This window comes from Luteibacter sp. GL_149 (genome assembly GCF_057834065.1).
This window is the reverse complement of sequence record NZ_CM174395.1, coordinates 2,241,837-2,472,522: the sequence shown is the minus strand read 5'-3', so window position 1 is coordinate 2,472,522 and position 230,686 is coordinate 2,241,837. Positions and strand designations below refer to the sequence as shown.

Here is a 230,686-nt window from a genome sequence, read left to right as displayed (position 1 = left end):
CGTCCGGTCAGCGGCGACAGGATGTTGACGGTGTACGCCGGATCGGCTTCGATCATGGCCGGAGACACCAGGGGATGCGCCAGGTCGCGCAGCACCACCGGCTGTACTTTCAGTCGCGTGCGCAGCGGCGATTTTTCGGGCACGCGCAACACGCCATGCTCGACCACGACGGCGGGAGAAACCTCCTGGCGATCGGCGGCGCCACGCGAGCAGGCTGCCAGGAGCAGGGACGTCGTCAATGCCAGCGACAGGGTGGGTAGTGTTTTCAACGGGCGGAAGAACATGGGGATTTCCCCTCTTATGTAGGGCGCAAGCCAGCCCGCCGCGGTCGTGAGACCACGGCGCAAACATACGGAGGGGAAGGCGGGCGGCCATCGAAGGCCGCCGGCGCGTCACCCGTCCGCGGTTCCGATCGTCATCGGCCGCCGCGCCCGGGCGTCGCTCGGTTGAGCGTGCGCAGAAACGTCGTCAGTGCGATCGGTGATTCGGGGTTGAATCGCTTTTAGGGTCAGGGTCCAAGGTCGTTCGTCTCCTCAGTTTTCGTTTGTCCGCTCATACGACGGGTCGCGAAGCGACCGACTCGCGTACCAGCCGGTCCCGCAACAGGCCCGCGCGTTCCAGGGGCAGATAAGCCAGCGCGGCCAGATGCGAGTGAATACGCTTCAGGTCGCGCAGGATGCGCAGATATACATCGCCGCCGCCGCCACCGTCGCGACGTTCGCGCAGCGCGCGAATATGCCGCTCGGAAGCGTCGTTCTCCAGACGCCACAGCACTTCCTTGCGCGATACCAGTTCCTGCGCGGCACGCAGGTCGCCACGCAGGAAAACGGTCAGACCCAGCCGCAGGCTTTCCATCACCTGGTTATGCATGGCGGCCAGGTCCTGGATATCGTCGGCCGAGAAGTCCTGTCCGCGTTCCGCTTTCTTTGCGGCGAACTCCATCAGGTTATTCGCGGTGATATCGCCGATGTGTTCGATGTTGATGACAAAGGCGAGGATTTCCTGGCTGCGCTCGCCATCCTCTTCGTTCAGCGCTTCGCCGCCCAGATCGGCGAGGTATCCGCGTATCGCCATACCGAGACGGTCGAGCCAGGGGTCCATGTGGCTGATCGCGGCGGCACGCGCACGATCGTCCTTGCCGAACACTTCCACCAGTCCTTTCAGCATGCCTTCGACCATATCGGCCATGCGCATGGATTCGCGTGCGGCGTTGGCGAGCGCGACGTTGGCCGAATCCAGCGCGCCTTCGTCGAGGTACTGCGGCACGCCGGGATCGTTCGGGCGCGGCGGCTCCGGCAACAAACGCATCAGCAACCGTGCCAGCTGCTCGACCGGGACGATGAACACCAACGCCAGTCCCAGGTTGAACGCGGTGTGGAAATTCACCGCGATGCGCGCCGGCGAGGCACCGAGCGGCGCCAGCCACTGCGCCAGCGGATGCAGCAACGGCAGGCAGACGATGCAACCGATAGCACGTACCAGCAGATTGCCCAGGGGCAGGCGACGGGCAACCGGGCTATGCGCATCCAGCAGTGCGGGTATGGTGCCGCCAAGATTCGCGCCAAGCACCAGTGCCAGTGCACCGGACGCGTCGATCACGCCAGCATTGGCCAGCGACACGATCAGCAACACGATCGCGACGCTGGAATGGCAGAGCCAGGTCAGCAGCGCGGCGACCAGCATCGCCAGCACGGGTTCGCTGGCCAGGCTTTGCAGCACCGCACGCAACGCGTCCGCGTTCTCCACCGGCGCCAGCGAAGCCACGAGCAAATGCAGCGAAAGCAGCATAAGGCCCAGTCCGATCGCCACGCGACCCAGGTTTTCGAAACGCGCATCGTCGCTACGGCGATGGATCGTGAAACCGAGCAAGACCAGTACCGGCGCCAGAACCGAGATGTCGAACGACATCACCTGCACGATCAGCGTCGTGCCGACATTGGCGCCCAGCATCACCGCCAGGCCAGGCGCGAGCCCGAGAAAGCCATTGGCCGCGAACGAGGTGGCCATCAGGCCAGTGGCGGTGCTGCTCTGCAGTAGCGCGGTAAGGCATACGCCGAACGCGAACGCCGCCGGTCGATGTCCGAGATAACGGCCCAGCCAGCGACGCAGCGCACTGCCGTAGCCGCGCAATATGCCGCTGGTGACCATGTGCGTGCCCCACAGCAGCAGGGCGACGTAGCCCGCCAGATCGAGCAGGGCGAATGTGCCTTTCATGTCCCGCTCCCGAAAACGGAAAGCACGGACAAGAGGCGGGCGCGGCGAGCGGGCCCGAAAAGGAAGCAGAAGAAGTTCATGGCATGACTCCTGTTCACCGGCAACGGCGCAGGAGTCAGCGGGACTTTCCTAGTCGAGGAAAGCGCCAGCCGACCGGATGCGGTCGCAGACGTCCAAGTTGTGTACGGATGGCGTCAACATCGAACGAATGCATTCGATCTTGACGCTTCGACTAGGGTAACTGTCCATTTCTCGCAGGTAGGTAACCGGAAAGAGTGCCCTGGGAGACCCAAGGGCGCGCGAACCATACCTACCGCCTTAACAACTGTCAACCTGAACAGGCGGCAAGGATGGCATGCATGACGGATACCCGGGTCAGGGGTACTGCAAGTTACCGCTTCGGATGCGTCGGACCCTTGTGTAGCCACGTCCAGAGTTGAGGCGTGCCAACGCTTGAGATTACTCTGCCGCCATGAAGAAACTGACCGTGGCAATCGTTACGTTATTCGGTGCGGGCGCGATCGCCGTGGCAGGCGCGGCGATCTACATTTACTCGGGTGCTTATAACGTCGGCGCGGACGACCATCACACCCGGCCCGTGCTGGCGATCATGGAGACCGTGCGCTCGCAGTCGATCGCAAGGCATGCGCGCGACATCCAGGTTCCCGACCTGAGCGATCCGCAGCTGATCCTGAAAGGCGCCGGTCAATACGCTGCGATGTGTACCCAATGCCATCTCAAGCCCGGTATGAAGGATTCCGAAATCCGCCCTGGTCTTTACCCGCGGCCGCCGGATCTTACGCAGGCTCGCATCGATCCCAGGGAAGCGTTCTGGGCCATCAAGCACGGCATCAAGATGAGCGCCATGCCGGCGTGGGGCGGCAGCCACGACGACATGACGATCTGGAGCATGGTCGCCTTTTTGCAGAAGTTGCCCGGTATGACACCGGCTGCGTATAAGGAGATAGTCGCCAAGGCACCGCCGGACGACGATATGGATATGGGCGACGATGGCGACGGCCACAGCCATGAACATGAGGCTGGCGACGGTGCGCCCGAGCCGAATCCGCAAGATCATGCGAAATAGCGATCTGATGCGCCGCCCGATGCGACCGTAGCCATGCGTTGAAATAGATACGCGTCCTTACCCGGCCCGCGTGCTGGCTTCGCGCAGTTTCTCCGCGCATTCGTCGCAGCACACCTCGACGACACGTGTGCCGATGGTGACGAGAATCGCCGTCGAATCGAGTTCGCAGTCGCACGCAGCGCATGTTTTCGCAGTCATTTCGTTTCTCCTGGGAGCCCTCGTATCGGGGCATCGTCAGGAAACCACGACGTGGTGGATGCCGCTGTCGGAATCTTTAGCCGTTACGGTTGCGCGGACTTTCTGAATTCCGTCGGCGACTGGCCATAGGCCTGACGAAAGGCCGTGGCGAAATGGCTGTGACTGGAAAAGCCGAGTTCCGCGGCCAGCGCGGAAAGGTCTTCGTAGCCAGCGATGAGATCCAGTGCGCGCGCGAGACGCAAACGCAGGTGATAACGATATAGCGGAATACCTTCGACCTGACTGAACACCTGGGTCAGGTAAACCGGCGAGCCGCCTATTTCGCCGGCGATGTCGGCCAGGGTCCAGCGGCGCGAAAGATCGCTGGCGAGCAGAACCTTGACCCGGTCCGCGAGGCGGCGACGGGCATACGTCGACGCGGGCTCGCGGGAGGTGCGCGGTCCAAGGCTTCGGCAGACCAGCGTCAGCAGGAGTGCCTCGGCTTCCAGCGATTCGATGCCGTCGTTCTCGAGGTTATGCCGGAGCAGGGCGACCAGTGCCTGGGCGCGTGGGTCGATGCGCTGGTACTGGCGGCGGAAGCCGATGTCCGCGCCGCCGTGAAGGAGTGTCTTCGGTGCCAGTTCCTCGAGCAGGGATTCGGACAGGCTCAGCGACAGGCTGGCGTCGCCGCCGGCGACCGGATGGGCGACCTGATAACCCTCGCCTGCATTGAAGAAAAGCACATGATTCGCATCGGCAACGGCCTGATCCGTTCCGACATGCCGCGTGTAAACGCCGCGATAGGGGAAGACCAGGTGCGTCGAGGACACGCACTCTTCCGCACTGCGATGGCGACACATCCCATGGCAGCGGACGTTGCGAAGCGTCAGCGTGCTGGTGGTCAGCAAAGTGTCGATTTCGAAGCTTGACATGGCCCGGACAGCTTACCCTCACAGGCCGTCCCGTTGTGGGAAAGCGGGCCCGGCGGCATATAGCTAAAGATTCCGACAGCGCCCCGGCTAGTCCCATGGTTTTCTATAGCTGCCCGGATGGCGGGCAGGGCAAAAAGCAGTCGACCATGAACGAAACACAGGCAGAACGGGCGCGGCAATTCCACGAGATGCATGCGGGCGATACGGTACTCGTGCTGCCCAATGCATGGGACGCGGCCAGTGCCCGCATCGTCGAAGAGGCCGGCGCAAAAGCCGTGGGAACCACCAGCGCCGGCATCGCCTGGTCGCACGGTTTTTCCGATGGAGAGCAATTGCCGGTGCACGATCTGATCGCCGCCTGCCGGCGGATCTGCCGGGTGACGTCGGTGCCCGTGACTGTCGACATCGAACGCGGATACGGGCCGACACCGGAAGACAGCGGCGAATTGGTCGACGCATTGCTTCAACTCGGCATCGTCGGCATAAACATCGAGGATGGAACGCTTCCCGGTACGTCGACATTGACGGATCCGTCCGTGCTGAGCGAACGGATCGCTCACATCAAGGCAGTGTCACAACGCAGGGACGTGCCGCTATTTATCAATGCACGCACCGATACGTACTGTGTCCCCAATACAGATCGCGCGGCACGTTTCAGGGAAACGCTTCGTCGCGCGCTCCTGTACGTCGAAGCCGGAGCGGACGGTATCTTCGTGCCGGGCCTGGCCGATCTTGAGGAGATAGAAAACCTCGCAAGACAGATACCGGTCCCTCTGAACATTTATGCAGGAGGTGCAGGCATACCCGCTGTCGCGGACCTGCAAAGAGCGGGAGTGCGTCGCGTGAGTCTCGGATGCGGCCCGCTGCAATCGGCGATGGCGCATACGCGAAGGATCGCGCGTGAGGCCATCGATCTGGGAACGTACGAAACGATGACCGCCGACATGCTGTCCGGCAGCGAAGCGAACGGATGGTTCCGCTAGTACTGGAGATGCACGCGAAGTCCGAGGAAACGCGCCGGCCCCCGATCGCGGTTGTATCCGGGGTTGTGAATCAGCTGGAAGTCGGCGGTGACGAATGCAAAGGACGTGATGGCAGCGTTGTAATAAGCCTCGAAGATTTGTTCCGTACCATAGTTCAACGCGCCGTCTCCCAGCGTGAAGCCCGAGCCACCCGCAGTCAGGTAGGCGCGATGTCCGGGTGACAGACCGTTGACCGCCCATGCGGCGCCAAGCCGATCGTCGACGCGATGCCAGTGCGCCCCCGAAAGCTGGGCGCCGACGCTCGCGCTCCGATCGGCTTCGGTGAAAACGAACGATTCGGTCTTGCCGTCGTTCCAGGCCGCGCGAGCAAACAATCCGGTATCGCCACGATCGGCCAGCGGGAGATCGGCTCCCATAGCGGCGCCGAACTTGTGGCGACCCTCCCGATCGTCGGCATGAATATCCGGGACCGTATGCGCAAGTCGCGCATCTCTCAAAGCGTCGTCATAGATTCCCATTCGAGCGCGATTCCGGTACAGCATCAGCCAGACGCTCGCGCTATCGGGATCGCGTTGCCAGGTGACTTGAGCGTTCTGACCGTTCGCCCGGTGGATCGGCCCTTCGAGTTTGTCGCCGTTCGCTTCGGTCGGCATCTGGTAGATGCCGTAACGCCACGTCCATGGCCCGGTGACGAAGGTAGCCACGCCACCGACGGTGTAGCCGCGCGTGTCCGCGGCAAAGTCCCATGCGGGACTATTGAACAGACTCCAGTTCATGAACTGAGTCCGGGTGGAGTTGGCGTACCGGCTTTGATCGAAATCGTCGTTGACGGCGATCAGGCCCAACTTGAAACTCAGCCGAGTGTCGAGATAAAAGGCGAGATGATCGGCGAGCGGAACGCCGAAATAGACGCCGAACGTATGCGAGCGCGCCTGATCCCCGCCGGGTTTCAGGCTGAGACCGCCGGAGTAGGGTGCGTGAAGACTGTTCTGCCATTGCTCGATGAAGGTGTACTGGGCACCGAGTAATTGCGGAACCAGATAGGACGTATCGTCGGCAACGGCACGGGAGGCGAAACACGCCAGGGACGCCATGAAGATGGCACGAACGAATACTGGCGGGACGCGACTATCCACCCTGCGTCGAAGGAGACGATGCGTCATCGGAACTTACTTTCCCCACGTCAGGAACATAACCGCCGCAGCGATGGCCATCACGACCGTAGCAATCCAGCCCCAGATCCTGAGCGATGTATTGAGCGTGTATTTGCCCATCGCTTTTCTGTTCATGCTCAGGAACATGATCATGACCATCATCGGCACCGCGGCCACGCCGTTGATGACGGCGCTCCAGTAGAGCGCCTTGATCGGATCGATGGGGGTAAAGTTCAGCGCTATACCGACCAGGCTGGCGACGATCAGAACGCCGTAGAACAACTTCGCGCGTTTGGGTTTGTGCTCCAGACCGCAGGGATATCCGAGGGCACCGGCTGCCGCGAAAGCGGTGGAACCCGCCAGTACGGGCACCGCCAGCAGCCCGGTACCGATGATGCCTGCCGCAAACAGCGCAAAGGCAAAGCGTCCGGCAATCGGGCGCAAAGCCTCGGCCGCTTCCGACGAGGACTGGATATCCGTTTTGCCATGCGCGTGCAGCACAACCGCGGCGGTGAGGATGATGAAGCCCGCGATGACGTTGGAGAAAATCATGCCGATTGAGGTATCCAACCGGATGCGGGCGAGTGCGCCCGGTCCTTGCCATGGCGCCCATTTCAAAGCTGTGCGATAGGATTCGCCCCTGATTTCCTCGACTTCCTGTGCGGCCTGCCAGATGAAGAGATAGGGACTGATCGTCGTGCCGAGTACCGCGACGATGGCGACGACATACCTGGCGTCGAACGTCGCCTTCGGGATCGCGATGCCTTTTATCACCTCGCCCCACGGTACGTGGATCACGAACACCGTGCCGACATACGCGAACAGGCTCAGGGTAAGCACCTTCAGCACGGGCGAGTAATGCGAAAAGGGCACGAAAATCTGCAGCAGCAGCGAGACGATGGCGAAGACCGCGGCATACAGAAGCGCCGGTCCGCCGATCAGCAGTTTCAATGCGGCGCCCATCGCGCCGATATCGGCCGCCAGATTGATGATGTTGGCCAGGACGACGGAGAAGATCAGCACGTAGACCAGCGTGTGCGGATAGTGCTTGCGCATGTTCGAGGCAATGTCTTGCCCGGAAGCTCGCCCGATCTGCGCGCTGATCGCCTGGATGGCGATCATAAGCGGCATCACCAGCAGCAGGCTCCAGATCGTGGCGTAACCATAGGCCGCGCCGACCTGGGAATACGTGGCGATGCCACTGGGATCGTCGTCGGCCGCACCGGTGATGAGGCCGGCGCTCAGCTTTTTCATTAACGACGATTTACCCTTACCGCTATCGAACGACCGCGAAGACTTTTCCTTTGCGTTTGAGCGCGTCATTGACGTCTCTTCCCCCAAGCATGAAAGCGACCGTTGGATTGCGCGTATCGCTCACCAGCGCCTCGGATTGTCCCGCGGGCAAGCTTCATCTCGATGACGTGAATGCGTTGTGTTGGACGAGCCGGGTACCCGCTGCGGCCCGGTCCCGTGCTATTTCGCGTCGGACTCCCCGGAGACATCGGTCCTGGCGTTGCCGGCGGAACAACGTGCGCTGGCGGATCGGAACGACACCACCGCGATGTCGTCGACCAGGCGAACGTCGTAAGCCTGTGTGCTGCGTATCACGGGCAGCGGGCAGGCTTTCGTCAGGACTCCGGATACCCGCTGCATGGCGGCATCGTCGGCACGGAAGCGCATATCGGCGATATCCGATACGTAATACATCAGAAAATAGGGGGTCAGAAACGTTTCGTCCCCATCGATGTAGGGCTGAACCAGCCACCGGACCAGAGGAAACTGTTCGATGACATGCGACGTTATCGGCGAATAACCCGCCGAGCCGTCGAGAAGATAAGTATGGATGCCGTGGCTTGTCCTGAAATCGGCCAGGTCGTCGGCAAGACGCGCGCCGATCCGGTCTTCGTAGTTCTTCTGTTCGCCGAGGGCATTGCCATAGGCGCTGGCAAACGAACACATGCCGAGGGCCAGCATGCAGGCGACCGCCAGAGCCCACTTGTCCGATCGTCGCCATTGCGCCATGGCCGCCTGCATGACGATCAGTCCGGCGACCAGTACCGCGCCCACGCCCATGAACACGCGCGGTTCGGTTTCCGGCCTCAATAGCAGCAGCATCGGACCGGGTACGCAGACAAGCACCGCCAGTGGCAGCAGAAAACTGGTAACGAGGAGGGTGGGGCCGACCCAGGCCGGATGCGTGGAGCGGACGCGGGCCATGTAGCGAAGGCCGATCGCCACGGGAAAGAACGCCAGCAAAACCAGAACCGGGCCGAAATACATCCACCATTGTTCGTTGAAGCATTTTGCAATGTACGTATAGAAATCGACGAAATTCGTTTTCAGTACGGGCAGATCCTGGAATCCGTGAATTTTTTCGCTTTTGATTTTTACCCAGCCGTTGATGTGGATCCCCACGATCAGCTGGTAAACGAGCATGCCTGCGCCTGCCTGCAACGCCCGCGACAGGAACTGTTTCAGCAACAGTCGCGGCGTCATTCCGTGAAGCTGGCTGACGACCAGGTCCAGCAGGACGAAGATCAGGTAGACATTGATGGCGGGCTGATAGAAGTTGAGACTGGCGAAAATCGCCAGCACGCCCCACCACCAGCCTCGGCGACGATTTTTAAGCGCGAGGATCGGCAGCAACGCGAAGTAGATCGCCAGCCCCATGCTCAGGGCATCGAACTTGTACGACAGGTTTTCCAGGAAGAATGGCTGCGCTCCCAACGGGAAGGCGACCAGCGCCGCCATCCACGGCGAACGGATAGCATATCTGCGCGCTATGAGCACCCCGACCCATGCAAGTACGGCGATAGCGGCGATCTGGGTCAGGGGCGATATATCGACCAGTGCACGGTCGTAGCTCTGCAGCAGCTTCATCAGCAGTGTAGTCAGCGGCCGACCGTTGGAATCCCAGCCGGTACGCCCGATCAGTGCCCGCTTCAGATCGTCGTTGAAGTACCGGTTCGCACGCAGGATCGGAATGATGATCAGGAAATACAGCGAAAGCAGGTAGAAAAAGACGCGGACATCGCTGTTCGGACGGTCGGCAGGAGCCTCGACGGGATGGCGGTGGGGTAGCGACTGACTCAAGGCGGAGCACCTGTTTTCTGGCGTTATTTATATAGCCCGGCAGCTTATCACCGCCTTGCGAGCTAGCAACGTTGTCACGCGAACCGCGGTGCGTTTCCTGCACATAACGTGTGACGCGAACGACGTTGTTCGCCTGCAAGCCCGGTCCTGGTCTTTAGGGTTCTTCACGGATTGTCGGGGACATCCTGACGGTCTCGTCGATCTTCGGTCGAGGGCAGCCGCTTCACGCTCGTGCGTCGGGGAGGCCGCGACCGGGTTGGCCCTTGGGGCCTTCGGCGCCGTCCCTGCGGGAGCGGGCCGTAGCGCCACTTCGCTCCGTCAGTGGGGTATCGCGGCCCTCGGCTAAGGCGGCCCCAAGGGCCAACCCGGCCACGGCACCGTCGGTTGCGGTTTGCTGTGGGGAGAGCGCGAGCCAAGCACGCGATGGGACGGGACCGGCATGCGGTCAGCTAGACCAATGCATCGACACGATGCTTTCCTCTAAGTGACCGCAGCGTTCGGACGAGCCGCCCGCCCGAAAAGGCGTGATGAACCTTCACTATGCCTGTGCGACGACCGATTGCCCGACGTGGCGCTCCCGGCGCCAGGTACGCAACCCGATCACCGCAAGAACGACAAACGCCGCGTACAGGATCGAGGTAATGAACAGGGACTTGTAGAGATACTCGCCGACGTAGACGACGTCGACCGCGATCCACAGCCACCACGCCGCGACATGGCGGCGCGCCTGCCACCATTGCGCGACCAGACTGAAAGCGGCCAGGGCCGCGTCGAGCCAGGGCAGGGAGGCATCGGTCCATCGATGCATGACGAAGCCGAGGAGGAGTGCCGCGAGGATGCCCACCGTCAAATGCATTGTCGCTTCCCGGCGCGACAGGGGCGCGATCCGCACGAGCCCGTTGTCGTCGAGGTTACGTAACCAGCGGTGCCAGCCGTAAACCAGCAGTAGCGCGAATACAATCTGCAGTGCCGCGTCGGAGTACAACTTCGAATCGGTGAAGATCCACGCGTACGCAAGGACCGATACCAGTCCGATCGGGTAGCACCACGGTCGCCGGCGAGCCGTGAGCCAGACGGCCCAGGCGCTGACGAGCGCCGCACCCGCCTCGTAGAGAGACATTTCAGAGGTCATAGGTAACCGACAACCGGGCGAGGCGAGGTGCGCCGGGGAACAGGTAGCGATCGCCGCCGGATGTCCCTGTGTCCCGCCAGTAGAATTGGTTGAAGACGTTGTCCACGTTCAGTCGCCACGTCAGAGCATGTCCGGCTATGTCCATGTCGTAGCGCAGCCCCGCGTCGAATACGTGATAGGCCGGAACACGCGCGAGACCATCCGCCGTCGCCGTATTCGCGCTGGCATAGCGCCAACCGCCAAGCAGGCTCAGCTGCGGGGCGAACGGCAGGCGATAGTTCGCATATACGGCCGTGCGCAGGCGGGGAACGTTGACGACCTGATGCCCCTCGAACGCGGGCGTGCCGGTGTCGTGCGCGCGCGCCTCGATCACGTTGACGCTGGCCGTCAGGCGAAGATTCGTACTGATCCTGCCGGCCGCATTCAACTCGATACCGGTATGTACTTCGTTACCGCGCTGCACGAAGGTGAATCCCGCGGCCGACGTGTCCGGCTGTGCGAACTGATACGACTGGGTAATGCGGTATACGGCGGCCTGAAGATCGAGCGCATCGCTCCATGTGTATTTGGCGCCGGCTTCGATCTGTCGCGAGAGCAGGGGCGGCAATGTCGTCCCGCCGTTGGACGTCCAGTACGGGGCGTCATTGCCGAGAGACAACCCCTTCGTATAGCTGACATAGGTGGTCAGCGGCGCGATCGGTTGCCAGATCAATGCGGCTTGCGGCAGGAATTTCTGGAAGCGGGTATCGCGTTGCGGTGCACCCGCGTCGTCGTAAGCACGTTCGTGAAGACGTACGAAGCGGCCGCCTGCCAGAATCTGCCACGCTTCGCCGAGGTGCACGCGATCGGTCGCGAACACGCTGCGCTGCCAGCTGTCGAGACGACGCGCGGATGGGCCGGGTTCGTTCGGCGATGGCGGAAAATAAGGTGGCTGCGCATCGGCGATGTTCGCGGTACCGACGTAGTCGTAAACATAGGGGCGATGATCCACCGTCCGATGGAAGGCGCTTATGCCCAGATTCAGTTCGTGACCGATTGCGCCGGTGTCGAACGAACCACTCAATACGCCGCGCAGTTCGTCGTTCTGTCGCGTATCGTCCGGGCTGCGGTAATCGTAGACATCGTAATCGCCGTTCGGGGCGAAGAAGTAACCGGGCGTAGCGCCCGTTGCGCACGACTCGGCGTAGAAGCAGCCATAGGCGAAGGCGACGTTGTCATCGATTTTCGTGCGACTGTGACCCGCCGAGATCTGCGCGTTCCACTGCTCGTTGAAACGGTAGTTCGCGCGAAGCGACGTATTGCTTGCCGCGATGCCGACGGGTTGCTGCCAGGGCTCGTAACCGAGCAAGCGCGTACGGGAGGCGTGCCGAGGAATGTCCGTGCCACCCAGTAACTGGTATCCCGATGCGGAGCGCTGGCCGCTGTGCTGGTAATCCGTGTCCAGCTCGATCGTCGTCTTCGATCCGATTTTCCAGTCGGCTGCCAGCGATACAAAGCTGCGGCGGCCATTCGCATGTTCGATGTACGAGTGCGTTTTCTCGTTTGCCGCGTTGACGCGCACGCCGAAGGTCGGGCTGAGCCACGCGCCCAGGTCCAGTGCTTCGTACGTCGACCCGTGCGAGTCGGTACCGGCGGTGACCGTGTGTACGGTCTCCGGCCGTTTGCTGACGTAGTTGATAAGGCCGCCGGGTGCGACGATGCCCGCTTCGATACCGCCAAGTCCCTTGAGCACTTCGACGCTCTGTTTGTCTTCGAGCGCGAGCGGTTGCTCGGCGGACATCATTGTTCCGTTGAAGCGGAAACCGGTCGCCAGATCCAGGGGGAAGCCGCGAATGGATACATCCTGGTAGTAGCCGATCGGCGCGTAGTTATCGCCGATCGCGGCATCGCTGCGGACCAGTTCGCTCAGGCTTCGCGGCTGCCGGTCGTCGATCTGATCGCGCGTCATGACCGTGATCGACGCGGGAACGTCGTGCAACGATACGCCGAACGAACCGAGCTGCGAATCGGTGGCGCGATAGCCATTGGCGACTTTCGCATTCACATCCACGGGAGCGAGCGTGGTGGTCTGTGGCGTAGCCGGCTCGTCGGTGGCATGCACGAGCGCCGTGGCAGACAGAAGAAGCAGGGTAGAGGTGGTGCGGAGATTGATCATGGTCGTCGTCGAGGTATACGGACGAAGCGACGGAGATCCGGTCACCGGGGGCGACCTGAATCTTTAAGCTCCCTACGCCGGTACTAACCGGATCAGGTTCTAAGGGACTATCTCAGCCCGGCAACGCCAGGCACCCCCGCTTCTAGAACGCGTATTGAACCACGAATCAGCCGGCCAGCGCGCGGACGGCCTGCAGCAGAGCCTGCCCCGGCGGTGTGTGGAACCAGGCGATATGGCCGAGGAGGAACGCCGTATAGGCCACGTCCGCGTCGGAAGAAGACGCGGTAATACCATGAAAATACTCGACTTCGGAGAGCGCGAAGTCGACGTGGACGATCGGCAGGATATCCGCGAGCAAGTGGATATCGCCGGCGTCCAGAGGCCGACGCCGGCGATAGCCTTCGATCAAGGCAAGAGCGATATCGATGTGCGCCGCATCGGGCTGTTCGAGCTGTAGCCATGCAATGGCATTGCGTTCGATGGCTGTCGCCAGATCGAACAGGGCGAAGGTTTCGGCCGCCAGCCCGAAGTCCAGTACAGCGGCGACAGACGCATCGCCCCGGTCGCCGCTCCAGAAGAGGTTCGAAACATGCCAGTCGCCATGCGTCCACAGTCGCGGTTCCCGTGCGATACGTGGCTGGGCACGACCATGCCATGGCGCCAGCGCACGTCGCAGGTCCGCGATCCAGTCGCGCTCATTCAGACAGGCGGCCAGACCCGGGCGATCGGGAAGCTGTGCCTGCAACGCGGCGATGGGATCGGGAGCCGCGATGAGGTCGCAGCGGGCGACAAGAATATGCGTATTGCGTTGCGGAGCAACATAATCCGTTGCGGCATCGTGCATGGCGGCCAGCATCCGGCCGGCAGTGAATGCATGGCCAACATTAGCCAGTGGCGACCATGAAAATACGTCCCTGTAGAGATCGATGCCGGTAGCGGCTTCATGCACTTCGTAAACCCAGACGTCGATAGCGACGACCGAGTTTCCATTGCGATCGCACATGACGCGAGGCACCGGAATACCCCTCGCTCGCTGATGCGCGATGAAGCGATGTTCTTCGCTCAGCGTGGCAACGGTCCGGACGCGGCGATGATGCCGCTTGACGAAGAGTGTCGCCGTTTCGGTGCGCACCAGACATGCCGCCGATAACGGGCGAGGGCTGTGCCACTCGATACCGTGGATCGCGCCAGACACGGCATAACCCCGAAGCAGGTCGTCGACTTCGCTGCGGGTTATGGGCGGCCAATCGGGAGCGACATGGTCGCCGGCGACGCCGTGAATGCGATGGGTGATGTCGCTCATGGCTGTTACGCGAAGCCTTCCATGTCGTTCTGCATGTCGTTTTGCGAAAGGGCGGGAAGTCTATCACCCGCGCGCGCGAACCCATGCGCTACGTCTCACTTCGTTCGGCAAAGATTGCTTGACAGTGGAAGCCGCGCGGGCTTACTTTTTATTTGTATGACAAATACTCTTCGTCGAGATGCCCGGGGGATATCGACGAACGCCCGCTCGTGTGCGTTTCATATCTGAAGGAAGAATTCTTCGATGGAAGACTGTGTATTTGCGCCTCACGATTCGAACATCCCGGCCCATCATGTACGCGACGGCCGCCCCTCCCTGCATCGAGTCATCCGTTCCCTCTTTCCACGTAGCGTTCTGGCCTGTGGATTGCTCGGGCTTGCGTCGATGGCAAGCGCGCAGGTGAATGGCATTGCCCAGAAGCCGTATCTCGGCTGGAGCAGCTTCAGCCAGCAGACGATCGATTCCGAATTCTTCACCCAGGCCAGCATGGTCGCGCAGTCCGATGCGTTGCTTTCCTCGGGACTGCAGGCGCATGGCTACAACTACATCAACATGGATTCGGGCTGGCAGGGCAGCTTCGACGTAAACGGCCGTCCCACGCCGGATACGGTGAAATTTCCCGACCTCAAGGGACTGATCGATCATATCCATCGCAACGGACAGAAGGCCGGCATTTACTGGATTCCGGGCGTGGAAGAGCCCGCTGTTCTTGCCAACTCGCCGATCCTCGGGACGCCGTATCGCATCCAGGACATCCTGACGGTGCCGTACACCGCCGGCAACGCGTTCGGTGGATCGGGTACATCGCCCTATCACTACAAAATCGACTTCACCAAGCCGGGCGCGCAGGAATACATCGACTCCGTCGTGGCGTTGTTCGCGTCATGGGGCGTCGATTTCATCAAGCTCGACGGCGTGACGCCGGGTTCGTACAACGACGACCTCCGTATCGACAATCGATCCGACGTCGAAGCATGGTCCAAAGCGATCGCGAAAAGCGGGCGTCCCATCTGGTTGACGGTTTCGTGGGCGGTAGGTCAGGACTATCTGGGCACCTGGCAACAGTTCTCCAATGCGCGCCGGATCGACGACGACGTCGAATGCGAAAGTCGCTGCGCCACGCTTTCCAACTGGCCGCGCATCTACAAGCGATTCAGGGATCTGCCCGCATGGCAGAACGCCGCTGGCCCCACGCTTGGCTGGAACGACCTGGATTCGCTCGATATCGGAGACGGCGATCTGGACGGTCTCACGAAGGACGAGAAGCGATCCGCGATGACGCTGTGGGCGATAGCGAATGCGCCGCTGTACCTGGGCGGCGATCTGACGAAGATCGACGATTTCGGCAAGAAGCTGGCGACGAACGATGAGGTCATCGCAGTCAATCAGTCCGGCAAGCCCGCCAAACAGGTACTCGGCGGCGATATGCAGGTATGGGTTACCGATCTGGGTGACGGCGGCTACAACGTCGCGCTGTTCAACATGAACGCGACGCCGACCGTGGCCAGGCTGCCGTGGAACGTGCTCGGACTCGCAGGCGTGCGGCAAGTACGCGACCTGTGGGCACATGCCGATCTCGGCCCATCGTGGGGCGAGTTTTCGACCCGGCTGGAAGGTCACGGCGTGCGCTTGCTGAAAGTCCGGTCATCTGTCGATCGTGTGCCTCCCGTGCCTTCCACAAGCTATGAAGCCGAATCCGCATCGCTGGCCGGCGGCGCTGTCGTTTCCGGTTGCGACGGCTGCTCGGGTGGAAAGAAAGTAGGCGGTCTGGGCCTTGGCTCCGGCAACACGGTGATATTCAACAACGTCTATGCGCGTCGTTCCGGCGTGTATCTGATGCGGGTCGATTCGCTGACGCTCGGGTTGCGCTCCTACCTGTTCAAAGTCGGCAACGGTCCGTTCCAGACCTTCAACTCCGGCGGCAGCAGCTTCCTTCTGCCGTCCTCAAGCACGGTTCCGATTTGCTTGCAGGCGGGTTACAACAGCATCCAGTTCGGCAATCCCACCAGCTATCCGCCCGATCTCGACCGCATCGTTGTCAGCGGCAACGGCGATGCCGTCCTGCCGACCGGGACGACCTACGAGGCGGAAGCTGCCACGCTGGGCGGTGCCGTGACGGCGGGCTTCAGCAACTATGCATCCGGTCTTTCCAAAGCCGGAAACATCGGCGGTGGCGCGGTGAATACGGTGACCTTCTCCAACATCACCGTCCCCACCGCTGGCACGTATCAGCTTGAAATCGACTATCAGACGAACGGCGTACGCACGTTGTTCGTGTCGGTCAATGGCGGCAAATCCCAGCCGCTGGATCTGAACGGCAGTTCGTTCGACGACCCTGCGACAACGATCGTACGCGTCCAGCTGAAGGCCGGAACGAACACGATCCAGATGGGCAATCCCAGCGGCAACGCACCGGATCTCGATCGTATCGTTGTCGCGCCATGGGTCGATTCGAGCGGATCGTTCGGCGGCACGACGCAGACATGTGGTCGGCTATGAAGAAAGAAAACGAAGGACAGACACCGCCCGACGATTTGCCGCAAGCGCTGGCCGCAAGGCGGCGCTTCCTGAAAATGACCGGCACCCTGACGGCCTTGCTTCCGGTACTTGGCCTGCCGACGTTCACGGCGTGCGCGGCGGTTCAACGTCCCACTGGCCCTTCGCCGCTGCTTGCGGGGCGCAAGTTCGGGCTCTGGTACGACACGCCCGCCGTCGAAGCCGATGTACTTCGCGAAGGGCTACCCATTGGCAATGGCCGTCTCGGGGCTTTGGTCGGCGGCGATCCCATGCGGGATTTCCTTTACCTGACCGATGGCTCGATGTGGCTGGGCGGGCGGAACGCTTCGCTGGATGGCAACGGGCAGTTCGGCTATGCGACGTCGGATTTCGGCAGTCTGGTCATGCTGGCCAAGCTGTATCTTTCGGTGGATGGACACGAGTTTTCCAGCCTGACCGATTACCGTCGCGAACTGGACCTGAGCAACGGCTATGTCCGCGTCTCGTACAAAAAAGACGGCGTCGCCTATGTGCGTGAAATCTTCGCCAGTCATCCGGACGATATCGTCGTTGTCCATCTGTCGCAGAGCGGTGGCGGCGTATACAACGGGGCGATCGATCTGCAAGGAACGCATAATGAAACCACGCATGGCGAGGCGGGCAAGCCTTCCAGCTACTTCGCCGGCACGCTGGACAACGGATTGAAGTACGCTGCGACCGTGAAAGCAGCGGGTTCGTCGGGCAAGGTCGCGTCCAGCGGATCGACACTCCGGTTCGACGGATGCAAGAGCCTGACCGTGGTCTTCTGCGGAGGCACAAACTACACGCCGAATCATGCGACAGGCTATATGGATCCAGCGCTGGACCCTCTTGCGCTCGCGAAGCGCAAGGTCGATGCGGCGCTGAAGCTCTCGTCGCAGGTGCTCCTGCACACGCATGTAGCCGATCATCGCTGCCTTTTCGATGCGATGAGCGTCGATCTCGGCGCGTCGAGCAACGAACAGCGCGGCATGGATAGCTGGACACGTCTTCAGGCGCGTGCCGAAGCCGGCGCGGCGGCCGATCCGGAACTGGAAGCGACCTATCTGCAATTCGGCCGCTACCTCACCATCGCCGGATCGCGCGACAAACTGCCGACCGGTTTGCAAGGGTTGTGGCTGAGCGACAACGCGCCGCCATGGATGGCCGACTACCACACCGACATCAACATACAGATGAACTACTGGTTGCCGGACAGGGCAGGCCTGTCGTCGTGCTTCGATGCACTGGCGACGTACTGCCTCGATCAGTTCGATTCGTGGACGGCACTCACGCAGCAATTCTTCAACGATCCAAGCAATGGCTTCCGCAATAGCTCGGGCAAGCTTGCCGGCTGGACCCTGGCTATTTCCACCAACATCTATGGCGGCAACGGCTGGTGGTGGCATCCGGCGGGGAGCGCCTGGCTGTGCAACAGCCTGTACCAGCATTATCAGTACGTACCGGATCGCGACTATCTGACGCGCATTTATCCGTTGCTGAAAGGGGCCTGTCAGTTCTGGGAGGCGCGCCTGTTGACCGTAAACGTGACCGATCCCGCGACCGGGCTCAAACGCGATGTATTGATCGACGACTCGGACTGGTCGCCGGAGCAGGGGCCGACGAATGCCAAAGGCATCACCTATGCGCAGGAGCTGGTCTGGGATCTGTTCGAAAACTACCGGCAGGCAAGTCGCCTGCTGCGACGCGATGCCGATTATGCCGTGACGATCGGTCGATTGCAGGCTCGGCTATATCTGCCCCAGATCAGCAGCGAAACCGGCTGGCTCGAAGAATGGATGACACCGGACAATCTTGGCGAGACGACGCATCGCCATCTGTCGCCGCTTATCGGCTTCTTTCCGGGCGATCGCATCAGTACGGACACGAGTCCGCCGGCGCTGATCGACGGTGTGACCCGACTGCTGGAAGCCCGTGGCATGACCGGCTACGGTTGGGGCTGCGCCTGGCGCGCGATCTGCTGGGCACGGCTGAAGAACGCGGACAACGCCTATCAGCTGCTGCTCACCAATCTGCTGCCGTCGAAGAACCACGGCAACGGTACCTCGCAGAACTTCTTCGATTTCTACAAACTGGACGAGAACTCCGATGCCTTCCAGATAGATGCCAACTTCGGTACTCCCACGGCGATGCTGGAAATGCTGCTGTACTCGCGGCCCGGTTCGATCGAGCTGCTCCCTGCGCTTCCGAAGGCATGGGCTGCCAGTGGAAGCGCCAGCGGCATCGGCGCGCGCGGTGGATTCAAGGTGGACCTGCGTTGGCGCGACGGTAAAGTCACCGCCGTTACCTTGCATAGTGTCGGCGGCACGCAAACCACACTGAAGTACGGCGCGCAGTCGAAGAAGATTTCATTGCAAGCCGGCGAATCCATCACTATCGGGCCGGAGATCGGTTAAGCAAACCAGCGAAGAGGCGACACCGATGACGATCAAGAAGATCGGGCTGATGACCCTGATGCTGCTGGCGGCAACAGGCGCGGCAAGCGGTGCGCTTGCGGAAAAGCAGTACAGACACATCCAGCGCATCGCGGCGTGGGCGCCAAGCGTGACCATCGGTGGACCGGCCTTCGACAAGCAGACCATTCGCATGGTCGTGCATGCGAGTGTCGGCGGGTCGTCGCTGGTCCTGCACCTGTCCAACCTGCGCGGCACGACGCCGCTGGTCGTAGGGAAGGTGAGTATCGCCGCCCAGGCCCATGGCGCCGAAGCCGTCGCAGGCTCGTTGCGTCCGGTGACCGTATGGCTTGCCACGAATTTCACCATCCCGGCCGGCGCGGAAGTATTCAGCGACCCGATCCCGATGACGGTGGACGCCGGGCAGAACCTGCTGGTCAGCATGTATCTCCCTGAAGCTACCAGTTCGGCCACCTGGCATTCCGACGCGTTCGATACGACCTATCTGTCCGAATCCGGTTCGGGGGATCGCTCCGGCGATGCCGACGGTGGCAACTACATCAAGTTGACCACCTCATGGTATTACCTGTCCGGTCTGGACATCGTTTCCCGTGCCGACGGTACCGTGGTGGCCTTCGGCGATTCCATTACCGACGGCTACAACACGCCTGTTGGCGCGTATGCCCGCTGGCCCGACTACCTGGCGCGCCGACTTGCCGACGACCGCCATCCCATGGGCGTCGTGGACGCAGGCATCGGCGGGAACCGTGTTCTTACGGACGTACCGAATATCTGGCAGGGCATCAGTGCCATCAAGCGGTTCGGCCACGATGCGCTCGAGCAGCCGGGCGTGCGGACGGTCATCCTGATGGAAGGGATCAACGATATCGGCAACGATGCCGGGCCGGATGGCGGCCCTCTGACCGCACAGGACCTGATCGACGGCTACCGGAAGCTGATCCGGCAGGCGCACGATGCAGGCGTACGCATCGTCGGCGGCACCATGCTTCCGAACAAAGGCGCCGGATACTACACCGAGGCACACGAGGCGATCCGTCAGGCCTGCAACCAGTGGATACGCAGCAGCGGTGCTTTCGATGGCGTCATCGACTTCGATCGGGCTATGCAAGCCCCCTCCGATCCGCTGGCTATGCGCGCCAGCTATGACTCCGGCGATCATCTTCATCCGAACGCGGCTGGCATGCAGGCCATGGCGAATGCGGTCGATCTTCGATTGCTGACGAAATAGTCATGAGAATTTTCTACAACAACGAATGATATGAATCGTTGTTGCCTATCGGGCTGATCCGAACAATCAATTGGACGTTCCATGGCCGCGGAGGTGCTAATGCAGCGCGCGATAGCGCAACCCGCCAAAGAGGACGTCTCATTGAAAACGACAAGTAGTTTCGTGGCGAAATATGCCCTCCTAGCCCTGGTCTCCAGCAGCGCATTCGCAGTCAGTGCACAGGATGCCCGGTTAACCACCGACGCTGGTGCGCCCGTTGGAGACAATCAGAATTCGCAGACGGCAGGGCCGGACGGTCCGGTGCTTCTGCAGGATTCGCACCTTATCGAAAAACTGCAACGATTCGATCGCGAACGTATCCCCGAGCGGGTTGTGCACGCGCGCGGTACCGGTGCTTTCGGCGTTTTCCAGCCGGATGCCGATATATCGTCGCTGAGCAAGGCCAAAGTATTCACGCCGGGCACGACGACGCCGGTATTCGTACGCTTTTCAACGGTGATGAATTACCGCGGCTCGCCCGAGCAGGCGCGCGATCCACGCGGCTTCGCAGTGAAGTTCTATACGCAGCAGGGTAACTGGGATCTCGTCGGCAATAACATGCCGATCTTCTTCATCCGCGACGCGATCAAGTTCCCCGACTTCGTTCACGCGAACAAGCCCAGCGCGGTAACCAACGTACAGGACGCCAATCTGGCGTTCGATTTCTTCGCGCATACGCCCGAAGCCACCGCGATGCTCACGCGCCTGTATTCGGCCGAAGGCATGCCCGACTCGTACCGGCATATGGATGGCTTCGGCGTGCATGCCTTCAAGCTGGTCAATGCCCAGGGCGACGTGCACTACGTGAAGTTCCACTGGAAGAGTGTGCAGGGCCTGCACAGCATCCGTCCGAAGGATGTGCCGGCGTCGCTTGCCGGGGACTGGAACCACCACACCAACGATCTCTACAAGGCGCTGAAGGCCGGCGATTATCCGAAGTGGGATCTGTATATCCAGGTGCTCGAACCGAAAGATCTCGCCCGGTTCGACTTCAATGCGCTGGACGACACCAAGATCTGGCCTGACATCCCGGAAAAGAAGATCGGCACCATGACGCTCAACCGCGTGCCGGACAATTACTTCGAAAGCACCGAGCAGTCGGCGTTCGCGCCTTCGCGCATGGTGCCGGGCATCGAAGCCTCGGAAGACCGCATGTTGCAGGGCCGGTTGTTCGCCTATGCCGATACGCAGATCTATCGCCTGGGCGCCAACTACCAGAGCCTGCCGATCAACCGTCCCGCCGTTCCCGTGAACAACGAGGACCAGGACGGCAATATGAACATCAGTGGCCGCAAGGGCGATATCAACTTCGAGCCCTCGGGCGTCAAGGAAGTACCGGAAGATCCGCAGGCCAGGCTCGTGAGTACGGCATTGAGCGGCACCACGCAGCAACAGGCGATCGCGAAGACGCGCAACTTCGTGCAGGCCGGCGAGTATTACCGTGCGCTATCGGCACAGGACAAGTCCGACCTGATCGCCACGTTGAGTGCCGATCTCAACAATGTGACCAACGAAAGCAACAAGTACACGATGCTTTCGTATTTCTACAAAGCCGATCCGGACTACGGTAGCCGCCTTGCGAAGGCGACCCGTGCCGATGTCGCGCGGGTGAAGGCTGCGGCGGCGCAGTTGAAGGACTGACGTTCCATGACATGACTCCGGCGCGTTACGGCCCGGAGTCATGTCGTCACTTTCCCGGGAAACCGCTATGTCCTCTCGTCCGCTCCGGCGACGTCGCACGCTTTACGTCGTGCTGCCCATACTCGCCATTCTTATTGCCGCCGGCGCCTATTTTTGTTTTCCCGCGCTGCGACTGCTGATCCATGGCGACCGAATTCGCGAAATACCGAACGCCCAATGGGTCGATGCCCATCGCTACGACCAGCCGTGGTTCGATGCCGCAAGGGTAGGGCGAACGGATATCCTTCGTGCGCTCAGCGAAGCGCATTACCCCATCGATTCACAGACATCGTCCGGCTATACCGCCGTGATTCTGGCCGCCTACGACGAGCAGCCCGAAGCGCTGGACTATCTGCTGGGCATCGGTGCCGACGCCTGTCGCGGTGACCGTAACGGCAATACCGCGCTGATGGGAGCGTTATACAAAGGTCATACGGCTATTGCGAAACGACTGCTCGACGCGCATTGCCCCATCGATCAGGCGAACAACTCCGGCGAAACGGCCCTGTCTTTCGCCGCGCTGTTCGGCCGTCTGGAATTCATTCCCCTGCTCGCGGCACGCGGTGCCGATCCAAACCACACCGATGTACGAGGCAATACGCCTTTGCGGGTCGTGCTCAAGCAAGGCAATGACGAGTCCGCGGCAGCGTTACGCAAGGTGGGCGCCAGTCGTTAGGGACGCTCTGGGTAAGGCTTCCGCGGGGGTTGGGGGGATGGGTAGTGGGGGCGTCGACCCGGCGATCGGCTGAGGGAACGACAAGCGCCCGGCGGAGGCAACGTCTGCCGGGCGCTTGTCGTTCCCTCAGCCGATCGCCGGAAGTGCGCCCCCATTACCCATCCCCCCCGCTCCTGGCATCTTCAATCCTTGAATATGGCCGGCGTTCCGACCCAGATCATGCGGACGTCGGACTTGCCGGTATTGCGCATGCTGTACGGATGACGCTGGTCGAAATGGGCACTATCCCCGGCGTTGAGCACGAATTTCTTCCTGCCTACGGTCATCTCGAGCGTACCGCTGAGGATGTACCAGAATCCCTCGCCCTCGCGGTGGATCGTGGGCGCGGCAAGGCCGGCGGGAACGATCAGCCGTAGCGCTTCCATCTTGCGCTCGGCGTGACGACCGCTCAGCCGCTCGTAAACCACTGGCGAATGCAGGTCGATACGATCGTGTTCATCGGCCCGGCAAACGATCTGGCCCGGTGTCGGCACGCCCACGAAATAGTCGACATCGACATCCAGTGCCTGCGCGATGGCTTCCAGCGACAGCAGCGAAGGATGGGCGAGATTCCGTTCCACCTGCGAAAGGAACGGAATCGAAAGACCGGAACCGTTGGCGAGGCCCTGTAACGTGAGGCCCAGGCCGCGGCGCCGATCGCGGATCGCGGCGCCGATGCTCAGTCCAACGGTTTTCTCCGGCGCAGGCTGTTGGCTCGCCATGGTTACGACGAATGATCGGCGCTGATAAGCCAGCGCGAGCCGACCTTATGAAATAGCAACGTGGTCAGGCCCGATACCGTGTCGCCGGTTTCCGGCTTGAGGTGATAGCGGCCGATGACGAATGCGTACTGGGAACCCAGCAACTTCACGTCGATCACCTCGAGCGTCAGCTTGCCCATGCCGGCGGTGCCGGGCGTTTTGAAGCGCGACGCGTACATCGCCTCGATCGCGTCGTAACCTTCGACGATACCTTTGGCACTGACATATCGCGTGTTAGGAGCGCGCTCATACAGCTCCATGAAGGTCTTCAGGTCGCCGGCCGACCAGGCAGCGGCGCTGGCATCCAGTGCCTGCCCGATAGCCTGCTGCGTCGACATGGAAGGTGTTTCAGCCGACACGGTGGCAGCCATCGCGACTGCACCGGCGGCACAGAAAAGGACGGATAAGTTTTTCATGGCATCCCGGGAACATTGAACGAATCAGCTCTACCGACGACACCAGTAAATGTACCCGACTGGAATGCATCGGCACCCTTTGCAAGCTATCTGGCACCCGCGTTTCGATCCTAACCTAAAACGCTTGACTCCATCAAAACTTTTTGATCTGATCGAAATCGGGCAGGGCCATGAATCGCAAACGCGCGATTAAGCAGGCGGCCAGGCGATATCCGGTGCCAGGGGAATGAAGGCGCAGCCGGTCAGGGACATCTGGCAGTAACCGGACGTGGGCCGTTCCAGTGGATTCATCCACTCGGCGGCCGGGGTAGCAACGCACACACGATGTACCGCGAACGCGCCTGTACGACAGGCGTGCGCGGGAGGTATGCAGGTCTTACAGGCCGCTTCTTTCAGCCGCTATCCGGGGAGTCACATGAAACACGATCTCAGGCACACCCTTCTTTACGTAGCCCTGCTGAGCGCTGCGCTGACTGTCGATGGGGTCCAGGCGCAGGATGCCGCCGGAACCGGTGCCGATCAGACTAAGGCCGACAAGAAGAAAACACTGGCGTCCGATACGCCGCAGACGCTCGAGGGCATCACGGTCACGGCCGCCAAGCGCGAACAGGACATCCAGAAAGTACCGATCAGCATGACGGCGCTGACGGGCGAGCAGCTCGAACGCCAGGGTGTCACCAGTCTTGTCGATCTCGCGCGCATCGCTCCTTCGTTGACGGTCGCCTCGTCCGGTCCCGGCGAAAATAACCTCATTATTCGGGGTATTTCTTCCAGCGCCGGCTCTGCTGCCACCGTGGGCTATTACCTCGACGACGTGCCCATCGCGGCATCGAGCAACGCTGCCCTGTTGTCGACACGTGGCGTGATCGATCCGTCGGTGTTCGATATCGAGCGCGTCGAAGTCCTGCGTGGGCCGCAGGGCACCATCTATGGTTCCAGTTCCATGGGCGGCACGGTCAAGTACGTGACCAATCAGCCCGATCTGGACAATGTCGAGGCCCGCATCAAGACCGACGTGTCCGGCACGCATCATGGCGGCGCGAACGCCAACGTCAACGGCGTGCTGAATATTCCGCTGATGAAGGACAAGGTGGCTCTGCGCGTGTCCGCGTACTACCGCGACGACGACGGTTACATCGATCGCTATCCCATCAGTCCGTCCAATTACCTTGCGGCGGACCCATCCGGCAAGAAACAGGACAACGTCAACACCTATAAGACGTATGGCGCACGCATCGCCATGCTCATCAAGCCGGACGATACGCTGACCATCACGCCCAGCGTGATCTACCAGTACTCCAAGCTCGGCTCGCCGTTTACCTACGACAAGATACCGGCCTCGCTGGGCAATCCCTATCAGGTTCGCGACGTCGACGAGGCCAATGTCCAGAAGTCGACGATCTCGAATATTGCCATCCACAAGCAGTTCGATACCTTCGAGCTGATGTCCTCCACGTCTTACTTCACCCGCGATATCAGCCTGCGCGACGACAGTTCGAAGGTCATCAACTATTTCTTCGGGCTGCCCAGCGTTTATCCGGTCACGATGTACGGTAGCTACAAGAACAAGGAATTCACGGAAGAGGTGAGGGCGACCAGCAAGATCGACGGTCCGGTGCAGGCGATCCTTGGCGCGTTCTATCACGATGTCAGAGCGCCATTGACGTCCTCCATTCCTTATCCCGCGGGATTCAACCAGACCTTCGGCACCCCGTTCCCGGCGTACTCCACGATATATGCCGGCGCGCGCAACGCCACGCTCGATGAGTACGCGGTATTCGGCGAGCTGTCCTGGAACATTACCGACAAGCTGAAGGCGAGCGCGGGTATCCGTGCGTTCGAGGTGAAGCAGGGCTTTTCGCAAAGTGGCGATGGTCTCCTGAATGGCGGTCCGAGCAGCGTGCATAGCAGCTCGAAGGATTACGGCAGCACACCGAAGTTCACCCTGCAGTACCAGATCGATGCGGACAACATGGTCTATGCGACGGCGTCCGAGGGCTATCGTCCCGGCGGCCCGAACAACCCCGCACCGGCCGCGCTGTGCGGTACGGAAGTGGCGGGGCTGGGCCTGAGCCAGTCCCAGCTCAACAAGTACAACCCGGACACCCTCTGGAACTACGAACTGGGTTTCAAGAGTGCATGGATGGACCGTCGCCTGCTCGTCGACGCGTCGGTCTATCACATCGACTGGAACCACGTGCAGCAGCAGATCGTGCTCGGTTGCGGCTATAACATCACCGCGAATTTCGGCAACGCGGTAAGCCAGGGCGCCGAACTCGAACTGAAATTCCTCCCCGTGGATGCGGTGACGCTGAGCGCGGGCTTCGGTTACAACGATGCGCATCTGAAGAACGACGTTCCCGGCACCTCGGCGAAAGACGGCGACCGTCTGGTCAATGTCCCGCGCTTTACCGGTTCCGTTGGCGCCGAGTATCGCCGTCGCGTCAATGCCGATTACGACGGCTTCGCACGCGCCGACATGAGCTATGTCGGCGACTCGAATTTCCTTTACGACCGGAATAGTCCTTTCTACCGGCGCAAGGGCTTCGCTACCACCAACATCCGCGTCGGTGTAGAAGGTCGCAACGGCTTCGACATATCGCTGTACGCGACCAACCTGTTCGACAAGCATGGCGAAACCGATCTGCCGGTCGCCATCTCGGCCGACTTGCCGACGACCCGCCGCGTGGCGATCAACCAGCCGCGCACGATCGGTGTAACGGTTCAATACCAGTACTGAGCTTCACGGAGCCACGCGGCGACCATGCCGCGTGGCGATCCGGAATCCTTTATTCCGAACCACGTACCGGGATCGCCTCACCGCGAACCCGCGACAGACTCTGGATGACGACCATGACCCGCTCGATCGACAACACTTTCCTTCGGGAAGCACTCCTCGATATTCCCAGGTGGACCCACCCCGCGCCCGCCATCGCCGTCGACGAGCGGATGCAACGACTGGCTCGCGCCCGTCAGCTCATGGTTCAGGCCGGCGTCGACAGCCTGTTGATCGGTGCCGGCCAGAGCCTGCGCTATTTCACGGGCATATCGTGGGGCATGATCGAACGCCTGTTGGGCATGGTGCTGACGCTGGAAGGCGACCCCGTACTGATCTGCCCGGCCTTCGAAGCGGGATCGCTGGACGCCGTCGTGGAAATCGATGTCGATGTGCGTCTCTGGCAAGAGCATGAAAGCCCTTACGACCTGGTTGCCGGCGTATTGCGCGAGAACGGCAGCCGGAAACTCGCCATCGATCCGGCGTTGCCATACGCCATGGTCGATGCGCTGAAACACGCGACGCGATCGGTTGGCTTCGTTAACGCTGCATCGATCGTCGACGGTTGTCGCATGCTCAAGTCCGGCGCCGAACTTGCCTTGATGCGTCAGGCCAAGCAGATCACCCTGGAAGTACAGCGTCGTGCGCAAGGTATCCTGCACAAAGGTATCGCTGCCAGCACGGTACGACGTTACATCGACGAAGCCCATCGCGCGATCGGCAGCGAAGGCAGTACGTTCTGCATTGTCCTGTTCGGCCCGTCGACCGCCTTCCCGCACGGCTTGCCGTCGGACGACGTGCTCGCGGAAGGCGATATGGTGCTGATCGACACGGGATGCGCGGTGCAGGGCTACAACTCCGATATCACGCGAAGCTACGTGTTCGGCGAGCCGACCCGGTTGCAACGGGACATGTGGAACCTCGAAAAAGAAGCGCAGCAGGCGGCGTTCGATGCGGCACGTCCCGGCGAACCCTGCGAACGTGCCGACCAGGCCGCGCGCGCCGTCGTGGAGCGTGCCGGATTGGGTCCCGGCTACCAGCTACCCGGCGTACCCCACCGGACCGGTCATGGCATCGGACTATCGGTGCACGAGGCGCCGTATCTCGTCCGCGGCGACCGCACGGAAATGCAGCCGGGCATGTGTTTCTCCAACGAGCCGATGATCGTCGTACCCGGCGAGTTCGGTGTTCGACTGGAGGATCATTTCTTCGTGACGGCTACCGGCGCCGAATGGTTTACGGAACGTTCCGTATCGATCGACAAGCCGTTTTCCTGACCGGGGCTCGGCTTCGCCATCGCTTTTGCGCTCGGACGTTGCGGGAAGAGCCGTCGGCCACCGCCCTCGACGCTCCGGCTCCACCGTCGCTCGGGAAAAGAGAGCCGCTGCGCGGCTAGTGTCTTAATGGCTGCGCCCCGTCGCGCCCGCGCGGCGGGCGGGGGTTTTCGATTCGGCTCCTGCCTCAGCGAAAACGGCGGACCGTCCGGGTCCGCCCCCTTCGGGCCTTGTCCGCCCGCCGCGCTCGGTTCCGCAAGTCGCGTCGAGGGCGGTGGCCGACGGCTCTTCCGGATGTTGCGGTGACGTGGAGGGAAAGCCGCGCGTGACGCATGACCGGTGGTGACCGTATCTGGTCCGGTCCCATCACCTGCTCGGCTTGCGCTCTCCCCACAACAAACCGCAACCGACGGTGCCGTGGCCGGGTTGGTCCTTGGGGCCGCCTTAGCCGAGGGCCGCGATGACTGACTACGGAAGCGAAGTGGGGGCTACGGCCCGCTCCCGCAGGGACGGCGCCGAAGGCCCCAAGGGCCAACCCGGTCGCGGCCTCCCAAACGCACGAGCGTGAGGCAGCCAAGTCACGAGCAACACGAGACACCCGCCAAAGAGCGACCATAAGCGCGAGTTCGTCTCCATAGTGCGAGAGGAACCACAAAAAAACCGAGCGTCTGTTACACACCTGTCACAACAGCTACCTACGCTGACGACACCGCATGACAGGGGATGCGGCTCTGTGCAATTCGGCCGAAATATATTCCGAGGAGCTTCGTCATGCGTAAGTTACTGGCCGCAGGCATTGCCTGCGTGCTTACCCTATCCGCCGCCTCGATCGTCGCAGCGCAGCAGCAGGTGGATGTCTCCGCCGATGCGCGCGGCAACGGTCAGAATTCCGGCTGGGGTCACGGCGGTCGCGGCAACAACCCGCGTTCCGCTACCCCGATCAAGCATCTGGTCGTGATCTTCCAGGAGAACGTCTCCTTCGATCACTACTTCGGTACCTATCCCTTCGCCGCGAACGGGAAGGGCGAGCCGGCTTTCTATGCGAAGCCGTTCACGCCGCAAGTCAACGGACTGACCCAGAACCTGCTCAGCCACAATCCGAACGCCGCCAATCCGGGCAACGGCACCGCCGCGATCAATCCCTTCCGCCTTGCCCGCGCGCAGGCCGCCACGGCCGATCAGGACCATGGCTATACCTCCGAACAGCGGGCCTTCAACGGCGGCAAGATGGATCTCTTCCCGCAGTACACCGGCCGCGGCGAAGTACTGCCCGGCGGCGACCCGTCCGAGGAAGGCAAGGGCCAGGTCATGGGCTATTACGACGGCAATACCGTCACGGCTTTCTGGAACTATGCGCAGAATTACGCGCTCAACGACAATAGTTACGGCACGGTGTTCGGTCCATCGACGCCCGGTGCGCTCAGCCTGATCGCCGGTCAGACGGCCGGTGTCGCCGACACGCTCAACGGCACCGGTGCCGAGACGGACGACGGCAACGGCGGTCTGACGATGATCGGCGATCCCGATCCGATCGGCGATGTCTGCGCTTCGCCGACCGCCAACCAGGTGACGATGGGCGGCCGCAATATCGGCGACCTGCTCAACGAGAAAGACATCACCTGGGGCTTCTTTCAGGGCGGTTTCGACCTGACCCGGAGCAATGCCGACGGCAGCACGGGTTGTACGCGCCGCACGCTGTCGAAGGTCACCAACGTGACCTCGAACGACTATAGCCCGCATCACCAGCCGTTCCAGTACTACCCGACGACGGCAAACCCGACGCATGCCCGGCCCAGCTCCGTCGCCACGATCGGCAAGAGCGGCGACGCTGCCAATCACCAGTACGACATCGAAGATTTTTACGACACCCTCGAAGCGGGCAATCTCCCGACCGTCAGCTTCCTCAAGGCGCCGGCTTACCAGGACGGACACGCCGGTTATTCCGATCCACTGGACGAACAGACCTTCGTCGTCCACGTCATCAACGCCTTGCAGCAGAGTGGCAAGTGGCGCGATACCGCCGTGGTCATTGCTTACGACGACTCCGACGGCTGGTACGACCACCAGGCATCGCCGCGCACGAACGCTTCCAGCGGCACGACCGACGCCCTCGACGGAGCCGGGTTGTGCAAGGGACGCGCGACGCTGCCGGGTCTGGACGGCACGACGCCGGCGCAAGGTCGCTGCGGCTTCGGTCCGCGTCTGCCGCTGCTGGTGATCTCGCCGTGGGCGCGCGAGAACGCGGTCGATCACACGCTGACCGACCAGAGCTCGATCACGCGCTTCATCGAGGACAACTGGCTCAACGGCCAGCGCATCGGCGGCGGCTCCACCGACGCGCAGGCGGGCCGTCTCGACAGCATGTTCGACTTTTCGATACCGCGTTTGTTCGATCGCAAGCTGATCCTCGACGAATCCACCGGTCAGCCGAAGAACCACGCGGGCTGGCCGTACTGGCCGTTCGAGAACGGCGGGCATGGTTGATGCCATCGATCGCCGCCGCTTCCTGAAAGCGGCGGCGTGGACGACCGCGGCGGGTTGGCTCCCGTCGCGGCTGTTCGCTCACGACATGCACGGTATGCACGCGGCCCCGCCGGGACAGGTGGGTAACGACCTGTGCATGCATCCGATGGGCGATACCACCCGCATGCCGGGACTGGTCGATCCGGGCAAACTCGCGCCCTTCGTCGATGCATTGCCGATACCGCCGACGCTACATCCGGAAACTGGCAAACCGTTGCACGTGCGTATGGCGGAGTCATCGCAGAAACTGCATCGCGACCTGCCGACGACGACGTTGTGGACCTACGGGGGCCACTATCCCGGCCCGACGATCGAGGCGCGCACGGGTCAGGCATTCGACGTGGTCTGGGAGAACGCGCTGCCAGCGAAGCATTTCCTGCCGGTCGACCACGCCATCTGCGGTGCCGAGGCCGACAAACCGGAAGTGCGGGCGATCGTCCACCTGCACGGCGCCAAGGTACCGCGTGCGGACGACGGTTATCCGGAAGACTGGTATGTCCCCGGCAAGTCGCGCAAACACCATTACCCTAATGCGCAGGACGCGGCGACGCTCTGGTACCACGATCACGCGATGGGCATTAACCGCCTGAACATGTACGCCGGGCTGATGGGAATGTATCTGTTACGCGACGAACACGAGCTGTCGCTCGGTCTGCCTTCGGGCGAGCAGGAGATTCCGCTGGTCCTCGCCGACCGCCTGTTGCATACGGACGGCCGTCTCTACTATCCCGACTCCGGCGACGCGAAGGCACCATGGATACCCGAAGTTTTCGGCAACCTCACGCTGATTAACGGCGTCATTCTGCCGCGCGCCGACGTGCAACCGCGTCGCTATCGCCTGCGTGTGCTGAATGCGGCGAACGGACGCTTCTATCACCTGCGTCTCAAAGATGGGCGACCCTTTCAGGTCATCGGATCGGACCAGGGCCTGCTTGCCGCACCTGCGACGATGAAGGCGATCTTCCTTGCACCGGGCGAGCGCGCCGATATCGTGATCGACTTCGCCGCGTTGCGCGGCGGCGCGGTGGAGCTGATGAACGACGCGCTGCCGTTGATGCGCTTTCAGGTAGGGCAGGGCAACGCGAACGACGATAGTCGCGTGCCGGACGTTTTGCGCGACCTTCCGCGGGTAACGGAAACGAGCGCGACGAAAACGCGGGAGTTGACACTGGACGAATACAGCGACTGTGTCGCCACGCCAATGTTGATGCTGCTGAACGGCAAACGCTGGCACGAGCCGGTCACGGAAAAACCGGTGCTCGGCAGTACCGAAATGTGGAACCTCGTCAATCTCACCGAGGACACCCACCCGATCCACCTGCACCTCGTGCGTTTTCAGATTCTTGATCGGCGCCCGTACGACGTCGACGAATACATGCAATCGAAGACCCTCCGCTATGTCGGTCCCGCGCAGGCACCGCCGGCACACGAGCGTGGCTGGAAGGACGTGGTGCAGGCGTATCCCGGGATGGTCACGCGTATTGTTGCGACATTCGATGGCTATGCCGGACGTTATGCCTGGCATTGCCATCTGGCTGAGCATGAGGCGAACGAGATGATGCGGCCGTTCGAGGTTGTTGCGGGGTAAGCTGGCGGTGTCGCGCGCAGCAGGTCGCGTGCTCTTTGATCTTGTTCTCTGTGGGAACGCGCCTGCGCGCGATACCTGCGAAGCGAAAGGCCGGAACATCCCGGCCTTCCTTTCCCCTCGATCAAACGGCGCGAATGAGCTCAAGCTGCTGCAGCGCCTTCACGCCGTCATCCAGCCCGATCTCTTCGACGATCCTGCCGTTTTCCAGACGAAGTACCGTCGTGCCCGTGAAGCGCATCGTCCGGCCCGTGGCGGCAGGGAGCGAACCGATCAGGAAATCGCCGAACGCCGGACCACGGTGCGTACCGCCGCCCACCCAACGTCCCACGACATAGTCGCCTTCGGCGATAAGGTCGGCGGCACCGGCAAAAGACAGGTCCGGAAACGCTTCGCGGAAGTCGGCCATGAATGCCTTAATGTCGTCGTGACCGCGACGTGGCTCATGCAGCGAATACTGCAGAAGCATATCCGGCGCGGCGAGATCGTCCACGACGGCGGGGTTGTAGGTGTCTCCCCAGAACTCGGTAAACCAGCGGCCTACGATGGTCTTGTTATCGTCTTCTTTGGACATGATGCATTCCTTGAATTGTCGGCAGGGAAGAGAGGCCGTGTGCTTCTCCATGCACGAACAATATCGATGCCGATCGTCTATCACCCTCCGTTTCTTGCGCTTCGATCGCCATGGGGCATCAGGGCTTTTCGGCGGATGGATCGGGCCGGTATTCGGCGAGCTTGCCGCGCAGGAATGTTGCCGAATCGACGACTTGTCCATCGGGAAACCGGATGGTGTATTTGATTCCGGACTCCGACGAGCTGGTGGCGCAATAGACGATGAAGTCTTCGGCGGTCTTCACGCGGCTACCCGCGAAGCGCAGTTTCAGCCGCATATGCGCCGCGGCTTTCTCCGCATCGTAGGACGTGCCGTTGCGAATAAAGGTCGCGCCTTTCAGTGACGCCACGGAGGCAATGAGATAGTCGATCTTCTGCTGTTCGACGGCGTTCTGGCCGAACGCCGGGGTCAGCCACACAAAACACAATAGCCATGCCGCCACGATGCGTCGTACGAGTCGACGCCGGTACCGGCGGTCGCCGGCTATGCGCTGTGTTGCAAGAAGCATGAGGTTGTCTTCCTGTCGGCCGGGCGGATCAGAGCATTCCATCGAGCGGCAACATCCTGAGCAGCGTTACCTCCAGGCGGCGTTGCGCGGTAGCATCGGGATCATGGCTGTAACGCAACGGTTTGTCGCCATTGCTGGCCTGCCAACGCATCGTGCCGCGATGACGCGAATCCCTGCCGTCAAGGACCACGTGGTAAGCATTCGCAGGGAGGATGGCGGTATCGAAGAAATGGGTCACCGCTTCGGCAAGCGGGGGACAGTCGACGATGATGCCCATCTCCGTGTTCAGAAGTTTCGAGCGTTCGTCCATATTCATCGAGCCGATGAATACCCACTGCCGATCCACCACGATAGCCTTGGCGTGCAGGCTGACGCCGGAGGACGTTCCCCTGGCGGTTGCTGGCTGGGCCGCGCCCGCCGCGGGCCTGAGTTCGTAGAGTTGTAAACCGCTTTCGAGCAGGGCGCGGCGATAGTGTGCGTAGCCCGAATGCACGGCTGGCTCGTCGGTGGAGGCCAGCGAATTGGTCAGCACCTTGACGGTCACGCCATGCGCGACCAGTCCGCCCAGATATTGCGTGCCGCTATCGCCGGGAATGAAATAAGGCGACATCAGCAATACTTCCTGTCGCGCGCTATCGGTCATGGCTCTGATCCGCGGGCCGATCCGCAGCGCCGGTTCATCGTGGTCGGTGGCGATCTTCTCCGGCTGATCGGCGACGAGGGTGGCATCCCCCCAGAACCAGGAGCCGGGGCGGTCCGCGGAGGGCCCATTCGGCAGCTCGTCCAGCGTCGCCTGCGCGTAGTCCGATTGCGCGAAGGCTCGCGCGTCGCGCGCAAGATCGGCGCGCAGTTTCGCCAGATCGTAAAGACTGGAACGCTTGCCCTGAAACGCCGTGACCGGATAGGCGGCGTCGCAGTTCCAGTAGTCGTCGAAGGCATGCGACGCTTCCTTCACCACCGGACCGATGGCGATCAGGTCCAGGTCGCGGAAGTTGGTGCTGTCGCCGGCGTCGAAATAGTCGTTGCCGATATTGCGGCCACCCACGACCGCCACATTGCCGTCCACGATGTACGACTTATTGTGCATGCGGCGGTTGAGCCGGTGTGCATCGAGCATGAATTGCACGGCCCGGGACACGAAAGACGGGTCGTGTGTGGAAAACGGATTGAACAGTCTGACCTCGATATTCGGATGCGCGTCGAGCGCATCCAGCATATCGATCTCGTTGCGTACGTTGATGTCGTCCAGAAGCAGGCGCACGCGCACGCCCCGATCCGCGGCCTTCAGGAGACGCTGCGCAACCAGCCGGCCCGTCGCGTCATTGTCGAAGATGTAGTACTGCAGGTCGATCGAATGCTGCGCGTGGTCGGCCAGCACGATGCGGCTCATCAGCGCATTGGTGCTGAGGGTAAGCAGCCGGAAGCCGGACTGGTCCTGGTGCTGGTCCACCTGGGCATGGACGTAGAGCCCGGTCGGCGTGCCGGTGGCGGGCGACATGGCCTTCGACGGCGGCTTGGCGGCATCGCTGCGCGGGGCCGAGCAGGCGCCGAGCACGAGCCCGATCATCGCCAGAACCATCAGAGCATGGGCACGTCGCAACATGAATATGACCGGGCCGGATCGACCACTCGCAGGGGAATCCAGACGAACCGCTCCGCCCGGGGTATCCCTTTGTTATCGAAGCTGCCGGACAGGCGGGGGCCGACGGCTGGATTCACGGCCGGGCACCGCAGGCAGCTTGGGCCAGGGGGTGTGAATACGAAGCGACGCCAGACGGAAGAATAGTGAGAGGTCCGGTCCCCGCGCATGTACGGGAGTGTTGGCCCGGACGACAACGGCGCCTCCATCGCATCCAATACCGGTGCGGCAACAGCCGGTCGGGCTTCCCCCCAAGCGCGCGACCTGGCGATAACGCCCTATCCCCATGCTTACCGCCGGCACCATCACGATGCTTCGAGTACTCCGTTGGCTACACCCCCATGCATTTCGGCGCTTACGGTGTCGCGAGGGTCACGTTAGTGTCCGGGGTTTAACGCGAGAAGGATTATCCCGGTGAGCACGGATGCACAGATCAACGTAGTGCTGCAGGCAGTCCTCGGGGCTCATCTGCTTTTCGTGGCGGTCTGGCTGGTGGCGATTCCACGCTCGCCGCGGTCGGCGGCGGTCCTCCTGGCGGCGTTCCTGTTGGGAACCGCCGGTTGCGAGCTGGTGGATATTCTGCAGTTGCTCGGCATCCTGCGGGAGCAGACCTGGGTGGTCGGCATCTATCTGCCATGGATGTATGCGTTGCCGCCGCTACTCTATTTATACACACACACACTGACATCGGCGGCTAGGTCGCCGGAGTCGCGCCATCTTCGATGGCTGGCCGTCGGGCCGCTGGCGGCGTCGCTCTGCACGGTGCCGTACCTGGCCATGGAAGCGGCACAACAAACGGCGGTGCTCGACGTCGGCTACCTGCATATCGCTTCCAGCGCGGCATCGATGCGCGTGCCGCTGCAACTGGCGATACTGGCTTATCCGCTGTATGCGGCGGCATACCTGCTGGCGAGTTTCCTGCGACTGCGCCGGCACATGCGCGTGGTGGAGGGTTTCTTCTCCAACATCGAGGACAAAACACTCTCCTGGCTGCGTTGGGTCCTGCTGCTGCTTTGCGTCGCGCTGGCGGCCAGCGTGGTCGATACGTTTTCCGAACCGTTGCTGGGTTACCACCTCATCGGCGACACGGCCGCCAATCTGATCGAAGCGCTCTGGGTCTATCCGCTGACCTTTCTTGCCCTGGCACAGCCGCCGATCTTCGCCGACGAAGGGGATCGCGCAAGCGCGCAGGAGGCCTCCGTACCGGCGCCGCCCAAATACGCGCGCTCGGCCCTGACCGGTGTGGACCTGGTGCGGATCGCGGCCAAGTTGCAGCAAGCCATGCATGACGCAAGGCTGTATCGCGATGCTTCGCTGACCCTGCGGAGTCTGAGCGATCGAACCGGCGTACCGCAGAACTACATATCGCAGACCTTGAACATCCATCTCGGCTGCAGTTTTTTCGACTACATCAATCGTTGGCGAATCGAGGATGCCTGCGCCCAACTGACCGATGGCGAACGCAGCGTCCTGACCATCAGCGAAGACGTCGGTTTCCAGTCGCGTTCGACGTTCAACGCGGCGTTCAAAAAGATAATCGGACAAACACCCAGCATCTATCGCCAGCGCGCATCGGCGCCAGAGCCGTACCAAAACGAAGCCTAGCGGCAGTCTCGAACCATTCGTCCAGTGAACGAATGCCACTCCGGTGGAGGTACGCGCACGTCTGCGGATAGCCAAAGCAGCTCGTTTTATCCCCACCACACACCCCAGAGGAAACAAGTGATGATGACGGTTCTATATCGCGTCCTGACTACGCGCGCAGGCTCCAGTACCTCCCGCCGTCGCACGATGACGGCACTCGTGATCGGTGGCTTGTCGCTAGCTACCGCTTCGGCATGGGCGGCCAGTGGCTTGCCCGCGTTTCCCGCAAGCGCTTTTCGTCCGTCAATGGTGAATCAAGTCAATGCGGTCGACATCCGGGGAGCGTGGAACGTGCCCGGCTCGGGTTACATACTCGATATCGATCGGGAGCATATGGTCGCCTACAGCTATGCAGGCGGCTTGTGCTGGCAGGACCCCGCGCTGCTGGTCTTGCTGGGCGATGGAAAGACCGTTCCTTACTACGCGCAATCGCGTCGTCCCGTCGATACCGCCTTCGCCGCCGACCTGTATCCCGGCGGGACCGACCAGCTCCACGCGGAAAAACTGGGGTCCGTGCCATCGGTATGCACACGCGCCACGGATCGCAGCACTTCGCTCTACACGTTCGATGCGATCGCCTTGACGCTGGTCGATTTCTATCCGTTCGGTAGCGAACGCCAGGTCGACTGGGCGAAGCGAAAGGCGCTCTTGCGGCCGCGCGCCGCGGCGGCTCGCAACGACGCCGAACTCAAGGGTGTACTGACCGACCTTCTGGCCGGTTTCGAAGATGCGCACACGGCCATCATCGGCTCGGTGGGCGACGAGAGCTTTATTCTCGGCTCCGAAGCCAAGCCGACCGGTTACCGATTGATGGCGCGGGCGCGTCGGGAGAACGCACCTCTGTTTTCCGACTGGTTCCTCAACTGGCGCAAGGATCAGCAGCAGCGGGTATTTGCCACGTTGAATCCGGCAACCCGTCATATGGCCCTGAAAGACGATGCCGTGATGTGGGGTGTTCTCGACGGCAACGTCGGCTATCTGTCGATCGAGAGCATGGAGGGATACGAGGCCGACTCCGGTTTCGGCCGAGACCTGGAGCTTATGCGTCTGACACTGGACAAGGCACTTAACGATCTGAAAGGCACGAAAGCACTGGTGCTGGATATCAGCAACAACTCCGGTGGATATGGTCAGATCGGACTGGACGTTGCGGGGCGCTTCGCCGATCGCCGCCGGCTTGCCTTTACGGTGCGGATACCCGGGGCTTATAGAGTGGCCCCGCAGTCATTCCAGGTTTCGCCCGAAGGGCAGGGTCGCTATCTCAAGCCAGTTTTCGTTCTGACCAGCGAAGAGACGGTCAGCGCCGGCGAGTGGCTCGCGCTCGGCATGCGGGTGCTGCCCCGAACGGTTCAGATCGGACAAGCCACGCAGGGCGCGTTGACCGGCGATTTCATGAAAGGTCTGCCCAACGGCTGGATACTGTCCACATCCAATGCCGTCCTGCGCGATCCGCATGGCGTCGGTTACGAAGTGACCGGTTTGCCGCCGGATATCGCGCTTGAGGTGTATCCCGGCGATCCCGCGGTATCCGATGCCGAGTTCGACAACGGACGGTTGAATGCGGTGCTGCGTGTTGCCCAACGTGCCGCGGTTCTGCGGGCGCCGGAATAAGTCGAATCGTGCGGGGCAGGCAAGGATGCCCGCTCCGTGCAATCCCAATTGACCGTAATTGTCCCCGTAGCGCATCGAGCGAAACGCTCATGATGTAACGCAAGGCGTGGCCTTGCATGGAGCTGCAGGCGAGGCCAGGCGTTCCGGACCATAGGGGGAAGCCAGCCGTTGAATCGGCCCGAACCGTCCTCACGGACACCTACCCATGGTGAATCACCATAGATAGCGGGGGCATGACAATTCAGCGCTGTTCGTGCAGCACGGCGAAAAGCGGTAAGAACTCGTGCCGATAGGGGAGGGGGCGGTGCCATATCGCTTTCGCCGGAAACGAATTCATGCGGGGACGATGGCGTGGATCTCGCCAGGACAACCCGCTGTCTGGGCCGCTACGAGATCGCCGAGGGGATGTCTTGATGTCTATTCGCCAACGAAAGCTAGCCGTGTGTCTGCGCAGCGTCCTGGGTAACGGCGCTGTGCTGTCGTTATGTTTTTGCGCCAGCGCCATGGCGCTGGATCAACCGGCTGCCGACGCACCCAAACAGGCCAGGGTCACGAAATCCGCACCGGCGTCCGCCGAGGAAAAAGATGCGGTGGCCCTGGGCAATATCACGGTAACGTCGCAAAGCCGCACGCAGGAAGTGCAGGCTGTACCGATTCCGGTGCAGATCGTCACCCAGAAGCAGATCGATGCGCTGGCCGCGACCGACCTGTCCAAAATGAACGGTTACATTCCCGGTCTGTTCGTCGATGGTTCGCAGCCGACCCAGCCCGTTTATTCGTTGCGCGGCATCACGGTCACCGATTTCGGCATCGGTACCGACTCGCCCATCGGCATCTACGAAGACGGGGTGTACACCGGGAAAACGGGGGGTGCGCTACTCACCTTCAACGATATTCAACGCGTCGAAGTGCTGAAGGGACCGCAAGGTACGTTGTTTGGCCGCAACAGTGCAGGCGGCGCCATTTCCGTGGTGACGAACGAACCCGAAGACGACTGGGAAGGTAAAGCGAAAGTGCGGTTGGGTAACTACGGCACGCGTTATGTCGACGGTGTGCTGAATGCGCCGATCGCGCCCGACCTCGCGGCCCGTTTCAGTTTTGTCGATACCCAGAGCAACGGCTGGTTGCGCGATGCAGCCAATGGCCAGCACTACAACAAGAACGACGACTGGGGCATACGCAGCCAACTGCGCTGGAATGCGCCCGGGGATACCAAGGTCCGCGTTTCCTGGGAACACGAAAAACTGAACCAGCCCGCGCGCCCGGCGATCGGCCTGGTTCCGGTGCCGGCGGCGCCGGGTGTGTTGCCGTTTCCAGCCGATCCGCAAACCTATCTCAACCCCATCGACGCGCCGGTCTACAACGACGTCAAAGGGAATAACGAGAGGCGAACATTCGATGGCGTGAGTCTGTTTGTCGATCATTCGTTTCCATTCGGCGACCTGAGTTCGATCACGGCCTATCGACATTTTTCCACGTTCAACCTCGAGGACGGCGACGGTACCAACCAGCCCTATCTCTATCTCGACACCAACAATATCGAGCAGAACACCAGCTGGTCCCAGGAATTCAAGCTGTCCGGCAAAAACGACCTGCTCGATTGGGTGGCTGGCGTGAGCTACTACCACGACAACGCGCGTCAGGATAGCCAGGTCAATCTGCTGACCGACAGTATCGATACGCTTCTGAACAATACCGGCGTGGCGCCGGGCGGTTTGTACGGCCCTCTGGGGGCTGCGCTGGGACAGCCGGGGTTGTTGCTCAACAACCCGTGGCAGGAAAATATGATCAATCACGGGCGCTATACGGCTGAAGCACTGTATGGCGACGTGATCTGGCATCTGAGCGATCGCCTGAACCTGACCACCGGTCTGCGCTTCACCCGCGACGAAAAGAATTTCAGCTGGTACAACCCGGTGCGCACCGCGACGCAACTTGACGCGACGCTGGCTCAATTGCAGGCACTCGGGATTTTCGATATGCCGGGGGTGCCTCCGATCGAGACCTTCCAGCAGAACCTCGAATTCGCCAGCCCCATCGCGACCAATGCTCCCCTCGCCGTCAAGCGTAGTTGGAACGATTTCAGTCCGCGCGTGGTACTCGACTACAAATTGACCCCCAACATGATGCTGTACGGTTCGGTGGCGAAGGGCTACGAAGCGGGCGGCTTCAATGCGCAACAGGTCGATGCGGTGTATCAGCCTGAAAGCGTCTGGAACTATGAATTCGGCCTCAAGAGCTATTTCCCGGACTATCGACTGCTGTTCAATGCGTCGGTGTACTACTACCGCTATTCCAACCTGCAGTCGCTGAGCCTGATTTCCAATGGCAACGGAGCGCTGCCGCTATATGAAGTCACGACCAGCGATCAGCACGCGAAAGGGCTCGAACTCGAGGCGCACTGGCAAGCCACTCATGCCCTGCGTTTCAACCTCGCGACGACCTACACCAATGCGACCTATCAACACTACGTGGACCCGCAAGGCGTCAGCCTGTCCGGTCAGGCGGTGGGTGAGCCGTTGTGGTCGGCCGCGGCGGGTGCGGAATATGTCTGGCACGATGTCGCCAGCGGCGATCTGAATCTGACCGTGCAGCAGGCCTATCGCGGGAAGCAACGCTGCAACAGCGATTCGGCGGCCCAGGGACAATGCCTGTCCACGCCGGCATTCACGCTTGGCGTTGCGCAGAACCGTACCGATTTGCGTATCGGCTGGTCCTCGTCGCGTGTGCCATGGAGCGTCGCGTTGTACGCCAATAATGTATTCGACAAGCGCTATGTGCAGAGCATCAACAATATCAGCGCGAGCATCCTTGGCACTCCGTTCGCCTACATCACTCCGCCGCGTACGTTGGGGGTGGAGGTAGGCGTGGATTTCTGACCCATCTATTGCCCCGCGGAAGCAAGCATGTCCGTCAATGAACTGCGTTTCCCCCGGGATTTCCTGTGGGGCGTCTCTACGTCGGCCTATCAGATCGAAGGTGCTTTAGGCGAAGACGGTCGCGGTCCTTCGATCTGGGATACCTTCTGCAGCGAATCCGGCCGCATCGCCAACGGCGATACGGCCGGAACCGCCTGCGATCACTACCGCCGCTATCCCGAAGACGCGGCACTGATGGCCACGCTCGGCGTCGACGCCTATCGTTTCTCGATCGCCTGGTCGCGTATCCTGCCGAACGGTCGTGGCGCGGTAAATCCGAAGGGATTGGACTTCTATTCGCGCCTGGTCGACGAGCTTCTGGCGAAAGGCGTCAGTCCGACGCCGACTTTGTTCCACTGGGATTTGCCACAGGCCTTGCAAGACGACGGGGGCTGGTTCAACCGGGACACGACCGATCGCTTCGCCGAATTCGCGCGTATCGTGGCCGAACGCCTCGGCGATCGCGTGTCGTGCTGGATCACCCATAACGAAACCTTCGAACACACCGTGCTAGGCCATGCCATCGGTACGCATGCGCCGGGGCGGCAACTGGGGCTGGACATCTTCCCGGTGGTACACCACTTGCTGCTGTCGCATGGCAAGGCGGTACAAGCCCTGCGTGCGGCACTGCCGGCAAGCGCGCAGATCGGTATCGCGCAGAGCATGGCGCGCACGCGACCGGCATCTGGCCGCATCAGGGACCGATGGGCTGCCCATTTGCTCGAAATCCTGCATCTGCGAATGCATACCGATCCACTGCTGTTTGGCCGCTATCCGGTAGAGCTGCGCCTGCTGCGCGTGGACAGGTCGGCGTTGCTCGCCAACGATCTGGCGACCATTGCGCAACCGCTGGATTTCCTGGGCATCAATTTTTACAACCCGCAGTATGTTCGTAGTGGGCCGAAGGGTGGTGTCGTGCCAATCGAGGCGGCCGAACCGCCCGCGCACCTGGAGCGCACCGAAATGGGCTGGCCGGTGGATGCCGACGGCTTCGGCGAGTTGTTGCTGCATCTGCGCAAGCGTTATGGCGCCAGGTTGCCTCCGATCCTCATTACCGAGAATGGTGCGGCATTTCCCGACATCGTGGACGTGCAAGGTCGTATCGACGACCCGCGTCGGATCGCCTATCTGCAGGCGCATCTGCAAGCGCTGCGACGCGCGATGGACGCGGGCGTCGACGTGCGCGGCTATTTTGTCTGGTCGCTGCTCGACAACTTCGAATGGGCTGAAGGCTATCGGCCGCGCTTCGGACTGGTGCATGTCGACTACGCCACACAGAAGCGCACGCCCAAGGCTTCGTTCGACTGGTATCGCCACCTGATAGCAGCCCAGCGATGAACAAAAGCGCCACGCACGAGATGGAAACAGGGCATTCCTCCAGTGCACTGGCCGAACCTGTCGCACCGGTACGCTCGCGGTTCTTCGTCAGTATGGCGCTATCCAATCTCGCTATATGGATGGCCTTTTTCGCACCGATTCAGATCCTGCTGGCTCAGCAGATGGAAGTTCTCGCGCCGACGCACAAAGAGTCCGCGCTGGGCTGGGTGACAGGTATCGGCGCGCTGGTGTCGTTGTTTGCCAATCCGCTGTTCGGTGCCTGGTCGGACCGGACTGTTTCACGCTTCGGCCGGCGTCATCCGTGGAATATCGGCGGTGCGCTGGTCGGCGCATTGGCGCTGGTTGTGCTGGGCCAGCAACGTACCCTGTCGGGCATTACGCTGTGGTGGTGTGTCGTGCAGTTCGCGCTGAATGCCATGCTTGCCGCGTTGTCCGCCGAAGTGCCGGACCAGGTGCCGGTGACGCAGCGTGCGGTGTGCAGTGCCTGGGTGGGCGTGACCCAGCCGCTGGGCGTCGTCGCCGGGGCATTGCTGGTAACCCTGCTGGCTCACGATATCGCGCAAGGTTATCTTCTGGTCGCCGTGGTACTGGTGCTGTGCGCGCTGCCATTCGTAGGGCTGGTGCGCGATAGTCCGTTGCGACGCGACGAGCGTCCGGTGTGGGATGCGCGCGCATTCGCGCGCGGTTTCTGGATCAGCCCGCGTGAATACCCGGATTTCGCCTGGGCCTGGGCAACGCGCTTTCTGATCAATCTGGGCAATGCCATCGGCACCCTGTACATGCTGTACTTCCTGCATGACCGGCTGCACTACGAGCAACTGTTTCCGGGAAAAACCTCGGCAGACGGGTTGTTGATCGTCGTGACGGTCTACACGGCCGGCGTGCTGGTCGGAGCCTTTGCGGGTGGCGTGCTTTCCGACCGCAGCGGTCGCCGCAAGATCCATGTGATCCTGTCCAGCGTGGTGATGACTGTTGCCGCATTGATGTTGATGCCACCACCCACCTGGCTGCTGGTGCGGGCCGCTGCGGCGGTATTGGGGCTTGGCTATGGCATTTACGTCGCGGTCGACCAGGCCTTGATAACCCAGGTGTTGCCGCTGGCGACCGATCGCGGCAAGGATCTGGGCATCATCAACATCGCCAACTCCGCCCCGCAGGTGATGGCGCCGGCTATCGCGGCGATCCTGGTGACGCGACTGGGCGGCTATCCCGGGCTGTATCTGGCCACCGCGATGTTTACCCTGCTCGGCGGCGTACTGGTACGTCGGATTCGCAACGTTCCCTGACCGCCATCGAAAGGTTTTGGCACGATTTGCCCTTTGGCGTCCTTCGGCGGTGTGTTGGACTGAGCACCGATCTGCGACGATGCATATGTGTCCGCAACCGATGCCAAAGACAGGGGCAGGGCCAAGATGATTCCCATGCGCTATCGCGCGCTCACGATCTATGCCGCGCTACAGGCATTGATGCAGTTCGAATGGCTGCGCTTCGCGCCGATCACCACTGAGATCGCCAGTCAGTACGGGGTGTCGCCCAGTGCGATCGGAAACCTGTCGCTGGTGTTTCCCCTGCTGTTTATACCGCTGGCATTGCCGGCGGGTCTATTGCTCGATCGTGTGCCGGTGCGAACATCGCTGCGCATCAGTGCGGTAGGAATGGCTTTGGCTGCGTTGCTGCGCATACTCGGGCCGAGTTACGGGTTCCTGCTCGCGGGGCAGGTCATGTTCTCGGTGCTGCAGCCGTTGGTCATGGCATTGGTCGCCCGGTTGGCCGCGGTATGGTTCGACGAAGACGAACGCCTGCGAGCCACCGAGATATCCAGCATGGCGATATTCGCGGGCCTTGGTCTGGCCTTCGTGCTGGTGCCGGTGATCGGATTCCGGACTTTATGGCTCGATGTGGCCGTGCTGGGTGCGCTGGCCGCATCGACCTTGCTATGGGTGCCAGCCGACCCGCGTGGGGTTGTCGCCACGCCGGGCCCTGGACCATCGTGGCGTTCCGGCATGCTGGCGATGTTGCGTGCACCGGCGTTCCTGGTAGTCACGGCGTACTTCTTCCTGGCCAATGGTTATTTCAATGCCATTTCGACATGGCTGGAATCGATTCTGCATCGGCATGGGATCGACCCGCAGACGGCGGGTATCGTCGCACTGTGCATGCTGGTCAGCGGGATTGTGTGCATGGCCTTGATCGAACGCGTTTCCAGTTGGTTGAGCTTGCGCATGCTTATGCTGATCGCCGCGCTGGGCTCGATCGGCGTCACCGTGGTGTTATTTACCAGCAGCTCGCCGGTGGTGCTGGGTCTTGCCGGCATCCTGCTGGGCGCCACCCTGTTGGCACCGTTGCCATTGCTGATCCAGGTCGTGGCGAAGAGCGCCGGCGAGGAACATGCGGGCACCGCGGCCAGCCTGTTTTTCCTGATGGGTAACGCCGGGGCCGCCGCCTTCATCGCCGCGTTCGAGCCGATTGCCGATGCCGGGCAGTGGGCACTGGGTTGTTGTCTGCTGATCGCCATGCTGGTCGTACAGGGAGTTCTTGCGGCCATTGGCGGGCCGCGGCGAAGACGGCCCGCGTAAGCAGACTTCCGGGGCCTCTACCGGGTCAGGTCGAGCGTGGCGACTACCGGCCGATGATCGGAGGCGGTGGTCGGCGGGACGGTGACAGCGGAGAGCTTCAAACCCCTGGACAGGAAAAGGTAATCCAGTTGCCTGGAGGGTTTGTCGGATGGCCAGGTCAACAACGGTCGCGCTGGTGCCAGGCCATCCCCTAACACTTGCAGCAGCGGTTGCAGGCGAGCGTCGCCGGGATCGAGGTTGTAATCGCCCGCCAGCACCAGCGGTTTGCGCCCGGCATCGGAAAGCCGGGATACCCGTTGGGCGAGATCGGCGACCTGGCGGATATCGACACCCGTGTCTTTCTCGTGCAGATGGCTTACCGCCAGAATCAGCTCGCGGCCATCGCTGAAACGCAATACGCCACTGAGTACACCCGGACGTGTCGCCACGTCATAGGCAGGCAGAGCGAGAGGCTGTACATCGCTCAGTGGCCATTTGCTCAGGATCGCGTCGCCGAACAGCGGTTCGCTGGCAGGATTGTAATAGGCGTACATGTGCAGTCGTTGCTGCAGCAGGGCGAGCACGTCGTGGCTGCCGTTGAGCAGAAAGCCGCGATCGACCTCCTGCAGCATCACCACGTCCGGGGCGTTGGCACGAATGACATCGGCAAGCACATCCGGGTTGAAGCGGCCGCCATTGGAAATGCCGTAGCGGATGTTGTAAGTCAGAATCCTGAGCGGTAACCGGGCCGGGGCAGCGGCCGGTAGCGGCGGCGCGGGAGACGTCACGAACGCCGTGGCGAAACACAGCACGGCAGCGATAGCGACGCCGATGTATGCGCCGCGTGGCAACGCCACCGGACGAGCAGGGCCCCCCGCCAACGCGGCGACACCCAATACGGCGGCAATCGCCAGCACGAAGACGGGGCGCGAAATCGGAACTTCCGTATCGAACGCGACGTAGTAAGCGATCAATAACAGCAGGCTTGCCAACAGTCCGGCATATGCCGCCATACCGCGTCGCACTCCGCCACGCTCGCGCGCTTGCGCGGCGTGTGCGAGCACGGCTGGAATCGCCAGCGCCAACAACGCCTGTGGAAGGGCGATCCAGACCGGAAACGCTTCGCCATCGCGTGACAGGTCCGCCAGTGCGGTGGCAAGCATGATCCATCCCGCTGTCAGCCACGGTTGGCGCATCAGGCCGCCACGCCATGCCGCCAACACGCCTGCCGCCGCGCCGGTACCCACCAGCGCGGCACCCCACCACGGCGGTGGCCAGTAGACGCCGGCCCAGGTGCGGCCGATCGTCGTGCTGATCAGGCCGGCGAGTACCAGCGCCGGCATCATCGCCATCCACAAGGCCGCGCCACCCTTGCCGGACACGTCACGACAAGCCCAGCAACCACCGAGCAGCAACACCGCGTCAACGGACAGGATCGGCCAACCGGACCATGCCGGTTGCCAGGTCAGGTCGACGGTACGGGTCGCGAGTTCCATCAACGTCGTAGCGACAAACGCGATCGAGAGGCCAATGGCCACGTCACGTGGCGCCCAGCCGCGCGAAGCGATCGCCACCAGCCAGGCGAACCCCGCGAATATCGCCACGCAACTTGCATACAGTTGCCATGCGTCGCTTGCGCCAGCCTGCAACAGGATTCGCGCGATAACCGCGACAACGGCGGCAATCAGGGCTACCCATCGCCCTACGCGTGAAGTGGCGAGCGGCACGATCAGCACCGCGGGCGCGATCCAGACCAGACCGAACAAGGCCAAAGTGATATCGGAGGTTGTTCCGGCGGAACCGAAGATGGTGGTGAAGGAAGGCAACCAGACGCGAAGACTGTCGAGCAACAAGAACGAACCCGCCGCCGTAGCGATCATGGTATTGCGCGGGGACGACATCAGGTCTCTCCGAATGGCATCCATGCATCGACGATGCGACCGTCGTCGATCACGTGTACCGGACCGTAGTGCAGCAAACTGCCTTCGGACTGATACGGGCGAAAGAACACGGTGTCGTTCACGGCGAGCGCATGCTCGCGCGGTCCGTTGAGGATAGACTGGTTGAAGCTGAGTCCGAACTGTTTGTTGGGCTGCAGTCCCACGGGCGAAGCCGGTTGCGCTGGCCAGCCGCCACCATAGATGAAATAGCTGCGCGCACGCCGCGCGCGTCCGCCGAACAGCAGCTTCGACAGCCATGCCGGCCCCGGCAGACGCGTACCGTCCTGGGCCTTGAGCACGGGCGTGGTGATGAATATCGCCGGCTCGAATTCCGCCAACAGATCGATATCGAATTCGAGCGGCTTGAGCAATGCCGAACCCGCGGACACATCGTTGAGTGGCGAGTCGTGCCGATGCAGGGAAACGGTCGGACTGCCGGCGCCGTTCCAGCACATCGCCGGTGCCAGTTCGGGGTAGCAGGCGCGCGCCGTCGCCTGGAAGGCGCGATAGGCAGCGATCGCTTTGGCGAAACTGGTATCGCGGCTTTCCACGAGCGCCGGCAATTTTCCGACATGCGCGTCGTATCCCATCAATCCGGAAAATTCGAGATGCTCCGGCGCGGCACGTAGTTGTTCGAGCATGACGCGCAAGGCCGCCGGGTCGTTTGCGCCACCGCGGTGCAGGCCGACATCGATCTCCAGGTTCACGCGTAACTTCGTGCCAAGGCCGCGCGCGAGTTCCAGATATTCCTGCAACCGCGCTGGCGTATCGATCAGCCATTGCAGCTGGTGTGCCGGATCGAAAGAACTATGGCCGAGGTGCTGATAGAAATGCCGTGCGGCAAGCACCGGCATCGGCTTTCCCATCAGCACGTCGCTGTCTGGGAATCGCTGTGCCACCTGACGCAACTGTGGCTCATGAAACACCATCAGCGAATGGGTATCGGTCAGTTTCATCAGCTCGTCCAGCAGCGCTGGCACGGGCAACGATTTCTCGACCAGACGCAGTTGCGTGCCCGGTGCGATTAACGCCTTCAGGCGCATAGCATTGCGACGCATGCGTGCCCGGTCGATCACCACGCTTGGACGGGCGATGCCCGCCTGATTCAACGCATTTTGCAGGCCATTGAAATAGTCGTCGTGAGGGCTGGCATGAATCGCTGGCGAGCGGTCCCGGGTCATGACGTTGCCATTCCGAACACTTGCCGCAGATGCGGATTGAGAAACTTTCCGCGCGGGTCGAGTTCGTCGCGTAGACGGAGAAAGCGCCCGAGGTCGGGATACAGGGAACGCAGATCCGCGGCATCGACGGTATGCAGCTTGCCCCAGTGCGGGCGACCGCGGTGGCGGCGCAGAACCGGTTCCGCCACGGCGAACAAGGGCCGGTAATCCTGCTTGTGATACTGATGCACCGAGATCGAGCAGCGCGCTTCGCCTTGTGCGCCCTGAAAAGGGCTCAGCCAATAATCGTCGGCGGCTACGAAACGAAATTCGATCGGAAAGAACACGTCGACCTTACTCTTGCCCACCGCCGTGCAAACCTCATCCAGGCACGATACCCCCGTGGCCAGCGGCACCTGATACTCCATCTCGTTGAAGCGCACGTTGCGCGACGAGGCGAAGATCCTGTGCGACCAGTCGACGCGTTCGGTGGGTTGAATGAAGCGGCCAATCATATGTTGCAGCCGCCGTCCGACGCCAGGCAGCCAACGGGTAAGTTCGCAACTCAATCTCAGCATGGCATCGTCGGAGTCGGCACCTTGCGCTTCGCCCGAGGTCGGCTGTTCGGTGACATCGAGTGTCTTGACGATAGCCAGACGGCTATACGGAAAGACCAGGAGTTCGAAGTGCCGATGCTGACGGACCCACTCGTCCATGTCGGGCAGCAACTTATCCAGCGGTAACAGCCGCACGCGCTCGCGTAGACGAAAGGAAGGCATGTTCTGCAGCGTGACCTGGGTGATTACGCCGAGCGCACCCAGCGATACCGTGGCCGCGCGAAACAGGTCGGTATCGCTATCGCGGCTGCATTCGAGTATCTCGCCTTGCGCGGTCACCAGCCGCAGCGCGGTAGCGCCGGCAGCGATGCAGGGCAGGGTAATGCCGGTGCCGTGCGTCGCGGTGGAAAGTGCGCCGGCCAGACTTTGCCGGTCGATATCGCCCAGATTCGGCATGGATTGACCGATGCCATGCAGCAATGGGCCGGCATCGAACAGGCGGGTACCGGCCCACATCCGGGCTTGTTGCGTCTGCACGTCGTGACTGATCAAGCCGCTGAGGCGATCCAGCGACAGGATCGCACCGGAGGTCGGTACCAATGGGGTGAATGAATGGCCCGCACCGACGACGCGTACGTTGGTGGCATCGCGTACTTGCCGACGCAACGCATCTTCGTCCGGTGGCAACCACTTCGCGGAAGGTTGGGCGTGCTGCTGGCCGGACCAGTTTTTCCACGCCGGCTGCGTACCGTGCAGACCATCGTCCAGACCCGTGCGCGGTGCTGGCGGCGTGAAGTGACGGGATAGCATTCCGCGTTTCCGTGGGGTCGCCGAAGGCTGCGGATGCATGGGTTCAGCGGCGGACGGTGACGGTCTTTCGGACATGAGTGCTGGCTCGAAATATCTAGAGCCTTAGTTCAGCACAGGCTTTATGGGTGCTACAGGGGTCGCTAGCGGCCAATTCCGTTGCGCTTCCGCTGTTATGCGCGCGCATGGCGCCGCATGGCCCCCGGTACTTCGCCTACCCAGCGTTTGAAAGCTCGCCGGAATGCGCGCGCATCGCTGAATCCGAGATGCTCGCTGGCTTCCGCCACCGTCAGTCCTTCATCGCGCAGCAAATGCTGCGCCTCGAGTGCACGCAGCCGTTCGCTCAATATACGGAACGACGTGTCGGCTTCGCTCAGGCGCCGGCGCAAAGTACGCGAGCTCAGGCCAAGCGCAGCCGCGACTTCTTCCACCGACATCGCCACGTTGCCGGTCTGCAGCAACACATGTTCGACGGATGCCACGGTATTGGGTGTGTGCTGACTTCGCGCGCGCGTTTCCAGCAGGGCACGCAATTCTGCGGCTGCTACCGGCGAATGGCTGGCCAGTGGCAGCGCAAACCATTCGCGCGGAAAAAGGCCTCGGTTGCGAGGTTGTCCGAACCGCACCGGGCATCCGAACACCTCGGTATAACGTGCCGCGTGTGGCGGTGCGGCATAGGTCAGCTCGAGGGCCTGCGGACGATAGTCGCCACCCAGAAGAATGCGGACCAGTACCATCACGCTGGCGTACAGCTCTTCGACCACGAACGTTTCCACCACCGGGTCGCGAGTGCGCGATTGCCCTATCAAGGAGGCAAAGTTGTCGTCGAGCTCAAAGGTGACGTCCATCAGGCCACCGCTTTGCCCTTGATAACGCACGCCGAGTTCGACCGCCTCGCCGAACGTACGCATCGCGGTCATGGCAAAGCCGGGCAGGCCGAAGTGGCTTATGTTCTGGCGCCGTCCCAGTTCGAGGCCCAGATCGGTACGGCCGGTCAGTTGTATGGCGCGTCGGACGAGGCGCCCGACCTGGCGATTGGAAATCAGCTCGCCGGCGCACATGTCGGCGCTGCTGATGCCTACATCCGCGCATAAACGCTCGGGCGCGACCCCAAGTTCGCTCACCAGTTCGGTCAGTTCCGCCAGCGCCAGCGGCGCGATTTCCGGTGCGAACTGGCGTGGATCAAGCTTGGGGCGTGGCACGTTCGATCCCCATAGTGGCCGCGATGGTCCCCATACTACGCCGGCTTTCGTCCCGCCGTTCCCTGCAGCGCAGCATCCCCGGCAATTGACCCGATTCGTCCCCATGCCCGGGAGCGGTTGCCGCCTAAGCTGTGCATGCGCCTAACATGGCATCACTCGTTCGTATGCTGGCCCAGGAGTTTTCATGGATATCGCCGTAACCCCCGTCGCCACGCTGCAACCCACGCTGCAGCAATTGCGCGGCGCCTGGACGGAGCAACGCCCGGATTACATGCAGCGTCGCGACGATCTGCGGCGATTGCGCAGCGCGTACAAAGCGCGACTGAACGACATGGCGGCCGCGGTCAGCGCCGACTTCGGCCATCGCTCGAAGCATGAAAGCCTGATCGGCGAGGGCATGACCGTGCTTACCGAGATCGACCACATGGTTGCGCACCTGCGTCAGTGGATGCGCAAGGAGCGGCGCAGCGCCGGCTGGCGTTTGTGGCCAGCGCATGCCGAAGTGCGTTACGTGCCGGTCGGCGTGGTGGGCGTGATTTCGCCGTGGAACTATCCGGTCAATCTGGCGCTGGTGCCGCTGGCGACGGCCATTGCCGCCGGCAACCATGCCTATCTCAAGCCATCCGAACACACGCCACGCACCAGTGAATTTCTGCGCGAATTGCTGGCTGACGTGTTTCCCACCGATCGTGTCGCGGTGGCTTTGGGCGGTGCGGATGTCGCCAGTGCGTTCGCCGCGCTGCCGTTCGATCATCTGGTGTTCACGGGCTCAACAGCGGTGGGTCGCAAAGTCATGGCCGCCGCGGCGGCCAACCTCACACCGTTGACGCTGGAATTAGGCGGCAAGTCGCCGGCGGTGATCGGCGAGGATTTTCCGATAGCGCAAGCCGCCACGCGGTTGGCCACGGGCAAACTGCTCAATGCCGGGCAGACATGCATCGCGCCCGATTACGTACTGGTGCCGCAGTCGCGCCGCGACGAGCTGGTACAGGCGCTGCGTGAGGAAGTGGCACGACGTTACCCCGAGATCGACGGCAATCCGGATTACACCAGTATCGTCAACGAAGCCCAGTACCGCCGCCTGCGTGGTTACCTGGACGATGCCCGCGCACGCCATGTCGAAGTGATTCCTCTGGCGAACGTAAAGGACGTTGCCCGCGCCGAAGCCGAACGCCTGCTGCCACCGACCCTGGTGATCGATCCCGGCGACGACGCCAAATTAATGCAGGAAGAAATCTTCGGGCCTATCCTGCCGGTCAAAACCTATCGCACGCTGGATGAGGCCATTGCCTATATCAATGCGCACGATCGACCGTTGGCGCTGTACTTCTTCAGCCGCAGCCGGGCCGACACCGAAAAATTGCTGTCGCGGGTAGTGGCTGGCGGCGTCTGCATCAACGAGACGCTGTTTCACAATGCCTGCAACAGCCTGCCATTCGGCGGTATCGGACCCAGCGGCATGGGCCACTATCACGGGCACGACGGCTTCGTGACCTTCAGCAAGATGATGCCGGTACTGCATCAGGCACGCTGGCCGCTGTCGGACAAACTCAAGCCACCCTACAAGGGGTTCGCCGCGCGCATGATCGATCTGCTGGTGCGTTGAATCCGGATATCGATCCGCTTACAGGGGCCAGGAAATAATAAGCGGCGAACTGCTGAGCGATGCTTTCCCTTCCGAGGGCGCCGCGAAACTGCCGATGCCAACGACCCATGCGCGATCGCGTGCCATCGTCAGCCCCCAGAGTTCGACCCCCTCCAGCTTGCCGTGCGCAGCCTCGACCACATTCATCCATAGCTTCCAGTGCCGGCCGCCGTCCTCGCTGGTGAAAATCAGGCCGTCGCGCGTTATGAACCAGCCGTGGTCGGCATCGCGCATGCGCAAGCGCGTGATGGCCAGGGCTTCGTTTTCGTCGAGCTTTTTCGGTACGTCGACAATCGCCGGCTGCCACTGCTGTCCACCGTCCCATGTGCACCACACTTTGTAGCCGCCAGCGATGCAGCCATGGTCGGGGCCGCTGAAACTCAGTCCCATAAGATGGACATCGGTGCCGCCGAGGGGCACGACGGTCCATCCGGCACCGGCGTCGTCCGTGCGCAGGACCGTCCCGAGGCTGCCGATGGCCCATCCCTTTTGCGCATTCGCGAAGGTCACCTGCTGCAAGGCAACGTTCTCGGGCGCGTTGGGTAGCGCGACTCGCTCCCAGTGTTGGCCCCCATCGCCGGTGCGCAGGATGCCCGCTTCGACGGTGTCGCGAACGCCCGACTGACCGACCACGACACCATGGTCGGCATCGGCGAAGGCGACGGCATAGGCTTTACCCCGGTCGTCGCCGCCAAGGCGCAAGGCTTTGTACTGGGGATCCTTGTAGCTGGGGACGGTCGTATTGAAGGCTTCCCAGTGCGCACCGGCATCCTGCGTGCGCAGGATCGCTGCGGAATCGCCAACGGTAAAGGCGCGATCCGCATCGCGTAGCACGATGCCGTTCAGCGTATTGGCGTATGGCATGTGCGTCGCGACATGCCAGTTACCGGAATCGCCATCGCTCGTGGCCACCTGCAAGCCCGGGCCGCCGACGGCATAGACGCGGCCGGACGAGCTCACGGCGATGTCGTTAAAGAATGTATCGGCGCCGGGCAGTCCGAACGCGGTCGCGGCGTGACCCTGCGATTGAAGCGGCACGGCAAGTGCTTTGTAATCTTTCGCGGTGAACTCATACGGATTGAGTCCATCGGACAGATCGAAGCACTTACCGGCCCCAGCGGAAGACGGGCAGCGAGGATAGGCTGCCTGTGCCTGTGCCTGTGCCTGTGCCGCCGTGGCGGCCTGAGTCGACGCCACCTTTGGCGACGGGGCTTGCGCGGAACAGGCACATAGCGTCAAACCGCACAACATCGAACCGAGCCAGCGAATCGTCATGATGAATAGGAGCCTGAATGCAGGCTCGCATCCTATAACGGTCTGGTCGTCACCGGCAGCCGCCGGCCCGGATTCCGGGTCGACGACCGGTCGTCGGCGTTACGAATGCACCCGCCGCCAGACGACCTCGCCATGCGCGCCTTCGGCAGCGCCGCTCGATGGCTTGGCCACGGTGTACGTCAGTTCGTCGCCTTTGAGCGTATACGTCGTGTCGCCACCTTTTCCATCCCAGTTCGGAAACGACGCCCGCTGTATATGGGTTCGCATCACCATCCCGTCGACACTCACGTGGCCGTAATGGGAGTTGCTGTCCATCGACGCCGCCCGATATTCGTCGGGCGTGCCTTTGGACTTGTCGTTTACCGCGAACGCTGTCCGCTTCGCCCGGACGATATGCATCATGTAGTCGCCGTCGGCGTCGATCAGCCAGAGCCCCTCGGGGTTCGGGCCGTAGAGTTCGACACGATGCCCGTCGGGATATACGTTGTCGCAGCGGACGAGGGTCCAGGCGCCGACGAGGTCTTTCGGTACCGGCATGGGGCCGCCGGCGGTATCGCCGCCCGAGGCCGCCATGGCCATCGGCGATGCGGTGGCCAGCGCCAGGAGGGAAACGAGCAGGGACGTCTTGAAGCGCTGCATGGGATCACCTTGGGTGAGGGAGGGCGTGAGGCATCGTGGCGCCGGCATGTGGATTTGATAATTGGCCTTGATCTGTATTGACCTTCAAATCCTATTTGAAGATGATGCGATGCCCGCGGCCTTCCGCATCAGGGATCGGCAGCATTGAATCGTCTGAGCGACATGCAGCTTCTCGTCGATGCAGCCGACCTCGGCAGCCTGTCCGCGGCAGGTCGCCGCAATGGTTTGTCGCCCGCGGCCGCGAGCGCATGCGTACAACGCATCGAAGCGGCACTGGGCGCGCGGCTGTTCGAAAGAACGACGAGGCAACTGCGTCCGACCGACGAAGGCCGGACCTATATCGGCTATTGCCGGATCGTCATCGACACCATGCAGGAAGCCGAGCGCGCCGTTCGCAGCGGTACCGATGGCGTGAGCGGCACGCTGCGCATCTCTGCGCCATCCGATCTGGGGCGCAATCTGCTGATCGATATCCTCGATGGATTCATGGGTGTCCATCCCGACGTCCGTATTGTCCTGACGCTATCGGACTCGCTATCGCGGTTCGTTCCCGACGATGTCGATGTCGCCATAAGAGTCGGTCCCCTCGAAGACAGTCATCTCATTGCCCGCCACCTGGCGAACAGCTGGCGTGTCGTCTGCGCGTCGCCGGCTTTTATCGCGGCGCACGGCATGCCGTCGCGTCCCGAAGACCTGGCCGATCTTCCGGCGCTGGTGCTTACGACCAGCGCCGGACCGCGCAACGAATGGCGCCTCGGCGAAACGACGGTGCGGGTAAGGCGCTATCACGAGTGCACGGACAGCGAAGTCATCCGGCTATGGGCGATCCAGGGCAGGGGATTCGCATACCGGCAGCTATGGGCCGTGACGAAGGATGTACGCGAAGGGCGTCTGGAACTCGTACACGCGGACGAATGGTTCGCGCCCGCACCGATCCACGCGCTATACCACCCCAATACATTTCAGCCGGCGCGCGTTCGCCGGTTTATCGATTTCCTGCAGGCGGAAATGGCCGAACGGCTGCCGCTGGGATCGCACGACCGGCCCATGGCGCTTTAGCAAGCTCACCCGATGCGGTAGATTCGCGACAACAGCACGGACGCCAACAAGGGGAGCGCATGCGCGGGAAGCCGGTAATTATTCTGTTTACGCTGGTTATCAGCGGCCTGGTACTGCTGTTTTCGATTTCCGGCGTTGTCCATATCGCAGGCAGATTCGAGATGGTCGGCACCGGAGAAATTTCCGTGCTTGGGTACGCGGGACGGTGGCTCAGGCTTATCGTCGAGATCGTTCTGTCCGCCTTGACGCTATATGCCATTTTCAAGCGTCCCTCATGGGGACGGGGCGTGACCGTCTGCTTCGCGGTAATGTTCTGCGCCGTGGGTTTCGAGGCACTCCTCACGCCCGATCCCACACCGTTGTTCCCGCTCAATGGCGCGGCCGAGAAAGCGGGCGCGCAAATCGCGAACGTTGCGATGGGCGTCGGGTTTCTTGCCTACCTCGGGTTCGTGATGTTCGGGCGCAAAACGCGCGACTACTTCGCCCGGCCCGCGGCCGCGCCGGAAACGCACTCCATCCGTCAGAACTGACGGTTCCGCGATCGGTCGGTTCCCGAGGGGAAAACGGCACGGCATACATCGACATTCGTCATGCCGGACTTGCACACCGCGATGCGCGGCACTATTCTGCGCATCCCGTCCACCCAACCACAGCGAGGTATAGAAAATCATGAATGTTGAAGTTCACATCCTCGCCGGGTCGACGTTGCGCTAAATCCGCTCGTCCGGATGGCCGCTTTCCGGCACATCCCCATTCGTTTCGCGTGTTGACCCCGGCTTTCGTTCGACCTCCCGCAAGGGCGGTCGCTGCGTTTCGCTATTCATTGGGGTTCCACGCATGTCGTTTCAGACTTTCTCGCTCCACCAGCTCGGCTGGCGGCCGGGTTTCGCCCAGCATCTGACGCTCGAGGATTTCGAGGCGGGTTATCCCGCCCGTGTCGTTGGCGTGCATCGCAGTGGCTTGTCCGTGCTGTCCAGCCGCGGCCTGGCCACGGTCGTCCTTCCCCACAACCTTGAATCCGCCGCTACCGTTGGCGACTGGGTACTGCTCGAAATGGACGCCGCGCGGGTGCTGCGCACGATCGAACGGCACTCGTCGATCGCGCGTATCGCCGCTGGCACCGGGCAGGGCACGCAGACGATCGCCGCCAACCTCGATACCTTGTTCGTCGTCACATCGTGCAACGACGACTTCAATCTGTCGCGGCTGGAGCGCTATCTTTCGGTCGCCTTCGAGGCGGGTGTCGAACCGGTCGTCGTGTTGACCAAGTCCGACCTGTGCGCGGATGTCGACGGCTACATCGATGCCACACGCACGATAGCGGCCGACGTCGCCATCGCGGCAATCGATGCCACCTCGACAGCCTCCGTCGGGCAACTGGCCCGATGGCTGGAACACGGACAAACGGTGGCCTTCGTCGGTTCGTCCGGCGTGGGCAAGTCGACACTGGCCAATACGCTGGTTGGCAGCGACACGCAGACAACGGGCGGCATCCGCGAGGACGATGCCAGGGGCAGGCACACCACCACCTCACGCGACATGTTTGCGTTGCCGTCGGGAGCATGGGTGATCGATACGCCGGGCATGCGCGAACTGCGTGTCGGTGCCGTCGAAACGGGGATGAGCACCGTGTTCGACGATATTGCGGCATTCGCGGTGCAATGCAGGTTCAGCGATTGCAGTCACGAAGGCAATGCCGGTTGCGCCGTCGAGCAGGCTATTACCGATGGTCGTCTGGATGCCCGTCGGCTCGTCAACTACAGAAAGCTGTTACGCGAATCGGCGCATGCATCGAGTACGCTGAAGGAACGTCACGATCGGAACCGCCAGTTCGGAAAACTGAACCGGGACGTGCAAAGAGCGCAACGCGAGAAGAAAGGGCGCTATGACTGACCGGACGTTAGGGCGCGGCCAGTCATTCGCGTCGTCACCCAAGATGACGACGCGAGCAACCTTCTTTACAGCATCGATTTATCGACGATGCGGGGACTTAGTGCGCACCTACGACCAACATCGTAAAGTCGCTTACCGGCTGGCCACGTTCCGCGCTTTTTGCCCCGACGAGATACAGGCTATGCGAAGCCGGATCCAGCGCCAGCGTGCGCGCGTACTTCATGGTGGGAACGGTCGCGACCGGGGTGTAATGGTCCGCGTCGTCCTGATGGATGACATTCAGGATGCCTTCGCGACCCGGGCTGAAGATGGTCTGCGTCTGTGCGTCGTAAGCGACGGCATCGGGCTTCTTGTCTACCTGGATTTTCGCGACCTGATGGCCGTCGTTCGCATCGGTCACGATGAGCCAGCCGTTCGCGCATACCGAGAACAGACGCTTGTGCGCGCTGTCCAGGGCAAGGCCGGTGGGGCCTTCGCACGGGGCCAGCGACCAGTTGTGTTTGACTACGCCGGCGTTGATGTCGATGTGTGCCAGCTCGCCTTTGTCTTCCAGATTGACGTAGACGTTGCCGGCGCCATCGCTCGTCGCGAACTCGGGATTTCCTTCGAGCGCGATCGTCTTCAGCTCTTTGCCGCTATCCGGATCGATGACGCTGATCGAGTTACTGTCGCCATTCATGGCCAGAACGTGGCGCGACGCGCTGTCGTAGATGATGGCGTCCGGGTTCTTGCCGCTAACGGCGATCTTGCCGGTCACCTTGAGCGTATCGAGATCGATCACACTGACAAAGTTGCCATGGCCGCTGGTGGCGTAGGCCCGATGCGGCTTCGGAATAATCGCCACGCCGTGCGCGTGCTCCATGCCGGGAATCTCGCCCACGATCTTTCCATTGCTCGTGTCGACCACCATGAGGCGGTCGTCGCGCGCGATGAAAAGGTTGTGAGACGAGGGATCCAGCGTCAGATAGTCCCAGCTGCCCAATCCGCCCAGCGCGTACCGTTGCGTGACCTGATAAGTCTGCGGGGTGGCCGCGGCCGCGCATAAGGGAGCGCCAAGAAGAACGGTGAGTGCGATAGTCCGTGCAATAGTCTTCATCGAGTTGTCCTTGAATGTTGCAATGGGGGCGATCAGAACTGGAAGCGCACACCCGCCAGATAGGTCAGTCCGTAGAATTCGCGCTGGATGGGGCGATCCGTCGTGCCCTGATAGAACGCATGTGGCGTGTCGAGCAGGTTCTTCACGTAAAGATAGATCGTCCAGCTTTCGGGAAACTGATAACTGGCGCTGAAGTCCATCGACGTACGCGTCGCGTTGTAGACGTCGCTCGTGCGGTCGGTGCCGACGCTGAACAGGTCGGCGGAGGCGGAGTAGGCGGCAAGGTTGAGCATGAAGCCTGCGCGCTTGTAGAACACCGATGCGTTCCACGTGTTCTTCGACGTCGACGGCAGCAGCGAATACTCGCCGGGCCGGATTTCAATACGTGAATCGACCCAGGTGTAGTTGGCCGCCGCGCCGAGGCCGTCGAGCCAGCCCGGCAGGTGCTGGAACTGCTGGCTCCAGTTCAGTTCCATGCCTCGCGCATAGGAAGAGCCGATGTTCTTATAGGTAAAGACGCGTAGCGGCTGCGAGTTGCCGGGAAAGAGACTGTTATCGAACGTCTGCGTGGTCTGAATAGGAACGATGTAGTCGGAAATTTCCTTGTCGAAAATTCCCGCGGAAACAATACCGCCATCCGGCAGATAACGCTCGATGCTCAGGTCGAAGCTGTTGGCCTTCGCTGGTTTCAGCTGGGGATTGCCGGTAGTGACGATGCCCGATCCGAGATCCACGTTGAGCGCGGGATTGGCCTGATTGAAGCCGGGCCGGCCGATGGTGGAGGAGTATGCGGCACGCAGGATCGTGTCCGGCGCGAGCTCGTAACGAAACTGCAGGCTGGGGAAGAAGTTGTGGTAGCTGTGTTTAGTGCTGAGCGGCGTGGCGAAGGAATTGCCATCCGCATCCACTCCCGCCGAGAATGCGTTGCTGCGATCCCGGGTCTGCTCATAGCGCACGCCACCCAGAATGCCCAGATTGCCGTAAGTCGCCGTGTACTCGCCGTAACCGGCGTAAATGTCCTCATGTGCGTCGAGGAACTGCTTCTGACTGCTCAGCACTTCGCCAGGCCCGATCGTGCCGTAACCGAATATCTGCTGCAGCGCTCCCGGAACAATGTCGACGCCGTTCTGGTAATTGCCGTCGTAGTACGTCTCGTTGACGCCACCGGAGACAGCGGTCAGGGGAAGCGATGTCGTGTCGATGGCATAAGGCTGCGATGTCGTTTGCTTGTGCCGCTGACGGATGCTCACGCCGAAATTGAGCGACTCGTCGGTCAGGTTGCCCCAGCTGACCGGTGTCTTCGAGTTGGCCGCATACGACAGCTCGCGGTCGAAATTGCTGGCGGTACTGTTGTTGATCGCGCTCAGCGTGTAGTTCGCGGGGTCCAGATAGCCCGGCGCACCCGTGATCGTGTACAGAGGCACATGGCCGGGTCCGGTCGGGCTATAGGAAATCTGCCCGGCCGACATCGATGGCGAGTTGTACGTAAAGGTGGAGTTGTAGTCGTACGGCTTCTTATACGTACCTTCGACGTAAGCGACGTGATAGTCGATCGTCGTATCGCCAAGCGTATTCTTGCCGCCAAGCATATAGAAACGTTCCCGGGAGGTTTCCTTTTCGTCGCGTAGCGACTTGGTGATGGCGCCAGGAAAGGTCAGGGTGTCCTGCAACGCCCCGTTGGCCTGCGTGGTGGTATTGCCGTCGGGAATCACATCCATGTACTGACGCTTGTATTCCTCCGTATAGCCCGCTTCGAAGGCACGGAAGTACCACTGATTGTCGTCGTCCAGCTGATAGCCCAGGTCCATGGCGTAACCATGCCGGCGGCGATGCAGCTCATAGTCGCGCTGCTCGATGTCGTTGACCGCCTGATAGGGATGCGCGCTGTCGTTGAAGTAGGCGGGCTCGACATCGTCGATACCGCGCGAATCGACGTGGCTCGATGCCGTCAGAACGATGGAGAACGGACCAAACCGTCCGCCACCGGCGAGCGAATAATTGGTGACCGGCGTGCCGCGTAGTTTTTCATAGCCGCCGCCTACGTCGCCTTCGAGAAACGGACCCTGTTCGTCGGGTGCCGTCTTCGGCAAGACCTCGATCGTCCCTCCCAACGCCTCGGCATCCTGGCGCGGCAGATTCGACTTGGTCACGGCGACCGCACCGATAAAGCCGGTAGGAATGGAATCCAGCGCCACGCCACGATAGCCGCCAAAGGGCGACGCATTGTTCGTCGGCAATAAGCGCACGCCGGCATAGGTCGTGCTGTTCAGATCGGCATCGAATCCACGAATATTGACGTAGCGACCTTCGCCCTCGTCGGTTTCAAGCGAGACGCCGGGAATACGGCGAACCGCTTCGGCCGCGTTGACGTCGGGCAACGCACGGATTTCGTCGCCGGTACGTATGTTGATCAGGTTGGGCGCGTTTTCCTGAGTCTTTCGTGCCATTTCCTCAGTGGTACGCGGAGCGACAACGTGCACGCCCTGCAGGTCTTTCACGTCCTTTTTCACGCGATCCGGGGCTTCGGCATCGTCGTTCGCCGAGGTACTTGCGGCGTCTCCGTGGGTATCCGTGCTCGTAGCCGAGCGATTGTCCGGCGGAGATGGACTGTTCGCCAGAACCAGGCCCGGCAGACAGAATGAGCTCAAGCTCACCAGTGCGGTGCAATGAATGCCACGTAGCAATGCGTGACGCAGTTTTGAGGGTTGCACTAGTTATGCCCCGATAAGAAAAAAGGTCCACTGGCGCAAAAAATGCGCTTCCATCTGCATGGAGTGGCTCTTTCAACTTAGGAGGCGGGCGTGACCTTCCGATTACCGGGCGCTTAGCTAATGCTGAGTTGGATGCAATTACCCGATAGTTCGGGAAAGGGTTATCCGATAAACGTGCTGTTGGCGCAGAGAATGCCAGATTGAATATTTTCGGCAACCGCAAACAGTAATCGGGAAAGTTCGGTACGAGCGTGATCCAGGGCACGAACTGAAAAGTCTCTCGCGTGCAATTAGTTAGTCCTGACTGAATAATAAGTTCTTGCGATTAATCGCAAGATCATGCCGCTTGCAATGCGGCCCGTATTCTTCGAAGAATAAGAGGACAGGGAATTCGGTGGCATGGGCCTGCTCCATGCAATCTTGTGAATGGACTCAAGGGGTCAAGCTGATGCGTAATGGGGACGACCCGGGCCTTCCTGCCGACACGCCGATATTCCGGCGGAACAATGCGAACGCGGCAGCTTCAGATCGCTCCGATTACCCAATCTTTCCGATGGGCTGGTCGATACCCAAACCCCCGTACAAGCCATCGTTTCCAGGTAGTGACACGTCAATCGCGCGGTAAAGGCGATTGCGTCTTTCTTTAGCAAAGGAGCGCGCATGTCTACCAGTTCGAGTCCGTCAGAAGCGATGTACGAAGTGGTCGTCAACCAGGAAGGTCAGTATTCGATCTGGCCGGTGATTAAGGCGTTGCCGCAAGGGTGGATGAAAGCCGGCAAACAAGGCTCGAAAGAATCCTGTCTTGAGTTCGTCAGCGAGGTATGGACAGACATGCGTCCACTTTCACTTCGCGCGCGGATGGAGTCCATGCAGTCCGATTAGCTTCATCGCGAGCGGCATCGTCGCGAGGGGCTAAGTGAAATATAAAAACTGCATCCTATCCTGGGTCATTGACATGCCAGATGAGCGTCTGCTGTTCGTTTGTCTTTACTTCCGGACGCCATGTTCCAGTTTGTCCGCACGCCCCAGGGGGGGAGTGGTTGCGCGGTCTGCCATGAATTTCAAATTCGCCCACTCACCCAGACCTTGGTGGATGGTGTGATTTCGAGGCGGAACTATGGCCCAGGATGGGTGCGTCGCTTGTGAAAACCATACTTCTTTTTTCAGGGCAGGGCTCCCATCATTTTCAGATGGGCCGGGAGCTGTTTGAGCGCGATAAGAGCTTTCGTACCACCATGCGGCACGCGGATCGCGTGGTGCGCGAACGTTGCGGCGAATCGGTACTGAGCGTGCTGTTTGCGGAACGCAATACCAGGGATATTCCGCTCAATCGTCTTTTGCACAGTCACTGCGCCATCTTCATGGTGGAGTATGCATTGGCGAAGTCGCTGATCGACCATGGCGTGCGAGTCGATATGGTTCTGGGCGCGAGCCTGGGTGCATTTGCCGCTGCCGCGGTGGCAGGTTGCATCGATCCGGATGCCGCGTTACTCGCGGTGATCGAGCAGGCGATCGCGCTGGAAGAATATGGCGAGCCTGGTTGCATGATCGCGGTCATGGGCGAGCCGGAGCGCTATCTCACGCCGGAATTGCTTGCGCTCTGCGAACTCGGAGCGCGCAATTTCACGACGCACTCGGTGATCTCATTACCGGAACGGAACGTCGCGGCGGTTGAAGCCGGTCTTCGCGGGCATGGCGTGGCGTTCCAGCGGCTTCCGGTCGGCTTCGCTTTTCATTCGCGCTGGATCGATACCGCCAGAAAGCCATATCAGGCATTCCTGCAAACGCTTCCATTTGGGCAAGGCAACGTTCCCGTCATCTGTTGCGCTACCGGCACGGTATTGCACACCTTGCCCACCGGTCATTTCTGGTCGGTCGTGCGCGATCCCATTCTCTTCTCGCAAACCCTTGACCTGATCGAATCGCAGGACAGCTATCGCTATATCGATGTCAGCCCGGGCGGAACGATGGCGACGTTCCTGAAGTATGGATTGCCGGACGATTCGAAATCACAGATACACCATGTGATGTCGCCATTCGGTGGCGACATGGACCGGTTGAGTGAACTGACGTCGCATCGAGACGGACAGGTACAGAACAGGCGCATCCCGGAGTCACGCAAAATGAAGGCAATCATCTTCCCCGGCCAGGGCTCCCAGTTCAGGGGCATGGGCAAGGACCTCTTTCCACTCTTTCCGGAACAGGTTGGGAAAGCATCCGACATTCTCGGGTACTCGCTGGAAGATCTGTGTCTGAACGACAGGCAAGGGCTCTTGTCGCAGACGCAGTACACCCAGCCAGCGTTGTTTGTCGTCAATGCCCTGCATTACTTCCGGCAGCGAGCAATGGATGCCGCCAACGAAGCCGGTCCGCCGCCGGATTTCTTCGCAGGGCACAGTCTCGGTGAGTACAACGCCTTGCTGGCGGCTGGGGTGTTTTCTTTCGAAACGGGGCTTCGCCTCGTTAAAAAACGGGGAGAACTGATGGGCATGGCCAGCGGTGGCGGGATGGCGGCCGTGCTCGGCGCGTCGGCCAGGGAAATCAGGGCGATGCTCGATGCGCATGACCTCGGCCAGATCGATATCGCCAACTTCAATACACCTGCGCAAACGGTTATCGCCGGCGATAAAGACGCACTCGCCGCGGCATCCGAGCTATTTTCGCGAATGAAGCTGCGTTGCGTGACGTTGAATGTCAGCGCGGCATTCCATTCCCGCCACATGCGCTCGGCGCAAGCCGAATTCGCCGGCTTCCTGCAGCAATTCTCGTTTGCGGCACCGGAAGTTACGGTGATCGCCAATGCTACCGCCCGTCCTTATGACCCGACTCGCATTGCCGAGACGCTGGCCCGTCAGATCGCGACGTCGGTGCAATGGGTGGACTCGATTCGCTATGTGATGGGGAAAGGCGATATCGAGTTCCAGGAAATCGGAGGAAACGTACTTTCGAAAATGGTGCACGACATACGAACCACGGAAACACCTATATTCGACGATGTTTCGGACGCCCAACCCGTGAACGATCCCGACATGGGTAACGTGGCGGATGAGCGGGTATCGAATGCGCGCGCAGTCGAAGTGGCTCGCGAAACAGACCAGCGCGCCGCGCCGATTCTGGTAAACGCAACGTCGCTTGGCAGCGAGGTGTTTCAGCGCCGGTTTGGCTTGAAGTACGCCTATATGGCCGGCGCGATGTATCGCGGTGTCGCCTCCACCGAGCTGGTTGTAAGGATGGGCAAGGCGGGCTTCCTGAGCTTCTTCGGTGCGGGCGGGCTTTCGCTGCAAAAGATCGAGGCGAACATCGTACGCATACAGGCCGAGTTGAATGCGGGTCAGCCGTACGGCATGAACCTGTTGGCGAATTATGAATACCCCTCTCAAGAAGAAGCGGTGGTCGATCTCTATCTCAAGTACGGAATCAGGAACATCGAGGCCGCGGCCTTCATGCAAATGACGCCCGCCCTGGTCAAGTTTCGCTTGCAGGGGCTGCGTACGAATACGCGTAACGAGATCGTTTGCGACCATCGCATCGTAGCGAAGGTATCCCGTCCGGAAGTGGCAAAGGCGTTCATGAGTCCGTCGCCGCCCGCGATCGTGGAGAGGTTGCTTGAGCGCCACCAGATAACGCCGCAGCAGGCGGAATGGTCGCAAAGCATTCCCGTCAGTCACGACATCTGCGTCGAAGCCGACTCCGGCGGCCATACCGATGGCGGCATCGTGGCGGTGATGCTGCCACCTTTGCTGCGACTCCGTGACGATATGCAGCGGACGCATCGCTACATGGAACCCATTTGCATGGGACTGGCAGGCGGCATCGGTGGCCCCGAAGCCGCGGCCGCGGCATTCCTGCTTGGCGCCGATTTCGTCGCGACCGGCTCGATCAACCAATGCACCGTGGAAGCGGGTATGAGCCCGGACGGAAAGTCGATGCTTCAGGAAATGGACATCCAGGACACCGAATATGCGCCGGCGGGGGACATGTTCGAAATTGGCGCGCAGGTTCAGGTGATGAAGAAGTCCGTCTTCTTCCCGGCGCGGGCGAACAAGCTGCTTTCGCTATATCGTCATTACGATAGCCTGGACGATATACCGGCGCGTACCCGGCACCAGCTGGAAAGCACGTTCTTCAAGAAGACGTTCGATGAAATATGGAACGAGACGGCAAGTTATTTCAGGTCGGTAAACCTGGACCACGAAATTGCCAAGGCCGACGCAAATGCGAAGCACAAGATGGCGCTGGTGTTTCGCTGGTACTTCGCCTACTGCACCCGCATTGCCATGGAAGGCAAGGGCGACGATCGGGTGAATTATCAGATCCAGACGGGACCGGCATTGGGCTCGTTCAATCAATGGGTAAAAGGGACGGAACTTGAGCAATGGACCAAGCGGCACGTGGATCACATTGCAATCAAGATCATGGATGCCACGGCGGAACATCTGACGCGGTCCTTTGCCCGCTTTCTCAGTAGCTGAAACATCGATGGGGAATGGGTGACCCGATTGGCGTCGCCCGGGCGAGGGGGCCCGCCGTTTCAACCCGGCCGATCGGGTTGACGGAACCAGCATCCGAAAGCAAACACCACAGGATAGGCACGATCATGAATGTCGGTCAGATTCCGCCCCAGGATAGCCAGTCGCCATCTACGGACAAAGAAGGGGAGGGTCATGGTGTCGATCGTGGCGATGGCGGGGATATCGCCATCATCGGCATGTCTTGCCGTTTTCCCGGTGCCGAAAACTACGACCAGTTCTGGGAGAACCTGTGCAACGGCCTGTCCAGCATAAGCGAGATTCCGGAAAACAGATGGGACAAGGATGCTTTCTATTCGACCGATGTGCGGGAAAAGAACAAGTCCATCAGTAAGTGGGGTGGGTTTGTCGATGGCGTGGAGTTATTTGATTCCGATTTCTTCGGTGTGTCGGCGCGCGAAGCCGAGGTCATGGACCCGCAGCAGCGGATCATGCTGGAGCAGGCATGGTCATGCATCGAAGACGCGGGCTACGACCCTGCGGTCTTCAGTGGCAGCCGCACCGGCGTCTATGTCGGCGTGTTCAATTTCGACTACGCGGACCACCTCGGGAATGCACTCGATGCGATCGAGGGGCACGTCTCCACGGGAACGCATACCGCTCTCATCCCGAATCGAATTTCGTATTTCCTGAATTTGCACGGCCCGAGCATGCCGATCGATACCGCATGCTCAAGCTCGCTGGTCGCGCTGCACAAAGCCGCGCACGCGATTCGTCGCGGCGAATGCGACCATGCGCTGGTTGGCGGAGTGAGCGTGCTATGCAGCCCGACTCATTTCATTTCGTTTTCCAAGACCGGCATGTTGTCGCCGGACGGCAGCTGCAAGAGCTTCGACGAGCGTGCCAATGGCTACGTGCGGGGCGAAGGCGCGGCCATGGTTCTGATCAAGCCGCTCGACAAAGCCATCCGCGATAAAGACAGGATTGTCGCCGTACTGCGCGGCACGGCCGTGAATCATGGCGGCCGCGCGCGGACAGTGACCTATCCCGGATCGTCCGCACAGTCGAACGTGATCGCCGAAGCCTTGCGTCAGGCAAGCGTGCCCGTCGGCACCATCGGCTATGTCGAAGCGCATGGGACAGGTACGCCCAAGGGCGACCCGATCGAAGTGGAAGGCCTGAAAATGGCGTTCTCCCGCGTCGCGACGGATCGCGGGGAAGTATTGAACGAGCATTCCTGCGGTATCGGCAGCGTCAAGACCAACATCGGCCATCTGGAATCGGTCGCCGGTCTGGCCGGGGTGATCAAGACAATCCTGTGCATGAAGCACCAGGCCTTCCCGCAGCTGGTGCATTACCAGAAGCTCAATCCACGCATCACGCTGGATGGCAGCCCGTTCTTTATCGTCGACACGGCGCAGCCGTGGCCGGCCCTGGTCGCCGACAACGGACAGGCGATTCCTCGTCGCGCCGGCATCAGTTCCTTTGGCTTTGGCGGTGTGAATTCCCACGTCATTGTCGAGGAGTATCTCGAGTCCGAGGATGCGATATCAGGCGAGAACAGTGCTGTAGCGAAGCAACCGCCTGTGCTGGTCGTACTGTCGGCCAGGACCATGCCCGTACTGCGCGAGCGCGTGCATCGACTGATCGCCGCTGTGGCATCGGCCGAAGTCCGTCGCGCCGGATTGGCCGATCTGGCCTATACGCTGCAAGTGGGACGGCAGGCCATGGCCGCGCGTATGGCGCTGGTGGTCGACTCCTTCGAAACGCTGCAAACGCGCCTGGAAGATTGGCTGGCGCAATCGTCCGGATCGGGCGATGTCTTTACCGGGCAACTGTCGGCCGAAGTGCCTGCGCTTGCCGGGGACGACGCGGTAAGCGACAGCTCGCTGGCCACGCTGCTTATCGATGGGGATCTTCCGGCGGTGGCGGCAAAGTGGGTCGAAGGGTATGCATTTGACTGGACGATCCTGCACGGCGCCAGCAAGCGCCGCCGCATCGCGCTTCCGACCTATCCGTTCGTCAGGGAGAAACACTGGGTAGAGGCAAAGCCGGCGCAAACGTCGATGTCGTCGTCGCAGGCGGTCATCCACCCGCTCGTGCACCGCAATACGTCGAACGTCTCCGGACTGCGTTTCAGCAGTCGCTTTACCGGGAAGGAATTCTTCCTCGCCGACCACGTCGTGCAGGGCGAACGCACGTTGCCGGGCGCGGCGCAGTTGGAAATGGCCCGGTGTGCGGTGGGCCACGCCGTCACAGGTACGGGGCAGCAGCGTTTGAAAGACGTCGTGTGGCTACGGCCCATCGTAGTCGGGTCCGAGCCAAAGGACATGCACATTGCGCTGTTTCCGGAAAGCAACGGTGAGTTCAGTTTTGAACTTTACGCCGACGCCGATGGCGACGAGGCCGTGGTGTATAGCCAGGGTTCGGTGGTTACCGCCCTTGAAAGCGCAACAGTGATGCACGACCTCGCCGCGCTGCGTCAGCAGTGTGCGCGAGTCCACAGGACCGCGGCGGCATGTTATGCCGCGTTCGACCGCATGGGCCTGAACTATGGACCTGGCCATCGTGGTTTGAGCGAACTGTTCGTCGGACAAGCACTCGCCCTGGCGCGGATAACGCTGCCGGATTCAGTAAATTCGTTGCGGGAAGGTTATGTTCTCCATCCCAGTGTGCTCGATGCGGCGCTGCAGGCGACGATCGCCTTTCAGGCCGACGACGCGGGCGGATGGGATGACGCTGGACTGATGCTGCCCTTCGCGCTCGGATCGCTGGACGTCATGGCTCCGTGCATCGGGAGTATGTGGGCCGTGATACGTCGCAGCGCCGGCAATGCCGCGGGCGATGCGCTGCAGAAATTCGATATCGAGCTGTGCGACGAAGCTGGATTGGTATGCGTGCGCCTGGGCGAGTTTTGTGCGCGCGCGTCGACCCATGCCGGATCCGAAGAGCCGGTACGGACGGCGCTGCTGCACCTCGACTGGACAGCGCAGCCGGCTATCGCTGCCAGTGCCTCACACTACGCGCGGCATCTCGTCATGCTGTGTGGTGGCGTAACGTCGTCCGACGTGCAATCGAGGGTACCCGGCGCGACGTGCATTGACATCGGCGCAGACGACCCGTTGGCGCAGTGTTACGAATCCGCCGCCGGTGCCTTGCTGGAGCATATCCAGTCGCTGGGTAGCCAGTCGGGGCAGCATCTGATTCAGGTGATCGTACCGACGCAAGGGATCGGCCAGACTATGGCGGGCCTGGGTGGCATGCTGCGCACGGCGCAGCTGGAAAATCCGCGCATCGTCGGTCAGGTCATCGGCGTCGATGCCGGTCAGGACGTCGTGCGGATATTGCTCGAAAACCGCGATAGTCAGGCGACGCAGATTCGTTACGTCGATGGTGTGCGTCAGGTGGGTGGCTGGGCCGAATGGCCGCTCTCGTCCGATGCCGCGACGCCGTGGAAGGCGCAGGGCGTGTACCTGATCACCGGCGGCGCGGGTGGTCTGGGCCTGATCTTCGCTCGCGACATCGCGCGCCAGGCCAAGGGTGCCACGTTGATCCTGACCGGGCGCTCGCCGCTGGCGGATGCAACGCAGACCGCGCTCTGCGAGCTGGAAGCACTGGGTGCGAACGCGCAATACCACCAACTCGACGTGGGCGATCGCGACGCCGTAACGCAGTTGGTGCACGGCGTTGCCGAAGTCTTCGGCGGCCTGCACGGCATCATTCACAGTGCGGGTGTCCTGCGCGACAGCTTCATCATCCGGAAGACCCGGGACGAGTTGCACGAGGTGCTGCGCGCCAAGGTGGCCGGTATCCTCCATCTCGACGAGGCCAGCCGGGAGCTGGCACTCGACTGTTTTGTCTGCTTTTCATCCACGTCGGGTGCGCTCGGAAACGTGGGACAAGCCGACTACGCGGCAGCGAATGCCTTCATGGATGCTTTTGCTCACCACCGTGCCGAACTGGTAGCGCATGGGGAGCGCCACGGACGCACGCTGGCCGTGAACTGGCCGCTGTGGGACGAAGGCGGCATGCAGGTCGATGCCGCTACGCGCCAGAGCATGACGGAGCAAACCGGGTTAATTCCCCTGCGCAGTGCCAGCGGCTGTGCCGCGCTGGAACAAGCGCTATCGAGTGGCCTGCCGCAGGTGCTGGTGGCCGAAGGTGCGATACGTCGTTTCAGGTCCGGGCTATCCGTTGCAGCGAAGCCCGTCGCTCTGGCGGCCGCAGCGTCGAACGCACCGTCCGACGAGCTACAGGAGAAAGCCGTACGCTATTTCGTTCGGCTGTTATCGAGCACGCTCAAACGGCCCGCTCACAGCATCGATGCACGCGTACAGATGGAGGCTTACGGTATCGACTCCATCCTGGTGATGGACCTGACCCGAACGCTGGAGCAAGTATTCGGCCCGCTCTCCAAGACACTCCTTTTCGAGTACCAGACGATTGCCGCGCTGGCAGGTCATTTTCTGCAAAATCACCGTGTACGCTTGAGCGAGGTGCTGGGCGAAACGTCGCACGATGCCCCCGAAGCGACGTCGCCGCGCGAAGAAAAAACACCAGTCGCCAGCACGGTAGCGACGCGTCGCCCCCGCTTTGGCATGCAACAGCGCGGTTTCCAGGATGAGGCGCGCGTCAACCTGGCTACGGCAACCAGCGATGTCGGTGAGATCGCCATCATTGGCGTGGCCGGACGCTATCCGCAGGCAGGCAACCTGGAACAGTTCTGGGCCAATCTGAGCCAGGGCAAGGACAGCATCACCGAGATTCCGTCCGAGCGCTGGGACTATAAGCTCTACTACGACGAAGACCGCAACAAACCCGGAAAAACCTACAGCAAATGGGGCGGTTTCATCGACGGTGTCGATCAGTTCGATCCGCTGTTCTTCAACATTTCGCCGCGCGAAGCGGAGTTGATGGACCCGCAGGAACGATTGTTCCTCGAATGCGTGCACGCCACGCTGGAAGACGCTGGCTACACCAGAGACAGCGTCACCCAACATGCCGGTGCGGGACAGGAAGGCAGCGTCGGTGTGTTCGTCGGCGTCATGTACGAGGAGTACCAGTTGTACGGCGCGCAGGAGCAGGCCAGGGGCCGCAATCTCGCGGTGTTCAACAGCCCGGCATCGATCGCAAATCGGATTTCGTACTTCTGCAACTTCAACGGTCCGAGCATGGCGCTGGATACCATGTGCTCGTCGTCGCTGACGGCGATTCATCTGGCCTGCCAGAGCTTGCAGCGCGGAGGCTGCGCGGTCGCGGTCGCGGGCGGCGTGAACGTGTCGGTGCATCCGAACAAGTACCTGATGCTGGCCCAAGGCAAGTTCATTTCCGGCAAGGGTCGCTGCGAGAGTTTCGGCGAGGGTGGCGAAGGCTACGTGCCCGGTGAGGGCGTCGGTGCGGTGCTGCTCAAACCACTGGCGCAAGCGAAGGCCGATGGGGATCACATCTATGGCGTGATCAAGGCCACCGCGATCAACCACGGCGGCAAGACCAACGGCTATACGGTGCCGAACCCTAACGCGCAGGCGAAAGTGATCGAGCGCGCGTTGCGCGAGGGTGGCATCGATGCCCGCGCGGTGAGCTACGTGGAAGCGCACGGCACCGGGACCAGTCTGGGCGATCCGATCGAGATCGCGGGACTCTCCAAGGCATTCCGCGGCTGGACGCAGGATACGCAGTTCTGCGCGATCGGTTCTGCGAAATCGAACATCGGGCATTGCGAGAGTGCGGCGGGTATCGCCGGCGTGACCAAGGTGCTGCTGCAGATGAAGCACCGGCAACTGGTGCCGAGCCTGCATTCGAGCGTGCTGAACCCGAACATCGACTTTGCCGGTACGCCGTTCGTCGTGCAGCAGGAACTCGCGCCGTGGCCGCGACCGATGCTGGACCAGCGGGAATTGCCAAGAATCGCGGGCATTTCGTCGTTCGGTGCGGGCGGTGCGAATGCCCATGTGGTGATCGAGGAATACATTGCGCCGATCGTTTCGCACGCAGCGAGCGGCCCGGCGTTGATCGTGTTGTCGGCACGCCATGAAGACCGGCTGCGCGAACAGGTGCAGTTGTTGTTGGCAGCTATCGCGACGAATGCGGATATCGCACTGGCCGATCTGGCGTACACGCTGCAAGTCGGACGAGAAGCCATGGAGGAACGGCTCGCGCTGGTGGTGAACTCGCTATCCGAGCTGCGCGAAAAGCTGGGCGCCTATGCCACCGGTGAGACCGTCATTGACGAGCTGTATCGCGGTCAGGTCAAACGGAACAAAGATGCATTGGCCGCTCTGGCCGGCGACGAGGACATGGGTACCATCGTCGAGGCATGGATCGCTAAGGGCAAGTTCGGCAAGCTGCTCGACCTGTGGGTCAAAGGCCTCGCCTTCGACTGGCAACGTCTGTACGGCGCCGATCGGCCACGTCGCATCAGTCTGCCGACCTATCCGTTCGCCCGCGAGCGCTATTGGATACAGACCAGTCAAGGACAGGCGGTCATCTCGTCCGGCAACGGCGAAGCGCTACATCCGCTGCTACATCGCAATACCTCGGACGTCGCCGGGCTGCGCTTCAGCACGCACCTGAGCGGGGAAGAATTCTTCCTCGCCGATCACGTGGTGCAAGGCGCACGGGTTCTGCCGGGCGTCGCACAACTGGAGATGGCGCGCCGTGCGGTCGGTGAAGTGATCGGCGAAACGGTTCATATCGCATTGAACGATGTGGTGTGGGTGCGTCCGGTCGTGGTGGGCGCCAATGGGCTGACACTGCATATCGCGCTCCACCCCGAGGAAGCCGGCGATCTCAGCTTCGAAATTTATAGCGAAGGCGATGATGGCGAAATCGTTACATACAGTCAGGGCTCGGTGACCGCTGTCCCGGATGCGGAATCCGGGACAGCGGCAGTGCACGACCTGTCCGCCCTACGTCAACAATGCACCGCATCCCATCTGAGTGCGGCGCAATGCTACGCCCGCTTCGAACAGATGGGCTTGCACTATGGCCCGGGATTCCAGGGTCTGAGCGAACTGTTCGTGGGGGCGCGGCAAGTTCTGGCACGTATCACGCTGCCCGCGTCCGCGCAGATGGACGGTTACGTACTGCATCCCAGTCTGCTGGATGCGGCGTTGCAAGCGACGCTGGGTCTGCAACTGGGTACGGCGGCGGACGCGGGCAGGGCGACGCTGATGTTGCCTTTTGCGCTGGGTGCCCTCGAAGTGCTCGGACCATGCACAGCTGCCATGTGGGCCGTCGTCCGGCACAGCGCCGGTAGCCAGACAGGCGACGCGGTGCAACGGCTCGACGTTGATCTGTGCGACGAGCAGGGTGCCGTCTGCGTGCGCTTCACGCAGTTCAGCCTGAGGCCGATAACGGCGAGCGCGGCGCACAGCAAACCAATCCAGACCTTGCTCTTGCAACCGACATGGACGACGCAGCCGGCGTCGCCGGCGAGCGGCGATGCGTTTGCGAAGCACGTCGTCTTGTTGTGCGGCGGGGATGCGGTCGACCTGGAGCCTCACCTGCCCGACGCGATCTGCCTCGAACCGGCTAACGGCAACGATGTTGCTCATCGTTTTGAGGTGGCTGCCGGCGTGCTTCTGGAACAGATCCAGTCGCTGGGCAGTCAGAGCGGTAAGCACCTGATACAGATAGTGGTACCGAGTTGGGGTACAGGCCAGACCATGGCGGGCCTGGGTGGCATGCTGCGCACGGCGCAGTTGGAAAATCCGCGCCTCGTCGGTCAGGTCATCCGCGTCGAAAGCGGTCAGGACATCGTGCAGGCGCTGCTGGAAAACCGCGACGGTAACGCGCAGCAAGTACGTTACGTCCACGGTGAGCGCCAGATCGGCGGCTGGGCCGAACGCACGGCGACGCCGGAAGCCGCCTCGCCGTGGAAAGCGCACGGCGTGTACCTGATCACCGGTGGCGCCGGCGGACTGGGTTTGATCTTCGCCCGCGACATCGCGCGTCAGGCCCGGAACGCCGTGCTGATCCTGACCGGCCGATCGGCACCGAACGAAGGCATTCAGGCCAACATCCGCCATCTGGAAACCCTTGGGGCCGTGGTGCGATACCACGCAGTCGACGTCAGCGATGCCGCCGCCCTGACGCAACTGGTGCACAGTATTCCGGAAGAGTTCGAAAGTCTCGACGGCATCATTCACAGTGCCGGCGTGGTACGCGACAGCTTCATCGCCAGGAAGACCCGGCAACAACTGCACGACGTATTCAGCGCCAAGGTGGCCGGTACGCTGAATCTCGACCACGCCAGCCGCGATATGGCGCTCGACTGCTTCATCTGCTTCTCGTCCATCGCCGGGGCGGTGGGAAATGTGGGGCAGGCCGACTATGCGGCGGCCAATGCGTTCATGGATGCCTTCGCACACCATCGCGCGGATTTGGTGGCACAAGGACAGCGCCACGGGAACACGCTGTCGGTGAACTGGCCGCTGTGGGACGAAGGCGGCATGCAGGCGGATGCGGCGACACGCACGATGCTGATCCAGCAACTGGGCATGCATGCGTTGTCCACCGATAGCGGGGTGCTGGCCTTGCGACAGGCGATGGCGAGTGGGCTGAATCAGTTGCTGGTGGTGGCGGGCGACGCGGCTCGCATCCGCCAGGTAGTGCTGGGAAAATCGCAGGAAACAGCCGCAGGGTTGCCGTCGACGGCAACCAACGACAGCGGTGCGAAGACGCACCATGACGACCACGCGTTACAGGATCTGGTGAAGCGGACACTGATGGGAATAGTGTCGTCGCTGATCAAGGTGAAGCCGGAGGACATCGACGGCGAGACAGCCTTGAGCGAATACGGTTTCGATTCGATCTCGCTGACCGAGTTCGGCAACGCGTTGAACCAGCACTACCGGCTCGAACTGAAGCCGACGATCTTCTTCGAGTACCCGACGCTCGACGGTCTGGCCGGCCATCTGGTGCGCGAGTATCCGACGGCGCTGGCACCGCAGCAGGCGGTAACGAACCGCACGACGGCAGCACTTGCGACGGCCGCCGTAGCGGTGCCGATACCAGCGTTCGAAGGTATCCGCTCACGCGGGCGGCGGCGTTTCGCCACGCCCATGGTGACGCCGGCTGCGAGCCGGACTCAGGCGGTCAACGAACCGATTGCGATCATCGGCATGAGCGGTCAGTTCCCGCAGGCGCGGGACATCGACGCCTTCTGGCGCAACCTGCGCGACGGCAAGGACTGCATCGGCGAAATTCCGCCCGAGCGCGGCGATTGGCAGGCCTGGTACGGCGACCGGGCACCGGAAGAGAACAAGACCGACATCACGTGGGGCGGCTTCATCGACGGTGTGGACGAATTCGATCCGATGTTCTTCGGCATCTCGCCCAAAGAGGCGGAGCTGATGGACCCGCAGCAGCGTCTGATGATGACCCATGTCTGGAAGGCGCTGGAAGATGCCGGCTATGCCGGTCCGGTGCTTTCGGGCAGCGACACGGCCATCTATGTCGGCACCATGGCTAGTGGGTACGGCAACCTGATCAGTCGGGCCAGGGCGGCGATCGAAGGGTATTCCTCGACCGGGGCGGTCGCTTCGGTGGGCCCCAACCGGATGAGTTATTTCCTCAATTTCCACGGCCCGAGCGAGCCGGTGGAAACGGCCTGCTCCAGCTCGCTGGTTGCGCTGCGGCGGGCGATCCTCGCGATCGAGCGGGGTGACTGCGGCATGGCTATCGCCGGTGGCGTGAACACCATCGTCAACCCCGAGCTGCACATCAGCTTCAACAAGGCCGGAATGCTGAGCGAGGACGGTCGCTGCAAGACCTTCTCCAGCGAAGCCAACGGCTATGTACGCGGTGAAGGCGTCGCGATGCTGGTGTTGAAGACGTTGTCCGCCGCCGAGCGCGACGGCGACCATATCTACGGTCTGGTGCGTGGCACAGCGGAAAATCATGGCGGCCGCGCCAACTCGCTGACCGCGCCCAATCCGAAGGCGCAGGCGGCAGTCGTCCGGAAGGCTCACCAGCAGGCGGGTATCGATCCGCGCACCGTGACCTATATCGAAGCGCACGGCACCGGCACGTCACTGGGCGATCCGGTGGAAATCAATGGCCTGAAGGCCGCGTTTAAAGAGCTGTACGCGGCGACGGGCGAGAGCGACGTCGTGGCGCCGCACTGCGGGCTGGGCTCGGTCAAGACGAATATCGGCCATCTCGAACTGGCGGCCGGCGTGGCAGGCGTCATCAAGGTCTTGCTGCAGATGAAGCACAAGACGCTGGTGAAGAGTTTGCACAGCGACACCCTCAATCCATACATCGACTTGAACGGCAGTCCGTTCTACGTGGTGCAAGAGGCACGCGAATGGACAGCGGTACGCGACGCGCGCGGACAGGCTGTGCCGCGCCGCGCCGGCGTGAGTTCGTTCGGTTTCGGTGGAGTGAATGCGCATGTCGTACTGGAGGAATACATCCCGTCGACGACGACTTCTGTCGCAAGCGGCCCGGCCGCTGTGGTGCTATCGGCGCGCAATGAAGAACGGTTGCGCGAACAAGTGCGATCGCTGCTGACGTTCATCGATTCGCCGCAAGCGGAGTCGGAGATCGGACTGACCGATCTGGCCTATACGCTTCAGGTCGGACGCGAAGCAATGGAAGAACGGCTGGGTCTCGTGGTCGGCTCACTCGCCGAACTGCACGACAAGCTGACGCGCTTCCTCGCGGGCGACGGCGGCATGGACGAGTTCTATCGCGGACAGGTAAGACGCAACAAAGACGCGATGTCCACGTTCTCCGCCGACGAAGACATGGCCCAGACCGTCCGGAGCTGGGTCGAAAAAGGCAAATTCGGCAAGCTGCTCGATCTGTGGGTAAAAGGGTACGGTCTGGACTGGACCAGCCTTTACGCCAACCACAAGCCCCGTCGCATCAGTTTGCCGACGTATTCCTTTGCCCGGGAAAACTATTGGGTACCGGCCGGGGATATCCATCTGCCAGCGGCGTCCCGTGTGGATGCCGCGCTGCATCCGTTGATACAGCGTAATTCGTCGAACTTGTCGGGGCCACGCTTCAGCAGTCGTTTTGGCGGGGACGAATTTTTCCTCGCCGATCATGTGGTGCTGGATAGCCGGATATTGCCGGGCGTAGCCCAACTCGAAATGGCACGCTTTGCCGCGAACGAGGCAATAGACGGCGCCGGCAAGCTGCATCTGAGGGACGTCGTATGGTCACGCCCCGTGGTCGTCGGCAGCGAGGGCATGGAGCTGCATATTTCGTTGTATCCGGAAGACAACGGCGACATCGGCTACGAGATTCATTCCGGAGTCGCAGACGATGAGATCGTCTATGGCCGCGGCGTGGTGACGGATGCCATCGACGATGTCGCCCCGACGAGCCTCGATCTGGCGGCCCTGCGTCAGCAATGCACGCAGGCCCATCTCGACGCCGGACAATGCTATGCGGTCTTCGACAAACTGGGCCTGCACTATGGAGATGGCTTCCGCGGCTTGATCGAAGTGTTCGTCGGCGAACAACTGGCACTGGCCCGGATAACGCTGCCCGCGTCGGTCCGGGTGTCGAAGGATAGCTACGTGCTGCATCCGAGCCTGCTCGACGCCGCATTACAAGCATCGATCGGTTTGCATCTGGGCACAAATGCGGACGGTTCGACCTTGATGCTGCCGTTCTCGTTGGGCGCGCTGGACGTACTTGCTCCCTGCACGACCCGCATGTGGGCGGTCGTTCGGCCCATCGTCGACCGTGCAGGCAGCGATGCCGTGCAAACGGTCGATATCGATGTGTGCGACGACAACGGCGTGCCGTGCCTGCGATTCAGGAGGCTTGGTCTGAGGGTGTTGAATCCCCCGTCCACGGATGGTTTTGCCCGCGATGCGAACGCCATGGACACGATAAGCCAAGGAAAGGACTACCCGGTGAATGATTCAGTACCGCAGCCGGCGCCACTGCCGCCGAAGGAAAAGGTTGTCGCGCTGATCGCAAACGATGCGTCGGACGATGACGTGTTGAACGATATCCGGGAACGAGCCACCCGCTACTTCGTACGTTTCCTGTCGACGACACTGAAGCTGCCGACCCACAGGATCGATCCACGGGCGCAGATGGAAACCTATGGCATCGATTCCCTCCTGGTGCTCGACTTGACGCGCGCCCTAGAGAAGCAATTCGGTCCACTGCCAAAAACGCTGTTCTTCGAATATCAGACCATTGCCGCATTGAGCGGATACTTCGTGCAGCATCATCATGCCGCTATGGCTGCGTTGCTGGGTGAAAGCCGCGTCGTCGCGGCCGCCGTGTCCGTGCCTTCGGCGATCAGGATCGATAAACCTGCATCCGTATCGATGAGCCGCCGGTCGCGCTATGAGACGCGCCGCCGGACAGGCAAGGATGCCGGTGGCGACATCGGTGAGATTGCCATTATTGGCGTGGCCGGACGCTATCCGCAGGCAGGCAACCTCGAACAGTTCTGGGCCAACCTGAGCCAGGGCAAGGACAGCATTACCGAGATCCCATCGGAACGCTGGGATCACACGCTTTATTACGACGAAGACCGTAACAAGCCCGGCAAGACCTATGGAAAATGGGGCGGCTTCATCGATGGCGTCGACCTGTTCGATCCGCTGTTCTTCAACATCTCGCCGCGCGAAGCGGAGTTGATGGATCCGCAGGAACGGCTGTTCCTCGAATGCGTGCACGCCACGCTGGAAGACGCGGGCTACACCCGCGACAACGTGGCCGAGGACAGCAACGTCGGTGTGTTCGTCGGCGTGATGTACGAGGAATATCAGCTGTACGGTGCCCAGGAACAGGCAAGGGGACGGGCTATTGCCGTACCGGGTCATCCGGCATCGATCGCGAACCGGATTTCGTACTTCTGCAATTTCAACGGTCCGAGCATGGCGCTGGACACCATGTGCTCGTCGTCGCTGACGGCGATTCATCTGGCTTGCCAGAGCCTGCAACGCGGTGGCTGCGCGGTCGCGGTCGCGGGCGGCGTGAACGTGTCGGTGCACCCGAACAAGTACCTGATGCTGGCCCAAGGCAAGTTCATTTCCGGCAAGGGTCGCTGCGAGAGTTTCGGCGAGGGTGGCGAAGGCTACGTGCCCGGTGAGGGCGTCGGTGCCGTGCTGCTCAAACCACTGGCGCAAGCGAAGGCCGATGGGGATCACATCTATGGCGTGATCAAGGCCACCGCGATCAACCACGGCGGCAAGACCAACGGCTATACGGTGCCGAACCCTAACGCGCAGGCCAAGGTGATCGAGCGCGCGTTGCGCGAGGGTGGCATCGATGCCCGCGCGGTGAGCTACGTGGAAGCCCACGGTACCGGCACGAGTCTGGGCGATCCGATCGAGATCGCGGGACTGTCCAAGGCATTCCGCGGCTGGACGCAGGACACCCAGTTCTGCGCCATCGGCTCGGCCAAATCGAATATCGGGCATTGCGAGAGCGCGGCGGGTATCGCTGGGGTGACCAAGGTGCTGCTGCAGATGAAGCACCGGCAATTGGTGCCGAGTCTGCATTCGAGCGTACTGAACCCGAACATCGACTTCGCCGGTACGCCGTTCGTCGTGCAGCAGGAACTCGCGCCGTGGCCGCGGCCGATGCTGGACCAGCGGGAATTGCCAAGAATCGCGGGCATTTCGTCGTTCGGTGCGGGCGGTGCGAACGCGCATGTACTGATCGAGGAATACATCCAGCCAGCGATGACGGCTGCAATCCTGACCGGTCCCGCCATGGTATTGCTGTCGGCGCGCGACGATGAGCGGCTGCGCGAGCAGGTTCAATCGCTATTGGCGATCCTCGCTACGCCGGAAACGGAGCCGGATATTCAACTGGCCGATCTGGCGTACACGCTGCAGGTCGGACGCGAAGCCATGGAAGAGCGGCTCGCGCTGGTGGTGAGCACCCTATCCGAGCTGCGCGAGAAACTGAGCGCCTATGCCGCCGGTGAGACCGCGATCGATGAGCTGTACCGTGGTCAGGTCAAACGCAATAAAGACACACTGGCCGCTCTGTCCGGCGACGACGATATCGCCGCCGCCGTCGAGTCATGGATCGCCAAGGGCAAGTTCGGCAAGTTGCTCGATCTGTGGGTGAAGGGTCTGGCCTTCGACTGGCAGCGCCTGTACGGCGCCAACCGGCCACATCGCATCAGCCTGCCCACGTATCCGTTTGCCCGCGAGCGCTATTGGATCGAACTATCAACCCCGCAGTCGATGGCCACGTCAGCGGCGGGAGGGATATTGCATCCGCTACTGCATCGCAATACCTCCAGTTTCTCGGTGCAGCGTTTCAGCTCCCATTTCAGCGGCGAAGAGTTCTTCCTCGCCGATCACGTGGTGCAGGGCGTACGTATTCTTCCGGGTGTCGCCCAACTGGAGATGGCGCGACGCGCAGTCAGCGAAGCGATCGAAGAGGATTGCACCCTGCAATTGAAGAACATTGCATGGACGCGGCCGGTGGCTGCCGGCGTGGACGGAGTCGACCTGCATATCGCACTGGTTCCGCAAGACGATGGCGACATCGGCTTCGAGATCTACCGGGACGCCGATGACGGCGAAACCGTGACGTATAGCCGGGGCTCGGCGATCGTTGTCGCGGATGCGGAGTCTGGCGAAACGGTAGTGCACGATCTTTCCGCCTTGCGTCGGCAGTGCACGACGTCCTATTTGAGTGCGGCGCAATGCTATGCCCGGTTCGAACGGATGGGCCTGCACTACGGCCCGGGATTTCAGGGGCTGAGCGAGCTATTCGTCGGGCCGCAGCGAGTCCTGGCACGGATCACGTTACCCACTTCGGCGAAGATGGATGGCTACGCGCTGCATCCCGGTCTTCTGGACGCAGCGCTGCAAGCCACTCTTGGGCTGATTCAAACGACTGACGATATGGACGGGCAGCCGCTGTTGTTGCCCATCGCGCTAGGATCGCTGGAGGTTTTTGCACCTTGCACCGCCGCCATGTGGGCCTTCGTGCGTCACAGCACCGGAAGCACGGCAGCCGATACATCGCAGACGATCGATATCGATCTCTGCGACGAAACAGGCGCGGTATGCGTTCGCTTCAACCAGCTCGAGTTGCGGGCATCGACGGTTATCGCCGAACCCGGCATGGCGTTGCAGACCTTGCTGACGACTCCTGTATGGGAAGCCAAGCCTGTCGCAACCGATAGCGTCGCGAGCCCCGTGTTCGCACGGCACCTGGTGATGTTGTGCGGACTCGATGTGCCAGGCGCGGATGGCGTGCAGGCGCAGATGCCTGGCGTCGTCTGCGTGGCCTTTGCCGCGGATCGGGATCTGGCATATGCCTATGAATCCGCAGCCGGCACTTTGCTGGAACATATCCAGTCGCTGAGCAGCCAGCCGGGACAGCACCTGATTCAGGTGGTCGTGCCGGGGCAGGGGATAGATCAGACCATGGCAGGCCTGGGCGGCATGCTGCGCACCGCGCAGCTGGAAAATCCGCGCATCGTCGGTCAGGTCATCCGCATCGAAACCGGTCAGGATGTCGTACAGGCGTTGCTGGAAAACCGTGAAGGCAACGCGCAACACGTGCGTTACGTCGACGGCGAACGCCAGATCGGCGGTTGGGCCGAACGTCCGTCGACACCGGATGTCGTGTCGCCGTGGAAGGCGCAGGGTGTGTACCTGATCACCGGCGGCGCGGGCGGTCTGGGCCTGATCTTCGCTCGCGATATCGCGCGTCAGGCCAGGGGCACCACGTTGATCCTGACCGGGCGTTCGCCGCTGACCGATGCAACGCAGGCCGCACTCGCCGAACTCGAAGCGCTGGGCGCGACGGCGCAATACCGCCAGCTCGACGTGGGCGATCGCGACGCTGTGATGCAGTTGGTGCACGGCGTTGCCGAAGTCTTCGGCGGCCTGCACGGCATCGTCCACAGTGCGGGGGTCCTGCGCGACAGTTTCATCATCCGGAAGACCCGGGAGGCATTGCACGACGTGCTGCGCGCCAAAGTGGCCGGCACTCTCCACCTCGACGAGGCCAGCCGGGAACTGGCGCTCGACTGCTTCATCTGCTTCTCGTCTGTTTCAGGTGCGCTCGGTAATGTGGGACAGGCCGACTACGCGGCAGCGAACGCCTTCATGGATACGTTCGCGCACTACCGCAGCGATCTGGTGACCAAGGGCCTGCGCCACGGACGCACGCTATCCGTGAACTGGCCGCTATGGGCCGAAGGCGGCATGCAGGTCGATGCCGCCACGCGCCGATACCTGCTGCAGGAAACCGGCATGACGCCTCTGCGTAGTGCCAGCGGTTGTGCGGCATTGGTACAGGCCATCTCGAGCGGGCTGCCTCAGGTGCTGGTGGCCGAAGGTGTAATAGACCGGCTGAAAGCAACCTTGTTGAAAGATATGCCGGTGAAGCCGGCCGTCGTGGTGGCCGAGGTGGATCGTGCCGAGCCGATGGCTGAAGACTTGCGCGAAAAGACGATACGCCATCTGGTCCGGCTGCTATCGGCCACGCTTAAACTGCCGCCGCACAAAATCGATGCGAACGCGCCACTGGAAGCCTATGGCATCGATTCCGTCCTGGTCATGGACCTGACTCTCAAACTGGAAAAATCCTTCGGATCATTGCCAAAGACACTGTTTTTCGAATACCAGACCATCGCGGCGCTGGCCGACTATTTCCTGCAATCCTGGCGCGCCGAGCTGATTGAGCTGTTCGGTGAAAGAACCGCCGTCCCGGCGCCGGCCGTCTTGGCAAGACCCCATGGCGACAGGAAGGTCGTACAGGCGATCCATCGCCGTTCGCGTTTCGAGTTGCGCGGTACCGATCCCGGCATCAGTGAAATCGCGATCGTCGGTGTGGCCGGACGCTATCCGCAGGCAGGCAACCTGGAACAGTTCTGGGCCAACCTGAGCCACGGCAAGGACAGCATTACCGAGATCCCATCGGAACGCTGGGATCACACGCTTTATTACGACGAAGACCGTAACAAGCCCGGCAAGACCTATGGAAAATGGGGCGGCTTCATCGATGGCGTCGACCTGTTCGATCCGCTGTTCTTCAACATTTCGCCGCGCGAAGCGGAGTTGATGGATCCGCAGGAACGGCTGTTCCTCGAATGCGTGCACGCCACGCTGGAAGACGCGGGCTACACCCGCGACAACGTGGCCGAGGACAGCAACGTCGGTGTGTTCGTCGGCGTCATGTACGAGGAGTACCAACTGTACGGCGCGCAAGAGCAGGCGCGGGGACGCTCCCTCGCCATACCCGGCAGCCCGGCATCGATCGCGAACCGGATTTCGTACTTCTGCAATTTCAACGGTCCGAGCATGGCGCTGGACACCATGTGCTCGTCGTCGCTGACGGCGATTCATCTGGCTTGCCAGAGCCTGCAACGCGGTGGCTGCGCGGTCGCGGTCGCGGGCGGCGTGAACGTGTCGGTGCACCCGAACAAGTACCTGATGCTGGCCCAAGGCAAGTTCATTTCCGGCAAGGGTCGCTGCGAGAGTTTCGGCGAGGGTGGCGAAGGCTACGTGCCCGGTGAGGGCGTCGGTGCCGTGCTGCTCAAACCACTGGCGCAAGCGAAGGCCGATGGGGATCACATCTATGGCGTGATCAAGGCCACCGCGATCAACCACGGCGGCAAGACCAACGGCTATACGGTGCCGAACCCTAACGCGCAGGCCAAGGTGATCGAGCGCGCGTTGCGCGAGGGTGGCATCGATGCCCGCGCGGTGAGCTACGTGGAAGCCCACGGTACCGGCACGAGTCTGGGCGATCCGATCGAGATCGCGGGACTGTCCAAGGCATTCCGCGGCTGGACGCAGGACACCCAGTTCTGCGCCATCGGCTCGGCCAAATCGAATATCGGGCATTGCGAGAGCGCGGCGGGTATCGCTGGGGTGACCAAGGTGCTGCTGCAGATGAAGCACCGGCAATTGGTGCCGAGTCTGCATTCGAGCGTACTGAACCCGAACATCGACTTCGCCGGTACGCCGTTCGTCGTGCAGCAGGAACTCGCGCCGTGGCCGCGGCCGATGCTGGACCAGCGGGAATTGCCAAGAATCGCGGGCATTTCGTCGTTCGGTGCGGGCGGTGCGAATGCCCATGTGGTGATCGAGGAATACATTGCGCCGATCGTTTCGCACGCAGCGAGCGGCCCGGCGTTGATCGTGTTGTCGGCACGCCATGAAGACCGGCTGCGCGAACAGGTGCAGTTGTTGTTGGCAGCTATCGCGACGAATGCGGATATCGCACTGGCCGATCTGGCGTACACGCTGCAAGTCGGACGAGAAGCCATGGAGGAACGGCTCGCGCTGGCGGTGAACTCGCTATCCGAGCTGCGCGAAAAGCTGGGCGCCTATGCCACCGGTGAGACCGTCATTGACGAGCTGTATCGCGGTCAGGTCAAACGGAACAAAGATGCATTGGCCGCTCTGGCCGGCGACGAGGACATGGGTACCATCGTCGAGGCATGGATCGCTAAGGGCAAGTTCGGCAAGCTGCTCGACCTGTGGGTCAAAGGCCTCGCCTTCGACTGGCAACGTCTGTACGGCGCCGATCGGCCACGTCGCATCAGTCTGCCGACCTATCCGTTCGCCCGCGAGCGCTATTGGATACAGACCAGTCAAGGACAGGCGGTCATCTCGTCCGGCAACGGCGAAGCGCTACATCCGCTGCTACATCGCAATACCTCGGACGTCGCCGGGCTGCGCTTCAGCACGCACCTGAGCGGGGAAGAATTCTTCCTCGCCGATCACGTGGTGCAAGGCGCACGGGTTCTGCCGGGCGTCGCACAACTGGAGATGGCGCGCCGTGCGGTCGGTGAAGTGATCGGCGAAACGGTTCATATCGCATTGAACGATGTGGTGTGGGTGCGTCCGGTCGTGGTGGGCGCCAATGGGCTGACACTGCATATCGCGCTCCACCCCGAGGAAGCCGGCGACGTAAGCTTCGAAATGTATAGCGAAGGCGAAGACGGCGTAGCCGTGGTGCATAGCCGGGGCGTGGCCCTGACCGTTGCGATGGAAGCTCCGGACGCATCCGCGACCCACGATCTGGCGACATTGCGCGAGCAATGCATGCAGGCAAACTATGATGCGCAAGCGTGCTATGCCCGCTTCGAACAGATGGGCTTGCACTATGGCCCGGGATTCCAGGGTCTGAGCGAACTGTTCGTGGGGGCGCGGCAAGTTCTGGCGCGTATCACGCTACCTGCGTCTGTGCGGATGGATGGCTACGTGCTGCATCCCAGTTTGCTGGATGCGGCGCTGCAAGCGACGCTGGGCCTGCAACTGGGTACGGCGGCGGACGTAACGCTGATGCTGCCTTTTGCATTGGGTGCCCTTGAAGTGGTGAGGCCATGCACGACCGCCATGTGGGCCGTCGTCCGGCACAGCGCCGGCAGCCAGACAGGCGACGCAGTACAGCGGCTCGATATCGATCTGTGCGATGAGCGCGGTGCGGTATGCGTGCGCTTCAGGCAGTTCAGCCTGAGACCGTCGACGGCGAGCGCCACGCGCAGCGAATCCGAACCGACGGTACCGATGGCCGTGCCTGACGGAGGTATCCAGACGCTGCTGCTTCGCCCGGAATGGACGGCGCAGCCTGCCGCGATCAATGGCTCCGCGGACCGCGCGTTCGCAAGGCACCTGCTGCTGGTATGTGGAATCGACGCAGTAGACGCGGATCGCATTCAGGCGCACTTGCCGGGCGCGGTCTGTCTGACCATTCCCGCAAATCGGGATATGGCGCAGTGCTATGAATCTGCCGCTGGCATGCTTCTGGAACAGATCCAGTCGCTGGGCAGTCAGAGCGGTAGGCACCTGATCCAGATAGTGGTACCGAGTTGGGGTACAGGCCAGGCCATGGCGGGACTGGGCGGCATGTTGCGCACGGCGCAGTTGGAAAATCCGCGCCTCGTCGGTCAGGTCATCCGCGTCGAAAGCGGTCAGGACATCGTGCAGGCGCTGCTGGAAAACCGCGACGGTAACGCGCAGCAAGTACGTTACGTCCACGGCGAGCGCCAGATCGGCGGCTGGGCCGAACGCACGGCGACGCCGGAAGCCGCCTCGCCGTGGAAAGCGCACGGCGTGTACCTGATCACCGGTGGCGCCGGCGGACTGGGTTTGATCTTCGCCCGCGACATCGCGCGTCAGGCCCGGAACGCCGTGCTGATCCTGACCGGCCGATCGGCGCCGAACGAAGGCATTCAGGCCAACATCCGCCATCTGGAAACCCTTGGGGCCGTGGTGCGATACCACGCAGTCGACGTCAGCGATGCCGCCGCCCTGACGCAACTGGTGCACAGTATTCCGGAAGAGTTCGAAAGTCTGGACGGTATCATTCACAGTGCCGGCGTGGTACGCGACAGCTTCATCGCCAGGAAGACCCGGCAACAACTGCACGACGTGTTCAGCGCCAAGGTGGCCGGTACGCTGAATCTCGACGACGCCAGCCGCGACATGGCGCTCGACTGCTTCATCTGCTTCTCGTCCATCGCCGGCGCGGTAGGAAATGTGGGGCAGGCCGACTATGCGGCGGCCAATGCGTTCATGGATGCCTTCGCACACCATCGCGCGGATTTGGTGGCACAAGGACAGCGCCACGGGAACACGCTGTCGGTGAACTGGCCGCTGTGGGACGAAGGCGGCATGCAGGCGGATGCGGCGACACGCACGATGCTGATCCAGCAACTGGGCATGCATGCGTTGTCCACCGATAGCGGGGTGCTGGCCTTGCGACAGGCGATGGCGAGTGGGCTGAATCAGTTGCTGGTGGTGGCGGGCGACGCGGCTCGCATCCGCCAGGTAGTGCTGGGCAAGTCACCTGAAACAACAGCGGTAGTGCCCACAACTCACGACGACCAGACGTTCCCCGAACACATCTTGCAGGATCGCGTGAAACGGGTACTGGTAGGAATGGTGTCGTCGCTGATCAAGGTCAAGCCGGAGGATATCGACGGCGAAACGACCCTGAGCGAATACGGTTTCGATTCGGTATCGCTGACCGAATTCGGCAACGCGTTGAACCAGCACTACCGGCTCGAACTGAAGCCGACGATCTTCTTCGAGTACCCGACGCTCGACGGTCTGGCCGGCCATCTGGTGCACGAGTACCCGACGGCGCTGGTACCGCAGTTTGCAATGGCAACCGGTGCCGCACCAGCGGTCATGGCACCGGCGCCCGAGCGCTCCCGTGTACGGGGGCGGAGCCATTTCAGTATGACAACGGCAAGCCGGAGTCAGGCGATCGACGAACCGGTCGCGATCATCGGCATGAGCGGGCAGTTCCCGCAGGCGCGAGACATCGATGCCTTCTGGCGCAACCTGCGCGACGGCAAGGATTGCATCGGCGAGATTCCGCCCGAGCGCTGGGATTGGCGGGCGTGGCACGGCGACCCGCTACGCGAAGAGAACAAGACCAATATCCGATGGGGCGGCTTCATCGACGGCGTGGACGAATTCGATCCGATGTTCTTCGGCATCTCGCCCAAAGAAGCGGAACTGATGGATCCGCAACAGCGTCTGATGATGACTCACGTCTGGAAGGCACTGGAAGATGCCGGCTATGCCGGACCAGCGCTGTCCGGCAGCGACACGGCCATCTATGTCGGCACCGGAGCAACCGGCTACGGCACGCTGCTCAATCGCGCCAATCTGGGAGGGGAAGCCTATGCCTCGACGGGCGGGGTGCCTTCGGTCGGTCCCAACCGCATCAGCTATCTGCTCAATTGGCACGGCCCGAGCGAGCCGGTGGAAACGGCTTGTTCCAGTTCGCTGATTGCGCTGCGGCGCGGCGTGGCGGCCATCCGGAATGGCGAATCGTCCATCGCCATCGTTGGCGGCGTGAACACGATTGTGACACCGGAAGCACATATCAGCTTCAACAAGGCCGGGATGCTGAGCGAAGACGGTCGTTGCAAGACGTTCTCCAGCGAAGCCAACGGCTACGTACGCGGCGAAGGCGTCGCGATGCTGGTGTTGAAGGCGTTGTCCGCCGCCGAGCGCGATGGCGACCATATCTACGGACTGGTGCGCGGCACGGCGGAGAATCACGGCGGCCGCGCCAACTCGCTGACCGCGCCCAATCCGACGGCGCAGGCCGCAGTGGTCCGAAAGGCCCACCAGCAGGCGGGTATCGATCCGCGCACCGTGACTTACATCGAGGCGCATGGCACCGGTACGCCGCTGGGCGATCCGGTGGAGATCAATGGCCTGAAGGCCGCGTTCAAAGAGCTGTACGCGGCGACGGGCGAGAGCGACGTGGCGGCAGCGCACTGCGGGCTGGGTTCGGTCAAGACGAATATCGGCCATCTCGAACTGGCCGCCGGTGTGGCGGGTGTGATCAAGGTCTTGCTGCAGATGAAGCACAAGACGCTGGTGAAGAGTCTGCACAGCGATAGCCTTAATCCGTACATCGACTTGAACGGCAGTCCGTTCTATGTGGTGCAGGAAGCACGCGAATGGACAGCGGTACGCGATGCGCGCGGACAGGCCGTGCCGCGCCGCGCCGGCGTGAGCTCGTTCGGTTTCGGTGGAGTGAATGCGCATGTCGTGCTGGAGGAATACATCCCGTCGGCGACGACGACTTCTGTCGCAAGCGGCCCGGCCGCTGTGGTGCTATCGGCGCGCAACGACGAGCAGCTGCGCGAACAGGCACAACAGCTGTTGGCATTTGTCTCTTCGCCGGAAGAAGTCCGACTGGCCGATCTCGCTTATACGCTTCAGGTCGGACGCGAGCCGATGGAGGAACGACTGGGTCTCGTGGCCGGCTCACTCGCCGAACTGCACGACAAACTGACGCACTTCCTTGCTGGCGACAGCATGGACGAGCTCTATCGCGGACAGGTCAGGCGCAACAAAGACGCGATGGCCATGTTCTCGGCCGACGAAGACACGGCCCAGACCGTTCGCAACTGGATCGAGAACGGCCAGTTCGGCGAACTGCTCGACCTGTGGGTAAAGGGATACGATCTCGACTGGAACAGCCTCTATGGCAACCACAAGCCCAACCGAGTCCCTCTGCCGGGCTATCCCTTCGCGCGCGAGAAGTACTGGGTTTCCGGTGGCATGGCTTCGCGCTCGAACGTACCGGTTTCCGGCGATATGCATCGCGTGCTGCATCCCTTACTGCATCGCAATACATCGGACCTGTCGGGACAGCGTTTCAGCAGCCGCTTCCATGGCGAGGAATTCTTCTTCGCCGATCATCGTGTTGAAGATATGCGCGTGCTTCCGGGTGTGGCCCAACTCGAAATGGCGCTCGCCGCCGCACGCGAAGCGACGCATCTGGATAGCGGTTTATCGCTGAGCAAGGTGATGTGGGCACGGCCCGTGGTCGCGGGAGCGACGGGACTCACCCTGCATCTGGCGCTTCACCCGGAACAGGGCGGAGCGATCCGGTACGAAATCTACAGCGACACCGGGGAGAAGGCCGCCGTATACGGCCAGGGAACCGTACTGACGGTAGCGAATACCACCGATATCGGAGCCTGCCACGATCTGGACGCACTGCGCGAGCAATGCGTTATGGCGCATCTCGGCACCGCGCAATGTTATGCCCTGCTCGAACAGAAAGGCCTGCGTTACGGACCGGGCTTCCGCGGCCTGAACGACGTATTCGTCGGTCAGGGGCAGGTCCTGGCGCAAATAACGTTACCTGTATCCGTAGCGTCGTCGCTGGACCAGTACGTTCTGCATCCGAGCTTGCTCGATGCTGCCTTGCAAGCATCGCTGGGTCTTCAGATAGCGACAGCGGGAGCAAGTGCACCGCTGCTTGCATTGCCGTTCGCGCTCGAAACGCTGGACGTCCTGGCACCTTGCACGAGCCACATGTGGGCGATCGTGCGCTATAGCGAAGGCACGTCCGCCGGCGATGCGGTCCAGAAAATCGATATCGACTTGTGCGACCGGACAGGTCTTGTCTGCGTCCGCATCAGGCAATTCAGTTTGCGCATTTTCGATCCCAAGCCCACACGCGACACGAACATTGACCGGATCACTTCTGACATGGCCGATTTGACGGGCGTTACCCCTTCCAGCAACCGGAAGACCGACGAGGCACAAGCAGGCCTCGCCGTGAATACGCTGTTGCGTGAAAAGAGCATCGCGCAGTTCAAGAAGCTGATAGGAAAAGGCATCAAGTTGCCCGTCGACGCCATCGAGGCGAACGTCAACTTCGAAAAGTACGGCATCGATTCGATCCTCGTCATGGAACTGACCCATGCCTTGCGCGATGTATTCGGTGCCGACAACGTCGGTACGACGTTGCTCTTCGAACACCAGAACATCGAGAGCCTCGTCGAGCATTTCATCCGGACCGACGCCGAGGCATTGATGCGTTGGACGGGACTGGATGTTGTCGTCGCTTCCAACGGAACGCGTACGACGAGCCAGATATCGGTACTCCCTCCCGCGATGGGCGAGGAAAATCGCATCCGTGCGGACGAAGGCGTATATAAAGTGGCCCCCACGATGGCGAGCATACCGGCGACCGCACCCCGTTTCGACGTGGCGATCGTCGGCCTGTCCGGACGCTACCCCGGCGCTGCCGATGTCGATCAGTTCTGGGACAACCTGGCTGCGGGTCGCAACTGCATTTCGGAAGTGCCGCCCGAGCGTTGGGACAACAGCAGGTTCTTCGACGAGCGTAAGCATCAACCCGGAAAGACCTATACCCGGTGGGCAGGTCTGCTGGACGATGTGGATTGCTTCGATCGCCTGTTCTTCAATATCACGCCGCGCGAAGCACAGCTGATCGGCCCGCAGGAGCGGCTGTTCATGCAGGAGGTGCATGCAAGCATCGAAGATGCCGGCTACACGCCTGAAAGTGTGAGCCAGAGCAGAAAGATCGGCCTGTTTGTCGGCGTCATGAATGAGAATTACGCGACTGGCGTGCGCTTCTGGTCGATCGCCAATCGCGTGTCCTATGCGTTCAATTTCCAGGGCCCCAGCATGGCGGTCGATACCGCGTGCTCGTCCTCGCTGACGGCGGTGCACCTGGCCATCGAAAGCCTGCGTAGCGGCGACAGTGACGTGGCCGTTGCCGGTGGCGTGAATCTGATCGTCGCACCGGCCCATCTGATCGATCTGTCCTCGATGGGGATGCTGTCCAGCGGCGACAAGTGCAAGTCGTTTGCCGCCGACGGCGATGGGTTCGTGGACAGCGAGGCGGTGGGAGCGCTCGTGCTCAAGCCGCTTCATCGCGCGGTTGCCGATGGCGACCATATCTATGGCGTGATCAAGGGTAGTGCGATCAATTCGGGCGGCAAGACCAACAGCTATATGGTGCCCAACCCGAATATGCAGGCGCAGTTGGTGAGCGACGCCCTGCAACGCGCCGGTGTCGATGCGCGCGCCGTCAGCTATGTGGAAGCGCAGGGTACCGGCAGTAACCTGGGCGACCCGATCGAGATCGCCGGGCTGTCCAGGGCATTCCGGAAGGGAACGCAGGACAAGCAGTACTGCGCCATCGGATCGGCCAAGTCGAACGTCGGACATAGCGAGAGTGCAAGCGGATTCGTGGGGATCAGCAAGGTATTGATGCAGATGAAGCATCGGATCCTGGTGCCGAGTCTGCATGCGGAAACGCTAAATCCGAACATTAAATTTGCCGACACTCCCTTTGTCGTGCAGCAGGTATTGGCGCCCTGGCTGCGTCCGCTGCTGGAACTTGGCGGTCAACGGCGCGAATTTCCGAGAATCGCAGGGGTTTCCTCGTTTGGCGCGGGCGGTGCGAATGCCCATGTGGTGATCGAGGAATACATCGCGCCGCCCGTCGCAGATCAGGCTTCGACGCAGCCGATCCATGGCCCGGCCATGGTCGTGCTGTCGGCACGCAATCGGGAAAGGCTGCAGGAGCAAGTGCAACGGCTGCTGGCCGCGATCGCGCCGACACGCGTCGCCGCCGACCTGACGCTGGCCAATGTGGCTTACACCCTGCAAGTTGGCCGCGAAGCGATGGAAGAGCGGCTGGCCCTGCTGGTTGATTCGCTCGACGACTTGCGACGGAAGTTGACGGCCTGCGCCGCTGGCACCGTCGACGTCGACGTCGAGGGCGTCTGGCGCGGTCAGGTCAAACGCAATGCCTTGGCGATGCTTTCGGACGACGAGGACATGAACGTGACGGTCCAGGCGTGGGTCGCCAAGGGCAAGTTCGGCAAGCTGCTCGATCTGTGGGTCAAGGGCTTCACCTTCGACTGGAACGTTTTATACGTGACAGCCAGCAGCCACCCCCGTCGCATCAGTCTGCCCACCTATCCATTCGCGCGGGAACGCTACTGGACCGATGTCCGTTATCCGGATAGTCCGGAAGCGTTCGCAGTCGCAGGCCAGGGGACGCCGATCGTGCGACGTGACGCCATGGCGCCGGTCGCGCCGACGGCCGACGCATCTATTAAGGCGGCCAGTCACGAACAAGCGATGACCCGTATCTGGCAGGAACTGTTCGGCCGTCCGTCGGTGGATATCGACGACGACTTCTTCGAGCTGGGCGGACATTCCTTGCTGGCGACGCAGCTGGCATCCCGGATTCGCGCCGAATTCGGAATCGAAGTGCCGGTGGGCACCATCTTCGAAGCGCCGACCGTGGCGTCGCTCGTCCAGAGAATGAAGCTGATCGCTCCCGTATCGGGAACACCGGGCGAACAGGAGATGGTGTTGGCAATACAGCCCATCTCGCGGGATGCGCCGCTGTCGTTGTCGTTCGCCCAGCAGCGCCTGTGGTTTCTCGATCAGTACGAGTCGCGGCGCGAGGTATATAACATCCCGGCCGCCGTGCGCCTGACCGGACATCTCAGCGTGGATGCGCTGGCCCGCACGCTCAACGAGATCGTGCGCCGTCACGACGTCCTGCGCACTTCGTTTGCGATCGTTGGCGATGAGCCCGTGCAAATCGTCGCGCCGGCATGGACGCTGCCGCTGGAAGTCACCGACCTGAGCGGCTTGCCGTCCACGGCACGTGAGGCACAGGCACGCCTTCTCCAGCAGGACGAAGCGAGCAAACCCTTCGATCTCACCGCCGGTCCTTTGATCCGTTTCCGTCTGGTCCGGCTTGCCGGCGAAGAACACGTTCTGCTCCTGACGATCCACCATATCGTCTCGGATGGCTGGTCCATGGGCATCGTGGTGCGGGAAGTGGCCGCCTTGTACCGGTCTTTCTTGCAAGGCCAGCCGTCGCCCTTGCCGGAACTACCGATTCAGTACGCGGACTTCGCCCATTGGCAGCGGCAGTGGCTGAGCGGGGACGTCCTGGAGCGGCAGCTGAGCTACTGGAAACGGCAACTGGCCGATAGCCCGCCCCTGTTGACGCTGCCCACGGACCGGCCGCGGCCGGCGTTGTCCGATCACAGCGGGGCCACGTTGCCGTTCGCCTTACCGGCGACGCTGGTCGCGCGCCTGCAAGCGCTCGGTCACCAGACGCAAAGCACGCTGTTCATGACGCTGTGTGCCGCGTTCAATGTCTTGCTGGCACGTTACGCCGGACAAAGCGATATCTGCATCGGCACCCCGATCGCCAATCGCAACCGCACCGAAATCGAGCATCTGATCGGCTTCTTCGTCAACACGCTGGTCCTGCGCACGACGGTCGATCCGCAGCGCGATTTCCACCACCTGCTGCAACAAGTGCGACAGCACACGCTCGATGCGTATGCCCATCAGGATGTGCCGTTCGAGCAACTGGTCGAGGCCCTTCAGCCGGAACGGCACACCAGCTATACGCCGTTGTTCCAGGTAATGCTGGTCCTGCAGAACATGCCGATGGACGAGCTGGCCTTGCCGGGTCTGTCGATGAATGTGCTGGACAGCGAGAGCGTGACGGCGAAGTTCGACCTCACGTTGACCCTGACCGAGGGCAGGGAAGGGCTGCAGGGCGGTTTCGAATACAGCACCGAGCTGTTCGAGGCGCGCACGATCGAACGGCTGGCCGGGCACTTCACCGCACTGTTGCAGGCGATCGTGGCCGATCCGGGCATGCCTGTCGGCGAGCTGACCATGCTCTCTGACGACGAACGCCACCAGCTGCTGCACACGTTCAACGCCACCGCCACGGTCTATCCGAACGGCACGCAAACGCTGCACCAGCTGTTCGAAGCCCAGGTCCGGCGCAGCCCGGACCATCCCGCCGTGGTCTTCGACGGCGTCTCGTTGAGCTACGCCGAACTCAACGCGCAAGCCAATCGCCTGGCCCGTCATCTGCGCGGTCTGGGCGTCGGACCGGACACACTGGTCGGGCTGTGCGTCGAGCGCTCGCTGGCGATGATCGTCGGGCTGTACGGCATCCTGAAAGCCGGCGGTGCTTACGTGCCGCTCGATCCGGCCTATCCGCCGGAACGGCTGGCGACGATCGTCGCCGATGCCCGACCCGTCGTGATCCTCACGCAACGGCATGTGCGCGATGCATTGCCGGACCGGCCGGTGTTCTGCCTCGACAGCGAGGCCGACGTGCTGCATGCCTATGGGGAAGACAACCTCGACCATCAGACCCAGCCGGGCAACCTGGCGTACGTGATCTACACCTCCGGCTCGACCGGCACGCCCAAGGGCGTGGGTATCGACCAGCAAGGCATCGTCAATCGCCTGCAATGGATGCAGGAAGCCTATCCGCTGAGCGCCGCCGACCGGGTCTTGCAGAAGACCCCCTTCAGCTTCGACGTGTCGGTCTGGGAGTTTTTCTGGCCGCTGATCGAAGGGGCGACGCTGGTGGTCGCCCGACCCGGCGGGCATCAGGACGTGGCCTATCTGGCCGGGTTGATCGATGCCCAATGCATCACCACGCTGCATTTCGTGCCGCCGATGCTGGAGGTGTTCCTCAACGAAGCGGCGGCCGGTTGCGGTCAGTCGTTGCGGCAGGTCATGTGCAGCGGGCAGGCACTGCCGCTGGAATTGCAGCAGCGCTTCTTTGCGACCTGGGATCACGTCGCGCTGCATAACCTGTACGGCCCGACCGAAGCCTCGGTCGATGTCACGTACTGGCCGTGCTCGAAAGACAGCGCGCTGACCTGCGTGCCGATCGGCCAGCCTATCGCGAACATCCAGATCCATCTCCTCGATGAGGCGCTTCACCCGGTGCCGGTGGGGGTGGTCGGGCATCTGTATATCGCCGGTATCGGTCTGGCCCGTGGCTACATCAACCGTCCCGATCTGACCGCGCAAAGCTTCATCCCGAACCCGTTCAGTGTCGCGCCCGGAGCGCGGATGTATCGCTCGGGCGATCTGGCCCGGTACCTGCCGGACGGGCAGATCGAGTATCTGGGCCGCAGCGACCATCAGGTCAAAATCCGCGGTCTGCGTATCGAGCTGGGCGAAATCGAATCGACGCTGGGTACGCTGGACGCCGTACGCGATGTCGTCGTGCTGGCCCGGCCGGACGAGCGGCATATCCCACGACTGGTGGCCTATCTGGTGGCGCACGACGGACAGGTATTGCCCGAAACGGCAACCCTGCGTACGGCGTTGCTGCAAACGCTGCCCGATTACATGGTGCCCGAGTATTTCATCGCGCTCGACGCCATGCCGTTGACCCGCAACGGCAAGGTCGACCGCGCCGCGCTGCCGGCACCGGACAGGGTGCAGAACGATACGATACATGTGGCGCCACGTACCCCTACCGAACAGATCGTCGCCGACATCTGGACCGATGTCCTGAAACTGGACAAGGTCAGTGTGTTCGACGATTTCTTCAGACTGGGCGGTCATTCGCTGCTCGCTATCGCTCTTATCGAACGGATGCGTCGCGTGGAGCTATCGGTCGATATCAAGACGTTCTTCGTCGAACCGACCGTGGCGGCGCTGGCCCTGGCTACGGAAAAGGGTGGCGGCAACATCGTCGTACCCGCCAACGGCATTCCGGAAGGAAGTACGCATATCACGCCGGACATGGTCACGCTGGCAACGCTAAGCGGTGCGGACATTGCCAGGATCGTCGGCAGCGTGCCGGGCGGCGCGGCCAATATTCAGGACATCTATCCGTTGTCGCCGGCGCAGGAAGGCCTTCTGTTCCATCACCTGATGGCGGAAGAACGCGACGCCTATGTGATGGAAATGCTTCTGGCGTTCGAAACGCGCAGCCACCTCGACAACTTCGTGGTGGCCCTCCAGACGGTCATCGCCCGGCACGACGTGTTGCGTACCGCCGTCCTGTGGGAGGAGCTGGCCGAGCCTGTGCAGGTGGTGTGGCGGCATGCGCCGCTGACGATCGAAGACGTATCGCTGGCCGGGGACGACGACGTAGCCGCGCAACTGGGCGCACGTTATAACCCGCTGAGTTATCGGCTGGATGTGCGGAATGCTCCCCTGATCAGGGGCTTCGTCGCCGACGATCCGACGCGTGGCCGGTGGCTGATGCAAGTCATGCTGCATCACCTGATCGACGACAATACCTCGCTTAAGTTGTTGGCCGGGGAACTCAGGGCCATTCTCGATGGGCACGGCAACATGCTGTCCGCACCGTTGCCTTACCGCAATTTCGTGGCCCAGGCCCGCTCGGGCGTCAGCCAGGCGGAACACGAGGCATTCTTCCGTTCGATGCTGGCACACGTCGACGAACCTACCGCTCCCTTCGGACTGCTGGACGTACAGGGAGATGGCGCGGATATCGCCGAAGCGCGACTTCAGGTGGAGCCGGTACTGGCACGTCGTTTGCGACAGCAGGCGCGAAAGCTCGGCGTGAGCACCGCCAGCCTGATGCACCTGGCGTGGGCGCGGGTATTGTCGCTGCTTTCCGGGCGGCAAGACGTGGTGTTCGGCACCGTGCTGTTTGGCCGCATGCAAAGCGGCGAGGGCGCGGATCAAGTGCTCGGTCTGTTCATCAACACGCTCCCTGTCTGCATACCGACGGGGGCAAAGCGTGTGATCGACGGAGTGCGCGATACGCACGTTCTCTTGACGAAGTTGCTGCGTCATGAGCACGCATCGCTGGCACTGGCCCAGCGTGCAAGTGGCGTAGCGGCACCCGCGCCGTTGTTTTCGGCATTGCTCAATTATCGTCACAACGTCAGCGCGGACGCAGTCAGCGCCGACGATCTGGCGGGCATGCAGCTGATCGGCATGAAGGAACGCACCAATTATCCCTGCGTGCTTTCGATCGACGATGCCGGCGATGACTTTGGCCTGGCCATCCAGATACCGGATGCCCAGCGGGCGCAGCGGCTATGCCAGTACGTACACACGGTACTGGAGCATCTGACGGAAGCGCTGGAGAACCGCCCCGATGCGCGTATCGACAGTCTGGAAGTGATGCCGCTGGCCGAGCGCAACCAGTTGCTCCATGTATTTAACGACACCGTCCCGGTTCGCCGCGACATCCGGCCGGGCACACTTTGCATCCATCAGCGCTTCGAGCAACTGGCGCGGCAAACGCCCGACGCTCTGGCCGTCGTCGATGGCGAGACGCGATACAGCTACGACCAGCTCAACCGGCACGCCAACCAGTTGGCGCATCTGCTGCGCGCGGAAGGTGTCCGGGATGGCGACGCCGTCGCGATCGCATTGCCCCGCAGCGTCGATCTCATCATTGCCGAGCTGGCCGTCGTCAAAGCAGGGTCAATCTACGTTCCCCTTGACGCCGTGCTTCCCGTCGACCGCCAGGCGCACATGCTCAACGACTGCGCCGCACGCTGCATCGTTACGCGTAGCGGCATAGTCACTCCGGATAGCGTCCGGAGAGTGGAACTCGATCTGGCCGATACCCGGAGCGCGCTGGCACGACAGTCCGAGCGCAACCTGCCTACGGCCATCGACGGTTCCGCGTGTGCCTACATCATGTACACCTCGGGTTCGACCGGCCAATCCAAGGGCGTGCAAATCCCGCATCGGGCCATCGAGCGTCTCGCGATCGACAATGGCTATCTCGATCTACAGGCCGGCGACCGGTTCGCCTGCGCGGCGAACCCGGCATTCGATGCGAGCACGCTGGAAATCTGGGTTCCCCTGCAAACCGGGGCGGCCATCGTCATCGTCGGTCACGACGATCTGATGCTGCCGGCCAGGCTGGCCACGCTCATCCAGGAGCAGCAGATTAGCTGCATGTGGATGACGGTGGGATTGTTCAACCAGTACGCGCAAGCCCTGGGCAGGGCGATTTCGCAGCTGCGCGCATTGATCGTGGGCGGCGACGCACTCGACCCGCACATTATCGGAAAGGTCTTGCAGAGCCATCCGCCGAAGCGGCTGATCAACGGCTATGGACCGACCGAAACCACGACATTCGCGGCGACGTACGACATCACGCAGGTCGTCCCGGGCCACAGCATCCCGATTGGCCGGCCCATCGGCAACACCCGCATCTATGTGCTGAACGGTAATCTGCAGCCCGTCCCGGTCGGCGTCGCAGGCGAACTCTATATCGGCGGTGCCGGCGTCGCCCTTGGCTACCTCCATCTGCCCGCCCTGACACAGGAACGATTCATCGCCGATCCGTTCGTCCCGGCGGGTCAGTCCGACGCCCGTCTGTACAAAACCGGCGACCTCGGACGTTACCTCCCCGACGGCAACATCGAGTTTTTGAGCCGCAACGACTTCCAGGTCAAGATTCGTGGCTTCCGCATCGAACTGGGCGAAATCGAAGCCGAACTGCAAGCGATAGCGGAAATTCGTGAAACCGTGGTCCTTGCCCGGGAAGACAATCCGGGCGACAAGTGTCTGGTGGCCTACCTGGTACCGCACGAAGAGCAGGGCGTGCCCGATGCGACGCAGCTGCGCGCCATTCTGCGGCAGAGCCTGCCGGAATATATGGTGCCGCTTTACTTCGTCGCGCTCGATCGCTTGCCCCTTACGTCGAACGGCAAGATCGACCGCAAGGCGCTACCGGCACCCGACACGACGCGCAGCGACGCCGGCTACGTGGCGCCGCGGTCGGTGGACGAACGGAAGATGGCCGACATCTGGATGGATGTGTTGAACCTGGAGCAGGTCAGCGTCTACGACAATTTCTTCGAGCTTGGCGGCCACTCGCTACTGGCCACGCAACTCATGTCGCGGATTGCAGGGACCTTCAAGGTCGATACATCGCTGCGTACGATTTTCGAGGCACCGACGCTGGCCGACATGGTCGGTCAGATCGTGCCGGCGAGTGTCGAAAGCGTGGATGTGCCGCCGACACCCGTCGAACCGGCTGAGGCATTTCAGCTCTCGTTTGCGCAGCAGCGCCTGTGGTTCCTGGATCAACTGGAAGGCCAGAGCCTGGCGTACAACATCCCGCTGGCGGTGCGGTTGAGGGGCAAACTCGATCGCGAAGCGCTGCAGGCCGCTCTCAACGATGTGATGCACCGCCACGATGCGCTGCGCGCGTACTTCGAAAGCATCGAAGGAACACCGGTGCAGAAAATCATGCCGCGACTGGACCTGGTGCTCACCCCCAACGATTTGCGCCAATCGGCAAGCAAGGAGCGCGACGCCAGGGTGCAATGGTTGATGCTCGACGAAGCGCGCATTCCCTTCGACCTGCAAACCGGACCGCTGATCCGGGGCAGCCTGCTGCAACTCGAAGACCAGGACCATCTGCTGTTGCTGACCATGCATCACATCGTCTCCGATGGCTGGTCGATGGGAGTTCTGGTAAAGGAAGTCAGCGCGCTGTATGCGAGTCATGCACTGGGTTTGCCCTCCTCGCTGCCAGAGCTGCCGATGCGCTATGTCGATTTTGCCAACTGGCAACGGCAATGGCTGAGCGGCGATGTCCTGGACCGGCAGCTGAACTATTGGAAGCAGCAACTGACGGGTAGCCCGAATTTCCTGACCTTGCCGATCGACCGGCCGCGCCCGTCGACGCAGAGTCAACGTGGCGCGTCGCTGCCATATGTCATTCCGGTGGAGCTTAGTAATCAACTGCAGGCATTGAGCAGAAAAACGCAGGGCACGTTGTTCATGACGCTGTGCGCGGCGTTCAATGTCCTGCTGGCACGTTACTCCGGACAAAGCGACATCTGCATCGGCACACCGATTGCCAATCGCAACCGCGCCGAAATCGAGGGACTGATCGGCTTCTTCGTCAATACGCTGGTACTGCGCACGCAAGTAGATCTGAGTCTCGGATTCACCGCGCTGTTGAAGCAGGTACGGACGAACACGCTCGATGCCTATACGCATCAGGACGTGCAGTTCGAACAATTGGTGGAAGCGCTGCAACCGGAGCGCCATGCCAGCTATACGCCGCTGTTCCAGGTCATGCTGGTGTTACAGAACGCCCCGATGACCCGGCTGGCATTGCCGGGTCTGCAACTGGAACTCGTCCCGAGCGAAAGCGTTACCGCCAAGTTCGATCTGACCTTGATGCTGACCGAAGGCAAGGACGGTCTGTACGGGAACTTCGAATACAACACCGACCTGTTCGACGCCGGGACCATCGAGCGCCTGTCTGGCCACTTCACGTGCTTGCTGCGCGCCATCGTGGCGGACCCGACGTGTCCCATGGGGGATCTGGTTATGCTCGGCGACGATGAGCGCCACCGCATTCTGGCCGAATGGAACGATACCGCTGCCAGTTTGCCGTACGAGGCAACGACCATCCAGGCGTTGTTCGAGGCACAGGCGGCACGCACGCCGGACAACGTGGCGGTCATGCATGAAGGAATTGCGCTTAACTATACGGAACTGAACAGTCGGGCCAATCAAGTGGCGCATCACCTGAGAAGGCTGGGCGTTGGCCCGGATGTGCTGGTTGGGATATGCATGACACGCACGCCCGATATGGTCGTCGGCATGCTTGGAGTATTGAAGGCGGGCGGTGCGTATGTGCCGCTCGACCCCGCCTATCCGCCGGAGCGGATTGCGACGATGCTGGTGGATGCCCAGCCGAGGGTGCTGTTGACGCAACGGCATCTGCAATCGAGCCTGCCGGCGGTGGCCGGAACGTCGGTGTTCTGCATCGATGCCGAAGGCAGCCTGCTTGAAAGCTGCAGCGACGACAATCCCGCACATAGCACCCACGGCGATCATCTGGCGTATGTGATCTATACGTCCGGGTCGACCGGAAAACCGAAGGGCGTAGCCATCCAGCACAGGAACGCCACGGCGTTCATCCACTGGGCCCTGGCCACCTTCGACCGGGACAGTCTCGACAAAGTGCTGGCGTCGACCTCGATGTGCTTCGATCTTTCCATCTTCGAGATCTTCGTTCCGTTGAGTCGGGGCGGTTCGAGCTGGCTGGTCGACAACATCCTGGACTTCTCGGAAAATTCATCCGCGCTTCCGGTCACCCTGGTCAATACCGTGCCCTCGGCCATGGCGGAAGTACACCGCAGCAAGGGCCTTCCGGCATCGGTCAAAGTCGTCAACCTGGCCGGTGAGGCGCTTGCCAATTCGCTTGCGCAATCGCTCTATCGGCGGGAATCGGTCGAACGGGTCTTCAATCTGTATGGCCCGTCGGAAGACACGACGTACTCCACGTTCACGCTGGTAGAGAATGGCTCCGCCGCGCCGGTGTCCATTGGCCGGCCGATTGCCGGTACGCAGACCTATATTCTCGACGCCCGATGGAATCCGGTTCCGATCGGGATAGCCGGCGAACTGTTCATTGCCGGCGACGGACTCGCACGAGGTTATCTGAAGCGGCCCGACCTGACCGCGGAGAAATTCGTACCCAACCCGTTCAGTGCCACGCCGGGCGCACGCATGTATCGCACCGGCGATCTGGTTCGTTACCGTACGGACGGCCATATCGAATACCTGGGACGTATCGATCATCAGGTAAAGATTCGCGGCTTCCGCATCGAACTGGGTGAAATCGAGACCGCGCTACAGGCATTGGCCAGCGAGGTGGTGGTACTGGCACGGGAGGACAACGCGGGCGACAAGCGGCTCGTTGCCTATCTCGTGGCGCACGAGGGACAAGCGGTGCCGGATGAAGCGCAACTGCGCTCTATCCTGTCGAAGACGCTGCCCGAGTACATGGTGCCGAGCTACTTCATCGCGCTCGATCATATGCCGCTGACGCCGAACGGCAAGATCAACCGAAACGCCTTGCCGGCGCCGGACATGACGCGCAGCGACGAGGGATATGTCGCGCCGCGTACGCCAACCGAAGAGATCATGGCCGACATCTGGGCCGGCATCCTGAAGCTGGACAAAGTTGGCATACACGACGATTTCTTCGCGCTGGGCGGGCATTCGCTGCTGGCGACACAGCTGATGTCGCGGATAAAGATCTCGCTGCAAGTCGAATTGCCTTTGCGTGCCTTGTTCGAAGCACCGACCATTGCAGCGTTGATGCCGATGGTGGCGGAAGCCGATAGTGGCATCGGCGCTCCGCAGTTATTGCCCGTGAACCGCGACATGCCGTTGCCGCTGTCATTTACGCAGACGCGCCTCTGGTTCCTGGATCAGCTGGAACGGCAGAACGCGCTTTACAACATCCCGGCCGCCGTGCGCCTGACCGGGCATCTCGATGTAGACGCGCTGACCCGCGCGCTCACTGAGATCGTGCGCCGCCATGAAGCACTGCGCACCTGTTTCGCAGGTCGCGACGGGGCGCCCGTGCAGGTCATCATGCCTTGTATGGCGTTGCCGCTGGCAATCAACGACCTGTCCGATTTGCCGTTGAGGGAGAGAGAGACCAAGGCGCAATGGTTGTCGGCGGACGAAGCGAGAACGCCATTCGATCTGGAAACGGATCTTCTGATTCGAGGGGCGCTGTTGCGGCTCGACGATCGGGAGCACCTGCTGCTTCTGACGATGCACCATATCGTCTTCGATGGATGGTCGCTTTCCATCCTGGTGCGCGAGATCGCGGCAATCTACGCCGCTTATACGCAAGGCCAGCCGTCGCCCTTGCCGGAACTACCGATTCAGTACGCGGACTTCGCCCATTGGCAGCGGCAGTGGCTGAGCGGGGACGTCCTGGAGCGGCAGCTGAGCTACTGGAAACGGCAGCTGGCCGATAGCCCGCCCCTGTTGACGCTGCCCACGGACCGGCCGCGGCCGGCGTTGTCCGATCACAGCGGGGCCACGTTGCCGTTCGCCTTACCGGCGACGCTGGTCGCGCGCCTGCAAGCGCTCGGTCACCAGACGCAAAGCACGCTGTTCATGACGCTGTGTGCCGCGTTCAATGTCTTGCTGGCACGTTACGCCGGACAAAGCGATATCTGCATCGGCACCCCGATCGCCAATCGCAACCGCACCGAAATCGAGCATCTGATCGGCTTCTTCGTCAACACGCTGGTCCTGCGCACGACGGTCGATCCGCAGCGCGATTTCCACCACCTGCTGCAACAAGTGCGACAGCACACGCTCGATGCGTATGCCCATCAGGATGTGCCGTTCGAGCAACTGGTCGAGGCCCTTCAGCCGGAACGGCACACCAGCTATACGCCGTTGTTCCAGGTAATGCTGGTCCTGCAGAACATGCCGATGGACGAGCTGGCCTTGCCGGGTCTGTCGATGAATGTGCTGGACAGCGAGAGCGTGACGGCGAAGTTCGACCTCACGTTGACCCTGACCGAGGGCAGGGAAGGGCTGCAGGGCGGTTTCGAATACAGCACCGAGCTGTTCGAGGCGCGCACGATCGAACGGCTGGCCGGGCACTTCACCGCACTGTTGCAGGCGATCGTGGCCGATCCGGGCATGCCTGTCGGCGAGCTGACCATGCTCTCTGACGACGAACGCCACCAGCTGCTGCACACGTTCAACGCCACCGCCACGGTCTATCCGAACGGCACGCAAACGCTGCACCAGCTGTTCGAAGCCCAGGTCCGGCGCAGCCCGGACCATCCCGCCGTGGTCTTCGACGGCGTCTCGTTGAGCTACGCCGAACTCAACGCGCAAGCCAATCGCCTGGCCCGTCATCTGCGCGGTCTGGGCGTCGGACCGGACACACTGGTCGGGCTGTGCGTCGAGCGCTCGCTGGCGATGATCGTCGGGCTGTACGGCATCCTGAAAGCCGGCGGTGCTTACGTGCCGCTCGATCCGGCCTATCCGCCGGAACGGCTGGCGACGATCGTCGCCGATGCCCGACCCGTCGTGATCCTCACGCAACGGCATGTGCGCGATGCATTGCCGGACCGGCCGGTGTTCTGCCTCGACAGCGAGGCCGACGTGCTGCATGCCTATGGGGAAGACAACCTCGACCATCAGACCCAGCCGGGCAACCTGGCGTACGTGATCTACACCTCCGGCTCGACCGGCACGCCCAAGGGCGTGGGTATCGACCAGCAAGGCATCGTCAATCGCCTGCAATGGATGCAGGAAGCCTATCCGCTGAGCGCCGCCGACCGGGTCTTGCAGAAGACCCCCTTCAGCTTCGACGTGTCGGTCTGGGAGTTTTTCTGGCCGCTGATCGAAGGGGCGACGCTGGTGGTCGCCCGACCCGGCGGGCATCAGGACGTGGCCTATCTGGCCGGGTTGATCGATGCCCAATGCATCACCACGCTGCATTTCGTGCCGCCGATGCTGGAGGTGTTCCTCAACGAAGCGGCGGCCGGTTGCGGTCAGTCGTTGCGGCAGGTCATGTGCAGCGGGCAGGCACTGCCGCTGGAATTGCAGCAGCGCTTCTTTGCGACCTGGGATCACGTCGCGCTGCATAACCTGTACGGCCCGACCGAAGCCTCGGTCGATGTCACGTACTGGCCGTGCTCGAAAGACAGCGCGCTGACCTGCGTGCCGATCGGCCAGCCTATCGCGAACATCCAGATCCATCTCCTCGATGAGGCGCTTCACCCGGTGCCGGTGGGGGTGGTCGGGCATCTGTATATCGCCGGTATCGGTCTGGCCCGTGGCTACATCAACCGTCCCGATCTGACCGCGCAAAGCTTCATCCCGAACCCGTTCAGTGTCGCGCCCGGAGCGCGGATGTATCGCTCGGGCGATCTGGCCCGGTACCTGCCGGACGGGCAGATCGAGTATCTGGGCCGCAGCGACCATCAGGTCAAAATCCGCGGTCTGCGTATCGAGCTGGGCGAAATCGAATCGACGCTGGGTACGCTGGACGCCGTACGCGATGTCGTCGTGCTGGCCCGGCCGGACGAGCGGCATATCCCACGACTGGTGGCCTATCTGGTGGCGCACGACGGACAGGTATTGCCCGAAACGGCAACCCTGCGTACGGCGTTGCTGCAAACGCTGCCCGATTACATGGTGCCCGAGTATTTCATCGCGCTCGACGCCATGCCGTTGACCCGCAACGGCAAGGTCGACCGCGCCGCGCTGCCGGCACCGGACAGGGTGCAGAACGATACGATACATGTGGCGCCACGCACCCCTACCGAACAGATCGTCGCCGACATCTGGGTCGACCTGCTGCCAGTCGAAAAAGTGGGCATACAGGATGATTTCTTTGCGCTGGGCGGTCACTCCTTGCTGGCGGTCCAACTGGTTTCGCGGTTGCGCAAGCGCGGCGACATCGATATTGAACTGCGCGACCTGTTTTCCCATCCCACCCTGAGCGCACTGGCTGCCTTCGTCGATTCGAGCAGGACGGCAACCCGCCATCCGAATCTTGTTCCGATTCGATCGCACGGCCATTCGACGCCGCTGTTCCTGATTCACCCCATCGGCGGAGAAGTTCAGTATGCGTTCGACCTGGCGCGGCATCTGGAGGCCGATCAGCCTGTCTATGCATTGGCGGCGAGCGGCTTCGCCATCGGCGAGACGCCGCACGCAAGCATCGTGGATATGGCGGCCGCCTACGTCGATGCGATGCGGCAGGTGCAGCCCTCTGGCCCATACATGGTTGCGGGCTGGTCGCTGGGTGGCATGATCGCTTACGAAGTCGCCCACCAATTGCTTGCGGCTGGCGAAACCGTCAACTTCGTAGGGATGATCGATACGGGCAGCAGCCCATACCTGCGTGCTCAATGGCGGATGGAAGATACCGTCGAGTTCGACGAATGCATGGCATTGACGCACTGGGTCGTCGATCAACGCCCCGATATAGGCGACATTCGTCTGCATCCTTCCTACGATGAATTGAACGCACTGGCCGAATGCAAAGACATCGGCGCCATGATCGCCGTGTGCCAACGCGAAGCACTTCTTCCGGCGCACATCGGTATGCCACTGATGAAGCGAATGCTGGCTCTCTATCAGGCCAGCGCCAAAGCGGCGGAAACTTACCAGGCGCGTCCCGCGGTGACGAACGTGACGTTCTTTGCCACGGACCGCGACGAGGGCGAAGACATGACGCTGGGTTGGGGCGATCTGCTAGGAGAACGCCTTGAAGTGACGAAGATCGGGGGCAGCCATCTGTCGATAGTGAAGCCGCCATACATCGAGAAACTGGCGCGCGACATATCCGCCAGGATCAAGCGCCATTCTCCTAGCGCCGAATTGTCGTTTGCCAATTGATAGCAGTCCAAGCACACGGTACCTGACAAGCAGATGCAACGAGATAGTCAGGAAAGACACCATGCACCCGGGAATACCCTCATGGATTCAAACACGTTAGCCCCTGAATCGGATGTGGAAAACATAGACGAGCTCAAGTACTCGCGCACGATTGCGGACCTGCCCGGCCCCAAGGGTCAACCATTTTTCGGCAACCTGCTGCAGGTGGGTGGACATCAGTTGCACCTGACACTCGCGAAATGGATTCGTGAGTTCGGACCGATCTATCGCCTCAATATCCTGGGCCGCCCGCTCGTGATCGTCTCGGATCGCACCGCTGTCGGCAGCTTGCTGAAAGAACGTCCCGATGGCTTCAGGCGAACCAGAAACCTCAAGACGATCATGGGCGAACTGAACATCAAGGGCGTCATTACCGCGGAGGGCGATGACTGGCGAAAGCAGCGCAAGCTGGTCATGGGAGGACTGAATGCCGAGGTGGTGCGCAACTTCTTCCCTACGATGACATTCATGACCGAACGGATGCTCACGCGCTGGAAGGCTGCGGTGGCGGACGGCAAGCCCGTCGATCTGCGTCGCGACCTGAAAGCTCTGGCGCTCGATATTGTCGTGGGTATCGCGATGGGGCATGACATCGATGCGGTCAACGACGACGACAATCAGTTGCAACGCAATATCGACAACCTGTTCCGGCGACTGGGCAGTCGTAACGCCGCGCTGATTCCTTACTGGCGCTATCTCAAGCTTCCGGTGGATCGTGCAGCCGATAAGTCCGCGGTCGAGGTCGAGCAGGCCGTCGTTGAATTCGTCAGGAACACGCGCGAGCTTATGAAGCAGCAGCCACACCTGCGGCAAAAGCCCACCAATATGCTGCAGGCGATGATCGCCGCAAGCGACAACCCCGAATCGAACTTCACCGATCAGGATCTCATCGAGAATGCCACCCTCAGTGTCATTGGCGGCGAAGATACGACGGCCAACTCCATCGCGTGGATGATCAATCTGCTGGCACGGAATCCTGCTGCCGCTGCCGCCCTGACCAACGAAACCGATGCGGTGCTTGGTGCCGAACCGCTCGTGCGCGACTGGGAACTGATGAAGCAATTCCCGTATCTCGAGGCGGCACATAACGAGACCCAGCGGCTAAGGGCCGTCGCACCGTTTATCGGTCTCGGCAGCAATGCCGACTGTGTGGTCGCGGATACCTTTATCCCGAAGGATACGGCCATCATCGTATCCACCATCGGCGAGGGACTGGACGAAGCTCAGTTCCCGCAAAATGAGCAGTTCCTTCCGGAGCGCTGGATCTTCGAGCAAAAACCGCAGAGGGACGACGATCCTTCACGCAAGATTTTCCCGTTCGGCGGCGGTGCACGCCTGTGTCCCGGTCGCTTCCTTGCCCTGACGGAAATCAAGGTAGTGGTATCGATGATCATGCATAACTTCGAACTGGAACTGGATGCCGACGCACCGCCGGTCGAGCAGCTCATGAACTTCTTCATGGGTCCCAGCGCGGTACCCGTGCGACTCAAGCTTCGTGTCTGACCATCGCTCCACACCCATGACGTCGCATCCCGAGGGGGCATCGCATTGAATCGGAATAGGGTTGGCTTCGATTTTCGAATAGCCAGGAAAATCCTGAACGTCTCGATTCCATTAATGGGCTCGATGGTCGGGAACCTGCTCATGCTGCTCGTCGATCGAATTTGCCTGGCGAGGTACTCGAACGACACCCTGGCAGCTTCCGGACCGGCCATCTATACCGCGATGGCGATCGTCGCTTTCTTTACCTCGGCGGTTGGATTCTCAAGGTCGTGCGTCGCGCAGGCATACGGGCGATCCGGACAGGGCGAGGCGGCTTATCAGGCTGCCATCGGGATATTCGTCGGCGCCGCACTCGTCGTTATCCTGCTGCTGATGGCACCGCTGATCGAGATGATTCCATTCCTGAGCAACCGCCCTCCGGGCATTACCCACCTGGAGTCGCAGTTCCTGTACTGGTCGTGCTATTTCGGTAGCGTGATGACATTCAATATGTCGCTTTCGTCGTACTTCAACGGCATTGGCAGAACCCGCATCACCCTGATCGCCGGACTGATCGGACAGGCCGTGGACATCGTCATGACCATCGGACTGGTGTTCGGCAAGTTCGGATTGCCCGAGCTTGGCATGCGGGGCTCGGCTATCGGAACACTGTTCGGCACGCTTGCGATTCTGGCTTGCTATCTGTCTTTCATGCCCAGCGACGTATGGGTAAATGTGAAGAAACTTATCGTCAAACGAGGCGACCACATACTGGGCCAGATTCTCGCGCGCGTTAAAAAGGGTTTCACCATAGGCATCTCCGCCGGCATCGATAACCTCGGGAATGCCGCGTTTATCTGGATCATTGCCGGACTGGGATCGATTGCGCTTGCCGCCAACAACATCAACCTGACCGTGAACTACATCGGAATCATTCCCCTTATCGGACTGGGTATCGGGTGTAGCGTGTTGTGCGGGAAGGCTATCGGCGAAGGCGACTATCCGCAGATACCCCGGATTCTCTTCGTCACACTGACGATCGAGTTGATCTACGTCGTCGTGATTTCGTTTTTCCAGATAGCAACGCCCGAGATATTGCTGAGCCCATTCGGGCTGATGGGCAAGCCGGAGGAAATCAAAAGGGCATCGATCGCGACCTCACAGATACTGTGGACCTATTCGCTGGCGTTCACCTTCTCCATGACCGGAGCGGCAGTCATGGAAAGCTTCGGGCTGACGAGGTTCCTGTTTTTCACCCGATTTATTCTGATGTGGGCCATCAGTATTCCGACGATATACGTCGTGACGACCGGACATGTCGGAGATGCGAACTTCCTGCCAACGTGCTGGGTCATCGGATCGGTATTCGAGGCCATCATCGGCGCACTGTATTTCTGGCGGATATGGCTGGCGGTGAAGCATCGTCAGAACGACATCGTACTGGCGCACGCCGAGACTTGAGGAGGCCACCGTTATGCGAACGGAAGTGAAGCATCCCGGCCGCTGGTTCAGGTGCTTTGGCGCGAGCCCGGCCGCTCGTCGCCGCCTGATATGTTTCCATCATGCAGGCGGGGGCCCATCCTTGTTTCGGGAGTGGCACAAGTACTGTCCTCCGGATACCGAGGTATGGGCCGTGGCGATGCCGGGACGGGAAGCGCGCATAGCCGAGAAACCGGTAGACCAGATGCAGGCACTGGCGAACATGCTGGTGGAGGTGCTGCCTCTGGACCTGCCTTTTGCATTCTTCGGCCACAGCCTGGGTGCCGTGGTCGGTTTCGAGCTGGCCCGGCAACTGCACGAACACCGACGGACCGTTCCACAGCATCTTTTTGTCTCCGCATGTCCCGCACCGCAACTGTGCCGAAGGGACATCTCGCGCGCACAACTGAGCGATGCCGATTTGTTGCGGCTACTGGAAGGATTCGGTGGTACGCCGAAGGAAATTCTCGGGCACCGCGAGTATCTCGACATGGTGCTGTCGATACTTCGCGCGGATTTCAATCTTATCGACGACTATGTTGTACCGAATGGCTGCGACGTTCGCTTCCCGATGACGGCATATGCCGGGTCCCGCGATGTCCATGTTCATCCGGACAGGATGCTGGCCTGGGATCGGTGGGCTGCGCATGATCTGGTCTGTCAAAGGTTCGACGGCGATCACTTCTACCTTACCGAACATCGGGAAGCCCTCATCAACGACCTGTTCGGCAGATGGCTCGGCAACGATGTGTCGAAGGCTGCCCATAGTTACGCATGACAGATCCGGCACGAGTCGGTGACAGAAGTGGCCCGATTCCTGCGCTTATTGGCCCGATACCGGAAGCGGGAGACGCACGGCGCACTCTACGATTGGATGCATCTGCCTGGCGCAACACGCGCAATCGATCGCTTCCGGAAACCATGTGATCAATACCATGCACCGCGTAGGTAGCGGACCTCATCCCGTTATCGTCCTTCATGGCTGGTTTGGCGACTGCCGTTCTTTTTCCCCCATGGAAGAGGCGCTCAGTGTCGATGAGTTCACCTATGTCTTCATGGATTACCGTGGCTACGGAGGCATGCAATCCGTTGGCGGGAACTACAGCATGGATGAAATTGCGGCCGATACGCTAACGCTTGCAAACGATCTCGGATTCGACACGTTCAGCCTCATCGGTCACTCGATGGGAGGCATGGCGATCGAGCGCGTGGCGACGTTGGCTCCGGAGCGAGTACGCATGCTCGTTCCTGTCGCCCCGGTTCCGTCCTGCGGGGTAGCGTTCGACACGGTGCGCCGAACGCTGTTCGACGGAGCAGCCGAGCATGTCGACAACCGTCGAGCGATCATCGATCGAAGTACAGGCCAGCGTCTTTCACGCGCATGGGTAAACTGGAAGGCTGCATACTCGGTGGAACACTCCGCCACGCCAGCGTTCGCCGGGTATCTGAATGCATGGAGCAATACGAATTTCAGCGCGGAAGTCAAAGGACAGCCGCATAAAGTCAAAGTGCTGATAGGCGAACACGATCCGACATTCCACGCGGACTTGATGCGCTCCACGTATCTGGCCTGGTATCCGCAAGCGGAACTGGAAGTACTTGCCAATGCGGGACATTATCCGATGAATGAAGTGCCGCTCACACTGGCAACCAGTATCGAGCGGTTCCTTCGACAGGCCTGACGAGCCCGACACTTGAAGTTGCCCGTGAACTCTGAAAGCATCGGGCGCACAGCACAACCTCACGAAGGCGGCCTCCGATGGTAGACCTGTCACGCCTTACGATCAGCCCGCCGCTTACGCCATCCATCGCGATCGCGTGCGGCGTGCTCGGATTGTTTCTCGCATGCGCGTCCGCTTCGGCACAGAGCGTCGCCGCCCCGGCGTCCGCAACGTGCGGCACCTCCGCAGACCCCGCTCAGGTGGTCAATGTGCAACTGGCGGCCTATAACGCCCACGATATCGATGCTTTCGCCGCCTGCTATGCACCCGATGTCAGCATCTACGACCTCACCGGGAAAAACCCCGTTCATCACGGCATCGCCGAGCTGAAGAAGACCTACGCATTCCTGAAAACGATGCCCACTGCGTTTCGCGCGGAGATTGTCACGCGGATCGTCAACGGTCCCATCGTCGTTGACCACGAGCGCATCCTCGGCCTGCCCGCGGACAAGGGCACACCGGAGGCCATCGCGATTTACGAAGTGCGCGAAGGAAAAATCCTCAATGTGTGGTTTCCACCCAAGAAATAGCTGGCGAGCGTTCGGGTAGCGACGGTGCGATCAACGGCGGGTCGCGAGTACACCGTCCAGCGCCAACTGCGCTTTGAAGCCGGCCTTCTCCAGTCGTTTGGCGACTTCGCGCGGAACATCGCGACCGCTGGTGAGTTTGTTCGGGCTGCCGGTGTAATGGAACAAACGACCGCCGCGGCGTAGTACGCGCGCGAGTTGCTCGTAGAACGCCAGGGAATAAAGCTCGCCGGCGATGCCGAAGCGCGGCGGATCGTGCAGCAGCGCATCCATCGAAGCGTCGGCCATCTGCATGATCGCCTGCGATACGTCGCCATGAGTGACCCGCAGGCGACCGCCGGCGTCGGACGCCTGCGGGTCAGGGGACCACGGATTGAGCGTCCGCAACCACAGCACATCCGCATTCTTCTCGAACGACTGAATACTTCCAACGCCAGCCTCCAGGCAGCAGGCAGCGAAGTAACCCAGACCGCCACAGGTATCGAGTACCGCCTTATCGCGCGGCTCGACGAGTGCCACCTTGCGCCGCGCGTCGTCAACCGGCGATTCCTTCGAGGTAGGCAGCATCTTGATGCCGTCGATCTCGAAGGTGGGCGCACCCCATGGCGTGGGTACCAGCTTGATCAGCGATCCGGAAAAGCGCGACACCGGCTCGTAGGTGTCGCCGTCCCGGTAATAGATCGTGCGATCTTTCAGCGCGGGTGGATACGGATAGCTCTGGTCCCGCCACTGCCAGGCATCTGGTTGCAGCGTAACGTTGCCATTCGAGCGGCCAAGATCCAGCGAGCCGGTCCATTCGCTCGCACCCGCGTCGCGTGCTGTCAGCAGTGCCTCGGCGATCGGGCGCGTGAGCAGGGGGCCGGAATAGTGGGACACGACGAAACTCTCCTCACACCGCGGATATCCAGCGGTAACCAACAAACGGGCCGCAATCGTAGGGGAAAAAGAGGTTCTTCGCGCACTTTGGGGCGGGCTCGGCTTCGCCATCGCTTTGGCGCTCGGACGTTACGGGAGAGCCGTCGGCCACCGCCCTCGACGCTCCGTCTCCACCGTCGCTCGGGAAGGGATAGCCGCTGCGCGGCTGGTGTTCTATGGCTGCGCCCCGTCGCGCCCGCGCGGCGGGCGGGGGTTTTCGATTCGGCTCCTGCCTCAGCGAAAACGGCGGACCGTCCTGGTCCGCCCCCTTACGGGCCTTTTCCGCCCGCCGCGCTCGGTTCCGCAAGTCGCGTCGAGGGCGGTGGCCGACGGCTCTTCCGGAGGTTGCGGTTACGTGGGGGAAAGCAGCGTGTGACGCATGACCGGTGGTGACCGTATCTGGTCCCGTCCCATCACGTGCATCGGCTCGCGCTCTGCCCGCAGCAAACCGCCGTCGACGGTGCCGTGGCCGGGTTGGCTCTTGGGGCCGCCTTAGCCGAGGGCCGCGATACCTAGTGACGGAGCGAAGTGGCGCTACCGCCCGCTCCCGCAGGGACGGCGCCGAAGGCCCCAAGGGCCAACCCGGTCGCGGCTTCCCCGAGCCACGAGCGTGAGGCGACCAAGTCACGAATAACACGAGCCACCCAGCGAATGTCCTTATGCCACTCATCCCTGCCGGTGGGCACCTTTCCGTTCGCGAATCAGGGCATCCACCGCGGAGGCTGCGTTGACCTCGAGTACGCCATCGGACATCTTGCTGCTGCGCAGGAGCAGGTCGCGCGCCGTTTGGGCGTCCATATCGGGGGCAAGCGACAGCAGGAGTGCAAGGATGCCGCTCACGTGGGCGGCGGCGAGCGACGATCCGGAGGTGAAGTCGTAACTTCCGCCAGGCTGTGTCGTCAGGATGTCGTTGCCGGGTGCGCTGAGGACACCCGGCGGTGGCGCCGTCGCCGCGCCGGAGCGTACGACGATGACACCCGCCGCGCTATCGGGGAATCCGCGAACGTTGCCATCGGGCGGCAGTGCCGCAACCACGATGCGACCCTGATTCAACAGGTGCGTGAGCAGTTTGCCGAGCAACGGGTCCGCCGGACCGCCGAGGCTGAGGTTGACGATGCGTGCATCCGTGTCGTTGACCGCCGCGAGCGCCTTGGCCAGCGTGAAGGAGTTGCAACGCGCGGCACCGTGACCGTCGGCCGGATACCAGCACGCTTTGTAGAGGCTGAGTGTCGCCTTGGGCGCGATGCCGACCATGCCCTGATGGTTGTCGCCAACGGCGGCGATGACGCCCGCGATCTCGGTACCGTGCGCGTCGCGATTGAATGCGGCCGTGTCGTCGTCGACGGCGTCGTGGGTATCGTGGATGCGCGTTTGCAGGTCCGGATGGGTCAGGTCCGCGCCGGTGTCGACGATAGCGATATGCACGCCTTCGCCCTGGCTGACGTTGTGCGCGAGCGCGGCACTGGTTGCCACGAAGCCGCGTTGCAGGTCGGCGTAGGGGTCGTTGTAGTGGTGCGCCGCAGGCGTTTTCTCGTCCGTATAGACGGCATAGTCCTGCAGCGGCTGGGCGAGCTGTACGCGCTCGTCTTTCGTGAGCGTGGCGATCAGTTCGTCGCGATCCACACCGGGAGCCGGGGTCACCACGACGCAGTAAAGATCGAGGGCCTTGATGGGCCAGCCGGTGACCTCGTGCAGTCCGTAGTGTTGTTTCAGGTCGGCCAGCACGGTGACGGCGCGCTGGCCGGCGCCGTAGTGACCGGCCGGCGTGTAGCCCAGCACGCTGGAACCGGCATGCGTCGCCGCGGGCTCCAGCGGGTTGGCAACCGCCAATACGATGTCGCGCCGACTGTCCATGGACGCCACGCCGTTGCTCGCGGGGCGTGCCGTCGCGGCCCGGTCGTCGGGGCGCGTGGGCGTGCAGGCGGCAAGGGCGATCAGACAGGCCGCAAGGGCGAGGAAACGTCGCGTCATGGCGTACCGGCGACAGGCTCGGCGAAGCGGATGCCATGCGTGCCGCGCAGCAACCGCAAGGTCTGTTCCGGTGTCGATGCCGGGTCCGTCGCAACGACCGTATACGCGCCGACATCATTGGGACCGCCAACGACCTGCAGGTGCAGGCTGCGCAGCACGGCATCCCAGTCGGCCACTTTCATGGTCGTGTCGGGCACGACGTGGATCGCGCCCGCCGTAACCGGCGCAGCGGTCTGGCTGAGAGTGCGATATGCCGGGTTGGCTTCTTCCGACCAGAGCCGGATGCCGAGCGCGCCGAGGCCCACGGCCTGGAGCAGGACCGCGGCGACGAGCGCACGCGTGAACCAGCCGCCCGGGCGAGCGCGGACGGGTTCCTCCTGCGGTGCGTCCAGACGGGCGAGCAGACGTTTCAGTCCGACGTTGGCGTCGAGCGGGATATCCGAAGGCAACGACACGGCACGGCGCAAACGATCCTGTTGCGCGAATTCCGCGCGGCACGATTCGCAGGTCGACAGGTGGGCCATCAACTCTTCGTTCTGTTCTTGTGGGGCACTGTCGAGCAGCACCCAGGGCATCGCTTCCCAGGCACGGCTGCAATCCCTGCCGTTATCCGTCGGGAACGTCATGGCACGCTCTCCTTTGTGGTGGACACCTCTCCGGCAAGGCCGGGGAGGACGTTACGTAACTTCACCCGCGCGTGGAACAGCCGGGCCTTCACTGTGCCAACCGGACACTGCATGATGACGGCGACATCGTCGAGCGAATGCCCCACGCCGTAAACCAGTTCGATCACGACCCGCTGGTCGACCGAGAGGCGATCGAGTCCTTTGCCCAGCCAGTCGCGCAGTACACGATCGTCGTCGGGATCGTGGGAGGGAATGCGATCCTCCGGCAGGCTGTCTTCGTCGACCGGTTCGCTGCCGTGTTGGCGCAAGGCTTTCAGGCCGCAGCGATAGGCGATGCCCATGATCCAGGTCGATACCCGCGAGTCGCCATGGAAGCTGGCGGACTTTTGCCAGGCGATCCAGAAGCAGTCGTTGATGACTTCCTCGATGATGTCGGGCCGCCGGGTCAGTCGGGACAGGAAGCGGCACAGCCGGCCGTGGTAACTGCGATACAGGACGGTCAGGGCGACACGGTCGCCCGCCGACATGCGCTGCAGGAGCAACCGGTCGGTGGCGTCGGCGTCGTTCTCGGCGTCGTTCATGGGCTCGCGGGAACCGTGGGATGGAGCACGTAAGTACCCGATCGGGGCAAAAAGGTTGCCTGTGGAATCAAAAGGACCGTGCGATCGTCGCCGTCCATGGTGAGACGCCCGGTTGCCCGCGCCGTAACTCCTGGTCGCTCGCGATATGCGCCAGTTCTACTCGCCAGGGGCCGTTGGCCCATATCAGTCCTACCTGACCATACGCGTAGTGGGCGGACTCCGCATAGTAGGGATAGCGAGGCCGGACCAGCGTCTGGGCGATCCCCACCCCGGCGGACAGGGTCAGATGCGGTGCCAGGGGCCAGCGGAAGCCGATATCGGCCGCGCCGCGCGGGCCGTGATCCGCGCCGTGGAACAGCTGCGAACCCGACAGGCCGACGGTCAGGATATCGCGATAGATCCAGTTGACCGCCAGTTCCGCACGGTCGTAGACATGCCACGGTCCGTTGGACGGATAGCGGTAATAGATCGCGGCGGCCTGCATCTGCCAGTCGCTGGATACCGTCCAGGAGTGCGCCGCCTGGGCCAGCGTCTCGACGAAACGTCCCGGCGAGCGCAGCCGGGTACTGCCGGACAGGCCCAGCGACCACCCCGAGGGATAGTTCCAGGACACGGCGCCCTGCAAGATGGGCGTGGACGGCGTGATCGCCACGCCGCGATCGACCAGCTGCGAACTGATCGCCACCGTGCCGGTCGTGCCGACCGACTGGGCGTGCAATGGCGCCACGAAACCGAAGGTCAGCGCGAGCCATCCGAGTCCGGGACGACGGACGCGCGAACGCCTCGTCGTGGCGTGCCACCACGGCGAGGCGTTTCCCCTGTGCGGAAACCCGGGGCGATTGCGTAATATCACGTCGTCATTCGAAGGGTCGGTGATGAAGAGGGCTTCAGTGAAGAGTGCTCAGGTACGACAGCAGATCGTCCAGATCCTTGGCATCCGACAGGCCATCGTATTTCATCTTGGTGCCGGGATTGGCCTGCTTCGCCGGTTGCGACAGATAGGTGTGCAACTGGTCCGCGGACCAGACCCACGTGGTTTTGCGCAAGGCGTCGGAGTAGTTGTAGTCCGTCACGCTGCCCGCCTTGCGTCCCACGATGCCGAACAGGCTGGGGCCTTTTTTGTTGCGCCCTTCTTTGACGGCGTGGCATTCGGCGCATTCCGACTTGTAGACATCCGCTCCCGCGGCGGGATCGCCGGCCACGGCGAGGGGGGAGGCCATCATCCAGCCGGCGAAGAGGCCGGCGGCGGCAATGCGCCGCATGGATGGGCCCAGGAATAACTTACTCACACATGGACTCCCGTAGGGTTTCAGAACGCCAGGCTGGCGGAGACGGAGAACGCATTGAGGTCGCCCGCGCTGGTGGGAAGCGCACCGGGTGGGGCACCGAAGATGTTCGTGTAGCGACCGTTGAACCGGGTGAAGCGGAACCACGTTGCCGCGATCTTCAGATTCGCGATGGTCGTGTACGAGTCGTCCTTGCCGAAGGGCGCCCAGAACACCGTGATGAGGTTGCTGGTGGCGTTGGGATCGCCGTACGGCGTGTAGCGCACCGCGTCGCGCGGCCCCGTACTGAGCATGTGCGTCAGCACCACACCGTAGGTTTGCCTGAAGGTATAGGTCAGTGTCGCGGTCTGATCGTGCACGGTCGCGCGGCCCGGTGCGACGAAGCCATCCGGTCCGAGGAGCCGGGTACCGTAATGACGCCGCTCCATGATGTTGACGTAGCTCGCCTGGACGATGTGTTCCCGGTTGCCGAGGTATTGATAGGTCAGGTCGTAACCGAGATCGGTCAGGTCGTCGCTGGGTCCGGATCGGGGTAGCTGTCGTTTTGTCGTCAGCGCGACAACGCCCGCCGAGAAGAACTGCCGCTTCAGGTCCTTCATGTATGCGAAGCGGAAATACCCCGTATCCCCGAGCTTTCCGGGATCGCCGTTGATGTTGTAACCGAGGCGGTCCTGCTGCGATGTCGGCAGCGATTTGTACGTACCGACCTCGCCATACCAGACCGAATCGTAAAGACCGTAAACGCTGGCACCGATGACGCGATCGGTCAGCGTATTGGGGCTGGATGGATTGAGCAGCGTGCCCGTGACACCGGGCGGACCGATCAGCGCCGCGTTCGGCAGGGCGGCGATGGGGTCCTGGAAACCGGGGCTGTTGTTGACGCTCACGCCGAGCGTCAGGTCCTTGCCGCGCATCTTCAGTTCCCTGGCGACGAAGCGCAGGTCGACGTTGCTCAGCTTGGTGTTGTGCGTGTTGTGCCCGGTGTGGTCGGCCTCGATCTTGACGTAACCGCCGAGGTTGTCGGTGAGGCGTCCGGCCAGATACAGATCGCCTTCGGTCAGGTTGGTGGTGCTATTGCCGCGGGCGGGTGCCGTATGCGTTTCGGTGAGCTGCCCGGATACCGGCACCTTGAAACCCTTGCCATCCGTATCGGTGTAACCGTTGAGCTTGAAGCGCATGCCGTAAGGCGTCAGCTGCGGACCATAGGCACCGGCATGGCAATCCGCGCACGCGGATCCGGTCTGCCGGGCATAGGCAGGGATGGCGTGGGCGGCATGGCTGGCCATCAGCAGAAGCAGGGCGATGCCGCTCCACAGCGAGCGGTGTGTCGGCCGGCGCATCGCGAACCGGAGCAGGAAAGACGGCATGAAAACTCCTTGTGATCGATAGGGTGCGGCGATGGATGAAGGAGGCGCACCTTTCATGGGCGAGGTCCGGGCAACATCCTGCGGAGCACGCCGTCGCGCAGGACGAAGTGATGCCAGAGCGCGGCCGCGATATGCAGACAGACCAGACCGAGCAGCACCCACGCTGCGTCGAGGTGCCAGGCCTGCAATCTGTCCGCGAGATCTTCGTCCTCACCCACCAGCGCCGGCAGCGCGATGCCGAAGAAATGGACCGTGTTGCCCTGCGCACCGCTCAGTGCCCAGCCGAGCAGGGGCATGCCGAGGAGCAACGCGTACAAGGCCACGTGAGTCGAGGCAGCAAGCATGCGGACGAGCCGTGACGTATTGCCATCGTGCGGGAGCTTGCCGAGACGAAAGCGCACCGCGACGCGGACAACGAACAGAACCAATACGATCAGGCCCGCGTGGCGATGGCCTTCGAGCAGCCACGTGCGCAGCGCGCGACCGGAGACCTCATCGCGGGTAAGGATGAACGTGGCCGCCGCGACCACGGCGAGGACGGTAAGCCAGTGCAATGCCACCAGCCGGCGTGGATGCCTCGCTGTTGCGTCTTCCGGCGAAGTCGTTTTCTCCAGCGTCATACCGATTGCCCTTACGCGCTGCCAATCCCCGTGCCCGCCCGACGCATGTCCTGCGACGGTGAGGCGACCCAATGCGCATTGAGTGCCGGACTGGCGACAAAAGGTTGCATCCCCATCGATGCAACCTTTTACAAAACCAACGGCACTCAACCCCGTGAGACGTCCTCAATCACCTGCCTGGTCCCGAGCATGGAAATCGAACGCATACCGTTGCAGCCGCACGGCGATCACCGCGGCATGCTCGTTGCCCTGGAAGAGGAACGGAATGTCCCGTTCGAGATACGCCGCGTGTATTACCTGTTCGCCACGAAAGAGGGCGTGCATCGCGGACGACACGCGCATCGCCATCTCCACCAGCTGGCGGTCACCGTGCGCGGTTCCGTCACCTTCCTGCTCGACGACGGCACCGGACCGGTAGAGGTCGTGCTCGACGATCCGTCGCAAGGACTCCTGCTCGGCAGCATGGTCTGGCGCGAGCTATACGACTTCAGCGACGACTGCGTGCTGATGGTGCTCGCCGACCAGTACTACGACGCGACCGATTACATCACCGACTACGACGAATTCCTGCGCGAGGTCAACGGCTTCGCGTACGCGGAGGGCGGTGCGGCATGGCACGCCCGCTAGTCCTGATCGGCGCGGGCGAGTTCGCCATGATCGCCTGCGAATACTTCGAACACGACAGCGATCGCGACGTCGTCGCCTTCAGCGTCGAACGCGATTACATCGCGCAGCCGGTACTCGCCGGTCGACCCGTCGTCGCCTATGAGACGCTCGAGGTCGAATACCCGCCCGGCGACGTCGACCTGTTCGTCGCCATTCCGGCCAGCCAGCTCAATCGCCTGCGCACGCGTCTTTACCTCGATGCGAAACGGCGCGGCTACCGCTTCGCCACGTATGTCAGCTCGCGGGCGTTCGTCTGGCGCGGGGCCGACATCGGCGAAAACACCTTTATCTTCGAGGGCAACGTCATCCAGCCCTTCGTCCGTATCGGTGCGAACTGCATCCTCTGGAGCGGCAACCACGTGGGCCATCGCACCGTCGTGCGCGACCACGTCTTCGTCTCTTCGCACGCCGTGATCTCGGGCTACTGCGACATCGGCGAAAGCAGTTTCATCGGCGTGAACAGTACCTTCAACGATCATGTCAAGGTCGCCGCCGACAATCTCATCGGCGCGGGATCGCTGGTAACGCGCGATACGGAGCCGGGCCGGATCTACGTCGGCTCGCCAGCGCGTGCGGTGCCCGATAAATCAAGCTTCGACGTGAGGCTCTGAGGCGCCCATGGTCGAGTGGACCAAGAAAGGCCTGGTGTTCGACACCGCGCGCCAGGGCGTGGGCGGATGGATGCGGCATTCGGCGCTCACGCCGACGCCGTATCGACTCGACGACGACCTGATCCGCATCTATGCCGGATTCCGCGACGCGGACGGTGCCAGCCGGATCGGTTACGTAGACGTATTTGCAGACGATCCCACGGTCGTCGTGAACGTCAGTGCCGAGCCGGCGCTCGATATCGGTCGCGACGGCTGTTTCGACGACAACGGCGTGATCCTGGGCGATGTCGTGGACACGGCCAATGGTCTGCATCTGTTCTACGTCGGTTTCCAGCGGGTCGCCAAAGCCAAGTTCCTCGCCTTTACGGGGCTGGCGATTTCCATCGACGGGGGCCACCACTTCCGACGCGTGCAGGAAACCCCCATCCTCGATCGTGCGCCCGGCCGCGGCACGATCGGCGCGGTGCATTCGGCGATCCACGAGAACGGACGCTGGCGCTTGTGGTACGCGGTGGGCAACGACTGGGAGTCCATCGCCGGGCATCCCTTTCCCCGATACCACATCCGTTACCTGGAAACGGACGATCTTGCCCGCTTGCCGCGCGAGGACCACGTCTGCCTGCTGCCGCAGGACGATGAGTACCGGATCGGCCGGCCGCGCGTGTACCGGATCGATGGCCGGTACGTCATGTACTTCACGCACGGGAACCGGAGTGGAGAATATTTTCCCGGCGTGGCCTATAGCGACGATGGCATCCACTGGGACCGCCGCGACGAAACGCTGGGTCTGGCGCTTTCCGCCGACGGCTGGGATTCGCGCGTCATCTGCTATCCGGCGCTGATCCGTCAACGCGACACGCTGCTGATGTTCTACAACGGCAACGACATGGGCGTGGACGGCTTCGGCGTGGCCGAAGCGCGCGATGTCCGCCCGAATGGAGTCATCCATGTTCACGGTTAGGCCTTATGTGCCGGCCGACGCGGAAGCGTGGGACGATCTGGTGGCGCGTTCGCGTAACGGCAATCTGCTGCATCGGCGCGGTTACATGGATTACCACGCCCAGCGTTTCGTCGACCGTTCGCTTGTCGTCGAGCGGCACGGCGAAGTCGTGGCGGTTCTGCCGGCCAGCCTCCATGACGACGGCATCGTGAGCCACGGTGGCCTCACCTATGCCGGCCTGATCGTGAGTCCGGCGATGCGTACCGAAGCCACGCTCGATGTCTTCGGGCAGGTGGGCGGCCATTACCGGTCGCAGGGTGTAAAACGCGTCGTCTACAAAGCTGTGCCCCACGTGTATCACACGTATCACGCGGAGGAAGACCTCTACGCCCTGTATCGCTTCGGCGCGCGACTGATACGGCGCGATGTGTCATCGGCAATTTCGCTGCGGGACACGTTCCACTTCTCGCAGGGGCGGAAGCACTCCATAGGCAAGGCACGGAAAGCCGGTATCCAGATGCGCGTGAGCGACGATCTCGCGGGGTTCCATGCCGTGCTGACGGAAACGCTGCGCAAGCACGAGGCCGGTCCGACGCATAGCGCGGACGAACTGACCCTGCTGCGCTCCCGCTTCCCGCGTCACATCGTGTTATACGAAGCCCGCCGCGACGATGTCCTGCTGGCTGGCGTCGTCGTTTACGACTTCGGCCGGGTGGCGCATACGCAATACATGGCAGCGTCGGAGGAGGGATTGCGACTGGGCGCGCTCAGTCTCCTTCTGGGCGAACTGATCGGTGGCGTCTACGCGGACCGCGTCCACTTCACCTTTGGCGTATCGACGGAGCAGGGTGGGGCGGTACTCAATGGCGGCCTGATCGCGCAGAAGGAATCCTTCGGCGCACGCGCGGTCGTGCACGACTTCTACGAATGGACGCTCTGATGGACGTCCCTTTTCTGCACCTGGGCGACGTCAACGCGCGCTACGCCGATGAGTTGAAAGCGGCGACGGCACGCGTGATCGACTCGGGCTGGTACGTGCTCGGCGACGAGCTGGCGGCGTTCGAGCGGGAATTCGCCGCTTACTGCGGTGTCGGCCACGCGATCGGTGTCGGCAACGGCCTCGATGCCTTGTCCCTGATCCTGCGCGGTTATAAGCAGCTCGGTGCGTTGATCGACGGCGACGAAGTCATCGTCCCGGGCAACACCTTTATCGCCAGCTTCCTCGCCATCAGCGAGAACCGGCTGGTGCCGGTGCCCGTCGAACCGGACGCAGCTACCTTCAATCTCGATCCGGCACGTGTCGAGGCGGCCATCGGACCGCGCACGCGCGCGATCATGGCCGTGCATCTGTACGGCCAACTGGCGGATATGCACGCTCTCGAAGCGCTTGCCCGCCGTCATGGACTGCTGCTGATCGAAGACGCGGCCCAGGCACACGGCGCATCGGACGCCGGTCGCAAGGCGGGCGCATTCGGCCACGCGGCGGCATTCAGTTTTTTTCCCACCAAGAACCTGGGCGCACTGGGAGATGGCGGGGCGATCGTTACCGACGACCCGCGACTGGCGGAGCGTGTCGCGGCCCTGCGCAACTACGGATCGTCCGAGAAGTATCGCCACCTCCATCCGGGTCTCAACTCGCGGCTCGACGAGATGCAGGCCGCGTTGCTTCGGGTGAAGCTGGCATACCTCGACCGCGATACGGCCTGGCGCCGCCATGTCGCGGGCCGCTATCGGGATGGCATCCGCCATCCGCATATCGTGTTGCCCGAGGTGACGAACGAAGAGCGGCACGTCTGGCATCTCTTCGTCGTGCGCAGTCCGTTCCGGGATGCATTGCAGCGGCATCTGCACGCAAACGGCATCCAGACTCAGATCCACTATCCCATCCCCCCGCACAAGCAGCCGGCTTATGCCGGACTGGGACACCTTCGCTTGCCGGTAACGGAGCGTCTGCACGACGACGTACTGAGCCTGCCGATGGGTCCGACACTCGATGCCGCTTCCGTCGACCGGGTGATCGCGGCCTGCCTGACGTTCGACGACGCCACATGAACATCGTCCGATCCAGCTTCTATTCGGCCCTTGGCACCGGTGCGCGCCTGGTCGCGGGCCTGGTCGTCATCAAGCTGGTCGCCTGGTACGCCGGTCCCGAAGGCGTCGGCAAGCTGGGCCAGTTCATGGGCCTGATGTCGTTGCTGGCCGTGCTGGCCGGCGGCGGCATCAGTGCCGCCATCGTTAAATACGTGGCCGAGTTCCGCGACGATCCCGCGCGGCTGTCGCGCTTCCTCGCGGCAGCGCTCTGGTATTCGCTCTGCGCTACGTGCCTGATGGGCTGCGCCGCATTGCTGTTCAGTCACCGCCTCGCATTGTGGCTACTCGACGATCCCCGCTACGAGAACCTGATCCGCATACTCGCGGTGGCCCAGCTCGGGATTGCGCTGCTCAACTACATCATCGCCGTGATCAACGGCTTCATGGACGTGCGCCGCCTGGCGTTCATCCAGGTGCTTGGTTCGGCGTTCGGCATCGCGATGGCGATCTGGCTGTCGCGCTGGCTGCATCTTTACGGTGCCTTGCTGGCACTCGTACTGGGCCAGGTGTTGTGGCTTGTCGTCGGGCTGCCCACGTGGTGGCGAAGCCCATACTTTCAGCACGACATGCTGCGGATGCGTTTCGATCGCGAGATGGTCGTACGTCTGGCGACGTTCTCGGTGATGACGCTCAGCTCCGCGCTGCTGCCCCCGTTGGTCAACATCGCGGTGCGCGACCACCTCGCACAGCAGTTCGGCTGGGAGCAGGTGGGTTACTGGCAGGCGGTGAGCCGCGTCTCGGATGCCTACCTGCTGTTCCTCACGACCGCGATCAACATTTACTACCTGCCCAAGCTGGCATCGACCAAGGCGCGCGCGTCACTGGTCATCGAGCTGCGCAACGCGTACCGCTACATTCTACCCGTGGTCGTCGTGCTCGCGGCGGCGGTTTACACGCTGAGGGGGTGGGTGACCGAGGTGCTGTTCAGTGCGGACTTCGCTTCGGCCAATGCACTGTACGGACCGCAGCTCGTCGGCGACATCGTGAAGATCGCCTCGTTCATCCTGTCCTACGTGATGCTGGCGAAAGCCATGACGCGATTGTTCGTGATCTCCGAATGTGTCTTCGCCGCCAGTTACCTCGTACTGGTCTACGTACTCACGGCACATGTCGGGCTGATCGGCGCGATGTACGCGTTCGCGATCAACTACGTGGCCTATCTCGTATTCAACGTCCTGGTCGTTCGCCGTTACCTGGGAGAACTCTGACGATGTCCGCCTATCCAACGAAGAATGCGGTGGCGATGCCACTGGTGTCCGTACTGGTTCCCGCGTTCAATCACGAGCGCTTCGTCGAGCGTTTCCTCGACAGCGTGCTGGACGATCCCTATCCGGCCAAGGAGCTCATCATCATCGACGACGGTTCGACCGACGGTACGGGCGAGCGCATTGCCGAGTGGGTGTCCCTGCATGCCGACGACCTGCCGATCGAATATGTGCGATGCGAGAACAAGGGCATTGCGGCGACCCTGAACGAACTGGTCGCCCGGTCGCATGGCGAACTGCTCCGGCTCGGGTCCAGCGACGATTACCTTCTGCCCGGCGGCCTCGATGCGCAGGTCCGCTATCTGCTGGCGAATCCGCGTAAGGGCGCGGTGATCGGCGATTCGATTGTCGTGGACGGAGAGGACAACAAGCTGCACGACAGCGGCATGCGCGATCTGCACGGTGCCGATAAACGGCTATACCGGTCCGACGAAGGCATCAGGCGCGCCGTGATTACCCGCTGGGCGATCGGCGGTCCGGTGACCTTGCTCCGGAAGAGTGCGCTGGAAATCGTGTCCCGTTGGACCGAAGGCCTGCGCATCGACGACTGGGACATGTTCCTTCGCCTGGCGGCCCGCGATGCGCTCGGCTTCATCGATGTCAGCGTCTGTGCGTACCGGCTTCACGATACTAACCTGAGCAAGACCCGGCACACGGCGACACGTATCGCGAACCTTTCCGAGGCCCGGCAGGTCGCGATTCGCCGGACCGAGCTGTTCGACGAACCGTGCCGGAGCTTGCTGCGGGCGGAGTCCTATTACATCGGTGCCAAGATCGCCTTCCTGCAGAAGAGGCACGCGCGCGTCGCACTGCACCTGCTGGCCTATGCCTGCCTCGTCGTCGCATCGAAGTTCCGCTTCGCCTCCGCGAATCACCATGTGGAGCGCGCATGAAACAGCTGCTGAGATGGCCCTCGGTCTACCTCTGCCTGCCGATCCTGTTCGCCTGCGGGCTCACCTTGCTTACCTACGATCTGCCGACCGGGTATCTGGACGGCATCCTGATCCTCGTCCTCAGCGCCGCCGCCATCCTGTTCGTCGACGCGTTCTCGGGTGTTCGCCTGCCGCCGCTGGCGGCCTTCCGTTCGCGCCGTTATGCGGGCACCCGCGATGCCTTCGTCGCGCTGGCGTTCGCCGGTGTCGTCATCGTGTTCTGCCTGCTCGACCTGACGCTGTTTCCCATTCCGCTGATCGACAATCCGGCGTCGTACGCCACGATGGAAGGGGGGCGCGAGCATGTCAGGCACATCTCCGACATGTGCTGGACGCTACCGTCGATCGGCCTGCTCTGCGCCAGGCAACGCTGGTTGCGCAATGCACTGATCGTCGCGGGCATCGTTTTTCCCATCCTGGTAATCGACCGCAACCGGCTCTTCGCGTCGCTGATGGCGCTGGGTCTGGTGATTATCTTCAGGCGCGACGAGGCACGGCCCTTGCCGTGGAAGACCATCGGTGTGCTTGCGCTTGCCGGCGGCGGCGGGTTCTCGGTCCTCGGCATGCTGCGGTCCGGTTCGATCGAAACCGTGGCGTTGCCGTTCGGCGACATGTACCGCGCGATGCCGCAGGGCATCAAATGGCTGCTGCTGTACATCAGCGCCGGTCCGTACAACTTCGGCGCCATCGTGGCCAAGCATTACGCCAATGCCGATTTCCTCATCAACCAGCTGGTTCCCCTGAGCGGATCGGTGGCCACCGCGGGAACGGATATTCCGCTGGATGCGCCGAACATCAACGTGGGCACGGAGTTCTTTCCGTTTGCGATGGCGATGGGTCCTGCAGGTGCCGTACTCGCGATCGGCGTGCTGTATGCGTTGCTGCTGTGGAGTGCCCGACGGCTCCGCCCGGCGGCGTCCCTTTTCTCGTTGCTGATCTTCCTTCGCGTGGCCTACGTCTGCGTGATGTCGCCGTTCGCACCGCAGGCATACACATTGACCAACGCGGGATTCATCGGCCTGTGCCTGGTCATGCAGGTGATCGCGGCGTGGTTGCCCGATCGCCGTTCCCACGACTTTCCCTCCACTTCAGCAGTGAGCAACCATGGAACAGGATGACATCTACTTGATCGACATGTGGCGGGTTCTGCTGCGCCAGTGGCGTTGGTTCGTGGCCGTTCTGATCGTTGTTCTGGCGCTTACCTTTGCCTATACACGCATCGCGCGCGACCAGTGGGAAGCGACGGCGTGGATACAGATAGGGCAGATCGCGCCGGCACCTGCCGGACAGGACCCAAAGGTCGAGTCGTTGCTGCGGGTAATCGAACGCCTGGAGACCGTGGCATTTCAGGACGAAGTAGCGAGGAGCATCGGACTCACCGTCGAGTCGCGCGAGGCTTCTTTGTACCGGAAGAGCATGAAGCTGGATCCTGAGCCTTATGCCAACCTCATCAAGATGCGCGTTCGGGCGTACTCGCCACGGCAGGCAGCCGACCTGGTCACCGCGACGGTCACGCGGCTCGAAGCCATCCATCGGCAAATCGGCGAGGTGCCGCTCCGGCTGGCGAACCAGCGCCTCGACGAGATCCAGACCGACCTGCGGACCGCGCAGGCCGATCGCGACCGCCTGTCGCGCGATGCCGGCACAGGCACGGGTCTCGCAAGCGTGCTGCTCGCATCGAAGAACGAGGACATCCGCGCCTTGCAGCAGGCGCGTAGCGAACTGGTCGCCCGGCTCGTTCCCAACTACACCTTCGAAACATCGATGCCCTGGCCGATCTATGTGCCGGAGCGGAAAGCGTTTCCCAATCCCGTGCTGATCTGGGGCATCGGCCTCCTCGCCGGATTGTTCCTCGGCGGTTTGGCAGCGGTGGGAAGGGATGCCATGCGACGGACGCGCCGGTGACGCCCTTGCTCGCCATGCGATCGTTTGCGATCCGATTCAACCAAAGACGTGTCCCGAGGCACTCACTGGTCTGGGCACGGAGATCGACATGAGTGGGCAACACACGCTAGACGAAGCGCAGCTGCTGGAAACGCAGCACGCTTTCGACAGTGTCGCGGCGGATTACGACGGTCCCCGCGGCAACAATGAACTGATCCAGCGCATGCGAGTCACGCTATGGGACACCGTGCACGCCAAGGTCGCGGCGGGCGGCCGTCTGCTCGACCTCGGCTGCGGCACGGGCATCGACGCGATCGAGTTCGCGCGGCGCGGCTTCCGCGTCGTCGCCACCGACTGGTCGCCGCAGATGGTCGAACGAACGCGCGCACGCGCCGACGCCGCGGCGCTCGAATCGCGGGTGACGGCCACGCATCTGGGCATCCAGCAGCTGGACCGGCTCGACGGCGAATTCGACGCGATCTATTCGAACTTCGGTCCGTTGAACTGCGCGCCGGACCTGCACGCCGTCGCGAGCGAATGCGCGCGCCTGCTCAAGCCGGGCGGCACGCTGGTGTTTTCGGTGATGGGCAGGGTCTGTCCATGGGAAGTAGGGCACTACGCATTGCGTGGACGTTTCCGTCGTGCAGCCGTACGCGCCGCGCGCGGTGCGACGGCGGTCGGTATGAACCGGCACACGATCTGGACGTACTACTACCTGCCTCGCGAGTTCTATCGTGCCTTCGCTGGAACGTTCTCGCTGGGCGGCTATCGCGCGCTGAGCCTGTTCATGCCGCCACCGTACATGGTCGAACGCTACCGTCGCCGTCCGGACTGGTACGAACGGCTCGGTCGCCTGGACGACCGCCTCGGTGCCGCGCCGCTGCTGCGCGACATGGGCGACCATTTCCTGATCGTGATGCACCGGCGTTGAGTCGATGGACGTCTTTCGCCACCATTTTTCGTCGGATACCGATCTTGTCGGCGCGGTTTCCCTCGTGCCCGACGGCGTGTCGTATGCGCCGCTTCCGGTTCGTGCCGGCCATATCGGTGCGTCGCCGGGCGCGCATGCGTACCCGGTCGATCTGCGGGATCACCTGATCTTTCCGGGCCTGATAAACGCGCATGACCACCTGCACGTCAACGGCGTTCCGCCGCTACGTCACGCCGCGCCTTTTCCGAACAGCTACGCCTGGATCGCGGCCTTCCAGTCGCACTTTCAGGACCCCGTCGTCATCGCTGCACTGAACGTGCCGAAAAGCCTGCGTCTTCGCCACGGCGCCCTGAAGAACCTGCTCGCCGGCACGACCTGCGTCGCGCATCACGATCCCTGGCACCCGGCACTCGACGACGCGGACTTTCCCGTCGCGTTGCTGCGCGACCATGGCTGGAGCTACACGCTGGCCGGTCCCGACTACGGTCCGCCGGTACGCCAGAGTTTCGCCGCCACGCCCGCCGATCGCCCCTGGCTGATCCATCTCGCCGAAGGCACCGACGAAACGGCGCAGGCGGAGCTCGCGCAACTGGACGCGCTGGGTTGTCTGGCCCCAAACACCGTACTCATCCATGGCGTCGGTTTGCTCGAAACGGATATCGATCGCGTGATCGCCTGCGGCGCGGCCGTCGTCTGGTGTCCGCAAAGCAATCGCGCACTGCTGGGACGAACACTCGATCCGCGCCGTCTGTGCGAAGCCGGCCGGCTGACGATGGGTAGCGACTCGCGCCTGAGCGGTGCCCGCGACCTGCTCGACGAGCTGAGTATGGCCGCCGCACACGACGAGCTGGACGCGACCTCCCTGCTTGCGTTGGTCACCACACGAGCCGCACGCATCCTGCGTCTTGCCGGACGCGGCAGTCTGTCCGTCGGTGCCCCGGCGGACATGGCGATCGTCGAGGATCGTGGCGGCGATCCGGCAGACAGTCTCGTCGGGCTGAGACGCAGCCAGCTTCGCGCCGTCGTGCGCGACGGCCTGCCGCGCATCGCCGATCCCGACTTCGCCGACTGGTTTGCGGCCGCCGGCGTCGATGCCGTGGCAGTGACGCTCGACGGCAAGCCGAAGCTGTTAGCCCGTTCCCTGGCCGATCCCGCGCTGCTTGCCCTCGAACCGGGGCTGGCGCTCGCCACCGATGTCACGACCGCGGCGAGGTGCATCCCATGCTGAGTGTCCCGATGCTCGAACCCGTCGATGCGTATGCCCTTTGGGCGGACAGTTACCCGCCGCACGCGCACAACCCGGTCATGCTTGCCGAGGAACGCGCGATGCTCAGCCTGATGCCCAGACAACTGCACGGCCGTAGCGTGCTCGATGCCGGCTGCGGCAGCGGACGCTATGTGCTGCACGCGCTGGATCGCGGGGCGACGCACGTGACGGGCGTGGATCTGTCGCCGCCGATGCTCGAACGAGCGCGCAAGGCGCTGGCCGCACATGCCGCTGTCGCCAACGTCGCGCTGCGGCAGGGCAGCCTTACCTCGTTACCGATACCGGACGGTTTCGCGGACCTCACGGTATGCGGTCTGGTCGTCGGCCATCTCGATCGTCTGCAACAGGCATTGGCCGAACTGCGCCGCGTCACGCGTCCCGGTGGCCGTCTGCTGTGCAGCGACGTCCATCCCATCGGCCATGCACTCGGCTGGCGGCGGGATTTCAGGCACGGCGGCCAGCGCTACGCGGTGCGGCATAAGCAGCACCTCTACAGCCACTGGCACAACGCATGTACCGCCCTGGGGCTTGCGATCGAACGCGTCGCGGAACCGATGCTCGATCCGGCCGATATTCCACCGGGCGCGCATTTCGATAGTGCGGCGCTCGAGGTTCCCGTCGCGCTGGTGTTCCAGCTCAGGCGCCTCCCATGAGTTTCCACGACATGCCATCCCGACCCATGCCTCACTCCCCGCAGACGCTGCTGGTCAATCCGACCATTACGTCGCCGTCCAGCGCACGGTTCCCGCTGTCGCTGCTGCATCTGGCGGCAGCCCTCGACCGGACGGGCGAGAGCCACATCATCGATGGCAACGTCGATCGCGACGTGGTCGGCGAAACACTTCGCGCCATGGAGCGCACGCACTTCGACGCGGTGGGGATCAGCGTCATGGGCGGTCCGCAGATAGAGCCCTCCATCGCCGTCTCGAAAGCGATCCGCGAGCGCTTTCCGCAAACCCCGATCATCTGGGGCGGCTATTTCCCGACGCTCTATGCGGATACCACGCTGGCCGCGCCCTATGTCGACTATGCGATCCGCGGGCAGGGCGAAGAAAGCCTGCCCGAACTGATCGCCGCGCTGGGCAGGGCAGAGCCGGACTTCGCGAAGATCGGCAGCCTGTCGTGGAAACACGATGGCGCGGTGGTGCACAACCCGAACCGTCGCTTCTCGCTTGGCGACAGCGGCATCGTGCTGCCTTACGACAAGCTCGGCGATCCGCGGCGCTACCTGGCCCGCACCTTCCTCGGCCGGCGTACGGCCGCGCACCAGGCGTCGATCGGCTGCCGCTTCCGTTGCACGTTCTGCGGTGTGGCGGCGATGTTCGGCGGAACGACGGCATTGCCGGCGGCGGCGCGGCTGGAACGCGACCTGAGCTATCTCAAGTACGAACTCGGCGCGGATTCGATCCAGTTCTTCGATCACAACTTCTTCGACCGCGAAGAAGACATGATCCCGTTGCTCGAAGTGATGGCGAAACTGGAGATGCCGTGGTGGTGCTACGCCCGTTCCGATGCGCTGCTCAACCTGTCGGAAAGCTCGTGGAAACTGGTGCGCAAGAGCCGCTTGCGCATGGCGTACATCGGTGCCGAATCGCCCAGCGGGCAGATGCTCAAGGAAATCCGCAAAGGCACACGGCCCGACCAGACGCTGGAAGTCGCGGAGCTATGTCGAAGGCACGGTGTGATTCCCGAGCTGTCGTTCATGGTTGCGCCACCGGAGAACACGGCAGAGGAAACCCAGCACACTTTCGAGTTCATCCGCGAACTGAAGCGGATCAATCCGGCGTCCGAAATCATCGTCTACATCTACACACCGCTGCCGGAAAGCAGCAAGCACGAAAAGGATCGCGGCAAGCATCCCGGCATGGCGCTGCTCGATCTCAACGGCGATCCGGTGGTCTTTCCGAAGACGCCGGAAGAATGGATGGAAAAACGCTGGGTCGATTACGCCTGCCACGCCGATGCGCCGTGGCTGACCGACGAGCTTCGCCGGCATATCCACGATTTCGTGACCGTGCTGCGCTGCCGCTTCCCAACCGTGCAGGACCTGCGTTCGCCCACCTGGGCCAAGCGCAGCCTGAGTGCGATGGCCGCGTGGCGCTACCGCCAGCGGAAGTACGACCGGCCCTGGGAGCTTACTCTCGCGAACCGGCTGGTTCGTTTGCGGATGCCGCAGGTGTCGGGTCTTTAGGCGTGCATGTCGCGCAGATCAATGTGTTGCCCGCGCCTGCGGATGGCGCACCTGCGGACGTGTTCGAACGCTGGCCGTCGCTGGCGGACATTCCCGAGGCGGCTGCGGGCGCCGGTACCCGGATCTCCGTAATTCAGGCCGCAGCATGCGATGCGCGGTTGACGCATCGCGGCGTCGAATATCGCTTCACCGATACCCGAGGCATGACCTCCGCAGCCAGGCGTGCCAGTCATTTCGCTCGCCTTCTTCGCGACATCGCACCGGACGTCCTGCACCTGCACAGTCTGGGCTTCGCTCGCGACGCGTTCGAACTGGCGCGATGCCTGCCCGATATACCGATCCTGATCCAGGACCATGCCGATCGGCCGCCACCGTGGTGGCGACGTTCGCGGTGGCGGCCCTGGTACGCCGCTGCCGCGGGTATCGCATTCACCGCACCCGCCCTGGCGCAGCCGTTCGTCGCCGCCAACCTGTTCGGATCGCGGACCCGGCTGTTTGCGATACCGGAATCCAGTAGCCGTTTTGTGCCTGGCAACCGGGCCAGCGCGCGTGCCGCGACGGGTCTCCGTGGCAATCCCTGCATTCTTTCGGTCGGGCATCTGAGCGACGGCAAAGACCCGCTCACCGTGCTCGAGGGCGTCGCTTTGGCGACGGCAAGTCTGCCCGACGTGCAGTTGTGGTTCGCCTTCGGCAGTGCGCCGCTGCTTGACGATGTGCAGCGGCGAGTCGCGCAGGATCCGCGACTCGCCGGGCGCGTCCATCTCCTCGGCACGTTGACACATGCACGTATCGAAACCTGCATGCAGGCCGCGGACCTGTTCGTTTCCGGCAGCCTCGCCGAAAGCTGCGGCTACGCATTGCTGGAAGCGCTTGCCTGCGGCGTGGCACCGGTGGTGACGGACATTCCCGCGTTCCGCGCGTTGACCGGCGACGCCATCGGCGGGCACTGGACGCGTGGCGATGCGGCTGAGCTGGCCGAAGTGCTGGTCCGCATGGCGGTGGATCGGCCATCGCCGGCACGCGTGCGGGCTCACTTCGACGCCACGTTGTCGTTCGCGGCGGTGGGTCGCCAATGGGCGGACGCATACGCGCAACTGCTCGACGATCGGCGGCGGAACGCGGCATGAAGATCGCTCTGGTGGTGCCCGGCGGCGTCGACCGTACGGGTGAATTTCGCGTGATTCCGGTCCTGCTGGCGCTGATCGAACGACTCGCGCGCACGCACGACGTCCATGTCTTCGTCCTGCATCAGGAAGCCGTGGCGGCGCGCTGGGAACTGCTCGGCGCGCAGATCCACAACATCGGCGAGGGATGGCCGCGCCTGCGTGCGATCGCGGCGATCCGGGCCGAGCATCGCCACGCACCGTTCGATCTTATCCACGCCATTTTCTCAGGCGACTGCAGCCTGATCGCGGTCGCCACGGCGAGATGGCTACGGCGACCCAGTCTCGTCCACATCGCCGGCGGCGAACTGGTCGCGCTCCACGCCATCGGCTACGGCGGACGGCGGAAGTGGAAAGGCCGGCTGCGCGAGGCCATCGTGCTGCGCGCTACGAACGCGATCACGGCGGCCAGCTCGCCGATTGTCGATTCGCTGCGTGCGCTTGGTCTCGAAGCCCGGCGCGTGCCGCTCGGCGTCGACCTGCGGGCGTGGCCACCGCTCGCGCCACGCCGACGCGATGCCGGACCGGCGCGACTGATCCATGTCGCCAGCATCAACCGGGTCAAGGACCAGACAACGTTGTTGCACGCCTTGGCGGCCGTGGCCGATGCGGGATTGTCTTTCACTATCGACGTCGTCGGCGTGGATACGTTGCAGGGTGAGATGGATGGCCTGGTTCATCGACTCGGACTGGAACGGCACGTCCGTTTCGTGGGCTTCCGCACGCAACGGGAACTGCGTCCGCTGATGGCCGAGTCCGATTTGCTGGTCATGTCGTCGTTGCACGAAGCCGGACCGCTCGTCCTTCTGGAAGCGGCGGTGGCGGGCGTACCGACCGTGGGGACGGCCGTGGGTCACCTGGTCGAATGGTCGCCGAAGGCGGCGCTGGCCGTGCCCGTCGGCGACTGGGCCGCACTCGCGGTGGCGATACAGCGCGTGCTCGCCGATGAAGGACTGCGGCTGCGCCTTGCCGATGAAGCGCAGCGCCGGGCGATCGCCGAGGATGCCGATCACACTGTCAGATCGTTCGAAACGTTGTACGCGACGCTTCTCGCCGGGCGCTAAGATCTACGTCGACGATGCGCCATGTTCAAGCGCGGCGCGTACCACGTAGAGCGTATCCATCCGCGGCACCGGACGCGTGAGTCGCGTCAGGATGCGCCGGCCATGGCTCAGCGTGACCCAGCTCTGTCCCTTGAGCCACAGCTGCGTACGGACCATGTCGGCGCGCTCTTTGATGTTTTCCTCCGACGGCCGGAAACGATTGTGCAGGCAGTGGCCGGCTTCGCGCAGCGACCGCGCCCATTCGATGCCGGGCAACGCGTGCAGCCATAGTGCCGAACACGACGCCTGCGTGAGTGTGCGGCTGCGCGAGATCATCCGTAACAGGGGAGGGCACTCGCGCTGTAGGCGGGCCAGTACGAACAAGGGGACTGCGCGCCGGTAGTAACGCGAAACCAGACGTAGCGGTGGGAGGGCCCACCAAGGCGAGCCGCCAGCCCAAAGCACTTCCCAGTCGCGCGCGACCATCCGCGTCGCCAGCAGGGAAATATCGTTCAGATGGATAAGACGCACGCTGCGCCCGCAGAGATTACCCGCCGCATGCAGCAGCAGGTGACTCATCAATGCACCGTTCGACGGATACGGATTCAGGCCGGGACGGGGATCGGCTGGATATATGCGTTCGGTGATGTCTACGGTGGTGATCGGCAAGCGCTCCTGGATGCGCGTATGCAGTTCGATGTTGACCGGTGTATCGCGGTGCTCGCCGAGCCCCATGACCGGCTCGCCCGTCGCCGGCTTGAAGACGCGATGCTTCCACTGCACGAACGACTCGACGTAGCCAAGATCGGTCAGCAACGCGGTGGCCGCATCGACATCCTCGTCGCGGACCAGCAGGTCGATATCGGCCATGGGGCGATCGCCCGCTGCGTAGAGGCCGATGGCATGCAATGCCGAGCCCTTCAGAGGAACGATGGGCAGTCCGGCAATACGCGCGCTGGCGTCGATACGTTCAAGCAGCGACGCGATGCGTCGATGACGATGCTCGACGTGTTCGCGCTGGGCGACAAGAAATTGCGTCCATGCGGGATGCCGCCATGTAGAGCATTGCGACAGGAGCGGTGAGATACCGTGCGCGGCGGCCGCCGCTGATGCTAGCCGCCATTCCAGTTCATTCCAGTCGGGCGTGGCGGCGCCCGGTCGTGCGAAAGCCAGTTCCTCGGCGAGCGCCTCGGTGGTGCGACGCAACCCTTTCCTGACCAGACCCAGTGGCGGCAGCATGGCGATCTAAAGCAGCGTCAAGGCGATGCTCTGCCTTGCCATCGGAGGAGACATCGTGGGCTCTTCGCTGCGATGCGCATGCTCGCAGGCGATCAGCGCATCCCAGCGCGCATCGAGCGCGGCAAGCTCCTGCCGACGACGTTCGGCCGATTCGCCGGTTTTCGTCTGTTGCAGGTTGACCTGTTCGTGCAGCAGGTCGCGCACGCGGCGATAGAAATCCGAGTCGTAGGCACCGCGGAACATCATGGACAGATCCGCGCTGTCACGCCAGTTCGTTTTCTTGCCCAACTGCGCCTTCACCTCGTCGTAGAACGTCGTGCCCGGTAGCGGATAGGACACACTGACGCCGACATCGTCCGGCGCGGCTTGCGCCACCAGCGCGCGCGTTGCCAGAAGATCTTCGAGTTCCTCGCCCAGGTAACCCAGCTGAATAAAGAAGCCCACGCGGATGCCGTGCTCGCCAAGCCGTTCCCGGGCCGCGATCAGATCGGGCACTTTGGTACCCTTGCTCATACGGTCCAGCACGCGCTGACTGCCGCTCTCCGCACCGATCCAGGCTTCGGCGCAACCGGCCTGCGCCAGTGCGGCGACCATCCGTTCGCTGGCGAGGTCGGCACGGGTCTGGATCATGAAGGGAACGGAGCCATCGGACGCGCGCAGATGCGCGGCGAACCCGGTGACCCAGTCGACATGGAAGCCGAAGATGTCGTCGGCCATCCAGATGTGGTCGGGCGCGAACGTGTGCTTGAGGTAGGTCATCTCGGCAGCCACGTCTTCGGCGGGGCGCTGTTTGTAGTGATTGCCCCAGATCGGCTTGGCGCACCAGTTGCAACGGAACGGACAGCCGCGCGAAGCGGCCATGTTGAGGCTGAAGTAGCCATGCCGTTCGTGCCAGAACGTGCGGTAGCGTTCCATGTCGACCAGGTCCCAGGCAGGACGGCCGACCAGTCGTGCATCGGGCGGGATCACGCCGACGCGGGTCAGTTGTATCTGTCCCTGCACGCGCGTGGCAACGCCGGGAACGCCAGCGACCCACTCGGGTGTGTCGAGGCCGGGATCGCGTTCGAGCCTGCCGCTCAGTTCGGCCAGCGCGGCGATACCTTCGCCGACGAGTACGGCGTCCGCGCCCGCGGCGAGGAAGGCTTCCGGATGATCGGATGCATCGGAGCCGGCGACGATCACGCGAGCACCGTAAGCGCGCGCTTCGCCGATCATCCGGCAAGCCGCCTCACGCATGCGGCCGAGACACATTTTGGTGAGGAAGTTGAAGTTGTCCTCGTAGATCACGACCAGTTCCGGACGCGTGGCGCGCAGGGCGCCTTCGTGATCTTCCACGCCACTGGCGAGCATCGCGTCGAACAACGATACCTCGTGCCCCATTTCCCTGAGCAGGGCCGCGACCTGAATCGTCGCGAGCGGGGGATACGGCTTGCCGCGTTCCCACTGCTTCCGGTCGTAGCGAAGGAAGTAGGAGTGGCCGACCTGAATCTTTAGCATCTCGAAGGAGCCTCGATCGTCATCATGGGGAGCGCGACGGCATCGATCCCGATGTCTTTCGCTGATTGCCCGTGAGTGCCCCGGCGTGGATGATCGGTTGCCTTGCGTGGGGAAAAATTCTTCACGCACTGCGGGAGCTTCACGCGCGTGCGTCGAGGGAAGCCGCGACCGGGTTGGCCCTTGGGGCCTTCGGCGCCGTCCCTGCGGGAGCGGGCCGTAGTGCCACTTCGCTCCGTCAGTGGGTGATCGCGGCCCTCGGCTAAGGCGGCCCCAAGGGCCAACCCGGCCACGGCACCAGCGACTGCGGTTTGTTGTGGGCAGAGCACGAGCCGAGCACGTGACGGACCGAACCGGATACGGTCACCACCGGTCCTGCGTCACGCGCGGCTTTCCCCCACGCAACCGCAACCTCCGGAAGAGCCGTCGGCCACCGCCCTCGACGCGACTTGCGGAACCGAGCGCGGCGGGCGGAAAAGGCCCGAAGGGGGCGGACCCGGACGGTCCGCCGTTTTCGCTGAGGCAGGAGCCGAATCGAAAACCCCCGCCCGCCGCGCGGGCGCGACGGGGCGCAGCCATCAGACACCAGCCGCGCAGCGGCTATCCCTTCCCGAGCGACGGTGGAGACGGAGCGTCGAGGGCGGTGGCCGACGGCTCTCCCCGCAACGTCCAAGCGCGACGGCGACCGCGATGGCGATGGCGAAGCCGAGCCCTCCCCGACCATGCGTGAAGAACCAAAAAAGCTGGCCCGTCGCGGCACAACCTTTCCCACGTGTCCGGGCACTTACTGGCTACATGTCCGGAGGACTGGTGGCCGCGCGTCACGTCGCCGGATCGGCCCACACTTCGATCGACGACAATGGCCCCGACCACGCAACACGACATCGGCGATACCGGTGCCGATCCGTTTCACGAACGATCCGCACCGCCGCTCAATGTCCGCAAGGACATACTCGGTGGGCATTTCCATTTCGACAGCGCGAGCGAAGCCTTGTTGCGACTGGTCGAGGCGGCTTATGGCGGGCTGCCGCCGCAACGGCGTTATGCGGCGCCGCCAATGTTTCATGTCGAGCTGCGTCTCGTGCCGCGACAGGTTGACCGGCCCGTCGACGAACCTCCGCCCGTGCGCACGCAATCCGGTACGGGCCTGCTGTGTGGCGTCATGGATGCGTCGAACTATGTGATGGTGTCGCCCGCACAACGCCGCGCGCTCGTGGTGGTGTCCGAGGACATGCTGGACCATCCCTATCATGTGCGTTACGAACTTATCGAATTCGCGGTGTTCCTGCTGGCAGCGCGCGGGATGGATCTGGTGCCGCTGCATGGCGCCTGCGTTGGCAGGGATGGGCGGGGCATCCTGCTGCTCGGTGCCAGTGGCGCGGGCAAGTCGACGCTGGCGTTGCACGGTTTGCTGCAAGGGATGGATTTCCTCGCCGAGGATGCCGTCTTCGTGCAACCGGACACCATGCTCGCCACCGGCGTCGCCAATTACCTGCATGTCCGCGACGACGCGCTGCGTTTCGTCGGCGACGAGCAAACCCGGCGTTGGATCGGTGAATCGCCGGTGATCCGTCGTCGTAGCGGCGTCGAGAAGTTCGAGGCCGACCTGCGCCTCGGTCGGGGCCGATCCGTCGCCACTCCCATGACGCTGGTCGGTGCCGTGTTGGTGTCGAACCGGACAGCGGACGCTCCCGATGCATTACTGAGTCCGGTACCTCGGCACGAGATCGCCGGACGCCTGTCCGCCGATCAGCCGTATGCCGCCGCGCAACCGGGCTGGCGTCGCTTCGAACAGGAAATGATGCGCATGGGTATGCACCGACTGCTTCGTGGACGGCATCCGCGCGATTCCGCCGATGCGTTGCTGACGCTGCTGTCGCCGCGCCGCATGGCGAGCGCGTGATGGCGACGGTCGATACGTCGACCGCGAAGGACACCGGGCAAGGGCCGTTGCTATCCCTCGTGCGTTCACTCACGGGCGACGATCTGATCGAGACAGCGATCTATGTCGCGTTGTCGCTGGGCTCGGCACTGGCCGGCAGCCTCGCCGCCGTGCTGCTGGTGCCGCTGGTCCAACCGGGGCAGCCATTGCCGTTCGGCGGCGGACTGTTCGATCTGCATGGACGGACCGACATGCGGGTCATGGCCTTCGCTATCGCGACCGTGGCGTTCGCATTGCTACGCTGGCAGACGGCGCGACTCGGCGCGCGACTGGTCGGCCGCTACGGCATGCATCTGCGGCGCAGTGTGCATGCGCGCCTAATCGATGCACCGCTGGCGTCGCTGGCGGATGCGACATCCGCGGAGATCGCCAATGTCCTCACGTACAACGTCGAGATCGTCGTGCAGGGTTTCAGTGCCTTGCAGCAACTGTTGGTCGCCGGGATCACCGCCGCCGTCAGTCTGGCGTTCGCGTTCTGGGTATCGCCGCCGTTGATGCTGGCGGCACCCGTGCCGATGGTCGTCGGTCTGCTTGCTTCGCGCGTCTTCGGTCGCGAGCAGTCGCGGGTAAGCCGGCAGTACGTCGCGGATATGACCCGGCTGTTCTGGCACAGCGAGGATTTCCCACGGCGCTTGCGGCACGTCCGTTCGTTCGAACGCGAGAGTGCGGAGAAAGCGAGTTATGGCGCGATCTCCGCCGGGCTCTGCAATGGCTACGCGCGACAACTGGAACTGGTGGCTTCCGGACGGTTGCTGCTGGAACTGCTGGCGGCGGCGGGCATCGCCGGCGTCTTCGTTCTCGCGCAGCGCTGGCACGGCATCGATTCGGCGTCGCTGATTGCGGTGTGCCTGCTGCTCGGGCGCCTGCTGCCTTATCTGGTCTCGACCCGGCAGAGTTTCCAGCAATTGCGTTCGGCGGCGCCGGCATTCGAGCTATGGCAGCGATATATGCGCCTGGGCACGGCGCATGCGTCTGCCGCATCGCCGCCCGAAACGACCGTTGTCGGCACGTTGCGGATAGACCGCGTACGGGTGCGGCCGCCGCTCGCCGGACTGGATGTCGTCGATCTGATGCTGTTACCGGGCGAGATGACCCTGATATCCGGCGACTCCGGCATCGGCAAGAGCAGTCTGGTCGACGTGCTGGCGGGCATGACCCCGCCCGAACGATTCGAGGCGTGCGTCGACGGCCGGCCCATCGATTTCGATGGCTATCGGCAGTGGGTGAGGAACGGTGCCTACGTCAGCCAGAACGTCAGGCCATGGCAGTCTTCCGTCCGCGAAAGCCTGCTGTGGGCAGCGCCCGAGGCCAGCGACGCGATGTTGCAAAACGCGTTGCTGGACGTTGGCCTCGATGCCCGGCTTGCTCATTCCGAGCAGGGTCTCGACACGTCGTTGGACCGGGCCTCGAGCCGGCTATCGGGTGGCGAGTTGCAACGTTTGATGCTGGCCCAGGTCATGCTGCGGCAGCCGTTCATCGCCGTGCTGGACGAGGCCACCAGCGCACTCGATGCGGCATCGGAGAGAGCCGTGCTGGCCACGATGAAACGTCGCATGCCACGCACCATCCTGATCGTCGTCTCGCACCGCGCCGACGTAGCGACGATCGCGGACCAGACCCTGACCATCGGCGGCGATCCCGGCACGACGGTCGTGGCCAGGACCGCGGATGAAAGACAGGTCGTCGAAGTACGGCGATAACGTATTCGCTATCGTTTCCTCGCGCGTAGCGGCTATTGCACGCCTTGGATTTCCCCTGTGCGATTGGATCTGTTTTCTGGATAATCCATCCCGATCGGGATGGCTGATTCCCCGGACATTGCCGCCTAGACTCGGATCTCCGCTCACGCACTGGAGATTTACATGGCAGACCATTCCATCCAAGGCAAAACCGTCCTTATCGCAGGCGGTGCCAAGAACCTCGGCGGACTGATCGCTCGCGACCTGGCGGGGCAGGGTGCAAAAGCCGTGGCCATCCACTACAACAGCGCCGCCAGCAAGGCCGACGCCGACGCGACCGTTGCGGCCCTCCAGGCCGCAGGCGCGCAAGCGGTGGCTATCCAGGCCGATCTGACGACGGCCGGTGCCGTGGAAAAGCTGTTTGCCGACGCCATCGCGGCGGTGGGCAAGCTGGACATCGCCATCAACACCGTCGGCAAAGTGCTGAAGAAGCCAATCACGGAAATCAGCGAGGCCGAATACGACGATATGACAGCGGTCAATTCCAAGACCGCCTTCTTCTTCCTCAAGGAAGCCGGCAAGAACCTCAACGACAACGGCAAGATCGTCACCGTGGTGACTTCACTGCTGGGCGCCTACACGCCGTTCTATGCCGCCTATGCAGGCACCAAGGCGCCGGTCGAGCATTACACCCGCGCAGCCTCCAAGGAGTTCGGCGCACGCGGCATCTCGGTGACCGCGGTCGGACCGGGCCCGATGGACACGCCGTTCTTCTATCCCGCCGAAGGCGCCGATGCGGTGGCGTACCACAAGACGGCCGCAGCGCTCTCGCCGTTCAGCAAGACAGGCCTGACGAGCATCGAAGACGTGGTGCCGTTCATCCGCCATCTCGTCAGCGACGGTTGGTGGATCACGGGCCAGACCATCCTCGTCAACGGCGGCTACACGACCAAGTAAGCCATCCCGGCCACAGGCGCCAGGGACGCTGTCGCATGCGGAGAGGCATCGGAGCATCATTTGCCGGTTGATCGCTCCGGCATCGATCCCTCGGCCCAAAAGATCTGTGTCAAAGGAACCCATGGACAGACTTGATCAGTACCGCGTCTTCATCCAGGTTGCCGAGATGGGCAGTTTCATCAAGGCGGCCCATGTGCTGGATATACCGCGCGCCTCGATCTCGGCCGCCATCCAGCAACTGGAAACGACCATGGGTGCGCGCCTGTTGCATCGAACGACGCGACAGGTGCGCTTGACCACCGATGGGATGCAGCTGCTGGAGCATGTGCGCCGGTTCCTGGCCGATGCGGAAGAGATCGATCAGTTGTTCCATGCGAGCCAGCGCAAAGTCTCGGGTCGCCTGAGCGTGGACATGCCCAGTCGCATCGCCCGTCGCCTGGTTGCCCCGGCGTTGCCGGGCTTGCTGCGCCGGTATCCCCGCCTGCAGCTGGCTTTGGGTTCGACCGACCGCGTCATCGACCTGGTGCACGAAGGCGTGGATTGCGCGGTGCGTTTCGGCGTGCTGCAAGACAGCAGCCTGGTGGCTCGCCCGCTGGGACAGATCGCACTCATCAATTGCGCGAGCCCGGAGTATCTGCGCGAGCACGGCGTACCGGCGGATCCCGGCGACCTGGCCAAGAAACATTGGTCGGTCGGATACGCTTCGCCAACCACCGGGCGGGAACTGCCCTGGGAATTCCTGGACTCGGGAAGAGAGCAGCAGCTGCCAGCGCCCAGTCGCGTGATTGTCAACAATGGGGAGAGCTACATCGCCTGCTGCGTAGCAGGCCTGGGATTGATCCAGATCCCGCGCTTCGATGTGCAGCATCTCCTGGAAAGGGGAGAGCTTGTCGAAATCATGCCGGAGTATCGCGCGGCCTCCATGCCGGTGTCGCTCATCTATCCTCATCGTCGCCAACGTTCGCGTCGGCTCAATGCATTCATCGAGTGGTTCGAGGCCCTGATACAACCTCATCTCGAAGCGTCGTGACGATCCCTGAACTTTCGCAGCGCCGAGAAGACGCCCAAGCCGACAGCCATAACGATCACGCAGCCCAAGGGAGGCCACCACCATCCCACTATCCGCAAGAGTGCAACGCTCGTTCCGAAACAGGCGAGCAGGGCGACCAGGGCAATCGTCCACATCTGACGAAATCCGGGCAGACCGTAGAGCCATAGTGGCAACGTCAGCAATGCCGCTCCGACGACGAACTGGCTCGTGAAATTCAATGGCGTCAGCGTGCTGCCGTTCTCGACGGATTCGAGAAGGTTGGCCTGATATTCCACGCCGGCCATGCGCTCGTCGCCACCCGAGGCCGAGGTGTCCAGCAGGTCGCCAAGTCCCGAGGCCGTAGCGCCGACGAATACCCAGCGTCCCTTGAGTAGCGCGGGCGAGACATGGCCCTCCAGCACATCGACATAGGAGACCTGGTCGAAGCTACCGGCCGGTCCGGCGAAATGCAGCAGGACATAGTCGTCGCGCATCCATTGGTAAGGCGACTCTGTATCCGTATCCGGCCTGTGCAGGCTGGGTAGTACTGGCTTTTGCGTTTTCCGGTCCATGTCATAAACGACGAGGGCGAGGGCCGGCCAGTACGGACGCCCCAAACCCGCTTTCAGATAGGCGCCACGAATGACACCGTCGTCGTCCTTGGCGGCATCGACGTGACCGAAGGCAGACGCCACGCTGGCGATCTCCTGCGTGGGCAGCATCTCTTCCAGCGTTCCACCGAGTTCGGCGGCTTCGGCGAACACGGGCATGGCAACGTGCCCGTTTCGACGAATGGCCTGCGCGAGCGCGCGATCGTTTTCCGGGTGATTGATGTCGGGCTCGGCCATGGTTATATCGATACCGACACCGCGAACGCCTGCATCGGTGAGGCGATCGAGCAACCGGGCATGCACCGCGCGCGGCCACGGCCAGTTGCCGAGCCTGGACAGACTCTTCGCATCGATCGCCACAATCACCACGGCGTCGCCGGTCCGATACGACCAATGATGCATATGCAGATCGTAGAACGCGTTGTCGAGTCGGGTGGCCGCGCCGCTCGCCATGATCAGGGTGAGCGAGGCGACGCCGATCATCCAGATCAGCACACGCCCGAGTACGGCGAGCGGACCTACGACGAGCTGATCAGAGCGCATCGTCGACTGCCGCGGCTGCCGCGGCATCGGCGGGGTTCCACTCATCAGTTCGGCTACCGTGATTCATGGCGTCAAAGTATCAACCACAGCAACGATGCCCCGCCGCCTGCCGCGGCCCAACGGCACGCCATGCATGGAATGCGCGTCTTCTGCACCGAGCCCCAGGGTCCGGCATAGCCGTCGGTATCGATGGTTCGCACCCGTACATACCATTTGCCCGACGACAGGTTCTTGAGGTCGATTTCCGGTTTATCGATCGTGGTGTCCACTTCCGGCTGGACGAACTCCGGATGACGCGCCAGTTGCACGTTATAGCGCTGATCCGGGTGGCCCGCGGGCCAGCTCAGCATCAGATCGCCATGCGAGTGCTTAGGTTCGCCGGGCACGGGAGCGGGCGGCTCGGATACCAGGTCGAAGGGAAGTGCGGGGGTGTAAGGGCCCACTTTGCCAGTGTTGTCGCGGCTGGCGATGCGCCAGTAGTAGCGTCCAAGAGGCAGCGAATGCGGCGGGCGCACGTCGCCGCCCGTCACCTGCGGCTGGTCGGCCAGCAGGTGTTCGAACGCGGAGTCGCTGGCCAGCTGCCAGGTGTAGGACGTTGCCTGCTGGCTTTCCGTCCAACGGAATGACGGTCGGGTATCGCGCACCCGGGTATCGGGTTGTGGCGACACGATCAGCGGCGGCTGCGGATGGCTGTCGATGGTGACAGCGGAGCAGATGGCGTCGAGGCCTTCGAGCTGGCCTGTACCGACACCGCGCACACGAATCGCGTAGGTGCCATCGCTCAGATCGGGAATGACCGCATGCGTGTCGTCGACGACGCGGTCCATCAGCAGGGCCTCGAATTTCGCACTGGACGCTACCTGCACGCGGTAATGCCGCGCACCATCCAATGGCTGCCACTGAAATTCGTAGGGAAATCGATTGATGGGTACTGTCGGGCATGACAGTGCCGGCGCGGGAAGCAGCGCTTGCGGTTGTCCCGGAGATGCGCCTCCGATGGTGGCTACGCCGAGCCCCGTCTTCACCAGCACATGCCGCCTGTCGTTGCCGACGTCGACCTTGCCCGAGGTCACCTCGGTCCGTGCCGCGTCGGTCTGCGCATCGGCGATCACGCGAAAGTGGGTGCCACGCACGCTGGAAATCGTGCCTGGGGTCGACACACTGAATCGCGCGGCGTTCCCGCTCATGGGAGTAACGTCGCTGTTGATGCGCCCGCGCTGCAGACGCACGCGCGTGTCGACCATGCCTGTGTTTCCATAGGCGCTAAGGCGATCGAGCGCGAGCTCGCTGTTGCTCTGCACGAGAATGCGCGAACCGTCCGCGAACTCCAGAGTGAGACTGGTATCGCCCTGGGTCACCAGGGTAGCGCCGTAACCGAACGACATGCCCTGCGTCACGGGCATCGCCTGCGCGGTGCCGGGCAGGGTGGCGGTGGCATTGCCGATGACGGCGATTACCTTGGCCCTGGCGGGTTCGAGTCGCAGCCACGCCACCGGAATATGCAGCGTCATACCGGGCGGCAGATGAAGCGGATCGGCGACTTTGTTGTAATCCTGGAGTTTCTGCCAGGGGATATCCGGTTTCAGGTAATGCCCGGCCAGATCCCAGATCGTGTCATTGGGACGTACCCGGTAGTTCCAGTCGGCAACCGGCGCGGCAAAGGCCGGAGCGAAAGCGATAGCAAGCGATGCAGCAAACAACCAGCGGCTAAGCTGGGACCGACCCCAAACCCTGTGTGTCATAACCTCATTCCTGTTGCGCCCCCAGACGCTCGTCCGCTCGATCCCTGCAGACGCGCCGAACCATCCGGATTCGCCAAGCCTGATGCGGCGTAAATACCTCGCCATTGTCGTGGAGTCTCAAGGAAATAGCTAATTGACTTGTCTATTCAGCTAGTTGGCTATTCAGGCGCGAGAGCAGGGCTTCCACTTCCAGGGCAAAACCGGGCAATTGCGAGAGCGTTTCGTTCGCCCGTTCCGTATGCAGGGACTCAAGCAACTGTTTGCCCTGGCTCAGCAATGCGCCATCGTTAAACAGTTGCAGGGCGCCGAGCAGACGATGCAGGCTCAAGGACGCCGCCGCCGTGTCGTCCTTGTCGACGCAACGGCGCAGTTCAAGCAGGTCGTCGCGACTGGCACTGGAAAAGGCCTGCAGCATGTCGGCGTACAGGCCTGACTCCTCGTTGTCGCCCGTCAGACTGGCCAGCGGTGTGGCGTTATACGCGTTGGATACGTGGGAACGTATGGATGCAGGCTGTTCCGGCAGCCACTGGCTGATTTTCTGGCTGAGCGGAAGCAGTTGCAGCGGCTTGCTCAGGACGTCGTCCATGCCGGCGTTGCGGACGCGCACGGCTTCCCCGGCCAGCGCATTGGCGGTCATGGCGATGATGGGAAGGCGTCGTTGGCTACCGATCTCCGCTTCGTGCTGGCGCCATGCCGTGGCGAGTTCGTATCCGCTCATCAAGGGCATGTTGCAGTCGGTGAGCAGCATCGCGTATTCGTTTCCGCTGAGGGCTTCGAAAGCGTCGCGACCGTTGTCCACCACTTCGCAACTCAAACCGAGGATCGCCAGCTGGCGAAGGATCAGCTTCTGGCCCACCGGATGGTCTTCGGCGACCAGAATGTGCCCGCGATCGGCCGGCATACCGCTCAGGGACAAGAGCAGCGGATCGACGTCCGCTATCGCACCGGAGGAGAAGCGTGCATCGTTTTCCGGCGACGTGTCGTCGCGCAGTTCGAGTACGGCAAGGCAGGCGCGCACCAGCGATTGCCACTTCAGCGGGTTCGCGCTGAGGAACAACCGTTCGTCTCTCACCGTCGAGGGACCTGCATCGCCAGTGACGGCAATGACATGGGCGCTGATCCGGGTCTCGCTGTCTTTATCGTCGGGATCGACAAACAGCAGGCTCGCCGCCATGCCTTCGCGCAACGATTGCGATGGCGCGGATCGTTCCACCGTCATGCCCAGGGACTTCAGGTGCTCGCTCAACGCCGCGGCCGTTTCAACCGAGCCGATCCGCACGACCGCATGGCGCCCGTGCAGTCCGGCGGGTGCGATGACTTCTCGCCGTACGACGGGCAGGCGGACTTCGAATCCCACCGTCGTTCCCACGCCGGGTTCGCTGCTCAGCTCGACCGAGCCATCCATGAGTTCGGCCAGATGCCGGCAGATGGCAAGGCCCAGCCCGGTGCCGCCATAACGCCGGCTGGTCGAGGCCTCGGCTTGCGTGAACGGATTGAACAACGTGGCCTGCTTCTCTTCTGGAATACCGATGCCGGTATCCGTGACGCCGATGCGCAGGTGCTGATGCTCGCTATCGTCGCCAAGCACGACCATGCGCACGGCAATGCTGCCTCGTTCCGTGAATTTGATGGCATTGCTCAGCAGGTTCAACAGAATCTGGCGCAGACGGACGCTGTCGCCGCGCAACGTGCCGGCGACGGTGGCATCGATCGCTACATGGACGCCAAGGCCTTTCGTCTGCGCGCGCGCCGTCATCACACCGATGACGTTGTCGACCAGTACGCGCGGATCGAATAGCGTTTCGTCCAGCCGGAGATCGCCCGCTTCGAGTTTGGAAAAATCCAGAATGTCGTTCAGTACCTGCAGCAATACGTCCGCCGAATCCTCCACGGCACGTAACAGTTCACGCTGCTCGGCATCGATCGGCGTGCGTCCGAGCAATTCCAGCATCCCGATCACGCCATTCATCGGCGTACGGATTTCATGGCTCATCGTGGCCAGAAAATCCGCTTTCGCCTTCGAAGCGCGCTCGGCGACATCGCGCGCAATGCGCAGGGCTTCGTTGCGCGCGTTGAGTTCGGTGGTGTCGACGAAGTAACCGATCAGCCGTACGCTTCCGTCTGGCAACGGCTGTGGTGCAAGCGTGGCGTGGATCCAGCGCAGGCCGTCGCGGCCGAAAGCACGGAAATCGAGCGAGCGTTGCTGCAGGCCGGTGGTGGCGGGAGAGATCAGGCGACCGAAAGCGGCAATATCGTCGGGATGAATACGGCCCTGCAACGGACGCTCCTGTAGCACGTCCCCCATTCCCAGCAGATCCGCCAGTTCCAGCCCGAACAAAGCGCGCACGTCGCCTGCGGCAAACGTGAGGTGACGCACTCCCTGAGTATCCTTGAGGATGGTGAAGACAACGACGGGGATTTGCTGGACGACGTCGCGCAGGCCGCGGTCGGTGATCCGGGCCGCGCGTTCCGCGTCGCGAAATTCCGTAATATCGATAAGGATACTGATCGAACCGACGGGGTCGGCGCTCTCCGCGAGGATCGGACGATTCCATATCAGAGCCTGACGCGATGTGCCGTCATCGGCGGTGTAGTCGATCTCGCGAGGTTCGTGTCCATGCGCTGTCTCGCCGAAGCCGTCGGCCAGAATGGCTGCCGTCATCGCCTCGGCGGCGGCAGGGTGCTGCCGGTAGTACGCATTCGTGCCGACGATGCGCCCATCCAGGTCATGGATGACCACGGATGCTGGCAATGCGTCCAGGGCGCCTTCGGAAAACGAACGTTGGGTGAGGAGTTCCGCATGCAGGCGCTTAACCTTGCTTACCTGGGCTTGCAGCAGCCAGGCAAGACCCATCGCTACCACCGCCACCAGGATCAGTAGCGCGGCCAGTACGAGCGTAGTGGCAGAGACGGGGGTCGCCTGATTGTCGACCCAGGCGGCTCCATACAAAGCGTCGAAGGCAGCGATCCCGGGCAACGGATGGGGTAGCGTGGTCGGCATATCGCTCCTCGGCGCCGCGGTGCTGACTGAGTTCATGGCAGGCCTTGCTACGCGTTCATGTTACTGTTGCCGCCGTTCGTGCACAAACCATGCCGTGTGCGCGAATGTATACGCGGTCATGGGCGGTTGAGTTGCGGGCTAACGTAAGCCGCACGATGAGGTGCGCAGTGCGGGTCATTATTTCCGACGATCATCCCGTTGTCCTGATGGGACTGAAAGCAGCGCTGCAAAGCTACGGGGACAGGTTCCGCATCGTCGGCGAAGCGCGCAATGGCCAGGAGCTGGTCAGCTTGCTGTCACGCGAGCCCTGCGACTTGCTCATCACCGATTTCTCCATGCCGGACGATCGGCTTTCCGAGGACGGCCTGTCCATGTTGGCCGGGCTACGCAAAAGCCATCCGCAGCTTTCCATCCTCGTACTCACGATGCTCAGCAATCCGGCCCTGGTGCAAGGCATGCTTGCGGTCGGGGTGGGTGGCGTCGTCGACAAAATGGCGATGACCAGGGAGTTGATGCTTGCGATCGACGTCATCGGCGCGGGACGCATCTATCTCAGCGAACGCACGCGCAAACAGATCGAAGAAGCCGTGATGGTCAGCGACGAGCCGGGCTCGATGTCGCCACGCGAGGCCGAAGTGGTGCGATTCCTGGCTCAGGGCCTGACTGTCTCCGAAATCGCCCGCCGCACCGGACGTAGCGTGAAAACCGTCAGCCAGCAGAAGCGCGACGCCATGCGCAAGCTCGGTCTGGACGGCGACAAGCAGTTATACGACTACGCCCGCTCCAACGGCCTGCTCTAGAAACCTTTCCAGGCGCCTCCACGCGAGAATCCGCATACGTTCCGGCATGGCTGCCCGGACGGCTTTGCCGTGTGACTGTGCCGGTCGTTCCGGAAAGTCGAGCGAGTGAAAAGTCACTATTTAGATTGTCTAGGACTTTTCTGATTCAAAACGCGATGCCAGTCGCCCAAATTACGACCACGAGATGTGACGGCATGGCGCTCCCTGGCCGGACCAGGATTCCAGGCACGTCACACAGCGGTTTTCCGCGTACCAGGGACGTGTATGTGTCGGCGATTACGTCGGCGGCAGTCAAGCCCGTGTTTGCCCCCATAGGGCTTGGCTGTCGGGATCTAGTTGCAATTGAAGGGGGCTGGACATACGAGATGAGGACGTCACAACAACACTCTTTACGCACGGCTGATGCCATCGCGAAGTCCAGTCATACTGATCCGGCCCAGCCGGCGAGGCCACCTATGCCTCTCCCCGCACGTACGGGATTGCCCCTGCATCGCAGTTCATTGCTCGATGTGCTGCGGCGCATCGAATGCCATCTCAGTCTCGGTCCTTCGCCTGCGCCGGATGCCCGGGAAATGGCTATGAGGCGCGACCTCCACGATCTGGTGACCGCCGTCGACCCGGACGACGCCGTTTCGTTGGCCGAAATCCGCCTGCCTGTGTTGCGTCGGATTCTGCTGGCGGAGTGGGGCGAGGCGGCCCTGGGCGATTATGCTTCGCTCGTCATGCTGCGCTCGGTGGACCGCCTGGTTGCGATGGATCCGAAAATGCGCGAGCTGCTGCGTCGGGCCGTGGTGGCGCTGAAACATTCGACTTGAGTTCGACAGGCTCGACGATTTTCGGTCACGCCGAAGTGGCTGGACCGTTGCATCCGCTGCAGTGCGTTATGCGTATTGCATATCCCTCTGCATCATTCCTGAGTGTCGTGCTGTCGATCCGATCGGCGGCATGCGGAAAAGCGCCGGCAAGATGCCGGCGCTTCCCTAACGAAGTTATCGACTCAGGCCCGTTTGAACAGGCGTAAGACAAACAGCAGCACCACCGCACCAACCGTCGCGGTAATGATCGAACTGAGCAAGCCACCACCAAGGGTGATGCCTAAGACACCGGCCAGCCAGCCGCCGATAAATGCGCCGACAATGCCGACGATAATATCGACGATCAGGCCGAAGCCGCCCCCTTTGACCAACAGACCAGCCAGCCAGCCGGCCAATGCGCCGATGATCAACCATACAATGATGCCGTGTGCTGCCATTGCCAGAGACTCCGTGAAGGTACCGGTGGGCGAAACGGCCGTCGGCCGAAAATCATTGAATGGACGACGGGTATGTATGCGGAAGTATGCACGGGCTACGGTCACGATAGCGCAACGCCGGGCGTCACCAGTTTAGGCCGCCGGCGTCAAAAGCTCATTCAGACGATTCCTATCGAAGTCATGGTCCGGACCATGGGTTTAAAAGTCGCCATCGTGGCGGCCTTTATTGCACTGCGGCATTTATTTCTCGACGGACGGTAGCGTGGCGTTGATAGCCGCACGACGTTGATTCTGCCAGCGATGCGTCATCGGGAGATGAAGCATTACCAAGCCATGATGGCCTGTATGATCGGCCTCACGCCCAGGATCTTCATCACCCGCTTCATGTTGTAGGCCAGCACGTGCAAGCCCATCTCCGTGGCCACCCCTGGTTACGCACAGGGGCCTGACGCGCCATGCCCCAGCGCCTATGATTGGAACAGAACTTTTTCGCATGGAACCCAACGTCATTCTGGCCGCCACCGGCTTGCTAGCCGTATGTCTGCACCTGTTGCTGGCGGCGTTCCTCCTGGTCGCGCGCAGCCCCATGAGAAAAGCCAATCGCTTCCTTGCCGGCTTCCTATTGCTGACTGCGGTGGATCTGCTGGGCTGGGCTGCGGCCCCGCTTCCGGCGGCAATGCGCGACGCGCTGGGCTTTCGACTACCGCTGGGGTTTCTGCAGATGCCGTTGCTCTACGCCTATTCGGTTGCGCTTTGCTTTCCGGAACGGCGTTTACGTGGCCATCTTTTCGTCGGTGGCGCGGCAGTCGCCGCATCGGCACTCTCACTCTTTCCGCGGGCCATGGCCTGGTACGCCGGGACGGCTGGCGCATGGGGCGGGCGTGAGGTCGACCTGGCTATCAATAGCGCTGCTCTGCACGTGCAGTTCTATGTATACGCGGGTTTGATGGCGCTGCTGCTGGCGCAATATCGCCGCGCCTATCGCGAAAACCGCTCGAATCCGGATACACGGATATTTACATGGTTGGCGACGGTGCTTGGCGTGTCCCTGACTGCCCACAGCCTGGTGCTGCTCAAGAGCCTGCTCTGGGCGACCGGCCAAAGCAGGGCCTTGACGATACTGGACGTGCTCGTAAGCGTGGTGGCCGTGACGATCACCTGCGCGATGACCCTTGCAGCCTTGCTCAAGCAGTCCCTTTTCTTGGGCGGCCTGGACGAAGCCGAGCGTGTTGCCGTCCAGGATCGCCACGTCGACGCGACCACGCCAGAGGACGCGATCGCGATCGAACGCGTGACCTCTTATATGACTAGCCGCGAGCCGTTTCTCGACCCATCCCTGACCATTCGCAGTCTCGCCCGGCGGCTGGGTATGGGGCAGCGGGAGCTGTCCAGCCTGATCAACCAGCGGATGGGCATTCACTTCTTCGATTTCGTGAACCGGTATCGGGTGGAGAAAGCTACGACTCTGCTGGTCGACCCCGTCGCCGGCGAGTTGAACGTGCTGGAGATCGCCCATCGAGTGGGCTTCAACTCCAAATCTTCCTTCAACGCCGCGTTCGGTAAACACGCGGGCACGACGCCCAGCGCGTACCGGCGGCGTGTGACGGGCCGGCTGATGAGCGACCTCGAGCGATCCGCGACCTAGCGCGACCGGGTTCGCTAAGTTCCTGTCCGGCTTTGTGTTAATCGTGTACGACTTTGCGAAGTCGGTCGCCGCGCCCGATCTGGTACGACATCCTCGGATCTACTTGTCCGAAGGAGTCTGTGAATGTCTTCGTCTTTCCTGCGCACCCTCGCGCTGATCCTGGCACTCGTCACCGCACGTGCCGAAGCCGCGCCGACTCTTCCCGACGCGGCGACCGATCCGCATGCGGCCGTTCGGCAGCTGTTGCAACCGTGGGACCGGCCGGACCGGCCCGGCACCGCTGTGTCCATCACCCTGGATGGCCATCTCGTGGAAAGCGTCGCGGTGGGCATGGCCGACCTGGAGCAGCCCCAGACGGTCGGACCCAACTCAGTGTTCCACGTCGCCTCGCTATCCAAACAGTTCACTGCATTCGCTGTCCTGATGCTGGAACAGGACGGCAAGCTGTCGATCGACGATCGGCTTATCCAGTACATTCCCGAGTCGGCTCCACTCGGACCGCTGACCTTGCGGCAGTTGCTCAACCACACCAGTGGCTTGCGCGACCAGTGGACGCTGCTGGCAGCCGCGGGCTGGCGCGCCGAGGACCTGGTGACGGATGGGCAGGTAATGAACCTGCTGCTCAGGCAGCGGGGTGGCAACTTCGTGCCGGGCACCCAGTACCAGTACACCAACTCCGGTTACAGCCTGTTGGCGGAGGTGGTGCACCGGGTTTCCGGGAAGAGCCTGCGAGCGTTCAGCGACGAGCGCATCTTCCGTCCGCTGGGTATGAACCACACGCACTTCCAGGACGATCTGGACGAACAGGTGGCTGGGCGCGCGCTTTCCTACCGACTGACGAAAGGCGCTTATGTCCGTTCGTTGCTGAACTACGCCACCGTCGGCCCGACCGGCCTGCAGACCACTGCGGAGGATCTCAGCCGCTGGGCCCTGAATTTCGAGACGCCATCCGTGGGTGGGCCGGCGGTAATCCGGCGTATGGAAGAGCAGGGTGTGCTGGCCGACGGCAAGGTCGATGCATACGCGCTCGGCCAAGAGCGGCGCGAGTACAAGGGAATGGATACCTGGAGCCACGGTGGCAGGGATGCCGGTTACCGCAGCTTCCTGCTGCGCATTCCCGGCGAACGTTTCAGCGTAGCGGTGCTTGGCAACGCCACAGACTTCGACACGGCAAAAATCGCCTTCGCAGTGGCCGATATCTATCTGTCTAAGCGACCGGCTTATCGGACGTCAAAGCCAGCCGGGGCGCGGCATCCCAGTCCGGCGGAGCTGGCGGCATATGCCGGCGAGTACGAGCTGTACCCCGGGTTGATTTTTCATATCGTCAACGACAAGCGACGTCTGTTCATCCAACAGATGGGCTCCAGGGAGCGGACCGAACTGCCCGCTGTATCGGCGAATGCCTTCCAGCTCGATCCGAAGAACGACATCGCGATCGAATTTCCGACGGGGACTAAGGGGCCGGCGGCCAGCTTCAACTACCGGATCGGCCTGCATGGTTCGCTGGAAGCCAAGCGCGTGACACTCGCGCCGTTCTCGCCGGACACCGTCGTGTTGGCCGATTTCACCGGCCGCTACTACAGCACCGAACTCGATACGACTTACGAACTGCGCGTCGAGCACGGCCAACTCCTGGCCTACCATCCGCGTCGCCCGGCCATTTCCTTGCAGCCTTACCAAAAGGATATGTTCGCCAGCCCCGAATCGTTCTTCCAGAAACTGTCCTTCCAGCGCGATAGCGCGGGGCGCGTTACCGGTTTCCAGCTTTCCGGTGTCGTAGCGGAGAACATAAGCTTCGTGCGAACGACGACCATTGCATCGGATGGTCACAACGTAAGCGATGCCCCTTAAGCGACAGCGAACAGGATTGCGTTGTTTCTCGCTTGGCTGCTGGTGCCCTACAGGGGCAATCGCCAAGCGAGAGCAGTACCCGTCACTCTTCGGGAGAAAAGGACTTCCGCTTTTGGCCGATGACAGCCATTGCAGGCCCGGTGACACCCGGGCAAGCAGGGCGCCCATTTGCGGCATGCCTGCCGAATTTGCCTAAGACAGGGACTGCATTCATGTCAACGACTACCGCCACGTCCGACCCTTGGGGATTAGTGGATTTGATGGGGTCGCATGCTTGAGGTCGATGTAGCGCAGCGGATTGCCACCGACGTAAGCATAGGTGGAAGGTGCTGCGTCGAGTCCCAAAGGATCGCTTTGGACATAGCGACCTGTCGTGGCGTCATAGTATCGGTGAACGTTGTAGCCCCAGCCCGCTTTCCCCATCGAAGTACTGGCGGGACAACGCAGGTTGAGCACGTGGTCCGTTGTTGACGTCAGCTGCCGCTCGCCGAAGGCGATTGTCTGCATAGGTACATGTGTATTTCAGCGTCTTGATAGCGTGATCCTTACATCGCCGATTGATTCATATGCTTCAACAATTCCTGTTTCGCTTCCGGACTGATCATGCATTCTTTTTCGATCGTCTCCACCTGCTGTTGCGTGACCAAATACGCAGCGGGCACACTTCGGAATGCCGTTGTAGTCGTAGGGGAATAAAGAAGAATCCACGCTCGTGTTCGTTTGTCGGGGGCAAGAATGCCCACAGAGCAGGTTCCGCTCTCTTTGACGAAAATAATGGGTTTGTCTAAGTTCTTGCCACGGTGCTCGAACTCAATCCCCTGAAGGCGTGAAATGTCCGGCTTCTGGCTCAACTCTGAGCCTTTCTCAGCCCGATGCCAGAGCCACGCAAAGGCTGCGCCGAGGGCGAGCAAAACGAGTGCGAGGATTCGCATGGGTTTTAAGCCTAAGGTCATGGGTTGAATTGATTGAGAATCGCTGGAAGATGCGTCGTTCCAACCGGAATCGATATGATTTTCCCACCCGTTGAATTGGCGTAAAAGCTGCCAATCAAAGCGCTGCTTTCCGGTAATGGGCTAGCGTAAAATGGAGAGTAAGGATTCGAAGGGTCATACATTCCGACCTTCCTCAAAGCTTCGTTGGTCCTTGATGCGCACGTATCCGAACTGTCTGGCCCGGGAACCTTCGGTAACCTCGCATTCAATGACTGCAAGTACGCCAGAGTCTGTGCTTCTTGCTCTGGTGTGGTATTGATTATGAATGCAGTTTCATCGCGCCATCTGGCTTGATCAAGCAGGAAGGTAGAGACGCTTGACCCTGGTGCGGTGATGTTTCTTGAATCGTAAGGTGTGGCTGTGCCGTAGCTATAGATGCCCGAACCTGCCGTCGCAATCGAGACATGAACAAACGGGTTACCACTTGCCCCATTCAAACCCGGAGAGGGACCGCCAACTACAACTAGCGTGGCAAGGCCCCATAGATCAGCACCATTTAGAGGGGAGCTTCCCACATAGGCATACGTCGATATGCCACCAGCCAATCCGATCGGATCACTCTGCAGGTGCCGCCCCGTGGCCGGGTCATACGTACGAAACATGTTGTAGTTCGTTCCAGACTCGGCATCGTGGTACTGGCCGGGGAACCACACCCTTGACGCACCCGTGCGCCGACGCCGGTGGCTGGCCTTGATACAGCGCGGCTTGGCGAGCACGGCGGGCATGAGCGGGCGAGGCATCCTGGCTAAAAATCCTTGAGACGGTTTTGTACGCGTTCGGGTTCGCGCCGGCAAGCGTCGGCGGCGTTCGTTGGGTAAGGATCAGTCCTCGGACTGCGGCGGCAGGCGGTCCAGCCTGGCCCCCCGGATGGGTGGCCGTGTGGATCTCTTTCAGCTTGCCGATCGACACGTGCGTGTAGATCGGCGTGGTGTCCAGCCGCTCGTGGCCGAGCAGCTCCTGGATGTAGCGGATGTCGGCGCCGTTCTCCAGCATCTGCGTGGCCATCGTGTGCCGCAGCAGGTGGCAGGCGCCACGCTGACGCACGCCGGCTGCTTCCAGATACCGGCGCACGGTGGTGGCCAGCCCGTTGTTGCCCAGGCGCTCCCCGAAGCGGTTGAGGAAGAGTGCGGTTTCCGGGGCGTCCACCACCAGCTGCGGACGGGCCAGGTCCAGATACCGGCGCACCCACGCCAAGGCTCGCTCGCCGATGGGCACGAGGCGGCCCTTGCCGCCTTTGCCCTGGCGCACGCGCAGCACGCCGTGACCAAAGTCCAGATCGAAGATCGAGAGGTTGCGCGCTTCCTGTCGCCGCACGCCGGTGGAGTACAGCAGCTCCAGCAGCGCGCGATCGCGCAGGCCTTGCACGTCATCGACGTCCGGCAGGGCCAGCACCGCGTCCATCTGCTCGGCGGTCAGGCCCTCGGGCAAGGTCACGCGCGGCGCACGCGGCAGGTCCAGATCGGCCGCCGGGTTGGTCAGGATGTGGTGATGTTTCACCAGCCACCTAAACCAGTGGCGTAAATGGGTCACGGCCAGCGCCTGGCCACGCATGCTCAGCGGCTCTCTCCTGGCACGTGACATCGGTAGCCTCAATCAGTTCGCGCAGCCTTGCTAAGTAACCAAGAAGTTCTTCACCCGTCGGTTCAGAAAAAAATAAGCGCTCAAAGCTATAACTTGCGAAGCCGCAAAGAGAAGATCATAGAAATAGTCGTCGCGAGAGTAACTCACGCCGTTTATCAGCTCGATAAAATAGCCTGCAACGTAGAGCCCCGCGAAGCCTGATATGTAGGCAAGTCGACCAAGCCGTCGAGCTTTAAGTAGCAAGATTCCCGCGCTGAAGAAAAAGCAAACAGCTACAGCAAGTACTAGCCCGCTGCCGTTGATCCACCAGTCCTTTAATTCAACCCTCCTCTGACCGACAACGGCGCCGCCTGGAACGACCGTCGCTGCTATAAGCAGCAGTGACATCAATGAGAACAGTGTTAAGACCCTCAGAGGTCCAGGCATTCTTCTAAAATTAGCGACAAAGTCATTCATGTCTAGTGGCCTACAACCTCAATGCCGGTCGACCATCCAATCCCAAAAGCTTTTCCCGAGGAACGATTGAAGGTTGGTGAGTCGGCCGGGCCATCTTCCTCGTACCCCTTGCCCGAATTGTCCAGATTCAACCCGACTGAGTTTTGAATCGGATTCCAGGATGCCGGGCCAATAGTGATTCCGCCCTGGTTGAAAATTCCGAGCGTTGAGCCATGAGTACAGTCCTTACCGTCCGCGCCGGGTCGCTTGCCAGAAGGATCGAGCGATCCACCAATCGACGCGCCTACGCCAAGGCGACCGCCATAGAACCATTCGCCGGACGTGGGGTCACGGCCAAACTGGACACCGCCGCCAAACCCGAGATAAGCCTCGAATGAGAAAGACCACAAGCCCGATGGGTCAATGTACATCAGCGGATTATTGCTGACATAAGCATAGGTAGTTGCACCACCCGCCAGCCCGATCGGATCGCTCTGGACGTAGCGACCCGTCGCCGCTTCGTAGTCCCGGTTGACGTTGTAGTTCAGCCCGCTCTCGGCATCGAAGTACTGGCCGGGGAATCGCAGGTTCAGTACGTAACCATTGGTGGAAACGGGCGACGCCTCGCCAAATGGATTGCTTTTTAGCGCCCAGCTCCATAGCGTGGCACCACCGCTGTCGGCCACAGCGCGCGGCGTGTTCAACGCATCGGCATGGATGAACGTGACGGCGGCACCATCCACCACGCCGACCGGCACGCTATCCATCCAGACGTAATCACGATGCGCCGTTCCGTATTCGCCGAGCAACTGGCCGACATCGCCGTACGCGAAGCGAAGCGGGGTCGTGCCGACCGTTTTGGCGACGCGCTGCCCCAAGGCGTTGTAAATATACGCGCCCACCGTTGCGCCACCCTGCTGGGTAAGCGTGAGCCGGCCGCGGCCATCGTAGCCATAACCCCATGCGGCGCCTGCGAACGCGCTGCCCGTGGTCGAGCCGTTGGCATCGTAGGTTCGCGAAGCTGTGCCGGTCGCCGTCAGCCAATGGGTGCCACTTTGATAACCATAGGTCCCGGTGGCCAGTCCCGGCGCGCTCTTGCTCAGGCGATCACCCGTCTTGTTGTACGTGTAGGCCTCAATGGCGTTGCCGGCGGCATCGTTGATGGCGGTCAAACGGTACAGCGCGTCATATCCGTAGGTCTCGGTCGAGGGGTTCGCGCCGGCCGTGTCGCCCAAGGCCGTGATGTTGCCCGCCGCACCCCGGACGAAATGCAGGTTCAAGGCCGGACTGGTGACGTCCGTCACCTGGTAATTCGCGTCGTACGTGCGAGCGACGACCTGCCCGTTGCCCAGCGTATAAGACGCCAGGGGGCCAAACGGTAGATACGTCGCGGCGGTCACCACCGGAGTGGCCGTTCCGTTGGCCGGCGTCACTTTTACCGAGGTGATCTGTCCCAAGGCGTTGCGGTCGTATTCGGTCACTGTGTCGCCCGGGGTGGCGACGGCCGTCACCCGCCCGGCGCGGGTATAGACCGTACTGGTGGTGTCGGTTACCGTCCCTTGCGTCTGCCGCCGCTCGGTTACCCGTCCCTGAGCGTCATAACAGTAAGTCGTAGTCACCGCCGACTCGACGATGCGGGTCAATCGCCCCACTGCATACGAGCCGCTGCACCCCGTGACGCCGTCGGCCTCGTCGAAGTGGTAGGCCACGTTGAGCCGGGTATCGTCGTAGCTATCCGCCGTTAACCGACCCAAAGCATCGTAGGCATGAGTCACCGTCACCCCTTTCGCATCCACCTGGGTGAGGGCGTTACCGGCCACGTCGTACGTCGCCGTTCGGGTGCCTGTATCCGGACTCTTCTGCGAGGTAGGGCGACTCAGTCCATCGAACCCATAGGTCGTCGCGAGGTTGTCCGGATCGGTGGCCTGGGTGAGCCGATCCAGTACGTCGAGGGTAAAACGACTGGTCGTCTTCGCCGTGCCCGCATTTGTGCCGTTCACATCGGCGACGCGGCTGACCAGACGGTTCAGGGCATCGTAGGTATCGGACTGCAGCGCCCCATTGGCTCCCGTGTAGTTCATCAGGTTGCCATTGCCGTCATAAGCATTCGCTGCCGAGGCGTCAAATACGATCTGGCCCTTGCCATCCATGGTGCGGATGAGTTGGCCCAGCGTGTTGTACGTCCGTGAGACCGACCAGGTCACCGTGCCCTGAGTGTCGAGGAGTTGTTCCTTGGTGCGATTACCGGCGGCGTCGAGGGTGTAATGCAGGTGGCTGCCGGCGGCGTCAGCGACATCGATCAGACGATGGGCGTCATCGTAGCTGTAGGTGACAAACACGCCGTCCGGATCCGTCACCTTGTGTAGCAATCCGGTGACTTCATAATCCAGTTGCGTCGTGGCGTCGTCCGCCGAGGCGCTGCCGTCGGCTCGTGCGCGAACCGTGATGCTCGTCGGCCATCCACGGGCGTTGTAGACGAAGTCTTTCAACACCCCGTTGGCATCCCGGCGTCGGACCACGCGACCGGCCTTGTCATAGGCCAGGATCGTCGCGGTATGCCCCAGCGCGTCGGCGATCGTATAGAGGTCGCCTGCGCGGTGGCAGGCACCGCCCGCCGTGCCGCAGCCGCTCTCATCATCGGTCAGGTAGTAGCGGTTCATCGTGACATCGGCAATATCGGTCCGAGGGCCATCCACCGACAGCAGCAGGTTGGCGCGCGGGCACTGCGTCGTGTCGATTGCGTCGCAGTAGGCGTAGCGGGTCTGGCTGACACTCGCCGGGGCATTCGCCTGCGACCCGCAGGCGTAGCTCGTGGCGACGGACGCATCGAAGTCGCACTCGGCCGTCACCTGATGCCGGTCGTTGTAGGCCCAAGCCTGGGAGCGAACGAGCGTGCCGTCCTTGGCTTTGACGGTCCGGGTCAGCGGTACGCGGGCCGGCACGTCCCAGGTCGTCTCGGTGGTGCGCTGTGCGGGTGTACCGGAGGCATCGACCTGCTTGATCAGCAGACCATCGGTCTGGCCGTAGGTCGTGTAGATGACGTTGTTGTTGAAATCGTTGTACTGCGCGGGATGATCGGCATAGTCGTAGCTCACGAACTTCCAGGGTTGTGCGCACGACGGTCCGCAGGGTTGGCTGCTGTCCCGGATTTGCCCACGCCCCAACGCCTGACTAAAGCTCAGCACGGTGACCGCGCCCAGGGTTCCGGTCATGGTGGTGCCGTTGATGCCCGCCTCATAAAGGTAGGACAGCGTCAGACCATCGGCTCCGCCGGCCTTCGCTGACGTGGTCACACGGCCTTGCGCATCGTACGTGGTGGTCTCCAGACGAACACCGCGCTCATCGATCGACCCGGTCATGGCCAAGGGCCAGTTGTGGTCACCGGTCTTGTCCGCCTCGTTGTAGAGGTAGCGCTTCACCGCCCCATCGGCATAGGTGACCGAGGACAACACGGCACCACCGCTATCAAAACCATAGGTCACCCCCCCTCCATCCGGGGTGGTCAGGGTTTGTAGCCGGCCTTGCGCGTCGTAGGTGAAGTGCAGCAAGCGCCCGTTGACGTCCGTCACAGCGATCAACAGGTTGGGCTTGGGAGCGACGGTGATCGGTGTCGAGGTGTCGCTGTAGGTGGTCGCATAGAGCACCTGGCCGGTACGCGCGTCCGTGACCTGGTTCAGTCGGCCATCGGCGAAATAGGTTTCCGTCTGCTGAATGTCGACCAGGGTCAGGGTATAGGCGATCGCGTTGCCGGCCGCGTCGTCGGTCTCGCTGAAGCGATTCTGGGTGTCATAGTCATTGAACCAGGTCGTGCCGGTCGAGGGCCGCCGGAATTGTGCGGAACTGCCATCGGGCCGGTAGGCCACAATGATCGTGGCCCGGCCGCCATTGGTATTGGCCGGATAGAGTTCGCGTTGAAACGAATGGCGCCAAGCTAGTCCCAGTGGCCGGGCGAACAACCCTTCGCCGCCGACGCTGTTATAGAACCGACGAAACGTGAGATAGCCATCGGGCGCCGTGTAGTCGGTGTCCTGCTCGTACTTGTTGCCCGTGCCCACGTTGACCGGGTCGTTCTTCAACGGCGACCCTGGCGCGGGACCGCTATCGCTGCCGTTGCCGCCGCTGCAATCGCAAGCGCCCCGGTTCCTCCCCACGTCATAGCCGCGATACGTGGCGCTGATCTGGATTTCGTCGTTGAAAAAGTTGCTGTTGCAATCCGCATTCCAATTGGATTGGCCGTCGCGGTGACTGACCAGGGTGAAGCTGTTGTTGTCGGGAAAGCTGTAGACGATGACCTGGCAGGTCCACGGCCCTGCGGGCTTGCTGTGCTCCTGCAGGTACGCCTTGGCCTGCTCAACCGCTTCGGAGGCCGAGGTCGCCGAATGGTCGGTCCATTTGCCCGTCGGGTCGTCATACGTCCGGTAGGTATACGGACCGCTGTATTGCGAACCGGCAAACGCTTGTGGCGCCAAGCCCAGCATCAGCATCAGACACAGCCCCCACCGAAACCTGCTGAAGCGATGACCGAAGCCCTTCACGCGACCGGTTAGCGTAGACATCCCTGAAGTTCCTTGTGATGGGGCACGTTCCTGCTGCCATCGTAAGAAATTTCTCAAGCCTCCATTGTCAGGACAGGCCAACGCGCTTTGTAGGAAAGTACCTACAAGTCAGGACAGGGTGCCGTTGGGCGCCCAGTACGGCCAGGGCTGAGGAACCTACAGCGTGGCCCGCATCGACGAGCAGCGCTACGTTCGAGGCTAGCAACCTTTCCTCGCGGAGCCTCCCCAAAGAGCCGGAAGGCCAGAATGACGAACGGCAGAGGCGCCGCCAGCGGTTTGGGCGCACTATCTCGACACCCATAAACCTCTGTTGTGTTGGCCTTTTTCTACCCGTGCCATTAGTTTAGTTGACTAATGTGTGATTTTGGTTCAATAATGAGAACGGTCATTCATTTTTCCATGTCGCACACCCCAGGCGGTCTGGTCGAGGTTCCTCATGTCTCCCCGAAATACTCCGACGCGCCTGATTCCGGTGTGCGTCCTGACGGCTGTCGCACTGGCCCTGGCTAGCTGCAAGGGCGGCCACGCCGAACAGCAGCAGAGCGGTCCGGTGCAGGTCACCGTAATCACGCTCAAGCCGCAACCCGTTACGGTGACCCGCGAATTGCCGGGGCGCACCAGCGCTTATCTCGTCGCCGAAGTGCGGCCGCAGGTGAACGGCGTTATCAAGCAGCGCCTGTTTACCGAAGGCGCCATGGTGAAGGCGGGGCAGCCGCTATATCAGCTGGACGACGCGGCCTATCGTGCGGATAACAACAACGCCAGGGCCAGCCTGGCCAAGGCGAAGGCTACGCTGTATTCGGCGCAGCTCAATGCCAGGCGCACTACCGAGCTGGCTCGCATCGACGCGGTGAGCAAGCAGGACGACGAGAGCGCTACCGCCACCTGGCGTCAGGCCGAGGCCGATGTGGCCGCGGCCCAGGCGACGGTCGAAAGTACGGGGGTGACGCTCGCCTTCGCACGCATCGTGTCGCCGATCAGCGGCCGCATTGGCAAATCCAGCGTGACACAGGGCGCGCTGGTCACGGCCAATCAGGCCGATCCGATGGCACGGGTGCAGCAGCTCGATCCGATTTTCGTCGATGTCACGCAGTCCAGCGGCGAGCTGCTGCAGCTGCGCAAGCAACTGGCCGCCGGCACGCTGAAGGAAAGCAATGGCACGCCGGTAAAGATCCTGCTCGAAGATGGCAGCCGCTATCCGCTCGACGGCAAGCTGGAGTTCGCGGACGTCAGTGTGGATCCCACCACCGGCAGCTTCGCGCTGCGCGTCATCGTGCCCAATCCCGAGCATGCGCTGCTGCCCGGCATGTACGTGCGCGCCGTACTCGACAAGGGCACCAACGCGCAGGCTTTGCTGGTGCCGCAGGCAGGTATCGCGCGCGATCCCAAGGGTGGCGCTACCGCGTTCGTGGTGGACAAGGATGGCAAGGCCGCGCTGCGCGACGTGCAGGCCACCCGCACCATAGGCGATCAGTGGCTGGTGGAGAGCGGCCTGTCGGCTGGCGACAAAGTCATCGTGGAAGGGTTGCAGATGGTCCAGCCCGGTGCGGCGGTACACGCGACCGAGGCGGGCACCGCGCCTGTAGCGGCTGCGCAGACAGCCAAAGCCCCCCACTAAGGAACGGACATGGCAAGGTTCTTTATCGATCGCCCGATCTTCGCGTGGGTGATCGCCGTCATCATCATGCTGGCTGGCGTGCTGTCGCTGTTGCGCCTGCCGGTATCGCAGTATCCGGCGATCGCGCCGCCACAGGTGTCGATCAACGCCAGCTATCCCGGTGCCTCGGCACAGACCGTCGAGGACTCGGTGACACAGATCATCGAGCAGAACATGAAAGGCCTCGATGGCCTGATCTACATGTCCGCCACCAGCGATTCGGATGGCAATGTGCAGGTCACGCTCAGCTTCGAGAACGGCACCAATCCGGACATCGCGCAGGTGCAGGTACAGAACAAGCTGCAGCTCGCCACGCCGCTGTTGCCGCAGATCGTGCAACAGCAGGGCCTCAACGTCGTCAAGTCCAGCTCGGGCTTTCTGATGGTGGTGGCCTTCGTATCGGAGGATGGACGTCTGGACGGCGACGACATTTCCGACTTCGTCACCGCGCACGTGGTCGATCCGCTCAGCCGCGTGGCCGGCGTGGGCAACATCGAAGTGTTCGGCTCGAAGTACGCCATGCGTATCTGGTTCGACCCGAACAAGCTCGATACCTACAAACTCACGCCCGCCGAAGTGGTGGCGTCGCTGCGCGCGCAGAACCAGCAGGTGGTGGTGGGCCAGATCGGCGGCAATCCGTCGGTGAAGGGGCAGCAGATCAACGCCACGGTGATCGCACAGCAACGCCTGCAGACGCCCGAGCAGTTCCGCAGCATCGTGATACGCAGCGGCACCGACGGTTCGGTGCTGACCCTGGGCGATGTCGCCCGGGTCGAGCTGGGCTTGCAGGACTATGGCTTCACCAGCAAGTACAACGGCAAATCGGCCACCGGCATCGCCATCTCGCTGACCTCCGGTGCCAACGCACTGGCGACGGCCGGGCGCGTGCAGGACGCGCTGAAGGAACTCGCACCTTCGTTCCCGCGTGGCGTGAAGTCGGAGATCGCCTTCGACACGACGCCGTTCGTGAAGGTGTCGATCCAGGGCGTGATCCAGACCTTGCTCGAGGCGATCGTGCTGGTGTTCCTGGTGATGTATCTGTTCCTGCAAAACTTCCGCGCCACGCTGATTCCCACCATTGCGGTGCCGGTGGTGTTGCTGGGCACCTTCGGCGTGCTGGCCGCCATGGGTTACTCCATCAATATGCTGACCATGTTCGCCATGGTGCTGGCCATCGGCCTGCTGGTGGACGATGCCATCGTGGTGGTGGAGAACGTCGAACGCATCATGAGCGAGGAGGGCCTGTCGCCACTGGAGGCCACCCGCAAGTCGATGACGCAGATCACCGGCGCACTGGTAGGTATCGCCATGGTGCTGTCGGCGGTGTTCGTGCCGATGGCTTTCATGAGCGGATCGACCGGCGTGATCTATCGCCAGTTTTCGGTGACCATCGTGTCGTCGATGGCGTTGTCGGTATTGGTCGCGATCGTGCTTACACCGGCCTTGTGCGCGACCATGCTCAAACCGATCGCCAAGGGGCATCACGCATCCGAACGTGGCTTCTTCGGCTGGTTCAATCGCCGCTTCGACCAGGCGTCGCAGACATACCAGGGTGGCGTGCGCGCCATCCTGGGGCGCAGCAAGCGCTTCCTGTTGGTGTTCGTGGCGTTGAGCGCAGCGATGGTCGTGGTGTTCCTGCGCCTGCCGACATCGTTCCTGCCGCTTGAAGATCAGGGCTTTGTCTTCGCCATGGTACAGGCGCCGGTGGGCGCCACCACCGAGCGAACCGGCCACGTGGTCGACAAGGTGCAAAAGCAGTTTATGGACGACCCCGCGGTGCAGTCGCTGTTCACCGTGCAGGGTTTCAGTTTCGCCGGTGGCGGCCAGAGCGCGGCCATGGCCTTCGTGCAATTGAAGGACTGGAAGTTGCGGCACAGTGCCGACCTGAGTCTGGAGGCTGTAACCGGCCGCGCGATGGGCACCTTCAGTCAGTTCAAGGATGCGCTGGTGTTCGCCTTCGCACCGCCTGCCGTGCCGGAACTGGGCAACTCGGCGGGTTTCGATTTTTATCTGAAAGACAACATCGGCCTCGGCCACGAGGCGCTGGTGAAGGCGCGCAATCAGTTTCTGGAAGCGGCAGGCAAAAGCAAACTGCTCGCGAATGTCCGCGCCAATGGCATGGAAGACACGCCGCAGTTCCGCATCGATGTGGACTACAAGAAAGCAGCGGCGCAAGGGCTTTCCATCGCCGACGTCAACGACACCATGTCGATGACCTGGGGTGGCCAGTATGTGGACGACTTCATGGACCGCGGTCGCGTGAAACGCGTCTTCGTGCAGGCCGATGCGCCATTCCGCATGGCGCCGGAAGATTTCGACAAGTGGTCCGTGCGCAACGCCAGCGGTGCGATGGTCCCTTTCCGTGCCTTCGCCAGCTCGCATTGGGACTACGGTTCGCCGCGGCTGGAACGCTATAACGGTGTATCCGCCATGCAGATCAATGGCGAGGCCGCACCGGGCATCAGTTCGGGCGATGCCATGAACGAAGTGGAGAAACTGGTGGCCACGCTGCCGCAGGGCATCGGCCTGGAATGGACGGGCCAGTCGTATCAGGAGCGTGAGGCCGGCGCGCAGGCTCCGCTGCTGTATGTCTTGTCGGTGCTGGTGGTGTTCCTGTGTCTCGCTGCGTTGTACGAGAGCTGGTCGATTCCCACCGCCGTGTTGCTGGTGGTGCCGCTGGGTATTCTCGGCACCGTGACGGCGGCGTTCTTCCGTGGACTGGAACGCGATGTGTACTTCCAGGTGGCGATGCTCACGACGGTGGGCCTGTCCAGCAAGAACGCCATCCTGATCGTCGAGTTCGCCAAGGAGAACATCGAGAAAGGTATGGAACTGGTCGCCGCGACCATGCTGGCGGTGCGTACGCGCCTGCGCCCGATCCTGATGACCTCGCTGGCCTTTGGCCTCGGCGTATTACCGCTGGCCGTGGCGACCGGCGCGGGCTCGGGCGCGCAGCGCGCCATCGGCACCGGCGTGCTCGGCGGCATGATCGCGGGTACGGCGCTGGGCATCTTCTTCGTGCCGCTGTTCTTCGTAACCGTGCAGCGCCTGTTCGTGAAAAAGAAGAACGCTTCGACCGATGTCGCGACACCGACGGGAGATCAGTCCCATGAGTAAGCCCATCCTTACCGCATGCGTCGTGGCGATCGCGCTGGCTTTGGGTGGCTGCGTCAGCCTGGCACCGAAAGTGCCCGATGCGCAGCCAGATATCCCGGCGACGTGGCCGTTGCCGGAAACCGCCGGTGCCGTACAGGGCCGGGTGGCCGACATTGGTTGGCGGCAATTCTTCGCCGATCCCCGGCTTGTCCAGCTGATCGAGCAGGCACTGCGGAATAACCGGGACCTTCGGGTTGCCGTGCTGAACGTGGAGAAAGCCCGCGCGCAATACCGCATCCAGCGCGCGGACCGCATGCCTTCGATCAACGCGACCGGATCGCTCACCCGCACTGGCGTGAGCGGGTCGCCGGTCAGCCAGCAGTATCGGGCCGATCTGGGCACGACGGACTTCGAGCTGGATCTGTTCGGCCGTGTGAATTCGCTAAGCACATCCGCGCTGGAGCGATACCTCGCGCAGGGCGAGGCTCAGCGCAGCGCGCAGTTGAGCCTGGTTGCCGAAGTGGCGAATGCTTATCTCACGCTTGCCGCCGATCGGGAATCGTTGCAGGTGGCGCAAGCCACGCGCGACAACCAGGAAGCTTCGTTCAACCTGACCCGGCAGCGGCACGAACTGGGCGCGGCCTCCAGCCTGGACGAAAGTCAGGCACAGACGACCGTGGAAACCGCACGCGCCGATGTGGCGCGCTACACCGGTCTGGTCGCGCTGGACACCAACGCGCTCAGCCTGTTGACGGGCGGGCAGGCGAACGACGCGTTGTTGCCGAAAGGGATGAGCGACGACGTGACCATGATCGGTGCGTTGCCGGCGGATCTGCCGTCCGATGTGCTGCTGCGTCGCCCCGACATCCTGCAAGCGGAACATCTGTTGCTTGCCGCGAACGCGGACATCGGCGCGGCACGGGCGGCATTTTTCCCGGCCATCAGCCTCACCGGCAGCGTCGGCAGCGCGAGCAACGAGCTATCCGGGCTATTCAAGGGCGGCAGCGGCACGTGGACCTTCATGCCGCAGATCACCTTGCCGATCTTCCAGGGTGGCCGCCTTACCGCACAGCTTGCCGGCGCCAAAGCCGACCAGCGGATCGCCCTGGCGCAATACGAGAAAGCCATCCAGTCCGGCTTCCGCGAGGTAGCCGACGCACTGGCGCTGACGCGTACGCTGGACGAGCAGCAAGTGGCGCAAGAGGCACTGGTACGTGCGGCGGGCAGGGCGGACGAGCTATCGCGCGCACGCTATAAGGCCGGCCGCGACAGCTACCTCGTATCCCTGGACTCGCAGCGAGCGCTCTATAGCGCCAGGCAGCAACTGATCGCCACACGCCTGGCGGAGCAGACCAACCGCGTGACTTTATATAAAGTGCTCGGAGGCGGCTGGAACGAACGTACCCCATGAGCAAACACGAGAAACCCATCGTCCCCGAAGCGCCGCAAAGCCAGCGCGTCAAGGCGCAACGCGAGCGCATTCTGGCCGCCGCGCAGCAATGCTTCGTCAAATATGGGTTTCACGCGGCCAGCATCGCGAACATCGCCGAGGCGGCGGATATGAGCGCGGGACTGATCTATCGCTACTTTCCCAACAAGAGCGCGATCGTCCTCGCCATCATCGAACAGCAGACGGAAATCGAGCTCGAAGATATCCGTGCACTCGGCGAGTCCATCGATCTGACCGAAGCCCTGGTGGAAGCCTTCGCCACCTGGAGCAGTCCCAGGCCGGACATGCGCATGATGAATGCCGCGCTGTTCCTGGAGACCAGCGCGGAAGCGACACGCGACGCGCAAGTGGCCGAAGCCATCCAGCAGGCGGACGATGTCGGCTGTGCGGAATTTCGTGCGTGGCTGGAACGCCCGCCCGAATTAGGTGGCCTGGGCATGGCGCCCGAACTCAGTTACCGGCGCTCGCTGGTTCTCCTTTGCCTGATGGAAGGCCTGGCCGTGCGCGCGGCACGCGACCCGAAGATGGATCTGGAATTGCTGCGAACCTCGCTGGCCGAGGTGATGCCGCGGTTGATCGCGGAGTAGGCCAGGGAAGTCCCGGGTGCAGCCGGCACCTGTCGTCTGTCGCTGCGCGGATATTAAAGACGCATAGGTCATCGACCTGCCGCTTGTACGGATAGACGTCCACGTCATTCCCTGGTCTTCACGGCCACTTCTCAAAAAAAAAGCAAACGCGATCGGTCGAAATCGCAACTTCGCGCCGAGCAAAGTTGCGTAGCGCCAATGGCATCATCGGCCACAATGCGTAAGTCAAAACGCATGCGTGAAAGTTCAGTGATATGCGTCACATTTTTTTGTGGTGGCGCTTTCAAGTTTGCATCGGGCCTGCATAAGATCGATACAAATTCCGAGTACCCGAGATGTCGTTCACAGCAACGGCGCGAGGTATTTCCGGAAGACCAGGGAGGCATGGTTTCACCCACAGGTGCTCACAGGGGGCATCGGGATGCGAACGCCCGCGAATCGCGATTCGCGGATCGAACACTTACGTATCCGGCACGGGATTGCATGTTCCGTCGCCGCAAGACGGCGTTCGCCTCACGCAAGCCAACACGGCCGCCTGATTATCAACGACTACATACATCCGCCGCACCGACCGGTGCGGCGGATGGCACATACCGATCCTGCGAACAGGCCGGGTGTTGCGACACAGATGGGGGTGAGGCAGCTTCCCTGGAGGGGAAGTGGCTTATGCAAAGGACACGTATCCATCGAAATGGAAAGATAGTTGGAGTACCCAATGCCGCTGATTGAATCGCCGTACGTTCACGCCTCCTGGTTAGAGAGTTTTCTTCGCTACGCGCCGCTCCTGCATGCGCCACCCGCACTCCGGCAGGTCTGACCGATTTCCCCACAGTTCGCCTGAGCGATTGATCCGGGACGCTGTCCCGTCATGACCATCGCACGCGGTCGGCGATCGCGCGCGTAAGCAAGCAAACAGGGGCGCGGAAAAACCAGGGCAACGCGCTTCGTTCGCGTCGAATGCAGACGCGGAACCCACAACGGTTCCGCGTCCAGGGTGTTCGTGCGCCCGCGATTCGTACTCTCCGGCTTCCGGCTCCTGTCCCCCACACAAGGAATAGGTATGAACAAGATCCACAGCAAAATCTGGAGCCGCGCGCTGAACCAGCTCGTGGTCGCTTCGGAGATAGCCACGTGCCATCGCGGTAGCGGACAGAGACAAGGTAAGCGCCGTCCATCGTTGCGAGGCCTGAGCCCGGCGGTTTTCACCGTACTGCTTGCGTCGGGCTGGATAGGGGCTGCGTCGTTGGCGCAGGCGCAGTCGGTGGACTGCACGCCAGGACCTCCTTACAACGCCTATAACAGCACCGCCTCATGCATGGGTTATGGCGCCAAGGCCAATGGGCTCGGAGCCACTGCGCTGGGTTCGACGGCGACCGCTCAACAACTGGGTGGCATCGCGGTGGGATACGCCTCGCTCGCCACGGGGCAAAACAATATCGCGGTTGGCTTTCAAGCCTATACGACAGGCATTAATTCCGTTTATCTGGGAGCGCGTTCCGCCGCCGGTACGGGCGCGACCGCGGACAACGCGATCGGTATCGGCACCGACGTAACGTCTTCCGCCGCGAATGCCATTGCGATGGGTTCAGGCTCCAAATCGTCGTCCGCATCCGCTATCGCCATTGGCACCAACTCGGATGCTTCCGGCGGCACGGCCGGCGGTTTGGCCGTGGCTATGGGTGCAGGCGCCAAAGCAGTTGCCACCAACGGTGGTTCCCCGATTGCCATTGGCGCGAACTCCAACGCGAGCGGAGGCTCGGGTATCGTGCTTCCCGATGGCAACACAACCACGACATTCGAAGCACTTGCGCTAGGCAACAAGGCGAACGCCACGGGTATGCAAAGCGTGGCGATCGGCAACTTGACCGGCGCCACCGGAACATGGAGTACGGCCGTCGGCTCTATCGCCAATGCCTCGGGGGAGGAATCCACCGCCATCGGCCAGCTCGCGCAGGCCACGGGTACGTATGCCACGGCGCTGGGTGTGGGCGGCAGTGTCGTCGCCACGGCGGTGACAGCGTCGGGTGCCGGCTCGCTCGCGCTAGGCGGCAATGCCACTGCGGGCGCTGTGGCATCCGGCGTCAATGCCATTGCCCTCGGCGGTCAATCGGTGGCGTCGTCGACGGCGAGCGTCGCCATGGGCAAGAGCTCGAAGGCGCTCGCCGCCTCGACGGTCGCCATCGGCGACAGCAATACCGTCGCCGCCGCGGCCGGCACCGGTTCGATGGCCGGCGGCCATAATTCGCAGGTGCTTGGCGGTTTGGGCGCCATCGCGCTGGGTGAAGGTCAGACCGCCAACGGCAACGGCGCGGTGGCTATCGGCGACCCCAACAGTGCGACCGGCAACGGTGCCATCGCGATGGGTTCGAACAATGTCTCCAACGGCAATGGCGCGGTGGCCATGGGCAACGTCAACAATGCACAAGGGCAGGGCTCGGTCGCGATCGGCAACAACACCCGCGCTCTGGCCGCCGGTTCGCTGGCCTTCGGCGACACGGCGACGGCAAACAACGCGGGCGACGTTGCACTGGGTTCGGGTTCGACCACGGCAGTCGCGGTAGGTACGGCCAACGCCGTCATCAATGGCACGACGTATAACTTCGTCGGCACCACACCGACCAGTACGGTGAGCGTGGGCGCGGGGGGTGCCGAGCGTACCGTCACCAACGTAGCCGCCGGCCGCATCAGCGGGGCCAGCACCGACGCGATCAACGGGTCTCAGCTGTTCGCCACCAACCAGGCGGTGGGCACGGTGGGCACCACGGTGACCAACCTCGGCAATACCATCGCCACCAGCATCGGCGGCGGCACCACCTACAATCCGAGCACCGGCAACCTCACCACCAACGTCACCTACGGCGGCAACACCTACAACTCGCTGCAACAGGTGTTCAACCAGATCAATGGCGCGGTGACCGGTGGTGGCATCAAGTATTTCCACGCCAACTCCACCCTGGCCGATGCCAATGCGACCGGCACGGATAGCGTGGCGATCGGCCCGGTTTCCACGGCCAGTACGGCCAACGCGGTATCGATCGGCAATGGCGCCACCGCCGGCACTAACGTCGGCGACGTGGCACTGGGCGCGGGTAGTGCCACCGGTGCGGTGGTCGTTACCGCGAGTGGCACCATCAATGGCAACAGCTACGCCTATGCCGGTACCACACCGACCAGCACGGTCAGCGTAGGTAGCGCGGGCGCGGAGCGCACCGTCACCAACGTGGCCGCGGGCCAGGTGAATGGAGCCAGCACGGATGCGATCAACGGCTCGCAGTTGTTCGCCACCAATCAGGCGCTGGAGACGTTGAATAACAATGTAGTCGCCGGCGCAACGCACTACTACAGCGTCAACGATGGGGGCACGGCGAGCGGCAACTACGCCAATAACGGCGCCACCGGCCTCAACGCGCTGGCTGCCGGTGTGGGTGCCAGCGCGGCGGCCGACAATGCCACTGCGCTGGGCCAGGGCACGGGCGTTTCCGTGCTGGGCGGTGTGGCGCTGGGTTCGGGAGCGGTATCCGACCGCGCGATCGCACCGACCTCGGGCTCGATTCTCGTCGGCACCAACGTGATTCCCTACAACACGACGGATCGCACGCTGTTAGGCGCAGTTTCGGTAGGCAACGCTACCGACTTCCGCCAGATCACCAACGTGGCCGACGGCACGCTTGATCAGGATGCGGTGACCTTGCGTCAGCTGAAGGGTGCGATGAGTTCGTTCTCTGTCACGCCGATCAAGTATTTCCACGCCAACTCCACGGCTTCCGATTCGTTGGCGGCGGGCGCGGAGTCGGTGGCGATCGGCCCGAAGACCACGGTGAACGGCGACAACGGCATCGGCATGGGCAACGGCGCGATCGTGCAGCAGACCGCGCCGGGCGGCACGGCGATCGGTCAGAACGCCACGGTGAACCTCGCCGACGGTGTAGCGCTGGGCACCAACGCTGTGTCCAACGGCATCCAGGCAATGGCATTGGGTGCGGGAACGGAGGCGGCCTTTGCGGGTAGTGTCGCGCTGGGTGCAGGGTCGAAGACGGACGCGGCAGTGGGCACGGCCGGAGCCACCCTCAACGGCGTTATGTTCAACTTCGCCGGTGCTACGCCGGGGTCGACGGTGAGCGTGGGTAGCGTAGGTGCGGAACGTACCCTCACCAATGTGGCGGCAGGCCGTATCAGCGGAATCAGCACGGACGCAATCAACGGCTCGCAGCTGTACGCCACTAACCAGACGTTGGCGGCGTTGTACTCGCAGTTCAACAATCTCACCACCACTGTCAACAATTTGCCGAAGGGTGGTACCACCACGGTGAACAACACGTTCCAGACCAGCACCGACAACACCACGCAAGCATCGTCCTCGGGCAGCAACTCGACCGCGGCCGGTGCCGGCTCGACCGCATCGGGCAACAGCAGTACGGCGGTCGGCGCCGGTTCGACCGCCAGCGGCAACAACAGCGTGGCGATCGGCGCGGGTTCGGTGGCTTCCCAAGCCAATACCGTATCGGTGGGATCGGCCGGCAACGAGCGAACCATCACCAACGTTGCGCCCGGTGTGAACACCACCGATGCAGCGAACGTGGGCCAGTTGAACGAAGCCATCCAGAGTGCGGAGAACTGGTCCAAGAACTACGTCGACCAGCGCTTCCAGAGCGTAGACCGCGACCTCAACCGCATCGGCAACCGGGCCAATGCGGGCATCGCCTCGGCGATGGCCATGGCAAGTCTGCCGCAGGCCTACCAGCCGAACCAGAATGCGGCGGCGGTGGCACTGGGCAATTTCCACGGCGAGACCGGCATCGCTGTCGGCATGTCGACCATCACCGAGAGCGGACGCTATGTGTTGAAGCTCAACGCCACGACCAACTCGCGCGGCGATGCCGGCGCGGGTGTCGGCGCGGCCGTGGTCTGGTGAGGAGGAGCGAACCCATGAACGCTATTCAAGGAATCAACAACATGCGTCTATCGTTGAAAGGTATCAGCCTGGTTTCGCTCGCACTGGCACTGGCCGCCTGCGGCAACATCAGCCGCGACGTGGCGAAGGACGGCCGCTCGAGCGGCGAACTGGTGTGGCCGGCGACCCACGACACCACACCCATGCACAAAGGCGGCACCTTCCCCAATCTGGCCAATCTGCGGCAGGTGAGGGCAGGGCTCGACAAACGACAACTGTCCGACCTGATCGGCTATCCGCATTTCAGCGAAGGCGTATGGGGCGTGCGCGAGTGGAACTACGTGTTCAATTTCCGCAAGCCCGGTAGCGACGAGGTGACGGTGTGCCAGTACAAGGTGCTGTTCGACGACGACAAGCTGGCGCGCAGCTTCTACTGGAAGCCGGAGTCGTGCGCGGCGCTGCTCACGGAATCGACACCCGCCGAACCCGCTGCGGAGGTGCGCACGCCGGCCAGATCGGTCGTGCTTTCCGCCGATGCGTTGTTCGCCTTCGACAAGTCATCCCTGACACCGGCAGGACACCGGTCTTTAGATGATCTGGCTAAGGAATTGCGCGACCAGGGCGACAAATGGCGGGCCGTGCGCATCGTTGGCTACACCGACCGCCTGGGTAGCGAGGCGTACAACCAGAAATTATCCCAGCGGCGCGCCGATGCGGTGATGAACTATCTGGTGGCGCAAGGCGTATCCGCGGAACGCATCCGCGCCGAGGGCCATGGCGCTCTCGAGCCGGTGAAGGACTGCCCGGAGGGTCCGCACACGCAGCTCATCGCGTGCCTGGCGCCGAACCGGCGTGTTGAAGTAAAGATCGATAGCGAGAACTGAGAAGCGGGAACCGCGGCATAAGGCGCCATGGATGGCGCCGACCTTTCCGCCTGGCAATATTACGATGTAAAACTCGCCTATGCCGGGCATAGGCGAGTCTGAAATCTCACTGCCAGAAGTTCAGCCAGGTCCAACCCTTATTCATGAGCCGGCTAGGCTCCGCCACGCCAGACGACGCGCATTCGGCGATTCCGCAGGCATTGCCGATGGTTTGAGATGCCGGCAGCGTATACCCCGTGATGATGGTGCCGGGAACGATGTAATCCAGTGAAGGATTTGCTCCGCAAGGTACTTCTTCGGTGATCATGTACGCCGTATGGACATTTCCCGCGTGATAACTAAGAGCGGTACAAAGTCGGATCTGCTGGCCAACCAGCGTCCCGTTCTCGTCGAAGTATTTGTTGGACGTGGCGTTCTGCGCCAGAGCGTGGGCAGTGCCGGTAACACAAAGAAATGGCAGAACAATGAGAGCGAATTTCGCTAGCGTGTGTGTCATAACGTGCGTCTCCCCAATGCGGACGATTTCCGCTGATGACCCATTGCAATCAATGGATCGCGCCGAGTTTAATGTTGCAGAACCCGGTCGTCTGTAGTCCTTTACCTACAAATAGAGCTTGCATGCGCGCCCATAAGAGTCCTCATCTTGCAGGTGTCAAGCGCAGGGCATGAACGGAAAGCCACTACCGCAAAATACGGAGTCGCAATGCGAAAACTAACTTTGAAACGTCTTCAGATACTCTGCCTATGCATCGGGACGAGCCTTGGCAGCATGGCTTGCGCAGCGTCGTGTGCACCTGGCGATACGAAACTGGCGGGACATTATTATCTTGAAGGTGTGATGGAGGTAGGCTCGGAATTGCTGCTTCGGCCCGATGGAACCTTTGAGTACGCGCTTTCCGCCGGTGCGATGGATCTGGCTGCGCATGGCTGCTGGAGCCGCACGGGTGAGCGTGTAGCGCTGATATCCGCCAAGCAAGGCGGTCCCATCGATGTTCGTCGTCTTACCACGATATCGAACGATGGCACGGGTTCGCCGGAAAGTATGGTTCCAGTGCCTCTCGCGGACGACGTTAGCGATCCTTCGGCACATGGTTCGATCACTGTCGCCGTGGGTCGTATAAAGGGCACTGAAATCCATCTGGACTTTGCCGATGGACGTTCCATGTTTAAAGTCGTCGAATCCGGCGATCAAGTAGTGTTCGCCCAAGCGAAATCTTCCGCCATCAAACGTGTGGGCATCAAGCTCCCGTTCGGAGGCGAGGCACTACGCTGGTTCGACAACGACGAGCCGTCGCGCCGTCTTTTTCTGTTTAGCGTCGATACCCGTTCGCTCACACCCCAGGCCTTCCCGCGCCTTGAGCTCAAAACGAATGGAGCCGATCGACTTGTCGTCGCGTCGGAAGAAATGGGGCAGGGAGGCACGTACGTACGGCATTGAGAGTCAGCGACTCAACGCCTGGCGTTAGACGGCAACGGTTTCTTTTTTTAGCATCGAGATAAGGCAATCTCATGATAGCTGTTGAAGATGCGGTGAAATTATTTGGTTTGTCGCCGCAAGATGGGCCTCTCGACACCTATTTGACGACCCTGGGCATCAATGAGCGCCCCAGATTCGAGCAAGACCCCGAAGAGTGGTTAAGTAAAGCCGACGAAGGTTATATCCTGAAATTTCGTGCGAGGCATGGCTACAAAAGGCTTTATGGAGAAACGATTGCCGTCGGAGATATGCTCTTAAGCGGCATTCGCCTGCACGGGCCGCACAATGTCGACGGCTTCAAGCCCTATCTTGGCAAGTTGCCCTTCGGCTTGCATTTTGAGCAAAACCCGGACTTCCTCACGCAAATTTTAGGACGACCCAGTTTTGAAGATGCCCCCGGTACGCGTGCGCGCGTTTTGATGTGGAATTGCATAGAAAATTTGCAGATCGGAGTGGTGTTTACTGCCGACGAAAAGAAGTTTTCCTACATAAATTTTAGCCCGGTAAAGATTCAGTTTTATAAATAAATGAACGAAATTCGTAGTTCCGCCTGCAAATTGTGCTATCGCTCCAGCGTATCTCGCCTGATGTGCTGGATCTGATCGGCGGTCCATCGGTCAGCAGCTTCGCCGCTGTGCTAATACGAGTTCGTGCGGCTGGTTATTCCTCGATACCAGTAAGTACCAACCCCGCCGTTGCTGCGCGGTGGAAAATTGCGGCACCGCGTTCAAAATGGGGCGCTATCGTCATCGACTCGACCCGGCTCACTAGGGATGATCAGACCATCCCTAGCGAGGCGCTGGCCGTGATTACTAAAAAAAAGAACGTAGCGTGCCGAGACGAAATGTCGGGTAAGCAACCGTAAGTTGCAGTACAAGTCATCCGCCGGTGAAGCGAAAGAAAGCGCGGTCAAGGGGCGGGACTGAACGGTGGCCGCGCGGGTTCTTACGTTACAAGGATCGATGACCTATTGCGCATTCAATAACAGGAGAGGAGATATGGCTTACCCATTGATCCCGGGAAATGCCACGCTACTCGAAGAAAGGATGTTTGCCACGGCGCAGACGATTACCTTTTCTACATTCACATCCTGCATCGGTGTGATTGCGAGGGCAGGAAATCAGCTGACCGCTGTTCATCTGGTTGCCGCATTGAGCGACACCCAAGTGTTTGACCAGCATGTCGTTGCAGCCGTAAACGCACTCCTCCCCCCAGTTCGCGATGAGATCAAAGTTGTCGGCTGTATTAGCGTTTGGCGGACCTTGGCAAATGGTCTTGCGGGCCCTTTCAACCAGCTCATAGGTTTGATTGGCGCCAACCAACTAGACCAACTTGACAAAGATATGGGGCACTATGTTGCTTCAACACTAAATAGTGGGCCGATCGTGATTACTCACACTCCGTAGCCACTGACCACCTCCCAATGCTTTCTTCGCGCGCTCTTCGTTGTATTCCTTCGCCCAAACGCGGATGACGACCCGGGCGTGTCTGCTCAGGCGCAACCCTTGGGCTCGGGTATACGCAAGGTGCACAGGCCTGCGGCGAGCAGGCTGACGCCGCCCAGGCCAAGTGCCCAGATTGGCTGATTGTGAAAGCACAACCGCAGTAGTAGACCGAGCACGCTGGCGGCGAGCAATTGCGGGATCACGATGAAGAAATTGAAGATGCCCATGTAGACGCCCATCTTCGCCGTGGGCAGGTTGTCCGAAAGCAACGCATAAGGCAGTGACAGAATCGAGGCCCAGGCAAAGCCGACGCCAATCATCGAGGCGAGCAGCCAGTGTGGATCGCGGATGTACAGGAACGACAGCAGGCCAGCCCCACCCAGGCACAGGTTCGTCACGTGGCTGATACGCAGGCCCCACCGGCGTACCATCAGCGGGATAACCACCGCGGCCAACGCACCAAACCCGTTGTATGCGGCAAACAGCACGCCGACCCAGTTGGCGCCCTCGTTGTAGGCAGAGGAGCCGGTATCGGCGGTGGCGTAAAGCGTCTGCGTCACGCCCGCGGTGGTGTAGATCCACATCGCGAACAGCGCGAACCAGGAGAACAGCTGCACCCCGGCCAGTCGCCGCATTGAGCTGGGCATGCCATACAGATCGCCCATCACCTCGCGCAGCATCCCGTGGCTGCGGGTGCTGCTCAGCCAGATGAGCAGCAAGCCGAACACGATCAGGCCGCTGGCCAGTAGGTAAACCTCTTTTTCCAGCGCGAAATGCCTGATCGCGACCAGTACCGCGATACCGACCAGCAACAGTAACAAGCCCGGTCGCCAGGCGCGCGATACATCTACCGCCGGCCCATCCGCCACGTTGTCGGCGAACGATTGCAGCTGCACAGGCGAGTATTCGCGCGTGGTCAGGGTGGTCCAAAGCACCGCGCCTAGTAGTACCGCACCGCCGCCATAGAACGCGTACTTCACCGTATCGGGGATACTGCCGTCCGTCGCTGTATTGCTCACGCCTAACTGCGCCAGGACCCACGGCAGCATGGAGGCGATCACAGCGCCGGCGCCGATGAAGAAACTCTGCATCGCGTAACCGGCGGGTCGTTGTTGCGTGGGTAGCTGATCTCCGACCAATGCGCGGAACGGCTCCATCGACACATTGATCGACGCATCCAGAATCCACAGCAAGCCGGCTGCCACCCACAACGCCCGCGCGTTCGGCATCCATAGGAGCGCCAGCGAGGCGAACACTGCTCCGACCAGAAAGTACGGCTGGCGCCGGCCCAGGAAGCTCCAGGTGCGGTCGGAGTAGTGACCGACGATCGGTTGCACGATCAGCCCGGTCAGCGGCGCGGCGATCCATAGGGCGGGGATATCGTTCACGTCCGCACCCAACGTCTGGAAGATCCGACTGACATTCGCGTTCTGCAATGCGAAGCCGAACTGGAGGCCAAGAAAGCCGAAGCACATGTTCCATATCTGCCAGAACGACAGTGCGGATTTCCGTGTCATCGGTGCCTACCTTCGTTGTAGGTGATGTCGTGCCGCGCGGCCGCGTTCGCTGGCGGCATGCTCAGCACGCGCGCAGCCGGTCTGCGCTGTGGTTGATCCAGGTCATGGGTGCCTCCCTCCAGCAATAGTTATGTCATGGCGTGACGCAACTCGCATGCTGCGGGCGCAGCATTGGCGGCCCTTGTTGCCGGAGACAGCCTTTCATGGTGCGCATGCGTCGCGGTGCGGGAGCCAGCGCCTGCCTATTATTCGTCGCAATGCCGATCGTCCTTGTAAAGCGGAGGGCTCTGGCGGCATAGTCGATCGACAGCGTGATAGCGATAACAGCGGAGAATCCATGCGGGTACGCCTCGAAGATGTGGCACGCGCAGCGAGCGTATCGCCCAAGACGGTGTCGCGCGTGCTCAATGACGAGGCCAACGTGACCGACGCCACGCGTCAGCGCGTGCGCGCTGCAATGGAGGCGATGGACTATCGCCCGCATCCGTCGGCGCGCAGTCTGGCGGGCAGTCGCTCGTTCCTGGTAGCGATGTTGTACGACAACAACGACAACCCGGCCTCGACCTATCTGGCCGAGATTCAGGATGGTGTGCTCGAGGCCTGCGACGCGCATCGCTACAGCATGATGGTGCGCCCGCTGCGCATGCGCGACGGCGATTTCATCCGTCGCTTCGATGCGTTGATTTCCGACCACCATCCCGACGGCGTCGTGCTGACGCCACCGATCACCGACTATGCACCCCTGCTGAAACGCCTGCGCGAGCGCAACGTGCCTTATGCCAGCGTGTCGCCGTTGCGGCGCGGCAAAATCATAGGCGTGACGATGGACGAGCAGCGGGCTGCGCGGGCGATCACGGAACACTTGCTGGAGCTGGGCCACCGGCGAATCGCTCATGTGATAGGCATCGCCGACCATGGCGCCAGCCGCTGGCGACTGGCTGGCTATCGCGAGGCGATGGCCGCCGCGGGTCTACCCGAGGATCCGGCTCTGGTGGTACAGGGCGCTTTCACTTTCGGCTCAGGTGTGGAGGCGGCGCGGCAGCTGTTTTCACTGACCGAGCGGCCGACGGCGGTGTTCGCTGCCAATGACGACATGGCCACCGGCGTGATGTGGGCGGCGGGCGAGTATGGCTTGAAGCTACCCCACGACCTGTCGGTCTGCGGTTTCGACGATACGCCGCTGTCGCGTCAGCTGTGGCCAGCGCTCACCACCGTTCAGCAGCCCAGTCGCGAGATGGGGAAGATCGCAGCCGAGCAATTGCTAAGCGTGTTACGCGGCCACGGCCCCGGTCGGTTGGTGCAGATACCTTTCTCCCTGCAGATCCGCGGCTCCACCGCCATCGTACTCTGAGACCATTTCACTCCACCCAATGGAGCGAAAGTTATGTTGCAGAGCAAATTGACAGCGCTGTCATTCCTGCCACCATGCGACCCAGACGCGTACCGTCGGTGCGCTAACCTGGAGCGTTGCCGTGCCATTGCCGCAGCCATCGAGCCCGTTTCTGCGAAGCGTTTCCGTGGCGCTGTCTTTTGCGGGCGCACTGCTCATGACCGTGCCCGCCATGGCCAGCGATGCGACTATCGTGCACCCCGAACGGTGGCCAAAAGGCGACTCGCCGCTGCCGCCTGACCCCGTAATCGAATCCCGGGTCCAGGCTTTACTGATGAAGATGTCGGTGGCGGACAAGGTCGGCCAGATGATCCAGGCAGACATCAAGTATGTGACTCCGGACGATGTGCGCGAGTATCGCCTGGGCTCGATCCTGGCCGGTGGCAACTCCAAGCCGCCCGGACAGCCGTATCCCATGGCATCGCAGTGGCAAGCGCTATCGGATGCGTTTTACCACGCGTCGATGGACATATCGCACGGAGGACTGGCAATCCCGGTGCTGTTTGGCATCGACGCCGTGCATGGCCACAACAACCTTGTCGGCAGCACGCTCTTCCCGCAAAACTCCGCGCTGGGTGCCACGCGCGATCCGCCATTGATCCACGACATCGGTGAGGTCACCGCGCAAGAACTGCGGGCCAGCGGTATCGGCTGGACTTTCGCGCCCACGCTCACCGTGCCGCAAGACGTGCGCTGGGGTCGTTCCTACGAAGGTTATTCGCAGGATCCGGCACTGGTCGCGCAATACGCTGCCGCCGTGATCGCCGGCCTGGAAGGCAAGCCGGGTACTCCGCAATTCCTGGATGCCGGGCATGTGATCGCCACCGCCAAGCATTTCGTTGGCGACGGCGGCACTCGCGAGGGTAAGGACCAGGGCGATGCCGAGATCGGCGAAGCGATATTGCGCGACGTGCACGCCGCCGGTTATCCGCCTGCGATCAAGGCCGGCGTGCAGGTCGTGATGGTCTCGTTCTCCAGTTGGAATGGGGTGAAGATGGCCGGCAACAAGGCGCTCATCACTGACGTGCTGAAGGGGCGCATGGGTTTCGATGGAATCGTGTTGGGCGACTGGAACGCGCACGGCCAGGTGCCTGGCTGCACCGTCGAGGACTGTCCGGCGGCATACAACGCCGGGCTGGACATGCTGGAGGCGCCCGACTCCTGGAAAGGGCTGTACAAGAACACTCTGGCCGAGGTGAAGGCCGGGGTGATTCCGATGAGCCGCGTCGACGATGCGGTGACTCGCATTCTGCGAGTCAAGATGCGCCTGGGCATGTTCGATGGCCAGCCGCCATCGGCCAATTCGCTGGCGGCTCGATCGGCGCAGGTCATCGGAAGTCCCTCACATCGCGCGCTGGCGCGGCGGGCGGTACGCGAGTCACTGGTGCTGCTGAAGAACAACCAGGGCGTGCTGCCGATTGATCCGCGCAAACATATCCTGGTTGCCGGGAATGGTGCCGACGACATCTCCAAGCAGAACGGTGGCTGGACGCTAACCTGGCAGGGCACGGGTCTAACCAACGCGAATTTCCCGGGAGCCACCTCCATTTGGGCCGGTCTCCAGGCACAGGTGAAAGCGGCTGGCGGACGTGCCGAGCTGTCGGTGGATGGCGGCTACAAGGAGAAGCCCGATGTCGCCATTGTGGTGTTTGGCGAAGATCCCTACGCCGAGTTCCAGGGAGACCTGCCGAACCTGGCATACCACCCGGGCAACGATCACGACCTTGACCTGCTTCGTCGGCTACGTGGACAAGGCGTGCCCGTGACGGCGGTGTTCCTGACCGGACGGCCACTGTGGGTGAATCGCGAGATCAACGCCGCCGATGCCTTCGTGGTGGCGTGGCTCCCGGGCAGCGAAGGCGAGGGCATCGCCGACGTACTGCTGCGTACCCGTGACGGTCGTATAGCGCACGACTTCCACGGCAAGCTGGCATATGCGTGGCCGCGTAGCGCGGTACAGGTGCCGGTCGTCGCCCAAGGGGAGCATCCGCAGTTCCCCTACGGCTTCGGTCTGACCTATGTCGATAGTGGGAATACGGGTCCTTTGTCTGAGGACCCCGGGATCGTACTAAGCACTGAGCCGGCCGGCGTTTACTTCACCCGCGGCAAACCGGCACGGGGTTTCGCGGTGCGCCTGACCGGCGCGAACGGCGCGGCCATGAATGTCGTCGCCATGCCGGCCGTCACGTCGGACGGCAGCCTGCGCATCGGCGCGCTCGACTACAAGGCACAGGAAGACGCGCGCAGCCTGAGCTGGTCCGGTACCGGAGTCGGTGCCGCGAGTGTTGAACTGGTGGCACCCGCACCACTCGACGTGGAACGCGAAACCAATGGGGACGTGTTGCTGGTGACCACATTGAGGGTCGATGCCATATCGCCAGAGGATACGTCGACGATCGGGGTCGGCTGCGGTGCCGGTTGCAGTGGTCGGGTGCCAGTCGGACGCCAGCTTTCCGCGTTGCCTCAAGGGCAATGGTTGCGTCTGGGCATTCCGTTGAAATGTTTCCGCGACGCCGGCGCCAGCATGAGCAGGGTAGACCGGCCGTTCGAATGGTCCAGTCATTCCGGCGGGCGGATTGCTATCGCCGACGTATCGCTCGGCACGGTAGCGGACCGGACGTTGGCATGCCCGGCCCAAGGGGACAAACCATGAAGGTCGAGCCGCTGTTCACCGTGGCGATACTGCTGGCGCTGGAGTGGATTTCGCGATATCGGCCGGGTCGTTGCGCCGGCGCGAGTTCGCCTTGCTTTGCATCAATATCAAGTTGCTGAAAGGCTCGGCGAGTGGTCCGCGGGGCTGTGCTGCACGAGTTTGTGATTGCCTTGATTGACTTGCTGCCATGCGGCAAGCATTCGTCGCAATGGCGCTCTATTATCCAGTAATGACAGCGCTGTCATTTTAGGGCTAATGGCGTGCCGGTGGGGGAGTTGGGAAACCTTTTGTCATGGCCGGAGCGTGCGGCGGACAACATTGATCCGAACGATTTACAGGGAGAGCCAGATGAATCTGCATCACAAGTTGTTGTATGTCGCTATGTCGCTCGCGCTTGCTCCGGGTACAGTGTTTGCGGCGGATCAGGATGCAACCGTGCAAAAACCGCCATCCCAGAATCCGGGAGCCGCCGGCAAGAAAGTAACGAATCTGGATGCCGTCTCGGTTACCGCAACCAAGCGCGAAACGCCGCTTCAGAAAACGCCGGTGGCGGTTACGGCGATCGCCGTTGACACGCTCGACAGAGAGCGCGTAATGACTGTGCAGGACCTGACCAAACTGGTACCAGGCCTGCAAGGTACATCGCAAGGCGATCATGGCGTAGTGACGCTTACCATGCGCGGCATCGGCAACGACAGCGCCAAGACCGAATACGCCGATCCCGAAGTCGCAACCTTCGTCGACGGCGTGTACGCACCACGCGCCGAGGCTGCGTCGGGTCTGTTGCTGGATATGGATGGCGTCGAAGCGCTCCGCGGCCCACAGGGCACACTCTGGGGCCGCAACTCCACCGCCGGCGCCATCAGCTTCCAGACAGCCAAGCCCGAGATCGGCGCAGGCTTCTACGGCAATGCGCAGGTTGGGGCGGGCAACTACAACCAGATCGGCTCGCGCGCCGCGTTCAACTTGCCCATCAGCGATACCTTTGCCATGCGCGTCGCCGTGGTGCACGAACAGCACGATGGCTACGTCGATTACCAGAATCCGTCGAGCCAACTGCCCACCGTGGCGCAGCAGCAGCAGGCGTATCTCGCTTCTTCCGCCTCCGGCGGCACGCTGGCCAACTTCAAACCGATCGACCCCAGCCAGTATGTGCAGAGCGGCGATAAGTACAATACGCAGGATCAGTCAGCGGCGCGCGTCAGTGCGTTGTGGCAGCCTAGCGATTCGTTCAAGTGGAATCTGTCGTACGAGTACTTCGTCGACCGCGGCACGCCCAGCCTCAGCCTTATGCAGACACCGCGCCAGGGGCAGGATTTCTGGTCCGCGCTGATCGATACCGCGCCTTACCTCCACCGTACGTCCAACACGGTGCGAAGCCGTATGGACTGGAACGTCAACGATGGCATGCAGCTCAGCTACATCGCCGGCTACAACCGTTACTCCGGCAAGAGCGACTTTGACCAGGACGTCGGTGTCAGTGTGCCCACCAGCTTCACCACCAATGGCGTCTATCAGGACGACCGCACCAACGATTCCAACTACAAAAGCTGGAGCCAGGAAATCAACCTGAAGTCCGTCGGGCCGCAGACCGTGGACTGGATCCTCGGTGCGTACTACGGCTACGAAGACAACGACATCCGGTTCGACATCCCCATCATGAACGGTACGCGCTACGGCACCGTGAGCTGGCAGGGTTCCTTCATCCAGCCGAAGGAAACGGTGGAGTCGTACGCGTTGTTCGGTCAGGCCACCTGGCATCTCAGCGACCACTGGCGCCTCACCGGCGGCGTGCGCTGGTCGCATGACGACAAGGAGAACAAGGGCGGTATCAACTGGGGTTGGAACTACGACCCGACCGTGCCGCAGGTGCCGATCTCTCCGGGCGTGTATCCGGATCCGTCGAACGGCTTCGCCATCTCGCAGCGAAACACCGCCAAGTACAGCAAGAGCAAGCCGACCTGGTTGCTGCGCCTGGATACCGACGTTGGCGAAAACGGCATGGTCTACGCCAGCGTGTCCACCGGCTACAAGTCGGGCGGCACGCAGGACGCGGGCACGCTGTACAAGCCCGAGACGCTGACCAACTATGAAATCGGCAGCAAGTTCACCTTCCTCGATGGCCACATGACGTGGAACTCGGCCATCTATTACGAAGACTTCAAGAACTTCCAGCTCTCCGCACCCATCGTCTATCCGGACGGCAACCACGGCCTGGGCTTCTCCAATGTCGGCGGCAGCACCAAGGTGCTCGGATTCGAGTCGGAGCTGGCGTATCAACAGAAGGGCGATCGATTCAACCTGATCTTCTCGGCCATTCCGAAGAAGGAGCTCGGCACGCTGATCTACGCCGGTTCCAACGACTACCAGGGCCTGCCGGCATGCCCACCGCAATCCAATCTCGCCAACTGTATGAACGTCACAGGCAACGATCTGCCGCATGCACCGAACGTGTCGCTCACCGCCATCTACGAGCACGACTTCCACCTTTCCAACGGCGGACGCCTCACGCCACGCATCAGCGCGCAGTACCAGAGCACGCAGTGGCTCAGCTACTTCAACCTGGGTTCGGGCGACAAGCAGAAAGCGTACACGCGTGGCGACCTGTCGCTGCGTTACAGCGAACCGGGCGACAAGTGGTGGGTCAACGCGTACGTGCAGAACGTGTCCGATGAGAAGACCCGCACCAGCGCCGGCCGTTTCCTGATGTCCGACGGCTCGCTGCAGTATGTGTCGCAGTACCTCGCGCCGCGTACCTATGGCGTTCAGCTCGGCGTGTGGTTCTGACGTGATGCACGGCGGCCCGCATGACGCACATGCCGCCTGACGTTTGCCGTTCCTAGTTCTCCCTGTGAATGGCTTTTTTGCCGGGTCCGCGTGGGGCGGCCCGGCAATTCTTTCTTTTCATCGTGCAGGACCGGCAGGGACACACCATGGCATGTCTGAAGAAAGTGTTGATCGTGGGCGGCGGCACCGCCGGTTGGCTGGCGGCGTGCTATCTGGCCAAAGCGGTCAACGCGGTCGACCCTCGGAGCGTGCAGGTGCATCTGGTGGAATCGCCGGACATCGGCCTGCTTGGCGTGGGCGAAGCGACGTTCCCGTCCATTCGCGGCACACTGTCGGCCATCGGCCTCGACGAGCGCCGCTTTCTGGTAGGTGCCACCGCGACGTACAAGCAGGGCATCCACTATCGCCATTGGGTACGGCCGCCAGGAACCCCCGGAGCGGATCACTTCTTTCATCCATTCAACGTACCCAGCCAGCGTCCGGGTGGCCCCGAGTTGTTGCCGTACTGGCTGCTGGGTGCCGCACCGGAGGGCATGCCGTTCGCCGACGCCGTGTCGATGCAGAGCACGCTGGTCGATCACTCGCGCGCGCCCAAGCGCGCAAGGGATGCGGACTATCAGGGGCCGATGAATCACGCCTTCCACTTCGATGCCGCCTGCTTTGCGCGCGTGCTCGCCGAGCACGGCCAACAAGCGCTTGGCGTGGTTCGGCATGTGGCGACGGTGGAGCGCACGGAGCTGGACGAACACGGCGCCATCGCGCGCGTGGTGACGAAGGAGGAGGGCGAGCTCACCGCCGATCTATACGTGGATTGCACCGGCCTGCGCGGCATGTTGATCGGCAACGTGATGCAGTCCCCCTTCCGCAGCCGGGCGGACGTGCTGTTCGCCGATCGCGCCGTGGCCATGCAGGTGCCGTACGAAACCCCCGATGCACCGATCCCCTCGTACACCATCTCCACCGCCCAGGAGGCAGGCTGGATCTGGGACATCGGTTTGCAGAAGAGACGCGGCGTCGGTTATGTCTATTCGTCGCGGCACACCAGCGACGACCGTGCCGAAGAAGTCTTCCGTCGCTACGTGGGCTGTGCCGGCGAGGGCCTGAAGGCCATGCACATCAAGTTCGAGACGGGATACCGCCCTGAGCACTGGCGCAAGAACTGCGTGGCGGTGGGTCTGGCCGGCGGCTTCGTCGAGCCACTGGAATCCACCGGCATCGCGCTGGTCGAGCTGGCGACCTACCTGCTAACGCACCTATTGCCCAGCGACACCGACAACATGGAAAGTGCTGCACGTCATTTCAACGAGATGATGGTTGCACGCTACGACCGCATCATCGATTTCATCAAGATGCACTATTGCCTGAGCCAGCGGCGTGACTCGCCGTTCTGGATCGACAACGCCGACGTCGCCAGCATCCCGCAAACCCTTCAGGAAAAACCGTGAAGTGGAAGCAGCGTCCGCCGCACCGGCTGGATTTCGTTGGCGACCTGGAAATGTTCATGACCGCCAGCTGGCAGTACGTGCTATACGGCATGGAGTTCCAGACCAACCTCGAGTCCATGCGCAGCGCCTATCCGCACATGGAAGCGGCGCGCCAGGAATTCGCAATGATCCGGCAGGCGGCCGCTCGTGCACTCGACGACCTGCCGGACCATCGTGCGCTTGTCGAACAGCTGCGCCATGAATACATGCAGCGCAGCCGGTCGGATGCGGATAGGGCGGCATCCGTTGTCGGTTGAACGGTAGATTCCGGAAGTGTGGTTGCATCGGAACCGATTATTCGGAAGTAATCGCACGGTGCGCTCGCATGGCTCGCGTTTCCGGCCGAGCGCGAAGACAGTCGCGCCTAAGAACGGTTCGCTTCCGAGTGGCCAACGATGGACAGATTTTAGTTGCCTGGACGCGTTCCGGCGGTTGCGTCGGTTGCGACCGGCGTGATGGCCACTGTGGCTGGCGTCGGCGCTGGAGATGGCAGCGTCAACTCGGGGTTGGCCTGTTGCAATTCCAGCGCGCGAATGCGCTGCTGCACGGCATCGAGCTGATTGCTGCTGCTGCGTAGTTCGTCGGTCAGTGAGCTGGCTTGCTGTTGTGCCTGTTGCTGTAGTGCCACCACTTGCTGGGCCTGCTGCTGTTGACGCGTGGCATCCTGCTGCAAGCTGCGGAGACGTTCTTCGTTCGCGGCGACCAGCCGATCGGTGTAGCGCTTACCGGCCTGCAGGCGCAGGGCATCGATATCGACCTGGGCCAGTTTCTCGGTCTGCGCACTGAAGGAGCGGTAGGTGATCTCCGCCTCGTTCACCGAATCGGTATGCACGACGCGCCAGATTTCTTTGTCGTGGAACAGCGTGACGTAGTAGGTCAGCTTGTCGGTCAGAAAGAGAAGGCTGGCGCCATAGCTGCCACTATAAGTGGTGCGCAGTTCGGTCAGCTGATGGTTGTCTATCAGCTGGTGCAACTCAGCCACTGTGCTGGCACTCAGCGTTGTAAGCGCCGGGCTGGCCGATGTCGCTTCGGGTGCTGGGGTTGGCGCCACCGCTACGGGGTGTTTCTTTGGCGTAGCCGTTGCGGCGCACGCGAGACCCGGCGCGAGAATCAATGCTGCGAGAACGCAGGCCGATACGCGGCCAATACTGGAATTCATCCCCTAATCCCCCGATCATGGACTTCACATATGCATGGCGGTACTGCCGACGTGCCGGACGAGTCTAGCACGCGGAAATGAGTGATTCGTGGACGTGTCAGTGCAGGCATGGGCGTCATGTGATTGGCATCAATAAACCAGTTGGGCAGGGTGACATTGGATGGATTGCACGTGTACGTCGGTGCGGCCTAACTCCAAACCCAGCACCTGGGCCAGGGTGTTGCTGAGCAATCCGCCGACCCCGTTGAGGATCGGTTTGAGCAGAGCCAGTGCGGGTCGCAGCAGCACGCAAAGAACGCTGTTGCAGGTGACGTTGTTGGTGGTGGGATCCGTCACGCTGCCGTTGCCCGTGTACTTGTCGAGTAATCCTGACGGTGCGGTCTGGATGTACGAAGCGAGATTGTTCTGGACGCAGTTGTTGTAGTTGACGAGCACGCTGACCAGGCCATTGCAGTTATTGATCAGCAGGCCGCCGAGCAGAGTGCCGAGCAGACCGTTGAGCACGCCCAAACCTTGTCCCGTCACAGTAGATTTATAGGCGGCCCATACCGGACCGTCTTTCCAGCACGTCGCCAGTCCCAGCAAACCGCAGGGATAGGGTTGTCCATTGGGTACGGTCCAACTACCCAGTCCCGGCAGCGAGGATGCGGCTGAGCCGTTCTGAACCAGGCTGATAATGTTGTCGACGCTGTAGAAGCCGCCACCAGGATTGGCCGCCTGCGCGTAGGTGGTTGCCAGTGTGGTGGCAACGCTGCCCGCGGTCGTGCCCGATGGGCTCGGATTGAGTATGTTGCTCAGCACATTCAACAGTGCGTTGACCAGTTGATTGACGGTGTCGCCGATCGCCAACGGGTTGATCCGGGTCGAGCCCGTTTCGTCGGCGGCAAGAGTAAGGTTCTGGGTATCGCTGAGCGCGTTGAGCTGGATCCTGTTGTTGATTACTGTCGCATTGAATAGCTTAAGTAGTGTTTCATTCTGCAGGCTGCTGTCGCAGACATCGCGCTGTGAGAACTTGACGCTGGGATCGACTTTGCCGACGCAAGCTCGAAGCACCGAGGAGTCCACCTGGATCGTGGCCGTGGCGGGTTGAGTACCGCACTGGATAGAAGTGAGCGTGCCCTGGGCGTTGACCACATCAACATAGATCGGAAGATATAGCCGCGTCTGCAAGGTTTTGAGTAGCGTGCCGACGAGTGGTATCTGATCGGAATCTACAGTCACGTACAGCCGGACCTGCGCGTTATAGGCTTTGGTGCCGACGCCGCCGATACCTATCGAGGGCGGTTCGATAACGCTGGCCTGTGCGGTCACGGCGCCGAGAATGTTGAGATTGCCGATTGCGACGGCATTTTTGCCATTGGCGATGCTGATACCGGTGGTCAGCAGATCGAGTACGTTGAGGTTGGCTTGCAGCGCACTGGAACCCGAGCCATCCGGCGAAATGATCTGCGCGAACAGGCTGCCGCCAGTGCCGTCGTTCGATCCCAGCTGGATCATCGCCTGATTGATATTGAGCTTGGCTGCCAGGGCGTTGCGCAACGCGCTGAGGTCGATGCTGGCAAAGCCGCTCTGAGCAATCAGGATAGCGGCGGCATCGAGCAGTTGTCCCACCGAAATTTTGTGCGCGGCGAGCAGGTTGTTGAAATCGCCCGCGCTGATGTTCGCGCTGACCGGAATGCCTAGTGCGGCAAGCAGGCCCGAAGGAGTGATGGAGACCTGGGCCAGACCGTCGTAGCCAAGCACGGTGGCTTTATCGAGATTGACGCCGATCAGGGCGAGCAGGTCGCCCAGCGGTGTGTGGCCGTTGACTCGCAGCAACTGCGAACCGACGGTGAATACCGCCATCGGCGGCGTGCGTTTAGCGACCGCGCTCGCGCTAACCGTGGGCAGGCTGGCGTTCTGGTGAAAAAAGGGCAGCACGCTGCGTTGGCTGACGACCTTGACGGCATTCACGGTCGCCGTGCCGGTCGCGCTGACGAAATGATCGGCGTTGGTGTTGTTGACCGGATCCCAGTTGCCGCATTGGATGGTGAGCGTGCCGCCGAAGCGGTTGTCGGTCACGGCATTGCCTCGCGCGGCGGCGTTATCGGCATTATCGCCGGTGCATGTTTGCAGACGCTGGGCACCGGCCAGCGCGGCCAGGTCGGCGATCTTCTGGTTGTCGCGCTTGGCCCAGTACAGGTAGCCGACTTCCACCAGGCCAAGCATCGTTACCAGGCCCAGCAGCATGATCATCATCGGCACGGCCATGGAGCCGCGCTGGCGGTAGACGCCATGACGGATTCGCGCTGCAGAAAAGGTCGTATCCATGGGCGTTTATCTTCCGCTGCCGCTGCCGTCGGTTCCTTTGGATACTTTGGTCTCGTAGAACTCGGGAATCTCGTGCTCGAAACTTTTCAGGTAACGCTGGTAGCTGGCGCTAGCCTGGTCGCCAAGAATCGGCAGTCGCCGTCCGCCGTGGTTGCCTTCGATCTGCATGCGCAGCAGATCGTGTGTGCCGTCGCCGATCCGGTAGTCGCGGGACGGGTGCACTGTATCTGTCGGTGCCGCGGCGGCCGGGTAAGTGGCTGTGCCCGGGGTCGTGGTCGCCGATGACGATGCATCAACGCTCGTCGCCGGTGTCTCGGGGTTATCGAGCATCTTCTGGGTGAGTGGCGTTTGCTGCGCCAGCACAGCGTCCGCACTCAACAGCCATACAATGGCAAAAATATACCCACGCCGGTACGGCCTGGGTGGCAAAGTGATCGCGCGCTGAATCATGGCCGAGCCCCCTTGGTCACGCGGTTGCTATCGAAGCGATCGAGCATGGCCTCGGGAATGCCGACCATGCGTGATGTCGTACTCGCGGAATCCGTGCCCGTTGATGTTGGCGGGTGTGGATCGGTCACGGTTGTAGCGGCGATCGGCGTGCGGCGAAGCTCCAACGCGAGCCTGAGAATTTCGGTACGACTGGCTGGCTGTAGTTGCGCCTTCTGCATCATCGCCTCGGCCTGCGCCGTGCGTCCTTGCAGCAAGTTCCACAGGATCAGGTTGGAAACCCCTTTGGTATTGGATGGCGCTAGCTCGGCCGCCTTGGCTAGTGGCTCGTGCGCGCTATCGAGGTTGCCTGCTTGCAGTCGGGCATAGCCGAGATCGCTCAGGTACGCGACATTGACCGGATCCATTTGAACGGCGCTGGCCAAGGCCTGCTCGGCTCGGTCGCGATCGCCGGCCCTGGCGGCGATCAGGCCCAGGCCATGCCATGCAGCCGCGACCTGGGTGCCGGTGGTCAGGCCTTCGTAAAGCTTGCCCGCGGCGGCGGGCTGGCCGGTCTCGCGCAATGCGTCGGCTTGCAGCAGGCGCAGTTCGGGCGAATCGCCGTACTGCTTGCGGAACGCTTCCACGTGCGCCAGTGAGGCGTAATAGGCGCCTTGCTGTTGCATCTGACGGATCAGTTGCAGATACATGCCGCGATCGTTCTGCGCGGGTTGTGTGGTCTCATCGGTAAGTTTGGGCAGGTTCTGCTGGCGATAACCGCTGAACGCCGTGGCGCAGCCCGCAAGCAACACGCAGCCAAACACCATGCCCGGCAAGCGCAGCAGCGACATCATGCGGTGCGCGCGATGTAACAGAAGCATGCTCAATGTCCTTTCAACTTGATCATCGCATCGGCCAGCGCAACCACCGCTGGGCCAGCCAGCACCAGCATCAGGGCAGGCAGGAGAGTGAGCATCATCACGATAGTCATCTTCACCGACAGCTTGCCGGTTTTCTCTTTCATGCTCATCTTGCGTTGTTCGCGCAGACGTTCGCCAAACTGGCGCAGGGGCTCCTGCACCGCGCCGCCGTGTTGATGCACTTGCACGATCATCTGCACCAGGCTTTGCAGGTCATCGTTAGAGTAAGCCTCCGCCAGCCGGCGTAACGACTGGTCGCGCGGACGACCATGCATGTAGGCGATATTGGCGTCGAGGATCTCCTTGCCCAGCACCGGCAGCACCGCCTGGAAGCTGTCGGCGATCATCTGCAGGCTCTGGTCTATGCTGAAGCCGACGCCTTGCAGCAGGCGCAACAGATCGATCAATAGCGGCAATTCGTCCTCGGTCCGTTTGCGCAGGCGCTCGGCCCAGGTACGCAATGCGAACTTGGGTACGAGGATACCTAGCGCGAGTGCGACGATCAGGGTGATCACGGCGCTCAGGCCTTGCGGTTGCAGCCAGAGCACCGCCAGGACAGGCAGCAACAGCGCCAACGAAAGGCGCAGGCCGAGAAAGACCGAGCGGCCGGTGCCGGTGTTCCAGTTCGCCTGGTCGAGCAGCAAGCGGTCTTCCGGCGCGAGCAGGGCATGGCCGAGCGCACTGCCGTCGACCAGGTGACCGATCGACGCAATCCAGCCCAGCCAGCGTTGCCGGAGTGAAAGCCGGACCTCGGTGTCGGCGCTACTCCCGCTGCCGGCCACGCGTGCATGCAATGCGTAGTCGAGCACACTGTTGCTGCGCTCTTGCTGGCGCGCGCGGCCGAACAGGCTCATGCCGAACAGGGACATGCCAAAGGCAAGTAACAGAGCGGCCATCGCCAGTAGTGCGTCGATGTTCATAGTGATTTCGCCAGCCGGTAAAGCAGCGCCACACCCAACAGTTCGAGTGCCAGCGCGGTCAGCAAAATGTGATGACCCAGCGCTTGACTGAACATGGGCCGGAAGAATGTGGGATTGGCCAAAGTCATGAAGGTGGCGACCACTAACGGCAGCAGACCGAGCACCCATGCCGACAATCGCGTTTCCGCGGTGATGGCCTTCAATTCCTGCTGCGAATGGCTGAGGTCGCGCATGAAGTCCGCCATGCGTTTCAGAATGTGGTCGGCCCTGCCGCCCATGCGCATGCCCGCACCGAGCGCCACGTGCAGCAACTCCAGCGGATCGAGCCGATAGGGTTGCGCTGCCTGTTGCAAGGCACGGTCGAGGTCGTGCCCGGCCCGTATATATACCAAGGCGTGGTCGAGCACTTCGCGCAAGGGCTTCTGCACAGTGGCCGTCGCGGTCTGAAACGCCATCGGCAGACTGTTGCCGATGGCGGCGAGGCGCACCATGCCGTCGAGAAAATCCGGAAGCTGACGCAGGATCTGCTGCTGGCGTTTCTCGATACGCATACGCAGCCATAAACACAGCAACGCGGCGAACATCCCCAGCATCACGGGCAGCGTCCACAGTGTGCCGATGCGCCAGGCAGCGAGCAGCGCCAGCACAACGCCGGACAGGCCGAGTTGCAACGGTATGCGCCAGCCAGTCGGCAGGCCGGCACGCACCAACCATCCGTTCCAGGGCAAGTCGTGACCGGTGCGTGAGTCGCTGGGGCGACGTGTGGCGAGTGGCGGCGGAAGGCCCGATCCACCGGGCAGCTTGCCTTCCAGATGGGTCAGGGTTTTACGCTGCCTCTGCCGCGCTGTGCTGCCCCACCATAGCTCGACAGCGCCGGCCACAAGCAACAAAGCCACACTGGTCAGTAGCAGTCCTGTCACGGCAGCGGACCGATGCCGGCGTTGGCATCGCGAAGAAATTGCCGAAACGACTCCAGCTTGTGCGAATGCGGATGAAAGCCAAGACCCGACCAGCGATCGGCTTCTTTACCATCCAGATCGACATAGGTCTCGTGGCGATACATTTCCTGGGTGGTGACCATGTTGTCGCTGACGCCCGCCACTTCGGTTATCGAGGCGATCACGCGCCGGCCGTTGCCAAGACGCGTGATCTGCACGATGAAGTCAATCGCACTGGCGATCTGCCGGCGCAGACTGTCCTCGCTACCCTGGAAGCCGGCGAAACCGGCCAGCATTTCGATGCGATAAAGGCAGTCGCGTGGCGAGTTGGCGTGGATGGTGGCCATCGAGCCATCGTGGCCGGTGTTCATCGCCTGCAACATTTCCAGCACTTCCGCGCCGCGCACCTCGCCGACCACGATACGGTCGGGACGCATGCGAAGGCTGTTGCGCACCAGGTCGCGGATGCTCACCGCACCGCCGCCATCGAAACCGCCCAAGCGACTTTCCAGGCGCACCACATGCGGATGGTTGAGCGACAGTTCAGCGGTGTCCTCCACCGTGATGACGCGCTCTTCGTGCGGAATAAAACTGGCCAGCGCGTTCAGCAGCGAGGTCTTGCCCGAGCTGGTACCGCCGGAGATCAACACATTGCAGCGGCCTTGCACCATCGCCTGCAACAGCGCGTAGACCGGTCGGTCGAAAGCGCCTTTCTCCAACAGCTCCGCTGGCGTGAATGGGCCTTTGCGGAACTTGCGGATGGATACCATCGGTCCGTCCACCGCCAACGGATCGATGATCGCGTTGAGACGGCCACCATTGGGCAGCCGCGCGTCGACCATCGGGTTGGATTCGTCCAGCCGCCGACCCAGCGGGGCAAGGATACGCCGCACGATGCGCAGAAGGTGGCGGTTGTCGGAGAAGCGCACCGATCCGCGCTGCAACACGCCGCCACGCGAGACATAGACGTCCTGATAACCGTTGATCAGGATGTCTTCAATGGTGGGATCGACCAACAGGTCGTCCAGCGGTCCGAAACCATTGAGCTCTTTCACCAATGCATTCGCCACCAGCCGCATTTCGGTCTCGTTGATCGGGATGCGCCAGTCCTGCACGAAGGTAACGGTTTCTTCATCGACAAATTTGATCAGCGTTTCTTTCGACCAGGAGCCGATATCCAGCCGGCGGTCTTCGATTTGATTCAACAGGTATTCGTGAGCGGCGGAGAGCGCATCCTGAAACTGCTGGCTTTGATCGAAGCGATGCGAAGCCGTTCCGTCAGCCGGGTGGTTGGTGTTCTTGGGGGGTATGCCGTTCATGCGTGTCACCTGGTCTTCCATCGAGAGCCTCCCAAACCCAGCAGAAATGATTTCCACCGTTGCGTTGCGACAGGGTTAGTCGTTGTAAGACGCAAGCGGGCGATCAGCGGCGCGAGCGCGCGAAGGTAAGGGTCGCGCGGTGCGGTCTCGTGCAAAAGTCGGCCTTGATTGGCGGTGGCCCGTAGTGCGCGCGAACGCTCCGGCAACGTCGCCAGCAAGGGCAGAGTGAAACGCTCGGCGATCTGTTGGGGTGTGATGCCGCATGCTTCGTCATAACGGTTGACCACCAGACCCAGGCGCGGATCGCGTTGATTGCCTGGCGCGAGATCGTGCAAAGCGGCATCCAGCGAGATCATCGAGCCGATACTTTGATCGACAACCAGCCAGATCTCGTCCGCGGCCTGTAACAGCGGCGCCGGAATCTGGCGATGGTTCAGGCCGCCCAGGTCGCATAGCAACAGGTTGTAAATGCCTCGCAGACGGTCGATCAGCAAGCTGGTCTCGGGGGCGTCGATGGGCGATTCCAGCGTGTCCTGCGCCTGCGATAGCAAAGCCAGCCGACTGGCGTGGTGAGCGAGTGCGGTACGCGTGAGGGTGGGATCGATGCGAGTGGCATTGCGTAGCGCGTCGTCGTAGTGAAAATCGCTGGCCACGCCAAGATAAAGCATGGCATCACCCGCGGGCCGCCCAAGGTCGAGCAACAGCACCTGGTTTGGCAGGTCGATCGATGTCTCGCCATCGGGCTCCGGTGCGGTCGGCTGCGCCAGTACACCCAGATGCGTCGCCAGTGTGCTGGTGCCGATACCGGCGCGCAGACCCAACAGCAAGATCAGGCGTCCGCGTGGCGATGTCACTGAGGTCAGCGCGGCGCGCGCTGGTTGGCCTTGCGTCAGCGCGCGGCGCAGGACAGCGTGGATTTCCTCCGGCGCCGCGTTGATATCGATGAAGTCGCGCACCCCGGCGCGCCAGGCGGCGAGTACGCTGGCTGCGTGTTCGCTAGCGGTCGAGCCAATGGCAACCAGCGGCGTATCGGGCATCAGCGCGGTGAGTTGGCGTGCAAGGTCGGACGAATGTGCGGCCGACTCGGGAGCATAATCGAGCAACACCAGTCGCACGCCGCTGCGTTGAGTGAGCTGTGCCGGCGCACGCAGCCGGCTGTTCTCCCAGCTCACCCGGGCCAGTCCTTGCAGCTTGCTCAGAAAGGGCTGCATGCGGACTTCGTTCGGTGCGTAGAACAACAACTCCGGCAGATCATTGGAGTGCGTAGCGGTCGTCATGGCGGGGATGGCCTGCATCGTGACTCCTGCACTTCAGCGAGAGAAACCGGGGAGCTGGTCGGAGTCGGCGGGATGGAGCAGCCACGAACCCCATACCGGCAGATTCGGCTGAGCTTCCTTCTCACCCGGCAAGGGGATGGCGGTGCCGCGTGCCAGCGGTTGCACCAGATGCGGCGTTACCACGATCACCAGTTCTTTCTCCTTGCGAGAGTAACGCAGGTTACGAAAGAACGAGCCGATGATCGGAATGTCGCCGAGCAGCGGGATCTTGTCCACTTGCGAAAGAATGTTGCGACTGACCAGACCGCCGATCACGAAGCTTTCGCCATCGCCCAGTTCTACCGTCGTGTCGGCACGGCGAGTCGTGATGGCGGGAATCTGGAATCCGTTGATGGTCAGCGCGTTGGTGTAGTCGAGGTCGCTGGCTTCGGGTGCAATCTTCAATGCAATGCGGTCTGGCGAGAGCACCGTCGGCGTCACCGTCAGACCGATACCGAACGGCTTGTAGGTAATGGTGACGGTGCCCAGACCTTGCGGTTCGGGAATCGGCAGTTCGCCGCCGGCGAGAAAACTGGCGCTCTGGCCGGACAGCGCGACCAGTGTGGGTTCGGCAAGCACGCGGGCCATGCCGTTGGTCTGCAATACGTTGAGCGTGGCATTCCATTTACCGGTCACCGAGGAAGCCACCAGGCTGAAGGCTGAGGTCAGCGCGTTGCTCGTGCCGGTTCCGGTGCCGGTTCCGCTGCCACTATTGGTGGTCGTGGCGATGTTCGGGCTGACGATGCCGTAGTTGAAACCGCCGTTGGTATTGCTGAAGTTCAGGCCGATCTGGTTCAGCACGTTCTTGTCGAATTCGACGACCTTGACCTCGACCTGCACCACGCCGCCGCTCGCTACCGTCGATGCGTCGACAAGCACGCCTTTGTCGCCGACGGTTGCCAACGCCGCTTTACGAGCCTGTTCGTGTCCGACCACGGTAGTCGCGCTGCCTTGCAGTAGCGCCTGGCCATCCTGCACGGTAAGCCGTGCGTCATTGTCGCTGCCGGTCAGTCCGGCTTGCAGCGCACTGCGTACTTCCACCGCGATGCGTTGCGGCGCCTGTTCGCCGCGCAACCATAACAGCAAGGTGGTCTGCCCGGGAGTCTTGCCAACCAGCAAGGCTTCGCGCCGCCCTTTGAGCATCACCAGGTCGGCGACATTGGGATTGGCAATCGCCACGCGCTCCAACCGCTCGGGCAGCGACCACGGCCGCTGCTCGTGAATCTGCAGACTCACGCTATTGTTGGCACTCGCCACGACGGCCATCGCCGGCGATCCCGCCAGACATACTGCAGCGAGGCCGTAGAGCCAGAGCGAATGCTGCGATGAGCGATGGGTCATGGAAGGCATCCGTCCGGTCATGGCGAAGGCGTGCGAGTGGCGCTCAGCTCGTCACGCTGAGTACCGCGAATGATTTCAAGGCCGCGCCCGCTTAGGCCACCGCCGCCGCGTGGCGCCGGTCGTGCGGCGGTCTGTCCGGCGAGGCCGCCCATGTCAATGCCGGCGTAGGCGCGGTTCTCGGGCGACTGCAGCAAAGAGCGCTGTTCCGATGCCAGATCGCCGCGTGGCGAAAGTACGGAACGTGGTTGTGGAAACAGTTCGATGTCGGGCAAGCCGACGTCGCCGGGATGACGTAATGCCAGCGACAGCTTGCCGTTCTGCGCGCCCAGCAACAGGCGATCGGTATAGCCCACCGGCACCGCGAGTACCGCGGTGCGCGCCGGCTGTGGGTTGCTGTTATTGGCCGATTTGTTGGCGTCGGTGCCGTTGCTTGCCGGCGGCGAGTTCTGCGAAGGCGAGGGTGGCAGATCCAGACTGCCGTAGGCGAGTACGCGCAGTCGCGACAGCAGCAAGCGCGTCTGTGTGTCCTCGCTATTGCCAAGACCCGTCGTGCCGGGACGCGTGGTTTTCAGGCTGAGAAAGACATCGACAAAATCGCCGGGCATGATCCGGTTACCTGCGCCGGCCAGTTCATCCACCGGCACCGCCAGTGCGCGCTCGCCAGGCTGGAGTTGCACCGCGATACCGCGAGCCAGTAGCGCAGACGTGATCGCCATGCCTGCCGGGATGTCCTGCGCGGCAACTTCGCCACGCAAGGACTCGGCGTCCGCAAAGCCGCCTGCCGGGTGCTGCGGCCACATATCCACGCGTAAGGCGTCGGATGCGATCGGTGCGCCTGCACGCAAGGCGATGGCCGCCACGACGACGGGTTGCCCGCTCTGCTTAGACGCGGATGCGGTCGGCGGGACCGCGCTGGCCGTCGTCGGCGCTGGCGCGGCAGCGCGCGGCTTCAGACCCAGGGCGACGACGGCCAGCACGATCGCAGCGGCAACCAGGAGTAGCGCGAATACACGTGTGATCTTTTGCATGGGTCTTCCGTGCCTCTTTGGTGCTCAGCCGTCGCTAGCGCCGAACTGGACGGTGGCGGAACTGGTCATGGCGCTGCCCATCACCGCCTTGAACAGCAGGCCGGTGCCGGGTAGGAAGGGATGCGCGTCGTAGTCGTAAGCGGTGATTACCTGAATGCACTGCGCACCGTTGGAGCAGGCGAATGGCATCGAAACCGTGATCGGTGCGGCACCTGTACTGGCGGGTGCCGCGCAAGCCGGCGTCTGGCCGGCAAAGGTAAGCAACCATCCCATCGACTGCGCGGCGGCGGTGCAGGCGTAAGTCCGTTGCTGTGCCACCGTGCCGTAGCGCAATGCTGCGCGTGCGCCTTCGGCCGCCGCCAGCGACAGCGACTGCCGTGCCGCAAAAATCATCACGCCGGAAAAGGTGAGTAGCAACAGCGGCAGCATGCCGAAGAGAAACACGAAAGCGAACTCGATCGCCGCGACACCACGCTGACGGCGCAGCGATGCCGGGCTGCGACCCACAGCGCGGAGGCTATTCACAATAGCCACGGCGTGAGTGACTCATGGAATATCACGGTGACCACAGCGCCTGTCGCAAGGTACGCGGCGTAAGGCATGCCGCGACGCCACTGGCCTGCCCACTGCAACGGCGCAATGTAGGCGACATGCCGGTCTTGCCACGCTTGCATCGGTATCCAATGGCGCGCGAGCAGTATGCCGATAGCGTGTACGCCACCAAGCAGACTGGCGATCACCCAAATGGACAGCAAAGCTTGCCAGCCGAGCAGAAATCCGAGTATGGCAAAAAATTTCACGTCGCCTGCTCCGATCCAGCCCACCACGTAGAACGGCAGCAGCACCGCCAGACCGATGACCAAGCCCAAAGCGGAGCTCCAGGGCGATGCTTGCTCTGCCGACAGCGACGTGAGCAGAAGATACAGCGCCCCGCAAAACAGCGCCCCGAGCAGCAGTACGTTAGGCACGCGACGCGCATGCAGATCGCTGATGGCGACCATGACGCTCAACAAAATGGCGAACGCTTGCAGTGGTGTGGGCATCGGGATGGCTCTGTCGATATCCGTTGGTGAGCAAGCCGAACTCGTCGGGCGGGACGGACACGCCACCGCATCGCTGGCCGATGCGGTGTGCAAGATATTCGTCCTGCCCGAGGTTGCTGCGTTCAGGTGCCCTTATTTTGAGAACAGCCAACGCAGGTGCTTGGGATTAGGTCGCTCATTTGCCGGTAACGGCTGCCGTTAGTTGATTGAATATCGTATTGAAGAGCGTTATGAGCGGTTCCTTGAAGGCAACCACGATGACGGCGGCCACTATGGCTGCCAGCAGCCCGTACTCCAGCGCGGTGATCCCATCTTCCTCGGCCAAAAAAGTGCGAATGGACGTTTTCATACAACCTCCTCAAAGGTAGGCAGCTTTATAGCTGTCCAGATCGTTGCGTCGGATAACCCATGCGTCAGCGCATCGGTTGAGGCCTTTCGCGGCTATCCGCCGCCGGGTGGCGGATAGCCGACCACTTATCGAACACACATGTCTCCGCGTGCTCGTACCCACCGTCGAAAGCACAAAACGTGCGGAATCGATGGCGTGGGTTTGCTTAAGGGGAGTGCAGGAGTCCAGGGAGCGCGGCAGGATCCGCCGCGCAACAGTATTCGCATCCGCGGCCAAAGCAGGCCAGCGCGCATTACTGCACGATGCATTCCATCCGTGTGTAGGTCGATAACAAACACGTGCACCCATAGCCCCTGTCCCCTGTGTCGCTTCCTGCCGTCAGCGTCCTTCGCGACAGTCGGGGTTTATCTTCCTTGGGGTGCCGTATCACTCAGTACACAAAATCGGCAAATGATTGAATTTCTTTATATATTTTTACACGTAACAAAAAATATTCACATACTTTTTACATTAATTATGAGGTTATTTTGCGGTATTCCTGGAAATAATCGAGTAGTCGTCACATGGGTTATGAGGGCGATTATTTGTTGCCGTTTTAATGCATTTTTATAGGGATATCTCCGTATTATCCGACAGCTCATAGGTTGCGGGATAGTACGAAACAGGGGGGCTGTTTGTGCAAATGGCGGCGGTCAAAGAAGAGCGCGATGGATACCTGAAAGCCTGCGACCTAATGGCCCTGAGCAATATGCTCAGGATTTGCGATATGGAAGTCGTACTGTTTGGATCGGGCAATCCGCGTGCGGCTTACGGATCCCACGTGCAGAACGATGCCTTGTTCTGCAGTGGCGGGTTAGGCTTTACCTTTCGTGGCCGCTTTGCGCTGCCTGTCGATTGGTGCATGCTCGGTTATATCCACAGCACACCCGAGGGAAGCTGGTGCCATGGCACCGAATTAGCTTCCGGCATGGCATTTACCGTGCTGCCTGAGGGCATCAGCGAGTTCATGCTGAGTGAGGGCAGCCGGGTCACCTTGATCCTGGTGCCGTTAAGGCTTTTTCGAAGCAAGTACGTGCAGTTGGAACCGCACAGCAAAGAGTTGCCGTCTCGCTTGCTGTCGCTGTTCAACCTATCCGGCGACAGCGTCAGCCAGCGATTGCGCGATGACTACGAGCGGATAAGCCAATCGCTGATCCAGGCTGACCCATCGGTGCCGATACATACCATGCCCGACACCGATGGGCTGGAGCGCCTGGTGGCGGATCACCTTGGTGCCGGCTTGGGGGCCGCCGCCGAGGATCGGCCCCAATGCTCGCGCGGCCGCCGCACGCACTATCTGATTCTCCAGCGCGTCGAGCAGTTCATGCGCGCCAACCTGCGTCGCGATATCTACCTCAATGAAATGTTCAATGCCGCCGGCGTCAGCGAGCGTGCGCTGCGCTATGCCTTCGAAGATATGCTGGGCACGTCGCCTAATCGTTATCTATCCATGCTCCGTCTGTGCACGGCTTGCCGCAGTCTGGTGCTGGCCGATGCCAGCAGGAAGTCGGTGAAGTCCGTGGCCCTGAGCTGCGGACTGTGGGACCTATCGCGTTTTGCCGATAGCTATCGCCGCGTATTCGGCGAATTGCCGCGAGATACCTTGATGCGAACGCCTCCGCGCGATGCGCTGACCAGCTATCAGTAATGGGGTTCCGAATCCTGGAGAAATCGGCGACGTAAACCGTTCGCCTCGTCCCTTGCTTGCAGGGGATTGGCAACTCCAATGTGAGGCAGCGCTCGGGGAGAATTTCGCAAGGGTTTACCCCCTTCCGGCCTCCTTCTTCTGCACGCAGGGGGAAGGGAACTGCTTGCCAGGTGGCGTTGCGTCGTCAGCTCGCCAGCTGTTCGCCTGTCGATTCCAACATGGCGTTTGCAATCATCCATTGCAGCGCCCGGTGGGTATGTTCCTCAGCGGTACGCGCCAGTTCGTCGGAAGCGACGATGCGTTGCCCTTCGCGTACGAAGTTCAGCTCGTTCTTCTTCTCGCTGAGCCTGATGGCGGCGCAGAGTCTGACGACGTTGTGGCGCCCGTCTAGCAGCGGCAATAGCTTTTGCTCGACCACGCCCATGTGCACGACGGGCTCGTGCCAAAGGTTGAACAGCGAGATCGGCATGTTGGTGCTAGCCAATAGCTTCCCCAGCCGCCTCAGCGGATCCGAGGCCTTGGGCGCTTTAGGGGCGTCCTTTAAGGCGTTGACCGGATCGAGGCGGAAGCGCACGGAGTTGGAGATGATGAGTTGCTGGATAAAGTCGAGTATTTCCTGCTCTGCGGCGAACTTGTGTTTCAGCAGGGTCGTGACGGGGACCGTGGATGGCCATGCGGCGGTCAGCTCCTCCATGACCCGGTGGGCGGCGTCGGTGGGTGATTTGATGAGTACGCCGCGCTCGGAGCGCCAGCTTTCCTGCGCGCCTTCCGGCGGCGCAAAATGCCCAGCCAGGCAGAAGGCGCGAATGCGCTCGTTGTCGATGCGATAGCTGATATTGTCGGCCCGTTCGGCGCGAACGACGATGGTCTGCCGGAAAGTGCGGTTGGTAAGAAAGTCCAGCGCCTGCTCCCAGGCCTGCTGACTTTCGCCGTACTCGCGCAACAGGGGTTCCACTGCGTTCGCGCTGTAGTTGGAAGCAAACATGGAGGGGACATCGGCTTCCGCCAGATAGGCCAGATCATGCTGGCCAGCCGCGGCTACGAAATCGCGGAAGTAGCAAGGGGCGTTGCACGGCTCCAGGAACTCGTGCACGAGATAGTTCGTGTGACCATGACGAATCATCTCGATGTTATCGTCCATGACTTTCTTCAGAACGCTTCCTTCGCGCGCCATGTCGTGCAGGAAGTCGATCATCCCTCGCGCATACGCCAGCTTTTCCTCGGCAGTGTCACGTGGTCCGCCGCGCAGCAACATGGCGTCGCGCACGATTTCCTTGGCTTTCCAGCCCGGATAAACGTTGTAGCTGATATAGGCCATGCCGTTGGGGCTGAGATGTTCGCGCGATACGCGGAGGATGGCCTCGCGCACGTCTTCGGGCACCCAGCTGTAGACACCATGGCAGATGATGTAATCGAACTCACCCAGCGTCTTGTCAAAATCGGCGATGCTGCCGTGGATCAGTTGGATGTTGTCCAGACCCATCGCCAGGATGGCTTGTTGGCCGGCTTCAATCTGTACCTTCGACAGATCGACGCCAACGACTTTTGCGGCAGGATGGCGAATGGCGAACGGGATGATATTGCCGCCGGCGGCGCAGCCGATCTCAAGCACGCGTGCGTGCTCAAGTGCCGGCGCATCCAACCCGAAAAGATGCCCGACCGAGCGCAAATGTTCCGGCGAGCTTTGCGGGAAGGCGGCTGATATATAAGGCAGTTCGTCGTATGTGTTCTTGATCTGGTCGACCATGCTATCCATGTGCGCGCCCCCTTCAGGGATGTCGTTTGGCATGAGTGTCTGCGCAGTCGATGCGCTTGCGCTGCGGGAGCATGCGGTGTCGATTGATACCGTATTCTTCGCGTGCTTGGTATAGCGGAAGGGCCGACATGCCGGATTCGCGCAGTGCGTGCCGAATTTGCGTGAGGAGGGGCGCGATGGGCATGCCTAAGGCAAGCAGTGCTCTGACTATCGTTGAATCTCAGTAGATGTGTCCCCTTGCGAGCAGGGGATGGAGGTCGCGGTGCGCGCCTGTTGAGATTCGACGCCAATCAAGAGCGGTGTCGCCACGTATATATAAGGTGTCTTAGCTCACGCACTCGTTACTGAAGCACGCACTCGAAATAGATAAAAAGCCATTTAGACGTCCTTGCCGTATTCATGCATGAACTTGCCGCTTTTGTCCCTCGTCCTGCCGAAATTATATAAGCGATTGCCGGATTGCCACATTGCGACACGCGCGCAATCGCTTCAATGAAGCCTCTGATTTTTTTCAGTGAGCGCGGATCCATTCGGACTGCGCATCTCGTCGCCGTCGCGCTCGGCATAGGAGAGGGGGCTTTATGAATCGCATCTATCGTCTGGTATGGAACCGGAGCTTGAATGCGCTGGTGGTGGCTTCAGAGTTTGCTTCTTCTCATCAGCGCGGCAGCTCATCAGGTGCTGCCCGTCGAATCAAGGTAAACCGGGCCTCCTCTGTGTTGATGTTGCCATTGGTTGCGGCAGCTACTCTGCTGGCCTTGGCAGTGCCACTGCCCGGCCATGCAAGCACCATCTCTACCAATGGTGGCTCTGCTTGCGGCGGTGCGGGCCTGACTAATACGGGGCCTGACGGTGTCACGACGTACACCAATGCGCCCCAGGTCGATGGCAATGGCTATTTCGCAACGGTGGCCGGGTGTTCCGCCAATGGCGGACTGAATTTTGGCGTCACCTTGTATGGCAACTTCACCACGGTGACCGGTGCGGGTGGGTCTGCCTTTGGCTTGGGTGCTACTGCGGCGCAGTGGGGTTCTGCATACGGTCTGCAGGCAAAAGCCACGGGCCAAGGCAGTTTTGCCGGTGGGTTCAATGCCGCTGCGTCTGGTGGCAATTCGATAGCTTTGAGCAGTGCCACGGCCTACGGCGATCAAAGCATCGCTGTTGGGCGGAACTCGGTGGCCGGTGTTTCAGGTTCAACGGCGACTATCACCAATGACATTGCGATTGGTTTCAATGCCAAGGCAACTGGCGGCAACTCACAGGCATTCGGTGGCGGGGCCAACGCGAGTGGCTCATTTTCCACCGCTATTGGCCCCAACGCGTCGGCGAGTGCCTTGTTCGCCAATGCCATAGGCAACAACACCATCGCATCCGCGCAGGGTGCCACCGCTATCGGTACCAGTGCCAAAGTGACCGCGCAGGGTGCCACGGCGATCGGCCCCAATAGCACGTCGTCGGGTACCAATGCTTTTGCGGGTGGCCAGACGGCGAACGCCGCAGGGGCCAGTGCGGTGGCGGTTGGTGACTCGTCTTCCGCCTCTAGCGGAAACGCGGTGGCGATCGGCAATACCGCCAAGGCGAGCACAGGTAATTCGATTGCCATTGGCCCGAACTCGGTGGCCAGTGGAGCCAGTGGTGGATCGACGGCCATTGGCAGCTCGGCAAGTGCGACTGGCATTGGCGCGATCTCACTTGGGAACAGTGGATCGTTCGCCGCCGTGTCGACCGCCAGCAACACCGACGCGATGGCTCTCGGCAATGGCACCACAGCAAGCGGGCAGGCAACCACTGCGATTGGCGTAGCCGCCAACGCTGGCGGTGGTTTTGCAACCGCCGTGGGTGGCAATTCCTCGGCTTACGGCGACCAGAGCATGGCCATGGGCCGAAATGCGGTAGCAGGCGTTTCGGGTTCATCGACGACCATCACCAACGACATCGCGATTGGTTTCAACGCCAAGGCAATCGGCGGCAATTCACAGGCCTTCGGTGGCGGAGCCAACGCGACTGGCTCCTTCTCCACCGCCATTGGCCCCAACGCGTCGGCGAGTGCCTTGTTCGCCAATGCCATAGGCAACAACACCATCGCATCCGCGCAGGGTGCCACCGCTATCGGTACCAGTGCCAAAGTGACCGCGCAGGGTGCCACGGCGATCGGCCCCAATAGCACGTCGTCGGGTACCAACGCTTTTGCTGGCGGCCAGACGGCGAACGCCGCGGCGGCCAGTGCGGTAGCGGTCGGCAACACCTCCACGGCTTCGGGTGCTTCCAGCGTTGCGATCGGCGACGGCGCTACCGCTTCGGGTGGCAACGGATTTGCGGGGGCAGCCGGTGCGACGGCTTATGGCGATCAGAGCATCGCGTTAGGCAAAGCTGCTATCGCCGGCGTATCGGGCTCGTCGACCACCATCACCAACGACATTGCCATCGGTTTCAATGCGGCGGCGACCGGTGGCAATTCGCAGGCCTTTGGCGGCGGCGCAAAATCCAGTGGTTCGTTCTCCACGGCGGTCGGCGCCAATGCGGCGGCGAGTGCCTTGTTCGCGAATGCCTTCGGCAACAACACGGTGGCCTCCGCCCAAGGCGCCACAGCCGTCGGCAGCAACGCCAATGCCACCGCACAAGGTGCCGTGGCGGTGGGTGCCAACAGCAAGGCATCGGGTACCGAATCGTTCGCGGTCGGCCAGTCGTCGGTAGCTTCCGGCGCCAATGACATTGCGATTGGCAATAAGGCGGCAGCATCGGGTGGCAATGCCTTCGCGGGCGGCAATGGTTCGACCACGGCGGCTACCTCGACCGTCGTGATTGGCGACACCAATACCATCGCAGCGGCAGCCGGCACGGGTGCTACCGCGATTGGCTACAAGTCGAGTGTGGTCAGTGGTACCGGTGCGGTAGCGATCGGTAGTCAGCAGACGGCCAAGGGCAATGGCGCGGTGGCGATTGGCGATCCGAATTCGGCGACAGGTACCGGTGCTGTCGCGCTGGGTGCCAATAACACGGCCAACGGCGACGGCGCGCTGGCCATCGGCAATACCAACACCGCCACCGGGCAAGGTTCGCTGGCACTCGGCAATGCGTCGACGGCCTCGGCGGCCGGCGGCGTCGCGTTGGGCGATACCGCGGTGGCCAACAACGCGAATGATGTCGCACTCGGCTCAAAATCCACCACGGCTGCGGCGGTTGCCACCACAGGAACGACCATCGGCGGCACGGCCTACACCTTCGCCGGCACCACGCCCACCAGCACGGTGAGCGTTGGCGCGCCAGGTGCGGAGCGCACTATCACCAATGTAGCGGCGGGCCGTCTCAGCGCGACCAGCACGGATGCGATCAACGGTAGTCAGTTGTTTGCCACCAACACACAGTTGGAGAACACCAGCCTCGCAGTTGGTGGCATCTTCGCTGGCAGCGGCATCAAATATTTCCGTGCCAACTCGACCGCGCCTGATTCCTCGGCGAACGGTGTGGACTCGGTAGCCATTGGCCCTGGCGCCGTTGCCGGCAATGACGGTGATATAGCCGCTGGCCTCAACGCGCAAGCCACTGGCGGCAATTCGCAGGCCTACGGCGGTGGTTCCGTTGCATCGGGTGGTTTCTCAGCCGCAGTGGGGGCCAGCGCGTCCGCGACAGGTCTGTTCGCGAATGCCTTCGGCAACAACACGGTGGCTTCTGCGCAGGGCACCACGGCGATTGGCAGCAGCGCCAACGCCAGCAAACAGGGTGATACCGCGATCGGCGCCAACAGCAACGCATCCGGTGGCAACTCGTTTGCAGCTGGTGAGTCGGCGGCGGCCTCCGGAGTCAACGCGGTCGCCGTAGGCGACAAAGCGGCTGCATCGGGTGCCAATTCAGCAGCGTTGAGTGCATCCGCCATCGCTAGCGGCGCCTCGAGTCTTGCCATCGGCAACACGTCGAATGCGACCGGCCTGGGGGCGATTTCAATAGGAAACCAAGGATCGTTTGCCGCTGTATCGACAGCGAGCGGCACCGATTCGCTGGCGGTTGGCAATGGCACGACGGCTGGCGCCCAGGCGGCGACGGCACTTGGCGTAGCGGCGTCATCAACGGGCACCTTTGCGACAGCGGTCGGCGCCAATGCCACAGCTTCCGGCAACAACAGCGTTGCGCTGGGCAAAAGTGCAACGGCGAGCAACGCAGGCGATGTCGCGCTGGGTGCGGGCGCCAAGACAGCCGCACCGAACACCGGCACCTTTGCCATGTATGGTGGCACCGCGGCGGCGACAGCACCGACCTCGGTGGTATCGATCGGAGCCGCCGGCAGCGAACGTCAGTTGCAGAACGTGGCGGCGGGTGTGATCTCGTCGACCTCGACCGATGCCATCAACGGTTCGCAGCTCAACACCGTCGTCACCGGCGTGAACAACCTGGGTTCGTCGGTGGCGAATACGTTTGGTGGCACCTCCGCGTACGACCCGACCACCGGCAAAGTCACCGGCGGTTTGAGCTACGGCGGCAACACCTATACCAGTGTGCAGAACGTGGTGAATGCCATCACCGGCGGCAGCACCACGCCAGGCATCAAATACTTCCACACCAACTCGACCTTGACCGACAGCAGCGCCACAGGCACGGATTCGGTGGCGATTGGACCGAATGCTGTTGCGAGCAAAGCGGGTGATATAGCTGCGGGACTCAACGCTCAAGCCACCGGTGGTAATTCGCAGGCTTTCGGCGGCGGTGCGGTGGCATCGGGCGGCTTCTCCGCTGCGGTCGGTGCCAGCGCGGCAGCGAGTGGTTTGTTCGCGAATGCCTTCGGCAACAACACGGTGGCCTCTGCGCAGGGCGCTACGGCGGTTGGCAGCAGCGCCAACGCCACCGCTCAAAATGACACCGCGATCGGTGCCAACAGCAAGGCGTCGGGTGGTAGTGCCTTTGCGGGCGGCGACTCGGCGGCGGCTTCCGGTGCGAGCAGTGTCGCGCTGGGGTCGGGTGCGACCGCGAGTAACGCGAACGATGTGGCGCTGGGTGCGGGTTCGGTGACGGCGGCAGCCAATCCAACGGCGGGTGCCACCATTGGCGGCACGGCTTACACCTTCGCGGGTGCAACGCCGACCAGCGTGCTCAGTGTGGGTGCGGCAGGCAAAGAACGGCAGATCACCAACGTGGCGGCGGGTCAGCTCTCGGGCACCTCGACCGATGCGGTGAACGGTTCGCAGCTGTTCGCCACCAACACGCAGGTGACCAGCAACACCACCGCCATCAACAACATCAATAACGGTGGCGGCATCAAGTATTTCCACGCCAACTCGACCGCGACTGATTCCGCGGCGAACGGGGTGGACTCGGTGGCCATTGGTCCTAACGCTGTTGCCGGCAAAGATGGCGATATCGCCGCGGGCCTCAACGCGCAAGCTACCGGTGGCAATTCGCAGGCTTTCGGCGGCGGTGCGGTGGCATCGGGCCAGTTCTCGGCCGCGGTCGGTGCCAGCGCAGCGGCAAGTGGCTTCTTCGCGAATGCCTTCGGCAACAACACAGTGGCTTCCGCGCAGGGCACCACGGCGGTTGGCAGCAGTGCCAGCGCCACCGCGCAGGGTGATACCGCGATCGGCGCCAACAGCAAGGCGTCCGGTGGCAATGCCTTTGCGGGTGGCGAGTCGGCGGCGGCTTCCGGCGCGAGCAGTGTCGCGCTGGGTTCGGGTGCCACCGCGAGCAACGCGAACGATGTAGCGCTGGGTACGGGTTCGGTAACAGCAGCGGCGAATCCGACGACGGGTGCCACCATTGGCGGCACGGCTTACACCTTCGCTGGTACAACGCCGACCAGCGTGCTCAGTGTGGGTGCGGCAGGCAAAGAACGTCAGATCACCAACGTGGCGGCGGGCCAGCTCTCGGGTACGTCGACGGACGCGGTGAATGGCAGCCAGTTGTTTGCGACCAACAGTGCGATCAACAACATCGCCAACGGCGGCGCGGGCATCAAATACTTCCATGCCAATTCGTCCCTGGCGGATTCAAACGCGGCCGGCACCAACAGCATCGCGGTAGGGCCGGTATCCAACGCCTACAACACCAACAGCATCGCGATGGGGCAAGGTGCGACCGCGGGTGTCAGTGGTTCCGGCACCACTGCCAACGATATCGGCCTGGGCGCGAATGTCCTGGCGACGGGCGGCAATACGGTGGCGGTCGGCGCGAATGCCCAGTCCACCGGTCTGGACAGTTCCGCACTCGGCTTCCGTGCTACTGCCAGCGGAACCACCAGTACCGCGCTCGGTTACGGCGCCATCGCCTCCAACACCGATGCGACCGCCGTAGGCAACGCGGCTAAAGCGACGGGTTTGCAGGACACCGCCATCGGTGTGACCTCGGAAGCGACCGGTGGCAACAGCACGGCGGTCGGCAATCGGGCCGTTGCCTCTGCAGGCAATGCCACCGCGGTGGGTGCGACGGCGACGGCTACCGGCGGTCAGGCGTCCGCGTTTGGTCTGGCTGCGACGGCAAGCGGGACCAATGCCATTGCCTTGGGTATCGGCACCGTCGCGTCGAACTTCGCCAGCACCGCCGTAGGCAATCAGTCGCAAGCCACGGGCCTGGCTTCGGTGGCGGTGGGTAACCTGGTCAACGCAGCGGCGGCAAGTACGGTGGCGATTGGTGATGCCGCTTCCGTGACATCGGGCGCGGGCCAGGGCTCGACGGCGATCGGTTACCAATCGAGTGTGAGCAGCGGCATCGGTGCGATCGCACTGGGTGCCAATAACGCCGCCAGTGGCAACGGCGCACTGGCGGAAGGCAGCGGCAATACGGCAACCGGCCAGGGTTCGATAGCGTTGGGTAATGCGTCCACGGCTTCTGCGGCGGGCGGCATGGCATTGGGTGACACGGCGACGGCTTCCGCTGCAAATGGCATTGCGCTGGGTTCCGGTGCCACCGCCAACAACGCGAGTGATGTCGCACTGGGTTCCGGTTCAACCACGGCAGCGCCGCATACCGGCACCTTTGCCGAGTACGGTGGCACCGCGGCGGCGACGGCACCGACTTCAGTGGTGTCGATCGGCGCGGCCGGCAGCGAACGTCAGTTGCAGAACGTGGCGGCGGGTGTGATCTCGTCGACCTCGACCGATGCGATCAACGGCTCGCAGCTCAACAGTGTCGTGACCGGTGTGAACACGCTGGGCTCGACGACCGCAACGACGTTCGGTGGCACCACCACGTACGACCCGACCACCGGCAAAGTCACCGGCGGCTTCAGCTACGGCGGCAACACCTACAACAGTGTGCAGAACGTAGTGAATGCCATCACGGGTAACACCACCACCGCTGGCGTGAAGTACTTCCATGCCAATTCGACCGGTACCGACTCCGCCGCCACCGGCACCGATTCGGTGGCGATCGGCGTGAATGCCACGGCGAGCAACGCGAATGATGTGGCGCTGGGTGCGGGTTCGGTGACCGCAGCGGCGAATCCGACGACGGGTGCCACCGTTGGTGGCACGGCTTACCCCTTTGCCGGCACCAACCCGACGAGTGTGGTGAGTGTGGGCTCGGCGGGTAACGAGCGTCAGATCACCAACGTGGCGGCAGGCCAGCTCTCGGGTACCTCGACCGACGCGGTGAACGGCAGCCAGCTGTTTGCGACCAACAGCGCAGTCAACAACATCACCAGCGGCAAGGCGGGCCCGTTTGTTTCCGACAGTTCGGTGACCAGCACACAGCCCGTGTCGTCCGGTGCGAATGCAACAGCCGGTGGCTTCGGTGCCTCGGCCACCGGTGCGGCTTCGACCGTGGTGGGCAATCAGGCGACGGATAACGGTGTAGCCAACTCCACCGTGGTGGGTCAGGGCGCGAGCATCGCGTCGGGTCTGACCGGCTCGAACGTGGCGCTGGGCCAGAACTCGACCGTCGCTGCGGCCGCGGTGCCGACACCCAATGACACCATCGGTGGTGTCACTTACAACTTCGCGGGTGGAGCTCCGGCCGGTGTGGTGAGTGTGGGTTCGGCCGGTAACGAGCGTCAGATCACCCATGTGGCGGCGGGTCAGCTCTCGGGCACCTCGACCGATGCGGTGAACGGTTCGCAGCTGTTCGCCACCAATACCCAGGTGACCAGCAACACCACCGCCATCAACAACATCAACAACGGTGGCGGCATCAAGTACTTCCATGCCAACTCCACCCTGCCGGATTCCACCGCGACCGGTACGGATTCGGTGGCGATCGGGCCGAATGCCGTCGCCAACAATGCCGGTGACGTGGCGCTAGGTTCCGGCAGCACCACCGCAGCCGCGGTCGCCACGACGGGCGACATCATCAACGGCAATGCCTACACCTATGCGGGCACCACACCGAGCAGCACAGTGAGTGTGGGCGCGGCGGGTGCGGAGCGCACGATCACCAATGTGGCGGCGGGGCGTGTCAGCGCCAGCAGCACGGATGCGGTCAACGGCAGCCAGCTGTTTGCGACCAATACCGAAGTGGGTAAGGTAGGCTCGACCGTTAACAACATCGTCAATGGTGGCGGCATCAAGTACTTCCATGCCAACTCCACCAACCCTGATTCGTCGGCGACGGGGACGGACTCGGTAGCAATCGGTCCGAGCGCTTCGGCGACGAATACCGGTGGCGTGGCGCTGGGTGCGAATGCGGTGGATACCGCCGCCGATACCACCAACGGCACGGTCGCACTCTCTACCAGTGGCCCGATCTCGATTGCCTTCAACAATGCGGGCAACACCGTGGCAGGTTCAGTGTCAGTCGGTTCGGGCTCGGGTGCGAATGCGTACCGGCAGATCTCGAATGTTGCCGACGGTTCGGCGCCGCACGATGCGGTGAACGTCGAGCAGCTGTCGAGTGTGGCCAGCCAGGCGAATAACGCGATCAACAACATCACCAGCGGCAAGGCGGGTCCGTTTGTTTCCGATAGTTCGGTAACGAGCACGGCGCCGGTCTCTTCGGGTGCGAACGCTTCGGCCGGTGGCTTTGGTGCCTCGGCGACTGGCGCAGCCTCGACGGTGCTTGGCAACCAGGCGACCGACAATGGTGTAGCCAACTCCACCGTGGTGGGTCAGGGGGCAAGCATCGCCGCCGGTCTGGCGGGTTCCAACGTGGCATTGGGTCAGAACTCGGTGGTGGCCGCGGCCGCGGTGCCGACGACCGGCGCAACCATCGGCGGCGTCGCCTACAACTTCGCCGGTGTGGCTCCGGTGGGTGTGGTGAGTGTGGGTTCGGCCGGTAACGAACGGCAGATCGCCAACGTGGCGGCGGGTCAGCTTTCGGCGACATCGACCGATGCAGTCAACGGCTCGCAGTTGTTTGCCACCAATACCCAGGTGACCAGTAACACGACGGCCATCAGCAATATCAATAACGGTGGTGGCATCAAGTACTTCCACGCCAACTCTACGGCGGCGGATTCGCAGGCCATCGGCTCGGAGAGTGTGGCGGTGGGGCCGACGGCGGTCTCCAGTGGCGCCAACAGCGTGGCGGTGGGTAGCGGTGCGGTTTCGTCGAATGCCAACTCGGTGGCGCTGGGTGCGGGTTCGACCACCTCAGTGGGTGCGCAGTCCGGCTACACCGGCGCCTATATGGCAGCGGGCAGCAGTAACTCGGTGGGCGAGGTATCGGTGGGTTCGACGGGCAACAACCGCAAGATCACCAACGTGGCCGATGGCTCGGCAGCGAACGATGCAGTGAATGTCGAGCAGCTGCAGGGCGGGGTGAACAGCGCCGTGACTCAGGCGAACAACTACACCAACCAGCAGGTTGCCAACATCAACAACAATGGCGGTTCGGGCATGTTCAAGGCCGACTCGACCGGCGCACGCAGCGCCTCGCCGACGGCCGCCGGTACCAACTCGGCCGCTGGCGGCGCGGGTGCCACGGCAACCGGTGCCAACAGCACCGCCGTAGGCAACAACTCGTCGGCCAACGCGAACAACTCGGTGGCGTTGGGTGAAGGTTCGGTGGCCACGCGTGACAACACGGTGTCGGTGGGTACGGTCGGCGGTGAACGACAGATCGTCAACGTGTCCGCCGGCACGCAGAGCACGGATGCGGTGAACGTGAGCCAGCTGAAGGCGGCGCAGGCCGGTGGCGTGCAGTACGACGTCAATGCCAACGGCACCACCAACTACAACAGCGTGACGCTGGGTAACGGTACGGGACAGACGTCCATCCACAACGTGGCGGCCGGGACGGCGACCACGGATGCGGTGAACGTGGGTCAGCTCAACCAGGTACAGAACTGGTCCAAGAGCTATACCGATCAGCGCTTCAACACCGTCAACGAAAACCTGAACCGGATCGGCAATCGCGCCAACGCCGGTGTGGCGGCGGCGATGGCGATGTCGGGTCTGCCACAGGCGTATCAGCCCAACCAGAGCGCGGCGGCGGTAGCGGTGGGTGGCTTCCACGGTGAAGTGGGCCTGGCGGTCGGCGTGTCCACCATCTCCGAAAGCGGTCGCTGGGTCTACAAGCTCAATGGCACGGCGAATACACGTGGCGATGCGGGTATGGCCGTCGGTGCGGCGATGGTCTGGTAACGCGGTACCTGACGATGCCGGCCGCGATGTGGCCGGCATCTGGATGGGATCGTGCTGGCGCAGGGGCGATCCACACTCTTCAAATGGGGGTTTAAATCATGAGTACGTTCCTGATGAAAGCAGCAACGAAAGGGATAGTCGCGGCGGCCCTGAGCATGACGCTGGTGGCGCTGGCCGGCTGCGGAACCTCCACCGTCAGCAAGAACGTGGCGAAGGACGGCAGCAAGGCAGAGTCGCTGGTGTTTCCCGATATAAAGGATGCGCGGCCGAAGGGCGGCACCTTTCCGAACGTGGAAAACCTGCGCAAGATCGAGCCGGGCGTGAGCAAGGCGCAGATCCAGAATCTGCTGGGGCCACCGCATTTCAACGAAGGTGTACTGGGCGTGCGCGAGTGGGATTACCTGTTGAACTTTCGCAAGGAAGGCAAGGTAGTGAGCTGCGAATACAAGGTGCTGTTCGATGAGCACAAGCTTGCGCAGAGCACCTATTGGTCGCCTGAGTCGTGCAAGGAGTTTTTGAAGCACGACAAACCGATGGCGGTGATCGAGCAGCCGAGGCCACTCAAGGAACCGTTGCGGTTGTCGACCGATGCGCTGTTCGATTTCGATCGCGCCGAGTTGAAGCCCTTGGGACGCGAAAAGATTGATGGCGTGCTGGATCAGCTGCGCTCGGCAAGCAAAGTGCAGAACTTGCACGTGGTGGGCTATACCGATCGCATCGGCAAGGACAGCTACAACCTGGCGTTGTCGGAGCGTCGCGCCGGAACGGTGCGCGACTATCTGGTGAGCCATGGTATTCCCGCCGAGGCGATTCAGGCCGAGGGTCGCGGCAAGGCCGACCCGGTGGCGGAGTGCCATCAGTTCAAGCGTCGCGCCGAATTGATCGAATGTCTGGCGCCGAACCGGCGTGTGGAGCTTTCGGGTGTCGCCAGGCCATAAGTGTTATGCGAGTCGGTCCTGATCGGTGCCGTGGGAGGACACGCCTTCTGCCGTGCCGTTCAACACGGGCTTCCCGCCCCCCCTGGTGCCCCTGGTGACTCACGGCACCGTTCAGGACCGACTTGTTCTCGAACGATCGATCAGAAGCTGCGCAGTAACGAATCAACATCGGCCGTGATCGGCACCGTGGCGACATACTCCAACCTCTCGTGTCGTTCCACACGGACTGCCAATCTTCTGGTAGGCAAGGTGATTCACGGTGCCGATCACGGCCGATGTTGATCGATGAGGAGGGGCGGCGTACAGCGGATGCCCCGAAAGCAAGTCACTCGGGAGTGATCATGAATACGCGGATCATGCAGGGTGCCGGCGTGTGGCTGGCGATAGCGGTATTTCAGCTGAGCGGCGCAACTTACGCGGCCAGTACATCGAAACCGGTGACGGTGACAGATGCGGACAATCGCAAGGAAATTACGCTGGATCCGGGGCAGACCTTCATCGTGCAGTTGCCGGAGAATCCAAGCACCGGCATGTCGTGGGGCATGACCGAGGTGTCGGGCGGCGTGCTCAAGCCGAAGGGTAAGCCGGTGGATCACGTCGAAGAAGGAACAGCGATCGGTAAGCCCGGGACGCGCACCTGGACCTTTGTGGCAACCGGCGCGAAAACTTCATCGGTGCAACAGACGCTGCGCTTTGAGTACCGGCAGTGGTTCTCGAAAGATTTTGACGCGCCTGGCACCGTAATTTTCTATCACGTAGTGGTGCGCGCCAAAGAAGACGCGCGTTAGGTAGGGGACCTTATGCACCACATCCGTCGTTTGGCCGGATGCCATCTGTGCGGCCTTGTTGGAACTCTGATGCTTATCGCTTATCGCGGAGGACGTGCCATGCGTACCAAATTACTTCTTTCGGCTCTGTTGCTGGTTGCCAGCACCATGACCTATGCACAGCAGTCGGCCAATCCGGCTGCTCAGCCGGCATTGACGCCCGAGCAACAGGCGCAGCTCGCTCAGCAGAATCAGCAAATGGCGCAGGCGGCCTTGCAGGTCGCCCAACTGGTCGATCAGGACAAGATCGGCGATGTCTGGGACGGCGCTTCCATCGTCGCCAAGGACGTCGTGAAGAAAGACGTCTTTGTGAAAAAGGTTGCGGCGGATCGCACCAAGCTCGGTGCGGTGAAGGCGCGAACCGCCAGCGCGGTTGGCCGTTTGCAATCGGATGGCAAGTCGATTCCTTCGGGCCAGTATTTCAATGTGGTGTTCTCCACCCAATTCGCCAGCGTGAAGCAGCCAGTGCGTGAGATGGTGTCGTTTCACTACGATGCCGATCGCACCTGGCGTGTCGCCGGCTATACCGTGCGTTGAGCTGACAGTTTCACCGTCATGGAGCGATGTGCGACAGGACTGCCAAGTGGTGAATCCATGGACGGGTTTGAGACGCGTAGCTGACGATTTCGTCAGCTACGCGTCTCCTCTCGATCCATTCCCCGAGAATGAAGCTACCGGTGGCGGTTGTCATCGTTGCGATTGTGCTGGCTGCGGCCTATATCGGTATCGCGAGTATGAGCATCGTCGAGATGTTTCGCTAAGCGATGCAATCCGACTTTCCAAATACTGATGTCGCTCAGCATGTTTTGCAGCTGTAACGCGTTCTACGAAGCGCCAGCGGAAAGCGGTAGCGGCGCTGTGAATCCGTCGTGACACCCATTGAGTTTATGGCGGCGGGGAAGGGCGCGGCACTCACCGTGCGATTCATGGCTAAGGGGGCATCGGTCCATCGCATCGATCTCCTCAAAGAGGGTACCTATCAAAAAAGCGCCTTTCTGATATCGGTGGTGGACTCCTTGCGCCCCACGCGGCGCTTGTCGGACGGTTTTCTGGCTGCCTATCAATCAATAAGCGAAGGATCCTTCTCATGCCCAATGACCAAAGCCGCCTCCCCGCACAGCCGCCATCTCTCGTTGAAGACAACGGCGTCACGTGGGTGCATGACTACGATCACATATTCATTGAAACCATCGAGAATCAAGTACGTCCCGCACTCGCGGATTTCGTCGGATCCAAGATCACTCTTGTTGCATTCACGCCGCCCGCGGAGCCCGTCGAGAGCATTCGTTTGCTGGAGCTCCGATTCAACAAAGATGGAAGTCACGCGAGTCTAGGTGTGGGCTTTCCCGCAAGCGTCAGTGAGAGTCGGGATGAGTTCGATATCGAGCACTGGAAGTTAGATCGCCAGTCTGCCTACGGTGGAGGCATCGTTGCAGGTAGCTTCGATGAGGCCTGGCAGATTGTCTGCGCAGTAATTCGAGCGATGAACGGAGTTTCGCTAACGATTAGTCACGGCGCTTAGCTTCGTTGGACTGAGCAGAGCTGACGAACGCCAGAGGGTGAAATCCGTCCTCCATGAAGAGCGATGCACGTGTCGACTCCCCATAAACTGGATTTGTCGGCCCCCCTTAAAGATGTCGTTTCGTAAAAATACGAAGCCGCTGCAATAACTTAGATTTTTCGTGACAAGAGCGGGGGCGTCAACGGCGTTCGGGAACGACTCGTTAAAGCGATCAAGCGGACGGAAGCGACGCCTTAAGGGGACAAAGCCTGCCTCGGGCAAAGTAAAAGCGCTGTTGTCGGGATACCCTTAATGATGTCGCGAACGACTCACTCGCGCTAAATCAATGAAATTCCTAGCGAATTAAGCTAATCGTGTCGTGAACAGCGCTGACAATTTGTCCGTTTGCGACGTGATTAAGTGTCCAAACGTCAGTTCGTGACGCTATTACCGCCGCAAACGGCTGGCACCCGCACCGGTGCGCGCGTCGGTCAGGCGCGCGATCGATGACCACAGGCGCCGCGCCGTCGGCATCCACTCACCACGAACACTGTAGCAGTACGACGATATGTCGTTCCGGGATTCAACAGTATCGCTACTTGCGGGTGAGTTGTACGTTGGCGAAGAGGCGGTGCTTGCCCTTGTCGATATTGTCTATCGTCCAGCGCCATGTGTTGCTCGCGCGATCGTAGTCAAAGGTGTTGGTCAGTGTCGGTTCGCCGTCCCCATCGCGCCAGGTAAAACGAAGTTGCGCAGGATCAGACGGGGCATGGCCGAAAGCGGTTGCGACAAGTCCGTTGCCACCCGTCGAGTCCAGCCATAGGCAGGAGTACTTCTGGAGATCCGGATTCCAACCGATGTAGACGATGGCATCATATGCGTGTGAGGCCGCGACCGAGCTTGGACGAGATGTCTCGTGGATCTGGATGTACTGATGTCCCAGCGCCCATTGTGCGACGACATCGTGGACGACCGGCTTACCGGCGATCGTACCGCGCAAGACCCATCTACCCACCAGGCGGTCGAGCAGCGGCGCGTCGAGTGACTGCGCAGCGGCGCTATCTGTCGCGGCAACGCTGAGCGCCGCGACCCAAATGACAAAGCGCACGGTTCTTGTCGTCATCACTAGCCCTTGTGCAGGTATACCTAGTTGGGCGTGTCTATCCACGTTCTGGTCATGGCCGAGAACGGCGGCTTCGCGAACCAGACGAACTGCAAGCCTGATGGAGCTTACACACTTCGCACGAACGACAGAAGTTAGCTAGCACCATCGTAGTGGGCGCGATTCCTATCGATGGTTTCGAGCTGTGACATGACCCATTGCGCTAATTGGCGCACGGGCACCGATAATGAGCGCCCCAGTTTGGTCAACGCGTACTCGACCTGCGGTGGGTTAGTGGGGAAAACGGTACGCGTGACCATTCCGTCGCGCTCGAGTGTTCTAAGTGTTCGCGTGAGCATCTGCTGGGAAATGCCTTTGATGCTGCGCTTCAGCTCATTGAAGCGACACGGGCCATCGCGTAGCTTGACGACCACCTGCATCGTCCATTTGTCGCCGACCTTGCTAAGGACTTCACCTACGCGCGCGCAATCCGCCGGCGCTGGGGGTGATTTTTCGTCGTTCCTTGGCTCATGCATGACCAGCGGTGGCCGACCGAGGCGGCAAGAGTTTTCGCCGAACTAATTGAATCCGCGACCTCAATGACCCGTGCGACATGAACAAGCCCTAAGACGACACCAATCAGCAGGTAACGACAACGACACCAACCATGTCGGGATGTCCTTAACGATGTCGCGAACAGTTTTTCTTCTACAACCCTCTAAAATTGCACGCGAAATCAGGTAAGCCTGTCGCGAAGAGCGTCGATCATTTGCATGTTTGCGACGTCATTGACCGCCTGATCGACGTTTCGCGACGTAGTTAAGGGCGCAAACGGCTACCGCCTTCAGCAGTACGCGCGGGTACCAGAACGGGTCTAAGGAATTAAAGCAGCGCTGCGACCTGCTTTGCGGTTGCCTTGGCCGATCCCGGGTTTTGACCCGTGACGACCCGCCCGTCGACCACCACGTTTGAGACGAAGGGCAACAAGGCTTTTTCGTAGAGAGCGCCGCGGTCTTTCATTGCCTGTTCGGCGTTGTAGGGCACATCTTTTGCGACGCCAGCCAGCACTTCTTCGGTCCAGGCGTATCCGGTCAGCCGGCGGCCGGCCACCAGTAAATTGCCATCTGACAATCGCGTGTTGAGCAACCCACAGTATCCATGGCATACCGACGACACCACACCGTCATGCTCGTAGATATCACGAGTAATCCGCTGTAGCTCAGCGTTATCTGGAAAGTCCCACATGACGCCGTGCCCGCCAGTAAAGTAGATGGCGTCGAAGTCTGCGGGGTTGATGTCCTCCGGCCGGGCCGTGGTCTTCAATAGCGCCTGACTTTGAGGGTCGGCCAGCCACTGCTTTACGGATCGATCGGCCATAGGCCATTTCAGGGACCTCGGTTCCAGCGGCGAGATGCCACCGCGAGGACTTACCAGCTGCTGCTCAAACCCCTTTTCAGCAAATATGTGGTACGCGTGTGTCAGCTCGGATAGCCACAGGCCGGTCAGATGTTGCGGGTCGTCATAGTGGGACACGTTGGTGACGACGTGGAGGATACGCTTGATCATATCGGACTCCTGGCCTGGCGAATGGCCGCCATATTCACACAGGTGGAGCGCGCGCGCATATGGGACTTCGGGGTTCTGAAGCGCAGAACAAACATCACGCGCCCTGATTCACTACGGGTACGTGTGCGTCGGGTAGCTTTTCATGTATGCCGCGATTGTTCCGACCTCGCTGCCCCGCATAGTCTCGGCATGCGTAAGAGCATCACTGTAATGAATAAGGGTCCATCCGAATCTTTCATCGAAACCAGCCACTCTGACTGCCAGCGGATCGGCGAGCGTCAGCTTCGGCGCGTTATCTAAGATGAGCTTTCGCATCCATTCGGCAGACCGAAGTTCGGCCTTTCCCGCAGCGGCGTTGATCAGTCGAGTCTCGACGGCGTCGAACCGCAAGGTCGGTTTGTACTCAATTTCCATTTGGATACTCCAGCAAAGCACACATGCCGGCAATTGCCGGCGTAGTCAACCTGCGACCGGGGCTGTCGTATTAGCCTGATAGGCGAAGACCGCTAATCCGGTTCCTTTGGAGTAGCGAGGCTCTTCGGACGCAAGTTGATTGCCTTATCCGAGCAACTCGGCCGCCCCACCGCGAAGGCGTAGAACTCGATCTACTTCCTCACCCTCGAAGACATGGGCGAGGCCGCAGCCAGGTGTGGCATCACAAAATGCTCGTATCGCCCCACACCATGCTGGATGATCGGATCCTGCGCAGTGAGCGCGGTGACATCCTCGTCGTCACCAAGCTGATACAACGACACGCCGTAGCCTCCTTGCGCATCAAGTACCGGACCATGGGCAATGATGGCGCCCGTCTCCATCATCGCATTGAGAAATTCGCCGTGCTCCTTCATCCATCGTTGCTCATCCGCTGATAAGGTGGCGAGGAAGTCCGGTCGAGGGGGAATGAATTTGCATAGGTAGTACTTCATGACGGGTGTTTCCAGTTGAGATCGGACAAGACGGCCGCGTCTCCAGAGAACGAGCTCGGTCAGGCGGTTTGGACGCTCTTCAAGATCGATGATTCGAACATCTTGGGGGCATAGGTCTGTAGGAAGAGAATCATGCCGGTCATCTTCCCCACCGGATTGCTAAAGCGCGGATCCCTCGCTTCGGTCAGTCGCACGATGGCCTCGACGACCCGTGCCGGGTCTTCCGCGGCGTCAAGCCCTTTCTTCGTTGCTGCATCAACCTTCTGACGATAACCGTCGTAATCTGCGATGCGTTGGCCGCTGGCCGCCACTGCGTTGTGGCCGATATTCGTCTTGAACCAGACCGGCTCAACCATGCTGACCTTGACATTGAAAGCGTCCAACTCGAAGCGGAGCGACTTGAAATAGCCTTCCACCGCGTGCTTTGACGCCGTGTAGTACGAGAGGTTCGGTGGACCGATAAGTCCGACGATCGAGCTCACCGTAATGATCTGCCCAGATTTTTGGGCTCGGAACTTGGGAAGTAGCGCGTTAGTTACCTTTACGGTGCCCCAGAAGTTCGTTTCGAACTGCTCTCGGCCGAGCCTAACGCTGGTTTCTTCCGCAATTCCGGTCACCATATAGCCCGCGTTGTTTACGAGGATATCCAGCCTTGCGACGTGCTTGAACAGCTCTTCCGCGAACGCTGCAACCGACTGGTCGTTGCTTACGTCCAGCCGGAGCAGCTTGAAAGGCACTTTCGTGGCGTGCCTCTCCGGTTCCCGACTGGTTCCTATTACCGTATATCCGCGATCATGCAGTGCGTTCGCAAGCGTCAGGCCAAAGCCTGAGCTTGCTCCAGTGATAAGGACGGTCTTTTTCATGAGAGTTCTCTTGCTAGGTTCGGGCAATTAGGGAGGCTCGGGCGATTAGGCATTTGGCGGGACACCTGAGCGTGAGGGCACTTTGCGCCACGGGTCGTCCGGTCGCACTCGCAAACTCCGCCACCGAACCAGCCAATCGCGCCAGTTGCACCGTTCCAATAGGCGCCTTTCGCTGGTGCGGACATGCCGTCAGCGGGATAACATCGCCGCATGACGACGCCTAAGCCGAAAGCCATTTCTGAGCGAAATCCTTTGCCCGGCTATTCAATTTGGCCAGGCTGGAGGCTGCTCATTCAAGACGCCGGCTTGACCACACCGAGGTTATTGAGCCGCGCAAACCTTCCGGCCGACCTGTTTGCCCACGAGAACGTTCGTCTAGATCCGGCCATGTTTTTTCGTCTCTGGGAAGCGATTGGGCAGGAAGCGCTGTATGTCAGTCCGTCGACGCCTGCGCCGCTTGCGCTGGCTAATGTCATGTCGTCGGATTGGTTTGAACCCGAACTCTTTGCCGCTCTGTGCAGCAGAAATCTTTCGAGTGCTCTGGATCGTCTTTCCATCTACGTAAAGCTCATAGCCCCCCTGGAGATCAAGCTGAGTCGCTTGTCCGAGCGTCTCGAGGTGCGCCTTGAATTCCCGTCACTTGCTGAGCCACCTTCGGCGGTTTTTCTCGCCTTCAAGATCGTCTTCTTCGTTGCATTGGCGCGAATGGCGACGCGCCACCCGATCGTCCCGATATATGTCGCATGGCCGTCTTCGACGATGAGTTCCGACATGCGCTCAGCATACGCAGCCTACTTCGGTGTACCAGTCAAGGACGGTCCTGTCGCAACAGTGTCGTTCGCGGCAATCGACGCCGATCGGTCGTTCCTCACCGAAAACCATCGGATGTGGTTGTTCTTCGAGCCGACACTCCGGCAGCGGCTTCAGGACCTGGAAAAATCTGCATCCATGGTGGAGCGCGTGCGCAGCACTCTATTGGAGGCGCTCCCCGCTGGCGAAGTAGCGATGCACGCTGTAGGTCGGAAGTTGGGTGTGAGCACGCGGAGCTTGCAGCGCCGACTGCGGGACGAAGGAACGACTTATCAGAAGACACTCGACGCTGTTCGATGCTCGCTCGCGCTTCACTATCTTCAAAAGACATCGATGTCTGGCGCCGAGATCTCATTCTTGCTCGGATTCAGTGATCCCAACTCCTTTGCTCGCGCGTTCCAGGGGTGGACCGGGAAAACGCCTAACAGTGTTAGGTTTGACTCAAGAGAACGAGTTCGTGAGCGGATGGCGTGACGCAGGCGAGCGACAATTGCTGTCGCCACGAGTTCGCTATCGGCCTGGCATCTTAGGCGTCGAAGCGCATATCCTCGATAAGTAGCATCGTCACCTCCCCTCGCCCTCGTGATCGGCCGCATCGGGCGCGGCGATGCGTTCCAGGTGTCAGCGCGAACCTCGCCTTCAAACCACCAGGCGGACTGAAACTGTTTGGCTTTAATGGACGGCGGCAACATCGCCGCTGCTTTTTTTCCCAATAGACAGCTTATTTGTTCGGCTAGAGTTGGCTATGCACTGGCTGTCCCGGAACTCGCGGGGCGCTCGATCGGGCACTCAGGTTACTTCGGTCTTCCTGACCTGACCGTTGCGTCGATCTCGGTCTCTACCGTAGGTGACGGACTGTCTCGACGCAGGGGCGGAGGCGAATCCACGACGATGTTGGCCCGGGCTTGAAAACGCCACAGTTGCAGTGCAGCTGGCAAGGGATGCTAGGGAGGAGGCCGGCGTAGATCCGAGGCCCTCATGATCGCGGCCAACAACTCAGCCCGGTCGAAGGGCTCCTGGAGCAGCACGGCGTTGTTGGGCAACCGTCCGATCTCCCCATGCGATCTTGCTGAGAGGATTACCAACGCAGCCTCTGGGTGGGTCAACTCCGCTAGGCGCAACAGCGCCCCGGCGTACGCCGCGCTTCACGGCCGCCCGGGCGGCGCGGCTGAGCACGGTGCGGATCGCCGGTTGTTCGCACGGGTTACGGACAGAGCAAAGAAAAGCCCACCGCGAAGGTGGGCTACGGTGGCACAGGAAATGCGGACGGGCTCGCTACAGGCATCCAGAAGGCCGGTAATGACGCACGTTGTCAGTCTCCGTACGGGTTCTTCGTCCCTGCGCGGCCTGTATAAGGATTCACATTGCCCTTGGTCGAATAGTTGTTCGACCTCGTGTCGTCTGCGCTGGAGTAGGGGCAGGCTTGGGCGGGGTGGGCGTCGTTGCGCCTAGATATCATGGCCGTCGCGATAGCGGTGACGGTCAGCTCGACACCGCTGCCGTCGAGGGGGTCCGCCCGTTTCATGTGCGACGCGAACGGCGTTGCACTCAGCGGCTTGTGTTTGGCGCAAAATTGGCCAATTGATCCTTTGAACTGTCCGAATGAGCACATCAGACCTTTCCCTTCAAACCCGTCGTCGGGCCAACCTGCGCCACCTGATCCAGACACTGGAAGGTGAGGGGATCCAATCTTGGGCCGCGCAGGCGGAGATTCTCGCCACCATGACGGGGCCGCAACTCCAAGCCCTGATGGAAGGGGATCCGATCTCCGACGCGCTGGCAAGGGAGATCGAGTGGGCCATGCAGCGTCCTAACGGATGGTTGGATCGTCAGCCGCAGGATGTGCTGGACGATTGACCGGGCGCAGCTGTCCGTAAGGCCGCCCATCCACGCCGGCCAGCGCTCGTAAATCGACGTGAATCAATTGTCTGGATGGCCATGAAATCGGCCCTCTATTTCTGGCACTCATCTACGTGGGACAGTTCGTGCGCCACGATGAGGGGCAGATCGTTCCCCTCAGCCCTCGGGGTACAGAGCACTTTCGTACGGAAAGCCGGTTCATAACTGTTTTCATCGACAGGGTATGGTAGAGGCCTTTGGGGAAAAGCGATGGATCCGGTCAAGAGAATCGCAATCGTTATCGAGCCGGGGCCCCTGTTGGCGGACCCCACATCGAAGAGGGACACCTTGTGCGCGAGCTTCAAGATTGGTACCTGGCAGTCTCTGGCTACCACTTGCATTACCCGAGCCGAAAGCAGCAGTCACTAGCATTTGCGTTGGTTACCCCGCTAGGACTATTCGCCTTCCCCTGATCGCATCAACGCCGTCGACGCAGGTACGACCGGCAGCAGCACGGCACTCGCACCTGCCTGGCCATGTTCGATGCTGATGGTTGCGACTCGATAGTCCGCGGCTTTTGCGAAGAAGATGTTGGGCACGAATGTTTGCGGATTGCGGTCGTATAGCGGAAACAATGAGGACTGCACCTGCACCATGATCCGGTGACCCGGCTTGATGGTGTAGTTCACTGTCGGCAATCGGAACCGATATTCTTGCACCTCGTCTGCCGGTATCGCGGTCGGGTGCTCGACACTCTGGCGGTAGCGTCCGCGGAAGATATCGAGACTGATCGGCAACCGGTATCCGGCCAGTTCTGGCTGCTCTGCGAACGTTGGCGGGTAGACGAGGTTGCAACCGACCGGACGCGATGAGCCACCGTAGTGAGCCGACGTGATTTAGAAATCGTTGGAATGATCGGTATGTTAGATCGCCAAATGCGCTTTTTTAATGATTCTCGGCGGGCCCTCAATGTCTTCGCATTCTTGGTAGTTCAGGAGAGATATTGCGCAATGAAAATGCAGTTGCAAGGCTACTTGAGTAGCCTGGGTATCATCCCAGGACACGCCATTTTTTGTGCGTCGCACAAGATAACAACGGGTTCGCAGAACATTCATGAAAATCGGAGGATCATCCTACGAGTGCGATAGGGCGATCTGGGTTTGTCGCACCGTTGTGGGGAATCCTCTTCTGCGAATCGAAGAGGCGCTGCATGAAACGTATCATTCTTGCCATAGCTGTCGCTGCGGCACTTACTTGCAGCGTCGCCGACCTGGTCCACGCGCAGGTCGCCGCTGGAGCGCAAGGGCGGGGTGCCGCGATCCAGCGGGTGCAACACGCATCTCAGGTAGCGAAGGGGCATGCACCCGACTTTTTGCGCGATTGGGCCGCCGATTATCTGGCCGCACAGATTGTTCAGCGCATGACACTTGCCGAGAAACTCGACTACATCGGCGGCACTGGGGCCTGGGACATCAAGCCGCTATTGCGCTTCAATCTTCCACAGATCTACGCCACCGATGCATCGCTAGGGGTGAGGCTCTCCAGTCCCGCTGGCGTCAGCTATCCGGCGGGACAGGCTTTGGCTTCCACCTGGGACAAAGGCCTCGCATGGCGGTTCGGCTCGTCGCTCGGACGCGATACGCGCCAACTGGGCTTCCAGAACATCCTCGGGCCTGGTGTCAACATGTATCGCACACCGTTTGCCGGGCGCGCGTTCGAATACATGTCGGGCGAGGATCCCTATCTTGGTGCGGTACTCGCACCGCAGGTGATCGATGGCATCCAGCAGCAGGGCGTTTGGGCCACCCTGAAGCACATCGTGGCCAACGACGAAGAAGAGAACCGTCTGAAGATCAACGTGCAAGTGGACGAGCGCACGCTCCGTGAACTCTACCTTGTGCCATTTGAATCCGCGGTAAAGGTGAGCAAGCCCGCCAACATCATGTGCGCGTTCAACCGCCTCAACAGCGATCAGGCGTGCGAGAGCAAGCATCTCAGTACCGAAATTGTAAAGCAGCAGTGGGGCTATCGCGGCTTCATCGAGTCGGATTACAACGCGATCATCGACGGGCCGAAGGCCGCATTGGCTGGTGTCGATATCGACATGCCCGCGGGCAACCAGATGAATGAAAGCAACCTGCGCTCCCTGGTCGAGGCGGGCACCATTTCGCTATCGGTGATCAACGACAAGGTGCTCCGCATTGTAAGACAAATAATCCTTTTTGGATTCAACGAGGGGAGCACATCCACCGAGAACACGCAGACGGTCGAGGATCGGCAGAAGAGCGAAGCGGTGGCGCTACAGGTGGCTCAGCAGGGCACCGTGTTGCTCAAGAACGATAACGGCAATCTGCCGCTTTCCGGTGTCCGGCCGTTACGCATCGCCGTGATCGGTCAGCGCGCGGTAGGTGCGCCACCCGCGGGGTTCGGCAGCGCCAACATCAATGCCAACGAGTACGTTACCGATATCAACGGAATCAAAGCCAACGCACCCGCCGGCTCGACCGTGGATTACATTGATCGCATGTCGCTGGATCCGGGCCTCACTCCGAGCGTTTCAGGTTTCACCGGCGCCTACAGTTTGAGAGGAAACACAGTGACGCGCGACGACGCGCTTCTCAATCTCAACTGGAACAACGGCAGCTCGCCGTTCGGTAGCGATTTTCCGGATGCGGCCGTGTGGTCGGGCCGGATCCGGCCGACCGTAAGCGGCGATCACGTGTTTAAGATTCGCGCCGACGGCGCCGTACGCTTGCAGGTGAACGGGCAGGAAATCATCAACAACGGAGCAGGCACCACGATCACGCCGTCTATTCCGCCGACCTTACCGACGTCCGGCGTGATCTCGCTCACCGCCGGCCAGGTCTACGACGTGACCATCCAGTACGAGCGCAAGCCAAACTACTTCGGCGCGTTGGGCGGTCTGCAAGGCGTGCAATTCAGCTGGGCATCGCTGGTGCCCACCACGGACCTAGCCAGCTACGACGCGGTAGTGGTCGTGGCTGGCCTCGGCTCGGAGTACGAAGGCGAGGGATTCGACCGTCCGTTCACGCTTCCCGAAGCCCAGGACGAGTTGATCGCGAATGTAGCGGCTGCCAATTCGCATACTACCGTGGTCATGCATGCGGGCGGAGGGGTGAGCATGCGCCCGTGGGTGGATAAGGTCGCCGCGTTGCTCTATGCCTGGTACCCAGGCGAGATGGGTGGTGAGGCATTGGCCGATATTCTCTTCGGCAAGGTCAACCCCTCGGGCAAGCTGCCGATCACCATCGAGAAGTACGAAACCGACAATCCGACGTTCGCGAACTATCCGCAGCCGCAGAACAGCCTCGACAGCACGGACATCGTGTATACCGAGGGCCTGCTCAACGGCTACCGTGGCTTTGAGGCCAAGGGCACTACCCCAGAGTTCGCATTCGGCTACGGTCTGTCATATACGACGTTCCGCTACAGCGATGTCCACGTCACCGTGGGAAACATTCCTTATCTTGACGATCAGCAGGTCGTGGCACGAGTGCGTTTCCAGGTAACCAACACCGGCTCCCGCGAAGGCGCCGAAGTGGCTCAGGTCTACGTGGGCGAGAATTCGCCGGCCGTGCCCCGGCCACTCAAGGAGCTGAAAGGGTTTGCCCGGGTGTCGCTTAAGCCGGGGGAGAGCAGGGAAGTGACAGTACCGCTCAATGCACGTGCCTTTGCCTGGTACGACACCTCCATCACTCAGTGGCGCGTGGATCGCGGGGTATACACCGTATCCGTCGGCGGTGCATCCAATGCCATCGCGGATACAGAGCGAATGTTGCTTCCGCGCAGCTATACGTTGTCGGTCAAAGATAGCTTGCCGGCAGTAGTGAACCTAGGCGATCACCGCCGATAATCGTCAAGCATGGTGGACGGCATCCTCGCCGTCCACCATGCTTGACGATGAGTGACTTCGCCGCGCCAATTTGGCCGAACTGCCAACCCACTGCTTTGCCGCTCAGTGAGTTGTAGCGGCTTTCAGATTGTCGGGTGGCTGTGCCGCGGATCGCGACAGGCATTATTTCTGGCTGGATCCGGCGACTCGCAATATGAGGTGTAATCCACGCCTCGCCCCAGCGCCCGCCGGTAGTCAAGATGACGGTGGACCTCTTCATGCTGTGCGCAGGCGCCACTACGGTGTACCGAGCTCCCCAAACCAACCAAAGCTCAGCACACCGACCAGGCAGGTCGTCGTGGGCACCTTCTCGCCTAGCCGCTAACATCTGACCGAATCGGACTAACGGGTTTACGGAGTGTTGTATCGGAGGGACGCGTCGCATGAGGTAGCTCCGGTGGGATGTGGCCTCATGAAAGAGCCGGTCCGCGGTAGCCAAAGTTGGGAACGATTTTGTCGACCTCCGAACGCTGTTATAGAGATCTGTCCGGTACGCAAACGACGTGTTGTCGGGGAGCGACTCCATTACGGGGACGAATGCCCTGTGTGGGTTGCTAGCGTGAGATCAACGCTCGCTAGATAACTCTCTGATTGTTCGCAAGATGCGTTGATCAAACGACATGTTTAAGGGAACACGTCGGATTTAAGGGTATAGCGACATATTTAAGGGGACACCGACAGGATTGACGTCAGATTGCCAATTTCCGACGCCACCTACGATTTGACATAATATACATTATGCGAAATAACGGATGATCCGACCAAGGGTCGTCCTCGCCGTGCTTCCCGGCCCCGCCCTTGGCTGATCAGTGCCGAGGGCTTCCGCGATCTGCGCCTTTCGTGCCTGCTGAGTCGCAAGACGGCGGCGGCGTATCTGGGCGTTTGCGTCCGCACCGTCCGCCACTGGGACGCCGGCCGAAACCGGGTTCCGTGGTCGGTGGTCAGGTTGCTTAGGCTTCGACGCATGGGTGACCTGGGTGCCCTCGATGATGCCTGGGACGGATTCATTCTTCGTCGCGGCAAGCTGTCTAGCCCTGACGGCCGGTGCTTCCGTGTCGAGGCTGCGCCGGACCGTCACCGAAGCCGCCAAGCTTCAGACCTTCATCACCCTCACCTATGTGTGCAGTTGGTGGCCGCACGGAAGTACGAAGATCGAGATAGCCCATAATCCGATTGGCTACATGGTCAAGTACGTGATGTTCAGGGCCGCTAGCTCGGCGAACAGGTCAAAACTATTCGTGCAGAGAAACATCTTATGCACAAGCGTACTGCTAAGCGCACGATCAGTCTTGTCGCCAATCAGAAACTTCACGGGTTCTCGATGCTCCATCGCAACAGTCTGGCGCGCCCACGTCCGATGCCTCATGCGCTCCGCGTCGTCACCCAGGTCATTCAAGAAAATCAAGTAAGCAGCTTCATCAAGGCTTGGACGGCTAAACAGTGCGCATCCCAAGTAGCACGGCCAGCGCCATGACAGAGAGAACAATCGTTGCCGCAGTCAAGAAAACAAAATCTCGTTTTCGCGCAAAAGTGGCGGCCATCAGTGCGACGCGAACAACTGGTAGAAAGATAAAAACACCGATGCCCGCGGTAACGATTCGCGTACAAGTGATAGTGGACATGCCATGCCACCAATCAGTGCGCCGAAGGATCAGTCCTATGGCGATCGCGGTCGAACCTAGCCAGGTGCCGGCACTGAGCGCGCTTGCCAAAAGGCGCTCCAGACCACCACTCCATGCGTCCCCTTTCCTCATGCCGCAGGTGCTGCCAAATGTATGTTGAAGGAGGACATAAGCATTTGAGCTGCTAGCGCGATCAGCACTACAACAAAGAATAAGCGGAGCCTTTCGCCAGATATAAGTAAGAGAAGCCGGGCACCGAACAATGCCCCCAGTACGGAACCAAGCGCTACGGGACCAGCGATCGCCGGGTCGATATCGCCGCGAAAGAAGTACGCGACACCGCTTGCAGCCGCGGTCACGCCGATCATGAAGTTGGACGTGGCGGAGGACACTTTAATCGGCAACCGCATCGCCGTGTCCATTGCCGGAATCTTTAGAACTCCACTACCGATGCCAAGCAATGCGGAGATCAGTCCTGCCCCGTACATCAGTGCGAGACCCACATGCAATCGGCAAACTCGATAGAACACGCGACGACCGAGAATTTGGTCTGGGTAACTCGAATGGAGCCGCAAGCTGCTCGCCCAGTCGATGGACTGAGTTTGATCGGTATCAGTTGACAGCTCGCGCCGTCGACTGAGCATTTGCCACGCAGAAACCAGCAAGACTGCGGCGAATAGAGCGCACAAAAATGAGGCTGACAAGACGCCAACCAGGAATACACCTGTCAGGGCACCCAGAGTGGTCGCAACTTCCAGCGTGATGGCTAGGCGTACGTTCGTAAGGCCGTTCGTCAGAAATGATGCGGCACTACCACAAGAGCATGCGATGACCGACACAATGCTGGCAGCAACGGCGACGTGAATGTCCAGGCCACCAAATATGGTTAGCACCGGAACTATAAAGATGCCGCCGGCCATTCCCAGTGAGCCCCCTACGATGCTTGCGCCGACCGATACCGCAAAGAGCCATATAGTGAATCCGGCGTGCATGATTTCTTCTCAGGCCCCTATCAGCTTACGGCGCGCCAAACGGGTTCGGAAACGGATAAGGTCGCCGCGATAGTGCAGCTTCTCGTAATCGACAGGTTTGCCTTCGCTGGTATAGGACGTGCGTTCGATCAGAAAGATGGGGCTACCCATTTCCACGGCCAACGCGGCGGCGATGTCCTTGCTGGCAGAGGCTGATTCGAGCTTGTAGTCTGCCTCGATGAGAGGAATGTTGTAGCGTTGCTCCAATAGTTTGAATATTGGCTCAGCCTCGAGATCATGCGAGATAATTTTCTCTCCGATCTCAAGTGGCAGGTAAGTTTCATCCAAAGACAGTGCGACGCCACTGGCGAGGCGTACACGCCGTATGCGCATGACGCGAGTCCCCACGGCTAAAGCGAGATGCGTAGCGATGTTTTCATCGGCATTGACTATCGCCTGGTCAATGACGCGGGCGGTCGCGATGTAACCCAAGACATCCATGTCCTCGACAAAGCCCGTCAGCTCCGTCAGCTCCTGAGTGATTTTGGGCTGCGCAATAAACGTGCCCGTTCCTCGCCGGATTTCGACAAGCCCGCGATCGGAAAGGTTTTGGATTGCCTTACGGATGGTTGTCCGGCTGACCGAAAATCGTCGAATCAGGTCATCTTCCGTTGGCAATTGACTGCCCGCGGAGAGCAAGCCATTGGAAATCTCTTCGGAGATATCCGCTTCAACCTGCGCGTAAAGCGGCATCGAGGTGGATGTTTGTCCTTTCATGCCAGACATCATGACATCACGACATCATGATGTCTAGCGAGATCCCTTCCCTCCTCCTAAGGGGAGCCGCACTCGCTGTTGGCAGCTC

Annotated in this window: 145 protein-coding genes, 2 pseudogenes and 1 riboswitch (1 of these 148 running past the window's edge); of the genes and pseudogenes, 78 read left to right on the top strand and 69 right to left on the bottom strand. The window is 61.9% G+C overall.

The features are described 5' to 3' along the window. Together AC3IR3_RS10980 and AC3IR3_RS10975 are read right to left on the bottom strand one after the other, a co-directional pair. A protein-coding gene (locus AC3IR3_RS10980) for an efflux RND transporter periplasmic adaptor subunit (protein WP_489192052.1) crosses the window boundary here: on the bottom strand, positions 1-284 show its beginning. The gene continues 847 nt to the left of window position 1, outside the view; 284 of the gene's 1,131 nt are visible here — the first part of the coding sequence; it begins with the start codon at positions 282-284; its stop codon lies off the left edge, out of view. A gap of 268 nt (positions 285-552) precedes the next feature. Continuing rightward, positions 553-2,214, bottom strand: a complete 1,662-nt coding sequence (locus AC3IR3_RS10975) for a Na/Pi cotransporter family protein (protein ID WP_489192050.1) — start codon at positions 2,212-2,214, stop codon at positions 553-555. 487 nt (positions 2,215-2,701) lie between these two features. Between AC3IR3_RS10975 and AC3IR3_RS10970 the strand changes: the two genes are divergently transcribed. Beyond that, complete coding sequence (locus tag AC3IR3_RS10970) at positions 2,702-3,301, top strand: c-type cytochrome (RefSeq protein WP_489225020.1); 600 nt, start codon at positions 2,702-2,704, stop codon at positions 3,299-3,301. A 57-nt stretch (positions 3,302-3,358) separates the two neighbouring features. On the opposite strand, the gene AC3IR3_RS10965 is transcribed toward AC3IR3_RS10970, so the two are convergent. Further along, entirely contained in the window at positions 3,359-3,499 is a 141-nt protein-coding gene (locus AC3IR3_RS10965; protein ID WP_489192046.1) for a hypothetical protein, read from the bottom strand. Positions 3,500-3,582: 83 nt separating this feature from the next. Beyond that, positions 3,583-4,410, bottom strand: coding sequence for a helix-turn-helix transcriptional regulator (locus AC3IR3_RS10960; protein ID WP_489192045.1), 828 nt, complete (start codon positions 4,408-4,410; stop codon positions 3,583-3,585). Positions 4,411-4,556: 146 nt separating this feature from the next. Here AC3IR3_RS10960 and AC3IR3_RS10955 point away from each other — a divergent pair, with 146 nt between their 5' ends. Then, positions 4,557-5,393, top strand: a complete 837-nt coding sequence (locus AC3IR3_RS10955; protein ID WP_489192044.1) for an isocitrate lyase/PEP mutase family protein — start codon at positions 4,557-4,559, stop codon at positions 5,391-5,393. On the opposite strand, the gene AC3IR3_RS10950 is transcribed toward AC3IR3_RS10955, so the two are convergent. The 6 genes from AC3IR3_RS10950 to AC3IR3_RS10925 all read right to left on the bottom strand — a co-directional run bounded on the left by AC3IR3_RS10950 (position 5,390) and on the right by AC3IR3_RS10925 (position 14,230). After that, positions 5,390-6,556 carry a carbohydrate porin gene (locus tag AC3IR3_RS10950; RefSeq protein WP_489192043.1) on the bottom strand — a complete coding sequence of 389 codons (1,167 nt, stop codon included), beginning with the start codon at positions 6,554-6,556 and terminating at the stop codon, positions 5,390-5,392. The genes AC3IR3_RS10955 and AC3IR3_RS10950 overlap by 4 nt on opposite strands. A gap of 6 nt (positions 6,557-6,562) precedes the next feature. Next, the gene (locus AC3IR3_RS10945; RefSeq protein ID WP_489192041.1) at positions 6,563-7,801 is read right to left on the bottom strand and encodes an NRAMP family divalent metal transporter; all 1,239 of its coding nucleotides are present in this window, start codon (positions 7,799-7,801) and stop codon (positions 6,563-6,565) included. Positions 7,802-8,020: 219 nt separating this feature from the next. Continuing rightward, on the bottom strand, positions 8,021-9,640 hold the full coding sequence (locus tag AC3IR3_RS10940; RefSeq protein ID WP_489192039.1) for a glucosyltransferase domain-containing protein: 1,620 nt from the start codon (positions 9,638-9,640) through the stop codon (positions 8,021-8,023). A gap of 538 nt (positions 9,641-10,178) precedes the next feature. Further along, the gene (gene pnuC / locus AC3IR3_RS10935; protein WP_489196913.1) at positions 10,179-10,760 is read right to left on the bottom strand and encodes a nicotinamide riboside transporter PnuC; all 582 of its coding nucleotides are present in this window, start codon (positions 10,758-10,760) and stop codon (positions 10,179-10,181) included. A 1-nt stretch (position 10,761) separates the two neighbouring features. Beyond that, a complete protein-coding gene (locus AC3IR3_RS10930; protein ID WP_489192037.1) occupies positions 10,762-12,927 on the bottom strand; it encodes a TonB-dependent siderophore receptor in 2,166 nt (721 codons plus the stop codon). Positions 12,928-12,979: 52 nt separating this feature from the next. After that, positions 12,980-13,075, bottom strand: a riboswitch (TPP riboswitch). Between the two features lie 18 nt (positions 13,076-13,093). Then, positions 13,094-14,230, bottom strand: coding sequence for a phosphotransferase enzyme family protein (locus AC3IR3_RS10925; protein ID WP_489192035.1), 1,137 nt, complete (start codon positions 14,228-14,230; stop codon positions 13,094-13,096). Positions 14,231-14,473: 243 nt separating this feature from the next. Between AC3IR3_RS10925 and AC3IR3_RS10920 the strand changes: the two genes are divergently transcribed. The 5 genes from AC3IR3_RS10920 to AC3IR3_RS10900 all read left to right on the top strand — a co-directional run bounded on the left by AC3IR3_RS10920 (position 14,474) and on the right by AC3IR3_RS10900 (position 22,802). Next, positions 14,474-16,729 (top strand): alpha-galactosidase D, encoded by a 2,256-nt coding sequence (locus tag AC3IR3_RS10920; protein WP_489192033.1) that lies wholly within the window; start codon positions 14,474-14,476, stop codon positions 16,727-16,729. Beyond that, positions 16,726-19,161 carry a glycosyl hydrolase family 95 catalytic domain-containing protein gene (locus AC3IR3_RS10915; protein ID WP_489192031.1) on the top strand — a complete coding sequence of 812 codons (2,436 nt, stop codon included), beginning with the start codon at positions 16,726-16,728 and terminating at the stop codon, positions 19,159-19,161. Before AC3IR3_RS10920 ends, AC3IR3_RS10915 begins: the two co-directional genes overlap by 4 nt. 25 nt (positions 19,162-19,186) lie before the next feature. Then, a complete protein-coding gene (locus AC3IR3_RS10910) occupies positions 19,187-20,407 on the top strand; it encodes an SGNH/GDSL hydrolase family protein (protein ID WP_489192029.1) in 1,221 nt (406 codons plus the stop codon). 141 nt (positions 20,408-20,548) lie between these two features. Next, on the top strand, positions 20,549-22,087 hold the full coding sequence (locus tag AC3IR3_RS10905; protein WP_489192027.1) for a catalase: 1,539 nt from the start codon (positions 20,549-20,551) through the stop codon (positions 22,085-22,087). A gap of 67 nt (positions 22,088-22,154) precedes the next feature. Beyond that, positions 22,155-22,802: an ankyrin repeat domain-containing protein gene (locus tag AC3IR3_RS10900; protein ID WP_489192026.1), complete on the top strand. Its 648-nt coding sequence runs from the start codon at positions 22,155-22,157 to the stop codon at positions 22,800-22,802. A gap of 182 nt (positions 22,803-22,984) precedes the next feature. Here AC3IR3_RS10900 and AC3IR3_RS10895 read toward each other — a convergent pair whose 3' ends face one another. Both AC3IR3_RS10895 and AC3IR3_RS10890 read right to left on the bottom strand, forming a co-directional pair. Continuing rightward, on the bottom strand, positions 22,985-23,563 hold the full coding sequence (locus AC3IR3_RS10895) for a helix-turn-helix domain-containing protein (RefSeq protein ID WP_489192024.1): 579 nt from the start codon (positions 23,561-23,563) through the stop codon (positions 22,985-22,987). 2 nt (positions 23,564-23,565) lie between these two features. Further along, positions 23,566-24,018 (bottom strand): YybH family protein, encoded by a 453-nt coding sequence (locus tag AC3IR3_RS10890; protein WP_489192022.1) that lies wholly within the window; start codon positions 24,016-24,018, stop codon positions 23,566-23,568. 415 nt (positions 24,019-24,433) lie between these two features. Here AC3IR3_RS10890 and AC3IR3_RS10885 point away from each other — a divergent pair, with 415 nt between their 5' ends. The 4 genes from AC3IR3_RS10885 to AC3IR3_RS10870 all read left to right on the top strand — a co-directional run bounded on the left by AC3IR3_RS10885 (position 24,434) and on the right by AC3IR3_RS10870 (position 32,179). Further along, a complete protein-coding gene (locus AC3IR3_RS10885; protein ID WP_489192020.1) occupies positions 24,434-26,758 on the top strand; it encodes a TonB-dependent receptor in 2,325 nt (774 codons plus the stop codon). A 113-nt stretch (positions 26,759-26,871) separates the two neighbouring features. After that, a complete protein-coding gene (locus AC3IR3_RS10880) occupies positions 26,872-28,071 on the top strand; it encodes a M24 family metallopeptidase (protein WP_489192018.1) in 1,200 nt (399 codons plus the stop codon). A 768-nt stretch (positions 28,072-28,839) separates the two neighbouring features. After that, entirely contained in the window at positions 28,840-30,552 is a 1,713-nt protein-coding gene (locus AC3IR3_RS10875) for a phospholipase C (protein WP_489192016.1), read from the top strand. Then, positions 30,545-32,179, top strand: coding sequence for a multicopper oxidase family protein (locus tag AC3IR3_RS10870; protein ID WP_489192014.1), 1,635 nt, complete (start codon positions 30,545-30,547; stop codon positions 32,177-32,179). The genes AC3IR3_RS10875 and AC3IR3_RS10870 overlap by 8 nt, the downstream gene beginning before the upstream one ends. Positions 32,180-32,300: 121 nt before the next feature. On the opposite strand, the gene AC3IR3_RS10865 is transcribed toward AC3IR3_RS10870, so the two are convergent. The 3 genes from AC3IR3_RS10865 to AC3IR3_RS10855 form a co-directional block, all read right to left on the bottom strand. Continuing rightward, a complete protein-coding gene (locus AC3IR3_RS10865; RefSeq protein ID WP_489192012.1) occupies positions 32,301-32,750 on the bottom strand; it encodes an ester cyclase in 450 nt (149 codons plus the stop codon). Positions 32,751-32,868: 118 nt separating this feature from the next. Continuing rightward, positions 32,869-33,297: a DUF5329 family protein gene (locus AC3IR3_RS10860; RefSeq protein WP_489192010.1), complete on the bottom strand. Its 429-nt coding sequence runs from the start codon at positions 33,295-33,297 to the stop codon at positions 32,869-32,871. 28 nt (positions 33,298-33,325) lie between these two features. Continuing rightward, complete coding sequence (locus tag AC3IR3_RS10855; RefSeq protein ID WP_489192008.1) at positions 33,326-34,900, bottom strand: phospholipase D-like domain-containing protein; 1,575 nt, start codon at positions 34,898-34,900, stop codon at positions 33,326-33,328. A gap of 450 nt (positions 34,901-35,350) precedes the next feature. Between AC3IR3_RS10855 and AC3IR3_RS10850 the strand changes: the two genes are divergently transcribed. From AC3IR3_RS10850 to AC3IR3_RS10825, 6 genes are all read left to right on the top strand, one after another. Beyond that, positions 35,351-36,541 carry a helix-turn-helix domain-containing protein gene (locus tag AC3IR3_RS10850; RefSeq protein ID WP_489192006.1) on the top strand — a complete coding sequence of 397 codons (1,191 nt, stop codon included), beginning with the start codon at positions 35,351-35,353 and terminating at the stop codon, positions 36,539-36,541. A 120-nt stretch (positions 36,542-36,661) separates the two neighbouring features. After that, on the top strand, positions 36,662-38,191 hold the full coding sequence (locus AC3IR3_RS10845) for a S41 family peptidase (protein WP_489192004.1): 1,530 nt from the start codon (positions 36,662-36,664) through the stop codon (positions 38,189-38,191). A gap of 413 nt (positions 38,192-38,604) precedes the next feature. Next, complete coding sequence (locus tag AC3IR3_RS10840) at positions 38,605-41,070, top strand: TonB-dependent receptor (RefSeq protein WP_489192002.1); 2,466 nt, start codon at positions 38,605-38,607, stop codon at positions 41,068-41,070. A gap of 27 nt (positions 41,071-41,097) precedes the next feature. Continuing rightward, on the top strand, positions 41,098-42,447 hold the full coding sequence (locus AC3IR3_RS10835) for a GH1 family beta-glucosidase (protein WP_489192000.1): 1,350 nt from the start codon (positions 41,098-41,100) through the stop codon (positions 42,445-42,447). Further along, positions 42,444-43,733, top strand: a complete 1,290-nt coding sequence (locus tag AC3IR3_RS10830; RefSeq protein ID WP_489191998.1) for an MFS transporter — start codon at positions 42,444-42,446, stop codon at positions 43,731-43,733. Before AC3IR3_RS10835 ends, AC3IR3_RS10830 begins: the two co-directional genes overlap by 4 nt. A 135-nt stretch (positions 43,734-43,868) precedes the next feature. Continuing rightward, positions 43,869-45,023 carry an MFS transporter gene (locus tag AC3IR3_RS10825; protein ID WP_489191997.1) on the top strand — a complete coding sequence of 385 codons (1,155 nt, stop codon included), beginning with the start codon at positions 43,869-43,871 and terminating at the stop codon, positions 45,021-45,023. A 17-nt stretch (positions 45,024-45,040) separates the two neighbouring features. On the opposite strand, the gene AC3IR3_RS10820 is transcribed toward AC3IR3_RS10825, so the two are convergent. The 4 genes from AC3IR3_RS10820 to AC3IR3_RS10805 all read right to left on the bottom strand — a co-directional run bounded on the left by AC3IR3_RS10820 (position 45,041) and on the right by AC3IR3_RS10805 (position 50,668). Beyond that, entirely contained in the window at positions 45,041-46,903 is a 1,863-nt protein-coding gene (locus AC3IR3_RS10820) for an endonuclease/exonuclease/phosphatase family protein (protein ID WP_489191995.1), read from the bottom strand. Next, a complete protein-coding gene (locus tag AC3IR3_RS10815; RefSeq protein WP_489191993.1) occupies positions 46,903-48,123 on the bottom strand; it encodes an alanine racemase in 1,221 nt (406 codons plus the stop codon). The genes AC3IR3_RS10820 and AC3IR3_RS10815 overlap by 1 nt, the downstream gene beginning before the upstream one ends. Then, positions 48,120-49,469, bottom strand: a complete 1,350-nt coding sequence (locus AC3IR3_RS10810) for a D-arabinono-1,4-lactone oxidase (protein ID WP_489191991.1) — start codon at positions 49,467-49,469, stop codon at positions 48,120-48,122. Before AC3IR3_RS10810 ends, AC3IR3_RS10815 begins: the two co-directional genes overlap by 4 nt. A 170-nt stretch (positions 49,470-49,639) precedes the next feature. Beyond that, positions 49,640-50,668 carry an AraC family transcriptional regulator gene (locus AC3IR3_RS10805; RefSeq protein WP_489191989.1) on the bottom strand — a complete coding sequence of 343 codons (1,029 nt, stop codon included), beginning with the start codon at positions 50,666-50,668 and terminating at the stop codon, positions 49,640-49,642. Between the two features lie 184 nt (positions 50,669-50,852). Between AC3IR3_RS10805 and AC3IR3_RS10800 the strand changes: the two genes are divergently transcribed. Beyond that, positions 50,853-52,274 carry a coniferyl aldehyde dehydrogenase gene (locus AC3IR3_RS10800; protein ID WP_489191987.1) on the top strand — a complete coding sequence of 474 codons (1,422 nt, stop codon included), beginning with the start codon at positions 50,853-50,855 and terminating at the stop codon, positions 52,272-52,274. A gap of 18 nt (positions 52,275-52,292) precedes the next feature. Here the strand turns inward: AC3IR3_RS10800 and AC3IR3_RS10795 are convergent, their stop codons facing one another. Further along, positions 52,293-53,588, bottom strand: a complete 1,296-nt coding sequence (locus tag AC3IR3_RS10795) for a WD40/YVTN/BNR-like repeat-containing protein (protein WP_489191986.1) — start codon at positions 53,586-53,588, stop codon at positions 52,293-52,295. Between the two features lie 99 nt (positions 53,589-53,687). Further along, positions 53,688-54,227, bottom strand: a complete 540-nt coding sequence (locus AC3IR3_RS10790) for a lipocalin-like domain-containing protein (protein ID WP_489191984.1) — start codon at positions 54,225-54,227, stop codon at positions 53,688-53,690. A 144-nt stretch (positions 54,228-54,371) separates the two neighbouring features. Between AC3IR3_RS10790 and AC3IR3_RS10785 the strand changes: the two genes are divergently transcribed. The 3 genes from AC3IR3_RS10785 to rsgA all read left to right on the top strand — a co-directional run bounded on the left by AC3IR3_RS10785 (position 54,372) and on the right by rsgA (position 57,179). After that, complete coding sequence (locus AC3IR3_RS10785) at positions 54,372-55,286, top strand: LysR family transcriptional regulator (protein ID WP_489191982.1); 915 nt, start codon at positions 54,372-54,374, stop codon at positions 55,284-55,286. 59 nt (positions 55,287-55,345) lie between these two features. Continuing rightward, entirely contained in the window at positions 55,346-55,816 is a 471-nt protein-coding gene (locus tag AC3IR3_RS10780) for a hypothetical protein (RefSeq protein WP_489191980.1), read from the top strand. Between the two features lie 307 nt (positions 55,817-56,123). Then, positions 56,124-57,179, top strand: coding sequence for a ribosome small subunit-dependent GTPase A (gene rsgA / locus AC3IR3_RS10775; RefSeq protein WP_489191979.1), 1,056 nt, complete (start codon positions 56,124-56,126; stop codon positions 57,177-57,179). A 97-nt stretch (positions 57,180-57,276) separates the two neighbouring features. On the opposite strand, the gene AC3IR3_RS10770 is transcribed toward rsgA, so the two are convergent. Further along, a complete protein-coding gene (locus tag AC3IR3_RS10770; protein WP_489191978.1) occupies positions 57,277-58,275 on the bottom strand; it encodes a YncE family protein in 999 nt (332 codons plus the stop codon). A gap of 32 nt (positions 58,276-58,307) precedes the next feature. Further along, entirely contained in the window at positions 58,308-60,986 is a 2,679-nt protein-coding gene (locus AC3IR3_RS10765) for a TonB-dependent receptor (RefSeq protein ID WP_489225019.1), read from the bottom strand. A 660-nt stretch (positions 60,987-61,646) separates the two neighbouring features. Between AC3IR3_RS10765 and AC3IR3_RS10760 the strand changes: the two genes are divergently transcribed. The 8 genes from AC3IR3_RS10760 to AC3IR3_RS10725 all read left to right on the top strand — a co-directional run bounded on the left by AC3IR3_RS10760 (position 61,647) and on the right by AC3IR3_RS10725 (position 110,917). Then, positions 61,647-61,868: an MbtH family protein gene (locus AC3IR3_RS10760; RefSeq protein ID WP_489191975.1), complete on the top strand. Its 222-nt coding sequence runs from the start codon at positions 61,647-61,649 to the stop codon at positions 61,866-61,868. Between the two features lie 245 nt (positions 61,869-62,113). Further along, entirely contained in the window at positions 62,114-65,458 is a 3,345-nt protein-coding gene (fabD, locus tag AC3IR3_RS10755) for an ACP S-malonyltransferase (RefSeq protein WP_489191973.1), read from the top strand. Between the two features lie 125 nt (positions 65,459-65,583). Next, positions 65,584-105,666, top strand: a complete 40,083-nt coding sequence (locus tag AC3IR3_RS10750) for an amino acid adenylation domain-containing protein (RefSeq protein ID WP_489191971.1) — start codon at positions 65,584-65,586, stop codon at positions 105,664-105,666. An 81-nt stretch (positions 105,667-105,747) separates the two neighbouring features. Beyond that, entirely contained in the window at positions 105,748-107,208 is a 1,461-nt protein-coding gene (locus AC3IR3_RS10745) for a cytochrome P450 (protein ID WP_489191969.1), read from the top strand. 141 nt (positions 107,209-107,349) lie between these two features. Next, on the top strand, positions 107,350-108,648 hold the full coding sequence (locus tag AC3IR3_RS10740; RefSeq protein WP_489196867.1) for an MATE family efflux transporter: 1,299 nt from the start codon (positions 107,350-107,352) through the stop codon (positions 108,646-108,648). A gap of 121 nt (positions 108,649-108,769) precedes the next feature. Then, positions 108,770-109,444 (top strand): thioesterase II family protein, encoded by a 675-nt coding sequence (locus tag AC3IR3_RS10735; RefSeq protein ID WP_489196866.1) that lies wholly within the window; start codon positions 108,770-108,772, stop codon positions 109,442-109,444. Positions 109,445-109,589: 145 nt separating this feature from the next. Next, entirely contained in the window at positions 109,590-110,348 is a 759-nt protein-coding gene (locus tag AC3IR3_RS10730) for an alpha/beta fold hydrolase (RefSeq protein ID WP_489196865.1), read from the top strand. A gap of 77 nt (positions 110,349-110,425) precedes the next feature. Continuing rightward, complete coding sequence (locus tag AC3IR3_RS10725; RefSeq protein WP_489196864.1) at positions 110,426-110,917, top strand: nuclear transport factor 2 family protein; 492 nt, start codon at positions 110,426-110,428, stop codon at positions 110,915-110,917. A gap of 30 nt (positions 110,918-110,947) precedes the next feature. On the opposite strand, the gene AC3IR3_RS10720 is transcribed toward AC3IR3_RS10725, so the two are convergent. The 8 genes from AC3IR3_RS10720 to AC3IR3_RS10685 form a co-directional block, all read right to left on the bottom strand. Beyond that, positions 110,948-111,790 (bottom strand): class I SAM-dependent methyltransferase, encoded by an 843-nt coding sequence (locus AC3IR3_RS10720; RefSeq protein ID WP_489196863.1) that lies wholly within the window; start codon positions 111,788-111,790, stop codon positions 110,948-110,950. A 705-nt stretch (positions 111,791-112,495) separates the two neighbouring features. After that, positions 112,496-113,800, bottom strand: coding sequence for a S8 family serine peptidase (locus tag AC3IR3_RS10715; RefSeq protein ID WP_489196862.1), 1,305 nt, complete (start codon positions 113,798-113,800; stop codon positions 112,496-112,498). Then, positions 113,797-114,426, bottom strand: a complete 630-nt coding sequence (locus AC3IR3_RS10710; protein ID WP_489196861.1) for an anti-sigma factor family protein — start codon at positions 114,424-114,426, stop codon at positions 113,797-113,799. Before AC3IR3_RS10710 ends, AC3IR3_RS10715 begins: the two co-directional genes overlap by 4 nt. Then, positions 114,423-115,007 carry an RNA polymerase sigma factor gene (locus AC3IR3_RS10705; RefSeq protein WP_489196860.1) on the bottom strand — a complete coding sequence of 195 codons (585 nt, stop codon included), beginning with the start codon at positions 115,005-115,007 and terminating at the stop codon, positions 114,423-114,425. The genes AC3IR3_RS10710 and AC3IR3_RS10705 overlap by 4 nt, the downstream gene beginning before the upstream one ends. A 67-nt stretch (positions 115,008-115,074) precedes the next feature. Then, the gene (locus AC3IR3_RS10700; RefSeq protein WP_489196859.1) at positions 115,075-115,860 is read right to left on the bottom strand and encodes a TorF family putative porin; all 786 of its coding nucleotides are present in this window, start codon (positions 115,858-115,860) and stop codon (positions 115,075-115,077) included. A gap of 34 nt (positions 115,861-115,894) precedes the next feature. Beyond that, complete coding sequence (locus tag AC3IR3_RS10695; protein ID WP_489196912.1) at positions 115,895-116,281, bottom strand: c-type cytochrome; 387 nt, start codon at positions 116,279-116,281, stop codon at positions 115,895-115,897. 35 nt (positions 116,282-116,316) lie between these two features. Then, entirely contained in the window at positions 116,317-117,660 is a 1,344-nt protein-coding gene (locus tag AC3IR3_RS10690; protein ID WP_489196858.1) for a cytochrome C, read from the bottom strand. A gap of 53 nt (positions 117,661-117,713) precedes the next feature. Continuing rightward, the gene (locus AC3IR3_RS10685; protein WP_489196857.1) at positions 117,714-118,280 is read right to left on the bottom strand and encodes a cytochrome b; all 567 of its coding nucleotides are present in this window, start codon (positions 118,278-118,280) and stop codon (positions 117,714-117,716) included. 189 nt (positions 118,281-118,469) lie between these two features. Here AC3IR3_RS10685 and AC3IR3_RS10680 point away from each other — a divergent pair, with 189 nt between their 5' ends. The 15 genes from AC3IR3_RS10680 (at position 118,470) to AC3IR3_RS10610 (ending at position 133,285) form a co-directional block, all read left to right on the top strand. Then, on the top strand, positions 118,470-118,907 hold the full coding sequence (locus AC3IR3_RS10680; RefSeq protein ID WP_489196856.1) for a sugar 3,4-ketoisomerase: 438 nt from the start codon (positions 118,470-118,472) through the stop codon (positions 118,905-118,907). Continuing rightward, on the top strand, positions 118,892-119,557 hold the full coding sequence (locus AC3IR3_RS10675) for an acetyltransferase (protein WP_489196855.1): 666 nt from the start codon (positions 118,892-118,894) through the stop codon (positions 119,555-119,557). Before AC3IR3_RS10680 ends, AC3IR3_RS10675 begins: the two co-directional genes overlap by 16 nt. A 7-nt stretch (positions 119,558-119,564) precedes the next feature. Beyond that, positions 119,565-120,518 carry a hypothetical protein gene (locus AC3IR3_RS10670; RefSeq protein WP_489196854.1) on the top strand — a complete coding sequence of 318 codons (954 nt, stop codon included), beginning with the start codon at positions 119,565-119,567 and terminating at the stop codon, positions 120,516-120,518. Beyond that, positions 120,505-121,437 (top strand): GNAT family N-acetyltransferase, encoded by a 933-nt coding sequence (locus tag AC3IR3_RS10665; RefSeq protein ID WP_489196853.1) that lies wholly within the window; start codon positions 120,505-120,507, stop codon positions 121,435-121,437. Before AC3IR3_RS10670 ends, AC3IR3_RS10665 begins: the two co-directional genes overlap by 14 nt. Further along, positions 121,437-122,549 (top strand): DegT/DnrJ/EryC1/StrS family aminotransferase, encoded by a 1,113-nt coding sequence (locus AC3IR3_RS10660; protein ID WP_489196852.1) that lies wholly within the window; start codon positions 121,437-121,439, stop codon positions 122,547-122,549. Before AC3IR3_RS10665 ends, AC3IR3_RS10660 begins: the two co-directional genes overlap by 1 nt. Continuing rightward, entirely contained in the window at positions 122,546-123,796 is a 1,251-nt protein-coding gene (locus AC3IR3_RS10655) for an O-antigen translocase (RefSeq protein ID WP_489196851.1), read from the top strand. The genes AC3IR3_RS10660 and AC3IR3_RS10655 overlap by 4 nt, the downstream gene beginning before the upstream one ends. A gap of 2 nt (positions 123,797-123,798) precedes the next feature. Then, positions 123,799-124,746: a glycosyltransferase family 2 protein gene (locus AC3IR3_RS10650; RefSeq protein ID WP_489196850.1), complete on the top strand. Its 948-nt coding sequence runs from the start codon at positions 123,799-123,801 to the stop codon at positions 124,744-124,746. Then, positions 124,743-125,903 (top strand): hypothetical protein, encoded by a 1,161-nt coding sequence (locus tag AC3IR3_RS10645; RefSeq protein ID WP_489196849.1) that lies wholly within the window; start codon positions 124,743-124,745, stop codon positions 125,901-125,903. Before AC3IR3_RS10650 ends, AC3IR3_RS10645 begins: the two co-directional genes overlap by 4 nt. Continuing rightward, entirely contained in the window at positions 125,890-126,690 is an 801-nt protein-coding gene (locus tag AC3IR3_RS10640) for a Wzz/FepE/Etk N-terminal domain-containing protein (RefSeq protein ID WP_489196848.1), read from the top strand. The genes AC3IR3_RS10645 and AC3IR3_RS10640 overlap by 14 nt, the downstream gene beginning before the upstream one ends. Positions 126,691-126,778: 88 nt before the next feature. After that, positions 126,779-127,600, top strand: a complete 822-nt coding sequence (locus AC3IR3_RS10635; RefSeq protein ID WP_489196847.1) for a class I SAM-dependent methyltransferase — start codon at positions 126,779-126,781, stop codon at positions 127,598-127,600. Positions 127,601-127,604: 4 nt separating this feature from the next. Then, the gene (locus AC3IR3_RS10630; RefSeq protein WP_489196846.1) at positions 127,605-128,828 is read left to right on the top strand and encodes an amidohydrolase family protein; all 1,224 of its coding nucleotides are present in this window, start codon (positions 127,605-127,607) and stop codon (positions 128,826-128,828) included. Beyond that, entirely contained in the window at positions 128,822-129,520 is a 699-nt protein-coding gene (locus tag AC3IR3_RS10625) for a class I SAM-dependent methyltransferase (protein WP_489196845.1), read from the top strand. Before AC3IR3_RS10630 ends, AC3IR3_RS10625 begins: the two co-directional genes overlap by 7 nt. Next, entirely contained in the window at positions 129,517-131,058 is a 1,542-nt protein-coding gene (locus AC3IR3_RS10620; protein WP_489196844.1) for a B12-binding domain-containing radical SAM protein, read from the top strand. Before AC3IR3_RS10625 ends, AC3IR3_RS10620 begins: the two co-directional genes overlap by 4 nt. A gap of 2 nt (positions 131,059-131,060) precedes the next feature. After that, positions 131,061-132,185 carry a glycosyltransferase family 4 protein gene (locus tag AC3IR3_RS10615; RefSeq protein WP_489196843.1) on the top strand — a complete coding sequence of 375 codons (1,125 nt, stop codon included), beginning with the start codon at positions 131,061-131,063 and terminating at the stop codon, positions 132,183-132,185. Continuing rightward, positions 132,182-133,285 carry a glycosyltransferase family 4 protein gene (locus tag AC3IR3_RS10610; protein WP_489196842.1) on the top strand — a complete coding sequence of 368 codons (1,104 nt, stop codon included), beginning with the start codon at positions 132,182-132,184 and terminating at the stop codon, positions 133,283-133,285. Before AC3IR3_RS10615 ends, AC3IR3_RS10610 begins: the two co-directional genes overlap by 4 nt. A 3-nt stretch (positions 133,286-133,288) precedes the next feature. Here the strand turns inward: AC3IR3_RS10610 and AC3IR3_RS10605 are convergent, their stop codons facing one another. Beyond that, a complete protein-coding gene (locus AC3IR3_RS10605; RefSeq protein WP_489196841.1) occupies positions 133,289-134,503 on the bottom strand; it encodes a nucleotidyltransferase family protein in 1,215 nt (404 codons plus the stop codon). A 6-nt stretch (positions 134,504-134,509) separates the two neighbouring features. Next, positions 134,510-136,000, bottom strand: coding sequence for a B12-binding domain-containing radical SAM protein (locus tag AC3IR3_RS10600; RefSeq protein ID WP_489196840.1), 1,491 nt, complete (start codon positions 135,998-136,000; stop codon positions 134,510-134,512). Between the two features lie 856 nt (positions 136,001-136,856). On the opposite strand from AC3IR3_RS10600, the gene AC3IR3_RS10595 reads away from it, so the two are divergent. The 4 genes from AC3IR3_RS10595 to AC3IR3_RS10580 all read left to right on the top strand — a co-directional run bounded on the left by AC3IR3_RS10595 (position 136,857) and on the right by AC3IR3_RS10580 (position 141,605). Continuing rightward, positions 136,857-137,900, top strand: coding sequence for a serine kinase (locus tag AC3IR3_RS10595; RefSeq protein ID WP_489196839.1), 1,044 nt, complete (start codon positions 136,857-136,859; stop codon positions 137,898-137,900). Beyond that, positions 137,900-139,639 (top strand): ATP-binding cassette domain-containing protein, encoded by a 1,740-nt coding sequence (locus tag AC3IR3_RS10590; protein WP_489196838.1) that lies wholly within the window; start codon positions 137,900-137,902, stop codon positions 139,637-139,639. The genes AC3IR3_RS10595 and AC3IR3_RS10590 overlap by 1 nt, the downstream gene beginning before the upstream one ends. Positions 139,640-139,801: 162 nt before the next feature. Next, positions 139,802-140,575: an SDR family oxidoreductase gene (locus AC3IR3_RS10585; protein WP_489196837.1), complete on the top strand. Its 774-nt coding sequence runs from the start codon at positions 139,802-139,804 to the stop codon at positions 140,573-140,575. Positions 140,576-140,696: 121 nt separating this feature from the next. Continuing rightward, positions 140,697-141,605, top strand: a complete 909-nt coding sequence (locus AC3IR3_RS10580; RefSeq protein ID WP_489196836.1) for a LysR family transcriptional regulator — start codon at positions 140,697-140,699, stop codon at positions 141,603-141,605. Here the strand turns inward: AC3IR3_RS10580 and AC3IR3_RS10575 are convergent. The 3 genes from AC3IR3_RS10575 to AC3IR3_RS10565 all read right to left on the bottom strand — a co-directional run bounded on the left by AC3IR3_RS10575 (position 141,587) and on the right by AC3IR3_RS10565 (position 147,538). Then, complete coding sequence (locus AC3IR3_RS10575; protein ID WP_489196835.1) at positions 141,587-142,759, bottom strand: CHASE2 domain-containing protein; 1,173 nt, start codon at positions 142,757-142,759, stop codon at positions 141,587-141,589. The two genes, AC3IR3_RS10580 and AC3IR3_RS10575, sit on opposite strands and share 19 nt — an antisense overlap. Before the next feature lie 71 nt (positions 142,760-142,830). Then, a complete protein-coding gene (locus AC3IR3_RS10570) occupies positions 142,831-144,501 on the bottom strand; it encodes a FecR domain-containing protein (RefSeq protein WP_489196834.1) in 1,671 nt (556 codons plus the stop codon). A 142-nt stretch (positions 144,502-144,643) separates the two neighbouring features. Beyond that, on the bottom strand, positions 144,644-147,538 hold the full coding sequence (locus tag AC3IR3_RS10565) for an ATP-binding protein (protein ID WP_489196833.1): 2,895 nt from the start codon (positions 147,536-147,538) through the stop codon (positions 144,644-144,646). A gap of 131 nt (positions 147,539-147,669) precedes the next feature. Between AC3IR3_RS10565 and AC3IR3_RS10560 the strand changes: the two genes are divergently transcribed. Beyond that, entirely contained in the window at positions 147,670-148,302 is a 633-nt protein-coding gene (locus tag AC3IR3_RS10560; protein ID WP_489196832.1) for a response regulator, read from the top strand. A 455-nt stretch (positions 148,303-148,757) separates the two neighbouring features. Continuing rightward, positions 148,758-149,117 carry a hypothetical protein gene (locus AC3IR3_RS10555; protein WP_489196831.1) on the top strand — a complete coding sequence of 120 codons (360 nt, stop codon included), beginning with the start codon at positions 148,758-148,760 and terminating at the stop codon, positions 149,115-149,117. A gap of 182 nt (positions 149,118-149,299) precedes the next feature. Here the strand turns inward: AC3IR3_RS10555 and AC3IR3_RS10550 are convergent, their stop codons facing one another. After that, on the bottom strand, positions 149,300-149,554 hold the full coding sequence (locus AC3IR3_RS10550) for a GlsB/YeaQ/YmgE family stress response membrane protein (protein ID WP_489196830.1): 255 nt from the start codon (positions 149,552-149,554) through the stop codon (positions 149,300-149,302). A gap of 72 nt (positions 149,555-149,626) precedes the next feature. Between AC3IR3_RS10550 and AC3IR3_RS10545 the strand changes: the two genes are divergently transcribed. From AC3IR3_RS10545 to AC3IR3_RS10535, 3 genes are all read left to right on the top strand, one after another. Then, positions 149,627-149,815, top strand: a complete 189-nt coding sequence (locus AC3IR3_RS10545; protein ID WP_489196829.1) for a hypothetical protein — start codon at positions 149,627-149,629, stop codon at positions 149,813-149,815. Positions 149,816-150,047: 232 nt separating this feature from the next. Beyond that, positions 150,048-151,199 carry a helix-turn-helix domain-containing protein gene (locus AC3IR3_RS10540; RefSeq protein WP_489196828.1) on the top strand — a complete coding sequence of 384 codons (1,152 nt, stop codon included), beginning with the start codon at positions 150,048-150,050 and terminating at the stop codon, positions 151,197-151,199. Positions 151,200-151,322: 123 nt separating this feature from the next. Next, entirely contained in the window at positions 151,323-153,050 is a 1,728-nt protein-coding gene (locus tag AC3IR3_RS10535; protein ID WP_489196827.1) for a serine hydrolase domain-containing protein, read from the top strand. A gap of 222 nt (positions 153,051-153,272) precedes the next feature. Here the strand turns inward: AC3IR3_RS10535 and AC3IR3_RS10530 are convergent, their stop codons facing one another. The 6 genes from AC3IR3_RS10530 to AC3IR3_RS10505 all read right to left on the bottom strand — a co-directional run bounded on the left by AC3IR3_RS10530 (position 153,273) and on the right by AC3IR3_RS10505 (position 160,593). Next, on the bottom strand, positions 153,273-153,473 hold the full coding sequence (locus AC3IR3_RS10530; RefSeq protein ID WP_489196911.1) for an RHS repeat-associated core domain-containing protein: 201 nt from the start codon (positions 153,471-153,473) through the stop codon (positions 153,273-153,275). Between the two features lie 122 nt (positions 153,474-153,595). After that, positions 153,596-153,982 carry a hypothetical protein gene (locus AC3IR3_RS10525; protein ID WP_489196826.1) on the bottom strand — a complete coding sequence of 129 codons (387 nt, stop codon included), beginning with the start codon at positions 153,980-153,982 and terminating at the stop codon, positions 153,596-153,598. Positions 153,983-153,999: 17 nt separating this feature from the next. Then, the gene (locus tag AC3IR3_RS10520; RefSeq protein WP_489196825.1) at positions 154,000-154,695 is read right to left on the bottom strand and encodes an RHS repeat-associated core domain-containing protein; all 696 of its coding nucleotides are present in this window, start codon (positions 154,693-154,695) and stop codon (positions 154,000-154,002) included. Then, positions 154,628-155,593: a tyrosine-type recombinase/integrase gene (locus tag AC3IR3_RS10515; RefSeq protein ID WP_489196824.1), complete on the bottom strand. Its 966-nt coding sequence runs from the start codon at positions 155,591-155,593 to the stop codon at positions 154,628-154,630. The genes AC3IR3_RS10520 and AC3IR3_RS10515 overlap by 68 nt, the downstream gene beginning before the upstream one ends. A gap of 60 nt (positions 155,594-155,653) precedes the next feature. Next, positions 155,654-156,079, bottom strand: coding sequence for a hypothetical protein (locus tag AC3IR3_RS10510; RefSeq protein ID WP_489196823.1), 426 nt, complete (start codon positions 156,077-156,079; stop codon positions 155,654-155,656). A gap of 2 nt (positions 156,080-156,081) precedes the next feature. Then, entirely contained in the window at positions 156,082-160,593 is a 4,512-nt protein-coding gene (locus tag AC3IR3_RS10505) for an RHS repeat-associated core domain-containing protein (RefSeq protein WP_489196822.1), read from the bottom strand. A gap of 457 nt (positions 160,594-161,050) precedes the next feature. Between AC3IR3_RS10505 and AC3IR3_RS10500 the strand changes: the two genes are divergently transcribed. The 6 genes from AC3IR3_RS10500 to AC3IR3_RS10475 all read left to right on the top strand — a co-directional run bounded on the left by AC3IR3_RS10500 (position 161,051) and on the right by AC3IR3_RS10475 (position 173,179). Continuing rightward, the gene (locus AC3IR3_RS10500; protein WP_489196821.1) at positions 161,051-162,232 is read left to right on the top strand and encodes an efflux RND transporter periplasmic adaptor subunit; all 1,182 of its coding nucleotides are present in this window, start codon (positions 161,051-161,053) and stop codon (positions 162,230-162,232) included. Positions 162,233-162,241: 9 nt separating this feature from the next. Continuing rightward, positions 162,242-165,388, top strand: a complete 3,147-nt coding sequence (locus AC3IR3_RS10495) for an efflux RND transporter permease subunit (protein WP_489196820.1) — start codon at positions 162,242-162,244, stop codon at positions 165,386-165,388. Further along, positions 165,381-166,778, top strand: a complete 1,398-nt coding sequence (locus AC3IR3_RS10490) for an efflux transporter outer membrane subunit (protein WP_489196819.1) — start codon at positions 165,381-165,383, stop codon at positions 166,776-166,778. The genes AC3IR3_RS10495 and AC3IR3_RS10490 overlap by 8 nt, the downstream gene beginning before the upstream one ends. Then, the gene (locus AC3IR3_RS10485; protein ID WP_489196818.1) at positions 166,775-167,404 is read left to right on the top strand and encodes a TetR/AcrR family transcriptional regulator; all 630 of its coding nucleotides are present in this window, start codon (positions 166,775-166,777) and stop codon (positions 167,402-167,404) included. Before AC3IR3_RS10490 ends, AC3IR3_RS10485 begins: the two co-directional genes overlap by 4 nt. A 1,060-nt stretch (positions 167,405-168,464) precedes the next feature. Continuing rightward, a complete protein-coding gene (locus AC3IR3_RS10480) occupies positions 168,465-172,316 on the top strand; it encodes a YadA-like family protein (protein ID WP_489196817.1) in 3,852 nt (1,283 codons plus the stop codon). A gap of 14 nt (positions 172,317-172,330) precedes the next feature. Beyond that, positions 172,331-173,179, top strand: a complete 849-nt coding sequence (locus AC3IR3_RS10475; protein ID WP_489196816.1) for an OmpA family protein — start codon at positions 172,331-172,333, stop codon at positions 173,177-173,179. A 106-nt stretch (positions 173,180-173,285) separates the two neighbouring features. Here AC3IR3_RS10475 and AC3IR3_RS10470 read toward each other — a convergent pair whose 3' ends face one another. Next, the gene (locus AC3IR3_RS10470) at positions 173,286-173,675 is read right to left on the bottom strand and encodes a hypothetical protein (RefSeq protein WP_489196815.1); all 390 of its coding nucleotides are present in this window, start codon (positions 173,673-173,675) and stop codon (positions 173,286-173,288) included. 207 nt (positions 173,676-173,882) lie between these two features. On the opposite strand from AC3IR3_RS10470, the gene AC3IR3_RS10465 reads away from it, so the two are divergent. From AC3IR3_RS10465 to AC3IR3_RS10450, 4 genes are all read left to right on the top strand, one after another. Beyond that, complete coding sequence (locus tag AC3IR3_RS10465; RefSeq protein WP_489196814.1) at positions 173,883-174,617, top strand: hypothetical protein; 735 nt, start codon at positions 173,883-173,885, stop codon at positions 174,615-174,617. 71 nt (positions 174,618-174,688) lie between these two features. Continuing rightward, positions 174,689-175,183 carry a hypothetical protein gene (locus tag AC3IR3_RS10460; protein WP_489196813.1) on the top strand — a complete coding sequence of 165 codons (495 nt, stop codon included), beginning with the start codon at positions 174,689-174,691 and terminating at the stop codon, positions 175,181-175,183. Between the two features lie 85 nt (positions 175,184-175,268). Continuing rightward, on the top strand, positions 175,269-175,427 hold the full coding sequence (locus AC3IR3_RS10455) for a CGNR zinc finger domain-containing protein (RefSeq protein WP_489196910.1): 159 nt from the start codon (positions 175,269-175,271) through the stop codon (positions 175,425-175,427). A gap of 227 nt (positions 175,428-175,654) precedes the next feature. Continuing rightward, complete coding sequence (locus AC3IR3_RS10450; protein ID WP_489196812.1) at positions 175,655-176,062, top strand: hypothetical protein; 408 nt, start codon at positions 175,655-175,657, stop codon at positions 176,060-176,062. Between the two features lie 86 nt (positions 176,063-176,148). Here AC3IR3_RS10450 and AC3IR3_RS10445 read toward each other — a convergent pair whose 3' ends face one another. Next, a complete protein-coding gene (locus tag AC3IR3_RS10445; RefSeq protein ID WP_489196811.1) occupies positions 176,149-177,618 on the bottom strand; it encodes an MFS transporter in 1,470 nt (489 codons plus the stop codon). A gap of 337 nt (positions 177,619-177,955) precedes the next feature. Here AC3IR3_RS10445 and AC3IR3_RS10440 point away from each other — a divergent pair, with 337 nt between their 5' ends. The 5 genes from AC3IR3_RS10440 to AC3IR3_RS10420 all read left to right on the top strand — a co-directional run bounded on the left by AC3IR3_RS10440 (position 177,956) and on the right by AC3IR3_RS10420 (position 186,189). Continuing rightward, on the top strand, positions 177,956-178,969 hold the full coding sequence (locus AC3IR3_RS10440; RefSeq protein WP_489196909.1) for a LacI family DNA-binding transcriptional regulator: 1,014 nt from the start codon (positions 177,956-177,958) through the stop codon (positions 178,967-178,969). Positions 178,970-179,165: 196 nt separating this feature from the next. Then, positions 179,166-181,661, top strand: coding sequence for a glycoside hydrolase family 3 protein (locus AC3IR3_RS10435; RefSeq protein WP_489196908.1), 2,496 nt, complete (start codon positions 179,166-179,168; stop codon positions 181,659-181,661). Between the two features lie 348 nt (positions 181,662-182,009). Further along, positions 182,010-184,448, top strand: a complete 2,439-nt coding sequence (locus tag AC3IR3_RS10430; protein WP_489196810.1) for a TonB-dependent receptor — start codon at positions 182,010-182,012, stop codon at positions 184,446-184,448. Between the two features lie 146 nt (positions 184,449-184,594). Beyond that, positions 184,595-185,893 carry a tryptophan halogenase family protein gene (locus AC3IR3_RS10425; RefSeq protein ID WP_489196809.1) on the top strand — a complete coding sequence of 433 codons (1,299 nt, stop codon included), beginning with the start codon at positions 184,595-184,597 and terminating at the stop codon, positions 185,891-185,893. Then, complete coding sequence (locus AC3IR3_RS10420) at positions 185,890-186,189, top strand: hypothetical protein (protein WP_489196808.1); 300 nt, start codon at positions 185,890-185,892, stop codon at positions 186,187-186,189. Before AC3IR3_RS10425 ends, AC3IR3_RS10420 begins: the two co-directional genes overlap by 4 nt. A gap of 149 nt (positions 186,190-186,338) precedes the next feature. Here AC3IR3_RS10420 and AC3IR3_RS10415 read toward each other — a convergent pair whose 3' ends face one another. The 13 genes from AC3IR3_RS10415 to AC3IR3_RS10355 all read right to left on the bottom strand — a co-directional run bounded on the left by AC3IR3_RS10415 (position 186,339) and on the right by AC3IR3_RS10355 (position 199,001). Then, the gene (locus tag AC3IR3_RS10415; RefSeq protein ID WP_489196807.1) at positions 186,339-187,091 is read right to left on the bottom strand and encodes a DUF2968 domain-containing protein; all 753 of its coding nucleotides are present in this window, start codon (positions 187,089-187,091) and stop codon (positions 186,339-186,341) included. Positions 187,092-187,220: 129 nt separating this feature from the next. Further along, entirely contained in the window at positions 187,221-189,401 is a 2,181-nt protein-coding gene (locus tag AC3IR3_RS10410; RefSeq protein ID WP_489196806.1) for a TadG family pilus assembly protein, read from the bottom strand. A 6-nt stretch (positions 189,402-189,407) separates the two neighbouring features. After that, positions 189,408-189,851: a DUF3613 domain-containing protein gene (locus tag AC3IR3_RS10405; RefSeq protein WP_489196805.1), complete on the bottom strand. Its 444-nt coding sequence runs from the start codon at positions 189,849-189,851 to the stop codon at positions 189,408-189,410. Continuing rightward, on the bottom strand, positions 189,848-190,708 hold the full coding sequence (locus tag AC3IR3_RS10400) for a tetratricopeptide repeat protein (protein ID WP_489196804.1): 861 nt from the start codon (positions 190,706-190,708) through the stop codon (positions 189,848-189,850). Before AC3IR3_RS10400 ends, AC3IR3_RS10405 begins: the two co-directional genes overlap by 4 nt. Positions 190,709-190,710: 2 nt before the next feature. Beyond that, positions 190,711-191,667, bottom strand: a complete 957-nt coding sequence (locus tag AC3IR3_RS10395) for a type II secretion system F family protein (protein WP_489196803.1) — start codon at positions 191,665-191,667, stop codon at positions 190,711-190,713. Then, positions 191,664-192,587 carry a type II secretion system F family protein gene (locus AC3IR3_RS10390; RefSeq protein ID WP_489196802.1) on the bottom strand — a complete coding sequence of 308 codons (924 nt, stop codon included), beginning with the start codon at positions 192,585-192,587 and terminating at the stop codon, positions 191,664-191,666. Before AC3IR3_RS10390 ends, AC3IR3_RS10395 begins: the two co-directional genes overlap by 4 nt. Next, entirely contained in the window at positions 192,584-193,945 is a 1,362-nt protein-coding gene (locus AC3IR3_RS10385) for a TadA family conjugal transfer-associated ATPase (RefSeq protein ID WP_489196801.1), read from the bottom strand. The genes AC3IR3_RS10390 and AC3IR3_RS10385 overlap by 4 nt, the downstream gene beginning before the upstream one ends. Continuing rightward, positions 193,930-195,219: a P-loop NTPase family protein gene (locus AC3IR3_RS10380; protein ID WP_489196800.1), complete on the bottom strand. Its 1,290-nt coding sequence runs from the start codon at positions 195,217-195,219 to the stop codon at positions 193,930-193,932. The genes AC3IR3_RS10385 and AC3IR3_RS10380 overlap by 16 nt, the downstream gene beginning before the upstream one ends. 15 nt (positions 195,220-195,234) lie before the next feature. After that, positions 195,235-196,581 carry a type II and III secretion system protein family protein gene (locus tag AC3IR3_RS10375; protein ID WP_489196799.1) on the bottom strand — a complete coding sequence of 449 codons (1,347 nt, stop codon included), beginning with the start codon at positions 196,579-196,581 and terminating at the stop codon, positions 195,235-195,237. A 17-nt stretch (positions 196,582-196,598) separates the two neighbouring features. Further along, the gene (cpaB, locus tag AC3IR3_RS10370; protein ID WP_489196798.1) at positions 196,599-197,609 is read right to left on the bottom strand and encodes a Flp pilus assembly protein CpaB; all 1,011 of its coding nucleotides are present in this window, start codon (positions 197,607-197,609) and stop codon (positions 196,599-196,601) included. A 24-nt stretch (positions 197,610-197,633) separates the two neighbouring features. Further along, the gene (locus AC3IR3_RS10365; RefSeq protein WP_489196797.1) at positions 197,634-198,134 is read right to left on the bottom strand and encodes a TadE/TadG family type IV pilus assembly protein; all 501 of its coding nucleotides are present in this window, start codon (positions 198,132-198,134) and stop codon (positions 197,634-197,636) included. Beyond that, positions 198,131-198,652, bottom strand: a complete 522-nt coding sequence (locus AC3IR3_RS10360; protein WP_489196796.1) for an A24 family peptidase — start codon at positions 198,650-198,652, stop codon at positions 198,131-198,133. The genes AC3IR3_RS10365 and AC3IR3_RS10360 overlap by 4 nt, the downstream gene beginning before the upstream one ends. A 175-nt stretch (positions 198,653-198,827) precedes the next feature. Then, a complete protein-coding gene (locus tag AC3IR3_RS10355) occupies positions 198,828-199,001 on the bottom strand; it encodes a Flp family type IVb pilin (protein ID WP_489196795.1) in 174 nt (57 codons plus the stop codon). Positions 199,002-199,683: 682 nt separating this feature from the next. Here AC3IR3_RS10355 and AC3IR3_RS10350 point away from each other — a divergent pair. Continuing rightward, positions 199,684-200,688 (top strand): AraC family transcriptional regulator, encoded by a 1,005-nt coding sequence (locus AC3IR3_RS10350; protein ID WP_489196794.1) that lies wholly within the window; start codon positions 199,684-199,686, stop codon positions 200,686-200,688. Between the two features lie 184 nt (positions 200,689-200,872). On the opposite strand, the gene AC3IR3_RS10345 is transcribed toward AC3IR3_RS10350, so the two are convergent. After that, positions 200,873-202,444: a methyltransferase regulatory domain-containing protein gene (locus tag AC3IR3_RS10345; protein ID WP_489196793.1), complete on the bottom strand. Its 1,572-nt coding sequence runs from the start codon at positions 202,442-202,444 to the stop codon at positions 200,873-200,875. A gap of 581 nt (positions 202,445-203,025) precedes the next feature. Here AC3IR3_RS10345 and AC3IR3_RS10340 point away from each other — a divergent pair. From AC3IR3_RS10340 to AC3IR3_RS10315, 6 genes and pseudogenes are all read left to right on the top strand, one after another. Continuing rightward, a pseudogene (locus AC3IR3_RS10340) lies at positions 203,026-203,103 on the top strand (ESPR domain-containing protein); the annotation flags it as partial. 105 nt (positions 203,104-203,208) lie between these two features. Beyond that, on the top strand, positions 203,209-212,943 hold the full coding sequence (locus AC3IR3_RS10335) for a hypothetical protein (RefSeq protein ID WP_489196907.1): 9,735 nt from the start codon (positions 203,209-203,211) through the stop codon (positions 212,941-212,943). Between the two features lie 98 nt (positions 212,944-213,041). Beyond that, positions 213,042-213,881: an outer membrane protein assembly factor BamE gene (locus AC3IR3_RS10330; protein WP_489196792.1), complete on the top strand. Its 840-nt coding sequence runs from the start codon at positions 213,042-213,044 to the stop codon at positions 213,879-213,881. Between the two features lie 341 nt (positions 213,882-214,222). After that, the gene (locus tag AC3IR3_RS10325; protein WP_489196791.1) at positions 214,223-214,669 is read left to right on the top strand and encodes a protease inhibitor I42 family protein; all 447 of its coding nucleotides are present in this window, start codon (positions 214,223-214,225) and stop codon (positions 214,667-214,669) included. Between the two features lie 99 nt (positions 214,670-214,768). After that, positions 214,769-215,245 carry a DUF4019 domain-containing protein gene (locus AC3IR3_RS10320; RefSeq protein ID WP_489196790.1) on the top strand — a complete coding sequence of 159 codons (477 nt, stop codon included), beginning with the start codon at positions 214,769-214,771 and terminating at the stop codon, positions 215,243-215,245. 550 nt (positions 215,246-215,795) lie between these two features. Continuing rightward, complete coding sequence (locus tag AC3IR3_RS10315) at positions 215,796-216,230, top strand: hypothetical protein (protein WP_489196789.1); 435 nt, start codon at positions 215,796-215,798, stop codon at positions 216,228-216,230. Positions 216,231-216,804: 574 nt separating this feature from the next. On the opposite strand, the gene AC3IR3_RS10310 is transcribed toward AC3IR3_RS10315, so the two are convergent. From AC3IR3_RS10310 to AC3IR3_RS10285, 6 genes are all read right to left on the bottom strand, one after another. After that, positions 216,805-217,332 carry a hypothetical protein gene (locus AC3IR3_RS10310; protein WP_489196788.1) on the bottom strand — a complete coding sequence of 176 codons (528 nt, stop codon included), beginning with the start codon at positions 217,330-217,332 and terminating at the stop codon, positions 216,805-216,807. Between the two features lie 134 nt (positions 217,333-217,466). Beyond that, positions 217,467-217,751 (bottom strand): winged helix-turn-helix transcriptional regulator, encoded by a 285-nt coding sequence (locus tag AC3IR3_RS10305; RefSeq protein ID WP_489196787.1) that lies wholly within the window; start codon positions 217,749-217,751, stop codon positions 217,467-217,469. Positions 217,752-218,193: 442 nt separating this feature from the next. Beyond that, a complete protein-coding gene (locus tag AC3IR3_RS10300; RefSeq protein ID WP_489196786.1) occupies positions 218,194-218,877 on the bottom strand; it encodes a type 1 glutamine amidotransferase domain-containing protein in 684 nt (227 codons plus the stop codon). 111 nt (positions 218,878-218,988) lie between these two features. Further along, positions 218,989-219,291, bottom strand: coding sequence for a hypothetical protein (locus tag AC3IR3_RS10295; protein WP_489196785.1), 303 nt, complete (start codon positions 219,289-219,291; stop codon positions 218,989-218,991). Between the two features lie 191 nt (positions 219,292-219,482). Further along, on the bottom strand, positions 219,483-219,803 hold the full coding sequence (locus tag AC3IR3_RS10290) for a YciI family protein (protein WP_489196784.1): 321 nt from the start codon (positions 219,801-219,803) through the stop codon (positions 219,483-219,485). 59 nt (positions 219,804-219,862) lie between these two features. Continuing rightward, entirely contained in the window at positions 219,863-220,666 is an 804-nt protein-coding gene (locus AC3IR3_RS10285; RefSeq protein WP_489196783.1) for an SDR family NAD(P)-dependent oxidoreductase, read from the bottom strand. Positions 220,667-220,876: 210 nt separating this feature from the next. Here AC3IR3_RS10285 and AC3IR3_RS10280 point away from each other — a divergent pair, with 210 nt between their 5' ends. Both AC3IR3_RS10280 and AC3IR3_RS10275 read left to right on the top strand, forming a co-directional pair. Next, entirely contained in the window at positions 220,877-221,950 is a 1,074-nt protein-coding gene (locus AC3IR3_RS10280; RefSeq protein ID WP_489196782.1) for an AraC family transcriptional regulator, read from the top strand. 1,128 nt (positions 221,951-223,078) lie between these two features. Further along, the gene (locus tag AC3IR3_RS10275) at positions 223,079-223,333 is read left to right on the top strand and encodes a hypothetical protein (RefSeq protein WP_489196781.1); all 255 of its coding nucleotides are present in this window, start codon (positions 223,079-223,081) and stop codon (positions 223,331-223,333) included. A 437-nt stretch (positions 223,334-223,770) separates the two neighbouring features. Here AC3IR3_RS10275 and AC3IR3_RS10270 read toward each other — a convergent pair. Beyond that, positions 223,771-224,160 (bottom strand): annotated as a pseudogene (locus AC3IR3_RS10270) (CocE/NonD family hydrolase C-terminal non-catalytic domain-containing protein); the annotation flags it as partial. A gap of 365 nt (positions 224,161-224,525) precedes the next feature. Between AC3IR3_RS10270 and AC3IR3_RS10265 the strand changes: the two are divergent. Next, positions 224,526-227,189, top strand: a complete 2,664-nt coding sequence (locus AC3IR3_RS10265) for a beta-glucosidase (RefSeq protein ID WP_489196780.1) — start codon at positions 224,526-224,528, stop codon at positions 227,187-227,189. 1,472 nt (positions 227,190-228,661) lie between these two features. On the opposite strand, the gene AC3IR3_RS10260 is transcribed toward AC3IR3_RS10265, so the two are convergent. The 3 genes from AC3IR3_RS10260 to AC3IR3_RS10250 all read right to left on the bottom strand — a co-directional run bounded on the left by AC3IR3_RS10260 (position 228,662) and on the right by AC3IR3_RS10250 (position 230,598). Continuing rightward, positions 228,662-228,850 (bottom strand): DUF1634 domain-containing protein, encoded by a 189-nt coding sequence (locus AC3IR3_RS10260; protein ID WP_489196779.1) that lies wholly within the window; start codon positions 228,848-228,850, stop codon positions 228,662-228,664. Positions 228,851-228,978: 128 nt separating this feature from the next. Further along, a complete protein-coding gene (locus AC3IR3_RS10255) occupies positions 228,979-229,842 on the bottom strand; it encodes a sulfite exporter TauE/SafE family protein (protein ID WP_489196778.1) in 864 nt (287 codons plus the stop codon). Between the two features lie 9 nt (positions 229,843-229,851). Then, entirely contained in the window at positions 229,852-230,598 is a 747-nt protein-coding gene (locus tag AC3IR3_RS10250; protein ID WP_489196777.1) for a GntR family transcriptional regulator, read from the bottom strand. Positions 230,599-230,686: the final 88 nt, after the last annotated feature.

Excerpts from the sequence above, each read along its gene's own strand:
- AC3IR3_RS10975 (WP_489192050.1), bottom strand. The coding sequence starts at position 2,214 with ATGAAAGGCACATTCGCCCTGCTCGATCTGGCGGGCTACGTCGCCCTG.
- AC3IR3_RS10965 (WP_489192046.1), bottom strand. The coding sequence starts at position 3,499 with ATGACTGCGAAAACATGCGCTGCGTGCGACTGCGAACTCGATTCGACG.
- AC3IR3_RS10960 (WP_489192045.1), bottom strand. The coding sequence starts at position 4,410 with ATGTCAAGCTTCGAAATCGACACTTTGCTGACCACCAGCACGCTGACG.
- AC3IR3_RS10955 (WP_489192044.1), top strand. The coding sequence starts at position 4,557 with ATGAACGAAACACAGGCAGAACGGGCGCGGCAATTCCACGAGATGCAT.
- AC3IR3_RS10950 (WP_489192043.1), bottom strand. The coding sequence starts at position 6,556 with ATGACGCATCGTCTCCTTCGACGCAGGGTGGATAGTCGCGTCCCGCCA.
- AC3IR3_RS10945 (WP_489192041.1), bottom strand. The coding sequence starts at position 7,801 with ATGAAAAAGCTGAGCGCCGGCCTCATCACCGGTGCGGCCGACGACGAT.
- pnuC (WP_489196913.1), bottom strand. The coding sequence starts at position 10,760 with ATGTCTCTCTACGAGGCGGGTGCGGCGCTCGTCAGCGCCTGGGCCGTC.
- AC3IR3_RS10930 (WP_489192037.1), bottom strand. The coding sequence starts at position 12,927 with ATGATCAATCTCCGCACCACCTCTACCCTGCTTCTTCTGTCTGCCACG.
- AC3IR3_RS10925 (WP_489192035.1), bottom strand. The coding sequence starts at position 14,230 with ATGAGCGACATCACCCATCGCATTCACGGCGTCGCCGGCGACCATGTC.
- AC3IR3_RS10920 (WP_489192033.1), top strand. The coding sequence starts at position 14,474 with ATGGAAGACTGTGTATTTGCGCCTCACGATTCGAACATCCCGGCCCAT.
- AC3IR3_RS10915 (WP_489192031.1), top strand. The coding sequence starts at position 16,726 with ATGAAGAAAGAAAACGAAGGACAGACACCGCCCGACGATTTGCCGCAA.
- AC3IR3_RS10910 (WP_489192029.1), top strand. The coding sequence starts at position 19,187 with ATGACGATCAAGAAGATCGGGCTGATGACCCTGATGCTGCTGGCGGCA.
- AC3IR3_RS10900 (WP_489192026.1), top strand. The coding sequence starts at position 22,155 with ATGTCCTCTCGTCCGCTCCGGCGACGTCGCACGCTTTACGTCGTGCTG.
- AC3IR3_RS10895 (WP_489192024.1), bottom strand. The coding sequence starts at position 23,563 with ATGGCGAGCCAACAGCCTGCGCCGGAGAAAACCGTTGGACTGAGCATC.
- AC3IR3_RS10890 (WP_489192022.1), bottom strand. The coding sequence starts at position 24,018 with ATGAAAAACTTATCCGTCCTTTTCTGTGCCGCCGGTGCAGTCGCGATG.
- AC3IR3_RS10885 (WP_489192020.1), top strand. The coding sequence starts at position 24,434 with ATGAAACACGATCTCAGGCACACCCTTCTTTACGTAGCCCTGCTGAGC.
- AC3IR3_RS10880 (WP_489192018.1), top strand. The coding sequence starts at position 26,872 with ATGACCCGCTCGATCGACAACACTTTCCTTCGGGAAGCACTCCTCGAT.
- AC3IR3_RS10875 (WP_489192016.1), top strand. The coding sequence starts at position 28,840 with ATGCGTAAGTTACTGGCCGCAGGCATTGCCTGCGTGCTTACCCTATCC.
- AC3IR3_RS10870 (WP_489192014.1), top strand. The coding sequence starts at position 30,545 with ATGGTTGATGCCATCGATCGCCGCCGCTTCCTGAAAGCGGCGGCGTGG.
- AC3IR3_RS10865 (WP_489192012.1), bottom strand. The coding sequence starts at position 32,750 with ATGTCCAAAGAAGACGATAACAAGACCATCGTAGGCCGCTGGTTTACC.
- AC3IR3_RS10860 (WP_489192010.1), bottom strand. The coding sequence starts at position 33,297 with ATGCTTCTTGCAACACAGCGCATAGCCGGCGACCGCCGGTACCGGCGT.
- AC3IR3_RS10855 (WP_489192008.1), bottom strand. The coding sequence starts at position 34,900 with ATGTTGCGACGTGCCCATGCTCTGATGGTTCTGGCGATGATCGGGCTC.
- AC3IR3_RS10845 (WP_489192004.1), top strand. The coding sequence starts at position 36,662 with ATGATGACGGTTCTATATCGCGTCCTGACTACGCGCGCAGGCTCCAGT.
- AC3IR3_RS10840 (WP_489192002.1), top strand. The coding sequence starts at position 38,605 with ATGTCTATTCGCCAACGAAAGCTAGCCGTGTGTCTGCGCAGCGTCCTG.
- AC3IR3_RS10835 (WP_489192000.1), top strand. The coding sequence starts at position 41,098 with ATGTCCGTCAATGAACTGCGTTTCCCCCGGGATTTCCTGTGGGGCGTC.
- AC3IR3_RS10830 (WP_489191998.1), top strand. The coding sequence starts at position 42,444 with ATGAACAAAAGCGCCACGCACGAGATGGAAACAGGGCATTCCTCCAGT.
- AC3IR3_RS10825 (WP_489191997.1), top strand. The coding sequence starts at position 43,869 with ATGCGCTATCGCGCGCTCACGATCTATGCCGCGCTACAGGCATTGATG.
- AC3IR3_RS10820 (WP_489191995.1), bottom strand. The coding sequence starts at position 46,903 with ATGTCGTCCCCGCGCAATACCATGATCGCTACGGCGGCGGGTTCGTTC.
- AC3IR3_RS10815 (WP_489191993.1), bottom strand. The coding sequence starts at position 48,123 with ATGACCCGGGACCGCTCGCCAGCGATTCATGCCAGCCCTCACGACGAC.
- AC3IR3_RS10810 (WP_489191991.1), bottom strand. The coding sequence starts at position 49,469 with ATGCTATCCCGTCACTTCACGCCGCCAGCACCGCGCACGGGTCTGGAC.
- AC3IR3_RS10800 (WP_489191987.1), top strand. The coding sequence starts at position 50,853 with ATGGATATCGCCGTAACCCCCGTCGCCACGCTGCAACCCACGCTGCAG.
- AC3IR3_RS10795 (WP_489191986.1), bottom strand. The coding sequence starts at position 53,588 with ATGACGATTCGCTGGCTCGGTTCGATGTTGTGCGGTTTGACGCTATGT.
- AC3IR3_RS10790 (WP_489191984.1), bottom strand. The coding sequence starts at position 54,227 with ATGCAGCGCTTCAAGACGTCCCTGCTCGTTTCCCTCCTGGCGCTGGCC.
- AC3IR3_RS10780 (WP_489191980.1), top strand. The coding sequence starts at position 55,346 with ATGCGCGGGAAGCCGGTAATTATTCTGTTTACGCTGGTTATCAGCGGC.
- rsgA (WP_489191979.1), top strand. The coding sequence starts at position 56,124 with ATGTCGTTTCAGACTTTCTCGCTCCACCAGCTCGGCTGGCGGCCGGGT.
- AC3IR3_RS10770 (WP_489191978.1), bottom strand. The coding sequence starts at position 58,275 with ATGAAGACTATTGCACGGACTATCGCACTCACCGTTCTTCTTGGCGCT.
- AC3IR3_RS10760 (WP_489191975.1), top strand. The coding sequence starts at position 61,647 with ATGTCTACCAGTTCGAGTCCGTCAGAAGCGATGTACGAAGTGGTCGTC.
- fabD (WP_489191973.1), top strand. The coding sequence starts at position 62,114 with ATGGGTGCGTCGCTTGTGAAAACCATACTTCTTTTTTCAGGGCAGGGC.
- AC3IR3_RS10750 (WP_489191971.1), top strand. The coding sequence starts at position 65,584 with ATGAATGTCGGTCAGATTCCGCCCCAGGATAGCCAGTCGCCATCTACG.
- AC3IR3_RS10745 (WP_489191969.1), top strand. The coding sequence starts at position 105,748 with ATGGATTCAAACACGTTAGCCCCTGAATCGGATGTGGAAAACATAGAC.
- AC3IR3_RS10740 (WP_489196867.1), top strand. The coding sequence starts at position 107,350 with ATGCTGCTCGTCGATCGAATTTGCCTGGCGAGGTACTCGAACGACACC.
- AC3IR3_RS10725 (WP_489196864.1), top strand. The coding sequence starts at position 110,426 with ATGGTAGACCTGTCACGCCTTACGATCAGCCCGCCGCTTACGCCATCC.
- AC3IR3_RS10715 (WP_489196862.1), bottom strand. The coding sequence starts at position 113,800 with ATGACGCGACGTTTCCTCGCCCTTGCGGCCTGTCTGATCGCCCTTGCC.
- AC3IR3_RS10710 (WP_489196861.1), bottom strand. The coding sequence starts at position 114,426 with ATGACGTTCCCGACGGATAACGGCAGGGATTGCAGCCGTGCCTGGGAA.
- AC3IR3_RS10705 (WP_489196860.1), bottom strand. The coding sequence starts at position 115,007 with ATGAACGACGCCGAGAACGACGCCGACGCCACCGACCGGTTGCTCCTG.
- AC3IR3_RS10690 (WP_489196858.1), bottom strand. The coding sequence starts at position 117,660 with ATGCCGTCTTTCCTGCTCCGGTTCGCGATGCGCCGGCCGACACACCGC.
- AC3IR3_RS10685 (WP_489196857.1), bottom strand. The coding sequence starts at position 118,280 with ATGACGCTGGAGAAAACGACTTCGCCGGAAGACGCAACAGCGAGGCAT.
- AC3IR3_RS10680 (WP_489196856.1), top strand. The coding sequence starts at position 118,470 with ATGGAAATCGAACGCATACCGTTGCAGCCGCACGGCGATCACCGCGGC.
- AC3IR3_RS10675 (WP_489196855.1), top strand. The coding sequence starts at position 118,892 with ATGGCACGCCCGCTAGTCCTGATCGGCGCGGGCGAGTTCGCCATGATC.
- AC3IR3_RS10670 (WP_489196854.1), top strand. The coding sequence starts at position 119,565 with ATGGTCGAGTGGACCAAGAAAGGCCTGGTGTTCGACACCGCGCGCCAG.
- AC3IR3_RS10665 (WP_489196853.1), top strand. The coding sequence starts at position 120,505 with ATGTTCACGGTTAGGCCTTATGTGCCGGCCGACGCGGAAGCGTGGGAC.
- AC3IR3_RS10660 (WP_489196852.1), top strand. The coding sequence starts at position 121,437 with ATGGACGTCCCTTTTCTGCACCTGGGCGACGTCAACGCGCGCTACGCC.
- AC3IR3_RS10655 (WP_489196851.1), top strand. The coding sequence starts at position 122,546 with ATGAACATCGTCCGATCCAGCTTCTATTCGGCCCTTGGCACCGGTGCG.
- AC3IR3_RS10650 (WP_489196850.1), top strand. The coding sequence starts at position 123,799 with ATGTCCGCCTATCCAACGAAGAATGCGGTGGCGATGCCACTGGTGTCC.
- AC3IR3_RS10645 (WP_489196849.1), top strand. The coding sequence starts at position 124,743 with ATGAAACAGCTGCTGAGATGGCCCTCGGTCTACCTCTGCCTGCCGATC.
- AC3IR3_RS10640 (WP_489196848.1), top strand. The coding sequence starts at position 125,890 with ATGGAACAGGATGACATCTACTTGATCGACATGTGGCGGGTTCTGCTG.
- AC3IR3_RS10635 (WP_489196847.1), top strand. The coding sequence starts at position 126,779 with ATGAGTGGGCAACACACGCTAGACGAAGCGCAGCTGCTGGAAACGCAG.
- AC3IR3_RS10630 (WP_489196846.1), top strand. The coding sequence starts at position 127,605 with ATGGACGTCTTTCGCCACCATTTTTCGTCGGATACCGATCTTGTCGGC.
- AC3IR3_RS10625 (WP_489196845.1), top strand. The coding sequence starts at position 128,822 with ATGCTGAGTGTCCCGATGCTCGAACCCGTCGATGCGTATGCCCTTTGG.
- AC3IR3_RS10620 (WP_489196844.1), top strand. The coding sequence starts at position 129,517 with ATGAGTTTCCACGACATGCCATCCCGACCCATGCCTCACTCCCCGCAG.
- AC3IR3_RS10610 (WP_489196842.1), top strand. The coding sequence starts at position 132,182 with ATGAAGATCGCTCTGGTGGTGCCCGGCGGCGTCGACCGTACGGGTGAA.
- AC3IR3_RS10605 (WP_489196841.1), bottom strand. The coding sequence starts at position 134,503 with ATGCTGCCGCCACTGGGTCTGGTCAGGAAAGGGTTGCGTCGCACCACC.
- AC3IR3_RS10600 (WP_489196840.1), bottom strand. The coding sequence starts at position 136,000 with ATGCTAAAGATTCAGGTCGGCCACTCCTACTTCCTTCGCTACGACCGG.
- AC3IR3_RS10595 (WP_489196839.1), top strand. The coding sequence starts at position 136,857 with ATGGCCCCGACCACGCAACACGACATCGGCGATACCGGTGCCGATCCG.
- AC3IR3_RS10590 (WP_489196838.1), top strand. The coding sequence starts at position 137,900 with ATGGCGACGGTCGATACGTCGACCGCGAAGGACACCGGGCAAGGGCCG.
- AC3IR3_RS10585 (WP_489196837.1), top strand. The coding sequence starts at position 139,802 with ATGGCAGACCATTCCATCCAAGGCAAAACCGTCCTTATCGCAGGCGGT.
- AC3IR3_RS10580 (WP_489196836.1), top strand. The coding sequence starts at position 140,697 with ATGGACAGACTTGATCAGTACCGCGTCTTCATCCAGGTTGCCGAGATG.
- AC3IR3_RS10575 (WP_489196835.1), bottom strand. The coding sequence starts at position 142,759 with ATGCGCTCTGATCAGCTCGTCGTAGGTCCGCTCGCCGTACTCGGGCGT.
- AC3IR3_RS10570 (WP_489196834.1), bottom strand. The coding sequence starts at position 144,501 with ATGACACACAGGGTTTGGGGTCGGTCCCAGCTTAGCCGCTGGTTGTTT.
- AC3IR3_RS10565 (WP_489196833.1), bottom strand. The coding sequence starts at position 147,538 with ATGAACTCAGTCAGCACCGCGGCGCCGAGGAGCGATATGCCGACCACG.
- AC3IR3_RS10555 (WP_489196831.1), top strand. The coding sequence starts at position 148,758 with ATGCCTCTCCCCGCACGTACGGGATTGCCCCTGCATCGCAGTTCATTG.
- AC3IR3_RS10550 (WP_489196830.1), bottom strand. The coding sequence starts at position 149,554 with ATGGCAGCACACGGCATCATTGTATGGTTGATCATCGGCGCATTGGCC.
- AC3IR3_RS10545 (WP_489196829.1), top strand. The coding sequence starts at position 149,627 with ATGTATGCGGAAGTATGCACGGGCTACGGTCACGATAGCGCAACGCCG.
- AC3IR3_RS10540 (WP_489196828.1), top strand. The coding sequence starts at position 150,048 with ATGGAACCCAACGTCATTCTGGCCGCCACCGGCTTGCTAGCCGTATGT.
- AC3IR3_RS10535 (WP_489196827.1), top strand. The coding sequence starts at position 151,323 with ATGTCTTCGTCTTTCCTGCGCACCCTCGCGCTGATCCTGGCACTCGTC.
- AC3IR3_RS10530 (WP_489196911.1), bottom strand. The coding sequence starts at position 153,473 with ATGGGGAAAGCGGGCTGGGGCTACAACGTTCACCGATACTATGACGCC.
- AC3IR3_RS10525 (WP_489196826.1), bottom strand. The coding sequence starts at position 153,982 with ATGCGAATCCTCGCACTCGTTTTGCTCGCCCTCGGCGCAGCCTTTGCG.
- AC3IR3_RS10515 (WP_489196824.1), bottom strand. The coding sequence starts at position 155,593 with ATGCGTGGCCAGGCGCTGGCCGTGACCCATTTACGCCACTGGTTTAGG.
- AC3IR3_RS10510 (WP_489196823.1), bottom strand. The coding sequence starts at position 156,079 with ATGAATGACTTTGTCGCTAATTTTAGAAGAATGCCTGGACCTCTGAGG.
- AC3IR3_RS10500 (WP_489196821.1), top strand. The coding sequence starts at position 161,051 with ATGTCTCCCCGAAATACTCCGACGCGCCTGATTCCGGTGTGCGTCCTG.
- AC3IR3_RS10495 (WP_489196820.1), top strand. The coding sequence starts at position 162,242 with ATGGCAAGGTTCTTTATCGATCGCCCGATCTTCGCGTGGGTGATCGCC.
- AC3IR3_RS10490 (WP_489196819.1), top strand. The coding sequence starts at position 165,381 with ATGAGTAAGCCCATCCTTACCGCATGCGTCGTGGCGATCGCGCTGGCT.
- AC3IR3_RS10485 (WP_489196818.1), top strand. The coding sequence starts at position 166,775 with ATGAGCAAACACGAGAAACCCATCGTCCCCGAAGCGCCGCAAAGCCAG.
- AC3IR3_RS10480 (WP_489196817.1), top strand. The coding sequence starts at position 168,465 with ATGAACAAGATCCACAGCAAAATCTGGAGCCGCGCGCTGAACCAGCTC.
- AC3IR3_RS10475 (WP_489196816.1), top strand. The coding sequence starts at position 172,331 with ATGAACGCTATTCAAGGAATCAACAACATGCGTCTATCGTTGAAAGGT.
- AC3IR3_RS10470 (WP_489196815.1), bottom strand. The coding sequence starts at position 173,675 with ATGACACACACGCTAGCGAAATTCGCTCTCATTGTTCTGCCATTTCTT.
- AC3IR3_RS10465 (WP_489196814.1), top strand. The coding sequence starts at position 173,883 with ATGCGAAAACTAACTTTGAAACGTCTTCAGATACTCTGCCTATGCATC.
- AC3IR3_RS10460 (WP_489196813.1), top strand. The coding sequence starts at position 174,689 with ATGATAGCTGTTGAAGATGCGGTGAAATTATTTGGTTTGTCGCCGCAA.
- AC3IR3_RS10450 (WP_489196812.1), top strand. The coding sequence starts at position 175,655 with ATGGCTTACCCATTGATCCCGGGAAATGCCACGCTACTCGAAGAAAGG.
- AC3IR3_RS10445 (WP_489196811.1), bottom strand. The coding sequence starts at position 177,618 with ATGACACGGAAATCCGCACTGTCGTTCTGGCAGATATGGAACATGTGC.
- AC3IR3_RS10440 (WP_489196909.1), top strand. The coding sequence starts at position 177,956 with ATGCGGGTACGCCTCGAAGATGTGGCACGCGCAGCGAGCGTATCGCCC.
- AC3IR3_RS10435 (WP_489196908.1), top strand. The coding sequence starts at position 179,166 with ATGACCGTGCCCGCCATGGCCAGCGATGCGACTATCGTGCACCCCGAA.
- AC3IR3_RS10430 (WP_489196810.1), top strand. The coding sequence starts at position 182,010 with ATGAATCTGCATCACAAGTTGTTGTATGTCGCTATGTCGCTCGCGCTT.
- AC3IR3_RS10425 (WP_489196809.1), top strand. The coding sequence starts at position 184,595 with ATGGCATGTCTGAAGAAAGTGTTGATCGTGGGCGGCGGCACCGCCGGT.
- AC3IR3_RS10415 (WP_489196807.1), bottom strand. The coding sequence starts at position 187,091 with ATGAATTCCAGTATTGGCCGCGTATCGGCCTGCGTTCTCGCAGCATTG.
- AC3IR3_RS10410 (WP_489196806.1), bottom strand. The coding sequence starts at position 189,401 with ATGGATACGACCTTTTCTGCAGCGCGAATCCGTCATGGCGTCTACCGC.
- AC3IR3_RS10405 (WP_489196805.1), bottom strand. The coding sequence starts at position 189,851 with ATGATTCAGCGCGCGATCACTTTGCCACCCAGGCCGTACCGGCGTGGG.
- AC3IR3_RS10400 (WP_489196804.1), bottom strand. The coding sequence starts at position 190,708 with ATGCTTCTGTTACATCGCGCGCACCGCATGATGTCGCTGCTGCGCTTG.
- AC3IR3_RS10395 (WP_489196803.1), bottom strand. The coding sequence starts at position 191,667 with ATGAACATCGACGCACTACTGGCGATGGCCGCTCTGTTACTTGCCTTT.
- AC3IR3_RS10385 (WP_489196801.1), bottom strand. The coding sequence starts at position 193,945 with ATGGAAGACCAGGTGACACGCATGAACGGCATACCCCCCAAGAACACC.
- AC3IR3_RS10380 (WP_489196800.1), bottom strand. The coding sequence starts at position 195,219 with ATGCAGGCCATCCCCGCCATGACGACCGCTACGCACTCCAATGATCTG.
- AC3IR3_RS10375 (WP_489196799.1), bottom strand. The coding sequence starts at position 196,581 with ATGACCCATCGCTCATCGCAGCATTCGCTCTGGCTCTACGGCCTCGCT.
- cpaB (WP_489196798.1), bottom strand. The coding sequence starts at position 197,609 with ATGCAAAAGATCACACGTGTATTCGCGCTACTCCTGGTTGCCGCTGCG.
- AC3IR3_RS10360 (WP_489196796.1), bottom strand. The coding sequence starts at position 198,652 with ATGCCCACACCACTGCAAGCGTTCGCCATTTTGTTGAGCGTCATGGTC.
- AC3IR3_RS10355 (WP_489196795.1), bottom strand. The coding sequence starts at position 199,001 with ATGAAAACGTCCATTCGCACTTTTTTGGCCGAGGAAGATGGGATCACC.
- AC3IR3_RS10350 (WP_489196794.1), top strand. The coding sequence starts at position 199,684 with ATGGCGGCGGTCAAAGAAGAGCGCGATGGATACCTGAAAGCCTGCGAC.
- AC3IR3_RS10345 (WP_489196793.1), bottom strand. The coding sequence starts at position 202,444 with ATGGATAGCATGGTCGACCAGATCAAGAACACATACGACGAACTGCCT.
- AC3IR3_RS10330 (WP_489196792.1), top strand. The coding sequence starts at position 213,042 with ATGAGTACGTTCCTGATGAAAGCAGCAACGAAAGGGATAGTCGCGGCG.
- AC3IR3_RS10325 (WP_489196791.1), top strand. The coding sequence starts at position 214,223 with ATGAATACGCGGATCATGCAGGGTGCCGGCGTGTGGCTGGCGATAGCG.
- AC3IR3_RS10320 (WP_489196790.1), top strand. The coding sequence starts at position 214,769 with ATGCGTACCAAATTACTTCTTTCGGCTCTGTTGCTGGTTGCCAGCACC.
- AC3IR3_RS10315 (WP_489196789.1), top strand. The coding sequence starts at position 215,796 with ATGCCCAATGACCAAAGCCGCCTCCCCGCACAGCCGCCATCTCTCGTT.
- AC3IR3_RS10310 (WP_489196788.1), bottom strand. The coding sequence starts at position 217,332 with ATGACGACAAGAACCGTGCGCTTTGTCATTTGGGTCGCGGCGCTCAGC.
- AC3IR3_RS10305 (WP_489196787.1), bottom strand. The coding sequence starts at position 217,751 with ATGCAGGTGGTCGTCAAGCTACGCGATGGCCCGTGTCGCTTCAATGAG.
- AC3IR3_RS10300 (WP_489196786.1), bottom strand. The coding sequence starts at position 218,877 with ATGATCAAGCGTATCCTCCACGTCGTCACCAACGTGTCCCACTATGAC.
- AC3IR3_RS10295 (WP_489196785.1), bottom strand. The coding sequence starts at position 219,291 with ATGGAAATTGAGTACAAACCGACCTTGCGGTTCGACGCCGTCGAGACT.
- AC3IR3_RS10290 (WP_489196784.1), bottom strand. The coding sequence starts at position 219,803 with ATGAAGTACTACCTATGCAAATTCATTCCCCCTCGACCGGACTTCCTC.
- AC3IR3_RS10285 (WP_489196783.1), bottom strand. The coding sequence starts at position 220,666 with ATGAAAAAGACCGTCCTTATCACTGGAGCAAGCTCAGGCTTTGGCCTG.
- AC3IR3_RS10280 (WP_489196782.1), top strand. The coding sequence starts at position 220,877 with ATGACGACGCCTAAGCCGAAAGCCATTTCTGAGCGAAATCCTTTGCCC.
- AC3IR3_RS10275 (WP_489196781.1), top strand. The coding sequence starts at position 223,079 with ATGAGCACATCAGACCTTTCCCTTCAAACCCGTCGTCGGGCCAACCTG.
- AC3IR3_RS10265 (WP_489196780.1), top strand. The coding sequence starts at position 224,526 with ATGAAACGTATCATTCTTGCCATAGCTGTCGCTGCGGCACTTACTTGC.
- AC3IR3_RS10260 (WP_489196779.1), bottom strand. The coding sequence starts at position 228,850 with ATGTCCACTATCACTTGTACGCGAATCGTTACCGCGGGCATCGGTGTT.
- AC3IR3_RS10255 (WP_489196778.1), bottom strand. The coding sequence starts at position 229,842 with ATGCACGCCGGATTCACTATATGGCTCTTTGCGGTATCGGTCGGCGCA.
- AC3IR3_RS10250 (WP_489196777.1), bottom strand. The coding sequence starts at position 230,598 with ATGAAAGGACAAACATCCACCTCGATGCCGCTTTACGCGCAGGTTGAA.